Origin of the sequence: Mesorhizobium humile, from assembly GCF_033977215.1 — a bacterium.
Classification (GTDB): domain Bacteria; phylum Pseudomonadota; class Alphaproteobacteria; order Rhizobiales; family Rhizobiaceae; genus Mesorhizobium; species Mesorhizobium humile.
Map to the genome: position 1 here is coordinate 55,818 of NZ_JAVIIV010000007.1, position 197,832 is coordinate 253,649.

The 197,832-nt window shown below is 64.5% G+C and carries 170 protein-coding genes (1 of these 170 cut by a window edge); 93 read left to right on the forward strand and 77 right to left on the reverse strand.

All coding sequences use genetic code 11. The features are described from left to right. The 5 genes from RFM52_RS13010 to RFM52_RS13030 all read left to right on the forward strand — a co-directional run. Positions 1–468 carry the 3' end of an amidohydrolase family protein gene (locus RFM52_RS13010; protein WP_320297185.1) on the forward strand. 555 nt of this gene lie to the left of the window's left edge, so the window shows 468 of its 1,023 coding nt (coding positions 556–1,023); its start codon lies beyond the left edge, outside the window; its stop codon occupies positions 466–468. A 5-nt stretch (positions 469–473) separates the two neighbouring features. Next, positions 474–1,271 carry an iron-sulfur cluster assembly protein gene (locus tag RFM52_RS13015; protein ID WP_320297184.1) on the forward strand — a complete coding sequence of 266 codons (798 nt, stop codon included), beginning with the start codon at positions 474–476 and terminating at the stop codon, positions 1,269–1,271. Positions 1,272–1,451: 180 nt separating this feature from the next. Continuing rightward, the gene (gene groEL / locus RFM52_RS13020) at positions 1,452–3,083 is read left to right on the forward strand and encodes a molecular chaperone GroEL (RefSeq protein ID WP_320297183.1); all 1,632 of its coding nucleotides are present in this window, start codon (positions 1,452–1,454) and stop codon (positions 3,081–3,083) included. 36 nt (positions 3,084–3,119) lie between these two features. Beyond that, positions 3,120–4,163 carry an NAD(P)-dependent alcohol dehydrogenase gene (locus tag RFM52_RS13025; RefSeq protein ID WP_320297182.1) on the forward strand — a complete coding sequence of 348 codons (1,044 nt, stop codon included), beginning with the start codon at positions 3,120–3,122 and terminating at the stop codon, positions 4,161–4,163. Between the two features lie 68 nt (positions 4,164–4,231). After that, positions 4,232–4,921 carry an MIP family channel protein gene (locus tag RFM52_RS13030; RefSeq protein ID WP_320297181.1) on the forward strand — a complete coding sequence of 230 codons (690 nt, stop codon included), beginning with the start codon at positions 4,232–4,234 and terminating at the stop codon, positions 4,919–4,921. 66 nt (positions 4,922–4,987) lie between these two features. Here RFM52_RS13030 and RFM52_RS13035 read toward each other — a convergent pair whose 3' ends face one another. From RFM52_RS13035 to RFM52_RS13050, 4 genes are all read right to left on the reverse strand, one after another. Further along, entirely contained in the window at positions 4,988–7,066 is a 2,079-nt protein-coding gene (locus RFM52_RS13035; protein ID WP_488252920.1) for a sigma-54-dependent Fis family transcriptional regulator, read from the reverse strand. Positions 7,067–7,165: 99 nt separating this feature from the next. Continuing rightward, on the reverse strand, positions 7,166–7,639 hold the full coding sequence (locus tag RFM52_RS13040; RefSeq protein WP_320297180.1) for a hypothetical protein: 474 nt from the start codon (positions 7,637–7,639) through the stop codon (positions 7,166–7,168). A 279-nt stretch (positions 7,640–7,918) separates the two neighbouring features. Continuing rightward, positions 7,919–8,335 carry a MaoC family dehydratase gene (locus tag RFM52_RS13045; RefSeq protein WP_320297179.1) on the reverse strand — a complete coding sequence of 139 codons (417 nt, stop codon included), beginning with the start codon at positions 8,333–8,335 and terminating at the stop codon, positions 7,919–7,921. 91 nt (positions 8,336–8,426) lie between these two features. Further along, positions 8,427–9,443 carry an aldo/keto reductase gene (locus RFM52_RS13050; RefSeq protein WP_320297178.1) on the reverse strand — a complete coding sequence of 339 codons (1,017 nt, stop codon included), beginning with the start codon at positions 9,441–9,443 and terminating at the stop codon, positions 8,427–8,429. Positions 9,444–9,602: 159 nt separating this feature from the next. Between RFM52_RS13050 and RFM52_RS13055 the strand changes: the two genes are divergently transcribed. The 4 genes from RFM52_RS13055 to RFM52_RS13070 are packed head-to-tail and all read left to right on the forward strand — an operon-like array spanning position 9,603 to position 13,570. Continuing rightward, positions 9,603–10,748, forward strand: a complete 1,146-nt coding sequence (locus tag RFM52_RS13055) for an acyl-CoA dehydrogenase family protein (protein ID WP_320297177.1) — start codon at positions 9,603–9,605, stop codon at positions 10,746–10,748. A 2-nt stretch (positions 10,749–10,750) separates the two neighbouring features. Further along, on the forward strand, positions 10,751–11,527 hold the full coding sequence (locus tag RFM52_RS13060; RefSeq protein WP_320297243.1) for a 3-ketoacyl-ACP reductase: 777 nt from the start codon (positions 10,751–10,753) through the stop codon (positions 11,525–11,527). 25 nt (positions 11,528–11,552) lie between these two features. Next, positions 11,553–12,701 (forward strand): dihydrodipicolinate synthase family protein, encoded by a 1,149-nt coding sequence (locus tag RFM52_RS13065; RefSeq protein WP_320297242.1) that lies wholly within the window; start codon positions 11,553–11,555, stop codon positions 12,699–12,701. An 8-nt stretch (positions 12,702–12,709) separates the two neighbouring features. Continuing rightward, positions 12,710–13,570, forward strand: coding sequence for a sugar phosphate isomerase/epimerase family protein (locus RFM52_RS13070; RefSeq protein ID WP_320297176.1), 861 nt, complete (start codon positions 12,710–12,712; stop codon positions 13,568–13,570). A gap of 140 nt (positions 13,571–13,710) precedes the next feature. Here the strand turns inward: RFM52_RS13070 and RFM52_RS13075 are convergent, their stop codons facing one another. Both RFM52_RS13075 and RFM52_RS13080 read right to left on the reverse strand, forming a co-directional pair. Next, on the reverse strand, positions 13,711–14,481 hold the full coding sequence (locus tag RFM52_RS13075) for an enoyl-CoA hydratase/isomerase family protein (RefSeq protein WP_320297175.1): 771 nt from the start codon (positions 14,479–14,481) through the stop codon (positions 13,711–13,713). After that, a complete protein-coding gene (locus RFM52_RS13080; RefSeq protein ID WP_320297174.1) occupies positions 14,478–16,049 on the reverse strand; it encodes an acyl CoA:acetate/3-ketoacid CoA transferase in 1,572 nt (523 codons plus the stop codon). The genes RFM52_RS13075 and RFM52_RS13080 overlap by 4 nt, the downstream gene beginning before the upstream one ends. A gap of 114 nt (positions 16,050–16,163) precedes the next feature. Here RFM52_RS13080 and RFM52_RS13085 point away from each other — a divergent pair, with 114 nt between their 5' ends. After that, positions 16,164–16,985 carry an aldo/keto reductase gene (locus tag RFM52_RS13085; protein ID WP_320297173.1) on the forward strand — a complete coding sequence of 274 codons (822 nt, stop codon included), beginning with the start codon at positions 16,164–16,166 and terminating at the stop codon, positions 16,983–16,985. Positions 16,986–17,130: 145 nt separating this feature from the next. Here RFM52_RS13085 and RFM52_RS13090 read toward each other — a convergent pair whose 3' ends face one another. The 7 genes from RFM52_RS13090 to RFM52_RS13120 all read right to left on the reverse strand — a co-directional run bounded on the left by RFM52_RS13090 (position 17,131) and on the right by RFM52_RS13120 (position 25,952). Then, on the reverse strand, positions 17,131–18,735 hold the full coding sequence (locus RFM52_RS13090) for a GMC family oxidoreductase (RefSeq protein WP_320297172.1): 1,605 nt from the start codon (positions 18,733–18,735) through the stop codon (positions 17,131–17,133). Then, entirely contained in the window at positions 18,735–20,231 is a 1,497-nt protein-coding gene (locus RFM52_RS13095) for an aldehyde dehydrogenase family protein (protein WP_320297171.1), read from the reverse strand. The genes RFM52_RS13090 and RFM52_RS13095 overlap by 1 nt, the downstream gene beginning before the upstream one ends. Positions 20,232–20,297: 66 nt before the next feature. Next, on the reverse strand, positions 20,298–21,329 hold the full coding sequence (locus RFM52_RS13100; protein ID WP_320297170.1) for a zinc-dependent alcohol dehydrogenase: 1,032 nt from the start codon (positions 21,327–21,329) through the stop codon (positions 20,298–20,300). Positions 21,330–21,337: 8 nt separating this feature from the next. Next, on the reverse strand, positions 21,338–22,279 hold the full coding sequence (locus RFM52_RS13105) for an ABC transporter permease (RefSeq protein ID WP_320297169.1): 942 nt from the start codon (positions 22,277–22,279) through the stop codon (positions 21,338–21,340). 8 nt (positions 22,280–22,287) lie between these two features. Further along, positions 22,288–23,793 carry a sugar ABC transporter ATP-binding protein gene (locus RFM52_RS13110; RefSeq protein WP_320297168.1) on the reverse strand — a complete coding sequence of 502 codons (1,506 nt, stop codon included), beginning with the start codon at positions 23,791–23,793 and terminating at the stop codon, positions 22,288–22,290. A gap of 7 nt (positions 23,794–23,800) precedes the next feature. Continuing rightward, positions 23,801–24,766: an ABC transporter permease gene (locus RFM52_RS13115; protein WP_320297167.1), complete on the reverse strand. Its 966-nt coding sequence runs from the start codon at positions 24,764–24,766 to the stop codon at positions 23,801–23,803. A gap of 73 nt (positions 24,767–24,839) precedes the next feature. Beyond that, entirely contained in the window at positions 24,840–25,952 is a 1,113-nt protein-coding gene (locus RFM52_RS13120) for a sugar ABC transporter substrate-binding protein (RefSeq protein WP_320297166.1), read from the reverse strand. Between the two features lie 239 nt (positions 25,953–26,191). Between RFM52_RS13120 and RFM52_RS13125 the strand changes: the two genes are divergently transcribed. Beyond that, entirely contained in the window at positions 26,192–26,851 is a 660-nt protein-coding gene (locus RFM52_RS13125) for a TetR/AcrR family transcriptional regulator (protein ID WP_320297165.1), read from the forward strand. A gap of 12 nt (positions 26,852–26,863) precedes the next feature. On the opposite strand, the gene RFM52_RS13130 is transcribed toward RFM52_RS13125, so the two are convergent. Genes RFM52_RS13130 through RFM52_RS13150 form a run of 5 tightly spaced genes read right to left on the reverse strand, consistent with a single transcriptional unit; the run spans position 26,864 to position 30,349 of the window. Then, positions 26,864–27,025 (reverse strand): FCD domain-containing protein, encoded by a 162-nt coding sequence (locus RFM52_RS13130; protein WP_320297164.1) that lies wholly within the window; start codon positions 27,023–27,025, stop codon positions 26,864–26,866. Next, on the reverse strand, positions 26,997–27,698 hold the full coding sequence (locus RFM52_RS13135; RefSeq protein WP_320297163.1) for an RraA family protein: 702 nt from the start codon (positions 27,696–27,698) through the stop codon (positions 26,997–26,999). Before RFM52_RS13135 ends, RFM52_RS13130 begins: the two co-directional genes overlap by 29 nt. Further along, positions 27,698–28,813, reverse strand: a complete 1,116-nt coding sequence (locus RFM52_RS13140; RefSeq protein WP_320297162.1) for a mannonate dehydratase — start codon at positions 28,811–28,813, stop codon at positions 27,698–27,700. The genes RFM52_RS13135 and RFM52_RS13140 overlap by 1 nt, the downstream gene beginning before the upstream one ends. A 2-nt stretch (positions 28,814–28,815) precedes the next feature. After that, positions 28,816–29,601: an SDR family NAD(P)-dependent oxidoreductase gene (locus RFM52_RS13145; RefSeq protein ID WP_320297161.1), complete on the reverse strand. Its 786-nt coding sequence runs from the start codon at positions 29,599–29,601 to the stop codon at positions 28,816–28,818. Positions 29,602–29,614: 13 nt separating this feature from the next. Next, positions 29,615–30,349 carry a FadR/GntR family transcriptional regulator gene (locus RFM52_RS13150; RefSeq protein WP_320297160.1) on the reverse strand — a complete coding sequence of 245 codons (735 nt, stop codon included), beginning with the start codon at positions 30,347–30,349 and terminating at the stop codon, positions 29,615–29,617. Positions 30,350–30,537: 188 nt separating this feature from the next. Between RFM52_RS13150 and uxuA the strand changes: the two genes are divergently transcribed. From uxuA to RFM52_RS13230, 16 genes are all read left to right on the forward strand, one after another. Continuing rightward, entirely contained in the window at positions 30,538–31,722 is a 1,185-nt protein-coding gene (gene uxuA, locus RFM52_RS13155) for a mannonate dehydratase (protein ID WP_320297159.1), read from the forward strand. A 119-nt stretch (positions 31,723–31,841) separates the two neighbouring features. Beyond that, positions 31,842–32,984 (forward strand): ABC transporter substrate-binding protein, encoded by a 1,143-nt coding sequence (locus tag RFM52_RS13160; RefSeq protein ID WP_320297158.1) that lies wholly within the window; start codon positions 31,842–31,844, stop codon positions 32,982–32,984. After that, positions 32,984–33,835 carry an IclR family transcriptional regulator gene (locus RFM52_RS13165; protein WP_320297157.1) on the forward strand — a complete coding sequence of 284 codons (852 nt, stop codon included), beginning with the start codon at positions 32,984–32,986 and terminating at the stop codon, positions 33,833–33,835. The genes RFM52_RS13160 and RFM52_RS13165 overlap by 1 nt, the downstream gene beginning before the upstream one ends. 27 nt (positions 33,836–33,862) lie before the next feature. Continuing rightward, a complete protein-coding gene (locus RFM52_RS13170; RefSeq protein WP_320297156.1) occupies positions 33,863–34,894 on the forward strand; it encodes a sugar ABC transporter substrate-binding protein in 1,032 nt (343 codons plus the stop codon). 224 nt (positions 34,895–35,118) lie between these two features. Further along, on the forward strand, positions 35,119–36,102 hold the full coding sequence (locus tag RFM52_RS13175; RefSeq protein WP_320297155.1) for an ABC transporter permease: 984 nt from the start codon (positions 35,119–35,121) through the stop codon (positions 36,100–36,102). Beyond that, positions 36,092–37,624 (forward strand): sugar ABC transporter ATP-binding protein, encoded by a 1,533-nt coding sequence (locus tag RFM52_RS13180; protein ID WP_320297154.1) that lies wholly within the window; start codon positions 36,092–36,094, stop codon positions 37,622–37,624. The genes RFM52_RS13175 and RFM52_RS13180 overlap by 11 nt, the downstream gene beginning before the upstream one ends. A gap of 63 nt (positions 37,625–37,687) precedes the next feature. Then, on the forward strand, positions 37,688–38,683 hold the full coding sequence (locus tag RFM52_RS13185) for an ABC transporter permease (protein ID WP_320297153.1): 996 nt from the start codon (positions 37,688–37,690) through the stop codon (positions 38,681–38,683). A 1-nt stretch (position 38,684) separates the two neighbouring features. Then, positions 38,685–39,470, forward strand: coding sequence for an SDR family NAD(P)-dependent oxidoreductase (locus RFM52_RS13190; protein ID WP_320297152.1), 786 nt, complete (start codon positions 38,685–38,687; stop codon positions 39,468–39,470). A gap of 19 nt (positions 39,471–39,489) precedes the next feature. Next, positions 39,490–40,695 (forward strand): CaiB/BaiF CoA transferase family protein, encoded by a 1,206-nt coding sequence (locus RFM52_RS13195; RefSeq protein ID WP_320297151.1) that lies wholly within the window; start codon positions 39,490–39,492, stop codon positions 40,693–40,695. A gap of 2 nt (positions 40,696–40,697) precedes the next feature. Further along, entirely contained in the window at positions 40,698–41,486 is a 789-nt protein-coding gene (locus RFM52_RS13200; RefSeq protein ID WP_320297150.1) for an enoyl-CoA hydratase/isomerase family protein, read from the forward strand. Further along, on the forward strand, positions 41,483–43,261 hold the full coding sequence (locus RFM52_RS13205; RefSeq protein WP_320297149.1) for a CoA-transferase: 1,779 nt from the start codon (positions 41,483–41,485) through the stop codon (positions 43,259–43,261). The genes RFM52_RS13200 and RFM52_RS13205 overlap by 4 nt, the downstream gene beginning before the upstream one ends. A gap of 10 nt (positions 43,262–43,271) precedes the next feature. Further along, positions 43,272–44,120, forward strand: coding sequence for an SMP-30/gluconolactonase/LRE family protein (locus RFM52_RS13210; protein WP_320297148.1), 849 nt, complete (start codon positions 43,272–43,274; stop codon positions 44,118–44,120). Between the two features lie 328 nt (positions 44,121–44,448). Then, the gene (locus tag RFM52_RS13215) at positions 44,449–45,177 is read left to right on the forward strand and encodes an ABC transporter substrate-binding protein (RefSeq protein WP_320297147.1); all 729 of its coding nucleotides are present in this window, start codon (positions 44,449–44,451) and stop codon (positions 45,175–45,177) included. Beyond that, on the forward strand, positions 45,107–45,415 hold the full coding sequence (locus RFM52_RS13220; RefSeq protein ID WP_320297146.1) for a substrate-binding domain-containing protein: 309 nt from the start codon (positions 45,107–45,109) through the stop codon (positions 45,413–45,415). Before RFM52_RS13215 ends, RFM52_RS13220 begins: the two co-directional genes overlap by 71 nt. Before the next feature lie 214 nt (positions 45,416–45,629). Beyond that, positions 45,630–46,433, forward strand: coding sequence for an ABC transporter permease (locus RFM52_RS13225; protein ID WP_320297145.1), 804 nt, complete (start codon positions 45,630–45,632; stop codon positions 46,431–46,433). Between the two features lie 122 nt (positions 46,434–46,555). Then, positions 46,556–47,314: an ABC transporter ATP-binding protein gene (locus RFM52_RS13230; RefSeq protein ID WP_320297241.1), complete on the forward strand. Its 759-nt coding sequence runs from the start codon at positions 46,556–46,558 to the stop codon at positions 47,312–47,314. 305 nt (positions 47,315–47,619) lie between these two features. Here RFM52_RS13230 and RFM52_RS13235 read toward each other — a convergent pair whose 3' ends face one another. Then, a complete protein-coding gene (locus RFM52_RS13235; protein WP_320297144.1) occupies positions 47,620–49,239 on the reverse strand; it encodes a GMC family oxidoreductase in 1,620 nt (539 codons plus the stop codon). Between the two features lie 20 nt (positions 49,240–49,259). Beyond that, positions 49,260–50,891: an amidohydrolase gene (locus tag RFM52_RS13240; RefSeq protein ID WP_320297143.1), complete on the reverse strand. Its 1,632-nt coding sequence runs from the start codon at positions 50,889–50,891 to the stop codon at positions 49,260–49,262. 291 nt (positions 50,892–51,182) lie between these two features. Here RFM52_RS13240 and RFM52_RS13245 point away from each other — a divergent pair, with 291 nt between their 5' ends. The 5 genes from RFM52_RS13245 to RFM52_RS13265 are packed head-to-tail and all read left to right on the forward strand — an operon-like array spanning position 51,183 to position 56,089. Further along, on the forward strand, positions 51,183–52,457 hold the full coding sequence (locus tag RFM52_RS13245) for a flavin-containing monooxygenase (RefSeq protein WP_320297142.1): 1,275 nt from the start codon (positions 51,183–51,185) through the stop codon (positions 52,455–52,457). Between the two features lie 35 nt (positions 52,458–52,492). Continuing rightward, positions 52,493–52,909, forward strand: coding sequence for a RidA family protein (locus tag RFM52_RS13250; protein ID WP_320297141.1), 417 nt, complete (start codon positions 52,493–52,495; stop codon positions 52,907–52,909). 5 nt (positions 52,910–52,914) lie between these two features. Further along, positions 52,915–53,589, forward strand: a complete 675-nt coding sequence (locus RFM52_RS13255; RefSeq protein ID WP_320297140.1) for a DUF1028 domain-containing protein — start codon at positions 52,915–52,917, stop codon at positions 53,587–53,589. Positions 53,590–53,612: 23 nt separating this feature from the next. Beyond that, a complete protein-coding gene (locus tag RFM52_RS13260; RefSeq protein ID WP_320297139.1) occupies positions 53,613–55,103 on the forward strand; it encodes an aldehyde dehydrogenase in 1,491 nt (496 codons plus the stop codon). Between the two features lie 50 nt (positions 55,104–55,153). Beyond that, positions 55,154–56,089 (forward strand): LysR family transcriptional regulator, encoded by a 936-nt coding sequence (locus RFM52_RS13265; protein ID WP_320297138.1) that lies wholly within the window; start codon positions 55,154–55,156, stop codon positions 56,087–56,089. Between the two features lie 6 nt (positions 56,090–56,095). Here the strand turns inward: RFM52_RS13265 and argE are convergent, their stop codons facing one another. Further along, positions 56,096–57,253: an acetylornithine deacetylase gene (gene argE, locus RFM52_RS13270; protein WP_320297137.1), complete on the reverse strand. Its 1,158-nt coding sequence runs from the start codon at positions 57,251–57,253 to the stop codon at positions 56,096–56,098. A 270-nt stretch (positions 57,254–57,523) separates the two neighbouring features. Here argE and RFM52_RS13275 point away from each other — a divergent pair, with 270 nt between their 5' ends. From RFM52_RS13275 to RFM52_RS13300, 6 genes are all read left to right on the forward strand, one after another. After that, positions 57,524–59,593 (forward strand): oxidoreductase, encoded by a 2,070-nt coding sequence (locus RFM52_RS13275; protein WP_320297136.1) that lies wholly within the window; start codon positions 57,524–57,526, stop codon positions 59,591–59,593. 294 nt (positions 59,594–59,887) lie between these two features. Beyond that, positions 59,888–60,928: a proline racemase family protein gene (locus tag RFM52_RS13280; protein WP_320297135.1), complete on the forward strand. Its 1,041-nt coding sequence runs from the start codon at positions 59,888–59,890 to the stop codon at positions 60,926–60,928. A 221-nt stretch (positions 60,929–61,149) separates the two neighbouring features. Then, positions 61,150–62,142, forward strand: a complete 993-nt coding sequence (gene ftsZ, locus RFM52_RS13285) for a cell division protein FtsZ (RefSeq protein WP_320297134.1) — start codon at positions 61,150–61,152, stop codon at positions 62,140–62,142. A gap of 223 nt (positions 62,143–62,365) precedes the next feature. Beyond that, complete coding sequence (locus RFM52_RS13290) at positions 62,366–62,653, forward strand: YciI family protein (RefSeq protein ID WP_320297133.1); 288 nt, start codon at positions 62,366–62,368, stop codon at positions 62,651–62,653. Positions 62,654–62,669: 16 nt separating this feature from the next. Next, the gene (locus RFM52_RS13295; protein ID WP_320297132.1) at positions 62,670–63,731 is read left to right on the forward strand and encodes a maleylacetate reductase; all 1,062 of its coding nucleotides are present in this window, start codon (positions 62,670–62,672) and stop codon (positions 63,729–63,731) included. A gap of 31 nt (positions 63,732–63,762) precedes the next feature. Beyond that, a complete protein-coding gene (locus tag RFM52_RS13300; RefSeq protein WP_320297131.1) occupies positions 63,763–64,671 on the forward strand; it encodes an intradiol ring-cleavage dioxygenase in 909 nt (302 codons plus the stop codon). Positions 64,672–64,974: 303 nt separating this feature from the next. On the opposite strand, the gene RFM52_RS13305 is transcribed toward RFM52_RS13300, so the two are convergent. After that, complete coding sequence (locus RFM52_RS13305) at positions 64,975–66,471, reverse strand: aldehyde dehydrogenase family protein (RefSeq protein ID WP_320297130.1); 1,497 nt, start codon at positions 66,469–66,471, stop codon at positions 64,975–64,977. A gap of 329 nt (positions 66,472–66,800) precedes the next feature. Here RFM52_RS13305 and fghA point away from each other — a divergent pair, with 329 nt between their 5' ends. The 3 genes from fghA (at position 66,801) to RFM52_RS13320 (ending at position 69,583) form a co-directional block, all read left to right on the forward strand. Further along, positions 66,801–67,634 carry an S-formylglutathione hydrolase gene (fghA, locus tag RFM52_RS13310; RefSeq protein ID WP_320297129.1) on the forward strand — a complete coding sequence of 278 codons (834 nt, stop codon included), beginning with the start codon at positions 66,801–66,803 and terminating at the stop codon, positions 67,632–67,634. A 163-nt stretch (positions 67,635–67,797) separates the two neighbouring features. Next, positions 67,798–68,250 (forward strand): DUF2231 domain-containing protein, encoded by a 453-nt coding sequence (locus tag RFM52_RS13315; RefSeq protein ID WP_320297128.1) that lies wholly within the window; start codon positions 67,798–67,800, stop codon positions 68,248–68,250. A 40-nt stretch (positions 68,251–68,290) separates the two neighbouring features. After that, on the forward strand, positions 68,291–69,583 hold the full coding sequence (locus RFM52_RS13320; protein WP_320297240.1) for a PQQ-dependent sugar dehydrogenase: 1,293 nt from the start codon (positions 68,291–68,293) through the stop codon (positions 69,581–69,583). 247 nt (positions 69,584–69,830) lie between these two features. Here RFM52_RS13320 and RFM52_RS13330 read toward each other — a convergent pair whose 3' ends face one another. Beyond that, complete coding sequence (locus RFM52_RS13330; RefSeq protein WP_320297127.1) at positions 69,831–70,328, reverse strand: peptide deformylase; 498 nt, start codon at positions 70,326–70,328, stop codon at positions 69,831–69,833. Positions 70,329–70,331: 3 nt separating this feature from the next. After that, the gene (locus RFM52_RS13335; RefSeq protein WP_320297126.1) at positions 70,332–71,537 is read right to left on the reverse strand and encodes an ROK family transcriptional regulator; all 1,206 of its coding nucleotides are present in this window, start codon (positions 71,535–71,537) and stop codon (positions 70,332–70,334) included. A gap of 223 nt (positions 71,538–71,760) precedes the next feature. Here RFM52_RS13335 and RFM52_RS13340 point away from each other — a divergent pair, with 223 nt between their 5' ends. The 4 genes from RFM52_RS13340 (at position 71,761) to otsB (ending at position 77,803) form a co-directional block, all read left to right on the forward strand. Beyond that, positions 71,761–72,819 (forward strand): glycosyltransferase family 4 protein, encoded by a 1,059-nt coding sequence (locus tag RFM52_RS13340; protein WP_320297125.1) that lies wholly within the window; start codon positions 71,761–71,763, stop codon positions 72,817–72,819. Positions 72,820–72,920: 101 nt separating this feature from the next. Then, positions 72,921–75,083 (forward strand): amylo-alpha-1,6-glucosidase, encoded by a 2,163-nt coding sequence (locus RFM52_RS13345; RefSeq protein ID WP_320297124.1) that lies wholly within the window; start codon positions 72,921–72,923, stop codon positions 75,081–75,083. Positions 75,084–75,233: 150 nt separating this feature from the next. Beyond that, the gene (locus RFM52_RS13350; RefSeq protein WP_320297123.1) at positions 75,234–77,024 is read left to right on the forward strand and encodes an alpha,alpha-trehalose-phosphate synthase (UDP-forming); all 1,791 of its coding nucleotides are present in this window, start codon (positions 75,234–75,236) and stop codon (positions 77,022–77,024) included. Next, positions 77,021–77,803, forward strand: coding sequence for a trehalose-phosphatase (gene otsB, locus RFM52_RS13355; RefSeq protein WP_320297122.1), 783 nt, complete (start codon positions 77,021–77,023; stop codon positions 77,801–77,803). Before RFM52_RS13350 ends, otsB begins: the two co-directional genes overlap by 4 nt. A gap of 20 nt (positions 77,804–77,823) precedes the next feature. Here otsB and RFM52_RS13360 read toward each other — a convergent pair whose 3' ends face one another. The 15 genes from RFM52_RS13360 to RFM52_RS13430 form a co-directional block, all read right to left on the reverse strand. After that, positions 77,824–78,561 carry an ATP-binding cassette domain-containing protein gene (locus tag RFM52_RS13360; RefSeq protein ID WP_320297121.1) on the reverse strand — a complete coding sequence of 246 codons (738 nt, stop codon included), beginning with the start codon at positions 78,559–78,561 and terminating at the stop codon, positions 77,824–77,826. An 86-nt stretch (positions 78,562–78,647) separates the two neighbouring features. Beyond that, positions 78,648–79,847: an alanine racemase gene (locus tag RFM52_RS13365; protein WP_320297120.1), complete on the reverse strand. Its 1,200-nt coding sequence runs from the start codon at positions 79,845–79,847 to the stop codon at positions 78,648–78,650. Positions 79,848–79,860: 13 nt separating this feature from the next. After that, positions 79,861–80,832 carry an ABC transporter permease gene (locus tag RFM52_RS13370; protein WP_320297119.1) on the reverse strand — a complete coding sequence of 324 codons (972 nt, stop codon included), beginning with the start codon at positions 80,830–80,832 and terminating at the stop codon, positions 79,861–79,863. A 43-nt stretch (positions 80,833–80,875) separates the two neighbouring features. Beyond that, positions 80,876–81,937, reverse strand: a complete 1,062-nt coding sequence (locus RFM52_RS13375; RefSeq protein ID WP_320297118.1) for a substrate-binding domain-containing protein — start codon at positions 81,935–81,937, stop codon at positions 80,876–80,878. Positions 81,938–82,001: 64 nt separating this feature from the next. Next, positions 82,002–83,063, reverse strand: a complete 1,062-nt coding sequence (locus tag RFM52_RS13380) for a substrate-binding domain-containing protein (RefSeq protein WP_320297117.1) — start codon at positions 83,061–83,063, stop codon at positions 82,002–82,004. A 31-nt stretch (positions 83,064–83,094) separates the two neighbouring features. Beyond that, entirely contained in the window at positions 83,095–84,348 is a 1,254-nt protein-coding gene (locus tag RFM52_RS13385; RefSeq protein WP_320297116.1) for a M20 family metallopeptidase, read from the reverse strand. Then, complete coding sequence (locus RFM52_RS13390; protein WP_320297115.1) at positions 84,345–85,559, reverse strand: ROK family transcriptional regulator; 1,215 nt, start codon at positions 85,557–85,559, stop codon at positions 84,345–84,347. Before RFM52_RS13390 ends, RFM52_RS13385 begins: the two co-directional genes overlap by 4 nt. A gap of 120 nt (positions 85,560–85,679) precedes the next feature. Further along, entirely contained in the window at positions 85,680–86,756 is a 1,077-nt protein-coding gene (locus RFM52_RS13395; protein ID WP_320297114.1) for an ABC transporter ATP-binding protein, read from the reverse strand. Continuing rightward, a complete protein-coding gene (locus RFM52_RS13400) occupies positions 86,753–87,553 on the reverse strand; it encodes an ABC transporter permease (RefSeq protein ID WP_320297113.1) in 801 nt (266 codons plus the stop codon). Before RFM52_RS13400 ends, RFM52_RS13395 begins: the two co-directional genes overlap by 4 nt. A 1-nt stretch (position 87,554) precedes the next feature. Further along, a complete protein-coding gene (locus RFM52_RS13405) occupies positions 87,555–88,415 on the reverse strand; it encodes an ABC transporter permease (protein ID WP_320297112.1) in 861 nt (286 codons plus the stop codon). A 69-nt stretch (positions 88,416–88,484) separates the two neighbouring features. Further along, a complete protein-coding gene (locus tag RFM52_RS13410; protein ID WP_320297111.1) occupies positions 88,485–89,489 on the reverse strand; it encodes an ABC transporter substrate-binding protein in 1,005 nt (334 codons plus the stop codon). 58 nt (positions 89,490–89,547) lie between these two features. Continuing rightward, a complete protein-coding gene (locus RFM52_RS13415) occupies positions 89,548–91,023 on the reverse strand; it encodes an aldehyde dehydrogenase (protein ID WP_320297110.1) in 1,476 nt (491 codons plus the stop codon). Then, positions 91,020–92,072, reverse strand: coding sequence for an LLM class flavin-dependent oxidoreductase (locus RFM52_RS13420; RefSeq protein WP_320297109.1), 1,053 nt, complete (start codon positions 92,070–92,072; stop codon positions 91,020–91,022). The genes RFM52_RS13415 and RFM52_RS13420 overlap by 4 nt, the downstream gene beginning before the upstream one ends. A gap of 5 nt (positions 92,073–92,077) precedes the next feature. Then, a complete protein-coding gene (locus RFM52_RS13425; protein ID WP_320297108.1) occupies positions 92,078–93,880 on the reverse strand; it encodes an alpha/beta fold hydrolase in 1,803 nt (600 codons plus the stop codon). After that, on the reverse strand, positions 93,873–94,460 hold the full coding sequence (locus tag RFM52_RS13430; protein WP_320297107.1) for an amino acid synthesis family protein: 588 nt from the start codon (positions 94,458–94,460) through the stop codon (positions 93,873–93,875). The genes RFM52_RS13425 and RFM52_RS13430 overlap by 8 nt, the downstream gene beginning before the upstream one ends. Positions 94,461–94,699: 239 nt before the next feature. Here RFM52_RS13430 and RFM52_RS13435 point away from each other — a divergent pair, with 239 nt between their 5' ends. After that, a complete protein-coding gene (locus tag RFM52_RS13435) occupies positions 94,700–95,377 on the forward strand; it encodes a GntR family transcriptional regulator (RefSeq protein WP_320297106.1) in 678 nt (225 codons plus the stop codon). Positions 95,378–95,392: 15 nt separating this feature from the next. On the opposite strand, the gene RFM52_RS13440 is transcribed toward RFM52_RS13435, so the two are convergent. Then, entirely contained in the window at positions 95,393–96,424 is a 1,032-nt protein-coding gene (locus tag RFM52_RS13440; protein ID WP_320297105.1) for a hydroxyacid dehydrogenase, read from the reverse strand. Between the two features lie 145 nt (positions 96,425–96,569). On the opposite strand from RFM52_RS13440, the gene RFM52_RS13445 reads away from it, so the two are divergent. From RFM52_RS13445 to RFM52_RS13465, 5 genes are all read left to right on the forward strand, one after another. After that, positions 96,570–97,646, forward strand: coding sequence for a LacI family DNA-binding transcriptional regulator (locus RFM52_RS13445; protein WP_320297104.1), 1,077 nt, complete (start codon positions 96,570–96,572; stop codon positions 97,644–97,646). A 61-nt stretch (positions 97,647–97,707) separates the two neighbouring features. Continuing rightward, the gene (locus tag RFM52_RS13450) at positions 97,708–98,697 is read left to right on the forward strand and encodes a sugar ABC transporter substrate-binding protein (protein ID WP_320297103.1); all 990 of its coding nucleotides are present in this window, start codon (positions 97,708–97,710) and stop codon (positions 98,695–98,697) included. Between the two features lie 155 nt (positions 98,698–98,852). After that, positions 98,853–99,839, forward strand: coding sequence for an ABC transporter permease (locus RFM52_RS13455; protein WP_320297102.1), 987 nt, complete (start codon positions 98,853–98,855; stop codon positions 99,837–99,839). Further along, positions 99,836–100,612, forward strand: coding sequence for an ATP-binding cassette domain-containing protein (locus tag RFM52_RS13460; protein ID WP_320297101.1), 777 nt, complete (start codon positions 99,836–99,838; stop codon positions 100,610–100,612). Before RFM52_RS13455 ends, RFM52_RS13460 begins: the two co-directional genes overlap by 4 nt. 1 nt (position 100,613) lies before the next feature. Beyond that, a complete protein-coding gene (locus RFM52_RS13465) occupies positions 100,614–101,468 on the forward strand; it encodes a sugar phosphate isomerase/epimerase family protein (protein WP_320297100.1) in 855 nt (284 codons plus the stop codon). A gap of 57 nt (positions 101,469–101,525) precedes the next feature. Here the strand turns inward: RFM52_RS13465 and RFM52_RS13470 are convergent, their stop codons facing one another. From RFM52_RS13470 to pcaQ, 9 genes are all read right to left on the reverse strand, one after another. Then, positions 101,526–103,187 (reverse strand): alkaline phosphatase family protein, encoded by a 1,662-nt coding sequence (locus tag RFM52_RS13470; protein WP_320297099.1) that lies wholly within the window; start codon positions 103,185–103,187, stop codon positions 101,526–101,528. Positions 103,188–103,282: 95 nt separating this feature from the next. Further along, a complete protein-coding gene (locus tag RFM52_RS13475) occupies positions 103,283–104,728 on the reverse strand; it encodes an aldehyde dehydrogenase (RefSeq protein ID WP_320297098.1) in 1,446 nt (481 codons plus the stop codon). 39 nt (positions 104,729–104,767) lie between these two features. Next, positions 104,768–105,553 carry a coniferyl-alcohol dehydrogenase gene (locus tag RFM52_RS13480; RefSeq protein WP_320297239.1) on the reverse strand — a complete coding sequence of 262 codons (786 nt, stop codon included), beginning with the start codon at positions 105,551–105,553 and terminating at the stop codon, positions 104,768–104,770. Positions 105,554–105,555: 2 nt separating this feature from the next. After that, positions 105,556–106,617, reverse strand: a complete 1,062-nt coding sequence (locus RFM52_RS13485; protein ID WP_320297097.1) for a branched-chain amino acid ABC transporter permease — start codon at positions 106,615–106,617, stop codon at positions 105,556–105,558. Continuing rightward, positions 106,614–107,510 (reverse strand): branched-chain amino acid ABC transporter permease, encoded by an 897-nt coding sequence (locus RFM52_RS13490; protein ID WP_320297096.1) that lies wholly within the window; start codon positions 107,508–107,510, stop codon positions 106,614–106,616. The genes RFM52_RS13485 and RFM52_RS13490 overlap by 4 nt, the downstream gene beginning before the upstream one ends. Further along, the gene (locus RFM52_RS13495; protein WP_320297095.1) at positions 107,507–108,235 is read right to left on the reverse strand and encodes an ABC transporter ATP-binding protein; all 729 of its coding nucleotides are present in this window, start codon (positions 108,233–108,235) and stop codon (positions 107,507–107,509) included. Before RFM52_RS13495 ends, RFM52_RS13490 begins: the two co-directional genes overlap by 4 nt. Next, the gene (locus tag RFM52_RS13500; protein WP_320297238.1) at positions 108,232–108,963 is read right to left on the reverse strand and encodes an ABC transporter ATP-binding protein; all 732 of its coding nucleotides are present in this window, start codon (positions 108,961–108,963) and stop codon (positions 108,232–108,234) included. The genes RFM52_RS13495 and RFM52_RS13500 overlap by 4 nt, the downstream gene beginning before the upstream one ends. Before the next feature lie 28 nt (positions 108,964–108,991). After that, positions 108,992–110,308 (reverse strand): ABC transporter substrate-binding protein, encoded by a 1,317-nt coding sequence (locus tag RFM52_RS13505; protein WP_320297094.1) that lies wholly within the window; start codon positions 110,306–110,308, stop codon positions 108,992–108,994. Positions 110,309–110,487: 179 nt separating this feature from the next. Then, complete coding sequence (pcaQ, locus tag RFM52_RS13510; protein WP_320297093.1) at positions 110,488–111,405, reverse strand: pca operon transcription factor PcaQ; 918 nt, start codon at positions 111,403–111,405, stop codon at positions 110,488–110,490. A 92-nt stretch (positions 111,406–111,497) separates the two neighbouring features. Between pcaQ and pcaD the strand changes: the two genes are divergently transcribed. The 6 genes from pcaD to pobA are packed head-to-tail and all read left to right on the forward strand — an operon-like array spanning position 111,498 to position 116,356. After that, a complete protein-coding gene (gene pcaD, locus RFM52_RS13515; RefSeq protein ID WP_320297092.1) occupies positions 111,498–112,310 on the forward strand; it encodes a 3-oxoadipate enol-lactonase in 813 nt (270 codons plus the stop codon). Continuing rightward, a complete protein-coding gene (gene pcaC, locus RFM52_RS13520; RefSeq protein WP_224522923.1) occupies positions 112,303–112,701 on the forward strand; it encodes a 4-carboxymuconolactone decarboxylase in 399 nt (132 codons plus the stop codon). Before pcaD ends, pcaC begins: the two co-directional genes overlap by 8 nt. Continuing rightward, a complete protein-coding gene (pcaH, locus tag RFM52_RS13525) occupies positions 112,694–113,446 on the forward strand; it encodes a protocatechuate 3,4-dioxygenase subunit beta (protein ID WP_320297091.1) in 753 nt (250 codons plus the stop codon). The genes pcaC and pcaH overlap by 8 nt, the downstream gene beginning before the upstream one ends. Continuing rightward, positions 113,446–114,060, forward strand: coding sequence for a protocatechuate 3,4-dioxygenase subunit alpha (pcaG, locus tag RFM52_RS13530; RefSeq protein ID WP_320297090.1), 615 nt, complete (start codon positions 113,446–113,448; stop codon positions 114,058–114,060). Before pcaH ends, pcaG begins: the two co-directional genes overlap by 1 nt. Before the next feature lie 11 nt (positions 114,061–114,071). Continuing rightward, positions 114,072–115,124, forward strand: a complete 1,053-nt coding sequence (locus tag RFM52_RS13535) for a 3-carboxy-cis,cis-muconate cycloisomerase (protein ID WP_320297089.1) — start codon at positions 114,072–114,074, stop codon at positions 115,122–115,124. A 59-nt stretch (positions 115,125–115,183) separates the two neighbouring features. Next, positions 115,184–116,356 (forward strand): 4-hydroxybenzoate 3-monooxygenase, encoded by a 1,173-nt coding sequence (pobA, locus tag RFM52_RS13540; protein WP_320297088.1) that lies wholly within the window; start codon positions 115,184–115,186, stop codon positions 116,354–116,356. A 13-nt stretch (positions 116,357–116,369) separates the two neighbouring features. On the opposite strand, the gene pcaF is transcribed toward pobA, so the two are convergent. From pcaF to RFM52_RS13555, 3 genes are read right to left on the reverse strand one after another with little or no spacing between them, the layout of a single operon-like run. Continuing rightward, positions 116,370–117,575 (reverse strand): 3-oxoadipyl-CoA thiolase, encoded by a 1,206-nt coding sequence (gene pcaF / locus RFM52_RS13545; RefSeq protein ID WP_320297087.1) that lies wholly within the window; start codon positions 117,573–117,575, stop codon positions 116,370–116,372. Then, positions 117,576–118,379, reverse strand: a complete 804-nt coding sequence (locus RFM52_RS13550) for a CoA-transferase subunit beta (protein ID WP_320297086.1) — start codon at positions 118,377–118,379, stop codon at positions 117,576–117,578. Next, complete coding sequence (locus RFM52_RS13555) at positions 118,376–119,233, reverse strand: CoA transferase subunit A (protein ID WP_320297085.1); 858 nt, start codon at positions 119,231–119,233, stop codon at positions 118,376–118,378. Before RFM52_RS13555 ends, RFM52_RS13550 begins: the two co-directional genes overlap by 4 nt. Positions 119,234–119,338: 105 nt before the next feature. Here RFM52_RS13555 and RFM52_RS13560 point away from each other — a divergent pair, with 105 nt between their 5' ends. From RFM52_RS13560 to RFM52_RS13620, 13 genes are all read left to right on the forward strand, one after another. Next, entirely contained in the window at positions 119,339–120,109 is a 771-nt protein-coding gene (locus RFM52_RS13560; RefSeq protein ID WP_320297084.1) for an IclR family transcriptional regulator domain-containing protein, read from the forward strand. A 111-nt stretch (positions 120,110–120,220) separates the two neighbouring features. Further along, positions 120,221–120,946: a GntR family transcriptional regulator gene (locus tag RFM52_RS13565; RefSeq protein ID WP_320297083.1), complete on the forward strand. Its 726-nt coding sequence runs from the start codon at positions 120,221–120,223 to the stop codon at positions 120,944–120,946. A gap of 2 nt (positions 120,947–120,948) precedes the next feature. Next, positions 120,949–121,983: an ADP-ribosylglycohydrolase family protein gene (locus RFM52_RS13570; RefSeq protein ID WP_320297082.1), complete on the forward strand. Its 1,035-nt coding sequence runs from the start codon at positions 120,949–120,951 to the stop codon at positions 121,981–121,983. Next, positions 121,980–122,954 (forward strand): PfkB family carbohydrate kinase, encoded by a 975-nt coding sequence (locus RFM52_RS13575; RefSeq protein ID WP_320297081.1) that lies wholly within the window; start codon positions 121,980–121,982, stop codon positions 122,952–122,954. Before RFM52_RS13570 ends, RFM52_RS13575 begins: the two co-directional genes overlap by 4 nt. A 39-nt stretch (positions 122,955–122,993) precedes the next feature. Further along, entirely contained in the window at positions 122,994–124,058 is a 1,065-nt protein-coding gene (locus tag RFM52_RS13580) for an ABC transporter substrate-binding protein (protein ID WP_320297080.1), read from the forward strand. 27 nt (positions 124,059–124,085) lie between these two features. Next, positions 124,086–124,955: an ABC transporter permease gene (locus RFM52_RS13585; RefSeq protein ID WP_320297079.1), complete on the forward strand. Its 870-nt coding sequence runs from the start codon at positions 124,086–124,088 to the stop codon at positions 124,953–124,955. Beyond that, positions 124,955–125,743 (forward strand): ABC transporter permease, encoded by a 789-nt coding sequence (locus RFM52_RS13590; protein ID WP_320297078.1) that lies wholly within the window; start codon positions 124,955–124,957, stop codon positions 125,741–125,743. The genes RFM52_RS13585 and RFM52_RS13590 overlap by 1 nt, the downstream gene beginning before the upstream one ends. Further along, a complete protein-coding gene (locus RFM52_RS13595; protein WP_320297077.1) occupies positions 125,743–126,810 on the forward strand; it encodes an ABC transporter ATP-binding protein in 1,068 nt (355 codons plus the stop codon). The genes RFM52_RS13590 and RFM52_RS13595 overlap by 1 nt, the downstream gene beginning before the upstream one ends. 104 nt (positions 126,811–126,914) lie before the next feature. Then, complete coding sequence (locus RFM52_RS13600) at positions 126,915–128,003, forward strand: Gfo/Idh/MocA family protein (protein ID WP_320297076.1); 1,089 nt, start codon at positions 126,915–126,917, stop codon at positions 128,001–128,003. A 50-nt stretch (positions 128,004–128,053) separates the two neighbouring features. Beyond that, on the forward strand, positions 128,054–128,968 hold the full coding sequence (locus tag RFM52_RS13605) for a sugar phosphate isomerase/epimerase family protein (RefSeq protein WP_320297075.1): 915 nt from the start codon (positions 128,054–128,056) through the stop codon (positions 128,966–128,968). 15 nt (positions 128,969–128,983) lie between these two features. Then, positions 128,984–130,078 carry a fatty acid desaturase family protein gene (locus RFM52_RS13610; protein ID WP_430699275.1) on the forward strand — a complete coding sequence of 365 codons (1,095 nt, stop codon included), beginning with the start codon at positions 128,984–128,986 and terminating at the stop codon, positions 130,076–130,078. A gap of 45 nt (positions 130,079–130,123) precedes the next feature. Then, complete coding sequence (locus tag RFM52_RS13615; RefSeq protein ID WP_320297074.1) at positions 130,124–130,438, forward strand: MocE family 2Fe-2S type ferredoxin; 315 nt, start codon at positions 130,124–130,126, stop codon at positions 130,436–130,438. A gap of 28 nt (positions 130,439–130,466) precedes the next feature. Continuing rightward, on the forward strand, positions 130,467–131,270 hold the full coding sequence (locus tag RFM52_RS13620; protein ID WP_320297073.1) for a 3-methyl-2-oxobutanoate hydroxymethyltransferase: 804 nt from the start codon (positions 130,467–130,469) through the stop codon (positions 131,268–131,270). A gap of 18 nt (positions 131,271–131,288) precedes the next feature. Here the strand turns inward: RFM52_RS13620 and RFM52_RS13625 are convergent, their stop codons facing one another. Both RFM52_RS13625 and RFM52_RS13630 read right to left on the reverse strand, forming a co-directional pair. Then, positions 131,289–132,785, reverse strand: a complete 1,497-nt coding sequence (locus RFM52_RS13625; RefSeq protein ID WP_320297072.1) for an HAL/PAL/TAL family ammonia-lyase — start codon at positions 132,783–132,785, stop codon at positions 131,289–131,291. Then, a complete protein-coding gene (locus tag RFM52_RS13630) occupies positions 132,782–133,783 on the reverse strand; it encodes an ornithine cyclodeaminase family protein (RefSeq protein ID WP_320297071.1) in 1,002 nt (333 codons plus the stop codon). The genes RFM52_RS13625 and RFM52_RS13630 overlap by 4 nt, the downstream gene beginning before the upstream one ends. A gap of 112 nt (positions 133,784–133,895) precedes the next feature. Between RFM52_RS13630 and RFM52_RS13635 the strand changes: the two genes are divergently transcribed. From RFM52_RS13635 to RFM52_RS13665, 7 genes are all read left to right on the forward strand, one after another. After that, positions 133,896–135,338, forward strand: coding sequence for a DHA2 family efflux MFS transporter permease subunit (locus RFM52_RS13635; protein WP_320297236.1), 1,443 nt, complete (start codon positions 133,896–133,898; stop codon positions 135,336–135,338). A 281-nt stretch (positions 135,339–135,619) separates the two neighbouring features. Beyond that, positions 135,620–136,606 carry an ABC transporter permease gene (locus tag RFM52_RS13640; protein ID WP_320297070.1) on the forward strand — a complete coding sequence of 329 codons (987 nt, stop codon included), beginning with the start codon at positions 135,620–135,622 and terminating at the stop codon, positions 136,604–136,606. Between the two features lie 86 nt (positions 136,607–136,692). Beyond that, positions 136,693–137,718, forward strand: coding sequence for a sugar ABC transporter substrate-binding protein (locus RFM52_RS13645; protein ID WP_320297069.1), 1,026 nt, complete (start codon positions 136,693–136,695; stop codon positions 137,716–137,718). Positions 137,719–137,833: 115 nt separating this feature from the next. After that, positions 137,834–139,957, forward strand: coding sequence for an ABC transporter permease (locus tag RFM52_RS13650; RefSeq protein WP_320297068.1), 2,124 nt, complete (start codon positions 137,834–137,836; stop codon positions 139,955–139,957). Further along, the gene (locus tag RFM52_RS13655) at positions 139,954–141,003 is read left to right on the forward strand and encodes an SMP-30/gluconolactonase/LRE family protein (protein WP_320297067.1); all 1,050 of its coding nucleotides are present in this window, start codon (positions 139,954–139,956) and stop codon (positions 141,001–141,003) included. The genes RFM52_RS13650 and RFM52_RS13655 overlap by 4 nt, the downstream gene beginning before the upstream one ends. Continuing rightward, entirely contained in the window at positions 141,003–142,499 is a 1,497-nt protein-coding gene (locus tag RFM52_RS13660; protein ID WP_320297066.1) for a sugar ABC transporter ATP-binding protein, read from the forward strand. Before RFM52_RS13655 ends, RFM52_RS13660 begins: the two co-directional genes overlap by 1 nt. Before the next feature lie 367 nt (positions 142,500–142,866). Next, positions 142,867–143,274 (forward strand): carboxymuconolactone decarboxylase family protein, encoded by a 408-nt coding sequence (locus RFM52_RS13665; protein WP_040984089.1) that lies wholly within the window; start codon positions 142,867–142,869, stop codon positions 143,272–143,274. Positions 143,275–143,445: 171 nt separating this feature from the next. Here RFM52_RS13665 and RFM52_RS13670 read toward each other — a convergent pair whose 3' ends face one another. The 11 genes from RFM52_RS13670 to RFM52_RS13720 form a co-directional block, all read right to left on the reverse strand. Next, positions 143,446–144,333: an amidohydrolase family protein gene (locus tag RFM52_RS13670; protein ID WP_320297065.1), complete on the reverse strand. Its 888-nt coding sequence runs from the start codon at positions 144,331–144,333 to the stop codon at positions 143,446–143,448. Continuing rightward, a complete protein-coding gene (locus RFM52_RS13675) occupies positions 144,333–145,469 on the reverse strand; it encodes a vWA domain-containing protein (RefSeq protein ID WP_320297064.1) in 1,137 nt (378 codons plus the stop codon). The genes RFM52_RS13670 and RFM52_RS13675 overlap by 1 nt, the downstream gene beginning before the upstream one ends. Before the next feature lie 226 nt (positions 145,470–145,695). Then, positions 145,696–146,577 carry an AAA family ATPase gene (locus RFM52_RS13680; RefSeq protein ID WP_320297063.1) on the reverse strand — a complete coding sequence of 294 codons (882 nt, stop codon included), beginning with the start codon at positions 146,575–146,577 and terminating at the stop codon, positions 145,696–145,698. 7 nt (positions 146,578–146,584) lie between these two features. Beyond that, positions 146,585–147,589 carry a xanthine dehydrogenase family protein molybdopterin-binding subunit gene (locus RFM52_RS13685; protein ID WP_320297062.1) on the reverse strand — a complete coding sequence of 335 codons (1,005 nt, stop codon included), beginning with the start codon at positions 147,587–147,589 and terminating at the stop codon, positions 146,585–146,587. Position 147,590: 1 nt separating this feature from the next. Beyond that, positions 147,591–148,958: a xanthine dehydrogenase family protein molybdopterin-binding subunit gene (locus RFM52_RS13690; RefSeq protein WP_320297061.1), complete on the reverse strand. Its 1,368-nt coding sequence runs from the start codon at positions 148,956–148,958 to the stop codon at positions 147,591–147,593. A 9-nt stretch (positions 148,959–148,967) separates the two neighbouring features. Next, a complete protein-coding gene (locus RFM52_RS13695) occupies positions 148,968–149,450 on the reverse strand; it encodes a (2Fe-2S)-binding protein (protein ID WP_320297060.1) in 483 nt (160 codons plus the stop codon). 56 nt (positions 149,451–149,506) lie between these two features. Then, the gene (locus RFM52_RS13700) at positions 149,507–150,301 is read right to left on the reverse strand and encodes an FAD binding domain-containing protein (protein ID WP_320297059.1); all 795 of its coding nucleotides are present in this window, start codon (positions 150,299–150,301) and stop codon (positions 149,507–149,509) included. Between the two features lie 12 nt (positions 150,302–150,313). Continuing rightward, on the reverse strand, positions 150,314–150,757 hold the full coding sequence (locus tag RFM52_RS13705; RefSeq protein WP_320297058.1) for an SRPBCC family protein: 444 nt from the start codon (positions 150,755–150,757) through the stop codon (positions 150,314–150,316). Between the two features lie 125 nt (positions 150,758–150,882). Continuing rightward, the gene (locus tag RFM52_RS13710; RefSeq protein ID WP_320297057.1) at positions 150,883–151,710 is read right to left on the reverse strand and encodes an AraC family transcriptional regulator; all 828 of its coding nucleotides are present in this window, start codon (positions 151,708–151,710) and stop codon (positions 150,883–150,885) included. Positions 151,711–151,895: 185 nt separating this feature from the next. Next, a complete protein-coding gene (locus RFM52_RS13715; RefSeq protein ID WP_320297056.1) occupies positions 151,896–152,894 on the reverse strand; it encodes an ABC transporter permease in 999 nt (332 codons plus the stop codon). A 41-nt stretch (positions 152,895–152,935) separates the two neighbouring features. Then, positions 152,936–153,679, reverse strand: a complete 744-nt coding sequence (locus RFM52_RS13720; RefSeq protein ID WP_320297055.1) for an ATP-binding cassette domain-containing protein — start codon at positions 153,677–153,679, stop codon at positions 152,936–152,938. A 450-nt stretch (positions 153,680–154,129) separates the two neighbouring features. On the opposite strand from RFM52_RS13720, the gene RFM52_RS13725 reads away from it, so the two are divergent. Continuing rightward, on the forward strand, positions 154,130–155,119 hold the full coding sequence (locus RFM52_RS13725) for a sugar-binding protein (RefSeq protein WP_320297054.1): 990 nt from the start codon (positions 154,130–154,132) through the stop codon (positions 155,117–155,119). Between the two features lie 190 nt (positions 155,120–155,309). Here the strand turns inward: RFM52_RS13725 and RFM52_RS13730 are convergent, their stop codons facing one another. After that, a complete protein-coding gene (locus tag RFM52_RS13730) occupies positions 155,310–156,368 on the reverse strand; it encodes an NAD(P)-dependent oxidoreductase (RefSeq protein WP_320297053.1) in 1,059 nt (352 codons plus the stop codon). A gap of 26 nt (positions 156,369–156,394) precedes the next feature. Between RFM52_RS13730 and RFM52_RS13735 the strand changes: the two genes are divergently transcribed. Together RFM52_RS13735 and RFM52_RS13740 are read left to right on the forward strand one after the other, a co-directional pair. After that, the gene (locus RFM52_RS13735) at positions 156,395–157,291 is read left to right on the forward strand and encodes an NAD-dependent epimerase/dehydratase family protein (protein WP_320297052.1); all 897 of its coding nucleotides are present in this window, start codon (positions 156,395–156,397) and stop codon (positions 157,289–157,291) included. Between the two features lie 102 nt (positions 157,292–157,393). Next, positions 157,394–158,170, forward strand: a complete 777-nt coding sequence (locus RFM52_RS13740; RefSeq protein WP_320297051.1) for a FadR/GntR family transcriptional regulator — start codon at positions 157,394–157,396, stop codon at positions 158,168–158,170. 5 nt (positions 158,171–158,175) lie between these two features. On the opposite strand, the gene RFM52_RS13745 is transcribed toward RFM52_RS13740, so the two are convergent. Next, the gene (locus RFM52_RS13745; RefSeq protein ID WP_320297050.1) at positions 158,176–158,463 is read right to left on the reverse strand and encodes a DUF3175 domain-containing protein; all 288 of its coding nucleotides are present in this window, start codon (positions 158,461–158,463) and stop codon (positions 158,176–158,178) included. A gap of 156 nt (positions 158,464–158,619) precedes the next feature. On the opposite strand from RFM52_RS13745, the gene RFM52_RS13750 reads away from it, so the two are divergent. From RFM52_RS13750 to RFM52_RS13780, 7 genes are all read left to right on the forward strand, one after another. Continuing rightward, positions 158,620–159,852, forward strand: coding sequence for an MFS transporter (locus RFM52_RS13750; protein WP_320297049.1), 1,233 nt, complete (start codon positions 158,620–158,622; stop codon positions 159,850–159,852). 162 nt (positions 159,853–160,014) lie between these two features. After that, positions 160,015–161,043: an HTH-type transcriptional regulator GntR gene (gene gntR / locus RFM52_RS13755; RefSeq protein WP_320297048.1), complete on the forward strand. Its 1,029-nt coding sequence runs from the start codon at positions 160,015–160,017 to the stop codon at positions 161,041–161,043. Positions 161,044–161,359: 316 nt separating this feature from the next. Continuing rightward, entirely contained in the window at positions 161,360–162,484 is a 1,125-nt protein-coding gene (locus RFM52_RS13760) for a sugar ABC transporter substrate-binding protein (protein ID WP_320297047.1), read from the forward strand. 75 nt (positions 162,485–162,559) lie between these two features. Further along, positions 162,560–164,104 (forward strand): sugar ABC transporter ATP-binding protein, encoded by a 1,545-nt coding sequence (locus RFM52_RS13765; protein ID WP_320297046.1) that lies wholly within the window; start codon positions 162,560–162,562, stop codon positions 164,102–164,104. Next, on the forward strand, positions 164,101–165,081 hold the full coding sequence (locus RFM52_RS13770) for an ABC transporter permease (RefSeq protein WP_320297045.1): 981 nt from the start codon (positions 164,101–164,103) through the stop codon (positions 165,079–165,081). Before RFM52_RS13765 ends, RFM52_RS13770 begins: the two co-directional genes overlap by 4 nt. Then, positions 165,078–166,064, forward strand: coding sequence for an ABC transporter permease (locus RFM52_RS13775; RefSeq protein WP_320297044.1), 987 nt, complete (start codon positions 165,078–165,080; stop codon positions 166,062–166,064). The genes RFM52_RS13770 and RFM52_RS13775 overlap by 4 nt, the downstream gene beginning before the upstream one ends. A gap of 43 nt (positions 166,065–166,107) precedes the next feature. Beyond that, the gene (locus tag RFM52_RS13780; RefSeq protein ID WP_320297043.1) at positions 166,108–166,611 is read left to right on the forward strand and encodes a gluconokinase; all 504 of its coding nucleotides are present in this window, start codon (positions 166,108–166,110) and stop codon (positions 166,609–166,611) included. A 123-nt stretch (positions 166,612–166,734) separates the two neighbouring features. Here RFM52_RS13780 and RFM52_RS13785 read toward each other — a convergent pair whose 3' ends face one another. From RFM52_RS13785 to RFM52_RS13830, 10 genes are all read right to left on the reverse strand, one after another. Beyond that, positions 166,735–167,880, reverse strand: coding sequence for a hypothetical protein (locus tag RFM52_RS13785; protein ID WP_320297042.1), 1,146 nt, complete (start codon positions 167,878–167,880; stop codon positions 166,735–166,737). Positions 167,881–167,968: 88 nt separating this feature from the next. Further along, complete coding sequence (locus tag RFM52_RS13790; RefSeq protein WP_027167615.1) at positions 167,969–168,418, reverse strand: RrF2 family transcriptional regulator; 450 nt, start codon at positions 168,416–168,418, stop codon at positions 167,969–167,971. Positions 168,419–168,666: 248 nt separating this feature from the next. Next, positions 168,667–169,653: a sulfate ABC transporter substrate-binding protein gene (locus RFM52_RS13795; RefSeq protein ID WP_320297041.1), complete on the reverse strand. Its 987-nt coding sequence runs from the start codon at positions 169,651–169,653 to the stop codon at positions 168,667–168,669. Positions 169,654–169,859: 206 nt separating this feature from the next. Next, complete coding sequence (locus tag RFM52_RS13800) at positions 169,860–170,900, reverse strand: sulfate/molybdate ABC transporter ATP-binding protein (RefSeq protein WP_320297040.1); 1,041 nt, start codon at positions 170,898–170,900, stop codon at positions 169,860–169,862. Positions 170,901–170,971: 71 nt separating this feature from the next. After that, a complete protein-coding gene (gene cysW / locus RFM52_RS13805; RefSeq protein ID WP_320297039.1) occupies positions 170,972–171,856 on the reverse strand; it encodes a sulfate ABC transporter permease subunit CysW in 885 nt (294 codons plus the stop codon). Further along, positions 171,849–172,700: a sulfate ABC transporter permease subunit CysT gene (gene cysT / locus RFM52_RS13810; protein ID WP_320297038.1), complete on the reverse strand. Its 852-nt coding sequence runs from the start codon at positions 172,698–172,700 to the stop codon at positions 171,849–171,851. Before cysT ends, cysW begins: the two co-directional genes overlap by 8 nt. Positions 172,701–172,765: 65 nt before the next feature. Next, the gene (locus RFM52_RS13815; RefSeq protein ID WP_320297037.1) at positions 172,766–173,794 is read right to left on the reverse strand and encodes a sulfate ABC transporter substrate-binding protein; all 1,029 of its coding nucleotides are present in this window, start codon (positions 173,792–173,794) and stop codon (positions 172,766–172,768) included. A 203-nt stretch (positions 173,795–173,997) separates the two neighbouring features. Further along, positions 173,998–174,756: a M15 family metallopeptidase gene (locus tag RFM52_RS13820; RefSeq protein WP_320297036.1), complete on the reverse strand. Its 759-nt coding sequence runs from the start codon at positions 174,754–174,756 to the stop codon at positions 173,998–174,000. Between the two features lie 187 nt (positions 174,757–174,943). Further along, entirely contained in the window at positions 174,944–177,034 is a 2,091-nt protein-coding gene (gene pbpC / locus RFM52_RS13825; RefSeq protein WP_320297035.1) for a penicillin-binding protein 1C, read from the reverse strand. 121 nt (positions 177,035–177,155) lie between these two features. Next, entirely contained in the window at positions 177,156–182,636 is a 5,481-nt protein-coding gene (locus tag RFM52_RS13830; RefSeq protein ID WP_320297034.1) for an alpha-2-macroglobulin family protein, read from the reverse strand. 277 nt (positions 182,637–182,913) lie between these two features. Here RFM52_RS13830 and RFM52_RS13835 point away from each other — a divergent pair, with 277 nt between their 5' ends. The 6 genes from RFM52_RS13835 to RFM52_RS13860 all read left to right on the forward strand — a co-directional run bounded on the left by RFM52_RS13835 (position 182,914) and on the right by RFM52_RS13860 (position 197,639). Next, positions 182,914–184,842 (forward strand): autotransporter assembly complex protein TamA, encoded by a 1,929-nt coding sequence (locus RFM52_RS13835; RefSeq protein WP_320297033.1) that lies wholly within the window; start codon positions 182,914–182,916, stop codon positions 184,840–184,842. Positions 184,843–184,844: 2 nt separating this feature from the next. Further along, a complete protein-coding gene (locus RFM52_RS13840) occupies positions 184,845–190,898 on the forward strand; it encodes a translocation/assembly module TamB domain-containing protein (protein WP_320297032.1) in 6,054 nt (2,017 codons plus the stop codon). Positions 190,899–191,176: 278 nt separating this feature from the next. Beyond that, entirely contained in the window at positions 191,177–192,829 is a 1,653-nt protein-coding gene (locus RFM52_RS13845; protein ID WP_320297031.1) for an ABC transporter substrate-binding protein, read from the forward strand. Positions 192,830–193,049: 220 nt separating this feature from the next. Then, complete coding sequence (locus RFM52_RS13850) at positions 193,050–194,084, forward strand: ABC transporter permease (RefSeq protein WP_320297030.1); 1,035 nt, start codon at positions 193,050–193,052, stop codon at positions 194,082–194,084. 12 nt (positions 194,085–194,096) lie between these two features. Then, positions 194,097–195,254 carry an ABC transporter permease gene (locus RFM52_RS13855; protein ID WP_320297029.1) on the forward strand — a complete coding sequence of 386 codons (1,158 nt, stop codon included), beginning with the start codon at positions 194,097–194,099 and terminating at the stop codon, positions 195,252–195,254. A gap of 51 nt (positions 195,255–195,305) precedes the next feature. Beyond that, positions 195,306–197,639, forward strand: coding sequence for an ABC transporter ATP-binding protein (locus tag RFM52_RS13860; protein WP_320297028.1), 2,334 nt, complete (start codon positions 195,306–195,308; stop codon positions 197,637–197,639). The last annotated feature ends 193 nt before the right edge of the window (positions 197,640–197,832 follow it).

Here is a 197,832-nt window from a genome sequence, read left to right on the forward strand (position 1 = left end):
ATCCCGCTCAGCAAGGATGCCTTCGACGTGCATGACGTCGACCATGCGGCGACGGATTTTCAGGGCCTCAACTGGATCATCGAGCATTGCGGCCTGCCGCGCCTCGACGATTTCTGCTGGATCGCGACACAGGAAACCAATGTCTATGGCGGCCTGGCGGTGGCGCTTCCCTTCATCCACTCGCGCCCGCGCTACTTCGGCGAGGTCATCGGCGAATTGCTGTTCTGGATCGGGCCGGAGAAGATCCTGTTCGGCTCCGACTACGCGATCTGGACGCCTCGCTGGCTGGTCGAGAAATTCTGGGCCTACCAGATCCCGCAGGACATCGCCGCGGAACGCGGTGTGCAACTGACCGACGAGATCAAGGAGAAGATACTCGGCCTGAACGCCGCGCGTCTCTACAACATCGACATCGAAGCGAAGAAGAAGGCGCTGGCAAGCTCGCCTTTCAGCATCGCGGCGGAGTAGAGGCCATGGCAACCGCCAGTGTTTCCGACAGCCGCGAGAGGGAACTCTGGCGGCGCCTTGGCGAGGTCAACGACCCGGAACTCGACGAGCCGATCACCGAGATGGGCTTTGTCGAGCGGGCCGATATCATCGGTGACGGCGGCGTGGAGATCGACTTCCGCCTGCCGACCTATTGGTGCTCGCCCAACTTCGCCTTCCTGATGCTCGACGGCGTGCGCAAGGCGCTCGACCAGCTCTCCTGGTCGCCCGCCTATCGTGTCAGGCTGCACGATCACATGTTCGCCGAAGAGGTCAATCGCGGCATCGAGGAAGGCAAGACGTTCGGTGACATATTCGCCGGGCTCGCCGGCGATGAGGATATCGGCGCGCTGCGCGAGACCTTCAGCATGAAGGCCTTCAAGCGGCGCCAGGAAGCGGTGCTGCTGAACTTGAGAAGGCAAGGGCTGACGGATCGCGAGATCCTCGGCATGGACCTTGCCGCGTATGATGTTGCCCGGCTCGGGCCTGGCGACGCGGCAAAGCAGAAGGCGACATACCGGGCGGCGCTGGTCGAGCGCTTTCCGGCGCGGAGGCAGGGCGATCCGCTGTTCGTCACGTGGGAGGGGCAGGCAATCCCACCCATGGGCCTCGATGCCTATCTCGCCGACCTGCGCGCCGTGCGCATCAACATGGAGTTCAACGGCGCGCTTTGCCGTGGGCTCAAGCAGACCAGATACAAGGAGCTGGAGGTGATCGACGGCGAGCCGACGCTGGTCGACTTCATCATGGACCGCGTGCCGGAGCGAAGCGCGCCGGCCACCTGATGCATGTCGCCCAAAAGTGCGCAGCGGTTTTGGGAGAACGACATGCATCAAAACAAAAGACTTAAAGCGCGCCGCCTGAATCCGTTTCTGCGCGACGCGCTTTAAGCAGAACCGAAGCAACGGCCTCCCTCGCACGAGGCCCCTAACCAACAACCCGCCCGTAAGGCGGAAGGAGGAGTCATGCCCAAAATTATGCTTCACAATTCCGAGGCCCGCCGTGCGCTGGCGCGTGGTGTCTTTCGGCTCGCCGCGGCCGTCGAGCCTACGCTTGGTCCCAAAGGCATGAATGCCATGATCGACCGGCCGATCGGCACGCCGATGGTGACGCGCGACGGCGTCAGCATCGCCTCCGAGATCGAGCTCCACGATCGCTTCGAGAATATGGGCGCGCAGGTCGTGCGCGAAGTCTCGATGCAGACCAACGAGGTCGCCGGCGACGGCACGACGACCGCCATCGTGCTCGCCAACGCGCTGATCCAGGGCGGCATCGCAGCGAATGAGCGCGGCGCGAAATCCGTCGATCTGTGCAAGGGCATCGAGCTTGCCGTAACGGCGGTTGTGGATGCTCTCAAGGCTTCGGCCAGGCCCGCCAAGGGCAATGGCATTCTCGCCTCCGTCGCCAACATCGCCGCGACCGACGCCAAGCTCGGCGCGCTGGTGGCGGAAGCGCATCAGCGCGTTGGCGCCGAAGGCGTCATCACCACCGACTTCAGCGTCACCACCGAGACCACGCTCGACGTTGTCGAAGGCATGTCCTTCGACCGCGGCTACCTCTCGCATCACATGGTCACGGACCAGGAGAAGATGGAGGCCGTGCTCGAGCGGCCCTTCATCCTGATGACCGATCTCAAGATCAAGGAGCCGCAATCACTAGAGACCGCGCGTCGCATCGCTAACGAGGCCGGCCGGCCGCTCTTGATCGTGTCCGAGGAAGTGTCGCCCGAAGTCGTCGTCACACTGCTCGGCAAGCAGGGGCCTGGCAAATACCTCATCGTCCATCCGCCGGAATACGGCCATTGGCGCAAGGCGATGATGGAGGATCTGGCGATCATCACCGGTGGCAGGGTGATAGCGCGCGATCTCGGCGGACGACTGGAGGACATCACGGTCGACGATCTCGGGACCGCCGACCGGGTGAAGACCAGCTCGTCATACACCTCGATCATCCGCGGCGGTGGCGACCATGATGCGATCGCCTCGCGGCGCGCCCAGGTGCAGCGGCAATATGAAGCCGCGCCCCCGAACATAGAGCAGGACAAGCTGCGCGAGCGCCTGGCCAAACTCTCCGGCGGCACCGCGATCCTCTATGCCGGCGGTGTCACGCCGGTCGAGCAGAAGCGGACCATCCAGCTGATCGAGGATTCGCTGAATGCCGTCCGCGCTGCCTCCGAGGAGGGCGTGGTCGCCGGCGGCGGTTCCGCGCTCGCCCAGATCGCGCCGCTGCTCGACAAGGTCGCGGCCGGTGTCGATGGCGACATCGCCGAAGGCGTGCGCCTGGTGCGCTCCGTGCTGACGCGGCCGCTGTGGCGCATCGCCGTCAATGCCGGCGCCGATCCCGAAGCGGTGGTGGCCGAGGTGACGCGCATCAACGGCGGCTACGGCTACAACGCGTCCGCCGGCAGCTACCAGAACATGTTCGAAGCCGGGATCATCGATCCCGTCCGCGTCACCTACACGGCGCTCGCCAACGCGGCGTCCGTGGCGACGCTGATCCTGACCACAGAGACATTGATCGGCGATCTTGCCGAGGACGAGGACCCGACCGCCGGGCCGGCGCTCGGCGGCGGCGCGGAAAAGCTTGGCCGCGCCTGACGCGGCATTCACCGAACGATTTGAAAGGACACGACGATGAAAGCTGCCAGACTTTACGAATACGACCCGAAAATGAACGTGAAGCTCAAGATCGAGGATGTCGCCGCACCGACGATCACCGCCCCGGACGAGGTGATCGTGCGCGTCGGTGCCGCCGGCTTGTGCCGCACCGACCTCCATATCATCGAAGGGGTGTGGAAGCCGACCATGGATCCCGACGGCAGCCTTCTGCCCTACATCATGGGGCACGAGAATGCCGGCTGGGTCGAGGAGGTCGGCAGCGGCGTCAGGTCGGTCAAGCGCGGCGATGCCGTGATCTGCCACCCGTTCCGCTCCTGCGGCATCTGCCTCAACTGCCGCCATGGCGAGGACATGTACTGCGACAACGGCCAGTTCCCGGGCCTCGGCATGAACGGCGGCTTCGCCGAATACTTCATCACCAGCGAGCGCTCGCTGATCAAGCTCAACGCCAATGTCACGCCGATCGAGGTGGCGCCGCTGGCCGACGCCGGCATCACCGCCTACCGGGCAGCCAAACGAGCGGCGAAACTGCTCCGGCCGGGGAGCTATTGCGTGCTGCTCGGTATCGGTGGGCTCGGCCATATCGCGCTGCAATCGCTGCATGCGATTTCCGGCTGCCGCATCATCGCCGTCGATCGCGAGCCGGCGGCGCGCGTGCTGGCCAAGGATCTCGGCGCCGACTTCGTGCTCGATGGCGGGCCGAACGTCGTCGAGGAGGTCAAGGCGATCACCGGCGGCGGCGCCCATGTGGTCATCGACTTCGTTGGCGAGCTCGGCGTCGAGAACATCTGCTGGAAGATGGTCCGCAAGGGCGGCCAGTTGTTCGTGGTCGGCTATGGCGGCTCGGTCAACGTGCCGACCGCGCATCTGGTCATCGAGGAGATCAACATCGGAGGCAGCCTGGTCGGCAACTTCACCGAGCTTGTCGAACTGATGGAGCTCAACGCCGACGGCAAGGTGAAGATGCATTACACCGAGTACAACCTCGCCAGCATCAACACCGCGCTCGACGACTTCAAGAACCGGCGGTTCACCGGCCGCGGCGTCATCGTTCCCTGAAAAATCCTGGACCGGATGCGATGTGGAAAAGCGCCGCCGGTCCAGATCGTCACTACCTGGAGAGGAAAATGAACAAATACATCTGTGAATTCGTCGGGACCTTCGCGTTGGTGTTCTTCGGTTGCGCGACGGTTCTCTTCATGCGCGCCGAAGTGGGCCTGCTGGGCGTCGCCATGGCGTTCGGGCTTTCGGTGGTCGCGATGGCCTATGCGATCGGACCGATCTCGGGAGCCCACCTCAATCCGGCCGTCAGCCTCGGCTTCTTCGTCTCAGGCCGGATGAAGCCGAACGATCTGATCGGCTACGTCGTCGCGCAATGTCTGGGGGCGATCGTCGCATCGGCGGTTCTCTATGTGATCGTGGAAGGGAAGGGTGGGGGCTACGACGTCGCCGCGAACGGTTTCGCCCAGAACGGCTGGTCGGCCTATTCGGCGACTTCGGCGTTCCTGTTCGAGGCGGTTGCCACTTTCCTGTTCCTGCTGGTCATCCTTCGCGCCACCGCGGAAGGTGGCGCGGGTCCTCTGGCCGGGCTGGCGATCGGCCTGACGCTCGTCATGATCCATCTCGCCGGCATCGCGGTGTCCGGATCTTCGGTCAATCCCGCCCGCTCGCTCGGCCCGGCGCTGTTTGCCGGCGGGACGGCGCTGTCGCAACTCTGGCTCTATATCGTCGCGCCATGCCTCGGCGCCGCCGCAGCCGGACTGGCCCTGCGCGGCGGCGTGATCGGTTCCGGCGAACAGGCGCCGCAGCCTGCCTGATCGGCCGCCGATCCAAATACCAATCCCATGGCGCGAATGCCATGGGATTTCCTTTTTTGCGGCTGCTCAGACGAACCCGCGTCGGATGCCGTACTGCTCGAGCTTGCGGTAGAGTGTCGGCCGGGAAATGCCGAGCCTGAGGGCGACTTTGCTCAGGTTCCCACCCTCCGCCGCAAGCGCGTTCCTGATCGCCTGCCGCTCGGCATCCTCGAATGTGCAAACCGGTGCCTCAAGCATGGCCACGGGATTGTCGCTGCGCATGGTTGTGTCGCTACCGTATCCCGTCGTGATTTCCCACGGGAGATCCGGGAGGTCGACGGTGCTGTTGCGCGCCAGAATATGCAGGCGCTCCATCAGGTTTTTCAGCTCGCGCACGTTGCCAGGCCAGCGATAGGCAAGCAGCGCGTCGAGCGCGCGGCTTGAAAACTGCAGCGGATCGCTGCCGGCCTTGGCTGCGATCTGGCGGTTGAAATGCTCGACCAGCAACAGCACGTCCTCGCCGCGTTCGCGCAGGGCGGGGACACGGATCGAAACGGCCCCAATGCGGTAGTAGAGATCGCTGCGGAAGCGACCCGCCGCGACTTCCTGCTTGAGATCGCGGTTGGTCGAGGCGACCAGGCGGACGTCTACCGGCCGCCCCCTGCTGTCGCCGATGCGGTGGACCACACGCTCTTCCAGCACGCGCAGCAAGAACGGCTGGATCTCGAGCGGCAACTCACCAATTTCGTCGAGGCTGAGCACGCCACCACTGGCTTGTTCGAAAACGCCTGCCTTGCCGTCACGTGAGGCGCCGGTAAAGGCGCCAGCCACGTGGCCGAACAATTCGCTGCCAAACAGCTCCCTGGTGATGGCGCCGCAATTCAAGGCTATAAACGGATCATTCTCCGAGCGGCCGCTGCCGGCATGGACAAGGCGGGCAAACAGCTCTTTGCCTACGCCGGTTTCGCCTTCTATCAGCAACGACGTCACACCGCTCGACCGGGCCACGCGGCAGGCGACGTCGATGGCGGCCAGCAGCGTCTCGCTTTCGCCGACGATCATCGACGTCGCTGCCTGCAGCCGTTTGTTCGCCTCGCGGTTGATAGCCGCCACGCCCGAAACGATTGGCGCGGCCGGGAACACCAGGGCCGCACCACTGAGGTTGCCGTCCAGCTTCAGCGGTGTGATGTGGCAAGACCGCAGATGCGCCGGGAGTGCCTTGGCGAGATCGCTGTCGGAACCGGACGCCGGCAGGTTCATGAGCCAGCGACCGCGGCCCGGCTCCATCGGGCCGTCCGTCATCTCGGCTGCGTCGCCATTGGGCACGTTGTTGCAGAAGATCGCCCGGCCACGGTGGTCGACGATCACCAGCCCGTCTTTGCCGCGGTAACCGGGTGCGGAGGAAATGAAGGCTTCGAGCAGGCGGGTGCGCTGCTCCTGCTGTTGCTCGGCCAGCGCCTTTTCGATCTGCCTGGCTGTGGCGGCGACAAGCGCGGTGTTGTGGGGACGGAAGATCGGCGAATAGCCCGACAGGTCAACGACGCCGACGATCTTCCCATCCAACGGGTCGCGGATCGGCGCGCCGGCGCAGGTCCAGCCCTTGATGCCAGCGCAGAAATGCTCGGCCGCGTGGACGAAGATAGGTTCGCCGGTCCAGAGCGCTGTGCCGATGCCGTTGGTTCCGACTGCGCCCTCGTTCCATTTGCCGCCGATAGCGAGATGGATGTCCATGCCATCATGCAGGGTCTTCTTGTCGCCGATAGCGTTGATCAGCACGCCTTCGCTGTCGGCGAGCACCAGCATCGCTCCTGTCCCTTCCAGCAGCGGGCCAAGAGAGGCGAACGGCCGCCGCGCCGCCGAAAGCAACTCGGCGTTGGCGCGCGTCAGATACTCGATCTCGTCGCGGTTGCTGTTGAGGGGCGCTTCGACGCCCTGCGCATTTATCCCGCCAGTAGCGCTGCGGGACCAGGAATCGTGGATCAACGAGCGGACCTGGACCGGATCGCGCGCGCATTTCGGAGGATCGGACAGGAAATTTTCCCAGGCGCGCATGGTGGCGCGCTCGTCATAGTCGATGGCGTCCAGTACCAGCTGTCCGGTGGCCGTCGGCGCACGCGCCGGAAGTGCTCCGGTCTTCATCTGGTTGGTATCGATCCCGCGTTTCATTCAGCCATCACAGAACCTTTGGGGGCACGGTATTTCTGTATGCTGTCGTGCTGCAGTCTCGCGAGCCAGGCGCGCCTGATAGTCGGTTCGCAAGATGCGTTAGGCGATGCCGAGTTTCAATCCAATGTCGGCGGCAAGCTGTTCTTCGGTGTAGGAGGCCGCGAGCCGTGACCCGTCCAGGCCGGCAAGCGCTTGTGCGATGGTTTCGTCGACCGGCGAGAAATATCCGTTCTGCTTGGTCGCCAGGACGAAGACCTGCTCGCCGCCCCGGTTGCGGACATCGCCGATATGGTGAAGCTGGCGGCTTGTATTCCGGTCCACCGAGATCACCCTGCCATTGAGGGTGACGCGGATGGATGGTTCTGCCTCGGCGGCAACCGGTGAACCACCGCCGACATGGATTATCAGGCCTTCGGCTTCCGGTTTCTGGCGTGGTTTCCTGGACGCCGAATAGCCGCCGCCGCTGATCTGGTCGGCAAGGCGTACAATCGTCGAGCGGTTCTGTTCGATCAGCCGCTTGACCTGAACATCCTCACGCCGCGGGCCATCGCGCTTGGAGATGATTTCGACCATGAATCCTCCCAGATTCACCCGCCTTCTTCGTGCTCGGGTCGTATCTTCTTCTGACCTACACGACTTCGGCGAGGCTCGCCATTCGTTTGTTGGCTAGCACAGAAAATCGCGCAGCAGGTAGCAGGCGGCTGCTACAGGTCGCTCCAGACGGTCGACCATCTCGCCATCGATCTTCGCGAACCCTTCCGGCCGTGAGCCGGCACGAACAGCGGCCAGACAGGCGTCATGAAGCTCACCATTGGGCCGTGGCCTTGACCGTTACATGTCCATCGGATGCCCTCACTTCCATTTCCATCTCGCCCTTTCCACGAGCCGTTCCGCTCGTCCCGCCGGCATCGGCACGGCGATCCGCTTGCCGTCCGGCAACTCGACCTCCTGGCTGCGAACGACGAAACGCAGGCGAAGGATCGCACGGGCTGGGTTATGAGTGGTGCGCTTGTCCGCGACCTTTACCCCGGCTTTGATAGTGTCGCCAGCGAGCACAGGGGCTGAAAATCGCCATGTCCAACCGAGCGAGGCTACCGCCCGAAACCGGGCAATGGCATCGTTCTTCAGCCCATCGACAAGAGACAGCACAAGCAGGCCATGCGCTACACGGGCAGGGAAGCCGTGCCGCAGGGCTGCCTCGTCGCTCATATGGATTTCGAACCGGTCACCGGTCATTTCCGCAAACGCCTCTATGACGGCGGCTGTCACTTCTTGGACGGCGTTTCGAAATGGTCGCCGACCTCAACGTCTTCGTTGCTCAGTTCGAAGCCTGTGAGCGATTTCCCTTGAGCGTCGGCGCTCACGCCGGCACCGGAGCGTCTTGCCGCAACAGCCCGCTCTTCTTCAGGTCTTGCCAGAACTCGCCAGGGATAGGGTAACTGAACCAGGCCAGGTTCTGCTCGAGTTGTTGGACGGTACGAGTGCCGGCGCAGAAGGACGGGATGGCCGGGTGCGCGACCACGAACTGCAAGGCGGCGGCCGGCAGCGGCACGCCGTGCGCGCGGCAGACGTCTTCGATTTTCGCCACCTTTTCCACGATATGCTTTGGCGCGGGTGAATAATTGTACTTGGCGCCTGGAACGGCACCCGTGGCCAGGATGCCGGAATTGAAGCCTCCGCCAACCAACACCGCCGCGCCGCGTTCGACGCAAAGCGGCAGGAACTCGTCGAGGGCTTCCTGTTCCAGCAACGTGTAGCGGCCTGCCAGCAGGAAGCAGTCGAAGTCGCGCTGCTTAAGGGCCTCGTGGCAAACCTGCCATTCGTTGACCCCAACGCCGATCGCCTTTACGGCGCCTTCCGAGCGCAGTTTCTCCAACGCCCGCCAGCAGCCATCCATGGCCTGCCGGAAGACCTCCGGCTGGTCGTCTCCACGGGTGAACCGATCGATGTCATGGATGAAAAGCATGTCGATGTGTTCAAGCGCCAGGCGCTGCAGCGAATCCTCGACCGATCGCATGGTGCCGTCGTAAGAGTAATCGAAATTCATGGTGTTCGGCGCTGCGTTCGACCACGGTGCGAAGTCGATCTGCGAGCGCTTTGCGGGCTTGAGGACCCGGCCGACTTTGCTGGCAAGGACGAACTCGTCGCGCTTCTTCCACCGAAGCGAATACCCGGCCCGCAGTTCCGAAAGGCCGTGGCCGTACATCGGCGCGGTGTCGTAGAAGCGCACGCCCGCGTCCCAGGCGGTCTGGATCATGGTATCCGCGGTCAGCTCGTCTATGGGCTGAAGGAAATTGCCGATAGGAGCGGTTCCGAACGCGAAGGCCGTAACGTTGAGGCCGGACCGGCCGAATACGCGCTTGTCAGACGGCTTCATGATATCCTCCCTTAGTAACCATCTGGTTATTTATATTCAAGTTCGGGCAGCGTCGCAAGCACTTGTAGCGGCAACGCAACGCGATGCGAAGTCCGCCGCTTGACGCAGGCGGCGATTCCCGCATAGTAGTAACTAGATAGTTACATAAGGAGGTCGGCCGTGCCGCTGAGTGAAACGCAGCAGCAGGTGCGCGAGATGGCGCGCCAGTTTGCCGAGGATGTCATTCGTCCGGTTGCCGAGGCGCTTGATCGGGATGAGCGCTTTCCAGGCGAGATATATGAGCAGATGGGTGAGCTCGGTCTCTTCGGGATAGGTGTTCCGGAGGTCATGGGCGGCCCTGGCTTCGACACGCTTACCTATGCGCTGGTGATGGAGGAACTGTCGCGCGGCTATGCGTCCGTCGCCGATCAATGCGGCCTCGTCGAACTGATCAGCACCTTGCTTGTTCAGCATGGCACCGAGGCGCAGCGGCAGCAGTGGCTGGGGCCTGCCATGCGCGCGGAGAAGAAGGCTGCCTACTGCATCACCGAGCCTGAAGCCGGCACCGATGTTTCCGGGATACGCACCACCGCAAGGCGCGACGGGGAGGGATGGCGACTGAACGGCGGCAAGATCTGGATCCACAACGCACCGGTCGCCGATGTCGGTTTCGTGTTGGCGCGCACCGACAAGGATGCGGGCCGTCGTGGCATGTCGATCTTCATCGTCGACCTGCACGCCAAGGGAATAGAGCGCGGGCCGAAGGAACATAAGATGGGTCAGCGGGCCAGCCAGGTCGGCGCGCTCAATTTCAACGACGTCGTTCTGGGTCCTGAAGCGCTGCTCGGAGAAGAAGGCCGCGGCTTCCACATGATGATGAGCGTGCTTGACAAGGGGCGCGTGGGCATTGCCTCGCTGGCTGTCGGCATAGCGCAAGCGGGGCTCGAGGCAGCGGTCGACTATGCCCAGCAGCGGCGTCAGTTCGGCAAGCCGATTGCCGACTTCCAGGGCGTGCAATGGCTGCTTGCCGACATGGCGAAGGACATCGAGGCGGCTCGTCTGTTGGTGCGCAGCGCCGCCGAGAAGATCGATGCGGGGGAGAATGCAACAAAGGCCTGCTCGATCGCCAAATGTTTTGCGGGAGACATAGCCGTGGCGCGCACCGCCGATGCCGTGCAGGTCTTCGGCGGCTCCGGCTACATACGCGGCTTCGAGGTCGAGCGCCTCTATCGGGACGCCAAGATCACGCAGATTTATGAAGGCACGAACCAGATCCAGCGCATGATCATCGCCCGCGAGCTTCTCAAGCACGGAGCCCGGGCGTGACAATGGGATCGCGCCATGCGGCGTTCGTCACGGGATCGAGCCGCGGCATCGGGCTGGCGGCGGCATTGGAGCTCGCCCGGCGCGGATTCGGCGTGGCGCTCAACGGTCCGGCCGACGACGAGGAGCTGAAATCCGCCGAAGCCGCGGTCGCGGCGCTGGGCGTTCCGGTCGCGCGTGTCGCCGGCGACGTCGCCGATCTGGGCGTGCACGAAAGCATGCTTGACGCCGCCGAGGCCGTTGTCGGGCCCCTGTCGACACTGGTCAACAATGCCGGCGTGTCGGTCATCTCACGTGGCGACCCGCTCGATGTCACGGAAGAGAGCTATGATCGCTGCCAGGCAATCAACACAAAGGCGCAGTTCTTCCTGTCGCAGCGCTGGGCCAGGCGGTTGGTCGCCCGCAGGCGCGATGACGGCCGCTTCTACAGCCTGATCAACGTCTCTTCCTCCAATGCCACGGCGGTGGCGGAGCCGCGCTCGGAGTATTGCGTGTCGAAGGCCGGATCCGCCATGGTCAGCCAGGTCTTCGCGGTCCGCCTTGGCCGCGAGAACATAGCCGTCTACGACATCAGGCCCGGTCTGATCGAGACGGCCATGACCAGGGCGGTCAGCGAAACCTACCGCCGCCGCATCGACGAGGAGGGGCTGACATTGATCCGCCGCCTCGGCAAGCCGGAAGATGTCGGTCGCGTCATGGCGACGCTTGCTGCGGGCGACCTGCCATACACGACCGGGCACGTCATTGCCGTCGACGCGGGCATGTTGGTGCCGCGGTTTTGACTGCGGCGCCGCCAGGGAGAACCCCATGATTATCCAACTGCCGGACACCACAGGCAAACTTTTCGATTATCGGCTTCAGGGCAAGGCGGTTCCCGCCGCGCGATTGTCGCCGGACGCGGCACGCACCGTGCTGTCGGCGGCCCACGTCGTGGCTGATCCTTTCAGCGCCAGCGATCCCGGCGGCCCCGCCGCCATCGACTGGAATGCCACGATGGCATTCAGGCGTCACCTCGACGGGCTCGGTCTCGGCATCGCCGAGGCAATGGACACCGCGCAGCGTGGCATGGGCCTCGACTGGCCTTCGGCCTTGGAGCTCATCCGCAGGACCAGGAAGGAACTGCCGGACGCGCTCGTCTTCAACGGCGCCGGCACCGATCAGCTCGGACCGGGCGATGCACGTTCGCTCGACGATGTCCGGCGAGCCTATTTCGAACAGGTCGAGGCCATTCAGAAGGCCGGCGGCAGGTTGATCGTCATGGCGAGCCGGGCACTGGCGGCCGTGGCACGTTCGCCGGACGACTATGTATCGGTGTATGGCGATGTGCTCGCGCGCTGCGACCGTCCGGTGATCCTGCACTGGCTGGGAGAGATGTTCGATCCGGCCCTCAAGGGCTATTGGGGGACGGACCGCTTCGAGGATGCGCTCGAGACGGTGTTGGCGATCATCGCGGACAACACCGCCAGGATCGACGGTATCAAGATTTCGCTCCTCGACAAGGAGAAGGAAATCGCGATGCGCCGCCGTCTGCCCGCCGGCGTGAAGATGTACACCGGCGACGACTTCAACTACCCGGAGTTGATCGCGGGCGACGAGCAGGGATTCTCGCACGCTCTTCTTGGTATCTTCGACCCTTTGGCGCCGGCCGCCGCCTACGCCATCGACCGGCTCGGCCGGGGCGATACCCAGGCATTCCACGCCACGCTGGATCCGACCGTGCCGCTCGCGCGCCTGATCTTTCGCGCGCCCACCCAATACTACAAGACGGGGGTCGTCTTCCTTGCCTGGCTGAACGGATTCCAGGATCATTTCATTATGCTGGGGGGCGCTCAGTCGATGCGGCCGCTGCCCTATTTCGTGGAGGTGTTCAAGCTGGCCGACGGATGCGGCCTCCTTGCGGATCCCGAACTGGCTGTCGGACGCATGCGCAAGCTGCTTGCGCTCTATGGCCTCTGATCGGGACCATGCGCGACTTCACGAGTGACCATTCCGCCCTGGCGCTCAACACGGCGACGCTCGGGCACAATCTGGACGGCTATGGCGCGGGCTGGTCGATCGAGCGTGTCATCGATGCATGCGCTGAACGCGGCCTGCGCGGCATTGTCTTCTGGCGCCGCGAAATCGGCAGCCGCGCCGTCGAGATCGGCGACCAGGTTCGCGCGGCCGGCATGGATGTGGTCGGCCTGTGCCGCGCGCCCTATCTCACCGGCCCGTTGGCGCTGCCGGGCCGCGAGGCGATCATGGACGATTTTCGTGCCGCAATCGACATGACTGCCGGTCTCGGCGCACCTGTCCTGACCATCGTCACCGGTGGGGTCGAGCCGGGAACGAAAGGCATCGGCGAAAGCCTCAAGCTGGTTGCGGATCGTGTCGCCGAGGCAGCGCCCTACGCGGCGGCCAGAAGCGTTCGCCTGGCCCTCGAGCCGCTGCATCCGGTTTACGGCGGCGACAGGTCCTGCCTGGTGACGATGCGCGACGCGGTCGATCTTTGCCTTGTCGTTGATGCGCCCAATGTGGGTGTCGCGGTCGACGTGTACCACGTCTGGTGGGATCGCACGCTGGCCGACGAATTGCTGCGGGCCGGGCCGAAACGCATTTTCGGCTATCACCTTTGTGACTGGCTGACGCAGACACGCGACGTGCTGCTCGACCGCGGCATGATGGGAGATGGAGTGGCCGACCTGAAGGCGATCCGCGCGGCGGTGGAGGCAGCCGGCTATGCCGGGCCGTGCGAGGTGGAGGTGTTCTCGGCGAAAAACTGGTGGAAGCGTGATCCCGGAGATATCCTGGATGCCTGCGTGGAGCGTTTCCGCTCCGTTTGTTGAAGACAGAGGCTGAACAGCCGCGGTAGACCCGCCGAAGTTCGGGAAGGCATGTGGCTGCGAAGTGGTCGGTCACCGGCCCATCAACCGCGGCGGTTTCCTACGCGTTGACCGGGCGAGGGCGCGTTTCCGCGGCTGTAGTGTCAGTCACCAGACCGGCGGCTCTTCTCCCGGAAAGCCGCCAGACCCTGCCGAAGATCTTCACTGGCGGCTGCGATACGTCCGGCAAACGCATCCAGCACGCGCTCCTGTTCCTCGCCTTCAGCGGCATTGATGAGCATCTTGGCGAGCTCGGTGGCGGTGGCGGACCTGCCTGCAACGACAGCGGCAAGTTTCCCAGCCGCGGTCATGCCAGCCCCTTTGTCGACGACCTTATCGACAAGCGACAACCTCAAGGCCTCATCGGCGGAATAGACCTCGCCGAAGATCGACATGCGCCGGATCAACTGTGGGCCGAAGCGGCGAGCCGTGCGCTGGGTGCCTGACCAACCGGGTATGATCCCAAGGCTGGTTTCAGGCAGGCCGATACGGGCGTGGCTTTCCGCGATCCGATAGTCGGCACAGGCTGCGAGCTCCAGCCCCCCACCAAGGCAATGGCCATTGAGGACGGCAATGACCGGTTGCGAGAGCCTGGCGAGAGCGTCGAAGCCGGCGTGGCCGTCGCGGATCCAGTGGCGCGCGAACTCCGCCGGGTCGAGCGCGCTCCAGGCGGCGACGTCGCCGCCCGCGCAGAACGATTTCTCGCCCTCGCCTGTCAAGATCAGCACCTTCGCCGCGGAACGCTCCACCGCCCTGCACAGCGGCACGAGCGCATCGACCATCGCGGCGTCGAGCGCGTTGAGCTTCTCAGGCCGGCGGATGGTCATTCGCGCGACCGCGCCGTCGAAGCTGAGGTCGAGACGGAGATCGCTCACAGCCGCAATCCTATCGGCTGCTCAAGGAACAGCGCTGCATCCATCAGCTTCAATCCCGGCGAGACCGCGAGAGGAGACGCCGCCTGCCGCAGCACGTCACGCTCGAGATCGAGCCCGGGGGCTATTTCCGTGACGACCAGGCCGTCGGCTGTCAGGCGGATGACGCACCGCTCCGTCACATAGGTGACGTCCTGGCCCTGGCTAACGGCGCGCGCGCCTGAGAAGCTCACCTGGTCCACTTTCGGGACGATCTTTGCGACCTTGCCTTCCTTGTCGATGACCAGTTTTCCGTTCTCCAGCCGCATCTTCGCGCCGGCGTTGAAGTTGCCGGAGAACACGATCTTGCGCGCTCGCGAGGTGATGTCCACGAAGCCGCCGGCGCCGGCGGTGCGATGCGGCGTGGAGGAAAGACGCGAGACGTTGACGGATCCGTCGGAGCCTATCTCGAGGAACGACAGCAAGGAGCAGTCAAAGCCTCCGGCCTGGAAGTACGTGAAAAGGTGTGGGGAGGCGACGAAGGCTTCCGCGTTGGAGGCGCAGCCGAACTTGAAGTCGAGCAATGGCACGCCGCCTACCGGACCTTGTTCGATTACCCAGGTGACGGCGCCATGCAGGCCTTCCTCGATCAGGATGCGAGGCACGTTGGCGGAGATGCCGAAGCCGATGTTGACCGCCCATCCGGCCCGAAGCTCCTGAGCGACCCGGCGCGCGATGACCTTGGAGACGTTGTATTCCGGTGTGCGGAACGTGCGGAGCGGCCGGAACAGTTCTCCCGATATCGCTGGATCATAGGCGGTCGCCGTTGTTTGCAGTTGGTCGGGCGCCTCGACGATGAAATCCACCAGGATGCCGGGCACCTGCACATCGTGCGGCCGCAATGTGCCTTGGGCGGCGATGCGTTTGACCTGCGCAATGACGATGCCGCCGCAATTGTGCGCCGCAAGCGCCATTTCCATGGCGCCGAGAGTCGCGCCTTCCTGCTCGAAGGTGAGGTTTCCCTTCTCGTCCGCCGTGGTTGCCCGGATGACCGCCACATCTGGTTTGAGGGGCGGGAAATGGAGCCACGTCTCGCCATTGAACTCCACGCGCTGCACGATCGGCGACTTGCGCGCCGCGGCGTTCATGGCCCCGCCCTCGAGTGCCGGATCGACAAATGTGTCCATGCCGACCTTGGTGAGCACGCCGGGGCGGTGCGCCGCACCCTCGCGCAGCATGTCGAACACGATGCCGGAGGGGAAGTTCCAGGCCGCCACATCCTCGGCAAGGATACGCTGCCAGATCAGCGGCGGCTCGGCATTGGTGGGGCCCGAGGGGTATGAGCCGCCGATGATGCGGCCGATCAAGCCCGGCAAGGCGATGTGGTCGACCCCCTTGGTGCCGAACATGTCGCCGGCGGCAATCGGATGAATGGTGGTGATATCGCGCGGCACCCCTTCGGCCGCGAAACGTTTGCCAAGGGCTTCCAGAACGGCGTCCGGGCAAAGCAGACCGGACGACGAATTGACCGCTACCACCGCTCCGTCGCCGATCGCGGCGACGGCCTGCGCTGCCGACCTGACTTTGCTCACGCTTCCTCTCCATAAGGCTTGGCAATAAGTAACTAGATAGTTATATCTGTGGTATAGCCGCCTGCGGCTTCCAAGGCAAGCTCTGCGCCGGCGACAACCAGTGGGAGGATTTCGATGAACATCATGTTCCAGAAGACGAACCAGCGGATGTTTGGAACTTTCCCTCTTAAGGGGGATACGCTGCGTGCGGCGATCGAGGCTGCGATCGATGCGGGTTACCGGGCGTTCGACACGGCTCAGGCTTATGGCAATGAAGCCGACACGGGCCTGGCCCTGGCCGAGAGCGGTATACCCAGGGACGAGCTCTGCATCACGACAAAGGTCACAGTGGAGAACTTCTCGCAAGAGCGGTTCATACCATCCATCGAACAGTCCTTGCGGGATCTGAAGCTGGATCGTGTCGACATCCTGCTGCTTCACTGGCCGACGCCGGGAGGCGACATCAAGCTCTCACTTGAACTGCTTCAGGAGGCGCAGGAACGGGGGTTCGCCAGCACCATCGGCGTTTCGAACTACACAGCGGCGATGATGCGGCAGGCGAGGCAGATCACCGGCGTGCCGCTCGTGACCAATCAGGTGGAATTCCATCCGCTTCTTGACCAGCGCAAGCTGCTTGCGGCCGCGAGCGAAACGGGTATCCCTCTGTCATCCTATTGCTCGGTCGCGCGCGGCGAGGTCTTCAAGCATCGGCTTTTCGCAGATATCGGCGCCACCTACGGCAAGTCGGCCGCCCAGGTCGTGCTGCGCTGGATCCTGCAGAAGGGTTTGCCGATCAACACGATGTCCACCAAGCCAGACAACATCCGCTCGAATTTCGACGTGATGGACTTCACCTTGTCGAGTATCGACATGGGCCGCATCGACGCCATGAATGCCGTCGGTTATCGCGTTGTTGGGAAGCGGCTGATCCCATATGCGCCGGATTTCGACGCCTAGGGCATTTCACCGTTTCATGGAAACGGTCAATGCCCTATCTCTTTGTTTTGACGCAATTTCGGACGGAAAACCGCGTCACACTTTTCCTGAAATTGCTCTAGGCGCGCGAACAGGGAGCGATCAGGTCCGAGGTGACGGGCAAACGCTAGCGGTTGCCTCGGATCAGGTCCGATGCATGCTCGCCGATCATGATTGTCGCCGCATTGGTGTTTGAGCCGACCAAGGACGGCATTGCCGAGCTATCGCAGATGCGGATGCCGTCCAACCCGTGCACTCGCAGTTGAGGGTCGACCACGGACATCGCATCCTTCCCCATCTTACAGGTGCAAGTCGGGTGATAGGAGGTACGACCGTAGCGTCGCGCATAGGCTTCATAGTCCGACTGCGAGCGCACGCTTGTGTCAGGGAAGCGGAGCTCCTTGATGAATTTGCGCAGCGAGGGCTGATTGACGATCTCCCGGCTGATCTTGAGGCCTTCGACCGACACTCTGAGGTCGTCGGGGTCCGCGAGGAAGTTGGGATCGACGACCGGATTGTCGCGCGGATCCGGCGAACGGAGCGTCACGGTTCCACGCGATTTCGGGCGCAGCGTGTAGCTGTTCAAAGTGATGCCGGACGATCCCTTCGGGACCGACGGCACACCCGCCTCCGCGCCAGCTCCCGCCAGGAAATGGAATTGCAAATCCGGAACCGCTCCCGCGCTGCTCGCCGAAGAGTGCCAGAAAGCGCCGCCCTCGACCACGTTTGACGTTATCGGTCCCGTCTTGAACAGCGTGTATTGGATGCCCGCCCACAACATCCAGTGCGGCTTGTTGTACTTGTCGAGCGAATAGTGGCCCTTCAGCTCGGCTACGATGTCGATGCCAAAGTGATCCTGAAGGTTCTGCCCTACGCCCGGAAGATCCCGGATCGCTTCGATGCCGTGACGACGCAGGTGGTCGGCAGGGCCGACGCCGGACAGCATCATCAGCTTCGGAGTGCCGATCGCACCTGACGTCACCAGAACCTCGCCGTCGGCATTGACGACCTTCCGCTCGCGACCAACCGAGTATTCGACACCGACCGCCCGGCTACCTTTGAAGACGACGCGATGGACTAGGGCCCCGGTGATCAGGGTAAGGTTGGGGCGCCCCAGGACGGGCCTAAGGTAGCCCACGGCGGCCGAGCAACGACGGTTATTGCGGGTCGTGATCTGGTAGATTCCGGCGCCTTCCTGCTTCGCGCCATTGAAGTCGGGATTGTAAGGCAGTCCGTATTCCTGACAGCTTTGGACAAAAGCGCGCGAAACCACATTTGGATCGGGTATGTTTGACACACCGAGCGGGCCATCGGTGCCGTGCAGGCTGCCGGAGAGGATGGTGTTGCCCTCCGAACGCAGAAAATACCTTTGGACGTCCTTGAAGGCCCAACCGTCGGCGCCTTCCTCGTTTGCCCAGCGGTCGTAGTCGCTGGCATGCCCGCGGGTGTAGACCTCTGCATTGATCGAAGAGCCGCCGCCCAGCACCTTTGCCTGTGCATAGGGGATCTCACGATTGTTGGCGTGCTTCTGCGGCGCAGTAACCAGCCCCCAGGTAAGGGGGCCCGTGGTCATTTTGGCGAAGCCGACCGGCATGTGGATGTAGGGATGGCTGTCCTTGCCGCCAGCCTCGATGATGCAGACCCTGACAGCCGGATTCTCGGACAGGCGCGCGGCAAGCACGCAACCCGACGAGCCTGCGCCGACGATCACATAGTCGAAACCTGTCGTCATCACTCGATCCAATGTGCGCGCTTGCCGATTTCGATGTGAACGGACTTCACCTGTGTGTATTCCTCCACGCCATACATGCCCGCTTCCCGCCCCCAGCCGGACTGCTTGAATCCGCCAAGCGGCATCTCGGGCCCGCCGGCCATGATCGTGTTCACCCAAAACCGGCCGGCGCGCACACGCCGCGTCACCACCAGCGCCTTGTCTATGTTCTTGGTCCACACGCTGGCAGCCAGGCCATAGACCGTGTCGTTCGCGAGGCTGACGGCCTCCTCGAGGGTGTCGAAATGGAAGGACGACAGGACAGGCCCGAAGATTTCGTCTCGGGCAATCGACATTGCGGGCGTGACACCGGAAAACAGCGTCGGCACGATATACTGGCCGCCGCCGAGATCCAGGGCCTGCCCACCGGCGACAAGTGTCGCCCCTTCAGCTTTGCCCTTGTCGATATAGCCCAGGATGGTTGAATTCTGCGCATCTGTGGTGATGGCTCCGACCTGCGTCTTCGTTTGCAGCGGATCGCCGACGACGATCTTGGCCATCTTGGCGGCAAGGATTTCCTCGAACTCGCGGGCAACAGAGCGTTCGACGATGACGCGGCTGGACGACACGCAGCACTGGCCCGTGTTGAAGCTTATGCCGAAGGCCGCGCCGTCGGCCGCGTCCTCAAGATCACTGTCGGCGAAAACGATGATGGGGTTCTTGCCGCCGAGCTCCAGGCCGAGTTTCTTGAAATTCGAATCGGCCGCAGCGTGCACGCAAGAGCGGCCTACGGACGTCGATCCGGTGAAGGAAAGCATGTCCACGTCGGGATGCTCGGTCAGAGCCTGGCCGATCGTCCGGCCCGAGCCGGTGACGACGTTGTAGACGCCGTCAGGCGCGCCGGCTTCGGAAAGGATCTCGCCAAGCAGCAGTGTGGTCGCGGACGTGACCTCCGAAGGCTTGACGACCACGGTGCACCCGCTGGCCAGGATGAAGGGAATGCGCTCGCACAGGATCAGGAAGGGGAAATTCCATGGCGTGATGAGGCCGACCACGCCGACTGGCTCGCGCAGCACCATGCCGAAGAGGTTGTCGCCGAGACTGTTGAAGCTGTCGCCATGCAACAGCCTCGCGGCGCCAGCGCCAACCTCGAAGCACGCGATGCAGTGATCGATCTCGCCGCGCGCCTGGGAGATAGGCTTGCCGTTCTCGAGGACTTCCCAATAGGCGATTTCGTCGCGGCGGCGGCGCAAAATATCTGCCGTTCTCAAAAGCACCGCCGCACGGTCAGCCCCCGGCAATCCCGCCCACCGGCGATCCTCGAACGCGCGACGCGCCGCGGCCACGGCCGCATTCAGATCGTCGACCGTGCATTTTGGGGTAAGCGTCACTGCCACGCCATGCCCCGGCGACCTGCGCTCGAACATGGCGCGGCCCTTGCGCCACGAGCCGTCGAACCAGAATCCGAATTCGCGCGGCGCATCCGGCAGGGTTGCGCGGTCCGTGAAATCGAGCATGAAATGCCTCCGTTCTGGCAGTGCGCCGGCTCTTCGCGATCCGTTGCAAGCGGGTCGCGCCGGCTCCTAGTTCAATACGATTTGCGTCTTCAGATCCTGGGGTCGCTCGGCCAGGGTCTCGAAGGCGCGCTGGATGTCATCGAGCGGGAAGGTTGCGCGTGTGAACGCCTCGGTCCGAAAGCGGCCGTGCGACAAAAGTGTCAGCGCATCATGCATGTCTTCTCCCATGCCGGCGACGGAGCCCTTGAGACTATTCTCCTCAAGGATGGTGCGCAGGATATCGACCGGCACCGTGTCGCGCGGCCCGGTGAGACCGAAGAACGCGACATGGCCGCCCTTGCGGATGAGCTCGAATGCGAGCGCATAAAGCCGTGCCGACCCGACGCTCTCGATCACCAGGTCCGCCCCGCGTCCACCGGTCCTGGCCAGGACCTCCGCCTTCAACCGGGCAGGATCGGCAACGGCTGCATCCGCGCCGGCTTCAAGGGCAAGACGACAGCGGTCTTCCGACAAATCGGCGACGATAATTGGCGCTGCGCCGCACAAACGCATCATCTGGACATGCAGGTTGCCGATCGGTCCGGCGCCGAGGATCACCACCGACTGGCCGAAGCTTGTGCCCGCCTTGCGCGCCGCGCGCACCACGCACGATACCGGCTCCGTTAGAGCCAGCACCTCGGCCGGCACATGGTCAGGGGCCGGCAGGACGAGCCTGGCCGGCACGCAGACATATTCCGCGAAGGCGCCGTCACGGCCGATGCCCACCTGCGTCATCGACGGGCAGTTCAGGATTTCGTTGCGGCGGCACCAGTAACACTGACCGCAGCCGATATTGACGTCCGCGACGCAGGTCGTGCCTGGCTTGATATGCGTGACGTGCTCGCCCGTCGCCGCCACGGTCCCGGCAAACTCATGGCCAGGCACCAGCGGCAACCGATCCGCAGCATAATGCCCATTGAAGATATGGATGTCGGTGCCGCATATGCCGGTCCGCGAGACGCGGATCAGGGCGTCTTCGGGGCCGACCTCCGGAACGGCGACTTCGCGCACGTCGAAACGGTGTGGAGCGGTCAGGACGGCGGCGCGCATCGTTGCCATGACATCTCTCACTTCACTGTGCGGAGCTTGGAGCGGTCGATGGTGAGCGCGATGGCGGCGATCAGCACAAGGCCGAAGACCATCTGCTGCTGTGTCGCCGCGATGCCGAAGTAAAGCATCGATGCCCTGATCACGGCCACGATCAGCGTCCCGATTGCGGTGTTGAGCACGCCGCCGACACCTCCCGTCAGCGGCGTCCCGCCGACAAGCACCGCGACGATTGCCGGCAACAGGAAGCCGTTGGCGATCGTTGGCGCGCCGCCCGACAGTTTGACGGAAAAGAGCAGCCCGGCCACCGCGGCCAGCGCTCCGGAGATGGCGAAGGCAAGGATCTTGTAGCGGGCGACGTTGAGGCCAGATGCGGCCGCGGCCAATTCGCCGGCGCCCACGGCCTTGAGCGCCCTGCCAAGCGTCGTGCGCCGCTCTATGATCAGGCAGATCGCCAGCAAGGCGAGCGCGATGAAGAGCTCGTGCGGCACGATGCCGGTTCGACCGATCATCCAGCCGAAGGTCTCGTTGCGCTGCGTGGCGTCCATGTTCAAGGCGCGGTTGCCCGACAACCATTGCGCCACCGAGAAGCAAACGCCGCCGACTGCCAGCGTGGAGATGAAGGAGGGCACGTACATGCGGGTGGTCAAGTAACCGGAGAGGGTGCCCAACACGAACCCCGCGAGGATGCACAATGCCGCGACCCATATGCCCAGCGACGCCAGATAGACCGACGCGACGACGGTGATCATGTTCGCCATCGATTGCGCCGACAGGTCGATGCCGCCGATGTAGATGGCGAAGGTCAATCCCAGCGCCATGATGAACAGTGGCACGATGTCGCCGGCGAGGCTCAAAAGATTGGCCGGTTTCAAGAAGCTCGGATCGGCGATGCCGACAATCGTGACCAGGACCAGGAGGGTGATCCAAGGGAAGTGCGGCTTGAGGCGTTGGATATCCATCGATGCCCTCAGATCATGTAGTGCAGAAGGTCGTAGAGCGACGGCTTCGAGCCGGGCGCGCAGTCGAAGCGTTTCTGGATCTCGCCGTCCTTGATGACGACGATGGTGTGGGAAAGGCCGATCGCCTCCTCCAGCGTGTCTGCGACCAGGACGACGCCGACCCCGTCGTCGCACATTTCCCTGATCATGTCGTAGACATCCTCCTTGGCGCCGATGTCCAGGCCGCGGGTCGGATGGTCGAGCAGCATGATGTCGGAGCCGCCCGACCGCCATTTGGCCAGCACGACCTTCTGCTGGTTGCCGCCGGAAAGGTTGCCGCAGTCTGCATATTCGGAGCTTGCCTTGATGGCGAGCTTGCGGATCCATGTCCTGGCAAGGTCGCGCTCGTTGCCGACATCGAGCCAGCCCGCCCGTGCGTAGCGCGGCATTTGCGAGAGCGTCATGTTCTCGTAGACATTCATCCCGGCGACGATGCCCTCGATCTTGCGTTCGCGCGGCACATAGCCGACGCCACGCTCCACCGCGCCTTGAGCGGTCAGCCTGGAAACCGTCTTGCCCTTGATTTTCAGGGTGCCTTTGGTGGGCGTGCGCATACCGTAGATGGTTCGAAGGATTGCCTCGCGACCGGAGCCCTCGGTGCCAACCAGGCACAGCACTTCGCCGGCATGCAGCGTCAACGAGATGTCGCGGACCTTCCCGGGCAGGCTGACGTTCGACAGCTCGACCAGCGGCTTCGCCGCGTCGTAGGGCTTTTGCCGCTGTTCCCGGTAATATTCCTTGTCGACGTGGCGTCCGACCATCTTGTGCTGGATCGCCTCCGGTGTCGCCGCGCCGCGCGAGACGACGTCGACCACCTGGCCATCTTTCATCACGTAGATGCGGTCGGAGAGCTCCATCACCTCATCCATGCGATGAGACACGAAGATGAACGAGGCGCGCGTCGTCAGCTCCCGCACGAGCTTGAACAACAGCTTCACCTCTTCCTCCGCCAGCACCGAGGTCGGCTCGTCGAGCAGGACGACCAGATGGCCCTGGACCCGTTCCTCCAGTGTCAGCACCTTGGCCAGTTCGACGAGCTGGCGTTGCGCGAAGGAAAGACTTGAGGTGACCGTGCGCGGGTCGATGTCGAGCTTGACCTTGGCAAGCTGTTTGCGCGCAGCTTTGGCCACAGCCTTCCAGTTGACCACGCCGAAGCGCGAGAACTGGTCCTCATAGCCCAGGAAGATGTTCTCCATCACCGACAGGTTGGTGATCAGCGATTGCTCCTGGAACACCATGCCGATGCCCCGTTCCATGGCATCGCGGGGGCCGCTGAACCGGACAGGCTTGCCGTCGATGAGGATTTCGCCGCCATCGGGCTGATAGGCGCCGTAAATGACCTTCATGAGCGTGGATTTGCCGGCGCCGTTCTCGCCCACCAGCCCGACGATCTCGCCGCGGCTGATGGAGAAATCGACGGATTTCAGCGCCCTGACCCCGGGAAACTTCTTTTCGACGGCTTTCAATTCGTACATGGCGTCCTCACTTGACGAACGCGACCGAGCGCCGGTCTGTCGACAGGATGACCGCGATGATGACAAGCAGCCCGAGAACGGCGGCCTGTAGGAAGTCGGGCAGGCCTATGACCACCATGCCGTTGTTGATCACGGCGACGATCAGGACGCCGACGAGGGTGTTCCACACGCCGCCGATGCCGCCCCAGAGCGCCACGCCGCCAACCACGACCGACGTGATCGACATGAACATGAAATTGGATCCGGTGACCGATTCCGCCTGGCCGAGTTTCGCCACCTGCAGGATTGCGGCGATTGCGTAGAAGAAACCGGCAAGCGAAAACCCGGCCATCCGCACCTGCTGCACCCGTACCCCGGAGGCATGGGCAAGGTCCTCACCGCCGCCGACCGCGTAGAAATGGCGCCCAAGGCGGGTATGCGCCTGGATGAACCAGGCCAGAACGAGACACAGGCCCGCGACATAAACCATCAGGGGAAACCCCAGGATGCGCCAGGTCAGCAAGGCGCGGAACGTCGGGTCGTTGAATTTGACGATGTCGCCGCCAGTCAGCAGGATGGCGGCGCCCGTGCCAACGAAACCGAGGGCGAGACTGGCCATGAAGGATGGTATCTTCAGCTTGACGTGAACGAGGCCATTCACCAGGCCGATCGCGGCGCCGACGGCCAGGATGACCGGTATCGCTATCCAGCCGCCCGAAGCCAGCGTTCCACCGAACGCCAGCATCAAGAAGCAGAACAGGACAGCCGTCAGCGAAACGACACCCTCCATCGAGAGGTCTATGGAGCCCATGACGATGATGAAGGTCACGCCGACAGCGACCATCAGCGCGGGCGCGGCCGCAATCGCAATGCGCGCGAAATTGCGCTGCGACAGGAACGAGGGGTTTATCGCTGTAAACAGCACTATGAGCGCAAGAAGCACCAGGAAGGGTGCCCAGCGGATCGCGTTCTCGCGCGTGAGGATGCGTGGCAACTCCGGCCTCCCGTCCAAGCGTGCCGTTGTAGGGGGGGCGGCCCATTTAAGGGCCGCCCGATCGAGCTTCGGCTCACTTGTACTTGATCTGGCCGTTGCCCGGACCCCAGAAATCCTTCCAGTTGTAGGCAGGAACGGAATCGAGATATTTGGCCTTGAAGTCCGCGGCATCCTTTTTGGAGATGAGGATCGTCGGACCGTAGAATTCACGATGTTCCTTCGGCTCCTCGGAGGGTTTGAAGGCGCCGGTCGCGGCGTAGTAGGCGAGCGCCGCCGTGATGCCGCCGCCCCAGTGCGGATTGGTGAAGACAGTCGCCAGAAGCTTGCCGTCCATGACGAGTTTCACGGCCTCCGGATTTCCGTCATAGGCGACGATCGGCATATCCTCGATGCCTTCCGCGCGCAGGGCCTCGATCACGCCGTAAGCGATGTTGTCGTTCGCGCAGTGGACGCCGGTGATCTTGTCGCCGAAACGGGTCAGGAAAGACGCCATCAGCTCCGTGCCCTTGGTCGTGTCCCAATCGGCAGGCTGGGCATCGAGAAGCTCGATGTTGGGGAAATCTTTGAGCGCATTCTTCAAACCGTTCAGGCGCTCGATGGCCGGATTGTTGGCGGCAATGCCCCCCAGATGCACGACGCCACCCTTGCCCCCCATTGCTTCGAACAGGATACGCGCCGTCTGCTCGGCCGGCTTTTCGTCCGACCAGGTCATGTGCGAGACGTAGTTATCGCCGATGTCCCACGGGTGCAGGTCGTCGGTTTTGTTCCAGATCGTGGAAATGTAGGCGCCGGCATCGCGTACGGCCTCAACCACGGGACGGGCGTTCGGACTGTCGTTGGCGTCGCAGGCGATCGCGCACTTGCCGCCGGTCTTGGCCAGGAACGCCTTGATGTCGGCCAGCGACTTCTCCGAAGATCCCTCGTTGATCAGCGAGACGAGAAAATCCTTCGGCTTGCCGATGGATTCCACAAAAGCCTCCCCGCCTGAGACGATCGAGTTCCAGTAAGCCGAGGCGCGGTCGCGGTAGGACCAGGCGATCGCCGGGTCCGTGAGAGCCGCGCGAGCGGCGCCGCCGCCGAAAACGAACGGCGTTGCCATCGCTCCCATGCCAGCAGCGGTGGCGAGCAGGAAATTGCGCCGGCTGACGGTCTCGCGCTCGATGAAATCCTTGATGAAAGTCGACATGCTTCCTCCCATTTGGCAACGGCCCGCAGGGGCGCGGGCGTCTATTGGGCAATCGAGAAACCTGGCCATCCAATCGCCCTCCCGATCGCATAACGCACTATCTAGTTACTTCTTAAGGACGCGTGAGTCAAGCGGCGGCGCGATCGATGGCCTGTTGACTTCTCGTCCAATTGAACTGACTTTCAGCGGCATCAGCACCGCCGCCTGCGCGCGGGACGGCAACCAAAGGAGCGGCCGAAGTGGACGCCACGCCCGACAAATCGAAGAATGGCGGCAAGAAGAGACGGCTGCGGGATGCCGAAGCAACCAAGCTTCGCATACTGGAGGCGGCAAAGAGTGACTTTGCCAAGAACGGCCTCGGCGGTGCGCGCGTTGATGTCATCGCAGCGAAGGCCAAAGCCAACAAGCGTATGATTTATCATTATTTCGGCAGCAAAGATGGTCTTTTCCAGACGGTGATCGAGAATGCCTATCTGGACATCCGTAGCGCTGAACAGAAGCTTCATCTCGATGATTTGGAACCTAGGGAGGCCTTGGAGCGTCTGGTCAGGTTCACCTGGCAATATTACTTGAAGAACCCTGAATTCATCACCTTGGTCAACAGCGAGAACCTTCATCGAGCCAAGCACGTGAAGAAGTCCGAGTTGATCAAGACGGCGAGTCGCAAATTCGTCGCCATGGTCTCCAGCATACTTGAGCGGGGTGTGAGAAGCGGGGATTTTCGCGCCGGGATCGATCCCGCACAATTAAATATCACGATCGCCGCGATCGGTTATTATTACATAACGAACCGTTTTACGGGATCAATTATTTTCGAGCGCGACCTGATGGATAAGAACGCTCTCAATGAACGCCTGGAGTTCAATATAGACACCATTATCAGACTTGTGAGTGCCTGACTTTTATGGTGGCTAATCCGGCCAGACCCACAGGCTCTCGATATGAGCGACCAGCATTTCCATGCCGGACAGCCGATAGACGGTGAAGTGGAAGTCGCGATTGTAGCGGAATGAAAGTTCCGGATCGCCGGCCGGCCGCGACCTTTCACATGATGCCGAAGGTCTTGTAGGCATCCACCGCGCTCATCCCCTCGCGGATCGCCTTGGCGACGAGCTTTTCTCCACGGACTTTTTCGAGGGCGAGGCGCACCACCTCTTCCTCGGCTTCTGCGGGGATAACAAGAACGCCTTCCTTGTCGCCGAACAGCAGCGTTCCCGGCTCTATGCGCACGCCGCCGATTTCGAGCGCGCAGCGATAGTCGACGACCTTGCCGCGCACACCCTGGTCCTGCGCATACCAGCCGGTGCAGAAGCAGGGAAATCCCAGCGCCTTGATGCCATCCGTGTCGCGGGCGAAGCCGTCGACCAGCGCGCCATGCGCGCCGAGGATCTTCGCGCGGGTTGACATCAACTCGCCCCACAGCGCGTAGCGGGGCGAGGCGCCGCTGGCGACGTAGATCTCGCCGGGCTTCAGGTCGTCGAGCGCTTCGAACATCAGCCCGAACGGCTTCGCCATCAGCGGATTGCGCGTCGGTCCGTCGGACGGGAAGATATCGGTCTCGAGCACTGGCATGGCCCGGCCGAGCAGCCGCGTCTTCTCGTCGACGGGCCTGAACACCGGCGGCAGGAACTGATGCTGCAGCCCCAGCGTGTCCATCACGTCGCCGACCACAGCGACGAAGAGCTCTTCCTTGAACAGGCGGTACATTTCGGCGTCGTCGGCATAGAGGGGCGTCGATCTGGTCATCACGCTTGCATCCGGATGTTGGTGGATTGAGCGGCGCGGGAAGGTCCGAGCGCCGCGGCGTTCTGCACCAGCGCGCGCATATAGCCGAGCGCAAAGGCCTTTCCCGCATGCCAGGGCGCGTCGCAGGACATTTCCGGCGTGTGGTCGGGGATGATGACGCCTTCATAGTTTTCGTCGCGCAGGATGCGGACGATTTCGGCCATGTCGATGTCGCCGTCGTCGACGAAGGTTTCGTGGTAGTTCGGCACCTTGCCGCGTACGTTGCGGAAATGGATGTAGCCGATGCGCTTGCGTCGGGCGAAGCGCCGGACATGTTCGTAGATCTCGTCGGTGTCGGGCATCTCCTGCAGCGAGCCGAGACAGAGCTCCAGCCCGTTGGAGGGCGACTCCACGATGTCCATCAACCGGTCGTATTTCTCCGGACGGTTGACCAGCCGCGCCGTGCCGCGCAGCGCTTCGGCCGGCGGATCGTCCGGATGCGCGGCGAGCACCACGCCGGCTTCCTCGGCCACCGGAACGACTTCCCGCAGGAACGCGCCGAGCCGCTGCCAAAGGTCATCGCTGCTCACTCTCACAGGTTCAGCGCCCGGCCGGCCGGCGCGGTAGCGCATGTTCCAGACCACGCCGTCGGGCAGGGGCAGGTCAGGGTCGATGGCCGCAAGGTCGAGCCCGACCGACATCGCCTCGCCGCGCGCGAAGGGGCCGCGCGACCAGCCCCAAACGCCGGCAATGGAGAAGTTGTAGCCGATGCACGGAATGCCGGCGCGCCCGGCGTCGCGGATAAGCCGCTTCAGCCCTTCTATCTGCTTCGCCTGATCGGGACCGTCGAGCAGAATGTCGGACCAGAAGCGCGGCGAGAAATTCTCGATCGCGGCGATTTCCAGACCGTTGTCGCGCACGGTGCTGACCAGGCCGGCAAAGTCCTCATAGGTCCACAGTTCGTCGGTGGAGCAATCGCCCCAGCCTTCCTTCTCGTTGCCGGCGGACAGCGAAGGATCGCGGCCGCGAAAATAGTTGGTGAGGTGGGCGACGATGTGGGTGGCGCCCGCCTGGCGAGCGAAGCGGAAATTGTCGGGGGTCAGCGATTCCCGGTAAAGGCCAAGACCGATCTTCATGGTCATTTCACGCCAATGCCGGCGGTCAGGCCGCCGTCGATCTTGTAGTCGGCGCCGGTGCAGAAGCCGGCCTTGGAAGAGCACAGAAAGGCGATGAGTTCCGCCACTTCCTCGGGTTCGCCGATGCGGCCGAGCGGATGGGCCGCGCCGAAGCGCCTGTAGGCCTCCTCGACATCGGCATCGCTGCCTTTGTCGCCACGCGCGGCCTTCTCCAGGATCGGCGTGCGGATCGAGCCCGGGCTGACCGAATTGACCCGGATGCCAGCGGCCGCGTAGTCGAGCGCCAGCGAGCGCGTCAGCGTATGGATGGCGCCCTTGGTGGTGGCATAGGCGGCGACGTTCTGCTGGCAGGCGAAACCCTGCACCGAAGCAACGTTGACGATCGCGCCGCCGCCGCGCTTGATCATTTCCGGAATGCCGAAATGGGCGGTCAGATAGATCGAGCCGACATTGACGGTCATCGCCTTGTTCCAGGTTTCCCAATCGGTCGTCGTCGCGGTGCCATAGGGATGGACCGCCGCCGAATTGACGATCACGTCGAGACCACCGAAGCGCTCGACGCCGGCAGCGACGGCGTCGCGGACCTGGTCTTGTACCGAGACGTCGGCGTCCACGACCAGCACGCCGGCACCGGTGCTTTCCAGCTCCGCTCTCATTGCCGCGTTGGCCGCGCCGTCGATGCCGCAGGCGACGATCGCAGCGCCGCCAGCGGCGAGGCGCCTGGCGGTTGCCAGACCGATCCCGGTCGTCCCGGTCACCAGCGCGACCTTGCCTTCAAAATCCTTCATTGCGGGAACTCCTTCAGTCGCTGTCGGAACCAGGCTCTTCCGGCAGGAAGCGCAGGGCGAAATCGAGATGGCGGCTCATCAGATAGGCGTAGGCCAGCCTGTCGCGTGCGCGGAGCGCGGCGATGATCTCGGCATGCGCGGCGCGGGTGTCGGCCAGCACCGGCCGCATTTCCTTGCCGATGGTCATGATCCGCAGGATCACGGGCGAGAGGAAGGAATACATGTCCGTCAGCATGCGGTTGCCCGCCAGACCGATCAGCGCCATGTGGAAATTGAAATCGTTCTCGGCGGCTTCCTCGATCGAGCGGCTGTCGACGATCCGGGCGTTGATCTCGTCCAGCGTGTCGATCTGCTCGCTCGTGGCATTGAGCACGATGTGGTCGCCGATGCCGACCTCGATGATGCGTCTGAAACCCTGGATGTCCGCAAATGACGAGCGCGAGACATCCATATGCGCGGCGAAGAAATTCTGGATGGCGATGCTCTGCCCGTCGGCGAGCACAGCGCCGACACGCGGCTTGGGCTCGATCAGCCCATAGGTGCGGATGGTGCGCAGCGCCTCGCGCACCGTGTTGCGGCTGGCGCCGGTGATCTCGCTGAGCTCGCGTTCGGTCGGCAGAACATCGCCGACATTGAGTTGTCGCGCGCGAATAAGGTCGAGGATCCGTCCGGCCGCGGTGTCGACCGCGGACCTGCCGCTGGCACGGCGGGCGACGATGTTGTCACGCGCGGCCTGAGTATCTTCCACCGTCGATCCTCCTAAATTGTTGGACCAACATATCGCATGGTTTGAGGAAAACAACAGATTTTGGGAGCTCCTTGGTCGAATTTTCCGTTGCCTCGCCGCAAACCGATCTCTCGAAGCCTGGAAATTTTTAATTTGACTCCTGTTGTGGTCCAACAATAAGTTCCGGCCATTCACAGAGGGAAGCGGCAATGGAACAGTGCTGGCGCTGGTATGGCCCGGACGATCCGGTGACACTCGATCACGTCAAGCAGGCGGGCGCGACAGGCGTAGTCTCGGCCCTGCACGACATCTATGACGGGCGCGTCTGGCCGCTGGAGAACATCCTCGAGCGCAAGCGCATCATCGAGGCGGCGGGGCTGACCTGGTCGGTGGTCGAGAGTATTCCGGTCCACAACTCGATCAAGATCGGCTCGCCGGAACGGCTCCGCTATGTCGGCCACTACAAGGATACGATCTGCGCCTTGGCGAAGGCCGGCATCGCGACGATCTGCTACAATTTCATGCCAGTCGTCGACTGGACCCGCACGGATCTGGCCTACCGCCTGCCGACGACGGGTTATGCGCTACGCTTCGACGCGATCGATTTCGCGGCCTACGACCTGTTCGTGTTGAAGCGCCGCAATGCCCGGGACGGCTACTCGCCCGCCCGCATCGCCGAGGCGGAAGCGCGGCTGAAGGAACTCGGCGACGAGAAGATCGACAGGATCGAGCGAAACCTCATCGCCGGCCTGCCCGCCACCGAGCGCGCCTACAACCGCGACAGCTTTCGCGAGGCCCTGGCCGACTACGATTCGATCGGGCCGAAGGAATTGCGCGAGAACCTCGCCTGGTTCCTGCGCGAGATCATTCCGGTGGCCGAACAGGAAGGGGTGCGCATGTGCATCCATCCCGACGATCCGCCATTCTCGCTCTACGGCCTGCCGCGCATCGTCTCGACCGCCGACGATGCGCGCTTCATCCTCGACGCCGTCCACAGCCCGGCCAATGGCCTGACCTTCTGCACCGGCTCCTACGGCACGCGCGCCGACAATGACATCGTCGCCATGGTCAAGGCGTTCGCCGGCCGCATCCATTTCGTCCATCTGCGCAATGTCACCATCGAGGATGACGGCTCGTTCCACGAGGCCGAGCATCTCGAGGGCGGCACCGACATGGCGCATGTCATCCTCGCGCTGATGCAGGAGGAGGCGCGCCGCCGCAAGGAAGGCCGCGCCGATTGGCGCATTCCGATGCGGCCCGATCATGGGCACCTGCTCGCCGACGACATCGGCAAGACGAAGATCAATCCCGGCTATTCGCTGATCGGCCGGCTCAAGGGCCTTGCCGAACTGCGCGGCATCATGCGCGCCGTCGAGAGGTTCGGCCTGGCTTGAGGCTGCGGCCGGGAGGAGAGTTGGTTTTGCGTATGTAAAAACTCTTTTCCCAGGTGAAAATAACTGCTACTGGTCTGCGGGCCGGGCACGCGCCCGGTTCCAGGGAGGAATTGCCGGATATGACAAGACTGCGCGGTCTTGCGTGGGATCATCGACGTTGCTGGGGTCCGCTGGATGCCAGCGTGGCGCCGTATCGCGCCGCCAATCCCGGCCTGGAAATCGAATGGGACCGCCGCAGCCTCTATGAGTTCGGCGAGGGCGCGCTTGGCCCTGTGCTCTCGGCCTACGATCTGGTGGTGTTCGACCATCCCTTCATCGGCGACATCGCGCAGGACGAGCTGATGGTGCCGTTCGACGCGTATCTGTCGGCGGAACAGGTCCGCTTTTTCGAGCAGGATTCGGTCGGTCCGTCCTGGCGGTCCTACAAGAAGAACGGGCGGCAATGGGCATTGCCGATCGATGCCGCCTGCCACGTCGCCTCCTATCGTCCGGACCTTCTGGAGCGCTACGGGCCGGTGCCGCGTACGCATGAAGAAGTCGTCGCGCTCGGCCGGCTGGCGCGCAAGGACGGAAGGTGGCTTGGCCTGCCTTTCGTGGCGACGGACGCGATGTGCCTGCTTCTGACGCTTGGCGACCCGCAGGAAGACGGTGAGCACTTCATCGCGCCGGACATGGTCGAGACGGCCGTCGGGCAATTGCGCGAGCTTGCGGCGCTGTCGCATCCGAACTCGTCCGGTTGGAATCCGATCCGCTGCTACGACCACATGATCGCGCATGACGACGTCGTCTATGTGCCGTTCGCCTTCGGCTATGTGAACTACGCCGCGAAAACCGACAGGCCGTATCTGCGCTTTGCCGATGTGCCGACCGTGCGATCGGCCGGCGCGCTGCTCGGCGGCGCCGGCATCGGCGTCAGCGCTCAGTCGAAGCACAAGCAGCATGCGATCGACTACGCGCTGTTCCTGTGCTCGCCCAATTATCAGCGCAGCGACTATGTCAAATCGGGCGGACAGCCGGGATCGCTGGCGGCCTGGAAGGACGCCGAGGTCAATCGTCTCTCCGGTGATTTCTTCTCCTCGACGCTGCGCACGATCGGCTCGTCCTATCTGCGTCCGACGCATCCGGGCTTCATCGCCTTCTTCCGCGACTGCGCGCCGCGCGCGGCTGCCGCGATCGCCGGCGACATCTCGGCCGCTGAACTCGCCGATCACGTCAACCGCCTCTATCGCGAAACCAGGCAACCAGAACGGAGCGTCGCGTGATGGCCGCCGACATTGCCGAAACGCTCGAGGAAAGCGAAAGCGGCCGCAACGGATATCGCGTGCCGGCGGTGGAGAAGGCGCTCGACGTGCTGGAGTTCATGGCCTCCAGGGCCGAAGCGCTGACCCAGACCGAGATCGCCACCGGCATGGGCCGCTCCATCCACGAAATCTACCGCATCCTGCTCTTGCTGGAGAAGCGCGGCTACCTCTTCCGCACGCAATCGGACCGCTTCCGGCTGTCGCTGAAACTGTTCGAGCTGGCGCATATGCATCCGCCGGTGAACAGGCTGGTCGAATCCGCGCTGCCGGTGATGCGCGAATTGACCGCCAATGCCGACCAGAGCTGCCACCTGGTGGTGCGCGAGGGGCAGAACGCGCTGGTGGTGCTGCAGATCGATTCACCGCTGCCGATGCGCTATTCGGTAGCGCTCGGCTCGCATTTCCCGATCCTCGAAACCAGTTCCGGCGCGGTGCTGCTCGCCCATTCGAACCGGGCCGAGCGCGACCGCATCGTCGAGCGCATCGTGGCCGCCGGCGAAGGGCAGGGGACGCGCGAAGAGATCGAGGCGCGGCTGAACGAGGTGGCCAGGCTCGGCTACGAGATGCGCGCGTCACTGGCCGTCGAGGGCTGCACCAACATCTCGATGCCCGTGCGCGATCATGTCGGCGCCGTCATTGCAGCGCTTACGGTGCCGCTGCTGCCGCAGAAGGCGGCGCGCTTCGACCGTCAGACCGTCTTCGAGAGAACCCGGGCCGCCGCCGAGAAGATATCGGCCGCGCTCGGTTGGGGCGAAGCCAACAGCTCTTCACGTGCCGACCCGGAACGGCGGGATTACCCGTTCAGCGACTGAGACAAACGAAAACCCTGGGAGAGAAAAATGCACTGGTCCAAATCAATCCTGCTCGCATCCGCGGCCATGCTGGCGATCGGCGCGGCGGCGGCGCATGCCGAGAACATGCCCAAGCACATCGGCTACGTCACCAACTACGCCACGCATGAGTGGTACCAGAACGTCATCAAGGGCATGAAGGCGCACGGCAAGGAACTGGGAATCGAGGTCGAGGTCCAGGACGCCAATCTCGACATCGCCAAGCAGGTCGCCGCGGCCGAAGACTTCATCGCCAAGGGCGTCGACGTGCTGATCATCACCCCGGTGAATGAGGAAGGCGTGGTGCCGCTGCTGCGTCAGGCCAAGGCCGCCAACATCCCGGTGGTGCTCGAGGGCAACCCGGTCAAGGGCATGACCACGATGGTCGCCATCTGCGACTACGACACCGGCTATTTCTCCGGCGTCGAGGCGGGCAAATATGCCAAGGAAAAGCTCGGCGGCGTCGCCAAGGTGATGAATGTCGGCTTGCCGTTGCTGTCGGCGACGGTGCTGCGCTCACAGGGCTTCATGGACGGGCTCAAGACCATCGTCCCCGACGCGGTCATGGTCCACGACCTCGACGGCGGCGGCAATCCGGACCGCGCGCTGGAAGTGTCTTCGGCGGCACTCGCCAAGAACTCCGACGTCAACATCATCTACGGCATCAACGACTCGTCGTCGCTCGGCGGCCTGCAGGCCTGGAAGGCCGCCGGCAAGTCGCAGGACAGCCTGCTGACGGTCGGCACCGGCGGCGAAGGGCTCGCCTTCATCAACGCCATGCAGAACGAGCCGTCCTACCGCATCGAGGCCGCCATGTTCCCGGAGAAGGAAGGCTTCACGACCATCGACGCGGCGGTCAAGTTGTTCAACAACGAACAGGTGCCGGAGCACATCGTCAGCCCGACCGCGCCGATGACTGGCGACGACTGGAAGAAATACTATGATTACGACGGCACGGCCCGCACCATCAAATGGGACGCCGTCAACGCGCTGCAGCCGCCGGCAAAGTGCATGAAGACCTCGGCCGACCTGAAGAAATAGGCCGATCGACACGGCCCTTCCCGCGTCGCGGGAAGGGCTACCAGCCAGGCGTCGATGGCCCGCGAAGGCACGGCGCCGGCGCTTGACCTTAGAGCCGGATGATTTCAGGCCTGTTCGGCCTGAAATCTGAATCCGTCTCTAAATCCAAGAGATAGAGCATGATGTCGTCCGAAAACCGCTTCACACTTTTCGGCATCATGCTCTAGCGACGGGAATGGACTGACATGAGCGAGCTAACACACGCTTCCGCGCAGAAGCGCTTCATCGGCGGCCAGCTTCTCGGCAGCAGCCAGCTGGTGCTGGGCGCGATCCTGGCGGTGCTTTGCATCGCCATCTCGATCGCGGCGCCGCAGTTCTACTCGGAGGCCAACATCATCGCCATCCTGCGCCAGTGCGCGCTGGTGCTGATCGTCGCTTCGGGCATGACCATGCTCATCATCACGGCGGAAGTCGACCTGTCGGTCGGCGCCTCGCTTGCCTTTGTCGGCTGCATCGGCATGGCGGTGCTCAATTCCACCCACAGCCTCGCGCTCGGCATGCTGGCGGCACTTGCCTTTGCCGGCGGCGTCGGCCTGTTCAACGGGCTCGTCGTCACCCGGCTCAGGGTGAACTCGCTGATCGCCACCATCGGCACCATGATGATGCTGCAGGGCGGCGTCTATCTGTTCACGCGCGAAGCGGTGCAGAACCACAATCAACTGGCAAGCTTCACCGATCTCGGCGCCGGCTATATCGGCGCCGTGCCGGTCCCCGTCATTGTGGCGGCGCTGATCTTCATCGTCGCCTATGTGACGCTGCGCTTCACCACGCTCGGCCGCTACCTTTACGCGGTCGGCGCCAATGAAAAGGCGGTGCGCCTGTCCGGCTTGCGTTCGGAACGGCTCAAGCTGCTTGCCTTCGTCGTCACCGGCCTGTGCGTGGGCGTCGCCGGCATGATCCTGTCGTCATTGATGAATGCCGGCCAGCCGACTGCCGGGCGCGGCTTCGAACTGACGGTGATCGCCGCCGTCATCCTCGGCGGCACCAGCCTGCTCGGCGGCCGCGGCTCGCTGTTCGGCACGCTGCTCGGCGTGCTGGTGCTGAAGGTGATCGACAACGGCATCATCATCCTCGGCTGGAACCAGGACCTGCAGATGGTGGTGCCGGGCATCGTCATCATCCTGGCGACCTATCTCGACATCATCCGGAACAAAGCCAATGTCCGTTGATTTCCTTCATCCCGGCGAAGGCCCGGCCATCGACACGAATGTGTCGGCGCTGGAGATGCGTGGCATCGGCAAACGGTTTCCGGGCGTGGTGGCGCTGGACAATGTCGACTTCACGCTGGAGCCCGGCAAGATCCACGCCCTGATGGGCGAAAACGGCGCCGGCAAGTCGACGCTGATCAAGATCATGGCAGGCGTCTACGGCAAGGATGCCGGCACGGTCCGCATGCGCGGACGCGAGGTCGACATCAAGTCGCCGCGGGACAGCCTCAAGGAAGGCATCAAGGTCGTCTTCCAGGAGATCGCGTTGATCTCCGAATTCACCGTCGCGGAAAACATCTTCCTGGAAGGCTATCCGATCGGCAGGACCGGCTCGATCGACTGGAAGAAGATCCGCGCGGACTCGGCGGCGCTGTTCAACCGCATCGGCTTCAACGTCGATCCGGCGGCGCGGACGGGATCGCTGCCGGTCAGCCAGCAGCAGATGGTCGAGATCGCCCGCGCGCTCGCTCATGAGGCGCGCGTGGTGGTGATGGACGAACCGACATCCTCGCTGACGCCGAACGAAGTCGCGCTGCTGTTCACCGTCATCCGCCGCCTGGCATCGCTCGGCATCGCCGTGGTCTATGTCAGCCACAAGCTCGACGAGGTGTTCGAGATAGCCGACACGGTGACGGTGCTGCGCGATGGACGCCACATATCGACCAAGCCGATCGGCGAGCACACCAACGACACGCTGATCCAGGACATGATCGGCCGGCGCATCGACAACCTCTTTCCCCGCCAGCGCGGCGCGGCGGGCAGCAAGGTGGCGCTGTCCGTCGAGAAGCTCAGCACGGCGAAGAAGCTCATCGACGTGTCCTTCGAGGCGCACGCCGGCGAGGTGCTCGGCTTCTTCGGATTGATGGGCGCCGGCCGCACCGAGCTCGCCAAGGCGATCGTTGGCTACGATCCGATCATTTCGGGCACCATCATGGTCGACGGTCGGCGCCTTGCGCCGCACGACACCCGTACCGGGGTGCGGCTCGGCATCGGCCTGCTCACCGAGGACCGCAAGAGCGAAGGCCTGATGGGCGAGCTGCCCGTCTACCAGAATGCCAGCCTCGCCTCGCTCGGCGGGTTCGCCCGATTGGGCTTCGTCGACAAGGCGAAGGAGCATCAGGCGGTGCAGGACTATGTCGACCGCTTCCGCATCAAGACGCCCAGCCTGTTCCAGCAGATCAAGAACCTGTCGGGCGGCAACCAGCAGAAGGTCCTGATCTCGCGCTGGCTGATGCGCGGCCTGAAGGTCATCGTCGTCGACGAGCCGACGCGCGGCATCGATGTCGGCGCCAAGTCGGAAATCTTCGCGCTGATCGACCGGCTCGCCGGCGAGGGCCTGGCGGTCGTCATGATGACGTCCGAGATGCCGGAGCTGCTTGGCCTCGCCGACCGTATCGCGGTGATGTGCGAAGGCCGTCTGACCGCTGTCATGTCGCGCGAGGAAGCCACGCAGGAAAAGATCCTCAATGCGGCGATCGGATAGAACCATGGCGCATCGCCGCAGCATTGTTTGCGATACGCGCCATTCCCTCGGAGGAGGCAAGCGATGAGCCTGGCAAGCACGGCTTCCGCAAAAGACCAGCCATCCCTGCTGGCGCGGCTCTTTGCCCGGCAGGAGCTGGCGCTGCTCGTGTGCCTGATCCTCGTGCTGGCGTTCTTTTCCGCCACGGTCGAGAATTTCTTCTCCGTGCGCAACATGACCAACGTGCTCGGGCAGGCCTCGCTGGCGCTCACCGCCGGCATCGGCTGCGCCATCGTCTTCATCTCCGGCGAGGTCGACATCTCGATCGGCTCGCTGCTGGCAACCATCGCGCTGCCGCTGATCATCATCATGAACGACACCAACTCGCTGCTGCTCGGCGTCAGCGGCGCGCTGCTGTTCGGCCTGATCATCGGTGTGGTGAACGGCTATCTCGTCGCCTATGCCGGCATCAATTCGCTGATCGTGACGCTGGGCACGATGTTCATCATGCGGGGCGGCGTCTATCTCTACACCGGCCAGCGCGCGATCCCCGACGACGCCAGCCTCGATAGCTTCATCGCGCTCTCCGACGGACGTCTGTTCAACATCATCCCGTATTCGGCGGTGATCGCCATCGTGCTGCTTGCCGCCTTCGGCTACATGATGCAGCACCGGCCGTTCGGGCGGCAGATCTATGCCGTCGGCGGCAACCAGGAAGTGGCGCGGCTGGCCGGCTACGACGTGCGGCGCGTCAAGTTCATCTGCTTCATCATCAGCGCGCTGCTGGCGACGGTCGCCGGCATCATCCTGGCGGCGCGTGTCGGTTCGGCGCAGCATACGGCGGGATTGAATTTCGAATTCCAGGTCGTCGCCGCGACGGTGCTCGGCGGGGTGAGCCTTGCCGGCGGCATCGGCAGCCTGACCGGGATGGCGCTCGGCGTCCTGATCCTGCAATTCCTGTCCAACGGCCTGCGCGGGCTCGGGCTGCCGACCGAATGGCAGCTGGTCATCACCGGCATGATCATCATTGCCGCGGTCGCCTTCGACGAAGCGAAGCGCCGGCGCGCGAATGGAGGCTGACATGGCTCGTCTCGACGGAAAAACTGCCGTCATCACCGGTGCAGCCGACGGCATCGGCCACGCGATCGCCGAGGCGATGGCGCGGGAAGGGGCGCATGTCTTCCTCGGCGACATCGCCGATGAGGCCGGCGAGAAGTTCGCCGCAGCACTGCGCGCGGCCGGCCGCAGCGCCGACTACGTCCATTGCGACGTCTCCCAGGAAGCCGATATCGCCGGCCTGATCGACAGCGCGGTCAAGAAGACCGGACATCTCGACATCCTGGTCAACAACGCCGCCATCGCCATCGGCGGCATGCCGGTGCACGAGATGACCGACGAGCAGTGGCACAGGCTGATCGCGGTCAACCTGACCAGCGTCTTCCGCGGCTGCAAATACGCGCTGCCGCACATGATCGCGCAGAAGTCGGGCTCGATCATCAACATGGCCTCGGCGCAGGGCCATATCGGCCTCGATGGGTGGACCGCCTATGCCGGCGCCAAGGGCGCGGTGATGGCGATGACGCGCCAGATGGCGGTCGAGTTCGGCCCGGTGAATGTCCGCGTCAACTCGATCTCGCCGGGCACCATCAACACGCCGATGAACGACAGGCTGATCAAGGAGATCGGCGGCAGCCTCGCCAAGGCCTGGGTCAAGATGCATCCGCTCGGCCGCATCGGCCAGCCCTCGGAAGTGGCCGAGGCAGCCGTCTATCTGGCTTCCGACGCAGCCGGCTTCACCACCGGCACCGATCTGCGCGTCGATGGCGGGCTGACGGCCGCGCCCCGCTACGTTCCCGAACTGCTTTGAAAACGAAACGAGACATGAAATGAACAAGGCCCTCGAAGGCGTCCGCATCCTCGACTTCAGCCATCTGCTGCAGGGACCGTTCGCCACACAGCTGCTCGGCGACATGGGCGCCGATGTCATCAAGATCGAGCGCGCCGGCGCCGGCGACATGTTCCGCGGCATGACCTTCTTCGCCAAGTGGGTGGGCGGCTCCGAGAGCCCGAACTTCCTCGCCTGGAACCGCAACAAGCGCTCCATCGCGCTGAACCTGAAGAGCCGCAAGGTGCATGCCATCATCATGGAGATGGCAAAGAGCGCGGACGTCGTCGTGCAGAATTTCCGTCCCGGCGTGCTGGCCAAGCTCGGCTACGGCTATGAGGACTTCAAGGCCGTCAATCCGCGCATCATCTACTGCTCGGGCTCGGGCTATGGCGAGGAAGGCCCTTACGTAGAGCGTCCTGGACAGGACATGCTGATCCAGGGCCTTGCGGGGCTGATCGCCAACACCGGCCGCGGCGACCAGGCGCCGGTTCCGGCAGGCGCCGGGCTTGCCGACCAGATCGGCGCCATGAATATGGTCTACGGCATCCTGTCGGCGCTCTATTATCGCGAGAAGACCGGCAAGGGCCAGAAGATCGAGGTCAACCTGCTGGCCGGCCTCTTGGCGCATCTCAACCAGGAATATGTCGCCGTGCTCAATCTCGGCGAGGATTTCGTGCGGCCGAATTCCGGCATCGGCCATCCCGGCATGCAGGCGCCATTCGGCATCTATGAGACGAAGGACGGTGGCTATGTGTCGATCGCCATGAGCCCGTTCAAGACGCTCTACGAGGTGCTGGAAGCGCCGCAGCTCGCCGTCTATGACGACCTCAAGACCTTGTTCGACAAGCGCGACGAAGTGTTCGAGAAGGTCAATGCCGAGACCAGGAAATTCGCCACGCAGGATCTCTTGGCGCGGTTGCTCAAGGCCGACATCTGGTGCGCCGAGGTGAAGGATATCCGCCGCGCGGCGGAAGACCCGCAGGTCACGCATATGGGCATGATCACCAGCTACGATCATCCGCGCGGCGGCAACGTGCGGGTGGTGGCGCCGGCGGTCAAGATGAGCGAGACGCCGGCGACCATCGAGCGGCCGGCGCCGCTGGTTGGCCAGCATGGCCGCGAGATCCTGGCCGAGTTGGGCCTGTCGAGGGACGAGATCGCGGCGCTCGAAGCCTCCGGCGACATGACCGTGGACGCGGCCTGACGATGCGCGCCTACCAGACGCTCACGGTCGAAACCCAGGGCCGCGTCGCGGTCGTTACCTTTCGCCGCGCCGATCAGCTCAACGCCATGAACCGGCTGATGCAAGGCGAGATCACGGAGGCGTTGGAAGCGCTGTCCTCTGATGCGGGCGTCGGCGCGATCGTGGTGACCGGCGAGGGGCGCGGCTTCATGGCCGGCGCCGATATCAAGGAATACGCGGCCCAGACGGCGGCCGAGTTCGACACGTTTCAGGCTGCCGGCACGCGCATGTATGCGGCGATCGAGAACAACCGCAAGCCGGTGATCGCGGCGGTCAACGGCTTTGCGCTGGGCGGCGGCATGGAGCTGGTGCTGTGCTGCGACATCGTGATCGCCAACCAGTTCGCGAAGCTCGGCCTGCCGGAGATCAAGCTCGGGCTGATCCCCGGCGGCGGCGGCACGCAGCGCACCGTCGCCAAGCTCGGCCGCAACCGCGCCAGTCTTCTGCTGATGACCGGCGCCATCGTGCCGGCCTCCGAATTCGTCAGCGCGGGCCTGGTCAACGAGATCGTCGATGTCGAAAGGCTGATGCCGCGCGCGCTGGAACTGGCCGGGATGATCGCTGCCGAGCCGGCTTCCGCGATCGAAGGTCTCAAAGTCCTGACGGCGCATGCGGTGTCGGGTGATCTGGCGGATGGCCTCGCCATGGAGCGTAACATACTGGGCGGCCTTTACCGCAGCGAGGTTGGCCAACGGCGCGTCAGGGAATTCGCCGAGAGGAGCGCGACCAAGGTGAAAAAGGCCGGGCCGTGAAGATCGGCGATCGAACTGCATTGTCTCTGGTCAAGCCGAACCGGCCGAGCTTCACGGATGTCGAGGGGCTGGCAGCGATGGTCGGCCATGGCGACGCTTTCGGCGTCGGCGGTCATCATTTCGCCCGACTGCCGATCGCCTTGCTGCGTGCGATCGCCAAGACCGGTGTGAAAGACTTGCACTACGTCTCCTGGGCTGGCGGGTTGCCGCTCGAGCTGCTGCTCGAGGCGGGCGCGGTGGCTGAGATCGAGCTGTGCTTTTCCAGCCTCGACATCTTCGGGCTGCCGCCGAAATTCCGCGCGGCCGCCGAGATTGGCGCGATCCCCGTCCGCGACTGGACGGCCCTGGCCATGATCCAGGCGCTGCGGGCGGCGCAGCAGAACCTGCCGTCGATGCCGTTCCAGCTTCCTCAAGGGTCCGACATGCTGGCGCGCGTGCCAACTGCGGCCGCCAGGCCCGATCCGCTTGCCGAGACCGATACGGGGTTCGTCCCGCCGCTCAGGCTCGACACATTTGTCGTCCACGCCCAGCGCGCCGACAAAAGCGGCAATGTCGAGATCATCGGGCCGCGGGCGCTGGACTTCGCCATGGCCGGCGCGGCGCGCCAGGTGCTGGTCACGGTCGAGGAGATCGTGCCGGTTGGGGCACTGCGCCGGGACGGCCGCCAGAGCATCCTCACCCGCAATCAGGTTTCGGCCATTGCGCTTGCGCCGGGCGGCGCCTATCCGGCCTCGTGCCTGCCATTCTACGTCACGGATTATCAGGCCTTGTCGGAGGCCTTCGCGACGAAGGACGCAGCTCTGTCGGATAGGCTCGGTCTGCCTTTAGGCGGCCTGCCGGAGCGGCTTCAAAAAGCGGCCAAGGTCACCGCCGAAATGGTCCTCGCGATGCCTGCATTGTCGCAGGGCGAAGGGGAAGCAACCGTCGACGAGATCATTGCCGCGCGGATCGCGGCCGAGCTCGACAATGAGAGCTTCGCCAGCGCCGGCGCGGTGTCGCCGCTCGCCAATGTCGCCTATCGGCTGGCCAAGGCGACGCATGCGCCTGACATGATCATCGCGACGATGAGCTGCGGCCACCTCGACGTCGCGCCGAGCCCGATGGTGCTGTCGCTGATCGAAAGCCTCGATTGCGAGACGGCCGTGGCGCATGCCGGCGGCGACGACACCTACTCGACCTACTACCAGGCGGGCGCGGTGACGCATGAGATCGTCGGCGCCGCGCAAGTCGACCGGCACGGCCGCGTCAATACCATCGCGCTGCGCAAGCCGAGCGGCGGTCTGATCCGGCTGCCGGGGCAGGGCGGCATGGCCGACGTCGCCAACATGCATCGCGACTACCTGCTCTACGTTCCGCGTCATTCGGTCCAGTCGCTGGTCGACGCGGTCGAGATCGCGAGCTCGGCGCGCGGACTGCTGACGCCGTCCGAACGCGAGCCGATGGGCTATCGCACAGGCAAGGCGCTGGTCTTCACCGATCTCTGCATCTTCCGGCTCGACCAGGCATCCAGGAAATTGATCGTCATCGAAACCATGCCGGGCGTCACCCGGCCGCAGATCGGTGAAGCCACCGGTTTCGAAGTGACATTCGATGCCGATTGCCGCGAGGTGCCGGTGCCCTCCAGCGATACGCTTGCCGTGCTGCGAAGCCGCATCGACCCGCTTGGCCTGCGGCGCCTGGAATTCGTCAGCGCCAAGGAGCGTGGCGCGCTCATCGCCGAAATCCTCGCGGCCGACCGCGCGATGGTCGAACGCTGCATCGCCGCGCAAAGCTGAGAAACGTTCCATGGCAAAACCGTTGCTCGATATGTCCGCCGCCCGCGTCTTCTTCGACGGCATCTTCACCGACCCGCGCGTCGCGCATCCGGAAGGCGTGGCCGTCCATCGCGACGGATCGATCTGGTGCGGTACCGAGACCGGCGATCTGCTGAGACTGGCGGCAGACGGCGGCTCGGTCGAGCGCATGGGCGGCACCGATGGCTTTCTGCTTGGCATTGCCTTCGACAGCGCCGGCAACTGCTTTGCCTGCGATCTCAGGCATGCCGCGATCTTCCGTTGGGATGCCGCGACAGGTCGCATGGAGCGGTTCGCTTCGTCCGGCATCCGCGTGCCCAACTATCCGATCGTCGACGAGGCGAGAGGCTGGCTCTTCGTTTCGGACAGCGTCGGCGAGGACAATCGCTCGGGCATCTTCCGTTACGATCTCAAGACGGGCGAGGGCGGCCTGTGGTGCCGGGACGCGATGTCGTTCGCCAATGGCATGGCCATGGCGCCGAACGGCAACGGCCTCTATGTGGTGGAAAGCAACGCGCCCTGTATCAGCCACGTTCCGATCCTTGCCGACGGCAAGGCTGGGGTCCGGCAGGTCGTGGTCGAAGACGTTCGCAATGTTCCAGACGGGCTCGCCTTCGCTCCCGACGGCTCGCTGCTGATCTCATGCTACGAGCCGAGCCGCATCTATCGCTGGCGAAAGGAGCAAGGTCTCGAAGTGTTGATCGAGGATCCGGCCGCGACGACGCTGGCGCATCCCACCAACATCGCCTTCAAGGGCGACAAGCTCTACACCGCGAACCTTGGCCGCTGGCACATCACCGAGATCGATCTGGCGGCGATTGCGGGCTTGAGCGGCGCCTGAACCGCCAAAGATAAGACGGCGCCGCCGCGGAAGAGGCGTGACTGTCGCGCCTTGCGCCTTCGATCGGGCGAGCGTCGCCACCGCAAGAATTCCCTTGGTCGACAAGCCGTTCACGGCCACGCGAGGCCGGCTGCTTCGGTTTCGGCGAAGCAAAGGACAGAAAAAGACTTCTTTTTGCGATCCGGCCCGGATGCTCTCTTGCGTGACCTAGAAGAAGGCCCGCCTGGGAGGGCGACGCATAACAAGAGAGCGGCTGCCGAAACGACAGCCTGGCATACGCCACTCCAATGAGGTCGATGCCGGTAACAGCCATAGGGGAACTACGACGATGAAGACATTCCGAAATTGCCTGATGACCGCGGTCAGCGCAGGCCTGCTGGGCCTAGGGCTTGCCGGTCCCGCCAACGCCGGCGCCATTCGCCTCGGCATGACCACCTGGGTGGGCTATGGGCCGCTGTTCCTTGCCCGTGACCTTGGCTACTTCAAGGAAGCCGGCGTCGATGTCGACCTGAAGATCATAGAAGAATCAGCGCTTTACATGGCGGCGGTGGCCGGCGGCGATCTCGACGGCGCTGCCTCCACCGTCGACGAGCTGATGAAATACCGCTCGGACGATCTCTGCTTCAAATATGTGGTGGCGCTCGACGACAGCCATGGCGGCGACGGCGTCGTCACGCAGGCCGACGTCAAATCGCTCAAGGATTTGAAAGGCCAGCCCGTCGCCTTGAACGAGGGCTCGGTTTCCGAATTCTGGTTCAACGTGCTCCTGAAGAAGGAAGGCATGACCGAGGACGATGTCAGCGTCACCAACATGACCGCCGACGACGCCGCGACGGCCTTCATCGCCGGCCAGGTTCCCGCCGCGGTGACCTGGGAGCCACACCTCACCGAAGTCCGCAAGGGCGGAAAGGGCAAGGTGCTGATCGATTCCACCACCACCCCTGGCCTGATCGTCGACGTGATCGCGCTCAAAGCATCCCGAAGATGTGAAGGCCCTCATCAAGGGCTATTACAAGGCGGTCGAATACATCAAGACCAACCCGGACAAAGCCTATGAGATCATGGCCAAGGGCATTGGCGGCTATCTCGAGAAGCCCGAGGATTTCGCGGCCGGCGCCAAGGGCGTGCGGTACTACGACCGCGCCCGCAACCTGGAATTCTTCGGCACGCCGGAGAAGAGCGAAGCGGCCGACCTGGTGAATTTCGCGCAGGACATCTGGGGCAAGGCCGGCAAGCTCAAGATGACGATCGACTCGAAGACCATCCTCGACACCGATTTCATCAAGGAACAATGAGCCTTCGGGATCGCGGGGATCGGCCCGTCCGGGCCGATCCCCGTTTCTCGAACGTCTGAGCTTCGCGCCTGGATCGTTTCACCGTTTCATGGAAACGGCGAACCGCTCCATCTCTTGTTTGACGCAATTCCGAGCGGAAGGTTACGGCGAAGGCGCCGAACTTAACCGCCCTCACTTTTCCTGGAATTGCTCTAAAATCAACGGAGGCCATCTTATGGCACAAAGGCGGACGGCGTGGACACGCCTGACGACCCCATTCGCCAACATTCCCGCCAGCACGGCAACCACGCTGGCACTGGCGATGTGGGTGGTCGTGATCGGCGGCTGGGCATTGCTGTCCTACGGCCGCGTCGTACCGAACATGTTCCTGCCGACACCTGGAACCGTGCTCGAGACGACCTATCGCATGTCCCTGGACGGCAGCCTCTTCTACCACACTTTGACCAGCGCCAAGGTGGTGATCCTGGGCTTCATCGTGTCCTCGGCGATCGCTGTGCCGCTGGGACTGTGGATGGGGACCTACCGGGCGGTGCAGGCGCCGCTCGAGCCGCTGGTCAATTTCATCCGCTACCTGCCGGTGACCTCGTTCGTGCCGCTGTTCATCCTGTGGATCGGCATCGGCATCGAGCAGCGCATAGCGGTGATCTTCTTCGGCACCTTCTTCCAGCAACTGGTGATGATCTCCGACTGTGCGCGCGGCGTATCCAGGGACCTGGTCAACGCCTCCTACACTTTGGGCACCAAGCGCTCAGAAGCGGTGTGGCATGTCATCTTCCCTGCTGCGCTTCCGGCGATCCTCGACACGCTTCGCGTCACCATGGGCTGGGCCTGGACCTATCTGGTCGTGGCCGAGCTCGTCGCGGCGTCGAGCGGCCTCGGCTATATCAGCCTGAAGGCGATGCGCGGCTTCCAGGTCGACGTGATCTTCATGGCGATCGCCGCGATCGGGCTTCTGGGCCTGATCACCGACACGGCATTCCGCATTCTCCGGGCAAGGGTCGCGCCATGGGCACCTTGATCTTGAACGCATCCTCGCAAACCGCAGCCGGATCAAGGGTAGTGATGACCGAAACCATCAAGGCAAACAATCCAGACGGCCTGGCCTCTGCCAATGTCGATGCGCGCGCCGCCGGGACCACGATGGCCATCGAGGACGTGACACTGCGCTATGGCGACGCCAACGGCGTGCTGGCGCTGGACGATGTGTCGCTGAAGGTGGCCAAGAACGAATTCTGCGTCATCGTCGGCCCTTCGGGATGCGGCAAATCCAGCCTGCTCTACCTTGCCGCCGGCCTCAACGACGCGACCTCGGGCGTAATCAAGGTCGACGGCAGGGAAGTGATCGAGCCCGGCCCCGACAGGGGCATGGTGTTCCAGAGCTACACCTTGTTTCCGTGGCTCACGGTGCGCGCCAACATCGAGTACGGGCCGAAGCGCAAGGGCTTGCCCGCGGAGCAGCGCAGGCAAATCGTCGACCAATATCTCAACGAGGTCGGCCTTGCGCCCTTCGCCGATCATTACCCCGCCCAGCTTTCCGGCGGCATGAAGCAGCGCGTGGCGATCGCGCGCGCCCTTGCCAACGACCCGGCCGTCCTCCTGATGGACGAGCCGTTCGGCGCGCTCGACAGCCAGACGCGCGGCACCATGCAGAAGCTGCTCCTGCGCGTCTGGGAGCGACAGCAGAAGACGGTGCTCTTCGTCACCCACGATATCGACGAGGCGCTGGTGCTGGGCGATCGCGTCCTGGTGATGACTGCGCGGCCCGGCAAGATCAAGGCCGAGATCACGGTCGACATCCCGCGGCCGCGCTCGATGGACGTGATCCTCGAGCCTGACTTCATCGCGCTCAAGCGCCGCATCCTCGGGCTTCTGCACGACGAGATCGACGAGGATCACTAGGTCTCCAGCACAGAAATTTTGATGGCTCGGGATGTGTTTCCGTTAGCATGTTGCATGCCTTGGGAGACTGGCCGAAAACGCCTATCAGTTCGTCATTCTCGGGCTTGACCCGAGAATCCATTCCGTGACGCCTGCCATGGGGCACAGCGGAGCAGAATTCTTCACTGCGGCGACGCCTCGGTGTCACGGCATGGATTCCAGGGTCTGCGCGCGTCGCTTCGCTCCTTGCTCCGCCCTAGAATGACGACGTTTTGGAGGGACTTAAGCCAGTTCCGGACGTTGCGACGGCTCACCGAAACATCGACCTACTTGCCGCCGTTGCGCGCCGAGCCGAGGATCATCTCGGAAGCCTTCTGCCCGATCATCATGCTCGGCGCGTTGGTGTTGCCGCCGATCAGCTTCGGCATGACCGAAGCGTCCGCGACCCGGAGCCCGTCCAAGCCGCGCACCTTGAGCGTCGCCGGATCGACGACGGCCATCGCGTCCGTTCCCATCTTGCAGGTTCCCACCGGGTGATAGACGGTCAGCGCCTCGGCGCGCAGATAGGCCAGGATCTCGTCATCGGTTCGGACATCCTTGCCCGGCAGCATCTCCTTGCCGCGCACCGCGTCGAACTCTGGCGAGGCAAAGATCTGGCGCGCTATCTTGATGCCTTCGACCAGCACCATGGCGTCGTCTTCATGCGTGAAGAAGCGGTGGTCTATGAGGACGTCCCGCCGAGCGCTGTCGGGTGACAATTTGATCTCGCCGACGCTTTTCGGCCGAAGCACGCAGGTGTGAATGGCGTAGCCGTGGCCGTATTCGATCAGCCTGCCGCGATGGCTGCGATAGCCTGGCACGAAGTGGAACTGGATGTCGGGCAAGCCGTTCGCATGCCTGGTCTTGGCAAAGCCGCCGGCTTCGACATAGTTGGTGGTGAGCATGCCCTTGCGGCGCGCGAAATACTGGAAAGGCGCGGCGGCGATACGGGGCAAGTTAGCGATCGACAGGCCGAGCGTCCTGGTGCTCCTGGAGCGCACGGTGATCATGCCGTCGATGTGGTCCTGCAGGTTCTTGCCGACGCCGGGCAGGTCGAGAACCGGCGTGATGCCGATCTGCCGGAGCTCGGCTGCTGGACCGATCCCTGAATCCATCAGGATCTTGGGCGAGTTGATGGCGCCGGCCGAGAGCACGATTTCGCGACTGGCCGAGAGCGTGTTCTGCCGGCCCTCATGCCGCACGCGTATCCCCTTGGCGCGCCCCTCGGCGATGATGAGGTCGATCACCTCGCATTCGCTGAGCAGCGTCAGGTTCTTGCGGTCGAGCACCGGACGCATGAACGCGCTGAAGCTGCTGAAGCGCTGACCCCGGTTCTGCGTGACGTTGTATATCCCGAGGCCGAACTGGCTTTCAGCATTGAAATCGGTGTTGGCGGGAAGGCCGGCATTTTTCCCGGCCTTGACGAACATGCTTGAAAGTTCGTTCGGATCGCGCGGATTGTCGACCAGCAATTCGCCGCCGCTGCCATGATAGCGCGGGTCCTGGCCGAGCAGATTGCGCTCCAGCTTCCTGAACACGGGCAGCACGTCGCGGTAGGCCCAGCCGGCGCAGCCGAGCCCGGCCCACTCGTCATAGTCCTCGGCGGCGCCGCGAATATAGACCATCGAGTTGATCGAGCTTGAACCGCCCAGCGCCTTGCCACGGTTGACCGGAATGCTGCGGTTGTTGAGCTCAGGCTGCGGCACGCCGACGAAGCAATAGTCGTAGTTCGGGTTGCCGTAGAGCGAGAGGATACCCGCCGGCACCTTGACGCGCAGGCTGTCGTCGCTGCCGCCGGCCTCGATCAGGCATACTTTCGCCGACGGATCGGCGCTCAGCCGATTGGCGACCACGCAACCGGCCGAGCCGGCGCCGACGACGATGTAGTCAAATTCCGCCGCTTCCATCCAACCCCCAAGACGCGGTCTCAAGCCGCGGGCTCTTCCCAGACCGATCTGCCGCCGACGATCGTTTTCAGCACCTTGATATCCGCGATCTTGTCCGGCTCGACCCGCAGCGGATCATCCGAAAGGACGATGAAGTCGGCGAGCTTCCCCGCCACCAAGCTGCCTTCATCTTTTTCCCGGTGGCCGGCAAAGGCTGCCCCCAGCGTATAGGCATGGAGCGCTTCTGCGACGGTGATCCTCTGCTCAGGGACCCAGCCGTCTTCCGGCTGGTGATCCCGGCTCTGGCGCAGCACCGCATTGCGAATGCCGATGAGCGGATTGAGGTCGACGATGGGCCAATCGGTTCCGAACGCGACGGCGCCCGAGGCGTCGATGATGGAGCGAACCGGAAAGGCCCGGGGCAAGGATTTGGAGCCGACGCGCACCTCCCAAAGCCCTTCCATCCCGAGCCACTGGTCGCGTGGATAGATCATGGCGGGCTGGAAGCTCGCTATCGCACCTGTCTCGGCAAAACGCTCGATGTCGCGCGCGGTGGGTATTTCGCAATGCTCTACCCGTGGCCGGCGCTGCCGCGAGCGTTCCCCGTCCGCGGCATAGGCGTCGAGGGCCATTTCGATGGCTCCCGTTCCGATCGCATGCGTCCAGACCTGAAATCCTTCCTGCTGCGCGCGGCTGACGGCCGCGTTGTAGACGGCTGCTTTCCACAAACATGTTCCGGTCTCGCCCGGTTTGTCGGCATAGCCCTGAGGCATGAAGCCGGTGTGGGATTCCAGCACGCCGTCCAGGAAGAATTTGATAACACGCCCGTCGAGAAAGTCAGGGGCGAGGTCAGCCCTCCATCCGGATACGCGCGCAATCACCTCGTCGAGGTTCGACTCCGGATCTACAATGCTCGAAAGCGTGAACCGCAGGCTCAGCTCACCATTCGCGCATATCTCCGCCAGCAGGGGGACTGCTTCGTCATCCATCCCTGCGCTCTGGACCCGCGATAGTCCGAGACGGTTCGCTTCCTTGATGGCGCGGAGCAGCGCCGATCGCAGATCCGATTGCGAGGTTTGGGGGAGCAGCGCTTCAAACCTGGACCACGCTTTCTCCTTCAGCCAGCCGGTTGGCTCGCCCCTCGCATCCCTCACGATCTCGCCACCTTCGGGATCGGGCGTGTCCCTGGCGATGCCGGCAAGTTCCAGCGCCTTGCTGTTCACCCAGGCGGCGTGCGCCATGCCGGAGCGGAAGAAAACCGGGCGATCGGCGACGACTTGATCGAGAAGCGATTTGTGGAAGCCGCTTTCGGGGAGATCGGGGTAGCCGTAGCTGAATTCGCTGCCCACGATCCATGCGCGATCGGGATGGGCTTGCGAATAGGCCTTCAACCGGTCGAGGACGTCGCCGAACGTCTTTGCCTCGCGCAACCGTACTTCATCGAGATATTTGCTTCCCCAGGCGAAATGGACATGGGAGTCGATGAAGGCGGGCATTGCGAACCGGCCTTGAAGATCGACGATTTCGGCTTTCGCGGAGGCCCGCGCCCTGACGAAGGACCAGGAGCCGACAGCAGCGATGCGTTCGCCGCGAACCAGCATCGCCTCGGCAACGGGATTTGCCGCATCGACCGTGTATAGCGCGCCGTTTGCGTAAAGGGTCTCTCGCGCCATTTCACTCTCAGTGGTCGTCGCTCTAATCCGGGTGACGCAGGGAACCACCAAATCCAAGGCGCAAGAATTACTTTTTCCAGCACCCGTGCTTAGGGTCCGCCTAAGCTTTTCCCAATATCCGGAAGCGGTTTGCCGACCTTGATCGCCGGAAACCCACGGCCCCGCTTCAGCGTTTAGGGATAAGCTAAGCACTGACACATGAAATCATAATTTTCGCTCCGCCGGCCCGTCACTAAAAGCAAACCGGACCTCCATCACAGCGGCGAAAGCCCTATCGAAAGAGACGTGGACATGTCGGTTGAGAAGGTAGACACGCTCGTCGTCGGCGGCGGCCAGGCCGGGGTGGCGATGAGCGAGCACCTGAGCAAATGCGGGGTGCCTCATCTCGTCCTCGAACGCGGCCGGATCGCCGAACGCTGGCGCTCGCAGCGTTGGGACTCCCTGGTTGCCAACGGTCCGGCCTGGCATGACCGGTTTCCAGGCATGGAGTTTCCCGTGACTGGCCCCGACGGCTTTCCTTCCAAGGAGGAGGTCGCCGACTATTTCGTCGCCTACGCAAAGCAGATCGACGCGCCGATCCGCTGCGGCGTCGAGGTCAAGCTCGTGCAAAGGAATGTCGGCCGTCCGGGATTCCGCGTCGAGACGTCAGATGGCGTGATCGAGGCCAACAGCATCGTTGCCGCGACCGGCCCTTTCCAGGTCCCCGTCATCCCGCCGGTTGTCCCAAAGGAAACCGGCATCCTGCAAATCCATTCCAGCGCCTACCGCAACCCGGCGCAACTGCCGAAGGGCGCGGTGCTGGTGGTCGGGGCGGGATCCTCGGGCGTGCAGATTGCCGACGAGCTCCAGCGCGCGGGACGGCGGGTCTATCTCTCGGTCGGGCCGCATGACCGTCCGCCGCGCGCCTATCGCGGTCGCGACTTCTGCTGGTGGCTGGGCGTTCTCGGCAAATGGGACTTGGAGACTCCGGGACCCGGCACGGAGCATGTGACGATTGCGGTTAGTGGCGCGCGCGGCGGCGAAACGATCGATTTCCGCCGTCTGGCCGCGCAGGGGCTTACGCTGGTCGGCATGACGAAAACGTATCAGGACGGCGTCATGACCTTCGCGTCGGACCTTGCAAAGAACATTGCCCGCGGCGACGCCAGTCTGATGTCGCTGCTGGACGAGGCCGACGCCTATGTCGCCCGCAATGGTCTCGACCTTCCGGAAGAACCAGCTCTGCGCAAAATCGACCCGGATCCGGACTGCGTGACCAATCCAATAAGCGAGCTCAACCTGGCCGAGGCCGGGGTGGCGACGATCATCTGGGCGACAGGTTTTGCCGTCGATTACAGCTGGCTGAAGGTCGACGCTTTCGACGAGAAGGGCCGGCCCAGGCATCAGCGCGGCGTCTCGGTCGAACCGGGAGTCTATTTCCTCGGGCTGCCCTGGCAGTCACGCAGGGGGTCGAGCTTCATCTGGGGCGTCTGGCATGATGCCAAGCATGTGGCCGACCGTATTTCGACGCAGCGCAAATATCTGGCCTACCACGCCGCCGCGACGCGCGAGCCCGTGGACGCCTGACCAAAGCTGCGAGCCCGACACTTATGGAGACCATGATGGCGCATACGCGAATTCGCAAATTCAACACCAAGGATACCTATCCCGAGCAGAAGCTCGACAACGACCTCTGCCAGGCCGTGGTCACGCGCGGCGGCCGGACCGTCTATCTGCGTGGCCAGTGTCCGCAGGACCTCGACACGGCCAAGAACATCGACAGTCATGATCCGGTCGAGCAGACCCACAAGGTCATGCAGAACATCAGGCAGCTCATCGAGGAGTGCGGCGGCACGATGGAGCATCTGGTGAAGGTGGTGGTCTACATCACCGACGTGCGCCATCGCGAAGCCGTCTACCGGACGATGGGCGAGTACATCAGGGGCGTACACCCGGTTTCGACTGGCCTGGTCGTGTCGGCCCTGGCGCGGCCGGATTGGCTGGTCGAGATCGACGGCACCGCCGTCATTCCGGACTGAGCGCCATGACCTTCTCCATCGTCGCGCGGTGCAGGCGCACAGGCATGTTCGGCGTGGCGGTGTCCTCGTCGTCTCCCGCGGTCGCGGCGCGTTGCGCCTATGCGCAGGCCGGCGTCGGCGCGGTCGCCAGCCAGAACGTCACCGACCCTACGCTCGGACCTCGGGCGCTGGAGTTGATGGCGCGCGGCGCCTCCGCCACAGAGGCCGTCGCGATCCTGAAGCGCACGGGCGCTTTTATCGAATACCGGCAGATACTGGCTGTCGACGCCGCGGGCGTCAGCGCGATCCACTCCGGGCCGAAGGCGCTCGGCATCTGGGCCGAGGCGCGCGGCGAGGACGTCGCCTGCGGCGGCAACCTGCTTTCGAATGACGGCGTCCCGCAGGCCATGGTCGACGCCTTTCTCGCTTCGGAAGGGCACCTTGGCGACCGGCTGATCGCCACGATGCGCGCCGCGCTCAAAGCCGGCGGCGAGGCCGGGCCTGTCCGCTCCGCCGGCATGAAGCTGGTGCGCGATGTGTCCTGGCCTGTCGCCGACCTGCGTTGCGACTGGACGGAAGCGTGTCCGATCGAGCAGCTGGCGGGGTTGTGGGGTATCTACAAGCCCCAGCTCGATGCCTATGTTACCCGCGCCCTCAACCCGTCCGATGCGCCGAGCTACGGCGTGCCCGGTGACGAATAGTCCGACCCAGTCCTGGAGCCAGCATGAGCGAACTCAGCCATAAGGAGTGGGTCGGCAAGGCGTCCGCGATCCGTTTTCGCGACAAGGCCTTCATCGATGGCAAGCCGGTGCCGGCGCGCTCCGGCCGGACCTTTGCCAGCATCAACCCGGCCACGGGGGCGACGCTCGCCGAGGTCGCCTCCTGCGGCGAAGAGGACATCGACCTTGCCGTTGCGGCGGCACGACGCAGCTTCGACGCCGGCGTCTGGTCGCGAACGGCCCCCGCGCATCGCAAGCAGGTGCTGCTGCGGCTGGCGGAGCTGCTGCGCGAGAACCTGCCGGAGCTTGCGCTGCTGGAATCGCTGGACATGGGCAAGCTGGTCAAGGACGCGGCCACCATCGACGTGCCGGGCTCGGCGGCGATCTTCCAGTGGTACGCCGAGGCGATCGACAAGGTCTATGACGAGGTCGCGCCGACGGGCCAGGGCGACCTCGCTTTGGTGCGGCGCGAGCCGCTCGGCGTCGTGGGCGCCGTGGTGCCGTGGAATTTCCCGCTCGACATGGCGACCTGGAAATGCGCGCCGGCGTTGGCGGCGGGCAATTCGGTGGTGCTGAAGCCGGCCGAGCAATCGCCCTTCTCTGCGCTCAGGCTGGCGGAGCTCGCCATGGAGGCGGGCCTGCCCGCCGGCGTGCTCAACGTGGTGCCCGGCCTCGGCGAGACCGCCGGCCAGGCGCTTGGCCGGCATATGGATGTCGATTGCCTCGCCTTCACCGGGTCGACTGCCGTCGGCAAGCTGTTCCTGCAATATTCCGGCCAGTCGAACATGAAACAGGTCTGGCTGGAGACTGGCGGCAAGAGCCCCAATCTGGTGTTCGCGGATTGCGGCGACCTGGACGCTGCGGCCGACATGGCCGCCTTCGGCATCTTCTTCAACCAGGGGCAGGTCTGCTCAGCCAATTCCCGGCTGCTGGTGGAGCGCGGCATCAAGGATGCGCTGGTCGAGAAACTGGCGGAGCGCGCGGCGGCGACGCAACCCGGCGACCCCCTCGACCCGGCGTCGAGGATGGGGGCGATGGTGGATGCGCGGCACGCCGCGACCGTCATGCGGTTCATCGATGGCGGCAGGAAATCGGCACGATTGGTGACCGGCGGCGGTCGAATCTCGGTCGACGGGCGCGGCAGCTTCGTGCAGCCCACCATCTTCGACAATGTTGCGCCGGAGGATCCGCTTGCCCGCGACGAGATATTCGGCCCGGTGCTGTCGGTCATCGCCTTCGACAGCGAAGAGGAGGCGCTGCGGATTGCCAATGACAGCGTCTACGGGCTGGCGGCATCGCTATGGACCGACAGCCTGTCGCGGGCACACCGCATCGCGGAAAGACTGCGCGTCGGCACGGTTTCCGTGAACACCGTCGATGCGCTGAGCCCGATGACGCCCTTCGGCGGCTTCAAGCAGTCCGGCTTCGGGCGCGACCTGTCGCTGCACGCGCTCGACAAGTACACGGCGCTGAAGACCACCTGGATCAAGTACTGAGGAGCGGCCACGACTTGATTGCCGCAACCAAACGGGCATCATAGAGGCCCATGCCGCTCCGCTTCACACTCAGACAGCTCGAGTACTTCGTCGCCGTTGGCGAAGCGGGTTCGATTGCCAAGGCGGCCGAGCAGGTCAATGTCTCGCCGCCGTCGATCTCGGCCTCGATCGCCCAGCTCGAAGCGGAGTTCGGCGTGCAGCTCTTCGTGCGCAAGCACTCGCACGCGCTGGCGCTGACGGCGGGCGGACGCCTGTTCCTCAAGGAAGCCGCGCGGCTGCTCAACGATGCGGATGCGCTGCACGACATTGCCGGCGATATAGCCGAAAAGGTGCGCGGGCCGCTGGCGATCGGCTGCCTGCTGACATTCGCGCAGATCGTGCTGCCGGCGCTGCGCCGGAAATTCGAGGACGCCTATCCGGATGTGCGCGTCAGGCAGTTCGAGCGCAACCAGGGGCAGTTGTTCGAAATGCTGCAGCGTGGCGAAATAGACGCAGCACTCACCTACGACCTCGAACTGTCGCAGGACATGACGTTCGAGCCGCTGATGCAGCTGCCGGCCTATGTGATGCTTCCGGCCGCGCACCGCCTGGCGGGAAGGGCGGGCATCACGCCCGAGGAGCTGGTCGACGAGCCGATGGTGCTGCTCGACCTGCCCTATAGCCGCGAATATTTCCTGTCGGCTTTCCAACCCAAAGGGCTGCGGCCCAGGATCGCCGAGCGCACCGGCGACATCGCCGTCATGCGCACGATGGTCGCCAACGGCTTCGGCTACGGCATCGCCAACATGCGGCCGCTCAACACCATGTCGCCGGACGGCAAGCTGCTGGTCTTCGTGCCCTTGCTGGGTGACATCAGGCCGCTGATGATGGGAATTGCGCTGCCGAATGCCGAGCACCGCACGCTGACGGTTCAGGCCTTCATCGACCACTGCCGCCGCTTCGTGGTCGAGCAAGGCGTCTTCGGCACCGAACGCATCGTCAAATGAGAAATATCACGGCCAACCGTCGGCGAGCCGCGTCAGCAACCTTTCCAGCATCTCGTCGCAGCGCCGCAGCTGTTCGACGCTGACATATTCGTCCGACTTGTGCCCCTGCGCCATGGAGCCCGGTCCGCAGACGACGGCGGGCGTGCCGAGATCGCGGCTGAACAATCCGCCTTCCGTGCCGAACGCGACCTTCATCGTGTCGTTGGCGCCGGTCAGCGATTTGACGAAAGCGACGGCTTCCGAGCTGGCCGGCGTGTCGAGGCCCGGATAGGTGTTGGTGATCTCGATATCGATCGCGGCTTCCGGCGCGATCGAAGCCGCGTCGGCGGCAATGCGCGCGGCGTCGCCGCGAAGTCTGTCGAGAATGCCGGCGGCATCGTCGGCGGCGACATTGCGGATCTCGAAATCGACCTGGCAGAGGTTGGGCACGATGTTGAGCGCCACGCCGGCATTGATCTTGCCGACATGCACGGTCGTATAGGGGATGTCGTAGTCGCCGTCGCGCGCGCCTTCGCGCGCCAGCCGATCCTGTTCGTCGCGCAGGGCGCGCACGAAATCGCAGCCGAGATGGATGGCGTTGAGCGCCAACGGGGCGAGCGCCGAATGGCCTTCGCGTCCCCTGCAGAGGGCGCGCGCCGCGAGCTTGCCCTTGTGCCCGGTCGCCACTTGCATGTTGGTCGGCTCGCCGACGATGCACAGCAGCGGCCGTTGGGGTGCTGCACTCAACATCTCGATCAGGTCGCGCACGCCGAGACAGCCGATTTCCTCGTCGTAGGAGAGCGCCAGATGCAAGGGCGTGCGAAGCGCCATTTTCGAGGCCTTGATGCAGGCAGCAAGAGCGCAGGCCACGAAACCCTTCATGTCTGCCGCGCCGCGTCCGAAAAGCTTGCCGTCGCGCTCGGTCATCGCGAATGGCGGCAGCGTCCAGTTCTGGCCGTCGACGGGAACGACGTCGGTATGGCCGGACAGCATGATGCCAGGCCTGTTGGCCGGGCCGGTGGTGGCAAAGAGATTGGCCTTGTGGCCGTCGGCGCTGTGGATGAGCTGGCTGGCTATGCCGTTCGCTCCGACAAGGTCGGCCGCATAGCCGATGAGGTCGAGGTTGGAGTCGCGGCTCACCGTCGGGAAGGCGATCAGCTTTTCGAGGATCCTGATGCTGTCCATGTTTCTTGTCCCGTTGCCACAGCCGGCTGTGTAGCACCGTGCCGCCGTCGCCCTGAAGTCGCATTTGGCTCAGCGCCGGTTCACCTGAGGCTAATCCATGCAAGGGCGATTAGGCGCGTCCTAATCCGCGCAGAAGAAATCCGTAGTTTTCCCGCGACGGTGCCAACTTATGAGTAGTCTCCTTGTTGGAGCATGATCTTTTCCGAAAACCGGTTCCCACCTTTCGGGATCATGCTTTAGGCAGCGCCGAGCCGACAGGAAGGAAGCACCATGCGCGACCCACGCTACGACATTCTGTTCGAGCCGATGAAGATCGGACCGGTGACGGCCAAGAACCGCTTCTACCAGGTTCCCCATTGCAATGGCGGCGGTTATCGCGATCCGTCGGCCGCGGCCGAGATGCGCCGGATGAAGTCCGAAGGCGGATGGGGCGTCATCTTCACCGAGCAGACGGAGATGCACCACACCTCCGAGATCACGCCCTTCATCGAGCTGCGCCTGTGGGACGACGCCGATATCCCGGCGCTGGCCAAGATGGCCAAGGCCATGCACGAATATGGAGCGCTCGCCGGCATCCAGCTCGCCTATTCCGGCATCAACGGTCCCAACCTCTACACCAAGGAGGTCCCGCGCGGGCCGTCGGCGCTGCCGATCCGCACCTTCACCAACGATCCGGTGCAGGCGCGCGCCATGGACAGAGAGGATATCCGCGACCTGCGCCGCTGGCACCGCAATGCCTTCAAGCGCGCGAAGCAGGCGGGTTTCGACCTGGTGTGCCTCTACGGCGCGCACGGCTTCGGCATCATCCAGCATTTCCTGTCCACCGCCACCAACCAGCGCAGCGACGAATATGGCGGCTCGCTGGAGAACCGCTCGCGGCTGATGCGCGAGCTGATCGAGGAAGGACGCGACGCGATCGGCGACACCTGCGGCCTGACGCTCAGGCTGTCGCTGGACGAGATGATCGGCGAGCTTGGCTTCGCCAATTCGGAAGTCCGCGACATGATCGAGATGCATGCCGAGCTGCCCGATCTATGGGACCTCGCGCACGGCGCCTGGGAGGATTGCTCGGGGCCGTCGCGGTTCAAGGAAGAGGCGGCGCAGGAGAGCCTGGTCTCCGGCATCAAGAAGCTGACCTCGAAGCCGGTCGTCGGCGTCGGCCGTTTCACCTCGCCGGACGTGATGGTGAGGATGATCAAATCGGGCACGCTCGATTTCATCGGCTGCGCCCGCCCGTCGATCGCCGATCCCTTCCTGCCGAAAAAGGTCCAGGAGGGACGTATCGAGGACATCCGCGAATGCATCGGCTGCAACATCTGCATCACCGGCGACATGACGATGTCGATCTCGCGCTGCACGCAGAACCCGACCTTCATGGAGGAATGGCGCAAGGGCTGGCATCCGGAGCGCATGCAGGCCAAGGGCGACAGCGACAGCGTTCTGATCGTCGGCGCCGGGCCCGCCGGACTTGAGGCCGCCCGCGCGCTCGGCCTGCGCGGCTATCAGGTGGCAATTGCGGAAGCGGGTACCGAGCTCGGCGGCCGCGTGGCGCGCGAGTGCCTGCTGCCGGGTCTCTCGGCCTGGGGCCGGGTGCGCGATTATCGCCAGTATCAGCTCAGCCAGATGCCCAATGTCGAGATCTACTTCGAAAGCCGGCTGTCGGCGGACGACATCCTATCCTTCGGCTTCCAGAATGTCGCCATCGCCACCGGATCGACCTGGCGGCGCGACGGCGTCGCGCGCGCCCATATCGTGCCGATGCCGATCGACGCCGCGATGCCGGTCTACACGCCCGACGATCTGATGGACGGCAAGGTGCCGGGCGGCAATGTCGTGCTGTTCGACGACGACCACTACTACATGGGCGGCGTGCTGGCCGAGCTGATGGCGCGCCGGGGCGCGAAGGTGACCCTGGTGACACCTTCGGCCTATGTCTCGGACTGGACCCGCAATACGCTGGAGCAGGGCGCCATCCACCGTCGTCTGGCGGAGCTCGGAGTCGACATCGTGCTGAACAGGACCGTCACGAGCATCGTTCCGGGCGGCGTCGTGACGGCCTGCGTCTATACCGGCTCGAAACAGGACCTGGCCGCCGATGCCGTCGTCCTGGTCACGTCGCGCAATCAGGAGGACGACGTCTGGCGCGCACTGAAGGCCCGGGAAAACGAGTGGGCCAACAATGGCATCCGTTCGGTCAAGGTCATCGGCGATGCGCAAGCGCCAGGGCCGATCGCCTGGGCCACCTATGCCGGCCATCGCTTCGCCCGCGAGCTGGACGAAGCCGATATCGGCGACGCGCTGCCTTTCCGGCGCGAGGTGACGGCGCTGGCGGACGGGTAGCGCCGACACGGGAGCGCTCTATGGCGGCGTCAAGGGACCGCCGGCCGATATCACGGGTGGTCTCTCAGCCTTGCGCGCCGAGGTGGCCCGGTCGCCGCAGAGGACCGGCGTTCACGGCGCAAGGTCCCGCCACTTCCGAAGGGTTTTCCGCCATTTCGTCATGCGCCGGCAAGCAGCCGGAAAAACATTGGCGGTCATTCTCGGATTCTCCTTGAGGCTGGCGCGCAGATTGATCAGTTTGTCCGGAACGCTACCGCTTGCGATGCGGATAGTCGCGATCGACAGGGAGAAACAATGCGCACGAAAACCAGCATCCGCGTCGTCGGCTGCCATGCCGAGGGCGAGATCGGCGATGTCATCGTGGGCGGCGTGCTGCCGCCCGCGGGCCGCACGATGATGGAAAAGATGATCACGATGGAACGCGACCACGACCATATCAGGCGCATGCTGATCTGCGAGCCGCGCGGCAGCGTTGCCCGGCATGTCAATCTCCTGGTGCCCTCGACGCGCGAGGATTGTGCCGCGGGCGCCATCATCATGGAGCCGACCGAATATCCGCCGATGTCCGGCTCCAACACGATCTGCGTCGCCACGGTGTTGCTCGAGACCGGCATGGTGCCGATGCAGGAGCCGGAGACTCGCTTCAAGCTGGACATGCCGGGCGGCGTCATCGAGGTGCGCGCTGAATGCAGCGACGGCAAATGCCTGTCGATCACGCTGCGCAATGCCCCCGCCTTCGCCGAGCGCCTCGATGCCAGTATCGAGGTGGAAGGGCTGGGCACGATCAAGGTCGATATTGCCTATGGCGGCATGTTCTACGCGATCGTCGATGCGCCCGCGCTCGGCTTCTCGGTCACGCCCGACGAGGCGCGCGAGCTGGCCGTGGCCGGCGAGAAGGTCCGCCGCGCGGCGCGCGAGCAGCTCGACGTCGTGCACCCGCAGTTCGACAATGTGCGCGGCGTATCCATCGTGCAGTTCGCCATGCCGTTCCAGGGACCGGGCAACGTCACGCGCAACACCTGCATTGTCTCGCCCGGGCGCTCGGACCGCAGCCCGACGGGAACCGGCACCTCGGCCCGCATGGCGGTGCTGCAGGCGCGGGGCCTGATGAAGGCCGGCGAGGTGCTGATCCACGAATCGATCATCGGCTCGCGCTTCACCGGCAAGATCCTCGAACTCACCGAAGTCGCCGGGCGCAAGGCGATCGTGCCGCAGATAACCGGCAGGGCCTGGATCACGGGCGAGCACAACTATTATCTCGATCCGACGGATCCCTATCCGCAAGGCTACGTGCTGTCGGACACCTGGGGCACCTCGACTTCGGTGACGCAATAGATTTCCTGCAACGACATCGGCTCGACTCAGTCGAGCGCCCAGGCGTTTTCCAGCGCTCGGAAGGGGCGTTTGCGCTTGCAGAATGTCAGCGGACCTTGCAGGGAGGCGCCCGCTCTGATTCCCTGCGGTTGGTGGGGATCACCTGATTCGTGTGCTCGTTGCTCCGGTTCCGCATAGTCGCGCGGCGGAGCAGCGGGTGCTTTCGCTAGAAAGATGAAAAAATGACCGCCAAGCCGGAAATCCTGGAGATGAGACCCAAGATCACCGTTGTCGGGGTCGGCGGCGCCGGCGGCAACGCCGTCAACAATATGATCGCCGAGGGACTGCAGGGCGTCGAGTTCGTCGTCGCCAACACCGACGCCCAGGCGCTCACCATGTCGAAGTCGTCGCGGCTGATCCAGCTTGGCGCGCATGTGACCGAGGGCCTGGGCGCCGGGTCCTTGCCCCAGGTCGGAAGTGCTGCCGCGGAAGAATCCATCGACGAGATCATGGATCATCTGGCGGGAACGCATATGTGCTTCATCACCGCGGGCATGGGCGGCGGCACCGGGACCGGTGCGGCGCCCGTGATCGCGCGTGCGGCGCGCGATGCCGGCATCCTGACGGTGGCTGTCGTCACCAAGCCTTTCATGTTCGAAGGCAAGCGTAGGACTCAAGCCGCCGAGGAAGGCATCGAACGCCTGCGCGAGAGCGCCGATACCGTGATCGTCATCCCGAACCAGAACCTCTTCAGGGTCGCCGACGCCAGGACCACCTTCGCCGATGCCTTCGCCATGGCGGACCGCGTTCTCTACGCGGGTGTCGGCTGCATCACCGATCTCATCGTCAAGGAAGGCCTGATCAATCTCGATTTCGCCGACGTAAAGTCGGTGATGCGCGACATGGGCCGGGCGATGATGGGAACCGGCGAGGCCTCCGGGGAGGGGCGTGCCAAGATCGCGGCCGAGGCGGCGATCGCCAATCCGCTCCTCGATGAAGCCTCCATGTCCGGCGCCAGGGGACTGCTCGTGTCGATCTGCGGCGGCATGGACATGACGCTGTTCGAGGTCGACGAAGCCGCGACGCGGATAAGGGAAGAAGTCGACGCCGATGCCGACATCATCGTCGGCGCCATCTTCGACCAGGCCCTGGCGGGAAAGTTCCGCGTGTCCGTCGTCGCGACCGGCCTGCGCAAGAGCGCGGAGATCGCCCAGTTCGAGCAGCGGATCGCCTGAGACCACGGCGACCTCGCGGCCGCGCTTGTCCCCGACGGCACGACGCAATTGGCCGATATCCATTTCCGGCGGCGAAACAATTCGGGGACCGCATCGGCTTGGCATCTGTCCATTTTGGACCAATTCAGCGGCCTGTTCGACAGGCACCGGTTTAAGTTCCGGCAGGGAGGAGTAGAACTTAGCGACGATCGATGAAGCGTCGCGTCTGCCCGGGAGGACTAGCTTGCTCTTTGCCGTCCACTGTCTCGACCATGCCGATGCGCTTCAGCGCCGGCTCGCCAATTACGATGCCCACAAGGCCTATCTTGCCGCCGGCTCGGTCACGACCGTGATTTCCGGGCCGCTGGTCGCGGCGGACGGCGCAACCATGATCGGCTCGCTCTTCGTCTTTTCCGCTGAGAGCATCGAGGATGTGAAGGCATTCAACGCCGGCGACCCATTCAATGCCGCCAATGTCTGGCAGAGCGTCAGCATCAATCCCTTCCTGATGCGCGTCGACAATCGCGGCTGACGGAAGGAGGGCTCAAGTGAAAAGCTTTGTCTATAACGGCCAGCCGGCACGCGTCGTCTTCGGATCGGGTACGATCGCAAGGCTGCCGCAGGAGATCGACCGGCTGGGGTTGAAACGCGTGCTCGTGCTTGCGACGCCGCCTAAGGAGGCCGACGCCCGGCGTCTTGCCGGATCGCTCGGCGGTGCGGCGGCCGGAGTCTATGCCGGGGCCACGATGCACACGCCCGTGTCGGTGACCGAGGACGCGCTGCGGGTCGTGGCGGAACTCAAGGCCGACGGGCTGGTTGCGGTCGGCGGCGGCTCCACGACGGGCCTCGCCAAGGCGATCGCCTTGCGCACCGACCTGCCGCAGATCGTGATGCCGACGACCTATGCCGGCTCGGAAATGACGCCGATCCTCGGCGAGACGAAGGATGGCGTGAAAGTCACGCAGTCGAGTCCGCGTGTGCTGCCGGAAGTGGTCATCTACGACGTCGACCTGACGATGACGCTTCCCGCTTCCTTGTCGGGGACAAGCGGCATGAACGCCATCGCCCATGCCGTCGAGGCGCTCTATGCGAGGGAAAGCAATCCGGTGATAGATCTGATGGCGGCCGAGGCCATTGGCGCACTGGTGAGCGCCTTGCCGGTCATCGCCGAGAAGCCGCATGACCGCGATGCGCGCTCCAAGGCGCTCTATGGCGCCTGGCTCTGCGGCATCTGCCTCGGCTCGGTCGGTATGGCGCTGCATCACAAGCTTTGCCATACGCTGGGCGGCAGTTTCGATCTGCCGCATGCGGAGACCCACACGATCGTGCTGCCGCATGCGCTGGCCTACAATGCGCCTGCCGTTCCGGCCGTCATGCAAACCTTGCGGGCGGTGCTGAAGACGGACGATCCCGCGATGGCTCTCTACGATCTCGCGGGCAGGATCGGCGCCAGGCGCGCGCTCTCCGAGATCGGCATGCCGGCCGACGGGATCGACATAGCGACGGACCGCGCGCTGGCCAATCCCTACTGGAACCCGCGGGCGCTGGAGCGAGAACCGATCCGCGCTCTTATCGCGCGCGCCTATGCCGGCGAGCGGCCGCGGGCCTGAGAAGCTGAATGTCCCTGGAGGAGTTATCGCCATGACAGGCATCGCGGACGCCGCTCGACCGAAATATCCCTATTTCGAGGAAGAGACCTCGGTCGACGTGGTCAACGCGCGCATGGGACCGGATGTCGACCCGCGCCTGAAGGAGGTCATGGGTGTGCTGGTCAAACATCTGCATGCCGCCGTCAAGGAGATCGAGCCGACGCATGAGGAGTGGCTGCAAGGCATCAAGTTCCTCACCGATGTCGGCAAGATGTGCTCCGACTGGCGGCAGGAGTTCATCCTTCTCTCCGACACGCTCGGCGTTTCCATGCTCGTCGACGCGATCAATCACCGCCGCCCGAACGGCGCTACGGAAAACACCATCCTCGGGCCGTTCTATGTGCCCGAGGCGCCGCGCTACGAGCACGGCGCGAACATCTGCCTCGACGGCAAGGGCGAGCCGATGGTGGTGCGTGGGCGCGTGCTCGACACGCAAGGCAAGCCGATCGCCGGCGCGCTGATCGACGTCTGGCAGACCAATGACGACGGCTTCTACGATGTCCAGCAGAAGGACGTGCAGCCCGGCTGGAACCTGCGCGGCGTCTTCACCACCGACGAGAAGGGCGAATACTGGTACCGTTCGGTCAAGCCACGCTACTACCCGATCCCCGACGACGGACCCGTCGGAAAGATGCTCGCCGCGCTCGGGCGTCATCCGAACCGCGCGGCGCATGTGCACTACATCGTCAGCGCGCCGGGCTATGACCCGGTCATCACCCACATTTTCGCGCCCGACTGCCGCTACCTCGCCGAGGACGCCGTCTTCGGGGTCAAGGATTCACTGATCGCCGATTTCATCAAAGTCACCGACTGGGAAAAGGCGAGCGAGCTCGGTCTCGAAGCGCCGTTCTGGTCCGTCGAATGGGATTTCGTCCTGGCTCCCAAGACAGCGGGGACTTGAAGCTGGCCAGTTTCGTCCAAATTGGACAAAAGCTGCCGCGGGCCACCTGATCGGCGTATCCTTCCTCCCGGGAAGGAGAGTGTGCGGATGAACGATCACGAGTTCCTGCGCGTCTATGATTTCGTGGATCGCCTGCGCCGGCCTTTCCTCGGCGTCACTGCGATTTGCAGGCCGTCCTCATCTGAATATCGGCATACCCCGTAAAGCACATCGCGCTGAAACGGATTCAGGCGACGCGCTTTAGGTCCTTTGTTTGATGCATGTCGTTGCCGCAAAACCGAGGTCACTTTTGCGCGACATGCATTAGTCGGTCTGGATCCAGACCGCCTTCGTTTCCAGATATTCGTGCAGATGCTCGACGCCGCCTTCACGGCCATAGCCGGACATCTTCATGCCGCCGAAGGGCACGGCCGGGTCGATGGCGTGATACATGTTGACCCAGACCGAGCCGGCCTTGACGCGGCGCGCGAGCTTGTGCGCGGTGCCGAGATTGGTGGTGAAGATACCAGCCGCCAGACCATAAGGCGTCGCATTGGCGCGCGCGACGGCTTCATCCAGCGTGTCGAAGGGCATCGCCGAGATGACCGGTCCGAAGATCTCTTCGCGCGCGATGGTCATCTTGTCCGACACCGCGCCGAAGACGGTCGGCGCGATGAAGTTGCCGCCGTCATAGAGCTCGCCCGTCAGCCGCGAGCCGCCGGCGACCAGCCGGGCGCCTTCGTCGCTGCCCGCCTTGATGTAGCCTTCGACCTTGCCGGCCTGCCTCGCATTGATAAGCGGCCCGATTTCCGTCTCCGCCTCGATGCCGTGGCCGATGCGCAGCTTGCCGGCGAACTCGGCGACCCGGCGCACGAACTCGTCATGGATCTCGCGCGCCACGAACAGGCGCGATCCGGCGATGCAGATCTGGCCTGAATGTACGAACACCGCCATCGCCGCGACCGGCACGGCCTTGTCGATATCGGCATCGCGGCACACGATGATCGGCGACTTGCCGCCAAGCTCCAGCGAGACGCGCTTCAGGTTGGTGACGCCGGCGCGGGCGATGGCCTGGCCGGTCAAGGTCGAGCCGGTGAAGACGATCTTGTTGACATCGGGATGCTCGGCGAGCCGCGCGCCGGCCTCGGCGCCGGTTCCGGTGACGATGTTGACGACGCCGTCGGGCACGCCGGCCTCCTGCATCAGCTTCGCGATCAAAAGCGGCGTCAACGATGCGTCTTCCGACGGCTTGAGCACGATGGTGCAGCCGGTGGCCAGGGACGGCGCGATCTTCCAGATCGAGGCTGCGGTGGGCGCATTCCAGGGGATGATCGCGCCGACGACGCCGACCGGTTCGCGACGGGTGAAGGTGACGATCTCGCCGGGAATGGAATTGTCGATCGCCTCGCCATGCAGCGCGGTCGCCATGCCGCCATAGAAGCGCAGCATGCCGATGACGCGGCGCCGGTTGGCCAGCGTGCGGGTGATCGGCAGGCCCATGTCGAGCGTGTCGGAGACGCTGAGCTCTTCCCAATGCTTCTCGAACAGGTCGGCGATCCTGAACAGCACGCATTGCCGCTCGTAGGGCGAGAATTTCGACCAGGGGCCTTCGAAGGCCGCGCGCGCCGCGGCGACCGCGGCGTCGATATCAGCGGCTCCGCCGCGCGGCACGGTCGCCAGCACTTCGCCCGTCGCCGGGTTCAGCGCCTGCATCACCTCACCGGACTGCGCCGCGACCCACTTGCCGGCGATGAACATCGGCCGGAATTCGCCATGGTAGAGCGTGGTGGCCTTCGCCCTCGGGTCGAAGTTCAGCGTCATCGTCTCCTCCTCACGAATTCCGACGCGACTATTACTCCCGCCGGAGGCGACCTCAAACAAGGAAAGCTAAAAGGGCGTCCTCCATCTGGATGATGCAGCGCGATTGATCGGGGAGGGGGGACGGGATCTGGGTATCCAATCATGGCGGCCGGTAGCTCGACGGCGCGGTATCGAGCGTCGATGCGACCGGCCCGGACTTGATCGCTCCGGCGGGCTAACCGGACGCAAGCCTCATCGCGCCGTCCATCCGGTTTGCCGAGGCGGCAGGTTGCGCCGATCGTGCCCGGCGGTTATGTCGGGTCACGATTTCCTGACGAGAGGCAGAGTTGATGAAGGTCGTTTCCACCTCCAAATCGCATGGCGGCGTCCAGGGCGTTTACTCGCACACCTCCGACGTCTGCGCCTGCGACATGACCTTCGCCGTGTTCGTGCCGCCGCAGGCCAAGGACGGGCCGCTTCCGGTCCTGTGGTACCTGTCGGGCCTGACCTGCACGCATGCAAACGTCATGGACAAGGGCGAGTACCGGCGGCTGGCATCCGAGCTCGGGCTCGTCATCGTGTGCCCCGACACCAGCCCGCGTGGCGCCGACGTTCCCGACGAGAAGGACAATTGGCAGTTCGGCTGCGGCGCCGGCTTTTACCTCGATGCGACGCAGGAGCCTTATGCGAAGAACTACCGCATGTATTCCTACATCACCGAGGAATTGCCGGCGTTCGTCGCCGCCAATTTTCCCGTCGACATGTCACGCCAGGCCATTTTCGGTCATTCGATGGGCGGACATGGCGCGCTGACGATCGCGCTCAAGAATCCGCAACGCTACCGGAGCTGCTCGGCCTTCGCGCCGATCGTGCAGCCGTCGACGGCCAACTGGTCGCGGCCTGCTTTCGAAAGATATCTCGGATCGGACGAAAAGAGCTGGCGCGCCTATGATGCGACGCTGCTGATCGAGGATGGGAAGCGCTTTCCGGAATTCTTCGTCGACCAGGGCACGGCGGACGGCTTCCTGCAGGACGGTCTTCGGCCATGGCTGCTCGAAGAAGGATGCAGGAAGGCAGGCATCGATCTCACCCTGCGCATGCAGGAGGGCTACGACCACTCCTATAATTTCATCTCGACCTTCATGGACGATCACCTGAAATGGCATGCCGGCCGGCTTGGGTGATTGTCGTCCGTAAAATGTTCGCCCGGCCACCTCACGGCCTATTCCGCGCCCGCCATGGCTGACAATCGGGCGTTCACCTTCTGGTGAGCGCGCGAATTTTCGCCGGAACATTCGCCTTTTCGCGCTGTTGGGTTTCAACCGCAGCGCGGAAAGGAGCGTTCGCATGGACAATCCGCGATCCACGGCAAGCATAGCCGGCCATCCCATACACCCGATGCTCGTCACCATCCCGATTGCCTGTTTCGTCGGAACGTTGCTCACCGATATCGCCTACTGGCGGACAGCTGAAATGACCTGGGCCAATTTCTCGGCCTGGCTCCTGACCGTGGGTGTCATCGTCGGTATCCTGGCCGCCATCGCCGGGCTTACGGACTTTCTTGGGGGCCGCAAGATACGTGCTCAGCCGACGGCATGGCTGCACATGGCCGGCAACGTCGTCGTGCTTGTCCTTTCCTTCTTCAACATGCTGATCCACACGCGCGACGCATGGACATCCGTCGTGCCGACCGGGCTGATCCTGTCGGCGCTGGTGGTCGTGATCCTGATCTTCACAGGCTGGCTCGGCTGGGCGCTGGTCTATCGCCATCATGTAGGAGTGGCCGATGAGACGGTTTGACAGCGCGATCAAATGGACGACCGCGGCGCTTTGCTGCGTGATGGCCCTGGGCGTTGCCGGCTGCAGCGACGACAACACCGATCCGAATGCCCAGATCGGCCCGAATCCGAAGCTGCCGGAGATAAACCAGTACCTGTTCCCGCCGATGCATCTGGCCTCGGTGGTCGGCTGGAAAAACGACGAAAAGCCGACCGTCGCGCAAGGCCTGCAGATCGAGGCCTTGGCCAAGGGGCTTCAGCATCCGCGCTCCCTTTACGTGCTGCCCAACGGCGACATTCTGGTGGTGGAATCCAAGGCGCCTCCCGAGGCCTCGGCCAAGCGTCCGAAGGATATCGTCATGGGCTGGGTCGAAGGCTGGGTCACCTCCGGCGGGGACACCGGGCCTAGCAACCGCATTACGCTCCTGCGCGACACCAACGGCGACGGCGAGCCAGATTACCAGGGCGTGTTCCTCGACCATCTCACCTCGCCCTTCGGCGTGGCGCTGGTCGGCAACGACCTTTATGTCGCCAACACGGACGCGATCGTGCGCTATCCCTACCAGCCGGGCGACACCAAGATCACGGCGCCCGGCAAGGTGCTGACGGAACTGCCCGGCGGGCCGATCGATCACCACTGGACGAAGAGCCTGGTCGCGAGCCCTGACGGTTCGCTGCTCTATGTCGGCGTCGGTTCGAACAGCAACATCACCGAGAACGGTATCCAGGCCGAGAAGGACCGCGCCGCGATCTGGGAAGTGGACCGCGCCACCGGCCGCTCGCGCATTTTCGCCAGCGGGTTGCGCAATCCAAACGGCCTCTCTTTCGAGCCTCAAAGCAAGGCGCTTTGGACCGTGGTCAATGAGCGCGACGAGCTCGGGCCGAACCTCGTGCCGGATTATATGACCTCGGTGAAGGACGGCGCCTTCTATGGCTGGCCCTACAGCTATTACGGCCAGCATGTCGATCCGCGCGTCATGCCGCAGCGGCCGGACATGGTGGCCAAGGCCATCCCGCCGGACTACGCGCTGAGCTCGCATGTCGCGCCGCTCGGGCTTGCCTTCTACACCGCGAGCAACCTGCCGCAATCCTATCGCGGCGGCGCTTTTGTCGGCGAGCATGGCAGTTGGGACCGCTCCCGCTTCAACGGTTACAAGGTGGTCTTTGTGCCTTTCAGCGGCGGGCATCCAAACGGCATGGTGCAAGACGTCGTGACCGGCTTCCTCAACGACAAGGGCGAGGCGAGAGGCCGTCCGGTCGGCGTTGCCGTCGACAAATCCGGCGCGCTGCTGATTGCCGACGATGTCGGCAATACGGTGTGGCGGGTCACGGCAGCGGCGCCCGGATCCACGTAAAAGCCAGGCTCAATGTCGAGGAAGGCGCGCACCAGCTTGCCGCCGCTGCGTTCGCGCGGGCAGATCAGCGCTCGTCCATCAGCGTCTCCGGCGCGTCGATCGTGATCGGCACCAGCCGCGAGTCGTGGCCGAATTCGGCCGCCGAGACGGTCGCGCATTTCGTGCTGATCTCCGCCTTCACCTTCTGCTCCGCTGCTCGGGTTCGAACGCGTCACTGGCCGTCAGACGAGTGCGTAGCCTCAGCAATCTAGGATGCCCGCCGTTTGCCGTAGCGTTTGATCAGGCGCTCGCGCTTCAAGCGCGACAGCCTGTGCGTCCAGAAGAGCCCGTCGAGCTGGTCGATCTCATGCTGGTGGCAGGCCGCCAGCAGACCCTCGGCGTCCTCGAACCGCTCCTTGCCCTCGAGATCCTGATAGCGAACCCGCACGCGGGCGTGCCGCTCGATATCCTCCGTCACACCGGGCATCGAAACGCTACCTTCCGCATTGCGGATCATTTCGGTCGACGCCTCGACTATCGACGGATTTACAAAAATCCCGGACTTGGAGGACGAAGGAAGTTGGATCGCCACCACACGTTTCAAAATGCCGATATGCGGGGCGGTGATACCAATCCCGGGCGCAGCATACATGGTGTCGAGGAGATCGATGGCGAGACGGAACAGCTCGACGTCGAACCGTTCGACGGGATCCGCGACCGCGCGCAGCAGGGGATCGGGAAATTTTATGATCGGGTGGACTGCCATGTATCAGCTCACAGGCTTCTGCAGCACGTCGAATTGCGGGTTGGTTTCCGAGAAAATCGGCAAGGCCGCGGCGCCGAGCACGGAGGTGTCCTTGCCCGCGGCGCCGACCAGCACTCGCGGGGTCATGCGGGCGCTGGTCGAGCTCACCGAGAGATGCAGCGGTTCGAGTCGGCTGGCCAAAGCCTCGATCACCGGCAGCGGCATGAAGCCGCCGAGCACGACGGTCTCGGGATCGAGCGCCATTTCCAGGATATCGATCGCCTGCCGCAACGGATCGACCGCCTCGGCGAGCCAGGCTTCGAAACGGCTGTCGCCCTTTGCCAAAAGCTCTTCCAGCAGGTCGGGAGAGGCATGGTCGGGATCCGGCAGGTCGAGCCTGTCATAGGCCGCGCGCAGCGAAACGTAGCGCTCCAGGCAGCCGCGCTTGCCGCAGTCGCAGGGCAGGCCGCCCGGCCTGACGATGATGTGGCCGATCTCGCCGGCATTGTGGCGGCTTCCCTTGTAGAGATGGCCGTCGAGAAAAAGGCCGGCGCCCAGGCCTGTCCCGATGAAGAGGTAGACGAAACTGCCGAGCTTGCGGGCAACGCCATAAAGCCGCTCGCCGATAGCCGCTGCGGTGGCGTCGTTCTCGACGGTGACGGCGATACCTGTCAGCCGCTCCAGTTCGTCGGCGACCGGAAAATCATGCCAGCCGGGGAGCGCCGTTGGGCCGACCGACGTCATGCCTTCGACGCCGAACGGCCCGGGCATCGCCATGCCTATGCCGAGCAGCTTCGCCCTGTCGAGCCGGGACGTTGCGATCAGGTCGCTCGATATCCCGGCAAGCAGCGGCATAGCCCGCGTGGGCGTCGGCCGGTCGACATGTCTCTCGATGCGGGCGCGCATGGTGCCGGAGAGATCGGTGACGACGCCGACGGCCAGCTGGTGGTCGAGCTGCAGGCCGATCGAATAACCGCCATCCGGGTTGATGGAGTAGGGGACGGCCGGCTGGCCGCGCGCGCCTTTCAGCGTTGCTTCCGGGCGCAGCAGCCCGGCCGCTTCCAACTCCTCGACGATGTTGGAGATGGTCTGCGACGACAGCGCCGTTAGCCTTGCAATCGCCGCCCGCGACAGCGCGCCGTTGGTGCGGATCGTTTCGATCACCACACGCCGGTTGTGCGATTTCGCCTGCTCGAGGTTAGTGCCGGAGATGGCTTTCTTGAGGGTCATTCGGTACTTACCAGTCACGGAAACTGTAGATTGCTACTTCAGAAAATCAAGTTGATTTAATTACTTAGCGCTAGGCATCACTTTTAGAACGAGGCGAGGTTGAAAGCCCTGGCCGACCTGTCATGCCCTGTCGAGCGGATATCGATCGTGCCCCGCGACCAATTGGGCAGGAACGATCTCGCGGCTGACGCATTTTGCCTCGCATCAACAGCCGAGGGACCAGATGCGCATAGCCCATGTCGCGCCGCTTTATGAATCCGTGCCGCCGAAACTCTATGGCGGGACCGAGCGGATCGTCTTCTACATCACCGAAGCGCTGGTCGAGCTCGGCCATGATGTGACGCTGTTCGCGAGCGGCGATAGCGAGACGTCGGCGCGGCTGGTGCCTGGACGCGACCAGGCAATACGCCTCGACGCGCGGCCGAAGAAGTCGGAGATCGCCGCGCATCTGGCCATGCTCGCCGATGTGCGCGAGCGCGCCGACGAGTTCGACGTCATCCATTTTCATCTCAGCCACTTCCTGCATTTCCCGTTCTTCGAAGAGATCGCGGGACGGACGGTGACGACGCCGCACGGCCGGCTCGACTATGTCGACCTGGCGCCGGCCTATAAGCGCTTTCCGCGTTTCCCGATGATCTCGATTTCGCAGAGCCAGAAGCGCGGCCTGCCGGACGCGAACTGGCTGGCCACCATCCATCACGGACTACCGCTCGATGCCTACCGGCCGACCTGCGAACCACAGGGGGAAGAGCCGTATCTCGCCTTCCTCGGACGCCTGTCGCGCGACAAACGGCCGGACCGCGCCATCGAGATCGCGCGGCGTTCCGGGTTGAAGCTGAAGCTGGCGGCCAAGATCGGCGACGACGACCGCGCCTATTTCCGCGATAACATCGAGGCGCTCATCGACGGTGACCGCATCGACTATGTCGGCGAGATCACCGAGGACGAGAAGGCTGAGTTTCTCGGCAATGCGGCAGGCCTGCTGTTTCCCATCGACTGGCCGGAGCCGTTCGGCCTCGTCGCGATCGAGGCCATGGCCTGCGGCACGCCGGTGATCGCCTGGAACAACGGCGCCTTGCCGGAGATCGTCGACAATGGCGTCACCGGTTTCGTGGTGGACAGTGTAGACGATGCGGTAGCGTCGATGCCAGCACTTCTCGATCTCGACCGGCGGCGTGTGAGAGCCGTCTTCGAGAAGCGGTTCTCGGCGACAAGAATGGCGCGCGACTATCTTGCTGCCTATATGCGCCTGACCGGCATGCCGGAGGCCAAGGCCTCCTGACCTTCACTGCGCCAATCTACGAGATAGAGCATGATGTCGTCCGAAACCGCTTCATACTTTTCGGCGTCATGCTCCAGGGCGGGCAAACGAAGAGGTGACGAATGACGGAGCTCGACGAGCGCAAGCTCGATCCTGCCGTGGCCCTTTCCTCGCTCGACGAGACGGCGCCGCGGGAACCGCACCGGCTTTTTGCCCTCAAACAGGGCGACTGCTTCGCCGTCGCCGATGCCTATGGCGACATCAGGGGGGCGGGCGACGGGTTCTTCCGCGACGACACGCGAGTGCTGTCCGAATTCCGGCTGACCATCGGCGGCAGGCAGATGTCGCTGCTCGGCGCATCGCTCAGCCAGGACAATGTGCTGTTCACGTCCAACCTGACCAACCTGCCGATCAAGAGTGCCGGCGGGCGCGATATCCCGCAGGGCGCGATCCATATCGAGCGAGTCAGGCTCATCTGGCAGGACAGGTTGTTCGAGCGGATCACGCTTTCCAACTACAGCCGCGAGCATTCCACCATCACCGCCTCGCTGCACTTCGCCGCCGATTTTCGCGACATGTTCGAAGTGCGCGGCTCGACGCGGGTGAAGCGCGGTACGACGCATGTCGCCAAGACCGACAAGACTTCGGTGCTGCTCGGCTATGACGGTCTGGACGGCCTGCCGCGGCTTTCCGCGATCTCCTTTTCGCAGGCGCCGGACCAGTTGAGCGACAACCGCGCCGATTTCCTCATCGCGGTGACCAAGCGCAGTCAAAAGGTGCTCTATATCGAGGTTGGCCCGGAGATCGCCGATGCGCCCGACCGCGACCGCTTCCGCGCCGCGGCGGCACGAGCCCGCTTCGGCATGCGCGCCAAGCGCAGACACGGCGCCACAGTGCACAGCTCGGGTCGCGTCTTCAACGATTGGGTCGAGCGCGCCCGCGCCGATGTGGCGCTGCTCACCACCGAGCTTTCCACCGGGCCTTACCCTTATGCCGGCATTCCATGGTTCTCGACGGCGTTCGGACGCGACGGCGTGATCTCGAGCCTGCAGATGCTTTGGCTCAATCCGGGCCTGGCGCGCGGCGTGCTTGCCTTTCTGGCCGAGCACCAGGCGACCGAGACCTCGCCCTTCAGTGATTCCCAGCCGGGCAAGATCATGCATGAGACCCGCAAGGGCGAGATGGCGGCGCTGCGTGAGCTTCCTTTCGGCCGCTATTATGGCGGCGTCGACACCACGCCGCTCTATATCCATCTGGCTTCTGCTTATGCCGACCGCACCGGCGACATGGCCTTCATCGACAGGCTTTGGCCATCGCTCAAGGCCGCCGCCGAATGGACGGAGGAGGCAAGCAGCGCCACCGGTTTCGTCACCTACCAGCGCGCCGCCGAATCCGGTCTCGCCAACCAGGGCTGGAAGGACAGTTTTGACTCCGTCTTCCATGCCGATGGGCGCATCCCCAAGGGGCCGATCGCGCTGGTCGAGGTGCAGGGCTATGTGTTTGCCGCCTTCCGCGGCCTGGCCGCGCTGGCGCGCCGCCGCGGCGAGTTCGCCGACGCCGAGCACTGGGAAAACCGGGCCGAGGAAATGCGGGTCGCGGTGGAACGCGACTTCTGGCTGGACGACATGAATTTCTATGCACTGGCCATCGATGGCGAGGGCCAGCCCTGCAAGGTGCGCACATCAAATGCGGGACACCTGCTTTTCGTCGGGCTGCCGCAGCCTGAGCGCGCCAAGCTGGTCGCCGAGCAGTTGCTCTCGGCCTCTTTCCATTCCGGCTGGGGCTTGAGGACGCTCGCCGACGATGCGGTGTTTTTCAACCCGATGTCCTACCATAACGGCTCGATCTGGCCGCATGACACGGCGCTTTGCGGCGTCGGCCTCGCGCGTTACGGTGAACGCGACAGCGTGGTGCGGCTGATGAGCGGCACTTTCGAGTCGGCCGTGCATTTCAACATGCGGCTGCCAGAACTGTTTTGCGGGTTCGCTCGGGCCCCAGGCGAAGCGCCCATCGCCTATCCCGTCGCCTGCCTGCCACAGGCCTGGTCGGCCGGTTCCACCTTCATGCTGATGCAGGCCTGTCTGGGCCTGGAAATCGATGGCTGGAAAGGCGAATTGCATGTCACGCGCCCAAGGCTGCCGATCGGCATCGACACCCTCGTGCTCCGGCATCTGAGCGTCGGTGACAAGGCCGTCGATTTGACCTTCCAGCGGGTCGGCGACCGTGTCGCCGCCTTCCTTTCCGATCGTCATGAAGGCCAGGTGCCGCTTATCGTGCGGACTTAGAAGAAGGCGTCGCAAGTCCGCGTTCAACAATCGGAAAATGTCGGAACCGACCGGCGGTTTGTGCGTTGCACACCTGAACCGGTCTGCCCGTCCGCAGCAGGCAAGAACGAAAAACAAAAGAGCGACAGCCGGAGGCAACCTGGCGTTTCAATGACACAATATGGCGTTGACCTGTTTTTGGTCCTTATTCTCGCAAGCCTCGGACTTTCCGCTCTCGCGATCTTCATTTCGGTATCCCGGCGTCGTCACCATTCGAGAGCTGCTGCTTCGCAAGCTTCCGGCGACGACTTCGCCACCGAGGCCGCGCGCAAGGTGCTGCGCGAATTCGAGAAGAACGGGCAGTCCGTCGACGCGGCTCTGGTCACATGGTCGCCGGATACGCTGCGCAAGATCCTCGCCGACGAACTGCCGGATGCGCAGGTGATCGTCGTGTCCAATCGCGAGCCTTATATCCACAACGAAACCAAGGACGGCGGCGTCGAACTCGTCGTTCCGGCGAGCGGGCTGGTCTCGGCGCTCGAGCCGATCACGCGCGCTTGCGGCGGCACCTGGATCGCCTATGGCGGCGGCAGCGCCGACCGAACGGTGGTGGACAGGAACGATCGCGTGCAAGTGCCGCCCGAAAATCCGTCCTACACGCTGCGCCGCGTCTGGTTGAGCGACGACGAATATCAAGGCTACTATCTCGGCTTCGCCAATGAGGGCTTGTGGCCGCTTTGCCATATCGCGTTCACGCGTCCGATCTTTCGCGAGTCGGACTGGGAGGCCTATGAGGCCGTCAACCGCAAATTCGCCGAGACGGTGGTTGCCGAGGCGCGTAACGAACGACCGATCGTGCTGGTCCAGGACTACCACTTCGCGCTGTTGCCGCGCATGATCCGCGAGCGGCTGCCCGAGGCGATCGTCATCACCTTCTGGCATATCCCCTGGCCGAACTCGGAAGTGTTCAGCATCTGCCCCTGGCGCGAGCGCATCCTCGACGGCTTGCTCGGCAGCTCCATCATGGGCTTCCACACTCAGTTCCACGCCAACAACTTCACCGAAAGCGTCGACCGCTTCATGGAAAGCCGCATCGAGCGGGCGGACGCCGCAGTGTCCTATGGCGGCCAGGTGACGCTGGTGCATTCCTATCCGATCTCGATCGAATGGCCGGCCGAGCTCCTGAAAGCCCTGCCCAGCGTCGAGGAGTGCCGGGCGCGCGTTCGCAGGCGGTTCAACATTCCGGCGGACGCCAAGCTCTGCGTCGGCGTCGAACGTCTCGACTACACCAAGGGCATCCTCGATCGCTTCCACGCATTGGAGGAGCTGTTCATTCGTCATCCCGAAACGATCGGCAATGTCGTCTTCCTGCAGATCGCGGCGCCCAGCCGCGGCACGCTGCCGGCTTACAAGCATCTGCATGAGGAATGCCTGCGCTATGCCGAGGAACTCAACCAGCGCTACGGCGGCCAATCCTACCAGCCCGTCGTCATGGTCGCCGAGCACCATTCGCAGGCGGCGGTCTACGAACTCTATCGCGCCGCCGACATCTGCCTCGTCACCAGCCTGCATGACGGCATGAACCTTGTCGCCAAGGAGTTCGTGGCGTCGCGCGACGACGAGCAGGGCGTGCTTTTGCTCAGCACCTTCGCCGGCGCCTCGCGCGAATTGCTGGAGGCGCTGATCGTCAATCCCTACGACGCGGCGATGATGAGCGAGGCGATGCTGCAGGCGCTGACCATGGGACCGGACGAGCAACATGAGCGCATGCGGCGCATGCGCGATATCGTGCGCGACAACAATGTCTTTCGCTGGGCCGGAAGCATGCTGCTCGACGCGGCGCGGCTAAGGAAGCGCGGCGACCTCGACCGGGTCACGGCTTTATACGAGCGGCCGGCAGGCCCCACCGGCGACAATGTCGTTTCCATGTTCGAACGCAAACAGGCAGTCGGATTCCGATGAACATCCAGGCAGACCTCACCCCGCAGCTTCCCGAAGGCCGCTGGGCGCTTTTCCTCGACATCGACGGCACCTTGCTGGAGCACGCGGCGCATCCCGATGCGGTATCGGTCAGCGACGAGTTGAGGCAATTGCTGCAGACGATCGAGCATCGTCTCGACGGCGCGATCGCCTTCATCACCGGGCGCTCGATCGCCGCTGTCGACCATCTGTTCGATCCACTGAAGCTCAGGATTGCCGGCCTTTACGGGCTGGAGCACAGACTTTTGCCGGATGGAGAGATCGAGGCCGCCGATGCGCCGGCGGATATGGCGGCGCTTGCCGACGAGATCGAGCTGGAGCTGGCGAGCAAGGCCGTCTATGTCGAGCGCAAGGGTCCTGTGCTCGCCATCCACACGAGAGCAGCACCCCAGCTTCTGGCACGGGCGACGGAACTGGTCGAGGCAGCGCTCAGCCGGTTGCCGCAAGGGTACCGCGTCATCGCCGGCAATGCCGGCGTCGAGCTGATGCCCCTCGAAGCCGCCAAGGGCGCCGCGATCCGGCGCTTCATGCAGCTCGATCCGTTCACCGGCAGGCGCCCGGTGTTCCTGGGTGACGACACGTCCGACGAGAACGGCTTCGACACGGTCAATGCCGCCGGCGGGATTTCGATCCGCGTCAAGCCGCAAGGCGAGACCGCGGCGCGCTTCGCCATCGAAGATGTCGCCAGCGCCATTGCCTGGCTCGAAGCCAATTTCGGCGAGCCGGTCGCGCAAACGGCCCGCGGCAATCTCGTCGCCTAAACCGGTCAGACGCTACCCGGCTACTGTTGCTGCAAGCCTGTGATCATGGCGATGATCTCATTCTTGTCGGTCTTCTTCGTCTCGCGCACGCCGATCTGCTTGCCGCGCCTCAAGACACAGATGCGGTCCGACAGCTTGAACACCTGGTCGAGGCTGTGGCTGATGATCAGGATGCCGACATTGCGCTGCTTCAGCGACAGAACGATTTCTTCCACTTTCGCTGTCTCGGCAACGCCGAGCGCGGCCGTCGGCTCGTCGAGCAGGATCAGCTTGCTTGCCCAATGCGTCGCCCTGGCGATCGCCACGCCCTGGCGCTGACCGCCGGAGAGGTCGCGGATGGTGGCATGCGCGGAAGGGATGCGCACATCCAGTTCCTTCACCAGCTTTTCCGTCTCGGCGATCATGCGGCGGCGGTCGAGCAGGCCGAAGCGGTTCAGCGGCTCGCGGCCGAGGAACATGTTCATGTAGACGGTCTGCTGGTCGGCCAGCGCGAGGTCCTGATAGACCACCTCGATGCCGTGCGCGCGCCCCATGGTGGCGTTCGACATCGTCACCGGCTTGCCCTCGATGGCGATCGTGCCGGAGGAGGGCGGATGCACGCCCGAGACGATCTTGACCAGCGTCGACTTGCCGGCGCCGTTGTCGCCGACAAGCGCCACGATCTCGCCCGGGAAGACCTCGAGCGAGAAGTTCTCGATCGCGGTGATGCCGCCGAAATTCTTGCGGATGTCCTGAAGCTGCAGGATGGGCGCGCTCATCGCATTCTCCTTCGTTGGAGCATGATCTTGTCCGAAAACCGGTTTCCACTTTTCGCTGACGCGGTCCTTCGGTTCGGGATCATGCTCTAGACAGGCCAGGCATAGGGTTCGCCAAAGCCGTTCTCGATGGTTTCGACCTTCGGATTGCCCTTCGAAATGCCGGAGACGCCGACGACATAGGCGCGGGTGACGAAGGCCTGGCCGCGGAAGCCGAAGACGGCGCTGTCGCCGGGCTTCGGCGCGCGTGCGCCGGAGGCGTCGATCATGGCGTAGTAGTCGATCGCCGAAGGCGGCGGCACCTCGACGCTTTTGAGCGCGGAAGCGGCGGTGGTCGGTTCGGCCGAGACAATCGCCTTGACGTCATAGTCCGGGAAGATCGGGTCGATATAGAAGCCGCCGCCGAAGCAGTAGGCCTTGCCGCCCGACAGATGCGAGACCTCGGTGAGATAGAGCACGGCAGGCAATTCCGGCAGGTCCTCCATGACATGCAGCGCCGTGGTGCCGTGCAGGCCGTTGCCGGGCTCGCACTGCGTGGCGCCGGCTTCCGCCAGCGCGGCCAGCATGACGCTCGACGTCGTGCCCGGCGCATTGATTTCGATCTCCTTGCGGCCCGCCTTGGCGAGCGCCTCGGCGGCCTTGCTCAGTGTCGCCAGATTGGGCGTCGGCAAAACCTTTCGCGCGGCATGGTCGAAGAGCAGGGCAGGGAAGGTGGTGATGCCGGCGAAGCGGCCGCCCGGAACGGCATCGAGCCGGTTGGCGATTGCGACAACCTCGCCGGCGTCGAAGCCGCCTTCATGACCGCGGTAGAAAATGTCGCCTTCCGCCGCGATGCGGGCGAGCAGGTTCTGGACATAGCCGGCGGCCTTGGCGCCCTTGCCTGCCTCCTCGGCCTTGGTGTCGTTGAAGACGGTCCAGTAATCCGGCTTGAACGTCCTTGCCGCAGCATCGGCTTCGAATTTCGCGATCTGCTGCAGATGGCCGAGATGGCCAAGCTTCATCCCGGCCTTGTGCGTGGCGCGTGCGCAGGCCATGTCGACCGCTACCGCGCGTTCGATGCCGCCGCGCATCACCGCCTTGCAGAACGAGCTCGAGCGTCCGACCTGCTTGGTCATGGCGAAGACCTTCAGGCCGAGCCGGTCGGCTTCGTCCCTGAGGACCTTGGCATTGTGCTCGACCGTATCGAGATCGAGCACATAGGCGTTGGCCGGCAGCTTGCCCTGCTGGTGAAGGCCGATCGCTGCTTCGATGAAGGCGGGGTTGCGGCGGCGCAGAACGTCGAGAAACATTGGGTCGATTCCTTCAGCGGGATTTGTCGCGCAGCGACACGGCGACGGCGGTGAGGATGATCAGGCCGCGCACGATCATCTGGTCGGAAACCGAAAGCCCCATCAGGATCAGGCCGTTGTTCAACATGCCCATCATCAACGAGCCGACGAGCGCGCCGACGATCGAGCCCTTGCCGCCATTGAGCAGCGTGCCGCCGACGATGACGGCGGCGATGACCGTCATCAGATCGGTTTCGCCAAGCGTGTATTTCGCCGCCTGCAGGCGGCCTGCGTAGAGCAGTCCGCCAAGCCCCGCGAGCCCGCCGCTGATGGTGAGCACGGCAAGCCTGATTTTCGGCACGCTGATGCCCGAAACGCTGGCCGCGCGGGCATTGTCGCCGGTCGCCAGCACATGCGCGCCGAAACGCGTCTCACGGTAGACGAGGTGTCCGATGGCGATGGCGATGGCCGTCCACCAGATCAGCGACGGCACGCCGAACAGGGAGCCCGAGCCGAAGAAACCGGTGAAGGTCTCGTTGGTGACCGAGATCGAACGCAGGTCGGTCATCGAGCGCGAGACGCCGGCGAACAGGCCCATCGTCGCCAATGTCACCAGGAACGACGGCAGCCTGACATAGGCGACTAGCGCGCCGTTGATGAGGCCGATGAGGATACCGGCACCCAGGCCGACGACGATGCCCGCCGCCATACCATAGGAGGCGATGGTGACGGCGGCGGCGAGCGCCGCCACCGCGACGATCGAGCCGATCGAAAGGTCGATCTCGCCAGCCGACATGACGAAGACCAGGCCGATCGCCATGATCGTCACCGGCGCCGTCTGCAGCACGATGTTGGAGAGGTTGCGCACTGTGAGGAAGCCGCCGTCCCTCAGCATGAAGGCGAAGAACAGGAAGATCGCCAGGAAGCCGAGATAGACGACATATTGCTGCAGATTGAAGCGGCTGGCGAAGCTGCCCACCTCGGTGCCGGTGTTGGCGCTGGTCATGTTTGATCTCCGATGGTGCATGCTTCGCAGCCTGCCACGCCGTTTACTTCATGGCGTCCGCGATGGTCGCGGGCACATCCTTGTTGAGCGACTTCTTCCAGCCGTCCTTCACCGTGTCCTTGGTGACGGCGATGGAATCGACCGCGTAGAAAGGCTCGGCCTTCAGGCCGACCAGCGAGCCTGCCGAGGCACGCGCCAGCGTCACGCCGATGCTGTAGGCCTCGTCGGCGACAAGGGCTGCGATGTTGCCGCCCTTGACCATGTCGAGCGCGGCCGGCTCGTTGAGGTCGAGCGTGACGATCTTGGTGTGCTTGTTGCCGGCGCCGCGCAGCGCCGAGAGCACGCTGAGAGCCGGCTCCGCCCAGGTGACATAGATGCCGTCGAGATCAGGATGCTGGGTGATCATCGCCTGCGCGATATCCTCTGAGCGCGCCGGGTCGGCCATGCCGGCCTCTGCGGCGATCTTCATGTCGGGATAATCCTGCTCGATGGTCTTCTTGAAGGCGCCGTCGCGCTGGTTGGTGACGTAGAAATCGGCGTCGTGGAAGATGTAGCCGACCTTGCCCTTCTTGCCGAGCGCCTCGGCCATGGCGATGCCGGCCTTGTTGCCCATCTGGAAGAGGTCGTCGGAAACGATGGTGACGTAATCCGTGCCCTGCTTGTAGCCGGCCGGGCAATTGTCGACGAAGCCAAGCTTGACGCCGGCCTGGCGGGCCGGATCGTAGACGGAGGCGGCGGTCGCCGGATCAACCGGCAGCGACAGGATGATCGACGGCTTCTTGGCCATCACCGTCTCGACATCGGCCTTCTGGCGCGCGGCGTCGAAACCGGCGTCGGTCTGCGCCACCACTTCGATGCCGAGACGCTTGAACTCGTCGCGTGCGCCGGCGTTTACGGCGTTGGTGTACTCGCTCATCTCGTGCCAGACGAGAGCCGCGGTGAACTTGCCGCTCTTGATCTGCTGCTCCTGCGCCGCCGTCAGCGTGAGCGAGGCCGCCGGGACCGGTTTCTCGCCGTTCGGGCCGGTGGTGACGCCTTCGGCGGCGAAGGCGTGAGCGGCGAACAGGCTCGCCAATATGATGATGATGCCCAATGCTTTGCGCATGTCAGTTCCCCTTTTTGTTCAGGAAGAGAGCTCCGGCCCGGTAAGCCGGGCCGGAGCGTCGGCTTCACTTCGCCGCGTCGAGCACCGACTGAGGCGCGTCGCGGTTAAGCGAATCCTTCCAGCCCTGGGAGACATTCTCCTTGGTCACGGTCAGCGCCGGCGCGACGACGAAGGCGGGCGTCTGCTGGCCGAGCAGCGACTTCATGCCGGAGGCGGCCATGGCGCGGCCGAGCTCATAGGCCTTGTCGGCGACGAGTGCGGCGACATTGCCGCCCTTGACCATGTCGAGCGCGACCGGCTCCGCAAGGTCGAGCGTGACGATCTTCGTGTGCGTGTTGCCGGCGCCGCGCAGCGCCGACAGCACGCCATCGGCCGGCTCGGCCCAGGTCACATAGATGCCGTCGAGATCGGGATGCTGCAGCAGCATGGCGTTGGCCAGTTCCTCGGCGCGGGCCGGGTCGGAAATGCCCTGTTCGGCGACGATCTTGATGTCGGGATAGTCCTTCTGGATGGTCTTCTTGAAGGACTGGTCGCGCTGGTTGGTGACGTAGTAATTGGCGTCGTGGAAGATGTAGCCGACCTTGCCCTTGCCGCCGATGGCCTTGGCCATCGCGTCGGCCGCCTGCTTGCCCATCTGGTAGAGATCGTCGGTGACGATCGAGGCGTAGTCGGTGCCTTGCTTGTAATCCTTGGGCAGGTTGGACAGGAACACCAGCTTGACGCCGTCCTTGACCGCCTGGCGAAAGGCTTCGGCGGAGGTGACGGGGTCGAGCGGCAGCGCCAGGATGACGTTCGGCTTGGCGGCTAAAGCGGTCTCGATGTCGCTGCGCTGGCGGGCGGCGTCGAACTGCGCGTCGGTCTTGACCGCGATCGAGATGCCGGCGCGGGCGAACTCGTCGGTGGCGCCCGCGGTCACCGCGTTGGTGAAGTCGGAAGAGGTGTGCCACAGAAGGGCTGCCTTATAACCCTTGTCCTTCAGCGCCACGATGTCGGCATCGCTCAGCGTCAGGCTGGAACTCGGGGTGGCGGTCTCGCCCTGCGGCCCGACCGTCTGCGCGTGAGCCGCGCCGGCGGCCAACATCAACCCGCCGGCCAGGGCGGCGGCAATCCATTTCTTCATCAGCATGTTCAGTCTCCCATTTCGCTTCGTTGGTCTTTCAGTCGGCCACGCCGCAATAGCGGGCCATGAAGGCGGCGAAGCCGATGATGCCGGCGAGGTATTCCTCGACATCGACGTGCTCCTCGAACGTGTGGCAGTTGCGGATGTCGCCCGGCGCGCAATAGACGGCGGGAATGCCGAGCCGATTGACGAAGAACGAGGATTCCGACCAGAAGGGCGCGCCCTCGATCACGCCGCGCCCGCCCATGGCTTTAGCCATCGAGTCCGAAAGCAGGGCGACTTCGGCGCGCGTCTCGTCGATCTCGGCGGCGGTGCCGCCCAGCCTGTGGTCGCGTCCGGCCGGATAGGCGAACTCCACGGTGATCTCGGGATCGGTGATGGCGCCGCGTACCGCGGCCTCGATCTCGGCGGCGGCGCTGTCGAGGGATTCGCCCGGCAGCAGCTTGCGGATTAGCGACAGCGTGCATCGCTCGGGCACGGCGATATAGCCGCCGCCGGTAAGGCCGGTGATCAGCAGGAAGCCGCGCCCGGTGAGCTTGTGCTCGGCGCGGGCGGCCACCTCATCAGAGTGTTTCCACAGCGCCGTCATTGCGGCGTGGGCGGCGCGAAGGGCGTCCTTGCCAAGCTCCGGCACGCCGAAATAGGCCGACTTGCCGGTAATCGTGATGTCGGTGATGAAGAAGCCGATCTGCGCGGCGTAGACGGCAAGCCGAGTCGGCTCGACATAGACGGTGAAGTCGGGCGTCGCGACCTCGCCGGCCTCGATGCGGCCGACGAAATGCTTGATGCCGGCAGAGACGCCGGTGCCGGGCTGGCCGCTTTCCTCGTCGCCGACGAAAGCGAAGGCGACGTCGCCCTTGAGGCGGATGCCGGCCTTGTCGAGCAGCGAGAGCGCCGCCAGCGAGGCGGTGATGCCGGCCTTGAGATCGCCCGAGCCGCGGCCCCAGACTGCCCCGTCGATGATGGGCGCTCCAAACGGGTCCTGGCGCTCGGTGCCGGCCCAGTGCTCGCGCCAGCCGTCGACATGGACGGTGTCGCTATGGCCGATGAAGAGCAGGCGCTGGCCCTGGCCAGTTCCCTTGCGCTCGCCCCAGATGTTCGGCCTGCCGGGCAGGAAATCCGCTCGGCTCAGGCCGCTCAGTCCCAGTTCGCGCATTTTCGTTTCGAGGAAGTCGACGAAATTCGCCTCGTTGCCGGTGATGCTGTCGCGTCCTATCGCGCCCCGAAACAGCGCCAGGGCCTGGTCGGCATCGAAAGCGGCGCGCAGCCGGGTTGTGATATCGCTGGTCACAGCACGACCTCCTTCAGGGCAGCCGCCTGGGCGGTGGGAAGTGAAATGCGGCCGTCCGGCGCGTCGACGCCGAAGAGTGTGTTGTGCAACTGGCCAAGCCCGATCGCAGCGGCGCCGATAAGCGCTGCCCGCGCGCCCAGTTCGCCGGCCTCGACCGTGACGGGGTAGGGGAAGCAGAGCGGGATCAGGGCCTTGACGCGCGAGAGGATCTCCGGCCTGAGGCCGATCGAGCCACCAAGTATGACCTTTTGCGGATTGGCGACGGCGGCGATCGCGGCGATGCCTTGCGCCAGATAGCGCGCCGTCTCGTCGAGCACGGCGAGCGCTGCCTTGTCGCCCTTTGCGGCATTCTCGAAGATCGCCGGGACCGCGACCTGCGTGCCGGTCAGGGATCTGTAGCGTTCGGTCATCGCGTGCGTCGCCACCGCTCGCTCGAACGCGCCGGTGCGCAGCGATTCCGCCGCGAACGGATCGGCGCCGATCGGCATGAAACCGATTTCGCCTGCCGCATGGGTGGCGCCGCGCACCAGATGGCCGCCCAGCATCAGGCCGCTGCCGACGCCGGTGCCCAGCGCGATATAGGCGAGGTTGTCGATGCCCTGGCCCTGGCCCAGCCAATTCTCGCCGAGCACGGCGAGATTGACGTCGTTCTCTATCATCACCGCGACGCCGAGCGCCTTCTCGAACGCGTCAAGCACATTCATGGCGTCGAAGCCGGCGATGTTGGGCGCGAGCAGGATGCGGCCGGTCGCGGGGTCCGGCGCGCCCGGCGCGCCGATGACGGCAAGGCGAATCTTCTTGCGGGGGATGCGCTCCCTGGCCGCGGCCTGGAAGGCAAGTGCTGCGATCTGGTCGATGATGAACTGGCCGCCGCGCGGATCGGTCGGCGTCGCCGCCTCGGCGAAGATCTGGCAAGCGAGATCGGTCAGCGCCACGCGCACCTTGGTGCCGCCCAGATCGACGGCGATGATGTAAGCGGCGTCGTGGACAAGCTCATAGGTGACCGCGGTGCGCCCGACATGGCCGCTGGTGCGTCCTGTCTCCTGCACCCAGCCTTCCTGCTCGAGGCCGCGTACGATTTCCGAGATCGTCTGCTTCGACAGGCCGGTGAGCTTGGAAATCGACGCCCGCGATATCGGCCCGCCCTGGACGATCGCCTCCATGACGGAGCGTTGCGAGAACTGGCGGGAAATACGCGGCAGGTCGCTCACAGCAGGGCCTCGGATTAATTCGTTCTGTCACCGAACTTATTATTCAAGCATTTGCTTGTCAACAACCTTGTTGTGGCACCTGGGAACGACGATCGGAGGGTGATGCTGACGGAGCTCTGCTCAAGCGGGAAACAGGAAAGCCGCGCCCGGATCGAAAAACACCGGGCGACGGGACGATGCAACATCCTGCGCGGCGAGCGCCGAAGATGTCGGCCGGATGTCGATTTCCTGTCCGGCGCTCGTGCGCGCCACAATACGCCTGCGCTCGCCATAGAAGGCAACATCGACGATCTCGACCGCAAGCTCCGCATTGTTCGGAGAGCGCTCCAGGCGAAACGCTTCCGGTCTGATCATCAGCCTGGTTTTCTGTCCGGGGGCGAAACTGCCATTGGCATTTATGCCGGAGACAAGCGCGCCGTCGGCGAGGCGGATGGTGGAAGCGCCGCCCACCGTTTCCAGATGCTCGGCGGCAAGGAAATTCGAGTTGCCGATGAAGCCGGCGACGAAATCGGTAGCGGGCCGTAGATAAAGGTCCTCACCGGTGCCGATCTGCTCGATACGGCCATCGCGAAACAGCGCGATGCGATCCGACAGATGCAGCGCTTCTTCCTGGTCGTGCGTGACGTAAAGGATGGTGACGCCGGTCTCGCGATGGATGCGGCGGATTTCGGCCTGGATCTCCTCGCGCAGCTTCTTGTCCAGCGCCGACAGCGGCTCGTCCATCAAAAGGATCGGCGGATCGTAGGCCAGCGCGCGGGCGAGCGCGACGCGCTGCTGCTGACCGCCCGAGAGCGCCGCGGGCAGGCGCTCGGCGAAGCTTTCCAGCCGCACCAGCGACAGCATTTCGGCGACCTTGCGCTTGACCTCGGTGTCGGGCCGGCGGCGGACGCGGAGCGGGAAGGCGACGTTTTCGGCGACGCTCAGATGCGGGAACAGCGTGTAGCGCTGGAAGACCATGCCGATGTTGCGCTTGTGCGAAGGCACCGACAGCAACGACTTGCCTTGCAGCCGCACGTCGCCGGAGGTCGGATCCTGGAAGCCGGCGATGGCGTAGAGCGTCGTCGATTTGCCCGAGCCCGACGGTCCGAGGAAGGTCAGGAACTCGCCCTTGGGAATATCCAGCGTCACATCGTGAACGGCGGTGAAGGCACCGAATGCCTTGCGCAATTTGCGGATCGAGAGAAAGGGTTGGGTCATGTCTGCAGCTTTCGGCGCAAGAGTGCCGTCACGATCATCAGGGCCAGCGTGAGCGCGACCAGCAGGCTGGAAGCGGCGGCGATCACGGGCGTGAGGTCCGAGCGGAGGCTCCCCCAGATCTTGACCGGCAAGGTCTGCAAGGTTGGGCTCGCCATGAAGATCGCCACGACCACCTCATCCCAGGAGGCCAGGAAGGAAAAGATCGCGGCGGAAAAGATGCCGATGCGGATCGACGGCAGAGTGATGCGGAGCTTGGCCTGAAGCGGGCTCGCGCCGCAGACGATTGCGGCGTCCTCGATCGACTTGTCGAAGCCTTCGAGCGCGGTGGCGATCGGGATGATGGCGAAGGGCAGCGCAAGCACGGTGTGGGCGACGACGAAGCCGACGGTCGTGCCGCCGAGGCCAAGCTTCAGGAAGAAGGCATAGATGGCGATAGCGAAGACGACGACCGGCAGGACCATCGGCGTGAGCAGCAGTCCGCGCAGGATCTCGCGGCCGCGGAACCGGCCGCGCACCAGCGCGAAGGAGGCGAGCAGGCCGATGGTGACGGCGAGGATTGCGGTCATCGTGGCGATGCGGGCGCTGGTCAGCGCCGCCTCGATCCAGGACGGATCGGCAAACAGCTCCTGATACCATTTCAGCGTCCAGCCGGGCGGCGGGAAGGCCAGCCAGCGCGAGGAGCCGAAGGAGAGCAGGACGATGAAGACCACCGGCAGCAGCAGGAAGGCCGCGACCAGTGCAGTGAAGGCAAGGAGCGCGACCTTCAGCCAACCGAGGCGATCATAGTCGAGCAGCATATCAGGCGCCTCCCGTCGTGCGTCTGGCGCCGACAAGGCGCAGCTGCAGCGCATAGAGCGCCATGGTGACGACGAGCAGGATGAAGGCGGCAGCGCTGCCCAGCCCCCAGTTGAGCAGCGACTGGATCATCTGCGCGATCATTTCGGCGAGCATCATGTTCGACGTGCCGCCGAGCAGCGCCGGCGTGACGAAATAGCCGAGCGACATGACGAAGACCATCAGCCCGCCGGCGGCGATGCCGGGAAGCGAGAGCGGCAAAAGGATGCGGCGGAAGGCGGCAAGCGGGCTGGCACCACAAAGCGCGGCGGCGCGCAAAGTCATCGGGTCGATGGCGCGCAAGGTGCCGACCAGCGGCAGGATCATGAAGGGCAGCATGATGTAGACCATGCCGATGGTGACGCCGGTGAGGTTGTTGATGAGTGGCAGCGGCTGGTCGATGATGCCGGCGCCCATCAGCGCCCGATTGATGACGCCGGTGCGCTGCAACAGCACCATCCAGGCATAGGTGCGGGTCAACAGGTTCGTCCACATCGACAGAATGATGATGCCGAACAGGATCGAGGTGAGCGCCGGCGGCATGATCGCCAGCATCCAGGCGACCGGGAAGGCGACGAGCACGGTGACGATGGTGACGACGAAGGCGACGAGGAAGGTGTTGAAGAACACGCGAGCGTACGTGCCGTCGCCCAGCAGCGCCGCATAATTCTGCAGGCCCGGAGCGGGGTCGGTGACGCTGCGCAGCAAAAGCGCCAGCACCGGCACGACGAAGAAAAGTCCGATCAGGATCAATGCCGGAAGCAGGCCGCCGAGGCCTGCCGGTATCCGAGGGGTTGTGATCCCTTGCTGTGCTTCCACCGACATGGCGGTAATCCCGGATTGCGGGTCGGGACGGCGGGCGCCGCCCCGGTCCTCGTCAGGAGGAGAAGGGCGTCACTTCGCCTGCCAGGCGTACCAGCGCGTGGCGATCTCGTCGCGATGCTCGGCCCAGTAGTTCATGTCGAGGTTGATCTGACCGTCGACATGGGCGTCGGGCAAGCCCTTGACCACGTCGGCGGGCATCTCCGCCTTGGCCTTGGTGTTGATCGGCGCGTAGCCGCTTGCCTCGGCGAATTTCGCCTGACCGGTCGGGCTGGTCGCCTCAGCGAGGAACTTCATCGCCGCATCCTTGTTCTTGGCGCCCTTCGGCACGACCAGCACATCGGCGGCGGTGAGATTCTGGTTCCAGGAGACGCCGACATCGGCGCCGTCCTTCTCCAGCGCGAAGACGCGGCCGTTCCAGAGCTGGCCGAAGGCAGCTTCGCCCGACGCAATCAACTGCTGCGACTCCGCGCCGCCGCTCCACCAGACGATGTCCGACTTGATGGTGTCGAGCTTCTTGAAGGCGCGGTCGAGATCAAGCGGATAGAGCTTGTCGGCCGGAACGCCGTCGGCGAGCAGCGCGATCTCGATCACGCCCGGCGCCGACCATTTGTAGAAGGTGCGCTTTCCCGGAAATTTCTTGGTGTCGAACATGTCGGCCCAGCCTGCCGGCTCGCCGGAGACGGCGCCCTTGTTCCAGGCGAGCACGAAGGAATAGTAGAAGCTGCCGACGGCATTCTCATTGCTGAAGCGCGGGTCGAGATCGGCCTTCGGCACGACGGCGAAGTCGATCGGTTCGAGCAGGCCGTCCTTGGCCGCCTTGATGGCGAAATCCATCTCGACGTCGACGACGTCCCAGGTGACGTTCTTGGCGTCGACCATGGCCTTCAGCTTGCCGTAGTCGGTCGGCCCGTCCTGCAGCACCTTGATACCGGACGAAGCGGCGAAGGGTTCCGCCCAGGACTTGGTCTGGGCTTCCTGCGTCGTCCCACCCCAACTGGTGAACACCATTTCATCGGCCTTCGCGGCCGTGGTCACCATGAGCCCGGCAAGGATGCCGGCGAAAATCAGTTTCATCTGGTTCTCCTCTGATTGGTTGTGCCGTTTCTTGTTCTTGTCAGTCCAACCTTCGTCTTCAGCGCATGACGAAGGGATCGGGGATCGGGTCGTCCGAGGTGCGGATCCACACCGATTTCGAGCGCGTGTAATCGCGGATGGCGTCGAGGCCGCCCTCGCGGCCGAGGCCGGAAAGGCCGTAGCCGCCGAAGGGCACCTGCGGCGAGACGGCACGGTAGGTGTTGATCCAGACCACGCCGGCATGAATGCCGCGCGCCATGCGATGCGCCTTGGCGAGATTCGAGGTGAAGACGCCGGAAGCGAGCCCAAATGGCGTGTCGTTGGCCAAAGCCAGCGCCTCGGTCTCGGTCTCGAAGGCAAGCACGCTCAGCACCGGGCCGAACAGCTCTTCGCGCACGCAGGCGAGGGCCTGGTCCTGCGCCTCGATGATGGTCGGTGCGTAGTAGTATCCGTCGGTCTTGTCCTGCGGCCGGGCTCCACCGGTGACCAGTCGCCCACCCGCTGCGATGCTCTCCGCAACGATCGTCTCGATTCGCTCTCGCTGACGCACGGTCGCCAGCGGACCCATCTCGGTTGCGGGGTCCTTCGGATCGCCGATGACGATGGCTTCAGCCTTGCGCTTGAGCCGCGCGAGGAAATCGTCCTTGACCGAACGCTCGACCAAAAGCCGCGAGCCGGCAACGCAGCTCTGGCCGGTGGCGGCGAAGATACCGGCGACGACGGCATTGGCGGCGCTGTCGAGATCGGCGTCGGCGAAGACGACGACCGGGCTTTTGCCGCCGAGCTCCAGCGTCGTATAGGCGAGGTTCTCGGCCGTGTTGGCGACGATCCGCCGGGCGGTCGAGGGACCGCCGGTGAAGGCGACGCGGGTGACGAGCGGATGGCTGGTCAGGCGATGCCCGCAATCATGGCCGAACCCCGTGATGATGTTGACAGCGCCGGCTGGAAAGCCGGCCTCATGGACGAGCTCGGCGAAAGCGAGCAGCGGCGCCGGGCCATCCTCGGAGGCCTTGAGCACGACGGTGCAGCCGGCGGCCAGCGCCGGGCCGAGCTTCACCGCCGACAGGAAAAGCTGCGAGTTCCACGGCACGACAGCGGCGACGACGCCGATCGGCTCGGGCCGAACCGTCACTTCCATGTCGGCCTTGTCGATCGGGATGAAGGCGCCTTCGTGCTTGTCGGCCAGCCCGCCATAATAGCGGTAGTAGTCGCCGACATAGGCGATCTGGGCGCGCGTCTCGCGGATGATCTTGCCAGTGTCGCGCGTTTCCAGCTCGGCCAGCCGGCCGGCATTGGCGGCGACGAGATCGCCGAGTTTCACCAAAAGCTTGCCGCGCGCCGTCGCGGTCATCGCGGCCCAGGGGCCCGAGCGCAGCGCCCGGTGCGCGGCTTCGACGGCGCGGTCGGTATCGGCAACGGAAGCGGCCGGCATCGTCGCCCAGGGCTTGCCCGTGGACGGATCGATGCTGTCGAAGCTGGAGGCGGCTTCGACGAACTGGCCGTCTATGTAGTTCCTGAAGGCGATATTGGTCATCGCGACCCTGCCTCCTGGAAGGCCGGCATCACCTTGTCGATGAACAGCTGCAGCGATTTCTTCTTGCGCTCGTGCGTAAGCCCGCTGTCGATCCAGATCGAGTATTGGTCGTAACCCTGCGCCTCGTAGGTCTTCAGCCTGGCGATCACCTCGTCGGCCTCGCCGATGACGAGGTTCTCCCGGATCTTGTCGGGCGCGTATTGCGGCATGGCCGCGATCTCTTCGTCGGTCAGCGGCTCCAGCACGCCCTGGCGCACCGGCTTCTTGTTCTGGAACCAGGCGCCGAACTGGCAGTAGAACTGCGACAGGTCCCGCGTCAGGCGGTCGGCGTCGGCGGCGTCCTCGGCCACGAAAGTATGCATCAGGAGCATGATCTCCGGCCGTGGGATGTCCGGATGGGCCTGGCAGGCGGCATTGAAACGCTCCATCAGGCTCGCCACCTCGCCGTCGCCCGAGGCAAGCGGCGTCACCTGGACCTGGCATGCGTTGGCCACCGCGAAGTCGTGCGAATTCGGGTCACGCGCCGCTACCCAGATCGGCGGGTAGGGTCTTTGCAACGGCTTGGGCGAGGAGGTCGTCGGCGGAAACTGCCAGAACTCGCCGGTATGCTCGTAGTCGCCATCCCAGAGGCCGCGGATCGCCGGGATGATCTCGCGCATGCGCTGGCCGGCGCCCCAGGCATCCAGCCCCGGGAAGACGCGCTGGTATTCATAGCTGTAGGCGCCGCGCGCGATGCCGAGGTCCAGCCTGCCGCCGGTGATGACATCGGCCATCGCCGCCTCGCCGGCGAGTTTGATCGGATGCCAGAAGGGCGCGATGATCGTGCCGGTGCCGAGACGGATGGTTTTCGTCTTGGCGGCGAGATAGGCGATGTTGATGAACGGGTTCGGCGAGATGGTGAATTCCATCCCGTGATGCTCGCCGATCCAGGCGGCCTCGAAGCCGGCCTGCTCCGCCAGCAGAACGAGTTCTTCCAGTTCCGCCAGCAGTTCGGAATGCGGCTTGCCGAGATCCGTACGCTCCATGTGGACGAAAAGCGAAAATTTCATCGATCTCACCGCTGGCCGGAATGGATTGGGCCGGAATGGATTGGCGCCGACGGCGCGGGCTTGGCGAGCGGCCGGACCTCGCCTTCGACCTCGTTGCCGACATAGACGCCGAACGTGTCTTCCGTGCGCTCACGCGCATAACGTGCCAGCATCGAGCGCACCGCAGGATCCGCGATCTTCAATTCGGCGATCCGCTCGATCTCGACGAAGCGGACCTGGCCATCGCCGGAGAGCGGGGAGTCGACTGTTCCGCGATAGTAGACATGGGTGCGCGAGGCGTCCGTCGCGTCGTCCCAAACCGCGTAGAGGAAGCCGAGATCTGCCTCGATCGCCTTGGCGGCGAGCTTTCCCCTGAGGCTGCGAGCGTCGTTCGCGGCGCCTAGGCCGCGGCCTGCCGGCAATTGGCAGGCGCCGTCCGCCGCCTCGAAGAAGAGCACGCGGCCTTCGTTCTCGAGAATGGCGCCGACTTTGGTTCCAGGGGGGGCGGCCGCCAGCGCTTCCTGGCTGAGACCGGGCGTGACATAGGCGCCGCGGCAGTAACCGAGAGGCTGCGCGCCGTTGTGCGTGAAATCATGAACGCGGCCGATGAGGATCGAATGGTCGCCGGCGTCGACCAGTTGTTCCATGGCGCAATCGAATACCGCGACCGAACCCTCGATCAGCGGATTGCCGGTCCTGCCGCTCTGCCACGCGACCGAAGCGAACTTGTCCGCGGCCTTGGAGGCGAAGATGCCGGATGCCGCCTTCTGGGCCTCGGACAGGATGTTGATGGCAAAGCCCCTGGAGGTCGAGAAGGCCTGATGCCCCAGCGCCTTCTTGGCGATGCAGACCAGCACCAGCGGCGGCTCGAGCGAGACGGAGGTGAAGGAGTTGGCGGTGAAGCCGCGCGGATCGCCGGCCTCGTCGATCGTGGTGACGATGGTGACGCCGGTGAGGAAGGAGCCCAGCGCGCGCCGGAATTCCATGGCTTCGAATGCGGGACCGGCCTTGGTCCTTTCGTTCGCCACTTCATCGAGAAACGCCGTGATGTGCTGAGTCACTTCCTTTGGCGAAGCGATTGTCATCATGTGCTTTTCGCCGTTCAGCACCAGGCATTGACCCGAGGGCGCCAGCCGCGCCATCGCAGCCGACATGGCGGGTGTGGAATTGCGGTCGTCCGATCCCGTCATGAACAGCGCTGGCACGGCAAGACTGCCCAGACGGTCGACATGCGCCGTGTCGGCGTGCGCAAAGAGGCGATAGGTGCGGGCGTAGCCTTGCGGGTCGACGCTTTCGAGCGCGGTCCGCGCCGTCGCGGCCGCATCGGAAAGGGGCGGCGGAATCGGATTGCCGAACCAGCGCGCGATCGTCGCGGCGATGGCCGACGGATCGCCGGGGCCGCCAAGCGCTGCCGCCCGTTCGCGCACCGCGTGCGCCAGTTCAGGCGGGCGTCGGAAGACGGCATTGAGGCAAACGAGGGAGCCAACACGTGACGGGTGGCGCAGCGCGATCTCCTGCGCGACCAGCGCGCCCATGGAATGGCCAACGACCGCGACGCGCTCGAGGCCGAGATGATCGAGCAGACCGATCGCCTGGTCGGCGAAATCGGAGAGCTCGGCGTTCTGCGGCGGCAGCGGCGAGGCGCCGTGGCCGAGCATGTCGATGGCGACCAGGTCGAAGCGATCCCGCATCATGTCGATCTGCGGCTGCCAGATCTTGGCGTCCATGCCGACGCCATGGATAAACAGGACCGGCCCGCCGGAGCCGGCGCGGATGAAGCCGCTGCCGTCGGGTGCCTTGCCGCGGACCAATGCGCCGGCGTCAGCCATGCAGGTCTCCGAGCTCCTTCAGATCCTGGTAGCGGTCGCCGATGCGGTGATGCGGGCGGCCGCCAATGGACGCGCCGAGCGCCACGACCAGCTCATCTGGAGCCGGGGCGTCGCCGATCTGGAAATGCACGGTGAGATAGTGGGAGCGGCGGCCTTCGTCGCTCTTGTCCATCAGCGGGATCATGATCGGTGTGTTGGGGCCGCCGCGCAGATTGGTGAAGGCGAGGTAGGTCTTGGCGCCGACGGCGCGGCGATAATGATTGCCGAAATGCAGCGTGTGGATCAGCGCCGACGCATGCTCGACTTCGCCCGACGTACCGCAGAGGGCGGCCTTGCCGTAGCCTTCGATCGCTTCGCCGGAACCAGCGATAGCGATGATCTCATTGGTCAGCGTTTCGCCAAGCACCGGCGCAAAGGCGCGGATCTCGGGCGAGAGATCCTCGGTGAAGCCGCGGCCGGCCCAGGGGTTGGCGAGCACCGCGGCCACACCGATCAGGCGTAACGGCCTTGGCGCCGCCTTGCCGCCCTCGATCAGCGTGTTCTCGGTATAGGTCACGATCTTGCGGATGGCTGGCTGCATCGAATTCCTCGGGATGGAGCCGCTCGCGGCCGCATCAATTTTTGTATCGTCTTATGGTATACCATGCTATGGAGTGCCGCGTGCCTTGTCAACCGGTCATGGAATCTGTTTTTGTGACGAGGTGAGCGCCTCGCCGTTTCGGGGAAACGGCGAACCGCTCCAACTCTTTGTTTTGACGCAATTCCGGACGGAAAACCGCTTCGCACTTTTCCTGGAATTGCTCTGAGGATTCGGGAAAAATGGCTGACGACACGCTTCGTATCGACCGCTCCGCCAAGACGTTGAGGACGCTGGCGCTGGAGCGTATGCGCGAGGCGATCATGGATTTCCATTTCCAGCCCGGCGAAAGGCTGGTCGAGCGGCCGTTATGCGACCAGCTCGGGGTCAGCCGTTCGGTCGTGCGCGAGGTGTTGCGGCAGCTGGAGACCGAAGGTCTGGTGCAGATGATACCCGGGCACGGGCCGGCCGTGGCCAAGCCCGATCTCGGCCGGACCGATGAGATCTACGAGTTGCGCGCGCTGCTGGAAGGCATCGCGGCGAAGGCGTGCGCCGCATCGGCCACCGACGATCAGATCGCGCTGCTCGATGCGGCGCTGGCGAAGCTGCTCGAGGCGTGGGCGTCGGGCGTGCCGGCCGAGGTGATGCGGGCGACGGCGAGCTTCTACGAGGTGCTGTTCGAAGCGGCCGACAAGCGCATCGCCTGGGAGATCGTCACCGGCCTCAATGTCCGCATCAACCAGCTGCGCTCGATGACGATCCTGTCGCAGAACCGCCGCGAGCCGGCGATCGCCGAAATGCACGCGATCATGGATGCGATCCGCTCGCGCAAGCCGGAGGCGGCGGAGGCCGCGGCCCGGCGGCATGTGGAGACGGCCTGGCAAATCGCGCGCGACGCGCTTCGGCTGGGTTCGCTTTAGACGGCTTGTTCGAGCTCAATTCCGGTCGACCGGCTTGGAGCGCATGCGCGAGACCGTCTCGCGCTCGGCGCGCTTGGAGCGCAGTGGCGGCAGGCCTCGGTCGACGAGGTCCATGTCCTCCAGCACCATGTCGCCCATGCGCTTGAAGGCGATGTCGAGGGCGCCGGCGCGGTGCGCCGAACGCAGGAAGCCGGGGAGGGCACGGACAGGATGGTCCTTGGCCAGCGGCTCTTCGGGAAAGACGTCGCTTGCGGCGACGATATGGCCGCTCTTCACAGCCGCCATCAATGCGGCGAAATCGACGACGCCGGCGCGGCTGAGCAGGATGAAGGCGGCGCCCTTGCGCATCTTGGCGAATGAGTCCGCGCCGAGGAAACCCTGGTTCTCGCTGGTGACGGAAGCGACGACGAAGACGAAGTCGCTTTGCGACAACACCTCATCCAGCGAGGCCGGCTGGACGCCGTTGTCGATCAGGATCGATGGCGGCAGCCACGGGTCATAGACCCTGGTGCGGGTCCGGAAGCCGGTCAGCAGGCGGTTGAGCGCGCGGCCGAGATCGCCGAAGCCGATGATGCCGACATCGGCGCCCGAGAGGAGCCGCGCGGTCTGGTTGCCGTCGCCGCCCCACAGCTCCTTGCCTTGCCGGAAGGCGAGGTCGGCATCGACGATGTTGCGCGCCAGGTTCAGCGCCATGGCGAGGCCAAGCTCGGCCACCGGCTCGGCAAAGACCAGGCCGGTGGTGACGACATGGATGCCGCGCGCGAACAGTGTCTCATAGGGCATGTTGTTGAGGAGATTGGTCTCGACGTTGAAGATACAGCGCAGCGCCTTCAGCTTCTCCAGCGTCTCGGCTGAAATCGGCGGCTGGCCGATGATGTAGCGTGCCTCGGCCAGTGTCTCGGCGGGCAGGGCGGAAACGCCGTCCGGCGTGGTCTCCACGATGCGATAGTTCTTGCGCAGCCGCGCCAGCTGCGGCGGCGTGAAGATCAGGTCGAGCGTGCGCGGTTCGGGCGCGCTGATGACCAGCGGCAAGGCTTTGTCGGACATGGTTTCCTCCCGGGACGCGATTGGATCGCGTCAATCTGACATCTCAAGTCTTACTCCCGATGAAACGATTTACAACTGCGAAAAATCGATTTACCGTTTGGATTAGTGAGGCAGCGCGCGGCTGCCTGCCCTCGGGAGGAGGTCAATGGCGCATCAGGGAGCCCAGCAGCGGCGTCCGTCGATCCACGACGTGGCAAGCCATGCCGGCGTGTCCGCGGCCACCGTCTCCAAGGTGCTGGCCGGCGTCACGACGGTGAGGCCGGAAAACGCGCAGCGCGTCTTCGATGCGGTCGAGCGTCTGGGCTATCGCGTCGATCCGCTTGCGTCCGACATGCGCAGGGCCAAGCGCCGCATCATCGGCGCCATCATGCCGGAATTCGAAAGCGAGTTCTTCGGCCAGATGGTCACCGAGCTGGAGGGGCTTGCCGAGCAGCGCGGCTACACGCTGGTCGCGGCGTCGAGCCGTGAATCCGAGGCGCGCGAGAAGGAAATCCTCGCCCGCATGCATGACTGGCGCGTTGCCGGCGTCGTGCTGGCGCCGGTGCGCAACGAGCACGGCCCGGCCGCAGCCTTCATGAAGGCCAACGGCATGACCGGCGTGCTGATCGACCGCGTGCTCTCCGACGACGCCTTCGATACGGTCTCCGCCGACAGCGCGGCCGCCAGCGCCGAGGTGGCGCGGATGCTGGTCGGCAAGGGCCACAGCCATATCCTGGTCATCGGCCTTGCCGAGCAGGCGGCAACCGTGCGCGCCCGCCTCGAGGGTTTTCGCGCCCAGGCGCTGGCGCTCAACCCGTCGGTGCGCATCGACGTCATCACCGCGGAAGTCAGCGTCGAGCCGCTCAGAGCTTCGCTGCGCGACTATTTCGGACGCGGCGAGCGGCCGACCGCCGTTTATTCGCTGCTTTTGAAAGGCACGCTTGTCGCGCTGTCCGAATTCCGCCGGCGCGGCTGGCATTGCCCGAACGATATCTCGCTGGTCGGCTTCGACGACGCGGAATGGATGCAGGTGACATGGCCGGCGATCGCCGCCGTGGTGCAGCCGGTGCGCCGGATCGCCAGCGAGGCGATGAACCTTCTGTTTCGCAGGGTCGAGGGTGCGGCGGGGCCACCCACGGCGCGCCTCGAGCCCTGCCAGGTGTTGATGCGGGAATCCGTTGGCTCGCCAGGCAGCGGTCCGCATTCCGGGGGAGGAGACCGACAACAGCCCCCATTGTCGTGAACGGTAGCATGCGCCGGCCCTGGCCGAGGCATCCGGCGCCAAGGATCAAACGGAGGATAGAATGACATCGCATTTCCTAAAGATAAATCGATTTACCATTGCCGTGGGCGTCGCGCTGGCGTTCTCCGCCGCCGGCGCCGCCAAAGCCGAGGACGGCGAATATGGCGTGTTGATGAAGACGCTGGCCAACCCGTTCTGGGGCGCGATGGCGCAGGGCGTCGCGGACGGCGCCAAGGAAGCCGGCGTGAAATATTTCCAGCAGGCGGCCGAGAGCGACCAGGCGGCCGAGCCGCAGCTCAACCTGTGCAACACCATGCTCGAGCGCAAGCCGGTAGCGATGATCACCGCCGCGATCAACTCGACCAACCTTCTGCCTTGCCTGAAGTCGGCGCAGGACGCCGGCATCAAGATCGTCGACCTCGACAACAATCTCGACCAGGCGGTGCTCGACAAGGAAGGCGTCAAGGTCACCTTCCACATCGGTTCCGACAACATCGCCGCCGGCGCGCAGGGCGCCGAATACCTCGCCAAAAAGCTCGGCAAGGATGCCAAGGGTCCAGTGCTGGTCATCGAAGGCCTTTCCGGCAACATCACCGGCGAGAAGCGCGCCAAGGGTTTCGCCGACAAGCTGAAGGAACTGGCGCCCGGCCTTGAAATCGTCGCCTCGCTGCCGGGCGACTGGGATCGCGGCAAGGCTGCTTCCATCGCCACCGACACGCTGACCGCGCATCCCGACCTCGTCGCCATCTTCTGCGCCAATGACGGCATGGCGCTCGGCGCGGTCGAGTCGGTCTATGCGGCCGGCAAAGGCCCGCAGGTGACGATCATCGGCGTCGACGGCAATTCGGACGCGGTGAAGTCGATCAAGGAAGGCCGCCTGAATGCCTCCGTGGCGCAGCTTCCTTATCTCGTCGGCAAGCAGGCGGTGGAAAACGTCAAGAAGGCGCTGGCCGGCGAGAAGGTCGAGGACAGCATCGCCGTGCCGACGCTGGTGCTGACCAAGGACGTGATCGACGCCGGCAAGGAGCCGATGCTGCAATATGTGAAGTAAGTAGGAAATAGGCAGTAGGCAGTAGGCAGTAGGCAGTAGGCAGTAGGCAGTAGGGGAAGTAAGCGGTTCGTGCCGCTCGGATCGCTCTCATATTTTCCCTACTGCCCAAGCCCTATTGCCTACTGCCTTACTGCCCTCTCTCAAGGTGCAAAGACATGGCTTCTGAACAGCCCGGCTTCTGGGCTCGGGTGCAGCGCGCATCCGTCGAAAGGCTCCACATCAGGCTGGAGTCGCTGGTGGTGCTTCTGGCGCTGAGCACGGCGATGGCGCTCTTGTCGCCCTATTTCCTGTCGCTCAGCAACTTCCTCAACATCCTTTTGGCGACCTCGACGATCGGCGTGCTGGCGATCGCCGCCACTTTCGTCATCGGCTCGGGCGGGCTCGATCTGTCGCTCGGCTCGGTGATGGGCTTGGCCGGCGTCGCGGGAGCCTTCATGGCGGTCAATCTCGGCTGGCCGTCGGTGCTGGCGGTGATCGCCTGCATCCTTGCCGGCGCGATCGCCGGCTACGTCAACGGGCAACTGGTCACCCGTGCCTTCGTGCCGGCCTTCATCGTCACGCTCGGCATGTTGGGCCTGGCACGCGGTCTGGCGCTGGTCATCTCGCAGGGCAGGGCGATCTATGGCCTGCCGCCCGAGATCGTCTATATCGGGCAGGGGCGGCCGTTCGGCGTCCCGATGCCGGTGATCATCCTGGTGCTCACCGCGATCGTCGCGCATGCCGTGCTCGCCTATACGCGCTTCGGCCGCCACACGCTGGCGCTGGGCGATAGCGAGGGCGCGGCGCGCGCGGCCGGCATCCGCGTCGAGCATCACCGCCGCATCATCTACACCCTGTCCGGCGCGCTCGCCGGTCTTGCCGGCCTGCTCTTCACCGCACGCGTCAACGCCGGCGATCCGACCGCCGGCATCAATTACGAGCTCACCGCGATCACGGCGGCGATCATCGGCGGCACCAATCTGTTCGGCGGCCGCGCCTCGATCCTGGGCACCATGATCGGCGCGCTGATCATGGGCGTGCTGCAGAACGGGCTGACGTTGCTTGCGGTGCAATCCTACTACCAGCAGATGGCGATCGGCGCAGTGCTGATCCTCGCCGTGTTCATTGACCAGTACCAGGTGCGGAAGGAGTCACGCGTATGACCCTGCTTTCGCTTCGCGGCATCCGCAAGAGTTTCGGCGCGGTCGACGTGCTGCATGGCGTCGACCTCTCGGTCGCGGCCGGCGAGGTGGTCGGGCTGGTCGGCGACAACGGCGCCGGCAAGTCGACGCTGATGAAGACCATCACCGGCATTTACCGCGCCGACACCGGCTCGATCGAATTCGACAGCAAGGACATCCTGGCGCTGGATCCCGGCCAACGCCGTCGCCTTGGCATCGAGATGATCTACCAGGATCTGTCGCTGGCCAAGCAACAGGACGTGGCCTCCAACATCTTCCTTGGACGCGAGCCGACCAAAAGGCTGTTCGGCCTTTTCCCCGGCTTCGTCGACAAAAGTGAGATGGACCGCCAGGCGGCCAGGATGATCGAGCGTCTAGGCGCGCATCTGCCGTCGATAAACCGGTCGGTCGGTTCGTTCTCCGGCGGCCAGCAGCAGACGGTGGCGATCGCGCGTGCGCTCACCTTCAACCCGAAGCTCGTCATCATGGACGAGCCGACCGCGGCACTCGCCGTGCGCGAGGTGCAGAGCGTGCTCGACCTCATCCGGCGGCTGCGCTCGGAAGGCATCGCCGTCATCCTGATCTCGCACCGGCTGAACGACGTGCTGTCGGTCACCGACCGCATCGTCGTGCTGCGGCACGGCAGGGCGGATGCCGATCTCGTAACCGCCAACACCAACATGAACGAAGTCGTCAGCCGCATCGTCGGCGGCGGCGACATTGCCGCAGCGGCGGCGCATGAGCAACGAGGCTGACATGAACACCTTCGGACTGCATACTTTCGCCATCGCTCCGGTCTGGGACCTCGCCCGCATCGAGCCGCAGATGGACCGGCTGAAGGAGCTCGGCATCGGGCTGATGGAGATCCCGCTGCTCAGGCCCGAGGAGATCGACACCAAGCGCACGCGGGGCTTCGCCAACCATTATGGCGTCCAGCTCATCCCCTCGCTCGGCCTGCCACGCGCGCTCGACGTGGTCGAGCGGCCGGACGAGGCGCTGGATTTCCTGCAGCCGGCCTTCAAGGTCTGCAACGAGGTGGGCGCCGAGGCGCTTGGCGGCGTCACCTACGGCACGATCGGCAAGACCACCGGCCGGGCGCCGACGCGGCGCGAGATCGACGGCATGTGCCGCTTCCTCGAAAGGGCAGCGAAATCGGCGAAGTCACGCAGCCTCAAGCTCGGCATCGAGCCCTGCAACCGCTACGAGACGCATCTGATCAACCGCGGCATCGACGCGGCGCGCATCATCGAACGGGTGGGCGCCGATAACATCTTCATCCATCTCGACACCTACCACATGCATATCGAGGAGGAGAGCTTTGCTTCCGGCTTCGAGGCGGCGGCGCCTTATCTCGGCTATGTGCATGTCTCGGAAGCCAATCGCGGCGTGCCCGGGCGCGGCATGCTCAACTGGGCGGCCTGCATGAAGGCGATCGCCGACATCGGCTATCAGGGCGCGATCACGCTCGAAAGCATGAATCATGTCGATGTCGACATCGCCGGTGGGCTGGCCGTATGGCGCCCCGTGGCCGAAGATCCGCGCGACGTGATCGAGGTCGGCCTGCCGTTCCTGCGTGAGGAAGCGAGGAAGGCCGGGCTGACGCTCGGCTGAAGCAATTCCAGGAAAAGTGCGCAGCGGTTTTCCGGCCGGAATTGCGTGGGACAATCCTTACTTGCCCTGCCGGCGCGCCAGCCATTGGCGGCGCGCCTCCTGCTGCTCGGCAAGCTCGGCCTCGTCCCAGTAGCCGATGAGCACGCCGGAGCCGACGATCGGATCGAAATGCGCGATCTTGTCGTCGATCTCGGTCAGCCATTCGTCGGGTACGGTGATGCGGTTGTTGGGCAGCGCCAGCCAGCGCATCAGCGCTTTCCTCAGCCTTTCGATATCGGCGGCCGACGCCGGGTCGCGGCCGAGGTCGCGCAACTCGCCCGGATCGTTCTCGATATCGAAGAACATCGGCTCCACGCCTTCGCCATGGACGAGTTTGAAGCGGCCGTCGGTGATCATGTAGAGCTTGCAGTCCGAGACCGGCATGGCGAGCTTCAGCCGCGCGGCATCGCCGCTGTAGTCATACTCGCTGACGGCATAGTCGCGCAGGCTTTTGCGTTCGCCCGACGTGAGCGGCAGCAGCGATCGCCCTTCGAGGATATGCGGCTTGGCCTTGCCGCCGAAATAGTCAAGGAAGGTCGGCGCAAGGTCGATCATCTCGACCAGCGCGTCGGAGGTGGTTCCGCGCATCGCGTCGGCTTCGGGGCGCGGATCGTAGATAATCATCGGCACCTTCACTGCCACGTCGTGGAACAGATATTTCTCGCCGAGCCAGTGGTCGCCGAGATAGTCGCCATGGTCCGAGGTGAAGACGATCAAGGTGTTCTCGAACAGGCCGCGTTTCTCCATGAAGCCGAACAAATGGCCGAGCTGGTCGTCGATCTGCTTGATGAGGCCCATGTAGCAGGGGATGACGGTCTCGCGGACCTCGTCGCGCGAGAAATTCCTGGAATAGCGCTCCTGCTGGAAGGCCTCGAAAACCGGATTGGGCGAGGCGCGCTCCGCCTCGCTGCGGATTGGCGACTGGATGTCGGCCTTGTCGTATAGGTCGTGATAGGGCGCCGGCACGATATAGGGCCAGTGCGGCTTGATGTAGGAAAGATGCGCGCACCAAGGCTCGCCCTTGGCCTCGGCGTCCTCGATGAAGCGCATGGCGCGGCGCGTCATGTAGGGTGTCTCCGAATGTTCCTCCGGGATGCGCGCCGCCTTGTCGGCATGGACGAGCAGCCAGCCGTTGAAGTTCTCGCCATTGTCGCCCTCGCCGGAATTCGCCCAATGCTCCCAGGGATTTTCGGCGTCGAAGCCGTGCTCGCGCAGATAGGTGTCGTAGACCGGATCGGGGTCGTAGCTGGTCGAGGGATGCAGGCCGTCATCGCGCTCGAACGGCTCGAAGCCGCATTCGGCGACGCGCACACCGATGATGGAGTCCTTGGCGATGCCGAGCCGCTCCATGCCTTCCTCGTCGGCTCTCATATGCGTTTTGCCGATGAGCGCGGTGCGCACGCCAACCTCGCGCAGATGATCGCCCAGCGTCGGCTCGCCGACCCTGAGCGGCACGCCATTATGCGTCGAGCCGTGCGAGCGGACATAACGGCCGGTATAGGCGCTCATGCGCGAGGGGCCGCATACCGTCGACTGCACATAGGCATTGGTGAAGCGCACGCCGCGGCCGGCGAGCCGGTCGATGTTCGGCGTCTTCAGGCTGGCATGTCCGGCGCAGCCCAGATAATCGAACCGCAGCTGGTCGCACATGATGAAAAGGACGTTACGTTTGGAGGTCATTGTTATCCGTCTGAGTGGCTCTCGGACGGATGGTAATGCCAGAACGGCGAGCTTTTTTCCAACTGCTTGGCGATGGTCCGAAGGGAGGGCTCCCCTCAGAATGGGTAGTGCTGTCCCGGATCCTCGATCGTCACCCAGCGCAGATCGGTGAATTCGGCGATCGAGGCCTTGCCGCCGAAGCGGCCGTAGCCCGAGCCCTTGACGCCGCCGAAGGGCATCTGCGCCTCGTCGCCGACGGTCGGGCCGTTGATGTGGCAGATGCCGGCCTGGATGCGTGCGGCAATGGCCATGGCGCGACGGATGTCGCGGCTGAAGACGGCGGACGACAGGCCGTATTCGGTGTCGTTGGCAACGCGTACCGCCTCGTCCTCGCCTTTCACGCGAATGACCGGTTTCACCGGCCCGAAGGACTCTTCGGAATAGACGCGCATCGCAGGCGTCACGTGATCGAGGAGCGTGGCTTCCACGACCGTGCCGGCACGCTTGCCGCCGGCCGCAAGCTTTGCGCCCTTGGCGGTCGCGTCGGCGATCAGCTCTTCCATCTTGTCCGCCGCTTGGCTGCTGATCAGCGAGCCCAGCACGACATGACCGCGCGGGTCGCCGGCCGGAAGTTTCGAGGCACGCGCGGCGAGCTTGGCGACGAATTCGTCGGCGATCTTTTCGTCGACGATGAGACGCTCGGTCGACATGCAGATCTGCCCCTGATGCATGAAGGCGCCGAAAGTCGCGGCATTGACCGCCGCGTCGATGTCGGCGTCGTCCAGCACGACGAGCGGGGCCTTGCCGCCGAGCTCGAGCAGCGCGGGCTTGAGGTGCCGTCCGGAGAGCTCGGCGATGATGCGGCCGACCTTGGTCGAGCCGGTGAAGTTGATGCGCTTCACGGCCGGATGCGCGATCAGCGCCTCGACGATTGCCGCCGCGTCCTTCGGGTCGTTGGTGACGACATTGACCACGCCCTTGGGCAGGCCGGCCTCGACCAGCACCTGGCCGATCAGGCGATGCGTGCCGGGGCACATTTCGGAGGCCTTCAACACCACCGTGTTGCCGCAGGCCAGAGGCATGGCGAGCGCGCGCGTGCCGAGGATGACCGGCGCGTTCCACGGCGCGATGCCGAGGCAGACGCCGGCGGGCTGGCGGATCGCCATGGCGAGCGTGCCGGGCTTATCGGACGGAATGACCTCGCCGGAAATCTGCGTGGTCATCGCAGCCGCCTCGCGCAGCATGTTCGACGCCAGCATGACGTTGAAGCCTGCCCAGGGGCCGGTGGCGCCGGTCTCTTCCATCATCAGCTTGGTGAACTCGCCGACTTTTGAAGCCATGACATCGGCTGCCTTGGAAAGCAGCGCCCGGCGTTCGCCGGGGCCGGTCTTCGACCAGGTATCGAAGGCAGCTGCCGCGGCGTCTGCGGCCGCCTTGGCGTCGGCGATGCTTGCGGCGGCGGCGCGCGTCGCGAGCTTGCCGGTGAACGGGTCAAGGCGTTCGTAGGAGGCTTTGCCGGTCGCTGCCCGCTCGTCGCCGTCGATCAGAAGTCCGATGTCCATGGTCACTCCCTCGCTCGCGATCGAGCGTTGCAGATTGTCTCAGAAGCCGAGCACTTCGGCGTTTATAGATGCTTCGAGGCCGCCGTCGACGGGCACGTTGGCCCCGTTGATCCAACGCGCGCCGTCCGAGCACAGGAACAGCACCACCGGCGCAATGTCGCCCGATGTGCCGGCGCGACCGACCCGGGCGATATCGCTGTCGACGCGGGCATCGCCAAGCACGGAGCGGAATTGTTTGAGGATCGGCGTCTCGACCGGGCCTGGGCTGACCGCATTGACGCGGATGCCACGGCTCTTGAACAGCTCCTGATGCGCGGCGCGGAAGGTCCACAAAAGCAGCAGTTCCTTCGACACCGGATAGCCTTCCTCGTTCTTCAACGAATGGTCGGCGATCACCTTGGCGACGTCGGGAAAGCCATCGATGCCGACCATCGAGGCGGCGCGGTTCAGATTGGCGCGCCAGCCGAAGCCGGCGATCGAGGCGACGTTGACGATGGCGCCACCTTCGCGAAGCCTTGGCGCCAGCGCCTCGGAAAGCGCGCGCAGGCCGTAGAAGTTGACGGCGAGCGTCGGCGCCGCACCGGTGTTGCCGGAGAGGCCGGCGACGTTGCAGAGAGCGTCGAGGCGCTGCGGCAGCCGCGCGACGAGATCGTCGACACCGGCCTTGGACGAGATGTCGGCCTTGACGAAGATGCCTTGATGTTCAGCCGGCTCGCGCAAATCGACGCCGATCACGTCGGCGCCGAGCTGGCCCGCCAACTCCGCGGTGCGCGCGCCGATGCCCGAAGCGACGCCGGTAATGAGGATCGTTTTGCCGAACAGGATGCTCATGCCTTCTCCCGAGAATTGGTGGTCTGTAGCGGCGAAGCAATCTCGCCGGTCGGATTTGATGCGCCGACGGGAAGCCTGACGCGGTAGCCGACGGACAGCAGTCGCCAGCCGAAGCGTTCTTCCAGCGTGCCCCAGAAACCGCGCGGTAAAAACAGCGAGAAGACCAGCGCCGTGGCGCCGAGCCCGATCAGGTACCAGACGCCGGTGCCGCCGAACCAGGTTTCGATGAGGAAGAACAGCAGCGCGCCGAGGATGGCGCCTTCGAAGGTGCCGATACCGCCGACCAGCACCATGAAGATCATGTAGGCGGTCCACTGCACGCTGAAATAGGTTTTTGGCTGGAAGGTGATCGAGGTCGCCAGCCACAGCGCGCCGGCGACACCGATGCCGAAGGCGGCAAGCACGAAGAGCAGCCGCTTGGTGCCGGTGACGCGCACGCCGACGGAGGCCGCCGCATCCTCATTGTCGCGGATGGCGCGGATGGCGGCGCCGGTGCTGCCGCGCAGCAGGCCAAACAGGATGGCAAGCAGCGCGGTCATTGAGGCCAGCGCCAGCCAGTAGATCGTCAGCCTGCGTGTCGAAGCATCGTAGACGTTGAGCGAGATCAGCGACGTGCCGGTCTCGCCCTGGATCAGCCGATCCAGATTGACAAGGAGGTGGGTGAGCGCCGCGATCACCCACATGCCGATGGCGAATTCGCCGTTCCTTAGGCGCAGCATGAACAGCGAAATCGGCCAGGAAACGGCGCCGACGATGACCGCCGAGACGAACAGCGAGACGAACGGGTTGAGCCCGGCATTGGCGAGCCGGATGGCGAAATAGGCGCCGAGGCCGAAGAACACCTGCTGGCCGACCGAGACCAGTCCGCCGAAGCCTGCAAGTGCGTTCCACATCGCGGCGAGCATCACATAGATGAACAGCGCCGTCATGCGGTCGACGGCGCCTGCTGAAAGGAACTGCGGCGCGATGGCTAAAAGCAGGATGATGGCAACGACGCCGATGCCTGCGATGCGCGAGGCGGCGGTGCCGCGCTCGATGACGGGGGAGGTGGCGCTCATGACGCCTTCCCCGTGGAGATGCGCAGCAACCCGCGCAGGCCGAGGCCGGAGGTATAGAGGCGGATGAACAGAACGATCAGGAAGGCGACATGGCCGCCGATGAGAAAACCTTGCGGATGTATCGTGGCGCCGAGCGTCTGGGCGAGCGCCAGCACGATGCCGCCGATCAGCGTGCCCCAGAGCGAGCCGGCGCTGCCGATGACGGCCGCCTCGAAGGCGAACAGAAGTTGCGTGGCGCCGGCATAGGGGTCGAAGGTGGCGCGCATGCCGAGGAAGGCGCCGGCGAGACCGACCGTGACCATGGCGATCGCCGCGGCGATGGCGTTGGCGCGGCGTGCGTCGACACCGACAAGGCCAGCGGTGTCGGGGTCTTCCGAAGTTGCACGGATCGAACGGCCGAGCCCGGTTCGGGTGAGGAACAGCTGCAGCCCGCCAAGCAGGACGACGGCGGCGACGAAGATGATCACCGCCAGCTTGCCGACATAGATGCTGCCCGGCCATTCCCAGGAATCATAGGACAGGCTGCCGATGAAGGGCGCCAGCGAGCGCGTGTCGGCGCCGAACTGCTCGAACAGCACATTGTCGATGACGATCGCGAGGCCGAAGGTGGTGAGGATCGGCAGCAACGCGCCGCCACGCGCGCTGCGCTCGAGCAGGAAGCGCTGCAATGCCCAGCCGATCGCAGCCATCAGCGGCAACACAATGGCGAGGCCGTAGAAGGGCGGGATGTGGAAGCGCGAGGCGAGCAGCCATAGCGCGAAAGCCGACAGCACGGCGAGGCTGCCATGCGCAAGGTTGATGATGCGCATCACCGAGAACATGAAGGACAGGCCGCAGGCGATCAGCGCGTAATAGCCGCCGAGCAGGATGCCCTGGACGATCTGGTTCATCATGCCGGCACGCCTCCGGCGCCTTTCCGGTGCAGGCCGAAATAGGCTTTTGTCACCTCGTCGCGCGAGACGGTCTTGCTGTCGCCGGCAAGCGCGATCCTGCCCTCCAGCATGCAGATGACCTTGTTGGACACGGAGAGCGCGCGATTGAGGTCCTGTTCCACGAGGACGATCGTCGTGCCGGAGCTGATCAGACCGTGCAGCGAAGCATAGACGCGATCGACGACCAGCGGCGACAGGCCGAGCGAGACTTCGTCGAGCAGGAGCAGGTCGGGGTTGCTCATCAGCGCGCGGCCGATCGCGGTCGCCTGCTGCTCGCCGCCCGAAAGATGTCCGGCCTTGGCGTGGCGGCGCGGCTTGAGGTTGGGGAAGGTTTCGAGCACGCGCTCGACGCTCCACTCGCCGGGACGACCGGCGCTGCGGCCAAGCAGGAGGTTCTCCTCGACCGTCATCTGCACGAAGAGCCGCCGGCCTTCCGGCACCAGGGCTACGCCCTTGCGGACACGTTCATGCGAAGGCACGCCGGAAAGGTCGGCGCCGTCGAAGACCACTCGGCCCGAGGCTGCCTGGTGCGCGCCCGCGATTGCGCGAAGCAAGGTCGTCTTGCCTGCGCCGTTGGCGCCGACCAGCGCCAGCGTCTCGCCGCGTTCGACGCTGAAGCTGACGCCGCGCACCGCCTGCAGCAGGCCGTGGCGGACAACCAGATCCTCGACCGATAGCAGGCTCATTTCGGGCCTCCGCCGAGATAGGCGCTGATCACATGCGGGTCGGCCATCACCGCCTGCGGCTCGCCGTCGGCGATGATCTTTCCGGCATCCATGCAGATCAGACGCTCGGCCACCTGCAAAAGGATGTGGACGATGTGCTCGATCCAGACGATGCCTATTCTGCGGCGGCGCAATTCGCGGATGGTCTCGACGAGTTCACCTGCCTCGCCGTCGGTCAGGCCGCCGCCGATCTCATCCAGCAGAAGCAGGCTCGGTTTTGCGGCGAGCGCGCGCGCCAGCTCCAGCCGTTTGCGGTCGAGCAGGCCGAGCGTCTCGGCGCGCCGGTTGGCGACGCCAAGCATGCCGCACAGCTTCAGCGAGCCGAGCGCTTCCTCATAGGCCTCGTCGCGGCCGAGCCCGGCGCCGTGCGAGGCGGCGACGAAGACATTCTCGAAAGCGGTCATGCCGCCGAAGGGTTTCGGCACCTGATGGGTGCGAACCAGACCCAGCCGGCATCGCCGCGTTGCCGGCAACGCGGTCACGTCATCGCCCTTGAAGGCAATCGTTCCCGCACTTGGCGGATAGGCGCCGGAGAGCACGCTGAGCAGCGTCGTCTTGCCGGCGCCGTTCGGGCCGACGATGCCGACCGCCTCTTCGGCACCCATGGCGAAGTCGATGTCGTCCAGCACCACAAGCGCGCCGAAGCGCTTGTGGATGCCGGCGGCGCTGAGGATCGCACCGTTGGGCATGGCGTTCACGATGCGGTCCCTCGAAAGATCAACCGTTATAGGGCTGGAGCTTGGCCCCGACCGGCACTTTCGGGTCGGTGGCGTTCTCGGTCACGACATAGTCCAGCGGGAATTTCGAGCCTTCCTTGGCGGCGACCCACTGCGTGCCGATGATCGGGCCGGGCGAGACGTTGGCGACCGGGCCGCTGGTGAAGTCGACCTTGCCAATCATCGTCTCGGTCTTCAGCGTGCTCAGCGCCTTGGCAACTGCAGCCTTGTCCTTGGCGTTGGCGCTTGCCTTCAGGGCTTCGAAGCCGGCATCGAGCAGCGACATCGAGGCGCCGAGCTGCTGCGTCCATTGCTTGCCGCTTGCCGCCTCGTAGCCGTCCGCAAGCTCCGTGCCGGAGACCCCGGTCAGCGGCGACTTGTAGGGGAACGCCTTGTGCCAATAGGCGGCGCTCGAAATCTTCATGCCGAGGTCGCCGAGCGCCTCGATATCCGATGGGAACAGGCCGGTCTTGGCGACCTGGGCGATCTTGATCTGCCTTGTCAGGCCTTGCTGCGCGGCCTGGCGCCAGAAGGCGGCGAAGTCGGGCGGGATCGGGAAGGAGTTGAAGATCTCGACGCCTTCCTGCTTGAACAGCGCGATCTGCGAGGAATAGTCCGTGGTGCCGGTCTCGTAGGCGCCGGGATCGACGATGGTGAAACCCTGCTTGGCGAGCAATGGCGCCAGATGGGCGCGGATGGCGTTGCCGTCGGCGTCGTTGGGATACATGACGCCGACCTTCTTGTTGGTCTCGATCAGGTTCCACTGCGAGATATAGGCCTTGAAGAACTCCTCGACGCCGAAGCCGAAATGATAGGTCCATTTGAACGGCGAGGGCTGGCCCGGCTTGGCGCCGCGGCCGAAATACCAGGCCTCCCAGGGCATGACGGTGGAGAGGCAAGGCACGCCGGCCGCCTCGCAGGCGTCCGCCACCGGATTGATCACCTCCGGCGTGGAGACGGCGAGCATTAGGTCGATGGCCTGGTTGTTGATCAGGTCCTTGGCGAGCTGACCGGCGCGGGACGGATCCGACTGGGTGTCCTGGTCGACAATCTCGACGCTGTATTTCTTGCCGCCAAGCTCGATGCCGTTGGCCAGGGCCTTGCGGGCGAGATCGAGCACGTAGCCGTCGGTCTCGCCGAAGCCGGCGAGCGGGCCGGTGCGCGGGCTGACGAAGCCGACCTTGAGCGTGTCGGCGGCTTGCGCGAAGGCCCTGCCGCGGCCGAATGCCAGCGCCGCGCCGCCGGCCACCGAAGTGGCGATGAACTGGCGCCGTGAAATGCCCGACAGAGCGGGTTTGCTGCCGATACTATGAGACATCTGCTCCTCCCTCAGTTGCCGTTCGACACGACGGCAAACGGGTCTTCCGTTTGCTGCGGACGGCACGGCTTTCGATCCTCCGATGCCACATTGCACTAGCGGTTTGGTTCGGTAAAATGATATTTTACGGTGTTTCATTAACCTCTGGGTTAGTGGAACTCGAGCCGATACGCCGATCGTCAAGCGTGGTGCCGTGCTGCCTCGCGGATCGTCTGCAACAGGATGGTGAAGGCGGGCGAGGGTGCGGTGTCGGTGCGCATGGTCAAGCCCACCGGTCCCTTGGTCTCCGCCGTATCCACCGGCAAGGCGACGAAGGCGCCGCTGGCGATCTCGTTGGCGACGACGCCGGCCGAGATAATCCATACCGCATTGCTCTGGCGCATGAAGGAGCGGCCGAAGGAATCGGAAACCGTTTCGATTTCCGTGGCCGGCGCGGTCATGCCATTGGTGATGAAGAGCCGGTCGACGAAAGGCCGGATGACGGATTCCCGCGTCGGCATCAGGACGGGAAACTCGTCGAGCCGGGCGAAGACGTCGGCGTCCGGCTCGGCCAGGGGATGCCCGGCGCGCACCACGAACAACACCTGCTCCGAATAGAGATGCTCGAAGAAGAAGCCGGTCATGTGCTCCGGCGCCGCGAGGCGGCCGACGACCAGGTCGAGCGCGCCGATGCGCAGTTGTTCGAGCAGCACCGCATTTTCGCCGGTGACGATCTTGAGCGCGGCCCCGGTGTTTTCCTCGAGGAACAGGCTCATGGCGAGCGGCATGACGCGCGCCGAAACGGTCGGCAGCGCGCCGATGCGGATCGGGTCGCGATTGAGGGCGCCGTCCTGGCGCACGGAATCGACGCCGCGCTTCAGCGCCGATATCGCCGAACCGGCGTGTCCGAGGAAGATCTCGCCGAGACGCGTGACGCGGATACCGCGCCCGTCGCGCTCGACCACCGCGACGCCGAGTGCTTCTTCCAGTTCGCGCAAGGTCTTGGTTACGGCCGGCGCGCTGACATTCAGGAAGTCGGCCGCGCGCGCCACGCTGCCTTGCCGCGCGACTTCGAGAAACGCCTGCAGGTGGCGGAAGCGGATCCGGCTTTCGGCCATGGTTCGATAACCTCAGAGTTAATGAAACGCCGCAAAATATCATTTTACCGAACCAAACCGCTCGTGCAATGTGGATTTGGAGGATAGAAATCGTGCCATTCGTCAGCATAGGCGGCGTCGCGCTGCATTACCGCCATATCGAGGCAGCCGGCACGTCGCGTCCGATCATCTTCATCAATTCGCTGGGCACCGACTTCCGCATCTGGGACGACGTCGTTGCGGAACTGACCGGCGAAATGCCGATGCTCGTCTACGACAAGCGCGGCCATGGGCTGTCGGATATCGGCGGCGGCGTACGCTCTATCGACGACCATGTTGACGATCTGGTCGCGCTCATCGACCATTTCGGCTTCGACAAGGTCGTGCTCCTCGGCCTGTCCGTCGGCGGCATGATTGCGCAGCGGCTCTATACCCGCCACCCCAAATGCGTAGAGGCGCTGATCCTCAGCGACACGGCACATAAGATCGGCACCGCCGAAAGCTGGAACACGCGCATCGCGACCGTCGAGCGCGACGGCATCGAGGCGATCGCCGAAGGCATCATGAAAGTGTGGTTCACGCCGGAGTTCCATGCCAGGCGTTCGGCGGACCTGGCCGGCTGCTGCAACATGCTCACCAGGCAGGCTCTGCCTGGTTACATCGGTACCTGCATGGCAGTCCGCGATGCCGATTTCACCGACAGCGCGCGACGCATTGCGGTGCCGACGCTTTGCATAGTCGGCGACCAGGACGGTTCGACGCCGCCGGATCTTGTCCGCTCGCTGGCCGGACTGATCCCCGGCGCGCGTTTCGAAGTGATCCGCAATGCCGCGCATATCCCGTGCATCGAGCAGCCCGAAGCGCTCGTCACGTTGATCCGCGATTTCGTCGCCTCGTTGCCTGGGGGAAAGTCTGCTCATGGATGATGTCACGAAGAACCGCTACCGGACCGGTCTCGAGGTCCGCCGCGCCGTGCTCGGCGATCCGCATGTCGACCGCGCCGAGGACGCCGCGACCGATTTCGACCGGCCGTTCCAGCAGTTGATCACCGAAGCCGCCTGGGGAACGGTGTGGGCGCGGCCCGGCTGGTCGAAGCGCGAGCGCTCGATCGTGACGCTGGCGCTGCTTGCGGCGCTCGGCCATGACGAGGAAGTGGCCATGCATGTGCGCGCCACCGCCAATACGGGCGCATCGCGCGACGACATCTGCGAGGCCTTCCTGCATGTCGCGATCTATGCCGGCGTGCCGGCCGCCAACCGCGCCTTCAAGATCGCCAAGCAGGTGTTCGCGCAGATGGACGGAGCCGCCCATGGCTGAGCCCGGCTCCAACCGCGCGCCGGAAACCGGTGCCTTCTTCCAGCGCGACCGCCGGTGGCATCCGCCGGCGTTCACGCCGAACTACAAGAGCTCGGTGCTGCGCTCGCCGCAGAAAGCGCTTTTGTCGTTCGACAACACGCTGTCGGAATTGACCGGCCCGGTGTTCGGGCACGCGATGCTGGGCGAGCTCGACAACGACCTGATCCATAATTTCGCCAAGCGCGGCGAGAGCGCCATCGGCGAGCGCATCATCGTCCATGGACGCGTGCTCGACGAGCGCGGCAAGGGTGTGCCCGGCGTGCTGCTCGAATTCTGGCAGGCCAATGCCGGCGGCCGCTACCGTCACAAGAAGGACGGCTATCTGGCACCCCTCGATCCGAATTTCGGCGGCTGCGGCCGCGCGATCACCGGCGAGGATGGCGGCTACGCCTTTCGCACCGTCAGGCCCGGGCCGTATCCCTGGCCGAACGGGCCGAACGACTGGCGGCCGGCGCATATCCATTTTTCGGTGTTCGGCCACGGCTTCGCGCAGCGACTGATCACGCAGATGTATTTCGAGGGCGATCCGCTGATCTGGCGTTGTCCGATCGTCGGGGGCATTTCCAACAAGGCCGCGATCGAAGCGCTGATCGCCGCGCTCGACATGAGCTCTACCATCCCGATGGACGCGCTCGCCTACAAGTTCGACATCGTGCTGCGCGGGCGCCGCTCGACGCTGTTCGAGAACCGGCCGGAGGGCAATTGATGGCGCAGTCGCTCGACCGGCTGAAGGAGAGCCCTTCGCAGACCGCCGGACCCTATGTGCATATCGGGCTGACGCCCAATTTCTGCGGCATCGGCGGCGTCTATGCGAGCGATCTCGGTTCGACCATGGTCAATGGCGAGACCAGGGGCGAGCGCATCGAACTCCGCATCCGCGTGCTCGACGGCACCGGCACGCCGCTGAAGGATGCGCTGGTCGAGATCTGGCAGGCGGATGCCGAAGGCCTCTACAATTCGCCGACGGAATTGCGCGGCGCCGCCGATCCGAACTTCCAGGGATGGGGCCGGCAGCCGACCGACATGGAAACGGGCGTCTGCCTGTTCAAAACGATCAAGCCGGGCCGGGTGCCGTTCCGCGACGGGCGGCTGATGGCGCCGCATATCACGCTGTGGATCGTGGCGCGCGGCATCAATATCGGCTTGAACACCAGGCTCTACTTCTCCGACGAGGAGAAGGCCAATGCCGAGGACCCGATCCTTGCGCGCATCGAGCATCGCCTGCGCGTGGCGACGCTGATCGCCGAACGCCAGGGCGACACTTACGTCTTCGACATTCATCTGCAGGGCGAAAAGGAGACGGTCTTCTTCGACAGCTGACCGTGGCGGCCATGACCGTTTCGCCCTTCGATCACCCGCTGCTTTCCGGCCTGCTCGGCGACGAGGAGGCGGCCAAGCATTTTTCCGTCGAAGCCGACATAGGCGCCATGCTCGATTTCGAGCGGGCGGTGACCGAGGCGGAAGCCGAGCACGGCGCGATCCCCAGCGACGCGGCGGCGGCGATCGTCAGGGCGCTGGCGGCGTTCCGGCCGGACACGGCGAAGCTGCGCGCCGGCGTCGCCATGGATGGCGTCGTGGTTCCGGAACTGGTGCGCCAGGTTAAAGCCGCTGTCGGCGCGCCGCACGATGCATATGTGCATTTCGGCGCCACCAGCCAGGATGTGATCGATACGTCGCTGGTGCTGCGCCTGCGGCAGGTCGTCGACCATATCGGCCTGTTGCTTGGCGAGAACGTCGTTCGCCTCGCCGGTCTTGAGCTGGAGTTTGGAAACCGTGAACTCATGGCGATGACGCGCATGCAGCCGGCAATTCCAATAACAGTACGCGATCGGATCGTTTCGTGGCGGGCGCCACTCGAACGTCACCAGGAACGCTTGAAAGAGCTCTCCGGCCGGCTGCTGGTGCTGCAGTTCGGCGGTGCAGCGGGAACGCTGGAAAAGCTCGGCGACAAGGCCGCCACCGTGCGCGCCGCTCTTGCCGCGAAACTCGGTCTTGGCGATGCGCCGCAATGGCATAGCCAGCGCGACGCGCTCGCCGAGCTCGCCGGCTGGCTGTCGCTGGTGACCGGCAGCCTCGGCAAGTTCGGGCAAGACGTTGCGCTGATGGCGCAGGCGGGCTCCGACATCAGACTGTCCGGTGGCGGCGGCTCGTCGGCGATGCCGCACAAGCAGAATCCGGTGAAGGCGGAAGCCCTGGTGGCGCTGGCGCGCTTCAATGCCGTCCAGCTCTCCGGCATGCACAACGCGCTGGTGCATGAGCAGGAGCGTTCGGGCGCGGCCTGGACGCTGGAATGGCTCCTCCTGCCACAAATGGTCGTGGCGACCGCGGCCGCGCTCAGGCTTGCCGCCGAGTTGGCCGCGCAGATCGAGAGCCTCGGGCGCTAACGCATGTCGCCCAAAAGTGCGCAGCGGTTTTGGGAGAACGACATGTGTAAAGGGATCTGATGCGCACGAAGGTCGCTATCATTGGGTCCGGACCGTCCGGTCTGCTGCTCGGCCAGTTGCTCGCCACCATTGGCGTCGAGACGATCATCCTCGAACGGTCGAGCCGGGAACATGTGCTCGGCCGGGTACGGGCGGGCGTGCTGGAGCAGGGCACGGTCGACCTTCTCGGCGAAGCGGGCGCGGCGGACAGGCTGCATGCCCAGGGCCTGCCGCATGAAGGCATCTCGCTCGCCTTCGACGGCCGCGCGCATCGCATCGACATGACGGCGCTCACCGGCGGCAAGCATGTCACCGTCTACGGCCAGACCGAGGTGACGCTGGATCTGATGCAGAAGCGCGAAGCAGCGGGTCTCCCGACCGTCTTCGAAACGTCGAATGTCGCGCTGCATGATTTCGGCGGCGCGTCGCCCTTCGTCACCTACGACAAGGACGGGCTCACGCATCGCATCGATTGCGACTTCATCGCCGGTTGCGACGGCTACCACGGCGTCAGCCGCCGCTCGGTGCCGGAAAGCGCGTTGAAGACGTTCGAGCGGCACTATCCGTTTGGATGGCTGGGCGTGCTTGCCGAAGTGCCGCCGGCCGACCATGAGCTGGTCTATGCCAATCACGAGCGCGGCTTCGCGCTCTGCTCGATGCGCTCGCCGCAGCGCAGCCGCTACTATGTGCAGGTTCCGGCCGACGAACGCGTCGAGGCCTGGTCGGACAGCCGCTTCTGGGACGAGTTGCGCGGGCGCCTGCCGCCGCAGATAGCGGCCGCCGTCACCACCGGGCCATCCTTCGAGAAGTCGATCGCGCCGCTGCGCTCCTTCGTTGCCGAGCCGATGCGCTTCGGCCGGCTGTTCCTGGTCGGCGACGCCGCCCATATCGTGCCGCCGACTGGCGCGAAGGGCCTCAACCTCGCTGCCAGCGACGTGCGCTATCTGTTTGCCGGACTTCGTGAATTCTATAACGGGAAATCAGAGGCTGGGCTCGACGCTTATTCGTCCAAGGCGCTGGCGCGCGTGTGGAAAGCGGTGCGCTTTTCCTGGTGGATGACGACGATGCTGCACCGTTTTCCGGAGACGGGCGAGTTCGGCCAACGCATCCAGGAAGCCGAGCTCGATTATCTCGTGCATTCGAAAGCGGCGTCGACCGCTCTCGCCGAAAACTACGTCGGCTTGCCCTATTGATATGCTTGAGCGGTCAAACCCGCTCTAGCGCGATGGCGATGCCCTGGCCGACGCCGATGCACATGGTGGCCAAAGCCAGCTTGCCGCCGCGCTCGCGCAGTTCGAGCGCCGCAGTCCCCGTGATGCGCGCGCCGGACATGCCGAGCGGATGACCTAGCGCGATCGCGCCGCCATTGGGGTTCACATGCTCCGCCTTCTCGGAAATTCCGAGTTGGCGGAGCACGGCAATGCCCTGGGAGGCGAAGGCTTCGTTCAATTCGATGACGTCGAATTGTTCGGGCGTCAGGCCGAGGCGGGCGCAAAGCTTCATGGTGGCCGGCGCCGGGCCGATGCCCATGATGCGCGGCGCCACGCCGGCGACGGCGCCGCCGAGGATACGGGCGATCGGCGTCAGCCCATGCTTCTTCGCCGCTGCTTCGGATGCGATGATGAGGGCGGCCGCGCCGTCATTGACGCCCGAAGCATTGCCGGCGGTCACCGTGCCGCCCTGGCGGAACGGCGTCGGCAGTTTGGCCAGCGCCTCGATGGTGGTGCCGGCGCGGGGATGCTCGTCCTTCGAGACAACGATCGCGTCGCCTTTCCTCTGCGGGATGGCCACCGGCGTGATCTCCTTCGCCAGCCGGCCACTTTCTTGCGCGGCCACCGCCTTGTCCTGGCTGCGCACTGCGAAGGCGTCCTGGTCGGCCCGGCTGACGGAAAAATCCTCGGCGACATTCTCGCCGGTCTCCGGCATGGAATCGACGCCATACTGCTTCTTCATCAGCGGGTTGACGAAGCGCCAGCCGATGGTGGTGTCGTAGATCTCGGCATTGCGTGAGAAGGCGGTGTCGGCCTTCGGCACGACGAAGGGCGCGCGGCTCATCGATTCCACGCCACCGGCAATCATCAGCTCGGCCTCGCCTGCTTTGATGGCGCGCGCGGCGATGGTGGCGGCATCCATGCCAGAACCGCACAAGCGGTTGACGGTCGAGCCGGGAATGTCCTGCGGCAGGCCGGCAAGCAGCAGCGCCATGCGCGCGACGTTGCGGTTGTCCTCGCCGGCCTGGTTGGCGCAGCCATAGACGACGTCATCGATGGCCGCCCAGTCGACGCTGGAATTGCGCTCGACCAGCGCCTTCAACGGAATCGCGCCGAGATCGTCGGCGCGGACGGAGGACAGAGAACCGCCGAAGCGGCCGATGGGCGTGCGGATGTAATCGCAGATGAAGGCCTCAGTCATTTATGCAGCTTTCCCTTTGGCGGTCCCTTGATGCGCCGCCTTGGTGCGGGCCTGCAGGTCGCGCAATGTCTTCAGCTCGAGTTCCGTCGGCGCCGGCGTCTCGTCAAGGGCCTCCGCGAATTTTACGACCCAGCCACAAGTCTCCTGCACCTGCTCACGCGTGACGCCGGGATGCAGCGACACCACCGTAAATTCCTTGGTCACCGGGTCGGGCTTCCAGATGGCGAGGTCGGTGATCAGCGAGGTCGGGCCGGCCGTGTCGATACCGAGGCGCTTGCGGTGATCGCCGCCGTCGCCATGGCCGAAGGAGGTGAAGAAGTCGATCTTCTCGACCATGCCGCGCTTCGACTGTGCCATGGTGATGTAGACCTGCCTCGACGAGGTGGCGATCTCCGGCGCGCCGCCGCCGCCGGGCAGGCGGGTCTTGGGATGCGCATAGTCGCCGATGACGGTGGTGTTTATGTTGCCGAATTTGTCGAGCTGTGCGGCGCCCAGGAAGCCGATCGAGATGCGGCCGCCCTGCAGCCAGTAGCGGAACATCTCCGGCACGGCGACGGTGGTGACCGCCGTCTCGCACAATTCGCCGTCGCCGATCGACAGCGGCAACACGTCGGGCGCGGTGCCGATGGTGCCGCTCTCGTAGATCAGCGTGATGTCGGGCGCATGCGTCAGCCGCGCGACGTTGCAGGCGGCCGACGGCGCGCCGATGCCGACGAAGCAGACATCGTCGCTTTTCAGCGCGCGGCTGGCGGCGATCGTCATCATCTCGTTCGGGGTGAAGCCCATATCCCTCGCGTCGCTCATGCGGCTTTCCTCAGATGCTCGACGCGGCCGGCAAAGTCGTCGGCGCTGCTCTCGATAACGTTCTTCCGGATCCACGCCTGAAAGCGGTCGCGGTCGGCGGCGATCTCGTCCCATTCCAGATAGGCGGCGTTGTCGCGCTCGTAATAGCCATGCGTGTAAGAGGGGTGCGAGCCGCCAGGCACGACCGAAATCGCCGCGATCGTCCAGTTCGGCAACACGGTGAGGTTGGGGTGGAGGTCGTCGAAATTGTCGACCACGTCCTCGACCGTCACCACGGCGCGCCTTGCGGCAAGAACGGCCTCCTTCTGGATGCCGATGATGCCCTCGACCAGCACGTTGCCTTTCCGGTCCGCCTTCTGCGCGTGGATGAAGGTGACGTCGGGCCGGATCGCCGGAACGGCGGCAAGCACTTCGCCGGTGAACGGGCAGGCCACGGATTTGATGTTGGGATTGACCGCGGCGAGGCCGGCGCCGCGATAGCCGCGAAACACCGCGCAGGGCAGGCCGGCGGCGCCCGCCTCGTAGGCATTGGCCATGCCGGCGTGGCTGTGCTCCTCGACCTCGATCGATCGGGGGAAACCGTTCTCGATGGCGTCGCGGGCGCGCCTGAGCAGGCCGACGCCCGGATTGCCGACATAGGAGAAGACGACCTTCTTCGCCATGCCCATGCCGATCATCTGGTCGTAGATCAGGTCGGGCGTCATGCGGATCAGCGTCAGCTCGCGAAAGCCCTGGCGGATCGCCTCATGCGCGGCGGCGGTCGGGATCAGATGCGTGAAGCCCTCGAAAGCAACGGTGTCGCCGTCATGCAGGTTTTCCGCGACCGCCTCTTTCAGCGGCAGGAACTTGACCATCCCTAGGCTCCATAGTGCAAAAGTTCGTATTGCGAACATATGTTTTATATGGGATACTTTTAACTCCAATCTTTGCATTGAGTCAACGCCGGTCTGGAGGGGTTCGTGGAAGAGGAATCCATTTCACGCGACCATGTCGGTTCGCTGGAACGCGGCCTGGCGGTGATGGAAATCCTCGCGCGCCATCCGGCCGGCATGACGCTGACCGAGATGGCAGAGGAGGCGGGTCTCACCCGCGCGGGGGCCCGGCGCTTTCTGCTGACATTGGTAGCCACGGGCTATGCGACGCAATCCGGCCGGCTGTTTTCGCTGTCACCGCGCTTGCTGACCGTCGCCCGGACATGGCTTGGCGGCGCTTCGCTCTGGACCTTCGCGGCGCCCATCATGCGCGAGGTGGCGGGGAAATTCGACGAAGCCTGCAATGCGGCAGTGCTGTCGGGCGAGGATGTCGTCTATGTCGCGCGCATCCCTGGACGGCGCATCCTGAGCGTCGCGCTCGATGTCGGCACGCGGCTGCCGGCCTACTGCACTTCGATGGGGCGGGTGCTGCTTTCCGGCCTGTCGGCGGATGAGTTGAAGACCTTCCTTGCCGAGGCGGCCATCAAGCGGCGGACGCCGAAGACGATCACCGGCCGCGCCGCACTCGGCAAGGCCATCGACAGGGCGAGGGCGGATGGCTTCGCCATCGTCGACGAGGAGCTGGAGCTTGGCCTGCGCTCGATCGCGGTGCCGATCGTCGATCGCGCCGGGCGCACCGTTGCGGCCATCAACGTCTCGACGCAGTCGGCGCGTTTCTCGGTCGAGGCGATGGAGCGCGACATCCTGCCGGTGCTGCGGCAGGCCAGGCAGCGCGTCGAGGAATTCTTCTTCGTTTGACGACCAGCCGATGTTTGACAGTCAGCCGATAGTCGGGCCGAAGCCCGTTGACGCTTCATTTCAGATACGCTAATGAACAGGATTATACAGGTTCACTGAACAGGTATCGATATGGCCCGTCGCGCGATGCAGCTTACTCCCGGCACGGGCAAGCCCGAGCAGATCGCGACGGTTCTGGAGCATGAGATACGCTCCGGCCTGCTTGGCTTCGGCGACCGCCTGCAGAGCGAAAGCGAGCTCGTCCAGCGCTTCTCCGTCAGCCGCAACACGGTGCGCAAAGGGTTGGAAGAACTCTCCAGCCGGGGGCTCATCACCACCAAGGTCGGCATCGGCTCCTTCGTGACCTTCGACGGCATGCCGGTCGATGACGCGATCGGCTGGTCGCGCGCGCTTGCCAATGCGGGCGCCAATGCCGAGACCCGCACCTTGCGGCTCGAGATCATCGAGGACGCGGAACTGGCGGCCAGGCTCGGCGTGGACAGCTCGTCCTTCATTGCCGTCGACCGCGCCCGCACCAATGCCAATGACGGCCACGCCATCTCGATCGAGCGCAGCCGCCTGCCGCTGTCGCCCGAATTGGAGGACATACCCCTGCGCGGCCTGCGCGAAGGCACGCTGCACCAGACGCTGCGCGGGGCAGGGCTGGTGCCCGACCACGGCGAGGAGTGGGTCGATATCGAGATGCTGAGCGCCGCCGACGCCGCGATCCTCGATTGCGCGCCCGGCACGCCGTTCCTGCGCACGCGCCGCCTGACGCGCGCCGCCGACGGACGCGCGATCGAATTCGTCACCAGCCTGCTCAACCCGGCGCATTTCGCGCTTCACCTGGAGTTCTGAGCATGGCGGACGCTGCCTTGATCGATCGGGCCATGGGCGCGTTGATCGGCGGGGCGCTGGGCGATGCGCTGGGCATGCCGACGCAGCTTCTGTCGCCGGCCCGCATCGCAGAGGTCTACGGCCATGTCGAGGATTTCGTCGCGCCCGCCGCCGACCACCCGGTGTCGAAAGGACTGCCGGCCGGCGCGATCACCGACGACACCGAGCAAGCGCTGCTGCTTGGCCGCATCCTGGTCGAGTCCGGCGAGCGTTTCGACCATGCGCGCTGGGTCAACGCGCTGCTCGACTGGGAGCGCGACGTCAAGGCTCGCGGCAGCTACGACCTGCTCGGACCGTCGACCAAGCGCGCCATCGACGCCATCAACAGCGGCGTGCCGGCCGAGGAGGCTGGACGCAGCGGCGACACCAATGGCGCGGCAATGCGCATCGCGCCGGTCGGCATCATGATGCCGCCGGAGCCGCTCGATGCCCTGGTCGCCAAAGTCGCGGAAACGTGCCGGGCCACGCACAATACCTCGATCGCCATTGCCTCGGCCGCGGCAGTCGCCGCAGCTGTCAGCCTCGGTGTCTCGGGTGGCGACTGGCGCGCCGCTTCCGGCCATGCGGTCGCAGCCGCGAGACTTGGTGCTGCGCTCGGCCATTGGGTCACCGGCGGTGATATCGCCGCGCGCATTTTCTGGGCGCAGGCGCTCGTTCGGGGCAAGGCGGAGAAGGAAGCAATCAAGCTGATCGTCGACCTGATCGGCACGGGCGTCGCCAGCCAGGAATCTGTGCCGGCGGCATTCGCGGTGCTGGAGGTCGCGCAGGGCGATGCATGGCGGGCCGCCGTGATCGCGGCCAATCTCGGCGGCGACACCGACACGATCGGGGCGATTGCCGCCGGCATGGCCGGCGCCTGCTCCGGCCTGTCGAAGCTGCCGCGGGATCGCATCGCCCAACTGCATGGCATCGACATCGCGGATGTCCGCGCGCTGGCCGAGGATCTGGTCGCGGCGCGGACGGCCAAGACCGGTCCAGGCAAGGAGGACGCGGCGTGAGCGCACGGCTCGTCCATGTCGGCAGCGCGGTGGTCGACTATGTCTACCGCATCGACGCCTTGCCGGCGCCGGGCACGGAAAAAACCGCGACGAGCTATGCGCGGGTCGCCGGCGGCGGCTTCAACATGATGGTCGCGGCAAGCCGCACCGGCATGAAGGTGGTGTTCGGCGGCCAACTCGGCACCGGGCCGGACGGCGATTTCCTGCGTGCCGCCTTCGCGGCTGAAGGCATCGAGACGCTGACGCCGCCGTCGCCTTTCATGGACAGCGGCAATTGCGTCGCCATGATCAGCCGCGACGCCGAACGCACATTCGTCTCCTGGCCGGGCGCCGAGAGCCGGTTGACGCTCGACATGATGAAGCCGGTCCAAGCCGTTCCGGGCGATTGGGTTTTCACGTCGGGCTATACGCTGAGCTATCCCGGCAGCCGCGACGCGCTCACCGACTGGATCGAGGCGCTGCCTGCCGGCATTCCCTTCGTCTTCGATCCGACTCCGGTGATCGCCGATATTCCGCGGCCGATCCTGGACAGGGTGCTGGCGCGCACGACCTGGCTGAGCTGCAACACCAACGAGGCCGCGGAGATTGCCGGCGCCGGCGATGCCCAGACCGTCGCCATCCGGTTGCTCACCGAGCATTGCCCCAGAGCCGAAGGCGTCGTCATCCGTGCCGGCGCGCATGGCTGCCTGGTGCGCATGGCCGACGGCGGCACCCGTACGGTGCCGGGGTTCAAGGTGGAGGCGGTCGACACCAACGGCGCGGGCGACACGCATATCGGGGCCTTCGTCAGCGCCTTGGCGCGCGGCATGTCGTCCTGCGAGGCGGCCCGCTATGCCAATGCGGCGGCGGCTCTTTCCGTCACCCGCCATGGCGGGTCCTCGGCGCCCACCGGCGAAGAAATCCAGGAATTCCTGAGCCATGGCGATCAAGCAACGACCGCGCCTGGCCAGGCGAAAGCGACTGCAACTTAACAAGCCCGTCAATCGGGCAAACAATGAGAGGAAAAGAACATGCGCATGCCCAGACTGACCGCTTTTCTGACGGCTACCGCCGTCTTCGTTTCCGCCTTCACGCTGGCAGCACAAGCCGCCGAGGAAGTGCACGTGCTCAACTGGAAAGGCTATGGCGCCGACGAGCCATGGGCGGTCGCCAATTTCGAGAAGGCGACCGGCTTCAAGGTGGTCAACGACTTCTTCAACTCCGAGCAGGAGATGCTGACCAAGATCCGGACCAATCCCGGCCTCTACGACGTCGTCATGATCAACGCCGCCTTCAACGACCAGGCGATGGCCGGCAAGCTGATCCAGCCGATCGATGTCTCGAAGCTTTCCAACTATGCCGACATCGCCAAGGACAAGGCCAGCTCGCCGATGCTCAACCATGACGGCAAGGTCTATGGCGTGCCGTGGGTGTGGGGCCTGACGGCGCTGGCCATCAACGAGAAATCCTTCGACAAGCCGCCGACGAGCATCGCCGAGATGTGGGACCCGGCGCATAAGGGCCGCGTCATCATCCGCGACGACGCTGTCGAGGCGGTCCAGTTCGGCGCGCTGGCATCGGGGCAGAACATCAACGACATCAAGGATATGGACGCGGTCAAGGCGAAGCTCACCTCGCTGATGCCGCAGATCAAGACCTTCTGGAGCTCGGAGAACGACTGGAACCAGATGGTCGCCTCCAACCAGATCGACATCGGCACCTATTGGAGCGGCTCGGCCGACCGCGCAAAGACGCATTTCAAGCTGCCGGTCTCGCTGGTCATCCCGAAGGAAGGCTCGGTCGCCTGGCTCGACGCTTTCTCGATCCCCGTCGGTTCCAAGAACGTCGCCGGCGCCGAGGCCTTCATCAACTACATGATCGATCCGAAATTCTATGTCGAATGGGTCACCAAGGTCGGCGCGCCGGTCTCCGCCAACACCAAGGCGGTCGAGGCTCTCCCCGAGGACGCCTTCAACCGCAAGGTGCTGGGCAGCCCGGACGTCGCCAAGCGCATCCAGTTCCAGGCGCCGGTCACCGACGAGCAGCGCGAGAAATACCTGGCGCTGTGGCAGGAGCTGAAGGTCAACGTGAAGTAACAGGCGTCTTTCGGGAGGAGAGGCAAAATGGCTGACCAGCTTGCGGTCGGTTCGCGCCGCGGACTGAAGCCGGCCCTGCCGCTTCTCCTTCCCGCCTATCTGTGGCTGACGGTGGCGATCTTCCTGCCGCTGTCGGCCATGGTTTTCTTCTCCTTCATGACCGACCTGCCGCTGGCAGGCAAAGAGTGGTCGTTCACGCTTGGCAATTACGCCGCCTTCTTCTCGCAAAGCCTCTATTCGCGGCTTCTGCTTTCATCGCTGCGGCTCGGCCTCGAGGTGACGCTGTGGTGCGTCGTCATCGGTTATCCGGCGGCCTATGTGCTGGCCAAGGTGCTGAAGGGCCGCAGCCGCGAGGCGATCTTCCTGCTCGTCATCCTGCCGTTCTGGTCGAACGGGCTGGTGCGTATCTTCTCCTGGGCCATGGTGCTGCGCGAAGGCGGCATCCTCGACACGGCGCTGAACGCTGTGCTGCCGTTCAAGATCAACATCGATCTCATGTATTCCTATCCCGCCGTCATCATCGGCCTGGTGCACTCCTATGTGCCCTACATGGTTCTCACCTGCTATCTCACGCTGCAGGCTATCGACGATTCGCTGATCGAGGCGGGCCGCTCGCTCGGCGCTTCGCGCCGGCAGGTGCTGTGGCGGGTGATCATCCCGCTGTCGATGCCGGGCCTGATCGCGGGTGCCGCGCTGATCTTCGTGCCGGTCGTCGGCTCCTTCATGGAGCCGCGCATCCTCGGCGGCCGCACCGGCACTTTCTACGGCACCGTCATCGAGGACCAGTTTGTCGCGGTGTTCAACTGGCCGCTGGGTGCCGCACTTTCCTTCATCCTGCTCGCGGTGGTGCTGATCATCCTGGCGCTGGCCGCACCTGTCCTGCGGAGAGCCGCGTGATGGCGGCGACGCGCATCCTCGAATGGCTCGGGCGTTTCTACATCGTGCTTTTGCTCGGCTTCCTCTATCTGCCGATCATCATCATGGCGGCTATGTCCTTCAACGCCTCGCCCTTCTACCAATTGCCGTTCGAGTGGACGACGGACTGGTACGCCTCGCTCTGGCAGAACGAGCAGCTGATCGCGGCGACCTGGAACAGCATCGAGATCGCAATCATCACCACCTTGATCTCGACGGTGCTGGGTTCGATGGCCTCGCTCGCGCTCTACCGCTATGAGTTCCGCGGCAAGAAATTCCTGCAGGCGCTGCTCTTCCCGCCGATCGCCATTCCGTGGCTGATCACCGGCACGGCGATGCTGATCTTCTTCTTCGGCGTCGGCATCGGCCGCGGGCTCATCGCCATCCTGCTCGGCCATGTCGCGCTGGCGCTGCCTTATGTCATCGTCGTCGTGTCGGCGCGGCTGCAGACCTTCGCGCCTGAACTGGAGGAGGCGGCGCGCTCGCTGGGCGCCAACCAGTGGCAGGTGACCATGCGCGTGACCTTGCCCTGGATCATGCCCGGCGTGATCGCCGGCGGGCTGTTCGCCTTCGCCGTGTCGTTCGACCAGTTCGTCGTCTCCTACTTCCTGTCGACGCCCGGCCAGACGACGCTGCCGGTCGAAATCTACGCCGCGATCCGCAAGGGCTTCACGCCCGAGATCAACGCGGTCTCGACCATCATCATTGTCGTGTCGATGGCGCTGATGCTGCTCGCGGCGCGCTTCTTCAAATTCGGCGGAGAGAAATAATGGCTGGCGTCCAGGTCGCGAACGTCTCCCGCAGTTTTGGCGCGCACAAGGCGCTGGACGATGTGTCGATCGATTTCGCCGATGGCGGCTTTTACGCGCTGCTCGGTCCCTCCGGCAGCGGCAAGACCACGCTGCTCAGGCAGATCGCCGGTTTTGACTTTCCGGATGCCGGCCGCATCGCTATCGGCGGCCAAGGTGTCGAGCGCGTGCCGGTCGAGAAGCGGCGCATCGGCATGGTGTTCCAGAATTATGCGCTGTTCCCCAATATGTGCGTCGCCGACAATGTCGCCTTCGGCCTTTCGGTGCGCGGCGAGGCGAAGGCGACGATCGCCACGGAGGTGCAGCGCGCGCTCGACCTCGTGCAGCTCGGCAAGCTTGGCGGGCGCAAGCCGCACCAACTTTCCGGCGGCCAGCGCCAGCGCGTGGCGCTCGCGCGCGCCATCGTCACCAAGCCGCGCGTGCTTCTGCTCGACGAGCCGCTCGGCGCGCTCGACAAGGCGTTGCGCGTCGACATGCAGATCGAGCTGAAGCGCATCCAGCGCGAGATCGGCATCACCACGATCTTCGTCACGCATGACCAGGAAGAGGCGCTGACGATGAGCGACCGCATCGGCATCCTGCGCGATGGCAGGCTGGTGCAGGAAGGCCCGCCGGAGGAGATCTACGACAGGCCGCAAAGCGAGTTCGCAGCGACCTTCCTCGGCGACGCCAACATCTTTCGCGGCGATGCGACCGGCTCCGGGATCAAGCTGCCGGACGGCACGACGATCGCGGCTTCGACCGGCGCATCGGGGCCGGCCGGCGCCAAGGCGAGCTGCGCGGTCCGGCCCGAGCGCATCCGGATTTCGACCGGCGCGGCAAAGCCCGATCCAGCCAATGCCAACACGCTCAAGGGGCAGGTCTCGAAACGCATCTTCGCCGGCAACAACAGCACTTATTTCGTCGAGCGGGACGGCCAGACGCTGAAGGTGATCGTGCAGAACACGGGGGCCGAGCGCCTGGCAGAAGGTCAGCCGGTCGTGCTCAGCTGGTCGCCGGACAGCACGGTGCTGATTGCGGCGAGCTGACCGGCGTGGCCGAGCCGCCATCAGACCCTGATGGGAAATGATGGCACGGGACTTGGCTGAAGTCCGGACCATAGCGTTATATCCAGTCCTCGACGGAGGAATGGATGGCGAGCATGGGTTTCGAGCCGGACGTTGAAGTCCGGGTCAGGGACTACCGGATCGGCTGCATCGGCGCCGGCATGATCATGGCCGAATGCCATCTGGCCGCCTATCATGAAGCCGGCTTTCCCGTGGTGGCGATCGCATCGCGCACGAAGGCCAATGCCGAGAAGGTGGCCGCCCGCTGGGGTATTACGACCGTCCCCGATACGCCTGAGCAGCTGATCGAGAACGGCCGCGTCGAGATCGTCGATCTCGCTTTCCCGCCCGACCAGCAGCCGGCGCTGATCCGCCATGCGCTGAAGCAGCCGCACGTCAAGGCGATCCTGGCGCAGAAGCCGCTGGCGCTCTCGGTCGAGGAAGCGGTTAAGCTGCGCGACGAGGCAGCCGCCTCGGGCAAGATCCTCTCGGTCAACCAGAACATGCGCTACGACCAGTCGATGCGCGTCCTGAAGCAGATCATCGACAGCGGCGCGCTGGGCGAGATCGTCTTTGCCGAGATCGACATGCACGCGATCCCGCACTGGCAGGCGTTCCTCGCCGACTACGACCGGCTGACGCTTGCCAATATGAGCGTGCACCATCTCGACGTTCTGCGTTTCCTGTTCGGCGATCCGGACGACATCACAACGCTGACGCGCAAGGACCCGCGCACCAGGTTCGAGCATTCCGACGGCATCACGGTCTCGACGCTGCGCTTTCCCTCGGGCGTGTTCGCGGTGTCGCTGGAGGATGTCTGGTCCGGCCCGCGCCAGGAAGGCTATCGGGACGACCAGCATATCGCCTGGCGCGTCGACGGCACCAAGGGCGTCGCCAAGGGGACGATCGGCTGGCCGAAGGGCATCGCCTCGACCTTGACTTACGCCTCGACCGAGACGACGGGCGGTGAATGGGTGACGCCGAGTTGGGAGACGATGTGGTTCCCGCACGCCTTCATCGGCGTGATGGAACAGCTCCAGCATGCGCTGAAGACCGGCACGCCGCCGGCGCTCTCCGTCGCCGACAACGTCAAGACGATGGCGCTGGTCGAAGCCGGCTATCGGTCGATGGCCGAAGGTCGCACCATCAAGCTGTCCGAAATCCGCATCGACTGAGGCGGCTGAAGGCAAGGCAACAGAATCGCTTACCGGGAGGACTTCAGCTCATGATGCAGGCAGGTATCTTCACAGGCTACTTCCCTTACGAGCTCGAGGAGGTCGCCAGGCGCATCCGCGCGCTCGATTTCAACACCGTGCAGCTCGACCTGCATTTCAAGGATATCGACCTGTCGGCCGGGCAGATCACCAGGGACAAGGCAAGGAAAGTGCGCGACACGTTCCGCGACCACAACCTGCCGGTCTGCTGCCTGTCCGGCTACACCAACATCATCCATCCGGACAAGGCGGAGCGGGAGAAACGGCTTGCCTACCTCAAGGAGATCATCCGCAACGCGCGCGAATTCGGTTCGCCCTATGTGATTTCCGAGACCGGCACCTACAACACCGAGTCCGACTGGGTGCATCACCCGAAGAACAAGACCGAGGAAGGGTTCGAGGAATGCCGCAAGGTGATCTCGGATCTTGCCCAGACGGCCTATGACCACGGCGCGGTGTTCCTGCTCGAGACCTATGTCAACAATGTCGTCGGCTCGGTGGAGGAGACGGTGAGGATGTTCGCGCAGGTCGACCATCCCGGCCTCGGCCTGCTGATGGATCCGACCAACTATTTCGAGGCGCACAACATCGACCGCATGGACCAGGTGCTGAACCAGGTGTTCGACACGCTGACCGACAAAATCAGGATCGCGCATGCCAAGGACGTGAAGCGCGCGGGCAGCGACAAGACCGAGAAACATGCCGACATCGGCGACGCGGACGCGCATGAGGGGCTGACCTTCCGCGGCGTCGGCGAGATCGAATTGCCGGCGCCGGGTCTCGGCGCGCTGAACTATGACCTCTACCTCAAGCGGCTCAGCAAGAAGCATCCGAACATCGCGGTCATCATCGAGCATCTGTCGGAAGACGACGTCCCGCGCGCGAAGAAATTCCTCGACGGAAAATTTCGCGCCAACGGGCTTTGATTGCGAGGAGTGGCGATGACGATGGCCCGCACCAAGCGCGACTACAGCCTTGTCGGCGAAAGCACGCGCACGGCGATCGAGACCGGGCTGGCCTCGGCCGAGTGGTATCATACCGACGTGGCGCGCAAGACTATGAAGGAGTTGATGCAGCGCTCCGACGGGCCGGCGATCCGCGACACCATCATCTGGATCGCGCTGATCCTGGGCTCGGCGGCCGGCATCGTCTGGTTCTGGGGCAGTTGGTGGATCGTGCCGTTCCTGTTCGTCTATGGCCTGCTCTACGGCTCGTCGAGCGACTCGCGCTGGCACGAATGCGGCCACGGCACCGCCTTCCGCACGCGCTGGATGAACGACGTCGTCTATCACGTCGCCTCGTTCATGCTGATGCGCAATCCGGTGCAGTGGCGCTGGAGCCATGCGCGCCATCACACCGACACCATTATCGTCGGCCGCGACGCCGAAATCGCGGTGATGCGGCCGCCGGATTTGCTCAAGGCGGGCTTGGCCTTCACCGGCATCCTCGACTTCCGCTATTCGCTGCCGACGCTGGTGCGCCAGGCCTTCGGCACATTGTCGGACGACGAGAAGAGCTACATTCCGGAGATGGAGCAGCACAAGGCGGTGACCGCGGCGCGCTGGCACATGGTGGTTTACGCCGCGACGATCGCTGTCGCGATCGCGCTCGGATCATGGATACCGCTGGTGCTGATCGGTCTGCCGCGCCTCTACGGCACCTGGCACATGGTGACGACGGGGCTGCTGCAGCATATCGGGCTCGCCGACAACGTCACCGACCATAGGCTCAACACCCGCACCGTCTACATGAACCCGATCAGCCGGTTCATCTACTGGAACATGAACTACCATGTGGAGCATCACATGTTCCCGATGGTGCCCTATCACGCGCTGCCCAAGCTGCATGAGCTGATCAAGCACGATTTGCCGGTGCCGAACCCGTCGATGTGGCATGCCTATCGCGAGGTCTGGCCGGTGCTGCTCAGGCAGCTGAAATACGAGGACTACTATCTGAAGCGCGAATTGCCGCCGACGGCCAAGCCCTATCGCGGCGAGTTCCATGATCTCGACATAACGGCCGCGGCCGCCGAATAGGCGCCGCGCATCAATCCAGAGAAAGATAATGGCCGGAGAGTGATGATGGCGGAGTGGGTCGAAGCATGCGCGGTGGGCGATGTGGACGAGGAGGACGTGATCCGCTTCGACCATGGCGGCCGCACCTTCGCGATCTATCGCTCGCCCGACGACGCGTTCTTCGCGACCGATGGGTTCTGCACGCATGAAAAGGCCCATCTCGCCGACGGGCTGGTGATGGACGACATCATCGAATGCCCCAAGCACAACGGCCGCTTCAACTACAGGACCGGCGAGGCCAAGGGCGCGCCGGTCTGCGTCGACCTCAAGACCTATCCGGTGAAGGTCGAGGCCGGTAAGGTGATGATCGATATCGGCTGAAAGCCGTCAGACAAAACAGGATGTACCGATGAGCCGAAAGAGACCGACCGTTGCCGATCTGCGCGCCATGAAGGGCAAGCGGCAATTGACCATGCTGCGCGTGCTGACGCTGGAAGAGGCCGAGGCTGCCGATCGGGCAGGGGTAGATATCGTCTCGGTGCCGCCGGAACTGGTGCGCAATCCGCAATACCGCGATGCCGCGCCCAGTCTCTTCACCATGCCGGGCGAGAACTTTTTCGAGATCGGCACGGCCGACGATTTCGTGCGCTGGTCGTTCCGGCTCTACAAGGCCGGCGCCGACGCCGTCTATTGCAGCGCCGGCTATGCCACCATCAAGCGCATGGCCGACGACGCCATCCCCGTTATCGGCCATGTCGGTCTCATTCCCTCCCGCGCGACCTGGACCGGCGGCTTCAAGGCGGTCGGCAAGACCGCGGACACCGCCATTCAGGTTTTCGAGGCGGTCAAGCAGCTGGAAGCCGCCGGCGCCATCGGCGCCGAGATCGAGGTGGTGCCGGTGGAAGTCGCGAAAGCAATCTCCGAGCGCACCCCGCTGATCATGCTGTCGATGGGCGCGGGCACGGGCTGCGACGCGCAATATCTGTTCGCCGAGGATATTCTCGGCACCAATCGCGGTCACATGCCGCGCCACTCGAAGGTCTATCGCAACTTCGCCGCCGAATACGACCGGCTGCAACAGGAGCGCATCGCGGCGTTTTCCGAATATGTCGCCGACGTCAACAGCGGCGCCTATCCGGAGGACAGGCATATCGTGCACATGGACCCGGACGAGCTCACCCTGTTCATGAAGAAGGTCGACGCAAAGGCCTGATCCAAGAATCGAAAAGCTTCAGCCGGCAGCCGGCGGACCTTGCCAGATTCCGCTGACGAGGGCGGCATAAAGCGCTTCGGCATCGATGCCCAGTGGCCTGTCTTCCTTGAGCGTCGCCACATGCGAGCGCACGGCCGCGTGGATTGCGCCCGTGGCCGGTGCCAGCGCCATGCCCTCGCGCAAATCGACGGCCTGCGCCGCGGCCATCAGCTCGAAGGCGATCAGCCGCCGCCACAGAACGATCATCTCCGCGCATTTGGCGACGGCGAGCGGCGTCTGCGTGGCGTGATCCTCGACGCCCTCGGATACGGGCAGGAAATCGAGCATCACCGGATTGGCCTTGTGGCGGATCGCGGCCAGGATCGCCGTCACCGTCTTCTGCAGCGGAACGAAGCCGGCGGAAGCGCCTCCGACCGGCGACAGATATTTCGGCAGGCCGTGGCGGGTCGAGCCGGTAAGCTGGATGAAGCGCGCCGCTGACGCGGCCGCGCATTGGGCGATCGCCAGGCCAAGCGTTTCGAAGGCGAGCGCCAGCGACGCGGTGTGGAAGTTGCCGGTCGATATGACCAGCTCATCCTCGGCAAGCACCAGCGGATTGTCGGCGGCGGCGTTGAGCTCGATCTCGACCGCCAGCCTGGCATGGTCGATCGCCTGGGTCAGCGCGCCGTGGATCGAAGGCATGCAGCGGACCGACAGCGGGTCCTGGATGGTGGTCGGCGCCGGCGCTTCGTCGCGCGCCAGCAGGTCGCGCAGCGCCTTCGCAGCAAGCTGCTGGCAGGCGCCCGGGCGTGCCTGATGCTGGCGCGGATCGAGGATGGTGCGGTTGGCGCCAATGCCTTCCATCGTCAGCGCGCCGGCCTGCTGCTGCTGGTCGAGCGCCGACAGCGCATCGGTCAGCGCCAGCGCTCCGGCGCCGGCGGAAACCGCCGAGGCGTTGATCAAAGAGAGGCCGTCCTTCGGCGAGAGCGTGACGGGCGCGAGCCGCGCCATCATCAAAGCCTTGGCGGCAGGCATGCGGCGGCCCTGATATTCCGCTTCACCTTCGCCGATCAGCACCCTGGCGATCGCCGTCATCAGCAGGAGGTCGCCGGCGCCGATCGAGCCCAGCGACGGCATCACCGGATGCACGCCGGCATTGAGCGCCTCGACCAACGCCGCGAACACGCGCGGCGACAGGCCCGAGCCGCCGGAAGCGAGCATCGCAACGCGGGCGAACATCGCCGCCCGCACCGCCGGCATCGGCAGGGCCTCGCCGACGGCGGCGCTGCGGCCTTCGATCAACTGGCGCTGGAAGGCGCTCGAGTCGCCTTCGACCGCCGTGACGAGATTGGCGCCAAGACCTCTGTTGAGCCCGTAGATCTGCTGGCCGCCGGCCGCGGCGGCATCGAGGACCTGGCGAGCCTTGTTGAGTTTTTCGAGGACGGCGGACGTGACCTCGACCTTGCAGGCATTGCGCGCGGCGGCAACCACATCCTCGATGCTGACGCCGGCGCCGGTGAGAACGAGCGGGCTCATGCGAAGCGCAGCCTCTGGCCGATGCCGTTTTCGCCGGCCTTGGCGAGCATGGCCTTGCCGAGCGCGATATCGGAGAGCGACAGGCCGCGATGCCAGAACAGGATCGTCTCGCCATCGCTTTGCCGGCCGGGTTTGAGGCCGGCGGCGATCTGGCCGAGCTCCGCGTGGAGCGTCGCCTCGCTCAGCCGTCCCGTCTCGACATGGGCGCGCAGCGAGCCGAACTTGCCGCCCTTGCACTGCCCCCAGTCGTCGACGACGATCTTCTGCATGATGTCGGTGAGCGACAGTTCGACCGCGCTCATCGTGCCGTAGGGCACCACGAGCGCGCCCCGCTTGATCCATTCGGTCTTGAGCAGCGGCTGCGGCTCCGGCAGCCGCGAGGCCTCGACGACGATATCGGCGCCTTCGACACAGCTTTTCCAGTCGGCCACCGCCAGGACCGGCTTGCCGAGGTCGGCGGCGAGCTTCGCGGCGAAAGCGTCGCGGCTTTCCGGCCGGCGCGAATGGACGCGGATCTCGTCGAAGTCGAAGAGATGGTCGAGCAGGCGCACATTCCAATAGGCGGTGCCGCGCGCGCCGATGTGGCCGAGCACCTTGGACGACTTCTTCGCCAGATGCCGAGCGCCGATGGCGGTAACGGCGCCTGTCCGCATGTCGGTGATGACAGTGGCGTCGAGGATGGCGCGTGGCGTGCCGGTGCGCGGATCGAAAAGGTTGAGGATGCCGAATTCGGACGGCAGGCCGTGCTTATAATTGTCGACATAGTCGCCGACGATCTTCACGCCGGCGGCGTCGAGCGGCGCCACATAGCCGCGCAGCACGTTGAAGTGGCCGTGGAAGGACGGGTCGGGCTCGAGATGGACGCGCGGCTCGATCACCGTCTGGCCCTTACCCTGCGCGACGAGCCCGGTTTCGACGGCGCCGATGATCTCGGCGTCGGTCATGGCCAAAGCTTCGATGTCGAGAGCATTGAGGTAGTCGATATAGATAGGCTTCATGCGGTTTCCTCGGCCACCCCCGGGCTCATCCATAACAGGCGAAACGGCGACACGGAAGTTTGTTGGATAAGCTCTGGACGGGACCGGGCTTATGCTGTTCAACCACCGCGTCATGACCAGCATTCCCGACAACGAGGCCGTGTCCCAGTCGACAAATTCCGCGCGTCAGTCCCGGCGCGTCGCGCTGATCGTGGCGGTCGCCTTCTTCATGCAACTGCTGGACTCGACGATCATCTCGACGTCGCTGCCGCAGATGGGGCAGTCCTTCGGCGTGCCGGCGGTGGCGATGAGCATTGGCATCACCGCCTACATGCTGACCATGGCGGTATTCGTGCCGCTGTCGGCCTGGCTTGCCGACCGGTTCGGCGCGCGCAACATCTTCCTCGTCGCGATCGCGCTGTTCACGCTGGCCTCGATCGCCTGCGGCTTTTCGCAGAGCCTGACTGAGTTCGTCGCCGCCCGCATCGTGCAGGGCCTTGGCAGCGCGCTGATGACGCCGGTAGGCCGCATCCTGGTGCTGCGCAATGCCGAAAAGTCGGAGCTGCTCAACGCCACGGCGCTGATCACCTGGCCGGCCCTGTTCGCGCCGGTGGTCGGGCCGGTGCTCGGCGGCTTCATCACCACCTATCTCTCCTGGCACTGGAACTTCTTCATCAACGTTCCGCTGGGGCTGGCCGGACTTGCGCTGGTCGCCCGCTTCGTGCCGGGCGATCGTGAATCCGAGGCGAAACCATTCGATTGGCCGGGCTTTTTCCTCACCTCGCTCGGCCTTGCGGTGATGCTTTACGGGCTTGAACGCCTGGCGCATCCCGAGGACGGCTTGCTGCCGACGATAGGCTCCATCGCCATCGGCATCGTGATCGGCTGGCTCGCCGTGCGCCACCTCTTGCAGGTCCGGCATCCGCTGCTCGACCTTTCGGCCTTCAAGATACTGACCTTCGCGATCTCGACGCTTGCCGCGGGTACGGTCTTCCGCGTCGCGATCAACGCCACGCCCTTCCTGCTGCCGCTGCTGTTCCAGGTCGGCTTCGGCCTGCGTCCAGTCGATGCCGGCCTGTTGGTGCTGGCCTATTTCCTCGGCAATCTCGGCATGAAGACCGTGACCACGCCGACGCTCAGGCGCTTCGGCTTCCGCACAGTGATGGTGGTGAACGGGGCGATCGCATCGCTGGCGATCATGGCTTGCGGCGCGATCTCGCCGCAGACGCCGCTGCCGCTGACCGTCGCGCTGATGCTGGTCGCCGGTCTCACGCGCTCGATGCAATTCACCGCGCTGAACACGCTTGCCTTCGCCGATATCGGCGCGCCGCAGCGAAGCTCGGCCGCGACGCTCTCCAGCATGCTGCAGCAGATGGCGATGCTGTTCGGCGTGGCGATCGCGGCGGCGATCCTCAATTTGTCGCAGATCGTCAGGCACGAAGCCGTGCCCGACCTCGTCGATTTCAGAATCACCTTTATCGCGATCGGCCTGCTCGGTCTCGCGGCGGCGATGCGCTTCCTGGTCCTGCCGGCCAATGCCGGAGCCGAGGTTTCTGGCCATTCGACGAACAATTGAGGTCGCGCCGGCCGCATTTCGCGGACTTAAATTGCGTCGGCCCAGCTGCCATCGAACAGTCTCTTCCGCCAGCCGAGCGATCGGGGGCAACGGATTGCCAAAAGCACAGGAGTTTCCGGCTATTGCGCCAGTTTCGGCAATCGATGCGTCCACTTGAAAAATAGTCGGAGAGGCGCGGTTATTGAACGCGGATTCATTTGACGAGCCACTGTCGAGCCGATTAGCTTTCGTGCGGGATGGGGGCCGGCACGGCCTTGCCGTCGGGGCGAAAGACACTAGCGATGAATGGGATCGGCTGGCCGAACTGGAGGCACCTTAATCAGGAGGGCATCGTCTTTGCCATCGCCATCCTGCTGTTCGCCGCCGCCGCGCTGGGCCTGCCCGGGTTCCTGACCGCCGACAATCTGGTGGCCATCGTCCGCTCGGTCTCCGTGCTCGGCATCCTGGCGCTTGGCATGGCGGTCGTCATCATCGGCCGCGGCATCGATCTGTCGGCGGTGGCGATCATGGCGATGTCGGTCGCCTGGTACCTGCAACTGCTCAACACCGGAACCTCGGACGGGCTCGCCTTCGTCTACGTGCTGGCGGGCGTTTTAGCCATCGGCCTGCTCAACGGCTTTCTCGTCGCCTATGCCGACGTGCCGGCGATCTTCGTGACGTTGGCCACCGGCTCCTTCGTGTTCGGCTATGTGCGCTCGCAGCTGATCACGCAGGATGCCGTGCCGGTGCCCGGGGGGCACTGGGTCGAGTTGCTCGGCGGCGTCCGCTTCCTCGATATTCCGGTCGAGGTGTTCGTCTTCGCCGGGCTGGCCTTCCTGGTCTTCCTGTTCCTGCGCTACACCAAATGGGGCCGCTTCATCTATTTCGCCGGTGACAATCCGGTCGCCGCACGCAACATCGGCGTTCCGGTGCGGCCAATGCTTGTGCTGCGCTACGTGCTGTCGGCTTTCGTGGCCCTGATCGCCGGCCTGCTGACGGCGGCCAGCCTGCATTCGATCAACACCCGCATCGTCAATTCGACGCTGCTCTACGACATCGTGCTGGTGGCGGTGATCGGCGGCATCGGCCTGTCGGGCGGCAGGGGCGGGGTGCGCAACGTGCTGGTAGGGGCGGCGCTGATCGGCATCCTGCTCAACGCCATGACCATCATCGATATTCCGCTGCTCTACCAGAACCTGATCAAGGCGGCGATCCTGCTCGGGGCCATCATCGTCGACGGCATCATCAATCCGCGCGACGAGCAGACGGCGCAACAAGGCGACATTTAGAGCAGATGGACTAGCCCATATGCTCAGGGGTACCCGGAGCGATCGCGACGATTGGCCGGCAACAATCGAAACCAGAGGGATATGACATGAGACTATTCAGAACATTGATGGCCGCTGCCACGGCGCTTGCCGTCACCGCCTTCGTGGCGCCGAGCTTCGCCGCCGACGATCCGGGCCCCGCCGCCTATGCCAAGTCGCTCAACGGCAAGCGCGTCATGCTGGTGCCGCTGGCGATGGGCTTCGACCTGGCGCAGGGCTGGGCGCATTATCTGAAGAAGGAAGTCGAGGCCTGGGGCGGCACCTTCGAGACGCGCGATCCGAACTGGGTGGTCGACGCCGGCGCGCAGGCGATCACCGACGCCATCGCTTCCGACACGCGGCCCGACGTGCTGATCATCCATGCGCCCGACCTCAACTCCTATTCGAAGCTGATGAAGAAGGCGCAGGCCGCCGGCACCTATGTGCTTTTGGTCGACAATCCGGCGAACTTCCCGGCCGACGCCTTCGTCGGCAGCGACTGGGACAAGCTCGGCCAGCTCGAGGCCGAAGCGGCGATCAAGGGCTGCGGCGAGAATTCCTCGAAGAAGATCGGGCTGGTGCAGGGCGACCAGGCGAACTCGTCGAGCCTCTACCAGTATGCCGGCATCATGAAGGTGCTGGAGAAGCATCCCGACTTCCAGGTGGTGGCAAAGCCCGACTCGAACTGGGACGCGACCACGTCGCGCAACGTGACGACGACGATGCTGCAGCAGCACCCGGACATCTGCTCGATCATCGACTTCTGGGACGGCGACGCCACCGGCGCCTCGGCAGCGATCCGCGACGCCAAGCTCGACGGCAAGGTGTTCCTGGTCACCACCGGCGGCGGCGAAAAGGCGGCTGACTGCGACAAGCTCGTGGACGGCACCTATGGCGCCGTGGTGATGACCGATCTTGCCCGCCAGTCGGGCGACATGAACGCCATCATCAAGTTCCTGCTGCAGAGCGGCCAGCCTGCCGGCACCTCGCACACCTACATCTACACGCTGGAGAAGGCGACGACCAAGGCCGACCTCAAGCCCGACAGCTGCTGGGACTTGAAGGCGCTGCAGGCCGAAGCGGCGGCGAAATAAGCCGCCGCCCGAGAGCATCCCACGAGGTGGCCGGATCGGTCCGGCCACCTCTTTTCCCGTTGCCACCTCTTTTCCCGTTGCCCGTTCTTTTTCCGTTGAATGACAGCAGCAGCCGATGAATTTTCGTGAACGCCTCCAGGCCTGGCGCTACAATCTCGTGCCCGACCATCTGGTCGGCGAGATCCTGACCAAGCGCTGGACCGACAACGCCATACCGTTCCTGGCGCTGGTGGCGACGCTCGGCGTGTTCGGCTCGATCATTCCGGGCTTCTTCAAGCTCACCTCGTTGCAGGAATCGACCCGCCAGCTCGGCGAGTTCTCACTGGTGGTGATAGGCATGACCGTGGTGATGCTTGGCGGCGGCATCGATCTTTCGGTCGGCTCGATCTTCGCGCTGTCCTGTTTTTCCGCCGTCTACGTCTTCTTCATCCTCGAGCAGTCGATCTGGCTGGCCCTGGCCGCCGCACTTTGCACGGGGCTCGTCTTCGGCGCCATCAACGGCTACCTGGTCGGATATCTGAGGCTGCGCGCCTTCCTCACCACGCTGGTCACCTTCATCTTCGGGCGGGCGCTGTTCGACATCCTCGTCACCACCTATGCCGCCGACGTGCAGCTTTCGCAGGCTTCCTCCGATGTGCTCGACTTCATAGGCGACGGCACGTTCTGGGGGCTGTCGGTCTCGGTCTGGTTGGCGATCATCCTGGCCATCGTCACGCATGTCGCGCTGACGCGATCGCGCCCCGGCTGGCATGTGCTGGCGGTGGGTGGCTCCCGGCGCTCGGCGCACAATGCCGGCATCCGCGTGCGCCGCACCGTGTTCATGACCTATGTCTTTTCCGGTTTCTGCGCCTCGATCGGCGGCTTCCTCATCGCCTGCCGGTTGAGCGGTGCGGGGCCGGGCACCGGCCTCAACCTCGAGATCATGGCGCTGACGGCGGCGGTGGTCGGCGGCGTCAGCCTGGGCGGCGGACGCGGCTCGGTGGTCAAGGGCCTGATGGGCGCCATCATCGTGCTCACCATGACCAACGGCCTGATCCGGCTGGGCTACGGCACCGGCACCAACCAGATGGTGCTCGGCATCCTTTTGGCCGTCGCCGTCACCATCGATATCCGCTGGCTGAAGAACCGCCACAAGGTGCTGAACGAGGTCTATGTCGCGCCCGTCTACCTCAAGATGGGCGAGACGCAATCAGCCGCGCCCGGCTCCGGCACATCCTACGAGCTCGACAACCGGCTGTCGGCCGCGGACCATATCGGGCTCGGCGAGCTGGAGGGCCCGGAGGACGTCATCCTCGACCGCGACGACCACCTCTACTGCGGTACGCGCCATGGCGAGATCGTCCGCTTCTTCGCGCCTGACTACAAGCGTTCCGAGGTCTTTGCCCATATCGGCGGCTTTCCGCTGGGGCTGGCCTTCGACAGGCAAGGCAATCTGATCAGCTGCGTCGGCGCCATGGGGCTCTATTCGGTCTCGCCGGAGCGGGACGTGAAGCGCCTGTCGGCCGAGACGGCGCGTTCCTGGACCTCGATCGTCGACGATGCGCGCCTGCGCGACCCGAACGATTGCGACATCGCGCCCGACGGCCGCATCTATTTCACGGATTCGACGAAGCGCTATGACGCCCACGATTGGGCGCTGGACTCGATCGAGAACCGCGCCACGGGACGCCTGCTGGTCTATGACCCGAGGGACGGGTCGACCAAGACACTGCTCGACGGCTACCGCTACACCAACGGCGTGTGCATGGCGCATGACGGCAAGTCGTTGTTCTTCGCCGAAAGCTGGGCCTGCCGCGTGCACCGCTACTGGCTGGAAGGGCCGAAGGCGGGCAGCGCCGAATGCGTCATCCGCGACATGCCGGGCTATCCCGACAACATCAACCGGGCTTCCGACGGCAATTACTGGATGGCATGGCTCGGCATGCGCACGCCGAGCTTCGACCTGTCGCTGCGCCACCCCGACATGCGCAAGCGCATGACGCGGCGCCTGCCGCAGGACGAATGGCTGTTCCCCAACATCAACACCGGCGGCGTGGTGAAGTTCAACGAGAAGGGCGGCATCGTCGAGACGCTCGGCGATCTTTCCGGCAACGCGCATCCGATGGTGACCTCGATGCGCGAGCACAAGGGCTATCTGTTCGTCGGCGGCATCCTCAACAACCGCGTCGGGCGCTACAAGATCGAGGGCGCGGACCCGAACTGGACGAGCCCCGCTTCCTATTGGGGAGCAAAACCATGATCCTCGATCCGATCCTGGATGTGTTTCGTGGCAAGGCGGTCACCATCCCCCCGCTCGACGGCGCCTTCCGTCCCAACACGCGGCTCGACGACCTGCCGGCCTTCGCCGAACTGACCGAACCGGACAATCTTTTGGCGGCCGACGGGCGTCTGCTTGTCTCCAGCGGCAATGCCATCCTGGCGGTTACGGCCGGTTTCGAACCCGTGGGGATCGAGACCTTTCAATCCCCCGTCTCCGCGCTGGCGCTGTCGCCATCGGGCGACCTGACGGTCGGGCTGGAAAGCGGCAAGCTGCTGATTGCCGGCAAGGAGGTCTCGTTGCCTGCGGAGATCCGCTGCATCACGGCGCTTGCCTATGCGGATGATGGCACGCTGTGGCTGGCCAATGGTTCGGCACAGCACCTGCCGTCGCAATGGGCGGCCGACCTGATGAAGAAGGGCGCATCTGGCTCGCTTTGGTCGCGAGCGGCGGGCGGAGATTTTCGTAAAGTGGCCGGCGACATCGCTTTCCCTTACGGACTATATCCCACCGGCGCGGATGTGGTGGTCAGTGAGAGCTGGCGCCATCAACTGGTTCGCTTCGGCGCGACCGGCAACCGCGGCACGCTGCTGACGCATCTACCCGGCTATCCCGCCCGGCTGTCGCCGGCATCGGATGGTGGCGCGTGGCTGACGCTGTTTGCGCCGCGCAACCGGCTGATCGAGTTCGTGCTGCAGGAAACGCATTATCGTCAGGACATGATCGACCAGGTGCCGCCGGCCTACTGGATCGCGCCGGCACTGGCCTCCAACCGCAGCTTCCTCGAGCCGCTGCAATGCGGTGGCATCCGCACCATGGGCATCCACAAGCCGTGGTCGCCCACCCGTTCCTACGGTCTCGTGGTCAGGCTCGACCGGGACATGCAGCCGCAATTCAGCCTGCACAGCCGCGCCAACGGCACGCGCCACGGCATCTGCAGCGTGGCGGAACAGGACGGCCGCCTGTTCGTCGCCTCGAAGGGCGGCGATTGCGTGCTGGCGCTTGACCTTGCGCCGGGAGGCTTCTGATGGACCCGATCGTGCGCCTGGAGGACGTGACGAAAACCTACCGCGGCGTGCCGGCGGTGAAGAATGTCAGCTTCGATCTGAGGAAGGGCGAGATCCACGCGCTGCTCGGCGAAAACGGCGCCGGCAAGTCGACGCTGACCAAGATCATCGCCGGCGTCGTCGACGCCACTTCGGGCAAGATGTTCCACAAGGGGCAAGAGATCGCCTACGCCTCGCCGCATGCCGCGCTGGAAGCCGGCATTGCCATGGTGTTCCAGGAGACCAGCCTGGTGCCGTCGATGACGGTGGCGCAGAACCTCTATCTCGGCACCGAGAAATTCCTCAACCGGCTGCGCGGCACCTACATCTCGGCGCAGCAATTCCTGCAGTCACTGAACTTTCCGGTCGATCCCAACGCGATGGTGGCGACGCTTGGTGCTGCCAAGCGGCAGATGGTCGAGATCGCGCGCGCCGTCCACCACAATGCCGAGATCATCATCTTCGACGAGCCGACGGCGACGCTGACGCCGGAGGAGAAACGCCATTTCTTCGCGCTGATCCGCCGCCTTAAGGCGCGCGGCGTGTCGATCGTCTTCATCAGCCATGCGCTGGAAGAGGCGCTGATGATCGCCGACCGCATCACCATCCTGCGCGACGGCGAACTGGTCATCACCGACGAGACCTCGGCCTTCGACCGCGACAGGATTGTCGCCGCCATGGTCGGGCGCTCGCTATCGGGGCAGATCTACCGCCAGCGCGACGAGACGAAACTGCGCAAGGCCGGCAAGAAAGTGCTCTCGGTGCAGGACATCTCGATGAGCAACATCGTGCGCAACAATTCCTTCTCGATCTTCGAGGGCCAGATCACCGGCGTGTTCGGGCTGATCGGATCGGGCCGCACCGAGACCTTCAAGATCGTCTCGGGCATCTACAAGCGTGATTTCCTGCGCGGCGGCGCGATCGAGCTCGACGACAGGCCGGTGCGCTATCTGGTGCCGAGTGAGGCCGTGGCAGACGGCATCGTCTACGTCACCGAGGACCGCAAGAGCGAGGGTATCTTCGAGACGATGGGCATCGCCGAGAACCTGTTCGGCGGCCTGCTTGCAGCCGGCCGCGAAAAGGCCTGGGTGATAAACCAGCAGGAGATGCGGCAGCTTTCGGCCGAATGGACCAAGACGCTCAACATCAAGGCGATCAACGACAATGCCCGCGTGGTCGAGCTCTCCGGCGGCAACCAGCAGAAGGTGGTCATCGGCAAGGGGCTGGTGCAGCAGCCGCGCATCGTCATCCTCGACGAGCCGACGCGCGGCGTCGATGTCGGCGCCATCGCTGAAATCCACCAGATCATCAACCGCTTGGCCGACGAGGGCCTCGCCGTTGTCGTCATCTCGTCCTACCTGCCGGAGATCATGAACCTGTCCGACCGGATTCTGGTTTGCCGGCAAGGGCGTATCGTCGAGGAGTTCTCTCCGGCGGAGGCGACGGAGGAGAAGATCATGTATGCGGCAGTGCACTAGGGTGTGGCTGGTGGACACCTTGATAATTGGCCGGAGCCTCCGCGACGTCGTCATCCACGGGCGGAGCAAGGAGCGAAGCGACGCGCGCAGACCCGAGGATCCATGCCGTGACATTTAGGCGCCGCTACGGTCCAGAATTCTGCTCCGCTGCACTCTTCGCGCGAGGTCGCGGCATGGATTCCAGGGTCTGCGCGCGTCGCTTCGCTCCTTGCTCCGCCCTGGAATGACGATGTTGAGGTGCTTCGATAACCTACGAGGCAGTGTGCTGTTTCGAGCCAAAAGCTCAATCGGACAAACAGGTTAGCCATCTATGCGCAATGCTTGATTCAACAACCTCGACCAACGCCTCAAACGAAAGGACCACGCCATGGCCACCACGAAACTGCTCAGCGATGCCGAGGTCGAAAAGATTCCGGCGGTGAAGGCCGTGTTCGACGATATCCGGGCGACGCGCAAATCCGACTTCGTCAACAATTTCTGGCGCGGGCTCGCCAATGATCCGGCGTCGCTGAAGCGGGTTTGGGAGCAGCTCAAGGCGGTGATGGTCGCCGACAGCGCCATCGATCCGTTGACCAAGGAAATGATCTATATCGCTGTCTCCACGGCGAATGGCTGTTCCTACTGCATCCACTCGCATACGGCCGCGGCGCGAGCCAAGGGCATGACCGACGCGCAGCATGGCGAGCTGGTGTCGATCATCGGCTTGGCTGGCCAGACCAACCATCTGGTCACCGCAATGCAGATCCCGCTCGATCCGCAATTCGAGGTGAAGTGAAGCGCCGACTTCCCCTTCTCCCCTTGTGGGAGAAGGTGGCCGAGCGAAGCTCGGACGGATGAGGGGTGCTCCAGGGAACGCCAGCGTCTCACTCCGCTGGAACACCCCTCATCCGTCTCGGCGCTTCGCGCCGATCCACCTTCCCCCACAAGGGGGGAAGGAAGAAAAGCGCTACACTGGCCGATACACCTTCTCCGCCGTGTTCCAGAAGATATCCGCCTCGGCCGCCGCTCCGTGCCCGGCCACCGCCGCGCGGTGCGCTTTGATCAGCTCGGCATGGCTGGTCCACAACTTCTCGATCGGGAAATTCGAGCCGAACATCAGCCGGTCGCTGCCGAGGATGTCTATCGCGTTGTCGATGATGTAGGCGATGAGTTCCGGGTCGTTGCGGTGGACGAAAGTGCCGAGCCCCGACAGTTTTGCGTAGAAATTGGGCGCTGTGGCGAGTGTGCGCAGGCCGGCCTTCCAGGCTTCGGTCGTTTCCGGCTCCATGCCGGTCAGCATGCCGGCATGGGTGAGGATGAAATTCGTCTCAGGGTTTTTGCCGACCAGCGTCAGTCCGTCCTTCATCTGCGCCGGGAAAAGCTGCAGGTCGAAGGAGAGGCCGTAGTCCTTCAGCCGCGCCACATTCTTGCGCACCTTTGGATCGATCACCTGATCGGCCGAGGCGGCGAAGCGGAAGGCGGGAGTCTCATGCCAATGGAGCTGCATGCGCACGCCACGCAGCAGTTTGTATTTCATCAGCCGGTCGATTTGCGGGCGGACATCGTCGACCGTCATGTCGGCATAGCCGACGATGGCGTGCGGCCAGCCGGTCTCGTCCGCGGTCTTCTGCAGGAAGGCGACCTCCTTCTCGAAATCCTCCTTGGCCCAGTTGGTCTGGACATAGACGGCCTTCGCGACGCCCGAGCCCTTCTGGTCTTCGAGGAACTCCGTGATCGGATAGTCGCGGCGGATCGGCTCGTAGGGGCCGAAGATGCGCGGCACCATCGGTCCGACCAGCCAGGGCTGGTCCTTTTGGCGCCAGATGTGGAAATGCGCGTCGATGGCCTTCTGCATCACGATACCCTTTTCCAGATGACTGAAGCCGCAGGCGCGGGGCGGGCGAGCGACAGGATGAAATCAGTCAGGCCTCCGACCGACGAGCCGTCGACCAGATCGTCGAGCACCGGCAGGATGGCGCTGAGCGCCGACGTCGCCGGGCGAAAGCGTGGATCGCCGGCGAGCGGGCTCGCCAGTGATAGCCGGAAGGCGCGGGCGCTGAACCGCCGCATCGCGGTTTCGAGGTCGGCATGGTCGCCGCGTTCCAGGCCATCGGACAGGATGACGACGCAGGCGCCGCGTACAAAGGCGGAAAAGCGCGGCACCGAAAGGAAGGTGAGCAATGTCGGGCCCATGCGGGTGCCGCCGTCCCAATCGTCGACGAGCGCCGCGGCGCGGGCGAGCGCCTGCTCGCGGTCGCGGATGCGCAGCGCTGAGGTGATGCGGGTGAGACGCGTGCCGAAGGTGAAGATCTCGGCGCTATCCGCGCCTTGCACGGCGGCGTGCGCGACCTTGAGGTAATCGGCGGTATGCAGTTTCATCGAACCGGAGACGTCGATGAGCAGGAGCAGTTTTCGCGATACGATCTGCCGGCAGCGCAGCAGCGGCGAGGGGATGTCGCCATCGGCGCTGACGATTTCGCTGAGCGAGCGCCTGAGGTCGAGCGTGCCGCGCGAACGGGTGCGGGCGGTGCGGAAGGAACGACGCGCAGGCAGGGCCGACGCCAGCTTGCGGCGAAACTGGCCGATGCCATCGGCGTCGCGCTGGAAATCGCGGCTGCTCAGTTGCTCGAGCGCCGAAGACAGCTCGCCGCCTTTGTCCTGGCGGGCGATCTGGTTCTCTTCCTCGCGCGTGCCGCGATCGTCCTTGACGCGGGTCTCGTCGTCCTCTTCGCCTTCGATCGACGGCTTGGCGTCGCCGTAGAAATAGGTGCGGAAATGCGCCTCGAATTCGCCGCGTCGATCGGGTGGCGGCGCGAGCGTCGCAAGAGCCGCCTCGCGGATGTCGCTCATCGAGCGTGGGCCGAGCAGGGTGACCGCTTGCATGAAGCTGAAGATTTGTTCTGAGGCGATGGGAAAGGCGTGACGGCGCAGCAGGCGGGCGAAGCCTAGGAAGGGTGCGGCGGCGGGGGGCAAGCTTTCCGGACGCCTCATTCCTTCGCGCCCCCCTCTGTCCTGCCGGACATCTCCCCCTCTAGGGGGGAGATTGGCGGTTTGGGCGCCTCGCTCTTTCCTGCAACGTCGGCGATTGGCGAAAGCCGGCGTGCCATCTGATCTCCCCCCTTGAGGGGGAGATGTCCGGCAGGACAGAGAGGGGGGCTGTCCCGCCAGCGTCGCGCATTAGCTCTGGGGTATCGCGCCAGCGCGTTGCGATTGTCCATCACCCCAGCGCCTCCTCGACAATCCTCCCCAGCTCCGGCGCGATCGCGGACAAATCCTCCTCGTCCTTGATCAGCACGCCGATGGCGCGGCGGAAAGCTTGCGGCCATGGGCTGCCGCCCTTTTCGAGGATGGTCGCGGCGTTCGCCCATTCGACCGCCTCGGCGATGCCCGGCGGCTTGGCCAGGGGCCGCGCGCGGATCTCCTGCACGGCATTCGCCACCGCTCGTGCCGTCGCCTCGGCGACACCGCCCGAGCGCAGCATGATGATCTCGGCCTCGCGCGCGGCGTCGGGATAGCCAATCCAGTGATAGACGCAGCGCCGGCGGAGCGCCTCGGCTAGCTCGCGGGTTCGGTTCGAGGTCAGGATGACGATGGGCTGCGTGGCAGCGCGGATGGTGCCGCGTTCCGGGATGCTGATCTGGAAGTCGGAGAGGAATTCGAGCAGCAGCGCTTCGAACTCGTGGTCCGAGCGGTCGATCTCGTCGACCAGCAGCACGCGCTGTTCTGGCGCCCGCAGCACCTGCAACAGCGGCCGCGCGATCAAAAATCGGTCGTCATAGATATCGATCTCGTGCTCGCCGGCATGGCGGATGGCGAGCAGCTGGCGCTGGTAGTTCCATTCGTAAAGCGCATGCCCGGCGTCGATGCCTTCATAGCATTGCAGGCGCACCAGCTCGCGTCCAAGCAGCTCGGCGACCGCCTTTGCGGCTTCGGTCTTGCCGACGCCGGGCGCGCCTTCGAGCAGCAGCGGCTTGCCCAGGCGGATCGCCAGGAAGATCGCGGTGGCCAGGCTGTCGTCGGCCAGATAGCGCGAAGCGGCAAGGCGCTCGGCTATCGCCTCCGGCGAAACCGCGACTTCAACGGCGTCGGCGTTTGCCATCTTCCCCTCAGCCCGCGGCCTGCGCCTTCAGCGCGCGCAGGATGCGCTCGGGCGTGATCGGCAGCGTGTCGATGCGAACGCCGACCGCGTCGAAGACGGCATTGGCGACGGCCGGAATCTGCGGATTGGCGCACATCTCGCCCGGTCCCTTGGCGCCGAACGGCCCGTCGGCCGAGGGGCGCTCGAGCACGATGATTTGGGTCTCGGCCAGATCGCCTGGGCCCGGCATCAGATATTGGTTGAAGTCGGTGCCGCCATGGTCGCGGTTCGGATAATAGGGTTCGGTCGTCTCGTAGAGGGCGTGGCTGATGCCCATCCAGGAGCCGCCGACCAGCTGCTGCTCGACCATCTTCGGGTTGAGCGCGCGGCCGATCTCGAACACGTTCTTCACGGTAAGCACCGTCACTTCACCGGTCTCGTCGTCGACTTCGACCTCGGCCACCGTGCAGGCATGGGCATAACAGGTCGACGGCTTCATCGCGCCGGTCTCCTTCTCCGGATAGGAGCGCGGGATCAGGAACATGCCGCGGCCGGAGATCGAGCGGCCGCGCTTGAAATGCGCCGACAGCGCGACATCGAAGATCGAGATCGATTTCTGCGGCGCGCCCTTCACCTGGATGTTGCCCTGGCCGTCGGTCTCGAGGTCGGAGGCGTTGACCTCCAGCTCCTCCGCGGCCACTTCCAGCATCACCTGGCGGGCTTCCTTGGCGGCCTGGATGACGGCGTTGCCGGCGCGGTGCGTGCCGCGCGAGGCGAAGGTGCCCATGCAGTGCGGACCGGTGTCGGTATCGGCGGTGTCGATGATGACGCGATCGGTCGGCACGCCGATCGTCTCGGCGCAGATCTGCGCCATGATCTGCTTCATGCCCTGTCCAAGATCGACGCTGGAGAGCGTCACCATGAAATTGCCGGTCGGCGTCGAATGAACCAGCGCCTGGGTCGGGTCGCCGCCGAGGTTCATGCCGGTCGGATAGTTGATCGCGGCGACGCCGCGTCCACGCCGGATCGCCATCTCAGGCTCCCTTCTTGTAGGAGGACATCGCCATGTATTTTTCCGCCACCGGCCAGTTGGCGGCGCGCGAGGCTTCCTGCATGCATTCGATCAGCGCGGCACCCTCGGTCGGCTGGCGATGCGCCTTCATGTCGCCGTCGCGATAGGCGTTGATGAAGCGGAACTCGAGCGGATCCATGCCGATCAGCCGCGCCAGCTTGTCCATCTGCACCTCCAGCGCGAAGTCGCCGATGGTGACGCCGAAGCCGCGCATGGCCGACGAAGGGGTGCGGTTGGTGTAAACGCAATAGGTGTCGATCCAGACATTCGGGATCGTGTAGGGACCGGGATAGTGCGCCGCACCCTTCTGCGCGCCATAGGGCGAGTGGCGCGAATAGGCGCCGGCATCGGTGTAGCCGGTCACCTTGCGCGCGACGATGCGGCCGTCCTTCATGACGCCGTCCTTGATGACGACTTTTTCGGCCGCGCGCGGCGAGGAGATCTGCATCTCCTCCTCGCGGCTGTAGACGAAGGAGACCGGGCGTCCGGTGAGCTTGGCGCCGAGAATGGCGATCGGCTCGACGATGACGTCGACCTTGCCGCCAAAACCGCCGCCCACCGTGCCGCCGACGAAATGCAGCTTCGAGCCCGGCATCTGCAGGATGATCGAGGTGTTGTCGAGGGTGAAGAACATCGCCTGCGTGTTGGTGTAGCAGGTGAAGCGGTCATTGCCCTCGGGCGCCACTACGCAACCGGTAGTCTCAGTCGGCGCATGCTCGATCGGTGAGGACTGGTAGGACTGTTCGAGGATATGGTCGGCCCTGGCAAAGCCCGCCTCGACGTCGCCGAAGCGGACCTTGCGGCACTCGCCGCTGTCATAGAGGTAGTGGTTCTGACCGTGATATTCGTTGACGATCGGCGCGCCGGGCTTCAGCGCCTCCTCCATGTCGAAGACCGCCGGCAGCACCTCATAGTCGACCTTGACCTTGGCGGCGGCTTCCTGCGCCGCGCGCTCGGTCTCGGCCAGCACCGCCACCACGGCCTCGCCCTTCCAGCGCACCTTGCCGTCGGCAAGCACGGTCTCGTCCTCGGGACCGACCTGGATCAGGATCAGGATGGTGTAGACATTGTGCGGCACGTCCCTGGCGGTCAGCACGCGCACGACGCCCGGATGCTTTTCCGCTTCCGACGTGTCGATCGAGCGGATGCGGGCGTGGTGGTGCGGGCTGCGCACCATCTTCAGATGCAGCATGCCGGGGAAGTTGCGGTCGGCGAAATAGGCTGTCTTGCCGGTGACATGTCCCGGTGAATCGAGCCGCGGACGACCCTGGCCGATCTCATGCAGGCCGTCCTTGCGGACATCGGCGAAATAATCCTTGCGCAGTTCCATGGCTGTTCCTCAGGCGGCGTTCTGCGAGTTGGCGCGCGCGGCGCTGAGCACCGCCTGGATGATCGGCTCGTAGCCGGTGCAGCGGCAGATGTTGCCGGACAGCGCTTCGATCACATCCTCGCGGCTGGGGTTCGGCGTGCGGTCGAGCAGCACTTTTGCCGCCATGATCATGCCGGGCGTGCAGAAGCCGCATTGTGTGGCGAAGGCGTCGAGGAAGGCGCGCTGCAGCGGATGCAGCACGCCGCCTTCGGCGAGGCCGGCGGTCGTCTTGATGTCGGCGCCGCCGCAGGTCTCGGCCAGCGTCAGGCAGGAGAGCCTCAATTCTCCGTCGATGATGACCGAACAGGCGCCGCAGGTGCCCTGGTGGCAGCCGCCCTTGGGCGAGGTGTCGCCGATTTTGTCGCGCAACGCGTTGAGCAGCGTCGTGCCGCTCTCGACGAACTCGGCTTTCTCGGAACCGTTGAGAATGAATTGGACAGGTACCTTCGCCATTTTTCCTCCCTGCGCGCCTGCCCGGATCGGCCGGACAGACGCGCGTCCCCCACGGATTAATTCGACAACAGCCGGCCGAGGTGGACCGGCAGGACCTCGGCGCGATACCAGGCGCTGGCGATCGGGTCGGTGATCGGCGCGATGCCTTCGCCCGCAGCGGCCAGCGCCGGCGCGATCCCCTGCGGCGTGAGCTTGCAGCCGAGCAGCGCCTTCTCCGCTCCTTTGGCCCGTATCGGCCTATCGGCCATGCAGCCTAGCGCGATGCGCGCGGCAGTCACCGTGCCGTCAGCTGTGCGTTGCAGAAGCGCTGCGATGCTCAGCACCGAGACCCCCTTCGGCTTGACGCGCGACACTTTCATGAAGCGGAAGCTTTCCGCCTTGGGCAATGAGAAACCGACAGCCGTGACGATGGCGCGGCTGGTGTCGCGGCCGGCCAGGAAGGTCTCGATCGGCAGTTCGCCATCTTCGGTGACGACGGCCGCGTCCAGCGCCAGCAGTGCCACCGCGAAATCGCCATAGGGTGCAGGGGCAAACAGATTGCCGCCGACGGTCGCCATGTTGCGGATCGCCGGCCCGCCGACGGCGCGCGCGGCCGGCGCGAGCGCTGCAAGCTCGGGATGGTGGTCAATTGTCGCCATCGTGACCGAAGCGCCGAGCCGGACGTTGCCACCGGAGACCGCGATCTGCGAGAGGCCGGGATCGTTGACGCGGACAAGGCTGGAGACGGAAACATCGCCTTCATTGGCCGCGCGGATGACGAGCGTGCCGCCGCCCAGATAGCGGGTGCCCGACGCCTGCAGCGCGGTGTTGGCGTCTGTCACGCTCGAAAAAGTCCGTATCGCAAGCGACATGGTGGGCTCCCGTCAGCTCTGGCTGGCGAAATGGGCCTTCAGGGCGTTGAACCCGCCCTGGAAGACGTTGGCGCCCATGCCCTCGGCCAGCTTGTCGGCCTCCTCGGGCGCGGCGTCGAAGCTTGCGCTCCATTCGGCATAGGTGCGGTTGCCGTCGGTCACGCGGCGCAACTGCAGCGTCGCCTTGTGGTTGGTGAGCGGCTGCGGGGTCTCGAGGATGGAATAGCTGACCAGGAAATTCTCGTCCGAGAAGTCCAGCAGTTTTTCACGCAATGTCGCGCCGCTAACCAGTTTGAAATTACGCACGCAGCCGATCGTGGTGGCATCCTTGCCGTCCTCGATATGGCTTTCCACCATGCGCGGATGCCAGCCCGGCAGGCCGTTGAAGTCGCGGATGCGCGCCCAGACCTGCTCGACCGGCGCGTCGATGACGCTGGAAATGGTGACTTTCGCCATAGACTGGTTCCCTTGCAAAGATCGGGAGAAGGCTAGGGCGGCCGGTGAGCCGGCGCTTATCAATGCGTCTTGAGCACGTATCAACCAGTCGGAAAATGCGGCGACGGATCAGCCTGCAAAGACGCTCACGACATGGCCCGAGCGGCTTCGCGGTAGAGCGTCGGCGGCACGCCGACATGGTCGCGGAAGAAGCGCGAGAAATTGCCCTGGGTGGTGAAGCCGAGATTGCAGGCTACCGAGATCAGCGGTGCCTCGGACCACTGCAACTGGCGCACGGCTTCCTCCATGCGCAGCGTGTTCCAGTAAACGTTCGGCGTCAGGTTGGTCTGTTCCTTGAAGAGCGCGAAAAAGTGCGGTCGGGAGAGGCCGACCGAGCGGGCGACGTCGTCGAAGGAGATGCGCTCGCAGACATTGGCCTTCATCAACTGGATCGCCTTGCGGACGCGGAAATCGAGCATCGTGTTGATGCGCGCGCGGGCTATCTGCGGAGCGGATATGTCCGCCGCATCGAGCACTGAGTCGATGAAACGCTCGATCTCGTAATTGGCGACGTCGTCGATGCTCTCATTGTCGGTCAGGTGATCGAGCAGGTTCGCCGCCGCCTGGTGCAGCCAGGGCTCCAGCGTGATCGCGGCTTGCGTGAAGAGCGGCGTCGACGACGGCAGGTCGCGGCGCCGGCGCGCCCAATCGGGGTCGATGTAGAAGGCCAGGAAAAGGCCAGGCTTGCCGTCGCGGGAAAGGGCATGGCTGTGCGGCTGGAACGAGTTGATGCCGGCCGCGGTGCCCGGCCCAAGCCGCACCGTCTCGCGGCCGATGGTCATTTCGCCTGCCGTGCCTTCCAGCCAGATGATGAGATGTGCCTCGCCATGGGCATGGGTGACGAAGTCGTTGGCGACATTCAGCACGGAAACATGCCCGAACCGGCCCCAATAGAGCCTGATCGCGTCCGTCATGGGTATCGTTCCTCCCGCAGGCGACTGGCCTCCCTTCGCCTGCCCAAGGATAGTGCGGCCGGGGTGCGGTCGCGTCAAGGCAGGCAGGCGCGGCGGACCTTGCGTTCAAAGCGCCCGGACGTATTTTCAGACTGAGCGATAGGGCGGCATCCCCCTTCTCCCCTTGGGGACAAGGGGACGCCGGCTCAGTCGCTGCGGCGGAAATTGCGGATACGGTCGAACAGCACCGCCAGGATGATCGCGCCGCCGATGAAGGTGCCTTGCCAGAAGGCGTTGATGCCGAGCAGGCCGAGGCTGTTGCGGATCACCTCGATCAGCGCGGCGCCGACGATGGCGCCGATCGCGGTGCCGACGCCGCCTGCGAGATTGGCGCCGCCGATGACGGTGGCGGCAATCACCTGCAGCTCCATGCCGTTGCCGAGATTGGTGGTGACGGCGCCGAGCCATCCGGTCTGGATGATGCCGGCAAGCCCTGCCGACAGCGCCGAGATCATGTAGACGGCGACCTTGATCTGCTTGACGGGAACGCCGGTCAGCGTCGCCGCGTGCTCATTGCCGCCGATGGCGAAGATATGCCGGCCGAACTTGGTCCAGCGCAGGATGAAGCCGGTGATCAGCGCCAGGACGATCATGTAGAGCACCGGGTTGGCGATGCCGAACAGCCAGGCGCCGCCGCCCAACGCCAGAAGTTTCTGGTGATCGGGCCCGAACTGGAACACCACCGTGTTGTTGGACGCGACCATGGCCAAGCTGCGCGCCACCGACAGCATGCCGAGCGTGACCACGAAAGGCGGAAAGCCGAGATAGGCGATGAGCATGCCGTTGAAGGCGCCGACGACCAGCGCGGTGGCGATCGAGGCCAGGATGCCCACTTCGATCGAATAGCCGGCATGCATGGTGACGGCTAGCACCATCGAGGAAAGGCAGAGCACCGAGCCAACCGACAGATCGATCCCGCCGGTGATGATGACGAAGGTCATGCCGAGCGCCACGATAGCGGTGAAGGTGACGTTGCGCGTGATGTTGAAGAGGTTCTTCGACGTGGCGAAGGAATCGGTGGCGACGGACAGGAACAGGCAGGCGAGGACGACCGCGATCACCACCCAGAAGGTCTGGTTGGAGAAGAGCCGCGACAGGAAGGTGTGCTGCTTCTGCGCGATCGTCTGGTCAAGGGTGACTGCCATTATCGACCTTTCCTGAGGCGTTGGACGCCCGATGCACGCGACTACGCAACCTGTTCGATGGCGCCGGTGATCAGCCCGGTGACTTCCTCGGGCGAGCTCGATGCGATTTTCTTGTCGGCCACCTTGCGGCCGCGTCGCATGACGATGACGCGATCGGCGACGTCGAACACATCGGGCATGCGGTGGCTGATCAGCACCACCGCGATGCCCTGGTCGCGCAGGTGGCGGATGAGGTTCAGCACTTCGGCGACCTGCCGGACCGAGATCGCCGCGGTCGGCTCATCCATCAGCACGATCTTGGCCTGCGACAGCATGGTGCGGGCAATCGCCACCGCCTGGCGCTGGCCGCCCGACATCTGCTTGACGAGATCGCGCGGCCGCGTCTCGGACTTCAGCTCGGCGAAGAGCTGGCCGGCGCGCTTGTACATGGCGCCATAGTCGAGGATGCGGAATGGTCCCAGGCCCTTGCGCAACTCACGGCCGAGATAGACGTTGGCCGCGGCCGTCAGGTTGTTGCAGAGCGCGAGGTCCTGGTGGACGATCTCGATGCCGTGCTGGCGCGCATCGGCGGGCTTGTGCATGACAAGCTCCTTGCCCTCCAGCTGCATGGTGCCGTGGCTCGGGCGGAAATTGCCGGCGATCATCTTGACCAGCGTCGACTTGCCGGCGCCGTTGTCGCCCATCAGGCCGACGACCTCGCCGGCTTCCAGCGAGAACGAGACGTCGTTGACCGCCTGGATGGCGCCGAAATGCTTCGAGATGTTGGCGAGATCGAGAACCGACACCAGCCTTATGCCTCCCCACTTGTTGCACAGCTATCGCCGGCCCGGCCGGCGCCGCTTGCGTCCTGCCCCGTCCATCTCCTCCCGAACGGCGCATTCACGCATTTAGGCGAAAGCGGACGAGGGCGTCAATCAATTGTCAGACGATTAATTTCGAGACTCGACAAAAAATCTGTTTTGTAGGACAAATAGGAATTGACGCTGGCGAAAAGCCGATATTAGCTAAGTCTCGGAGGAAGACCTTGCCCATCGTCCGTCTATCCGGCGGAGGCGGGCAAATGGTTTGAAGATCAAGGATCCGGCTGCGCCGGTATTCGGGCAAACGGATCGGCAAATGCTTATCAGCACGGCCCAGGACGCGAGCGTCAGAAAGTGCTCGCCGTGGTTCCTGCGCATCCGGGCTGATCAGTGTGGCGGGCACGCGGTGTCCGTCTGTTTCAAGGGAGGACTGATATGAGGAAAACACTTTTGCTCGCCGCCGTCGCCGCCATGGCGTTGGGCGCCGGGCCGGCTTTGGCCAAGAAACAGCTCGTCATCGTCGTGAAGGGTCTCGACAATCCGTTCTTCGAAGCCATCCATCAGGGCTGCGAGAAGTGGAACAAGGAAAACGCCAGCTCGGAATATGAGTGCTTCTACACCGGTCCGGCATCGACCTCGGATGAAGCCGGCGAAGCGCAGATCGTGCAGGACATGCTGAGCAAGCCAGACACGGCGGCGATGGCGATCTCGCCGTCGAACGCGCCGCTGATCGCGCAGACGATCAAGAGCGCCAATCCGTCGATCCCGATCATGACCGTCGACGCCGACCTTGCCAAGGGAGACGCAGCCCTTCGCAAGACCTATCTCGGCACCGACAACTACCTGATGGGCAAGAAGATCGGCGAGTACATCAAGAAGGCCAAGCCGAATGGCGGCACGATCTGCACCATCGAGGGCAATCCGGCGGCCGACAACATCCTGCGCCGCGCGCAAGGCATGCGCGATGCGCTGTCGGGCAAGGAGGGCCTTGCGGCACTTGCCGGCGAAGGCGGCTGGACCGAGGTCGCCGGTTGCCCGGTGTTCACCAATGACGACGGCGCCAAGGGCGTGCAGGCGATGACCGACATCCTCGCCGCCAATCCGAAGCTCGACGCCTTCGGCATCATGGGCGGCTGGCCGCTGTTCGGCGCCCCGCAGCCCTATCGCGACCTGTTCAAGCCGATGGCCGACAAGATCGCCAAGAACGATTTCGTCATCGGCGCCGCCGACACGATCGGCGACGAGGTGGCGATCGCCAAGGAAGGCCTGGTGACCGCGCTGGTCGGCCAGCGGCCGTTCGAAATGGGCTACAAGGCGCCTTCGGTGATGCTCGACCTCGTCGGCAACAAGAAGGTCGACGATCCGGTCTTCACCGGCCTTGACGAATGCACCAAGGAAACAGCCGACACCTGCATCCAGAAGTAGGCGCCGCTGCATCCGAAACCATCGAAAAGGAGGGGGCGCCCACAAGGCGCCCCCGATTTCTTTCAACGCCGGCTTTCCTTGTCGACAGGGCAGGGCGCGCTTGCCGCTCCTTTGTTTACGCAATTCCGGCCGGAAGGCTACGGCGAAGGCGCCGAGCCCAACCGCTGCGCGCTTTTCCTGGAATTGCTCGTCAGATATTCTGCTTCACGCCGTTTTTCGAAGGCATCAGGTCGACGCCGTTGAGCTTGCCGATATGGGTGGCGAGCATCGGCACATATTGCTCGGCGGGGCCGGTGGCGAAGGCGGTCGCAAAGGAATTCTTGGTGGCGTTGCCGAGCGGGTTGGCGATACCGGCCGCGCCCGCCATCGATTCCAGATAGGTCAGGTCCTTGAAAGCATTGGCGATGCTGAACTTGTGGGCGTCGCGGTCGCCCTCCAGCGTCCAGCGCATGAAGGTCTGGTAGAAGCCGCAATCCATGCGGCCGTTGCGGATGACGCTGTCGAAGCGCGGCGGCGAGATGCCGACTTTCTCGGCCAGAGCCAGCGCCTCGGAATAGATGGCGGCATAGCCCAGCGAGATGAAGTTGTTGAGCAGCTTCATGCGGTGGCCGTCGCCGGTGTCGCCGATATGGACGATGCGGCCGGCCCAGGTCTCGATCACCGGCTTCAGCCTGGCGAACACCGCGTCCGGCGCGCCGACCATGGCGTCGAGCGTGCCTTCCCAGGCCTCCTTCGGCGTGCGGCTGAGCGGCGCATCGACATAGTCGACGCCGAGCGCCTTGAGTTCGGCGGCGAGCGCCACGGTCGAGACCGGATCGGAGGTCGAGCAATCGACGACGACCGAGCCTTGTTTCAGGCCCTCTTTCAGCCCACCGGGACCGCGGATGATCGCCTCCACCTCGCGCGAGCCGGTGACGCATATGAAGACGATGTCGGAGGCAGCCGCCACTTCCTTGGACGTGGCCACTTCCCTGGCGCCGCGCCCCAAAAGGTCTTCCGCCGGCTTGCGGTTCTTGCGGCCGAGAAAGGTCAGCGGATAGCCCTTGTCGACGATGTTCTTGGCGATGCCGTGCCCCATCAGGCCGAGGCCGATGAAACCGATGTTTTCGTGGGCAGCGGTGGTGCTCATGTCGTCTCTTCCCTGTCTTTCGTGGTGATGGTCGCCCGCGCGCGGGCGATTGCCGAGAAGGTTTCCGCGGATCGCGGTGGCGGGCGATTGCGGAATACCATATTGTCTGACAATACACATAATTTCCGAGCATTGTGGAGAGCAAAATGACGAAGCGGATCATGTTCACCGGCGGCAGCGGCAAGGCTGGCCGGCATGTCGTCGAGTATCTGGTAGAACATGGCTGCCAGGTGCTCAACATCGACACCAAGCCGCTCGACAATCCGAAGGTGCGCACGCTGATCACCGACATCACCGACAGCGGCCAGGTCTTCAACGCGCTGTCGAGCTATGCGGGGCTGCATGAGTTCGACCCATCGCTGCGGGCGCAGCCGGTGGACGCAGTGGTGCATTTTGCCGCCATCCCGCGCATCATGATCACGCCCGACAACGAGGTGTTCCGCATCAACGCGATGGGCACCTACAATGTCATCGAGGCGGCGGTGAAGCTCGGCATCCGCAAGGTCATCATCGCCTCCTCGGAGACGACCTACGGCTTGGTCTTCGCCAACGAGCCGCGCAATCCGACGCATTTCCCGCTCGACGAGGACTATGACGTCGACCCGATGGATTCTTACGCTCTATCGAAGATCGTCAACGAGAAGACGGCGCGGGCCTTCGCGCTGCGCAGCGGCTTCGACATCTATGCGCTGCGCATCGGCAACGTCATCGAGCCGCATGAATATTCGCTGTTCCCGAAATGGTTCGCCGATCCCGGCTTCCGCAAGCGCATCGCCTGGAGCTACATCGATGCGCGCGATCTCGGCCAGATCACTTTGCGCGCCATCGAGAAGGATGGGCTGGGCTTCCAAGTGTTCAACGCGGCCAATGACGACACCTCGTCGGACCTGCCGACAGCGGAGTTGTTGAAGCGCTTTTATCCGGGCGTGCCGGTCAAGGCCGAGCTTGGCGAATATGAGACGCTGCTTTCGAACCGCAAGGCGCGGGATGTGCTTGGCTTCCGGCCCGAGCACAGCTGGCGCAAATACGTCAAAACGGCGTGAGGCGGCGGCAAATGCCTGTTGATCTGTGCACATCTTCGCGGGTTACCGCAAAGCGGGCCTGCCGTGCTTGACAGCTTCTGAAAACGGGATTTTCTGGGCTATATGCGGGACGCGAAGCCGAACAACGAAAAGAAGCCGACCAAGGCCGTAGCCGCGGAGCGTCCGGCCGGCGTTCGACGGGCCAATGCGCCGCGCATGCCGGGCGCCAGCGTGCACACGTCCCTGGCCAGCGAGATTGGTCTTCGGATCGTGCGCGGCGACTATCCGCCGGGCACTATCCTGCCCAATGAAGCGAAATGGTCGGAGACCTTCGATGTCAGCCGCTCGGCGGTGCGCGAGGCGATCAAGATGCTGATGGCGAAGAGCCTGCTGGCCTCCCGGCCGAAGATTGGCAGCTGGGTCGAGCCAAAGGAACGCTGGAACCTGCTCGACCGTGACGTGCTGTCCTGGTACGCGACGTCGCCAGACCGCGAGGTTTTCCTCAAGACCGTGCAGGAGTTCCGCCATATCATCGAGCCGGAGGCAACGGCCTTCGCGGCGCTGCGGCGCACCGAGGAGCAGATGGCCGAGATCAGCCAGGCCTGCCGCGAGATGGGGGAGGCGACCAACCTGCAGGAGCGGACCCGGGCCGACACGCGTTTTCACCTCGCCATCCTCAGGGCTTCGGGCAACGATCTCTTGGTGCCGCTCGGCGTCCTGATCGAATCCGCCTTCGACCATCTCTTCACCTACACGACACGCGAACTGGACGATCTGCAGCACGCCCAGAAGCTGCACGAGGCGATCGAGCGGAACATCCGCCTGAAGCGGCCGGATGCGGCGCGCAACGCGGTCCGCAAGCTGCTGGCGAATACCGACGAAGTCATTCAGTCGCGCTGAGACGCCTACTCCTGTTTTTCGCGGCCGAAGGCGGCGCGCAGTTCGTCCTTCGCTTTTTCCAGCACCTTCTTGCGCTCTTCGGGCAGGTTCTTGCCGGCCCGGTTGATGTAGAAATTCAACATCGACATGGCGGACTGGAACGGCTCGGCCTTGCGGCGGTCGCTGTGCTCGGCCGAACGTTTCAGTGATGCGGCGATCTTCCTGGCGTCGTCGGATTCGAAGACGTGGTCTTCGAGGTCCATCGCGTTGCTGTGTTCGGTCACGTCAGCTGACCATTTTTTCGTAGCGGTCATGGCGAACTCCTTCCATCAGGCAAACTCCGTGAGGCGAGGCGGGTTCCCGGTTCTGGAGCCACCGATTTGCCGGTCGTGGCGCTGCTCGGTCCGGGAAATGCGCCGATAGTGCGGTTCAAACGCGCGATCTCGAAGAAATCGCGCACAGGAGACGCCGTGACGACAGTTCCAGCAAACGCGGCAAACAGCGCCGGCGTCGACAGCGTCTATGCATGGACGCGGCTAGCCGTCTCCCTGCTGCTGGCCACGATCGGCGGCGTCGGCACCTGGGCGGTGGTCGTGGTCCTGCCCGCGGTGCAGGCCGAATTCGGCGTCGACCGCGCCGCCGCCTCGATGCCCTATACCGCGACCATGGTGGGGTTTGCCGCCGGCAACGCGCTGATCGGGCGCGCCATCGACCGCTTCGGGTACTGGATACCGGCACTTGCCGCTTCGCTCGCGCTTGGCGCAGGTTTTCTGTTGGCGTCGCTCGCCAATTCCATCCTGGGCGTCACGCTTGCTCAAGGCCTGCTGATCGGCGTCGGCTGTTCGGCGATCTTCGGGCCGCTGATCGCCGACGTCTCGCACTGGTTCAACCGCCGCCGTGGCGTCGCGGTGACGGTGGCGGCGTCAGGTAATTACATTGCCGGGGCGGTCTGGCCGACGATCATGCCTTACGTGATGCAAGGCCATGGCTGGCGCTTCACCTATGCGGCGATCGGGGTCGTCTGCCTCGTCACCATGGTGCCGCTGGTCTTGCTGTTGCGCCGACGTGCGCCACATGAAGGGACTTCCGGCGCGCCGCGCGGCCGGCCGGTGCAGCCGATCTCGCTGTCGCCTGCGCAATTGCAGGTCCTGCTGGTGATTGCCGGCTTTGGCTGCTGCATGGCGATGTCGATGCCTCAGGTGCATATCGTCGCCTATTGCATGGACCTCGGCTACGGCGTCGCGCATGGCGCCGACATGCTGTCGATCATGCTGGCGGCCGGCGTCGTCAGCCGGATCGGCTCCGGCTTCCTCGCCGATCGCATCGGCGCGGTGAAGACGCTGCTGATCGGCTCGGCGCTGCAGTGCCTGTCGCTGTTGTTCTACATCCCCTTCGACGGGCTTGCCTCGCTCTATGTCGTCTCGCTGGTCTTCGGCCTGTCGCAAGGCGGGATCGTGCCTTGCTATGCCATCATCGTGCGCGACTATATGCCGGCAAAAGAGGCCGGCCGGCGCGTCGGTATCGTGCTTATGGCGACGATCTTCGGCATGGCGGTGGGCGGCTGGATGTCGGGCTGGATCTACGACCTCACCGGTTCCTACGCCGCCGCTTTCCTGAACGGGATCGGCTGGAACCTCGTCAACCTCGGAGCCATCGCGCTTTTGATGTGGAAAGCCAACCGACGCGCTGCCGCGATCGCCTGACGTATCGATAGGCCTGGCGCCGAAGTCGGGTTGCTTGACAATGGTCGGCGCATGCGCGACCCCAATCGGCAATGCTGACTTGGTGGGCTGACTTGGTGGCGCGATGACACGGACGCCGATCCTGATGGTGCGGCCGCGCGTGGCAGACGGGGGGACAAGGCGTTGACCAAGCCGCGTTCCCGTCGTGGCGGCGGCCGTCCGACCATTGCCGATGTGGCGCGCAAGGCCGGTGTCGGCGCGATCACGGTGTCGCGCGCGCTGCGTGAGCCCGGGCGGGTGTCGGAGGATCTGCGACGGCAGATACAGGCCGCGATCGACGAACTCGGCTACGTGCCCGACCCGAATGCCCGCGCGCTTGCCTCGGCGCGGGCGGAGGTGTTCGGCGTGCTGGTGCCTTCGCTGACCAACAACGTGTTCGCCGAAGTGGTGCGCGGCATCTATGACAGCCTTTCCGACAGCCTGTTCCGCATCCAGATCGGCAACACCCATTATTCGGGCCTCGAGGAAGAGCGGCTGTTGCAGGTTTTCGGATCGCAACGCCCGGCGGCGCTGATCGTGGCCGGCATCGACCAGACGCTTGGCGCGAGACGCCTGCTGGAGAATGCCGGCTGTCCGGTGGTGCAGGTGATGGAAACCGGGCCGGACCCGATCGACATGATGGTTGGCTTCTCGCATTTCGACGGCGGCAAGACGGCCGCCGAGCACCTTCTGCAAGCCGGATACCGCAAGATCGGCTTTATCGGCGCGCGGATGGACCCGCGTTCGCAACGGCGGCTTGCCGGCTATCGCGCCGCCATGGAGGCCGCCGGGGTGTTCGACGCGCGGCTGATCACCACGACGCCCGTGCCGTCAAGCGTGTCGCTGGGGCGCGAGTTGTTCCGCGACGCGCTGGCCAAGATGCCGACGCTGGATGGCGTGTTCTGCAACAATGACGATATCGCGCTCGGCGTTCTGTTCGAATGCCATCGCGCGTCGCTCGACGTGCCGAAGCAGATCGGAATTGTCGGCTTCAACGATCTCGACATGATGCAGGTGTCGTTTCCCTCGATCACCAGCGTGCGCACGCACCGCTACGAGATCGGCACCCGCGCCGTCGCCATGGCGCTGGCGGCGATAGCCGGAAACCGGCCGGACCGGCGGATCGTCGACCTCGGTTTCGAGCTGATGCGGCGCGAGAGCACCCAGCGCTGACAACACGGAAAATCGCGCTCTGAAGAACACGGAAAAATGACGAAGGCGGCGCTTTACAGTCTCATATGGTAGCGCTACCATTTGTCTGTAAAATCAACATACGGCGGGGATCTGCTTTGTTTATTATACATAAGCAACAGCCAATGCTTGTTTTTTATGTATAATATGATAGTTCTCTAAATTGCCGGGAGTGTTGAGGGGGAGAGGAGGATCAGGGCGACGCGCTCGTCCCGTGAGGGCGTTTGGCCGCGCGGAGGATGCCAGCCTGTAGCGCCAGGATTCATTACAAGCAGAACTGCAACTGGGAGGAATATCGATGATCAAGTCACTCGTTGGCGGCGTCATTGCCGCCACTGCATTCGTCATGCTGGGTTCGTCGGCGATCGCCGGACCTGAAGTGGTCAAGGGACCCGCGGCCGAGCCGGATTGCTTCGCGCCCTGGGCGGCCGACACGCAGTTTTTCAAGTTTCCGAAGAAAGACGGTCCTTACCGTATCGCGCTTGCCAACGGCTACATCGCCAACACCTGGCGCATCCAGATGATCCAGACGGCCAAGGCCTATGCGGCGCAACCCGATGTCGCCAAGAAGCTCAAGGAATTCAAGGTCGTGTCGACCGGTGAGGATGTGCCGGCGCAGATCTCGGCGATCAACAACTTCATCGATTCCGGCTTCGACGCAATCGTCGTCAACGCCCAGAATCCAACCGCCTTCGGGCCGGTCATCAAGCGCGCCAAGGAAGCCGGCGTCGTCCTCGTCGCCTTCGACAACATCCTCGACACCAAGGACGCCATCAACGTCAATGTCGACCAGAAGGGCCTCGGCGAGCTCTGGGGCAAATGGCTGGTCGCGCACGTGCCGAACGGCGGCAAGGTGCTCGAGGTCCGCGGCGTTGCCGGCACCTCCGTCGACACCGACCGCCACAACGGCATCCACGAGGTGCTCGATGGATCGGGCAAGAAGTGGAACGTCACCGAGGTCGTCGGCAAGTGGGATGACGGCGTGGCGCAAAAGGCCACGGCCGATGCGATCGCCACCAGCGGGCCTTTCGACGGCATCACCGGACAGGGCGGCGACACCGGCATCGTACAGGCGATGATCGACGCCAAGCATCCATTCGTGCCATTCGGCGGCGAGACCGAGAATGGCTTCCGCAAATTCTGTGCCGCGCATGCGGGCGACGGGCTGAAATGCTCGTCCGCCGGCACCGGCCCGGCCCAGGTGGCGGTCGCCATCAAGACAGCGATCTCCGCGCTCGAAGGCAATGTCGTGCCGCAGTCGGTCAAGCTGCCTTTGGCAATCGTCGAGGATCCGAACTTCAAGGCTGGCCAGGATTATTTCCCCGACCAGTCCGACAACTTCTTCGTCGGCAACTCCTTCCCGACCTGCGGCATCAATTTCACCGCGCAGGAAATCATGGGCCAGACCAAGGAAAACAAATAGTCTGACTGGACGGTGTCGCGGCGAGCCCGCGGCACCGTCTCCTATCGCCAAATCGAAACCGGCCGGGGAGGGCTGATGGACGGCGCGGCTCCGCTCTTCCGCATGGAGGGCATATCCAAGCGCTATGGCGGCGTGCGGGCCTTGGAAAAGGCCGACCTGACGGTGACCGCCGGCGACATCCACGCCATTCTCGGTGAGAACGGTGCCGGCAAGTCGACGCTGATCAAGGTCATGGCGGGCGTCGTGGCGCCCGACGAAGGCACGATGACGCTCGATGGGCGCGCGGTGAGTTTCGCTTCGCCGGCCGCGGCCAACCAGGCCGGCATCGTTTGCATCTTCCAGGAACTGTCGCTCATTCCCGAATTGAGCGTCGCCGACAACATCGTCATTTCCGACCCACCGAAACGCTTCGGCATGATCGACCGCAAGGCGCAGAGGCGCATCGCCGAACAGGCGCTGGCGCGTGCCGGCGCTTCCGACATCCATCCGCGCGCCCTGGTCAAGGACCTGCCGCTGTCGCGCCGGCAGATGGTGGAGATCGCCAAGGCGCTGGCCCGCAAGCCGCGCATCCTGATCCTCGACGAAGCGACCTCGGCGCTGACCGCGGCGGATGTCGCCAAGGTCTTCGAGGTGTTGAAGCGGCTGCGCTCGGAAGGGCTGGCGCTGCTCTACATCTCGCACCGCATGAACGAAATCGCGGAACTCGCCGACCATTGCACGGTGTTCCGCAACGGCCGCAACGTCGCCAGCTACGCCGCTGGCTCGAAGAGCGACAATGAGGTGGTCGAATTGATGATCGGCCGCGAGTACAGCCATATCTTTCCGCCGAAACCCGCTGTCGCTCCAACCGCGACGCCTGTGCTCGAAGCGCGCAACCTCTCCTGGGCAGACCGGCTCGACAACATCTCGCTGAGTGTCAGGGCAGGGGAAGTCGTCGGCCTCGGTGGTCTCGACGGGCAGGGGCAGCGGGAATTGCTGCTCGCCTTCTTCGGCGTGCTGCGTGGCCTTTCAGGCGAGATCCTGATCGACGGTAAACCTGTTTCGATCGCCAGCCCGACCGCGGCCAGCCATGACCGCATCGGCATGGCGCTGATCCCCGAGGATCGCAAGACCGAAGGGCTGATGCTGCCGATGACGGTGCGCGAGAACCTGTCCTTCGCAGCGCTCGACAGGCTGTCGAAAGCCGGCATCATCGACCGCGTCGCCGAGCAGCGGCTGATCGACGACATGGTCGGGCTGCTCGCCATCAAGACGGCGGGCCTCGACATTCCTGTCGGCGCGCTGTCCGGCGGCAATCAGCAGAAGGTGGTCATCGCCAAATGGCTGATGCGGCAGCCGCGCATCATCCTGCTCAACGATCCGACGCGCGGCATCGATGTCGGCACCAAGCAGGAGCTCTACCAACTGATGCGCAAGCTGGCGGATGCCGGCGCCGCGATCCTGTTCTATTCGACCGACTATGACGAACTGATCGGCTGCTGCGACCGCGTGCTGGTGCTCTATGACGGCGCGGTCAAGCGCGAGCTGGTCGGCGACGCGATCACCGAGCACTCGCTGATCGCCAGCGCGCTCAACATCCATGACGATGATACCCGCATCGGGCTGGGAGGGAAGGCGTGAAGGACTGGCGCTACTTAATGGCCGAGCAGCGCGGGACGCTTTTGGCCTTCGGCATCTTCATCGTCATGTTCGCCATTTACAGCGCGAACCATCCGGCCGGCTTCACGGCCAATGTCGTGCAGACGGCCGCCAACAAGGGCGTGTTGCTCGCTTTCGTCGCCATGGCGCAGACATTGGTGGTGATCACCGCCGGCATCGACCTGTCGGTCGGCATGATCTTCACGCTGACCAACTGCATGGCTTCCTGGCTGGTGATCGGCACCGGTCTCGAAACCGCCTTCGGCGCGTTGGCGGTGCTCGGCACCGGGCTCGCCTGCGGGGCGGTCAACGGCGCCATCGTCATTTACGGCCGGCTGCAGCCGATCGTCGCCACCATCGCCACCGGCGCTGTCTTTTTCGGTCTGGCGCTGCTTTTGCGTCCAGTTCCCGGCGGCTCGGTCAACGAGGACCTTGCAGATTTCCTGACCGGGCGTTTCTTCGGCGTGGTGCCGGCAAGTCTCGTGGCGCTGCTCGTCGTCGTGCTTGTCGTCTGGGTGCCGTTCAGCCGCTCCGAACTCGGGCGCGCCGCTTATGCGGCGGGCTCGTCGGAGACGGCGGCTTACATGTCCGGCGTGCCGATCCGCAGGGGCAAGTTTCTTGCCTACACGCTTGCCGGCCTGCTGGCGTCGATCGGCGGCCTGTTCCTGACCTTCTTCACCTATACGGGCGAGGCGGCCTATGCCAGCGGCAACGCCTATACGTTGTTCTCGATCGCCGCCGTTGTGCTTGGCGGCGTCTCGCTGTTCGGCGGCAAGGGCAGCGCCATCGGCGCGATCTTCGGCGCGCTCGCCTTCCGCACCATCGGCGACCTCTTGTTCGTCTTCGATTTCGATCCGCTCTGGCAGCCGCTGTTCCAGGGCGTTATCCTGTTGATCGCGGTCAGCCTCGGCGCCTTCGCGCTGTTTCGGGTGCGCAACCGGCTGGAGTGGTTCCTGTGAGCGAGACGACGCTTGGCGGCATTGCCGGCCGCATGCCCAAGTTTCTGCGACGAGCCGATCCGGCTGTCGTCACCGCCTTTGCCTGCATCGTGCTGCTGCTTTTCCTCGGCAGCCTCTATTCGCGCAGCTTCCTATCGCCTGAATATCTGCTGCAGCAGTTGAAGGTCGCATCCTTCCTCGGCGTCATCGCCACCGGGATGATGCTGGTCATCCTGCTCGGCCAGATCGACCTCTCCGTGCCATGGGCTGTGGCGGCAGGCGCCATGATGGCCTGTGCGGCGGCCGCCTACGGGTCGGTCGGCATTGCTCTCGCCATCCCCTTCGGCGTCCTGTGCGGCGTGGCGATCGGCATCGTCAACGGCATCGGTGTCGCCTATCTGCGCATCCCCTCGATGATCATAACTCTGGCCACCAACGCGGTCGCGCAAGGGCTGATGGTGGTCTACACGGGCGGCTTCTCGCCACAGGATTCGGCGACTGCGGCTATGCGCTATCTGGCGACCGGCTTCACCATTCCGGGCGTTCCCAATGCCGTCATCATCTGGGCGCTGATCGGCGCCGCGATGGTCTTCGTGCTGACCCGCACCAGCTTCGGCCGCGCCGTCTACGGCATCGGCAACCGCGAGCGCGCCGCCTACCTTTCCGGCATCGACACGCGCCGCATCGTGATGATCGCTTTCGCCGTCTCCGGCGGCCTGTCGGCCTTTGGCGGCGTGCTTCTGGCCGGCTACGCGTCCAAGGCGGCGCAATCCATGGGCGATGCCTATCTGCTGCCGTCGATCGCCGCCGTCGTGCTTGGCGGCACGTCGATCCTGGGCGGGCGCGGCTCCTATCTGGGCACCGTGGCCGGCGTGATCCTGATCACGCTCCTGCAATCGATCCTCTCGGTCATGCAGATGCCGGAAGCGGGGCGGCAGATCATCTATGGCGTCGTCATCGTCGCCATGCTTCTGCTCTACGGGCGCGCGCCGGCTAGCCGCTGACCGTGGATGAGGCGAGCGCAGATCGCGGACCCCGGAGCTTCGCATGAACGATCTTCGGACGGCGCCGGCCATTGTCGTGATGGGTGTTGCGGGTTGCGGCAAGACGGCCGTCGGCGAGGCGCTCGCCAAGGCTCTCGGCGCCGACTTCATCGAAGGAGACCGGCTGCATCCGCCGGAGAACGTGGCGCGCATGGCGCGCGGTGAGCCGCTGACGGACGCGCTGCGCGAGGGCTGGCTCGACGCCATAGGCGAGCGTGTCGCGGCCTCGGTTGCCGGCAAACGGAAAGCGGTGGCGGCGTGCTCGGCGCTGAAGCGCGCCTATCGCGACCGGCTGAGCCGCTTCTGCCCGGACACGGTCTTCCTCTATCTAAAGATCGATCGCGAGACCGCCTGGCGGCGCGTCGCCAATCGCAAGGGCCATTTCATGCCCGCAAGCCTGGTCGACAGCCAGTTCGCCACGCTGGAAGAGCCGGCGGCCGACGAACGGGCCGTGACGGTCGACGGAACGCGAAGTGTTGCCCAGATTCTGAAAGGGATCGTGAGTTAATGCATGTCGCGCAAAAGTGACCTCGGTTTTGCGGCAACGACATGCATCAAACAAAGGACCTGAAGCGCGTCGCCTGAAATCCGTTTCAGCGCGACGCGCTTTAGAGCAGCAGCCCCGGGCGCTTCAGGCGCCGTCATTGCCGATCGCGGCCTCGGTTGGCCGCTCGGTCAGCCGCGTGGCGCTCGACCAGGCCATCATCTGCTCCGGACAGAGTTTGAGCGTTTCCAGCATATGGTCGCGCTTCGACAGGATGTATCGCGCCTGGACTGCGAGGTTCTTCGCGGTGGCGTCCCTTGCTGGCGCCGCCGGCATCTGTGGACCCGCGCTCAGCACGTTGACGATCGCCCGATACTGGCGAAAGGGCACTGTCTCGATGGTCGCCATATGAAACAGCGCCGCACCCGCGCGCGCGGCGAAGTTTGCCGGCGCCGAGGCAAGGTGGGTCCAGCCGCGTTCGCCCATGGCGGCCTCGGTGAAGGCGGAGCCGGCATAGACGGTGTTGGTCATCAGCACCACGCCGTTTGCCTTCAGGGTCTTCTGGATGCGCGTGGTGACCTGATAGGCGTCGGTGCGCTCAAAGACGATCCGGCTTTTCAGGAAGCGGTTCTCGACCTTGACCAGCGGCGGGTTGATCACGCGCAGGCCGAAAGTGCTGGGGGAGAAGCCGTGGTACTGCGCGCTCACCTGATGGGCATCGACGCCGGCCTCATGCAGGGCGCGCTTGCCGATGATCGTCTGCGCCGCGAACTGGTCGCACCATATGATGGCGCCGCGACCGTTGCGCAAGGCCCCTTGCAGGGCCTCGAGGCCTTCCAGCCGGATCGCCGGCGACCAGCGCCAGCCGGCGACGAGATGCGCCGCAAGCGCCAGCCGTCGGGTATGAAGAGCGGCAAGCTGTGCTTCGAACATGCTTTTCGTGTCGACGGCATCGCCGAGCACGGCCTTCACCGCGACGTCGTAACGGGCAAAATCCTTGCGAAAGTGGCGCTTGCGCCTGAACCCGGACACCCAGCCGCAGATGGGGCCCCACCAGGAGACCGGCAGCGTCGCGGCCACGCCGAGATAGAAACAGGACAACAGGCTTTCGCGCAGGTCCTGATTGGAGAAGCGACGCAGCTTTCCAGGGCGGACAATCTTGCGGCTGAAGAAACGAACAGACTCATTGCGCTCCGGCACCGCAACATCGGCAATGATCTCGGTGTGATAGATGTCGCTCGACGATGGCTGCCGGTTGGCGTTGCGGGAATTGCCGAGCCAAGGCAGCCTCATGCGTCAGAGCCCCGTTTCATCCTCAGCCGCTTTACTGCGTAGAAAGCGGGCAAGCAACCGATTGAGCTGCTGTCAGGACCGGGTCGCTTCAAATCTGCGAGGTGAGTTCCGCCGGAAAATCGTCGTTGTCGGCGTCGCGCATAGCGGCGAGGCTTCTGTTGTCGAGCACCTCGGCGATCGCCTGGCGCACTTCCAACATCATGTGGCGAACCTGGCACGTGGCCTCGTCGCAATCCTCGCAGCGCTGGTATTGCGTGCGGCTGGCGCAAGGGATCGGCGCCAGCGGGCCGTCGAGCACGCGCACGACATGGCCGATCTTGATCTCGGAAGCAGGCCGGGCGAGGCGATAGCCGCCTTCCTTGCCCTTGCGGCTCTGGACGAAACCGGCATTGCGCAACTCGCCCAGGATCGCATCCAGGAATTTCTTCGGGATGTTGTTGGCGACGGCGATGTCGTTGACGAATGCAAGCTGGCCAGCTGGCAGGCTGGAAAGATGCACGAGGGCCTTGAGGCCGTATTTGCCTTTTTTGGTCAGCATGCCCGATTCAGTTCATCAAACCCCAATGGGCCTGCATCTGGCGGTTGTTTGTGTGCAAATCATGACAGTTTGACCGTCTAACGCCGCCTGGCCCAATAATTTGCCAGGCAGCTTAGGCACAAACGCGTTGATTCTTCGTAACGTTTTTCACGTTGGGGCCGGGATTTCCCCTGCGAACTCATGCGACCCGCTTACAACAAGAAAGCGGCAAAGCCGGCTTCCCTGCTCTTCCTGATCGTGTAGCTTTTTCAGCGGCTGCCATAGGCCTGATCGAGCAGCCCGCCGGCGGCGAAATGCTCCTTCTGCACCTTGTCCCAGCCGCCGAACACGTCCTCCACCGTCAGCAGCCTGACGTCCGGAAAGTCGGCCTTGTGCTTGGCGGCGACCGTCGCGTCGCGTACCCGCAGGCCGTTGTCGGCCGCAATCTCCTGGCCGTCGGCCGTGTAGAGGAAGTCGAGATAGGACTTGGCGAGATCGCGGCTGCCATGCTCGTCGGCGACCTTGTCGACGACCGCTACGGGGAACTCGGCCAGCAGGCTGACCGAAGGCGTGACCTGCTCGAACTTGTCGTCGCCATACTCCTTGCGGATGCCGCGCGTCTCCGACTCGAAGGTGATCAACACGTCGCCGATCTCACGCTGGACGAAAGTGGTGGTGGCGGCGCGGCCGCCAGTGTCGAAGATCGGCACGTTGTTGAAGAGCTTGGTGATGAACTCCTTCACCTTGGCGTCATCGCCCTTGAAGGCTTCCTTGGCGTAGGCGGTGGCGGCGAGATAGGTGTAGCGCGCATTGCCGGATGTCTTCGGGTTCGGGAAAATCACCTGCACGTCGTCGCGCACCAAGTCGTTCCAGTCCTTGATGTGCTTGGGATTGCCCGCGCGGACAAGGAACGAAGGCAGCGAATAAAAGGGCGAGGCGTTGTCCGGGAAATCCTTCTGCCAGTCGGCCGAAACCAAGCCCTTCTTGACCAGGAAGTCGACGTCGGTGACCTGGTTGAAAGTGACGACATCGGCGCCGAGACCTTCGGCGATGGCGCGCGCCTGCGCCGAGGTGCCGGCATGCGACTGATCGATGGTGACGCCGGGGTGCTTGGCGATGAAGGCCTTGTTGATGTCGACGAACAGCTCGCGGCCTACGTCGTAGGATGCATTCAAAAGCTTGTCGGCCGACCAGGCTTGGGAGGACGCGAGGACGAGGCCGGCAAAAGCCGCGATGCCGAGCAATAGGCGCTTCATGAAAACAGGCTCCTTGGAAATGGGTCGAAGCTATGCCGCGACCATAGTCGGGAAAGCCCGGTCCGACGAGGCATGCGCCCAGAGAGGCGAGCGAGGGTTTGGAAAATATCTCGTCGAAACAGCGTGTTGGTAGGATTTTCTTCCAAGCAGATTCATGGATGGCGCCAGGCTGGGGCGCCGGAGCCGGCGTCAGGGTGATAGACAGATCAGGACGTGGGAAAAAGCTTCCAGCGTCGTGGCCTGAAAGCCACCCGGCTCTTCTGCGCGGCGGGATGGTCGACAGGCAGCTCGATTTCGACGCGCTGGCGCTCGCCGCCGATCTCGAGCTCAACCCTTCTGGTGCCGGCGACGCGGCGGCTGGCGGCAACAGTGCCGGCGATGCAGCCGCTGCAGCCGTCGAGCAGATCGACGTCATGCGGGCGGAAGTGGAGCACCGCCTCGCCGGACGGCGCATGCGGCGCCTGGAGGCCGATCGGCCGGTCAGCGATCCACACCTCGCCGTTCTCGACCCGGACCGGCAGCGAGCTGGACTCACCGATGAAGGAGTAGACGAAGGGCGAGTTCGGCGTGTCGTAGATATCGTCGGCGGTGCCGACCTGCTCGATGCGGCCCTGGCTCATGACCACGACGCGGTCGGCGAGCTCCAACGCTTCTTCCTGGTCGTGCGTAACGAACACGGTCGTGTGGCCGGTGCGGTCATGGATCTCGCGCAGCCAACGGCGCAACTCGCGGCGAACCTGCGCGTCGAGCGCGCCGAACGGTTCGTCGAGCAGAAGCACCTTCGGCTCGATCGCCATGGCGCGGGCCAAAGCCACGCGCTGGCGCTGGCCGCCGGAAAGCTGCGCCGGATAGCGCTTTTCCAGCCCCGACAGCTGGACGAGGTCGAGCAGCTCCAGCGCGCGGCGGCGGATTTCCTGCCCCGACGGCCTTGCGGCGCCGTGCCGGACCTTCAGGCCGAAGCCGATATTGTCGGCGACCGTCATATGGCGGAACAGCGCGTAATGCTGAAAGACGAAGCCGACATTGCGCTCCTGGATCGACTTCTGCGAAGCGTCTTCGTCGCCGAAGAAGATCGCGCCCTTAGTCGGCCGCTCCAACCCGGCGATCAGGCGAAGCAGCGTCGTCTTGCCGGAGCCCGACGGGCCGAGCAGCGCGATGAGCTCGCCGGACTTGATGTCGAGCGACACGTCGTGGAGCGCCGGAAACCGCTCAAACTCCTTGCGCACGTTGACGACGCGAACTTCCATACAATTCCCTCGGTTCGTTCATGCTGCCGTTATTCCCAAAACGCCAGGCATTTCGGGCGACAGCTATTTCTTCAGTGTCCGCGCGTCGCGGCGATCTCGGCGCCGTAGCGCATCTCGAGAAGTGTTTTCAAGACCAGCGTCACCAACGCCAGGCCGGCGAGCAGCGAAGCGACGGCAAAAGCGCCGACGGCGTTGTACTCGTTGTAGAGGATCTCGACATGCAACGGCATGGTGTTGGTGAGGCCGCGTATGTGGCCTGACACGACCGAGACCGCGCCGAACTCGCCCATGGCGCGTGCGTTGCAGAGCAGCACGCCGTAGAGCAGCCCCCATTTGACGTTGGGCAGTGTCACATACCAGAAAGCCTGCCAGCCGCTGGCGCCGAGCGAAAGTGCTGCCTCTTCGTCGCCATTGCCCTGTTCCTGCATCAACGGGATGAGCTCGCGCGCGACGAAGGGGAAGGTGACGAAAATGGTTGCCAGAACGATGCCGGGCACGGCGAACAGGATCTGGATGCCATGCGCCTTCAACCAGGCACCGAGCAGCCCTTGCGCGCCGAACAGAAGCACATAGACCAGGCCCGAGATGACCGGCGAGACCGAGAAGGGCAGGTCGATCAGCGTGGTCAGGAAGGCCTTGCCCTTGAACTCGAACTTGGCGATGGCCCAGGCGGCCGAAAGGCCGAAGACGAGATTGAGCGGAACCGAGATCGCCGCCACCAGCAAGGTCAGCCGGATGGCGGAGCGCGTGTCGGCATCGCTGAGCGATTGGAAATAGGCGCCGACGCCCCTGGCGAAAGCCTCCTTGAACACGATGATCAGCGGCAAAAGCAGGAAGATGCCGAGAAAGACGAGTGTGACGATCGTCAGCGTGATGCGGACGGGGCGGCTTTCCGTGACCGCGGCCGAGCGGCTCTCGTGGTGCGGCTCGTAGGATTTGATCTCGGGATCAGCCATAGCGCTTGCGGCTCCATGTCTGCACGAGGTTGATCACCAGGAGCATCGCAAAGGACAGCGCCAGCATGATCGCGGCGATCGCGGTTGCGGCCGGGTAGTTGTATTCCTCCAGCCGGATGACGATCAGAAGCGGCGCGATCTCGGATTTGTAGGGCAGGTTGCCGGCGATGAAGATGACCGAGCCGTATTCTCCAACGCCACGCGCGAAGGCGAGCGAGAAGCCGGTGATGATGGCTGGTGCAAGACCGGGCAGAAGCACACGGCTGATGATCTGGAAACGGCTGGCGCCGAGCGTCGCCGCTGCTTCCTCGACCTCCTTGTCGATCTCTTCCATGATCGGCTGGACGGTGCGCACGACGAAGGGCAGGCCGATGAACACCAGCGCCACGACGATGCCGAGCGGGGTGTAGGCGACCTTGAGGCCGAGCGGCATCAGCAATTTGCCGAGCCAGCCGGTCGGCGCATAGAGCGTGGTCAACGCGATGCCGGCGACCGCGGTGGGCAGCGCGAAGGGCAGATCGACCATGGCATCGACGATACGCCGGCCGGGGAAACGGTAGCGGACCAGCACCCAGGCGACGAGCGTCCCGAAAACGACATTGACTGCCGCGGCGATGAAAGCCGTGCCGAAGCTGATCTTGAGCGCCGTGAGGGTGCGCCGGTCGGTGGCCAAAGCCCAGAAATCGGTCCAGCCGAGCGCGGCTGAGCGCCAGATCAGCCCGGAGAGCGGGATGAGGATGATGAGCGTGAGGTAGGCAAGCGAGAAGCCGAGCGTCAGTCCGAAACCCGGAATGACACTCGGCTGCCTGAATCGCCACCCCGCGTGAGCGGGTGCTGTGGTCATGCTGTTCTGGATCGTCCCTTCTTACTCAACCAGATTGCAGTCGCCAGTCTTTGAGGCTCGGCCTCTCACTGGGCCGGCTTGTAGATCTGGTCGAATATACCACCGTCACCGAAATGGTAAGGCTGCGCTTTCTTCCAGCCGCCGAATTGCGGGTCGTCGATGGTGACCAGCTTGATCTCAGGCAGCTTGGCGAGGTCCTCGGCCGGAACCAGTTCGGGCTTGGCCGGGCGATAATGGTTCTTGGCGATGATGGTCTGGCCCTCCTTCGAATAGAGATAGGAAAGATAGGCTTCGGCCACCTTGCGCGTGCCCTTGGCGTCGACATTGGCGTCGACGATGGCGACCGGCGGCTCGGCCAGGATCGAGGTCGGCGGGTAGACGATGTCGAAATTGTCGGCGCCGAATTCGTCGAGGGCCAGATAGGCGTCGTTCTCCCAAGCGATGAGCACGTCGCCCAGGCCCTTCTGGGCGAAGGTAACGGTCGAGCCGCGGGCGCCGCTGTCGAGCACCGGGGCATTGGCATAGAGCTTGCCGACGAATTCCTTCGTCTTGGCCTCGTCATTGCCGTCATGCGCATTGGCGTAGGCCCAGGCCGCCAGATAGTTCCAGCGCGCGCCGCCCGAGGTCTTCGGGTTCGGCGTGATCACCTGGACGCCGTCCTTCACCAGATCGCCCCAGTCGTGGATACCCTTGGGATTGCCCTTGCGCACCAGGAAGATGATGGTCGAGGTGTAAGGCGCTGAATTGTTTTCGAATTTCTTGCGCCAGTCGGGATTGATCTTCTTCGACTTCGAGACGATGGCGTTGATATCGCCTTCGAGCGCCAGCGTCACGACATCGGCGTCGAGGCCATCGATCACCGCGCGGGCCTGGGCGCCGGATCCGCCATGCGACTGCTGGATGGTGACCGTCTCGCCGGTCTCGGCCTTCCAGTGCGCGGCGAAGGCCTCGTCATAGGCTTTGTAAAGCTCACGTGTCGGATCGTAGGACACGTTCAGGATGGTGGTGTCGGCAAATGCGAAACCAAGGGTGCCGAACTGGACAGATGTGGCGACCAGCGCGCCGAGCAGTTTCCTGAAATGAGGTTTGGTCATTCCCGCCTCCGTTGAACTGCTGCGAACTCTACCGAGTTTATAGAAATTAGATGCATTGAATGTTGCCTTTTTCACCTCCTCGAAGCAATTTTTCGCCGGATGTCCGCCGATCGAAGAAATATCTTCCTCAAACTGGCGAGCCGATGAGTCCTCGCCAGCCGGCCTAATTAGAAGCGGGAAGGGTCAGGGCAAGCCTAAGCGCCTTAATTGGCGGTGACGGGAAAATCGAAGCGCTGTTTTGGAAAAGGTTCTTTGGCCAGGGTGAAGTGCCACCATTCGCGCGCATAGTTGCGGAAGCCCGCGGCACGCATGGCGGCAAGCAGCATCCTGCGGTTCGCTGCCGCTTCGGTGGCAAGAGGGCGGTACGCCGTCTCGCTCATCGGGTCGAAGCAGTCGAAACCGGTGCCGAAATCGAGCGTGCCGCCGTCCGGCGCGCCGCAGGCCGGATGAACCGGGCTTTGCTTCCCGGCTTCGGCGATGGCGAGGTCGACCGTCGAGCCGCGCGAATGGCTGGACAACTCTCCGACATAGCCCCTGGCGATGAGATCGCCTCGCTGGACGGTCGGATACCATTGCGGATCCGGCGGGCCGCCTTCTCTTGTCCATCTGCCCATGTCGGCGACGGCGCGGGCCGGACGATAACAGTCGAAGACGACCAGCGTCAGGCCCCTGGCGGCCATTGCCTTCTGGGCGTCGGCCAGCGCCTTCGCCGCCTGCGCGGTCAGAATACAGACCGGGGCGTCGTAGCCATCTGCCTTGCGGTGCAGGAAGTTTTCGACGCCGGCGTAGCGGATGTCCTGGCGGATGGTCGGATCGACATCGGCAAGCCTGACGAAGCCGGCGGGAAGGGGGGCGACCGCGGCGTGAGAGGAGGTGGCAGGCAGGAGCGCTAGCGTTGCGAAGATCGCAGCCGCTACCCGTGAAAGTCGGCGCGAGGCCCCCCTCTCTGCCCTGCCGGGCATCTCCCCCTCAAGGGGGGAGATCGGCTGTCGCGACTGGTTTCGCCAATCACCAACGTTGCAGGAGGAGCGAGGCGCCGGAACTGCTGATCTCCCCCCTTGAGGGGGAGATGGCCGGCAGGCCAGAGAGGGGGGCCTCGCACCGCCCCTCAGACGAAAAAGCGCAATCCTCTGAATCGCTTGCCGTCTTCTACTCAACGAACACCTTCACGCTCGCCGCACGTCCGGCCGCGTCGATCACCGTCAGCGTCGAATAGCCGGTGCCGTCCGGTTGCCAGGTCGCGGTGCGGCGGCGGTCGATGCCGGCGAGCGGCTTGCCGTTGGCGAGCCAGCGGAACGGCGCGCGGCCGCCCTGCAGCTTCAACACCAGCGGCGTGGCATCGGCTGAATTCGTGCCGAGGTCGACGCGCGCGCCGTTGGGCGGGAAGATGATGGTCGGCGCCGGCTCGGTGGCGGTGGCCTGCACCAGCCCGTCGGCGCCGGCGCCGAAGCGCGCGAGCGTCACCGGCAGTTCCTCGCGCTTGGGGTTGAAGACGCCCGGTGGCCGGCTGGGCAGCGGCACGCTGGCAAGGCCGGAACGGACAAAGCCTTCGAACAGGATGGGTGCGGCCGAGACATAGCCCGACAGGCCGGGGATGGGGCTGGCATCGGCGCGGCCGACCCATACACCCAGCACATAGCGGCCGTCGAAGCCGACGGACCAGGCATCGCGATAGCCGTAGGAGGTGCCGGTCTTGTAGGCGATGCCGCGCTGCATGGCGCCTTCCGGCGGCTTCACGCCGGACAGGATGTCGTTGATCTGCCAGGCCGCCTGGTCGTCGAGGATGGTGGCGGTGATGCGCTCGGCATTGGCCGGCTCGGTGCCGTCATGCAGCGTGTGCATCTTGCCGCCATTGGCGAGGCCCGTATAGAGCTGCACCAGGTCGCGCAAGGTCACGCCGACGCCGCCGAGCCCGATCGCCAGGCCCGGCGCCTCGTTGACCGGCAGGATCGGGTTGACGCCGGCCTGGCGGAACCGTGCCGTCAGCCGCGCCGGACCGACGGCGTCGAGCACGCGGATCGCCGGCACGTTGAGCGACAATTGAAGCGCCTGGCGGATCGAGACATCGCCCTGGTAGCCCATGTCGAAATTCTTCGGGCGGTAGCCGCCGAAATCGGCAGGGCTGTCCTCGATGATCATCTCCTGCGCCACCAGTCCCTGCTCGAAGGCAAGTCCGTAGATGAAAGGCTTCAGTGTCGAGCCGGGCGAGCGCACCACCCTGGTCATGTCGATCCAGCCGGAGCGGCTGGCGTCGAAGAAATTGGCGGAGCCGACTTCGCCCAGAATGTCGCCGGTGCGCGCGTCAGCCATGACCATGGCGACGGAAAGTTTTGGCCCGAGCTTCCTGGCGGCATCCCTGGCCACCTGTTCCAGCCCCTGCTGTACGCTTTTGCGGATGGTGAGCTGCAGCGGCTTGCCGGGCACGGCCCTGGGCAGCATGGCGTAGGAGGCATGCGCGGCCAGCGCCGGCAGTTTGCGGCGAAGGCCGGAGACATCGTCGAGGGCAGCGCGCGCGGCCTCGTGTTCGCCGAGCAGGCCGGCCGAGACCATGCGGGTCAGCACCCGGTCGCGCGCGGCATGCGCGATGTCGAGGTTGCGGTCGGGCCGGCGCTTTTCCGGCAGTTGCGGCAGCGCTACGAGCAGGGCGGCTTCCGACACGGTGAGCCGCTTCGGCTCCTTGCCGAAATAGGCGAGCGATGCGGCGCGCACACCTTCGAGATTGCCGCCATAGGGCGCCAGCGTCAGATAGCGTTCGAGGATCTCCTGCTTGGAGAGCCGCCGCTCGATCTGGATGGCGCGCAGCATCTGCTTGAGCTTGGAGCCGAGGCTGCGGCTGTCGCGCGGCTCGATCAGCCGGGCAAGCTGCATCGACAAGGTCGAGCCGCCCGACACGATATGGCCGCTGGTGACGAGCTGGCCGGCGGCGCGGCAAAGCGCCAGGACGTCGACACCGCGGTGATCCCAGAAGCGCTTGTCTTCGTAGGTCACCAGCATGTCGACGAATTGCCTGTCGACCTGGTCGAGGCGGGTTTCGAGCCGCCAGTAACCGTCCGGCGTGGCGAAGGCGCGCAGCAACTGGCCGTCGCGGTCCTGGACCTCGGTCGAGACCGTCAGTTTTGCCGGCAGCGGAGGCGGGAAGGCGCGGTCGAGTTCCCACAGCGCAGCGATCGAAAGCGCGGCGAAGCCGGCGAGGCAAGCGCCTGCGATGGCGGTGCGTCTGAGGAATTTTCTGGAGAGCATGGTGCTGCCCCTCATCCGCCTGCCCGTCCTCCGCAGCAGCTGCGCTGCAGCTGCGGAGGGTGGACCGGCACCTTCTTCCGGTGAGCGGGGAGAAGGGAAGACACCGACGACCTGTTCATCGCTATTCCGCCTTCACCTCCATCACGCCGGTGGCGGTGCGGGCCGAATATTGCGGCCGATACATGTCTTCCACCGTCGCTGCCGGATGGGCGTAGGTGCCCGGCGTCACGGCGCGCACGACATAGGCCAGCGTGATGTTGCGGTCGCCGTCGCCTTCGTTCGGATTGAAGGCGGCGACGAAGCGGTCGTCGCGGAACTCCAGATGCGCGGCGTCGGTCTGCGCCAGCCAGGAGAAGTTCGACAATTGCGCGCTGGAAACCAGGCTCGGGTTGTCGATCTCGAAGCCGGCCGGCAACAGATCGGTGATCAGGAGCCGCGACGGCCACTTGTTCTGCTCATAGACCTTGAGCACCACCACATAGCGCTCGTTCTGCCTGGCCTCGGTGACATTGGCCTCGGTGCCGTCGAGCTTGTAGTAGGTGCGATCGATGGTGAAGCCGTCGCCGCCGGCCGGCAGCGGGTCGACCGGCGCGGCGACCGCGGTGACCACGGCCTGTAGCGGCGTCGCGCCGGTGTTGGCGATGGTGAGCGGGCTGTCGACGAGGTCGCTGCCGGCGACATGGTCGGAGTAGCCGCCCGAATGCGGCGCGCCGTTGACGGAAAGCGTGATGGAATCGTTGCCTTCCTTCAGTGCCCGCGCGGCGAGCAGCATCCAGGATTCATCCTGGGTGCTCGTCCAGCGGGCGTCGGCGCGGGCCACGCCCACCAGCTTGATCAGCTGGGGCATGATGCTCGGCACCGGCTTCGATTCCGCCGCCAGCGCCAGCATCGCCGCGCCGTCACGCAGCCGCGAGCCATAGTCCGAGCGGTACCAGTCGTAGTCGGTCTCCGACTGTGCCAGCCGGAGCGCCGTCTGGAAGGTGGCTTCCGAACGCTGGGTGTCGCCGTAGAGCGCCAGGCTTGCCGCCAGCTGGGCGACGGCCATCGGGCTGGAGAAGGCTTCGAGCTGGGTATCGGCGTAATAGCGCAGATCGCCGATCGAGGCCTTCTTGTTGCGGGCGAGCACATAGAGCGCATAGGCGATCTCGCTGCCCTTGTCCTGGACGTCCTGATCGTAGCCCAGCGAGTTCTGCAGGTTGTTCAGCGCCTGGTTCATGGCGAGCGCCGGCACATCATATTTCTGCTCGCGCGCCCGGGTCAGGAATTCGCTGACATAGGCGTCGAGCCAGAGATCGCCGGAACCCGGACCCCAGAGGCCGAAGCTGCCGCTCGACGACTGGTAGGACAGCACCTTGTAGATGGCGTCCTGGATGCGGCCGTGCAGGTCCGGATCGCTTTCCATGCCGATGCTCTTGGCCATGTCATTGACATAGAGCAGCGGCATGGCGCGGCTGGTGGTCTGCTCGGCGCAGCCATAGGGGTAGCGGTCGAGCGACATCAAAAGCGACGGCACGTCGAGCGCGGACGACTGCGAAACGCCGACGCTGACCGAAGCGCCGTCGAGCATGCTTGCCGCGAGCAGCTCCTTGTCGACGCGCAACGAGCCGCCATGCGGCTTCAGGTCGACAACCATGCGGTTGGTGACCGGAAGCTGCGCCGGGCGCACCGGAAGATAGAGCGTCTGCTCGACTTGGGTGCCGTCGGCATGGGCGAGCTTGATGGTGAGCGAGGCGTCGCCCGCGGTCTTGGCGAGCAGCGGGAAGGTGAGCGACTGGCGCTTGCCCTGGGCGAGCGTCAGCTTCTCGGGCAGCGGCTTGTCGCCGGTCGTAAGATCTCCGGTCGTGGTGACCGCGAGCGCATAGTCGCCGGCCGGGCCATCGGTATCGGCGATGTCGAGACGCATGGTCGCCGCATCGCCGGGCGCCAGGAAGCGCGGCAGGCCGGCGGTGATCACCACCGGATCGCGCACGATGACGTCGGCCTGAGCATGGCCGACGGCATCCTTGGTCCAGGCGACGGCCATCACGCGCACGGTGCCGTTGAACTGCGGGATGTCGAAATCGACGCGCGCCTTGCCATTGGCATCGAGCTCGACCGGGCCGGAGAAGAAGGCGACCAGCTTTTCGGTCGGCGGGCTGCCCTGCGCCTGCATGTTAGCGCCGTCACCGCCGGTGCGTATCTTGCCCATGGTGCCGAGCGAGCCGTCGATCAGGCGTCCGTAGAGGTCTCGGATCTCCAGTCCCAGCATGCGCTGGCCGAAGAACCAGTCCTCCGGATCGGGCGCCTTGTAATTGGTGAGATTGAGGATGCCGACGTCGACGGCGGCCACCATCACATAGGCGTTGCTGCCGGCCTGCGCGCCGTTGACGGCGATCGGGATCGACAATTGCTGGCGCGGCGCGGTTTTTTGCGGCGGCGTCAGCGTGACCGCAAGCTTCTTCGAGCCTGGATCGACCGACAGCCATTGGATGCCGATGGCGCGGGCCGGCATACGCGATTCCTGCGCGTCGCCGGGCCGGAACAAGGTCGCCGTGACATAGGCGCCGGCGCCCCAGTCGTCGCCGACGGGGATGTCGACGGTGCTGCCGCCGGCCGGCACCGAAGCGGTGACGGTCTTCAGCAGCTTTTCGGCGCCGATGGTGACCAGAAGTTCGCCGGCAAAATGCGGCGAGACCTTCAGCTTGGCGACTTCGCCAGCCGCGTAAGTGTCCTTGTCGAGAGCGATCTCCAGGCCGTCGGGCGTTTCGGTGGTGGTCGAGGCGACATACCAGCCGGCGTCGAACTCATAGCTGGTCGCCGGGCCGTCAGGATCGGCTGTCTCGACCTCGAGCCGGTAGCGGCCCCAGTCGACGGGCAACGACACGGTCGCCTCGCCGTCGGCCTTCAGATCGACGGCGCCGTTGGCGACGGCCTTGGTGAGGTTCACTGCCTCGTAGTTCCAGGAGTTGTTGTTTCTGTACCACTGATAATTGCGCTCGACCTTGACCAGCGACCATTGCGCGCCTTTGAGGTCCTCGCGCTTGCCGCTCGGGTCTACGGCGATGATGCTGAACTTGGCCGTGCCGCCCTGCGGCACCTCGTCATCGGCGAAATCGGGGCGAATGCCGATGACGTCGCGCTGCGGGCGAACGCCGATGTCGAGCGAGCGCTCGACGGCGCGGCCGCCGGCCTCGCGCATGCGCACGGTGACCTTGGCGTTGACCAGCTTGGTGGTCGACGGCAACTGGTCGATCGTGATCGGGAAGGTCGCCTTGCCGTCGTCGCCGACGACGGGAAGATTGGCCAGAGGCGTCACGGTTGGCTCGCTCGACTGCTCGTCGGCCAGGCCGAAGGTGAAATCCTTGAAGCTGTCCCAGGTACTGGTGGTCGACAGCGTAGTCTCGCCTTCGAGCGCGAGGCCCGCGGCCGGCGCGCCGTAGAGAAAACGGCCGTCGACAGTGGCGTTCGCCGTCTCGCCTTGGGCGACCTCCTTCTTGTCGGCGGTCAGGTCGAATTCGATGCGATCCGGCACAAAATCCTCGACCAGGAACATCTGGCTGGCGACCGCCGCCTGCTTGGGATCGGTGTAGATCGACACCGTCCAGGTGCCGCGCATGGCGTTGGCCTCGAGCGGCAGGTCGACGGCATGGCCGCCGGCGGACTCGCCATTGCTGATGACGCGGCGGCTCTCGACGCCGTCGGGACGCGTGAAGATGAAGGTCAGCGGCAGGTTCTCGACCGCTTTTGCTGCGCCGTCGCGGGCGAGGGCTGCGACATGCACATCCTCGCCGGCGCGGTAGATGCCGCGCTCCGTCCAGGCATAGACGTCGAGCGCACCCGGCGAGGCGCGCCCCTCGACGCCGCGATCTGAAAGGTCGAAGCCAGCCTTGCCCATGTCGAGGAAGACGAAGTCGTTGTCGCCCTGCTTGGCCATCAGCACGGCCGGCACCATGCCGTTTTCGCCGCGGGTGAGGCCGGGATTGAAGACGGCGTGGCCCTCGGCGTCGGTGGTCGCCGTGCCAAGGATCTCGTTGTTCTTGGCAAGCAGCGTCAGTTCGGCGCCGGAAATCGGCTTGGCCGAACCCAGCGAACGGGCAAAGACGTTGAGGCCGTCCTGACCGGTATAGGTGGAAAGGCCGATATCGGAGACCACGAACCACTGCGTGGCGCGTGAACCATAGTCGTCGCTCTTGTCGTCGACCGGCTGCGCGGTCAGCACATAGACGCCGGGTTTGCGCTGCGGGATAGCCTCATCCACCGGGAACGACGTGGTCACTTCCTTGTTGAGATCATTGGCGATTTCGAGCGTGCCGGACCAGACGGGCGAGCCCATCTGGTCCGAAATGGTGGAAATGTCGTAGCCGTCGAGCTGATGCAGGAACTGATAGCCGGACAGAAGCTGCGCCAGCGAACGATCGCCGATGCGGTAGAGCGTCATCTTGGCGGCGTTCATGTTGACGGTGACGACCGGGATGCCGCGGCGGGCACCGGCCGGAAGCACGAAGCTGTCGCCGGTGAAGCGGGCCGACGGGGCGCGGTCCTGGACGTAGATCGACAACACGACGGGCGCGGCGATCGTTTCGCCGATCGCGGCCGGCAGGCCGGCGCGGAAGGTCACGTCGTAATGCTGGCCGTGTTCCAGGCCTTCGACGCAGATCTGCTTGTCCTTGGCTTCGACGGCCTTGGGCGCGGCGTTGTCGACGGTCACGAACTGCGAATAGTCGACCCCGGTCTTGACCAGTTCCTCGGAAAACTGGGCGCAGATGCGCGGCGAGGAGGAATCGGCATCGACGGTGTGCTCGACGACACGGAAACCCTTGCGCGCCTTGAGGTCGGCATAGTCGGCCTGGACGGCCGGCGAGCCTACCAGCGCAAGGCTCGCCTCATAGGCTTGCAGCGAGGGCCGGTAGAGGTCGCGTTTGTCGAGGCCGGCGCCAAGCAGGGCCAGCGCCTCGGCGCGGGTCTTTGCCGTGCGCACCAGCTTGTAGGCATTGAAGGCCGCCGAGGTGGCGTTCATCGGGAAAGTCGAGGGTTCGGTGGTGTTGGACGCTGGTTCCACGGCGATTATCTCGCGCGCCAGCGCCAGCCACAGCGCGCCGTCATCGGGCAGGACCGAGATCGCGGACTGGTATTTCTGCATGGCAAGGCGATGGTCGCCGGTAAGTGCTGCCTGCTCGGCGGCGGCCTGCAGGGCGGAAAGGCCTTCGGTCGGCTTGTCATAGGCCGGGTCGGTCAGCTTATTGCGGAACTGCTGGGCCTGGTCGGCCATCCAGTTCGGGAAGAAGGCCAGCGCCGGCGGGGCGCCGATATCGGGATCGCCATCGACATTGGCGACTTTGCCGGCGACGGCGCCGGTGAAGGATTTCAACTGGTTATAGTCGGATTTGAGAAAGCACCACTTCGCCTTGGTGTTGTAGGTGAAGGCGCGGCATGCGGAATCGCCGAGACAGGTTGTCTTGCACTGGTCGAGGCTGACATTCTGTTCCGACCGCAGGTCGAAACCGAAATAGTCGGAATTGTCGGTCGTCACGATTCGCCGGGCTTCGGCCGCAAAAGCCGCTCCGCCCAGGGCGAAAAAGATGAGAAGAAGGAAAGAAAGACCACGAGCCGCGCGCATTGCCATACCACCCTCCAGACATCGCCAGCGTCCGGGCATGATCAAGCTTCGTGCAGGCTTGTCAACGCCGGATCGCCGCAGGTTATTCACCCGCGAACGGTTTCCATGCCGGCCAAAGGCCGGTATTTCGACAGAACCTCTGTGAGACGGATCACACTTTCTTGCGGAAATGCAAAAGGTGTGAATTCCAAGCCCGGTCTATTTCAGACAATTGGATTGTGGCCCCTTTACGAACGTTACGGAACTTCATTCCAATTTTAGTTTTGTCGACTAGGTTGTCTTAATGCCGGCGCATGAAACGCAGATGTCAGGAGGGTTCGCGCCAGGGCGCGGGCTTCCGCGCGCCCTGCTTTTCGCGCTCGTCTGCTCGACTGTGCTGGCCGGAGAAGTGCGGCAGGCGGCGGCTTTCGAGATTTTCGGCATCAAGCTCTGGGGCTCGTCGAAGGACGAGGATACCGACATCGTCGATCCGCTGCGCTATTCGGTGACGATCAACGCGCCTGACGCCGACAAGGATCTGGTCAAGATACTCGAAAACGCCTCGGCGCTGAAAAACGACGAGGATCATCCGGTGTCCGGGTCGCTCGGCCTGATGGCCAAGGCGCGCGGCGACCGCGAACAACTCGTCGCCGCGCTCTACGCCGATGCCCGCTACGAGGGCGTGGTCACCATCACGATCGACGGCAAGTCGATCGACGAATTGCCGCCGGATGCCGAGTTCAAGGGGCCGCAGCCCATTCCGGTGGTCATCACAGTCGCCCCCGGAGCGAAATTCACGCTTGGCAACATCCGGCTGAAGGGCGATGCGGCGGGATTGGCGGCAGCCGATTTCGGCCTGATCGCCGGCGGCGATGCCGGCTCCGGCGCGGTGCTCAAGGCCGAAGCGCTGATCGTGCGGGCGCTGAAGGACGAGGGCAGGCCGCTTGCCAAGGTCACTGACCGCGAGATCGTCGCCGAGCATGCCAGCTCGACGCTGGACGTGACGCTGACGGTCGCGGCCGGTCCGGTCGCCGGCTATGGCGACACGACGGTCGAGGGCACGGAAAAGGTCGATCGCGACTTCACCGAATACATGGCCGGCCTGCAGCGCGGCAAACAATACTCTCCGCAGGAGATCGACGATGCCCGCGACCGGCTGCTTGGGCTTGAAGTCTTCAACAGCGTGACGATCAAGGAAGGCGACAGCCTCGACGCCAACGGCAACATCCCGATCGATGTCCAGGTCAGCGAGCGCAAGCCGCGCTATTTCGGCGTCGGCGGCACGTTCTCGAACACCGAAGGCCTCGGGCTCGAAGGCTATTGGGGACACCGCAACCTGTTCGGACAAGCCGAGAAGCTGCGTATCGACGGCTCCATCAGCGGCATCGGCAGCAACAGCATTTCCGCGCTCAATTACAATGCCGGCGTCATGTTCGAGAAGCCGGGCGTGCTCGGGCCGACGTCGAAATTCTTCACCGGTGTCAAGACGGTGTTCGAACACCCCGATGCCTATGACCATTTCTCGGTCAAGGGCGACGTCGGCGTTTCCTACGACCTCGACAAGAAGCAGCGCGTCTCGGCCGAATTCGACCTCGACTATTCGAAGATCACCGACGCCTTCGGCAAACATACTTATCTGATCGCCAGCGTGCCGCTGCAATATGTCTATGACAGCCGCGACAACAAGCTGAACCCGACCAGGGGGTTCCGCTTCCTCGCCTATGCCGAGCCCAGCTACGACATATTGAACGGCGCGGCCTTCCTGAAGCTGAAAGGTGAGGGCTACACCTACCAGTCGCTCGATACGGCAAGCCGGTTCGTGCTCGCCGAACGCGCAACGCTGGGCTCGATCGTCGGCACCGGGCTGCAGAACGTGCCCGCCGACCGGCGCTTCTATTCCGGCGGCGGCGGCTCGGTGCGCGGCTATTCCTACCAGGGCATCGGCCCGAAGGACGTCGACGGACAGCCGATCGGCGGTCTCTCCTTCTTCGAAACCTCGGTCGAGATGCGCATCGGCGTCACCGACACGATCGGCATCGTGCCGTTCGTCGATGCCGGCACGGTCTCGACCAAATCCTTCCCCGATTTCTCGAATGTGAAGGTTGGCGCCGGCGTCGGCCTGCGCTACATCACGCCGTTCGGGCCGCTGCGCATCGATGCCGCCGTGCCGCTCAACCGCGATCCGGGTGATCCGCATTTCGGCATCTATGCCGGCATCGGTCAGGCGTTCTGACGATGAAGATTTTCTGGCGCATCCTCCGCATCTGCCTCTACGCGCTGCTCATCTTGCTGGTGGTGGCAATCGGGGCGCTTGTCGTGCTTACCGGAACCGAAGGTGGCCGCCAGAACCTCGCCGGCCTGATTTCGAAGATGGCCTCGAGCGAGGACCGCAAGGTGACGGTCAGCGGCATCGAAGGCATCTGGTCGGGTGCGCTCAGGCTCGACCATGTGGTGCTGGAAGACCGCGCCGGCCCCTGGATGGTGGCGCGCAAGGTGGCGCTCGACTGGTCGCCGACGGCGCTGCTCTCCTGGAATTTCAGTGCCGACCGCTTCGCTGCAGAACGCATCGAGCTGGCGCGGTTGCCGCAGCCGAGCCAGCAGCCCTCGCAAGGTGGCTCGACGAGCCTGCCGGTTTCGATCGACGTCAAGCAGATCGACCTGCCGGAGATCGCGCTGGGCCAGGAGCTGGCCGGCAGCGGCATCGCCGAACTGGCCGCCAAGGGCTCGGTCAAGGCCGATCCTTCGCCGTTGGCGATCGAGAGCGTGCTCAACGTCTCCCGCCATGACGGCAAACAGGGCAATGTCGACGCCAAGATCCATTTTGCGCCGGCCGACAACAAGCTCGACCTCGATCTCAAGGCGTCGGAACCAGCGGGCGGCATCATCGCCAACCTGCTCAAGCTGCCGGATGCGCCGCCCGTCAACATCGTGGTTTCGGGCAGCGGGCCTTTGGCCAACTGGAGCGGTGTCGGCACCTTCATGGTCGACGGCCGCATCGTCAGCCAGCTGACCGGCCGGCATCAGCTCACCGACAAGGGCCACCGCTTCGAAGCCAAGGGCGACGGCGAGTTCGAGGGCTTCCTGCCGGAGAAGATAAAGGCGCTGTTTGCCGGCAAGACGAGCTTCGACCTCGCTGGAACGGCGACGATGTCGGGTGGGGTCGATATCGAGCGCGCTACCATAGAGAGCGAAGCGGTGCACGGCGCCGCAACCGGCAATGTCGATCCGAAAGGCGCCAGCGACCTGGCCGTCGAGCTCTCCGCCAAGGACAAGCCGGTCACCATCGATGTCGGCAACAGCGCCGTTCCCATCCTGGTCGCGGTCGAAAAGGCCACCGCGCGCGCCTTTGGCGACGGCAAGGCGCCGATGGTCGATATCGGCACGTCGCTCACCTCGGTGGCCGTCGGCGGCACGCAGCTCAACAATATTACGGGCGAGATCCATTCCGACGGCTTCGATATCGAGACCCTTAGCGGCCCGGTTGGCATCAAGCTCGCGGCCGCCGGCCTGAAGACGGACGTGGCGACGCTGGCCCCGCTGGTGACCGGCAAGCTCGCCGCGGATCTTTCCGGCACGATCAGCCGCGAGACCGTGACCATCGACAAGGGCACCTTGCGCAGCGATGCGCTCAATGCCGCGCTGACGGCAAATGTGGCGCTCGCCGATCTGTCGATGACGCTGAAGATGAATGCCGACGCCGTCTCGAAGGCATTGCCGCCGCAGATCAGCTCGCTGCTCGGCGAGCGCGTGAAGTTTTCGGCGACGGCGACCCGCGATCCGCAGGGCGCATTCGCCGCCAATTCGCTGGAGCTCACCTCCGGCTCGCTCAGCGCCAGCGGCACCGCCAGCGCGCAAGGCTCGGACATCCAGGCCGATCTCAAAGGCACGCTGGGCGACGTCTCGTCGCTGTCGTCGCTCGCCGGCACGCCGCTTGCCGGCGGGGTGAGCTTCGCGCTGACGGCTACCGGTCCGCGCTGGGCGCCGGATTTCACCGTGTCAGCCGAGAGCGCCAGCCTGACGGCGGCCGGCCGCACGGTGAAGGACATCAAGCTCTCGACCAAGGGAAAGGCCGACATCGCCAACCCGTCGGCCGACATCTCGCTGACCGGCAACGCCGAGGGCCAGGCGCTCGATATCGAGGCCTCGCTGGTGACCGCCGACGGCAAGCGCTCGATCAAGGGGCTAAGCCTGGCGCTCGGCGACAACAAGGTTTCGGGCGATCTCGCGCTCGACGACAAGTTCCTGCCGCTCGGCACGCTGACGCTCGCCGTGCCCGATATCGGGCCGTTGGCAGCGCTCGGTAATCAGACTGCGACCGGCGATATCAACGGCACGATCGCCTTCGCCAAGGACGGCGAGGCGCCGACCGTCACCATCAACGCGGCCAGCACGTCGATCGCGCGCGGCGACCTGGCGGCAAAGACCATCACCGTCAACGCGCTGATCGCCAATTATCTCAAGGGGCCGGCGATCTCGGGCACGATCAAGGCCGACAGCGTGACCTCTGGTTCCACCGTGGTCAGCGGCATCGGCATCGATTTGAAGCGCGACGGCGACTGGACCAACTTTACCGGCGGCGCCACGGCGTCCGGCATTCCGGCGACCGCCACCGGGCGCGTGAAGATCGCCAACGGCACGACCACAGTGGAAATCGCTTCCGGTGAGGCGACCGTGCGCGGCATCAAGGCGGCGATCGCGGAGCCGTCCAGCCTGTTCATCTCCAATGGCGTCGCCACGGTCCAAAAACTTGCTCTCAATCTCGGCGGCGGCTCGGCGACGATTTCGGGCAGCGCGGGCCAGACCCTGGACCTGACGGCCAATCTCGCCAACTTGCCGGTGGCGCTCGCCAATGATTTCGTCCCCGGCCTCGACGGGGCCGGAACGGTGGAAGGCACGGCACATGTCACGGGTCCGTCGTCCAACCCCGACATTCAGTTCAACGCCAAGGTGGCGGGCGCCGAAACCAGCCAGACCCGGCAGGCGGGGCTCGGGCCGCTGGATCTGGATGCTGCCGGCAGCTACACGCTGGCGGGCGGCGTGGCCCTGGACCATGCCACGCTTTCGGGCGAAGGGATTTCGGGCAAGGCCGCCGGCACCCTCAACCCCAACGGCGCCAGCGATTTCTCCCTCGACCTTACCTCATCCGGGCCCAGCCTGCCGTTGACGGTCGGCAGCGCCGAAAGCCCGGTCAAGATCGCGGTCCAGTCCTTGTCGGCAAAAATGGCTGGCGAGAGCACGCAGGCGCGGCTCGACGTGTCCGCAATCCTGCCTTCCATAGCCGCCAGCCAGGCCAAGGTGGATGGTCTGACGCTCGCGCTTCATTCGGATGCCTTCGACCTCAAGCGGCGGGCAGGCCCGGTCTCCGGCACAGTGTCGGTGGATAGGATCGGCCTCGACAATCAGTTGATCGCGCCGCTGATCGCCGGCAAGGTCACGGCGAAGGTCAATGGCCGACTGGCAACCGATTCCGTTGCCGTCAACAGCGGCTCGCTCCAAAGCGATGCGCTCAACAGTCAGGTCGCCGGCCGGATATCGCTGGGCGACGGTGCGGTCGACCTCAATATGAAGGCCGATGTTGCTTCTTCCGCCCTGCCGGCCGCGGTGCGCGGCATGCTTGGCGAGACCGCACAGTTGAGCGCCTCCCTGAAGCGCGATGCCAAAGGCAATGTCAATGTCGACGGGCTGAAGCTGAATTCGGGCGCGCTCAGCGCCGACGGGCAGGCGAGCCTTGCCGACAGTAAGCTGGCCGCCGGGATCAGAGGCGCGTTGAGCGACGTTTCAAGGCTCTCGAAAGACGCCAAGGGCGCCATTGCCTTTGCGCTCAATGCGCAAGGCCCGGTCACCGCGCCCGACCTGTCGATGACGGTGGAGAGCGACCGGCTTTCGGTGGCGGCGCGCGAGATCACCGGGCTGAAGCTGACGGCTACCGGCAAGGCCGATGCCGCCAATCCGGCAGCCAATGTGCAGCTCACCGGCAATGTCGGCGGGCAGAACCTGCAGGGCAGCGCCGTGCTCGCCACGACAAATGGCAGCCGCGCGATCAACGGGCTTTTGCTGTCGCTCGGTCCGAACAAGATTTCCGGCGATCTTGCCCTCGACGATGCCTTCGTGCCGGTCGGCACCGTGTCGCTCGACCTGCCCGACATCGGGCCGCTCGCCGCGCTGGCCCTGGAAAAGGCCGAGGGCAATGTGCGCGGCACGATCGCTTTCACCAAAGCGGCCAACGGACCCAACGTCGCGGTCAAGGCGAACACCTCGCAGATCAAGCGCGGCGATCTCTCGGCCAGGAATGTCGCCATCGACGCGCAGATCGCGAACTACATGGCAGCGCCCGTCATCGCCGGCACGGTGCGCGCCGAGAGCGTGACGTCCGGCGGCACCGCCATCACCGGTATCGACGTCGATCTCAAGCGCGACGGCGACTGGACCGGCTTCTCGGGCGGCGCCACCGTCAAGAATATCCCGGCCAAAGCGGCCGGCCGGGTGAAGGTCGCCAACGGCTCGACGACCATCGAGCTCGCGTCGGGCCAGGCGACGGTGCAGGGCATCAAGGCCGCGATCGCGCAGGCCTCGACGGTCACCATCGCCAACGGCGTGACGACACTCGACCGGCTTGTGCTCAACCTTGGCGGCGGCACCGCGACGGTGACAGGCAAGGTCGCGCAGGCGCTCGACATCAACGCCAACCTGTCCCGGGTGCCGATCTCGCTCGCCAACAGTTTTTCGCCGGGCCTCGACGCGGCCGGCTCGGTCTCGGGCACGGTCAAGGTCACCGGCGCGCCGGCGACCCCCTCGGTCGCCTTCAACATCGATGCTTCCGGCGTGCAGACCTCGCAGACGCGTGGCGCCGGGCTCGGTGGCATGAATGTGTCGTCGTCGGGAACTTTTGCCGGCAACAAGCTCGCCTTCGACGCCAACATCAGCGATGGCGCCGGCCTCGGCCTCAAGGGCGGCGGCTCGGTGACGACGGCGGGTACGCCGGCCCTGGTGCTCGACTTCAACGGCAAGGTGCCGTTCTCCTTCCTTGCCTCGAAGCTCGCCGCGCAAGGGCTGGGACTGACCGGGACAGCCAATGTCAATGTCCAGGTGCGCGGTCCGGCATCGTCGCCGGTGATCGGCGGAACGGTCAGCACGTCCGGCGCCCGGCTGGTCGATGCGCGTTCCGGCCTGGCGGTGAACGACATCGCAGCCGACGTTTCGATCGGCGGCGGCGTCGCCAGGATCAATCGGCTCACCGGAACGCTGTCGACACGAGGCAAGCTGTCGGCCAGCGGCACGGTTGGCATCACGCCGGCGCAAGGTTTTCCGGCCGACCTGTCGATCAAGCTCACCGATGGCCGCTACACCGACGGCCGGGTGGTAACCGCCAATCTCGGCGGCGACCTGACGATCAAGGGGCCGCTCGTCTCCGCGCCGGTGATCGCCGGCACCATCAACCTGGCGAGGACGGTCATCACCGTTCCGGACAAGCTGCCGGGCTCGCTTTCGGCGCTGGACGTGAAGCACAAGAATGCGCCGGCGTCCGTACGGGCGCAGGACAAGGCGCTGCGCCCGGCGACGGCCAGTGGCGGCAGCAAGGGCGGCAGCGGCCTGACGCTCGACGTGACGGTCAACGCACCGAACCAGATCTTCATCCAGGGCAGGGGCGTCGACGCCGAGCTCGGCGGCTCGCTGAAGTTGACGGGACCTGCCTCGGCGCCGCAGGCGGTCGGCACTTTCACCCTGCAGCGCGGACGGTTGATCATCCTCTCCAAGCGGCTGACCTTCACCGAGGGCACGATCGGGTTCCAGGGGTCGCTGGTGCCCTACCTCAACATGACGGCGACCACGACGACCAGCAGCGCCACGGTCACGATCCTCGTATCGGGGGAGGCGACCAATCCGAAATTCACCTTCTCCTCGGTGCCGGCGCTGCCGCAGGACGAGGTCCTGGCGCAGCTCATCTTCGGCCAATCCATGTCGAAACTGTCGCCGCTGCAGATCGCGCAGCTTGCGAGCGCAGCCGCGCAGCTGGCCGGCGTCGGCGGCTCGACCTCGCTGCTCGAGAATTTGCAAAGCGCGATCGGCGTCGACGATCTCGACGTGACGACGGACGAGAAGGGCGGCACCGCGGTTTCGGCAGGAAAATACCTCAACGACCGCACCTATGTGACGATACAGAAGGGCGACAAGCCAGGCTCCGGCAAGGCCACGATCGACCTCAATGTCGGCCGCGGCGTGAAGTTGCGCGGCGAGGCCAATGACGCCGGCGAAGCAAAGGGCGGCGTCTTCTACGAACGCGAATACTGAGGGCGCGGCGTTCCCCCGCTGTCGGGCCAGGGAGGCATTCGCCGCGCCACCGAAGCCCTTATCCGCCTAAAATGTCTTGATTTAATCACCCGATTCGATTTTTCCGGAAATGTGCGGCGCACTAGCAAATTTGCGTCAAGACTGTCGCTATCGCGCGAACCGGTCTCATTCCAAAGTTGCAGAGTCCCTAAACAATGTTTCTCACTCCATACCCTCTTTGACATGAGGGCCTGGATGCGGAATGTTAAAAGGCGGAAAGCCAACAATGGGAGATAGTCATGACAATCTATAAGAGTAACAGCGACCGCGTTCCGGATCACATCCTAGCCCTGGCCGAAGAAGCCAAGGCCGGAAAGGTCGACCGCCGCGAATTCCTGGCCTTGGCCAGCGTCTTCGGAGCCTCCACGGCGATGGCCTACGGCCTGCTCGGTCTCGCTGATCCGACCCCTGCGAGAGCCGATGACGTTAAGGGCAAGAAGGGCGGCACGCTGAAGGTCGCTCAATGGGTCAAGGATCCGAAGGATCCGCGCAAGGCCGATTGGTCGGAAATCGCCAATGCCGAGCGCCAGGCGCTCGAGCCGCTGGTCAAGTACACCACCGAATACACCTTCCGTCCCTACCTGTTGGAAAGCTGGGACGTGAACGACGACGCCACCGAATACACGCTGCATGTTCGCAAGGGCGTGACCTGGTCGAACGGCGATGCCTTCACCGCCGACGACGTCATCTTCAACCTCAAGCGCTGGGGCGACAAGAAGGCCGAGGGCAATTCGATGCCCGGTCGCCTGGGCACGCTGGTCAAGGACGACAAGCTCGACGAGAGCGCCGTGACCAAGGTCGACGACATGACCGTCAAGCTGAAACTCGGCAAGCCGGACATCGCGCTGATCCCGAATATGTGCGACTACCCTGGCCTGATCGTCCACAAGAGCTTCGACGAGAAGGGCGGCGATTTCAAAGCCTGCCCGATCGGCACCGGCCCGTTTGAGCTCGTCTCCTACGACGTTGGCCAGAAGGTCGTCTACAAGCGCCGCGCCGACAACAAGTGGTGGGACGGCGAGGTGTTTCTCGACGGCATCGAGTTCATCGACTACGGCACCGATCCGGGCGCCATGGTCAGCGCCTTCGAGGCTGGTGAAGTGCATACCAACTTCGAGACCTCGGCCGACTATGTCTCGATCCTCGACAAGATGGACCTGGTGAAATCCGAGGTCGTGACGGCGGCCACCATCGTGTGCCGCACCAATGTCAACAACAAGCCCTACGACAACCAGAAGGTTCGTCAGGCGCTGCAGCTCGGCGTCGACAACGCCGTCGTCCTGCAGCTCGGTTACGGCAATGCCGGCACGGTCGCCGAGAACCATCACGTCAGCCCGATCCATCCGGAATATTTCGAGTTGCCGAAGATCAAGCGCGACGCCGCCAAGGCCAAGGCCCTGATGGCGGAAGCCGGTCAGGCCGATTTCGAGCACGAGTTGATCACGGTCGACGAGGACTGGCACAAGAACACCGGCGACGCGATCGCCGCCCAGCTCCGCGACGCCGGCATCAAGGTAAAGCGCACGGTGCTTCCCGGCTCGACCTTCTGGAACGACTGGACGAAGTATCCGCTGTCGATGACCAACTGGAACATGCGGCCGCTTGGCGTGCAGGTTCTTGCGATCGGCTACCGCACCGGCGAAGCCTGGAACGAGACCGCATGGTCGAATCCGGACTGGGACAACAAGCTCAATGCCGCGCTTGCCGTCGCCGACGCCGCCAAGCGCAAGGAGCTGATGAAGGACATCGAGCAGACCCTGCAGGATGCCGGCATCATCATCCAGCCGTACTGGCGCAAGCTCTACAGCCACTCGGTCAAGGCGGTGCAGAATTACAAGATGCACCCGACCTACGAGCACGACTACGGCAAAGTCTGGCTCGACCAGGCCTGATCCGAGCGAATGGACAAAGGGGCGTTCCGCCCCTTTGTCCCCTTCCTTGCATGACCTGGAACCGGAGAGCCTCTGCAGCAAAAAAGTTGCGGACTCATCGAGCGGGGTCATGCAATAAACAGGGTTGATCGCATTCGAAGGTCTGTTTGCCGGCTTGCTCCGCCTCGTGGCGGGATGGCTGCGTAATCAGGCTCCCCCAACCCATCGGCAGGGGCCCGCCATGCTTTCTTTCATCTTGAGACGTCTCGGTACCATGGCGCTGACGATGCTGTGCCTGACGTTGATCGTCTTCTTCCTGATCAATCTCGGTCCCAATCTGAAGAAGCTGGCGATCAGCCAGACCGAAATGCACACGTCGGCCGACCAGCTCGAAAACTGGTTGGTCGATCATGGCTACCGGCAGAATTTCTTCGTGCGTTACGGCCAATGGCTGGGCGTCCTGCCGAAGCAACCGATCACCGATCCGGCAACCGGAAAGGCGGCGCAGCGCTTCTCTTTCTGCAATGACCCGGTCGTGCCGACATTCTCCGGTGTCTTGCAGGGCGATTTCGGCTGCTCGACCAAGTTCAAGACAACTGTTGGCTCGAAACTCTTCCCGGCGCTCGGCGCCACCGGGCTTTTGATGTTCTGGGTGCTGGCGGTGATGGTGCCGATCTCGCTGTTGATCGGGATACTCGCCGGCATGCGCGAGGGCTCGCGCACGGACCGCACGCTTTCGGTCGCCTCCATCGCCTCGACGGCGACGCCAGAATATGTGTCGGGCGTCATCTTCACCGTCATCTTCGCCTCGTGGCTCGGCTGGCTGAACGGATCGGCGGCCTCGGCAAGCCAGGGCCTCACCTTCTACAACTTCACACTTCCGGTAATGACGCTGGCCATCTACGGCATCGGCTATATCGCGCGCATGACACGGGCCTCGATGGTCGAGGTGATGACGCAGCAATATATCCGTACCGCCCGCCTCAAGGGCCTCTCCTTCGGCAGCGTGGTCGTCAAGCATGCGTTGCGCAACGCGCTGATCGCGCCGTTCACCGTGATCATGCTGCAGTTTCCCTGGCTGCTCACCGGCGTCGTCATCGTCGAGGTCATGTTCCGCTACCAGGGCTTCGGCTACACGTTGGTCGAAGCCGCGGGCAACAACGACATCGATCTGCTGCTCGGCTGCTCGCTGGTCTCGGTGTTCATCGTGCTGATCACGCAGCTCATCTCCGACGTCGGTTACGCGTTCCTCAATCCGCGTATCAGGGTTCAATAGGGGGCAGGGCGGATGCAGACCGAATATATCAGTGCCTTCGACATCGTGGTCGGCGTGCTTTGGCGCTTCTGGCCGGTATGGGTGGGGCTTCTCCTGGTGATGGGTGCAAGTTTCGCCTTCAAGAAGAAGCTCGGCCTCTACGGCCAGCTTTTCGACAGCGGCGTCGGCATTGCCGGCGTCTTCATCTGCCTGTTCTGGCTGTTCACGGCGATTTTCGCCTCCACCATCTCGCCCTTCGACCCGCTGGCGCAGGTGTCGATCATGAAGGACACGCTGCCCGGCGCGATCGAGCCGGCGTCGAAGCTCGTCTACTATTTCGGTGGCGACAAGCTTGCCCGCGACGTGTTTTCGCGCATGGTCTTTGGCAGCCAGATCGTGCTGATCATCGCACCGGCGGCGACCGGTTTCGCGCTGATGGTCGGCATCACGCTCGGCCTGCCGGCCGGCTACTATGGCGGCAAGATCGACACGCTGCTGTCGTTCCTGGCCAACCTGGTGCTGGCCTTCCCGGTCATCCTGTTGTTCTACCTGCTGGTAACGCCGGGCATCATGGACACGCCGATCCCCTATGCGATGGCAGGCCTGTTCTTCCTGTTCCCGATCATATTCTTCAGCGTGCTGTTCTGGACGCGTTTCAAGAACCGGCCAGACCGGCTCTACATCCTGCTCGGCATCACGCTGATCGTCGGCGGCTGGATCTATGTGGGCCTCGTCTTCGACAAGGATCCGCTGCACATCGTCCACATCGATCCGAACCAGCTCAACATCTTCGTGGCGGTGGTGTTCGCCTCCAGTCCCGGCGTGTTCCGCATCGTGCGCGGGCTGACCATGGACATCAAGACACGCGATTATGTGGCGGCGGCGCAGACGCGCGGTGAATCGCCCTGGTACATCATGCTGTGGGAGATCCTGCCCAATGCCCGCGGTCCGCTGATCGTCGATGCCTGCCTGCGCATCGGCTACACGACGATCCTGCTCGGAACGCTCGGCTATTTCGGCCTCGGCCTGGCGCCGGAAAGCCCGGACTGGGGCACCGCGATCAAGGACGCCAGCCGCCTGTTGCGCTCCTTCATCCACCCGGCGCTGCCGCCGACGATCGCGCTGATGTCGTTCGTGCTGGGGCTGAATCTTTTGGCGGACTCGCTGCGTGAGCAATCGATGAAGGATTGATGGTGGGGCGTTGAGCCCCATCTTCCAGAGAACCAAGGATTGGAGCGACCCATGAACGAGGCAGTTCGAGATCCAGCCAAGGCGACCGGTCAGCCGATCATCGAGATCGAGAACCTCTCGATCTCCTTCTTCACCCGCAAGGGCGAGATCCCTGCCGTGATGGATTTTTCCTGCACGGTGATGCCCGGTGAGGCGATGGGCATCGTTGGCGAATCCGGCTGCGGCAAGTCGACCGTGTCGCTCGGCATCATGCGCGACCTCTCCAATATCGGGAAGATCGTCGGCGGGCGCATCAAGTTCCAGGGCAAGGACATGGGCGAGCTCTCCGAGGAGGAGCTACGCTCCATCCGCGGCAACAAGATCGCCATGATCTACCAGGAGCCGATGGCGAGCCTCAATCCGGCGATGAAGATCGGCCAGCAATTGATGGAAGTGCCGCTGATCCACGACAAGGTGTCGAAGGAAGAGGCGCATAATCGCGCGCTGGAGATGGTGCGGGCGGTGAGGCTGCCCGATCCGGAGCGCATGATGCGCTCCTATCCGCACCAGCTTTCCGGCGGCCAGCAGCAGCGCATCGTCATCGCCATGGCGCTGCTGTCCAAGCCGGCGCTGCTTTTGCTCGACGAGCCGACCACCGCGCTCGACGTCACCGTCGAGGCCGGCATCGTCGAACTGGTCAAGGGGCTCGGCGAGAAGTTCGGCACCTCGATGATCTTCGTGTCGCACAATCTCGGCCTCATCCTCGAGACCTGCGACAAGATCACGGTGATGTATTCCGGCGAGGCGGTCGAGACCGGCAAGATCGAGGACGTGTTCGACCGGATGCGCCATCCCTATACGCAAGGGTTGTTCCGCTCGATCCCACTGCCCGGCGCCGACAAGAACTCGCGGCCGCTGATCTCCATTCCCGGCCAGTTGCCGCTGCCGCATGAGCGGCCGAAGGGCTGCAATTTCGGCCCGCGCTGCCACCATTTCGTCGAGGGCGTCTGCAACGCCGCGGAAATCCCGATGATCCCGGTCGACGGCCATGAGGGGCATTTCTCGCGCTGCGTGCGGTTCAACGAGATCGACTGGGAGGCGCTGCCGCCCGGCGCCAAGAAGGTCAACGAAAAGGTCGAGCCCGGCGCGCCGGTGCTCAAGATCGAGGATCTCAAGAAATACTACAAGGTCGGCGGCAGCGAGGTGTTCGGCTCAAGCGAAGGCCGCGTCGTCAAAGCCAACGAGACGATCTCGTTCACCGCGCGCGAATCCGAGACGGTCGCGATCGTCGGCGAATCCGGCTGCGGCAAGTCGACACTCGCCAAGGTGCTTCTGGGGTTGGAGACCGCTAGCTCCGGCACCGTGACGCTGGGCAACAAGGAGATCCAGTCGACCGGCATCGAGAACCGCAATGTCGAGACCGTGTCTTCGATCCAGATGGTGTTCCAGAACCCGTTCGACACGCTGAACCCCAGCCACAGCGTCGGCTCGCAGATCATCCGAACGCTGGAGAAGTTCAAAGTCGGCAAGAATGTCGCCGAGCGGCGCCAGCGCATGCTGGAGCTGCTCGATCTGGTAAAGCTGCCGCGGGCCTTCGAGACCCGCAAGCCGCGCCAGCTCTCGGGCGGCCAGAAGCAGCGCATTGGCGTGGCGCGCGCCTTTGCCGGCGATGCCAAAGTGGTGGTGGCCGACGAGCCGGTCTCGGCGCTCGACGTCTCGGTGCAGGCGGCGGTGACCGAACTGTTGATGGATATCCAGCGCAAGAACAAGACGACGATGCTGTTCATCAGTCACGACCTGTCGGTGGTGCGCTACATCGCCGACCGCGTCGTCGTCATGTATCTCGGCTACATCGTCGAGCAAGGCACGACCGACCAGATTTTCTCGCCGCCTTACCATCCCTATACCGAGGCGCTGCTCTCGGCGATCCCGATCGCCGACACCAGCGTGGTCAAGAAGCACATCGTGCTGGAAGGCGACATCCCGTCGGCCATGAATCCGCCGACCGGCTGCCCGTTCCAGACGCGCTGCGGCTACAAGAAGCTGGTCCCGGACAATCTGTGCGAGACCAAGGTGCCGCCGGTGAAGAACCTCGGCGATGGCCATATGAGCCTGTGCTGGCTTGCCGACGACGTGCTGGCGAAGATGGAGCCGGTCATCAAGTTCGACAAGGAACATGCCGCGCATGAGGGCGTGCCGGAAGATGCGCCGCAGGGCGCGGGGCCAGGCCTTGCGGGAACGGCGCCGAAACGCCCACGTGGCAAAACGGGCAGCGCGGAAGCCGACCAGATCGGGGACGCGGTGGAGCAGGACAAGGCCGGCATGAAAGCCCGTCGCCACGAAGTCCGCGACGAGACATCGGAAACGGGTGTTAAAAAGCCGAAAGATACGACAAGGCGGCACTAGCCCCGGTTCCTTATCACAGAAGTTTTGACCGGTTGGCTATGTGTGCGTTGGCAGATCCCATGCCTTGGCGATTGGCCGAGACGCCTATCGCGGTCGTCATCCACGGGCGGAGCAAGGAGCGAAGCGACGCGCGCAGACCCGAGGATCCATGCCGTGACTTGGAAGCGCCGCGGCGGTCCAGAATTCTGCACCG

Bases quoted from the DNA above. Each gene is read 5' to 3' on its own strand.
- RFM52_RS13015 (WP_320297184.1), top strand. From the start codon at position 474: ATGGCAACCGCCAGTGTTTCCGACAGCCGCGAGAGGGAACTCTGGCGG.
- groEL (WP_320297183.1), top strand. From the start codon at position 1,452: ATGCCCAAAATTATGCTTCACAATTCCGAGGCCCGCCGTGCGCTGGCG.
- RFM52_RS13025 (WP_320297182.1), top strand. From the start codon at position 3,120: ATGAAAGCTGCCAGACTTTACGAATACGACCCGAAAATGAACGTGAAG.
- RFM52_RS13030 (WP_320297181.1), top strand. From the start codon at position 4,232: ATGAACAAATACATCTGTGAATTCGTCGGGACCTTCGCGTTGGTGTTC.
- RFM52_RS13035 (WP_488252920.1), bottom strand. From the start codon at position 7,066: ATGAAACGCGGGATCGATACCAACCAGATGAAGACCGGAGCACTTCCG.
- RFM52_RS13040 (WP_320297180.1), bottom strand. From the start codon at position 7,639: ATGGTCGAAATCATCTCCAAGCGCGATGGCCCGCGGCGTGAGGATGTT.
- RFM52_RS13050 (WP_320297178.1), bottom strand. From the start codon at position 9,443: ATGAAGCCGTCTGACAAGCGCGTATTCGGCCGGTCCGGCCTCAACGTT.
- RFM52_RS13060 (WP_320297243.1), top strand. From the start codon at position 10,751: ATGGGATCGCGCCATGCGGCGTTCGTCACGGGATCGAGCCGCGGCATC.
- RFM52_RS13065 (WP_320297242.1), top strand. From the start codon at position 11,553: ATGATTATCCAACTGCCGGACACCACAGGCAAACTTTTCGATTATCGG.
- RFM52_RS13070 (WP_320297176.1), top strand. From the start codon at position 12,710: ATGCGCGACTTCACGAGTGACCATTCCGCCCTGGCGCTCAACACGGCG.
- RFM52_RS13085 (WP_320297173.1), top strand. From the start codon at position 16,164: ATGAACATCATGTTCCAGAAGACGAACCAGCGGATGTTTGGAACTTTC.
- RFM52_RS13090 (WP_320297172.1), bottom strand. From the start codon at position 18,735: ATGACGACAGGTTTCGACTATGTGATCGTCGGCGCAGGCTCGTCGGGT.
- RFM52_RS13095 (WP_320297171.1), bottom strand. From the start codon at position 20,231: ATGCTCGATTTCACGGACCGCGCAACCCTGCCGGATGCGCCGCGCGAA.
- RFM52_RS13100 (WP_320297170.1), bottom strand. From the start codon at position 21,329: ATGGCAACGATGCGCGCCGCCGTCCTGACCGCTCCACACCGTTTCGAC.
- RFM52_RS13105 (WP_320297169.1), bottom strand. From the start codon at position 22,279: ATGGATATCCAACGCCTCAAGCCGCACTTCCCTTGGATCACCCTCCTG.
- RFM52_RS13110 (WP_320297168.1), bottom strand. From the start codon at position 23,793: ATGTACGAATTGAAAGCCGTCGAAAAGAAGTTTCCCGGGGTCAGGGCG.
- RFM52_RS13120 (WP_320297166.1), bottom strand. From the start codon at position 25,952: ATGTCGACTTTCATCAAGGATTTCATCGAGCGCGAGACCGTCAGCCGG.
- RFM52_RS13130 (WP_320297164.1), bottom strand. From the start codon at position 27,025: ATGCCTACAAGACCTTCGGCATCATGTGAAAGGTCGCGGCCGGCCGGC.
- RFM52_RS13135 (WP_320297163.1), bottom strand. From the start codon at position 27,698: ATGACCAGATCGACGCCCCTCTATGCCGACGACGCCGAAATGTACCGC.
- RFM52_RS13140 (WP_320297162.1), bottom strand. From the start codon at position 28,813: ATGAAGATCGGTCTTGGCCTTTACCGGGAATCGCTGACCCCCGACAAT.
- RFM52_RS13145 (WP_320297161.1), bottom strand. From the start codon at position 29,601: ATGAAGGATTTTGAAGGCAAGGTCGCGCTGGTGACCGGGACGACCGGG.
- uxuA (WP_320297159.1), top strand. From the start codon at position 30,538: ATGGAACAGTGCTGGCGCTGGTATGGCCCGGACGATCCGGTGACACTC.
- RFM52_RS13160 (WP_320297158.1), top strand. From the start codon at position 31,842: ATGACAAGACTGCGCGGTCTTGCGTGGGATCATCGACGTTGCTGGGGT.
- RFM52_RS13165 (WP_320297157.1), top strand. From the start codon at position 32,984: ATGGCCGCCGACATTGCCGAAACGCTCGAGGAAAGCGAAAGCGGCCGC.
- RFM52_RS13170 (WP_320297156.1), top strand. From the start codon at position 33,863: ATGCACTGGTCCAAATCAATCCTGCTCGCATCCGCGGCCATGCTGGCG.
- RFM52_RS13175 (WP_320297155.1), top strand. From the start codon at position 35,119: ATGAGCGAGCTAACACACGCTTCCGCGCAGAAGCGCTTCATCGGCGGC.
- RFM52_RS13180 (WP_320297154.1), top strand. From the start codon at position 36,092: ATGTCCGTTGATTTCCTTCATCCCGGCGAAGGCCCGGCCATCGACACG.
- RFM52_RS13185 (WP_320297153.1), top strand. From the start codon at position 37,688: ATGAGCCTGGCAAGCACGGCTTCCGCAAAAGACCAGCCATCCCTGCTG.
- RFM52_RS13190 (WP_320297152.1), top strand. From the start codon at position 38,685: ATGGCTCGTCTCGACGGAAAAACTGCCGTCATCACCGGTGCAGCCGAC.
- RFM52_RS13195 (WP_320297151.1), top strand. From the start codon at position 39,490: ATGAACAAGGCCCTCGAAGGCGTCCGCATCCTCGACTTCAGCCATCTG.
- RFM52_RS13200 (WP_320297150.1), top strand. From the start codon at position 40,698: ATGCGCGCCTACCAGACGCTCACGGTCGAAACCCAGGGCCGCGTCGCG.
- RFM52_RS13210 (WP_320297148.1), top strand. From the start codon at position 43,272: ATGGCAAAACCGTTGCTCGATATGTCCGCCGCCCGCGTCTTCTTCGAC.
- RFM52_RS13215 (WP_320297147.1), top strand. From the start codon at position 44,449: ATGAAGACATTCCGAAATTGCCTGATGACCGCGGTCAGCGCAGGCCTG.
- RFM52_RS13225 (WP_320297145.1), top strand. From the start codon at position 45,630: ATGGCACAAAGGCGGACGGCGTGGACACGCCTGACGACCCCATTCGCC.
- RFM52_RS13230 (WP_320297241.1), top strand. From the start codon at position 46,556: ATGGCCATCGAGGACGTGACACTGCGCTATGGCGACGCCAACGGCGTG.
- RFM52_RS13235 (WP_320297144.1), bottom strand. From the start codon at position 49,239: ATGGAAGCGGCGGAATTTGACTACATCGTCGTCGGCGCCGGCTCGGCC.
- RFM52_RS13240 (WP_320297143.1), bottom strand. From the start codon at position 50,891: ATGGCGCGAGAGACCCTTTACGCAAACGGCGCGCTATACACGGTCGAT.
- RFM52_RS13245 (WP_320297142.1), top strand. From the start codon at position 51,183: ATGTCGGTTGAGAAGGTAGACACGCTCGTCGTCGGCGGCGGCCAGGCC.
- RFM52_RS13250 (WP_320297141.1), top strand. From the start codon at position 52,493: ATGGCGCATACGCGAATTCGCAAATTCAACACCAAGGATACCTATCCC.
- RFM52_RS13255 (WP_320297140.1), top strand. From the start codon at position 52,915: ATGACCTTCTCCATCGTCGCGCGGTGCAGGCGCACAGGCATGTTCGGC.
- RFM52_RS13260 (WP_320297139.1), top strand. From the start codon at position 53,613: ATGAGCGAACTCAGCCATAAGGAGTGGGTCGGCAAGGCGTCCGCGATC.
- RFM52_RS13265 (WP_320297138.1), top strand. From the start codon at position 55,154: ATGCCGCTCCGCTTCACACTCAGACAGCTCGAGTACTTCGTCGCCGTT.
- argE (WP_320297137.1), bottom strand. From the start codon at position 57,253: ATGGACAGCATCAGGATCCTCGAAAAGCTGATCGCCTTCCCGACGGTG.
- RFM52_RS13275 (WP_320297136.1), top strand. From the start codon at position 57,524: ATGCGCGACCCACGCTACGACATTCTGTTCGAGCCGATGAAGATCGGA.
- RFM52_RS13280 (WP_320297135.1), top strand. From the start codon at position 59,888: ATGCGCACGAAAACCAGCATCCGCGTCGTCGGCTGCCATGCCGAGGGC.
- ftsZ (WP_320297134.1), top strand. From the start codon at position 61,150: ATGACCGCCAAGCCGGAAATCCTGGAGATGAGACCCAAGATCACCGTT.
- RFM52_RS13300 (WP_320297131.1), top strand. From the start codon at position 63,763: ATGACAGGCATCGCGGACGCCGCTCGACCGAAATATCCCTATTTCGAG.
- RFM52_RS13305 (WP_320297130.1), bottom strand. From the start codon at position 66,471: ATGACGCTGAACTTCGACCCGAGGGCGAAGGCCACCACGCTCTACCAT.
- fghA (WP_320297129.1), top strand. From the start codon at position 66,801: ATGAAGGTCGTTTCCACCTCCAAATCGCATGGCGGCGTCCAGGGCGTT.
- RFM52_RS13315 (WP_320297128.1), top strand. From the start codon at position 67,798: ATGGACAATCCGCGATCCACGGCAAGCATAGCCGGCCATCCCATACAC.
- RFM52_RS13320 (WP_320297240.1), top strand. From the start codon at position 68,291: ATGGCCCTGGGCGTTGCCGGCTGCAGCGACGACAACACCGATCCGAAT.
- RFM52_RS13330 (WP_320297127.1), bottom strand. From the start codon at position 70,328: ATGGCAGTCCACCCGATCATAAAATTTCCCGATCCCCTGCTGCGCGCG.
- RFM52_RS13335 (WP_320297126.1), bottom strand. From the start codon at position 71,537: ATGACCCTCAAGAAAGCCATCTCCGGCACTAACCTCGAGCAGGCGAAA.
- RFM52_RS13340 (WP_320297125.1), top strand. From the start codon at position 71,761: ATGCGCATAGCCCATGTCGCGCCGCTTTATGAATCCGTGCCGCCGAAA.
- RFM52_RS13345 (WP_320297124.1), top strand. From the start codon at position 72,921: ATGACGGAGCTCGACGAGCGCAAGCTCGATCCTGCCGTGGCCCTTTCC.
- RFM52_RS13350 (WP_320297123.1), top strand. From the start codon at position 75,234: ATGACACAATATGGCGTTGACCTGTTTTTGGTCCTTATTCTCGCAAGC.
- otsB (WP_320297122.1), top strand. From the start codon at position 77,021: ATGAACATCCAGGCAGACCTCACCCCGCAGCTTCCCGAAGGCCGCTGG.
- RFM52_RS13360 (WP_320297121.1), bottom strand. From the start codon at position 78,561: ATGAGCGCGCCCATCCTGCAGCTTCAGGACATCCGCAAGAATTTCGGC.
- RFM52_RS13365 (WP_320297120.1), bottom strand. From the start codon at position 79,847: ATGTTTCTCGACGTTCTGCGCCGCCGCAACCCCGCCTTCATCGAAGCA.
- RFM52_RS13370 (WP_320297119.1), bottom strand. From the start codon at position 80,832: ATGACCAGCGCCAACACCGGCACCGAGGTGGGCAGCTTCGCCAGCCGC.
- RFM52_RS13375 (WP_320297118.1), bottom strand. From the start codon at position 81,937: ATGCGCAAAGCATTGGGCATCATCATCATATTGGCGAGCCTGTTCGCC.
- RFM52_RS13380 (WP_320297117.1), bottom strand. From the start codon at position 83,063: ATGCTGATGAAGAAATGGATTGCCGCCGCCCTGGCCGGCGGGTTGATG.
- RFM52_RS13395 (WP_320297114.1), bottom strand. From the start codon at position 86,756: ATGACCCAACCCTTTCTCTCGATCCGCAAATTGCGCAAGGCATTCGGT.
- RFM52_RS13400 (WP_320297113.1), bottom strand. From the start codon at position 87,553: ATGCTGCTCGACTATGATCGCCTCGGTTGGCTGAAGGTCGCGCTCCTT.
- RFM52_RS13405 (WP_320297112.1), bottom strand. From the start codon at position 88,415: ATGTCGGTGGAAGCACAGCAAGGGATCACAACCCCTCGGATACCGGCA.
- RFM52_RS13410 (WP_320297111.1), bottom strand. From the start codon at position 89,489: ATGAAACTGATTTTCGCCGGCATCCTTGCCGGGCTCATGGTGACCACG.
- RFM52_RS13415 (WP_320297110.1), bottom strand. From the start codon at position 91,023: ATGACCAATATCGCCTTCAGGAACTACATAGACGGCCAGTTCGTCGAA.
- RFM52_RS13420 (WP_320297109.1), bottom strand. From the start codon at position 92,072: ATGAAATTTTCGCTTTTCGTCCACATGGAGCGTACGGATCTCGGCAAG.
- RFM52_RS13425 (WP_320297108.1), bottom strand. From the start codon at position 93,880: ATGGCTGACGCCGGCGCATTGGTCCGCGGCAAGGCACCCGACGGCAGC.
- RFM52_RS13430 (WP_320297107.1), bottom strand. From the start codon at position 94,460: ATGCAGCCAGCCATCCGCAAGATCGTGACCTATACCGAGAACACGCTG.
- RFM52_RS13435 (WP_320297106.1), top strand. From the start codon at position 94,700: ATGGCTGACGACACGCTTCGTATCGACCGCTCCGCCAAGACGTTGAGG.
- RFM52_RS13440 (WP_320297105.1), bottom strand. From the start codon at position 96,424: ATGTCCGACAAAGCCTTGCCGCTGGTCATCAGCGCGCCCGAACCGCGC.
- RFM52_RS13445 (WP_320297104.1), top strand. From the start codon at position 96,570: ATGGCGCATCAGGGAGCCCAGCAGCGGCGTCCGTCGATCCACGACGTG.
- RFM52_RS13450 (WP_320297103.1), top strand. From the start codon at position 97,708: ATGACATCGCATTTCCTAAAGATAAATCGATTTACCATTGCCGTGGGC.
- RFM52_RS13455 (WP_320297102.1), top strand. From the start codon at position 98,853: ATGGCTTCTGAACAGCCCGGCTTCTGGGCTCGGGTGCAGCGCGCATCC.
- RFM52_RS13460 (WP_320297101.1), top strand. From the start codon at position 99,836: ATGACCCTGCTTTCGCTTCGCGGCATCCGCAAGAGTTTCGGCGCGGTC.
- RFM52_RS13465 (WP_320297100.1), top strand. From the start codon at position 100,614: ATGAACACCTTCGGACTGCATACTTTCGCCATCGCTCCGGTCTGGGAC.
- RFM52_RS13470 (WP_320297099.1), bottom strand. From the start codon at position 103,187: ATGACCTCCAAACGTAACGTCCTTTTCATCATGTGCGACCAGCTGCGG.
- RFM52_RS13475 (WP_320297098.1), bottom strand. From the start codon at position 104,728: ATGGACATCGGACTTCTGATCGACGGCGACGAGCGGGCAGCGACCGGC.
- RFM52_RS13485 (WP_320297097.1), bottom strand. From the start codon at position 106,617: ATGAGCGCCACCTCCCCCGTCATCGAGCGCGGCACCGCCGCCTCGCGC.
- RFM52_RS13490 (WP_320297096.1), bottom strand. From the start codon at position 107,510: ATGATGAACCAGATCGTCCAGGGCATCCTGCTCGGCGGCTATTACGCG.
- RFM52_RS13495 (WP_320297095.1), bottom strand. From the start codon at position 108,235: ATGAGCCTGCTATCGGTCGAGGATCTGGTTGTCCGCCACGGCCTGCTG.
- RFM52_RS13500 (WP_320297238.1), bottom strand. From the start codon at position 108,963: ATGCCCAACGGTGCGATCCTCAGCGCCGCCGGCATCCACAAGCGCTTC.
- RFM52_RS13505 (WP_320297094.1), bottom strand. From the start codon at position 110,308: ATGTCTCATAGTATCGGCAGCAAACCCGCTCTGTCGGGCATTTCACGG.
- pcaQ (WP_320297093.1), bottom strand. From the start codon at position 111,405: ATGGCCGAAAGCCGGATCCGCTTCCGCCACCTGCAGGCGTTTCTCGAA.
- pcaC (WP_224522923.1), top strand. From the start codon at position 112,303: ATGGATGATGTCACGAAGAACCGCTACCGGACCGGTCTCGAGGTCCGC.
- pcaH (WP_320297091.1), top strand. From the start codon at position 112,694: ATGGCTGAGCCCGGCTCCAACCGCGCGCCGGAAACCGGTGCCTTCTTC.
- pcaG (WP_320297090.1), top strand. From the start codon at position 113,446: ATGGCGCAGTCGCTCGACCGGCTGAAGGAGAGCCCTTCGCAGACCGCC.
- RFM52_RS13535 (WP_320297089.1), top strand. From the start codon at position 114,072: ATGACCGTTTCGCCCTTCGATCACCCGCTGCTTTCCGGCCTGCTCGGC.
- pobA (WP_320297088.1), top strand. From the start codon at position 115,184: ATGCGCACGAAGGTCGCTATCATTGGGTCCGGACCGTCCGGTCTGCTG.
- pcaF (WP_320297087.1), bottom strand. From the start codon at position 117,575: ATGACTGAGGCCTTCATCTGCGATTACATCCGCACGCCCATCGGCCGC.
- RFM52_RS13550 (WP_320297086.1), bottom strand. From the start codon at position 118,379: ATGAGCGACGCGAGGGATATGGGCTTCACCCCGAACGAGATGATGACG.
- RFM52_RS13555 (WP_320297085.1), bottom strand. From the start codon at position 119,233: ATGGTCAAGTTCCTGCCGCTGAAAGAGGCGGTCGCGGAAAACCTGCAT.
- RFM52_RS13565 (WP_320297083.1), top strand. From the start codon at position 120,221: ATGGCCCGTCGCGCGATGCAGCTTACTCCCGGCACGGGCAAGCCCGAG.
- RFM52_RS13570 (WP_320297082.1), top strand. From the start codon at position 120,949: ATGGCGGACGCTGCCTTGATCGATCGGGCCATGGGCGCGTTGATCGGC.
- RFM52_RS13580 (WP_320297080.1), top strand. From the start codon at position 122,994: ATGCGCATGCCCAGACTGACCGCTTTTCTGACGGCTACCGCCGTCTTC.
- RFM52_RS13585 (WP_320297079.1), top strand. From the start codon at position 124,086: ATGGCTGACCAGCTTGCGGTCGGTTCGCGCCGCGGACTGAAGCCGGCC.
- RFM52_RS13590 (WP_320297078.1), top strand. From the start codon at position 124,955: ATGGCGGCGACGCGCATCCTCGAATGGCTCGGGCGTTTCTACATCGTG.
- RFM52_RS13595 (WP_320297077.1), top strand. From the start codon at position 125,743: ATGGCTGGCGTCCAGGTCGCGAACGTCTCCCGCAGTTTTGGCGCGCAC.
- RFM52_RS13600 (WP_320297076.1), top strand. From the start codon at position 126,915: ATGGCGAGCATGGGTTTCGAGCCGGACGTTGAAGTCCGGGTCAGGGAC.
- RFM52_RS13605 (WP_320297075.1), top strand. From the start codon at position 128,054: ATGATGCAGGCAGGTATCTTCACAGGCTACTTCCCTTACGAGCTCGAG.
- RFM52_RS13610 (WP_430699275.1), top strand. From the start codon at position 128,984: ATGACGATGGCCCGCACCAAGCGCGACTACAGCCTTGTCGGCGAAAGC.
- RFM52_RS13615 (WP_320297074.1), top strand. From the start codon at position 130,124: ATGGCGGAGTGGGTCGAAGCATGCGCGGTGGGCGATGTGGACGAGGAG.
- RFM52_RS13620 (WP_320297073.1), top strand. From the start codon at position 130,467: ATGAGCCGAAAGAGACCGACCGTTGCCGATCTGCGCGCCATGAAGGGC.
- RFM52_RS13625 (WP_320297072.1), bottom strand. From the start codon at position 132,785: ATGAGCCCGCTCGTTCTCACCGGCGCCGGCGTCAGCATCGAGGATGTG.
- RFM52_RS13630 (WP_320297071.1), bottom strand. From the start codon at position 133,783: ATGAAGCCTATCTATATCGACTACCTCAATGCTCTCGACATCGAAGCT.
- RFM52_RS13635 (WP_320297236.1), top strand. From the start codon at position 133,896: ATGACCAGCATTCCCGACAACGAGGCCGTGTCCCAGTCGACAAATTCC.
- RFM52_RS13640 (WP_320297070.1), top strand. From the start codon at position 135,620: ATGAATGGGATCGGCTGGCCGAACTGGAGGCACCTTAATCAGGAGGGC.
- RFM52_RS13645 (WP_320297069.1), top strand. From the start codon at position 136,693: ATGAGACTATTCAGAACATTGATGGCCGCTGCCACGGCGCTTGCCGTC.
- RFM52_RS13650 (WP_320297068.1), top strand. From the start codon at position 137,834: ATGAATTTTCGTGAACGCCTCCAGGCCTGGCGCTACAATCTCGTGCCC.
- RFM52_RS13655 (WP_320297067.1), top strand. From the start codon at position 139,954: ATGATCCTCGATCCGATCCTGGATGTGTTTCGTGGCAAGGCGGTCACC.
- RFM52_RS13660 (WP_320297066.1), top strand. From the start codon at position 141,003: ATGGACCCGATCGTGCGCCTGGAGGACGTGACGAAAACCTACCGCGGC.
- RFM52_RS13665 (WP_040984089.1), top strand. From the start codon at position 142,867: ATGGCCACCACGAAACTGCTCAGCGATGCCGAGGTCGAAAAGATTCCG.
- RFM52_RS13670 (WP_320297065.1), bottom strand. From the start codon at position 144,333: ATGCAGAAGGCCATCGACGCGCATTTCCACATCTGGCGCCAAAAGGAC.
- RFM52_RS13675 (WP_320297064.1), bottom strand. From the start codon at position 145,469: ATGAGGCGTCCGGAAAGCTTGCCCCCCGCCGCCGCACCCTTCCTAGGC.
- RFM52_RS13680 (WP_320297063.1), bottom strand. From the start codon at position 146,577: ATGGCAAACGCCGACGCCGTTGAAGTCGCGGTTTCGCCGGAGGCGATA.
- RFM52_RS13685 (WP_320297062.1), bottom strand. From the start codon at position 147,589: ATGGCGATCCGGCGTGGACGCGGCGTCGCCGCGATCAACTATCCGACC.
- RFM52_RS13690 (WP_320297061.1), bottom strand. From the start codon at position 148,958: ATGGAACTGCGCAAGGATTATTTCGCCGATGTCCGCAAGGACGGCCTG.
- RFM52_RS13695 (WP_320297060.1), bottom strand. From the start codon at position 149,450: ATGGCGAAGGTACCTGTCCAATTCATTCTCAACGGTTCCGAGAAAGCC.
- RFM52_RS13700 (WP_320297059.1), bottom strand. From the start codon at position 150,301: ATGTCGCTTGCGATACGGACTTTTTCGAGCGTGACAGACGCCAACACC.
- RFM52_RS13705 (WP_320297058.1), bottom strand. From the start codon at position 150,757: ATGGCGAAAGTCACCATTTCCAGCGTCATCGACGCGCCGGTCGAGCAG.
- RFM52_RS13710 (WP_320297057.1), bottom strand. From the start codon at position 151,710: ATGACGGACGCGATCAGGCTCTATTGGGGCCGGTTCGGGCATGTTTCC.
- RFM52_RS13715 (WP_320297056.1), bottom strand. From the start codon at position 152,894: ATGGCAGTCACCCTTGACCAGACGATCGCGCAGAAGCAGCACACCTTC.
- RFM52_RS13725 (WP_320297054.1), top strand. From the start codon at position 154,130: ATGAGGAAAACACTTTTGCTCGCCGCCGTCGCCGCCATGGCGTTGGGC.
- RFM52_RS13730 (WP_320297053.1), bottom strand. From the start codon at position 156,368: ATGTGTATTGTCAGACAATATGGTATTCCGCAATCGCCCGCCACCGCG.
- RFM52_RS13735 (WP_320297052.1), top strand. From the start codon at position 156,395: ATGACGAAGCGGATCATGTTCACCGGCGGCAGCGGCAAGGCTGGCCGG.
- RFM52_RS13740 (WP_320297051.1), top strand. From the start codon at position 157,394: ATGCGGGACGCGAAGCCGAACAACGAAAAGAAGCCGACCAAGGCCGTA.
- RFM52_RS13745 (WP_320297050.1), bottom strand. From the start codon at position 158,463: ATGACCGCTACGAAAAAATGGTCAGCTGACGTGACCGAACACAGCAAC.
- RFM52_RS13760 (WP_320297047.1), top strand. From the start codon at position 161,360: ATGATCAAGTCACTCGTTGGCGGCGTCATTGCCGCCACTGCATTCGTC.
- RFM52_RS13765 (WP_320297046.1), top strand. From the start codon at position 162,560: ATGGACGGCGCGGCTCCGCTCTTCCGCATGGAGGGCATATCCAAGCGC.
- RFM52_RS13780 (WP_320297043.1), top strand. From the start codon at position 166,108: ATGAACGATCTTCGGACGGCGCCGGCCATTGTCGTGATGGGTGTTGCG.
- RFM52_RS13785 (WP_320297042.1), bottom strand. From the start codon at position 167,880: ATGAGGCTGCCTTGGCTCGGCAATTCCCGCAACGCCAACCGGCAGCCA.
- RFM52_RS13790 (WP_027167615.1), bottom strand. From the start codon at position 168,418: ATGCTGACCAAAAAAGGCAAATACGGCCTCAAGGCCCTCGTGCATCTT.
- RFM52_RS13795 (WP_320297041.1), bottom strand. From the start codon at position 169,653: ATGAAGCGCCTATTGCTCGGCATCGCGGCTTTTGCCGGCCTCGTCCTC.
- RFM52_RS13800 (WP_320297040.1), bottom strand. From the start codon at position 170,900: ATGGAAGTTCGCGTCGTCAACGTGCGCAAGGAGTTTGAGCGGTTTCCG.
- cysW (WP_320297039.1), bottom strand. From the start codon at position 171,856: ATGGCTGATCCCGAGATCAAATCCTACGAGCCGCACCACGAGAGCCGC.
- cysT (WP_320297038.1), bottom strand. From the start codon at position 172,700: ATGACCACAGCACCCGCTCACGCGGGGTGGCGATTCAGGCAGCCGAGT.
- RFM52_RS13815 (WP_320297037.1), bottom strand. From the start codon at position 173,794: ATGACCAAACCTCATTTCAGGAAACTGCTCGGCGCGCTGGTCGCCACA.
- RFM52_RS13820 (WP_320297036.1), bottom strand. From the start codon at position 174,756: ATGCCCGGCAGGGCAGAGAGGGGGGCCTCGCGCCGACTTTCACGGGTA.
- pbpC (WP_320297035.1), bottom strand. From the start codon at position 177,034: ATGCTCTCCAGAAAATTCCTCAGACGCACCGCCATCGCAGGCGCTTGC.
- RFM52_RS13830 (WP_320297034.1), bottom strand. From the start codon at position 182,636: ATGGCAATGCGCGCGGCTCGTGGTCTTTCTTTCCTTCTTCTCATCTTT.
- RFM52_RS13835 (WP_320297033.1), top strand. From the start codon at position 182,914: ATGCCGGCGCATGAAACGCAGATGTCAGGAGGGTTCGCGCCAGGGCGC.
- RFM52_RS13840 (WP_320297032.1), top strand. From the start codon at position 184,845: ATGAAGATTTTCTGGCGCATCCTCCGCATCTGCCTCTACGCGCTGCTC.
- RFM52_RS13845 (WP_320297031.1), top strand. From the start codon at position 191,177: ATGACAATCTATAAGAGTAACAGCGACCGCGTTCCGGATCACATCCTA.
- RFM52_RS13850 (WP_320297030.1), top strand. From the start codon at position 193,050: ATGCTTTCTTTCATCTTGAGACGTCTCGGTACCATGGCGCTGACGATG.
- RFM52_RS13855 (WP_320297029.1), top strand. From the start codon at position 194,097: ATGCAGACCGAATATATCAGTGCCTTCGACATCGTGGTCGGCGTGCTT.
- RFM52_RS13860 (WP_320297028.1), top strand. From the start codon at position 195,306: ATGAACGAGGCAGTTCGAGATCCAGCCAAGGCGACCGGTCAGCCGATC.